The following is a 230,686-nucleotide window of genomic DNA, read 5'->3' on the forward strand; positions in this document are numbered from 1 at the left end:
AAGCACGAGGAACGTGAGGGGAACGAACGCGGCTTGCGCAGCAAACGCGTGGTTCCACGGCTTGCCGAAGGCAAACGCGCAAACGAAGACAGACGAAGTCTGGCGGAGTATAGTGCGGCTCGCACATTGTGCGAACGCACGGATATCCATGGCCAGGCTTTTTTTGTGCCCTAACGACTACGAAGCTTCCGCAATGCGGAAGCGGAGTTAGTTGCCAGTCGCGATGCGGTGTAATCCTCACAAACTACTGCTTACCAAATATCATAGTATCTTCAGTATGTTTACAATATCGAGCTTTTTGCAAAATTACATTTTGCATGAGCATTCGCAAGATTATAAATTCTCAAGTTGTTTAGATAAAACAACTTGAGAATTCGCTACTGATGCGAGGAGGAAATTGCAAGTAATTTTGCAATTTCCTCTATTATTCAAAAATTTACCTTTTATCCATCTCTATCTGTGCTCACATGAATGAACTACTATCTATTTATCCATATTCTACTGCTGGCTCTGTCAAGAATTTGAAGCAAATCTGTAATTTAATAGAGTTTGCATAGTTTTCCTTGACAGCTCTTGGAAACGGGCATAATCTACAAGAAAAGCTTTTCGCAATGCTTTTCTTGTAGATTTTCATGCCGTAAAGGCAAAAGGAGTGAGTTATGAAAAGATTTGGTGTCGGGGCACTGCTGGTAGTCAAGGCAGTGTTGATTATTGCCGTGGTTTCTCTTGCAATGAGCTGTAATCGCGGAAGTAGGGATGCAGATGGTGAGCAGTCGCTGCGGGTAGGTATGGTAACAGATGCTGGTACCATTGATGACCGATCCTTCAATCAGGGAACTTGGGAAGGTATCCTTCGAGCAGCACAGGATTTTACTATTACTACCAGGTATCTGCAACCTTCGGGAACTACAGAAGCAGATTATGTGCGGGAAATTACCAATTTACGCGATGCTAATTTTCCATTGATTATTACTCCCGGATTCAAGTTTGAGACTGCTATCTATCAGATGCAGGATCGATACCCGGAGGTAAACTTCGTACTTATTGATGGCCAGCCTAACAATGGTATTTTTGATGAGAACTTTTCTTCAAAAGTCGGTGACAATACAGTGTCTATCTTCTTTGCCGAGCATGAATCAGGTTTTCTGGCAGCGGTAGCTGCTGCACTTGAAATCGGTGAAGGCGAGTTCGGTTTTATCGGCGGTATGGAAATTCCTCCTGTACAGAAGTTCAACTGGGGATTTCAGCAAGGTATTGCCTATGCCAATGAAAACCTTGGTACAAATATCCAGCTTGAAGCACGGAATGTAATCTACCAGGGAACATTCGATGATGTGGCTGCTGGACAGCAGATTGCTGCACAGATGTATGATCGTGGAATTGATGCAATTTTCTGTGCCGCCGGTGGGGTAGGCGTTGGTGCAATTAATGAAGCCAAGGCCCGGGCTGCTGATGGTGTCTGGATAATCGGTGTTGACGCCGATCAATACGAGCAGGGTGTGTATGCTGATGGGAAATCAGTTGTTATTACATCTGCTATGAAGGCTGTTGATGTTGCTGCCTATGACATGATCAAGGCGCAGATTGAAGGTAACTTTCCTGGTGGTCAGACCCTGATTTTTGATGCTGAAAACGACGGTATCGGAATTCCGGACGAGAATCCGAACCTGAGTGCTGCTACCGAACAGACTGTGTCCGAAGTATTGGCTCAAATGAAAGCCGGTCAGATCGTAGTTTCAGCTGAACGTGGAAATCTAATTCCATAATCAGCTGAGCAAGTAGATGTACGTAGGGTCGGCTGCCCAGCGCAGCCGGCTTTGCAGGGAGCTTGAATCATAATTCGAGCTCCCTGCAAAGCCAGGATCCTGGCCGTTCTGCAAACACGAATTAATATTCAAGGAGCTTCATATGGCATGGTATAACCCGGAGTTTATCAAGGTAATTCCAAAAACAGATCTGCATGTCCATCTGGATGGCAGTCTCAGGATTTCTACACTCATTGACCTCGCTGAAGAGGCTGGTGTGGAACTACCAGCTCAGGATGAAAAAGGTTTGCGTGAACTTGTTTTCAAGGATTCCTATAAGAGTCTCGAGGAATATCTCCGCGGCTTTGGCTTGACTACATCGGTAATGAGAACGGAGTCTGCATTGTATCGGGTAGCCTATGAGCTCATGATGGATAATGCAGCAGAGGGTGTTCGATATATCGAAGTCCGTTTTGCACCGCAGCTTCTCATGTCGGATTTTCTGTCCTTTGATCAGGTAATGAAATCTGTGGATAAAGGACTGAAAACTGCATGCGCTGAACTTAATTCCAGACGCTCAGATGGAGAACCTTCTTATGATTTCGGCATTATTGCATGTGCTATGCGTTTCTTTACCCAAGCATTTTCTCCCTGGTACCAGGATTTTTATAAAGTTCATGAGTTCTCCAGTCAGAAAGAAGTAATTCGAATGGCAAGTCTCGAACTTGCGAAAGCGGTGGTAAAACTCCGGAATGAGAGCGATGTACAGATTGTTGCTTTTGATCTGGCAGGAGCTGAATATGGAAATCCTGCCGGTGATCATGCTGAGGCATACGAATTGGTCCACCGAGGATTTCTCTGCAAGACGGTTCATGCCGGGGAGGCCTTCGGCCCTGAGAGTATATTTCAGGCAGTCAATGAACTACATGCTGACCGAATCGGACATGGCTTGCATCTGTTTGATCCAGGGATGATCAGTACTATGAGTCCTGAGGAAGCGGACATATATGTCAGGAATCTGGTGCAGTATCTTTCTGACCGTAGAATCACACTTGAAGTTTGTCTGACCAGTAACATGCAGACGACCCCCAAAATCGGAAATATTACCAATCATTCCCTGCAGAAAATGCTCGAGCATAAGCTTTCCATAACGCTTTGTACTGACAATCGTCTGGTTTCCAACACAACCGTATCGGATGAAATTCTGCTTGCACTTGATAATTTTGCAATTGATCGTGAGACCTTGAAGAATATTATAATCTACGGCTTCAAGCGATCATTTTTTTACCAGCCCTATGTCGAGAAGCGTCAGTATGTACGGTCAATTATTGATTATTATGATCGTATTGCTTCCGCGTATCTTGATGGGAGTACTGTGTGAACATAAAAGAGCTGGCTAAAAAAGCCGGTGTCTCGGCCTCTACCATATCGAGGGTAATAAACGGCTCTGCCTATGTCAGTCCTGAAATCAAGGAACGGGTGGAGCAGATGATCGCCGAGACCGGGTACCGGCCGAATTCCCTGGCCAAGGATCTGCTTCGCAAGAAGACAGATACTATCGGGGTAATGCTGCCTCGAATCGATCTTCCGACTTTTGCGTCAGTGTTTGAAGGCATTACGGATGTCCTGAATCGGAATGGTTACAACATCCTGCTTGCTAATACCAGGGACAAGCAGGAGGATGAACTGAAATATTTCAGGCTCTTCTATGAAAAGCGTGTAGATGGAGTTATTTATTTCGCGACTGGAATTACAGACAGTCATGTCGAGATGGTCCGCCGGATGCAGATGCCCCTGGTCATATATGGTAATTCCGGTGAGCAGCTTGGTTGTTCTGCGGTCAGACTGCAGAACTATGAAGCCTCAAAGACGATGGTAGAGCACCTGATAGAGCTTGGACATCGCCGGATCGGATGCATTGCGGTACCTGATCATGATGTGGATATCAGTACTCATCGGAAACGTGGGTATATGGACGCTCTTCTGGAGCATGGTATCGAGTTCGATGAGCGGCTTATGTCGATTGGTGATTTTGAATATCCTTTTGGAGAAACCGGCGCCGCCAGGTTCATGACAATAGTGCCGGAAGCCGAACGTCCTACAGCGATTTTCTGTATTACAGATCGTCTGGCGGTAGCTGCATTGGGGTGGTTGCAGAGAAGCGGGTATCGCGTCCCTCAGGATGTATCTGTAGCATGTGTGGATGATCCTGTATTGCTTTCCTATACCCAACCCCGGCTCACGACCATGAGTTTTGAATATCATAAAGCAGGTGAGATTGCCGGAAATATGATTATTGACAGTATTAATGGTGTACAGGATAAACCAAGAGAGGTTTTTATGCCCTATCGGTTCTGTGCCAGAGACAGCAGTGGGATCAGGAATCCCGGGAAGGTATAACATGGAATTTTTCGGTATCGCATTGGTGGAATGGTTCGGCTATGTAGCTTCGGTACTGGTTGCTGTATCGCTGACAATGAGTTCTATAGTGAGACTTCGTTGGCTGAATCTGCTTGGTGCCAGCCTGTTCTCCGTATATGGATTTATTATCGGATCATTCCCTGTAGCATTTCTGAATCTGTTTATTGTACTCACCAACATTTTTTATCTCATGCGGATGTATCGGGAAATCGAAGATTTCAGCATCATGGAACTCAGCGGTAGCGACGAATATCTGTATTGTTTTCTCGATACACACAAAGAAGAAATTGCGCGCCTTTTTCCCGGGTTCAGTATGGAGAATGATAAAGATATTCAGGTCTTCTATTTGGTGAAGAATGCTGTGCCTATAGGCATACTGGCCGGCCGACAGGCCGGGGATCGTAGCTTCTGTGTTGAGCTTGATTTTGTTCGGCCAGAATACCGGGATTTTAAAATGGGCAGTTTTGTCTATGATCCGACGGGCTTTTTCAGTCAGAAAGGATTCAGAATGCTGCAGGCTCCTGTCGGCAACAGTAATCACGATCACTATCTTGAAAAAATGGGTTTTACAAGAAGCGGGGACATGTTTGAAAAGCCGCTTGAGGGAGGGACTGAATGAAAGGTATCTACGAGAAACTCCAGGAAACACTTGAGTATATCCGTGGACGCTGCAGCACCGAGCCTGAAGCCGGAATCGTATTGGGTTCTGGTTTGGGAGGGCTGGTAGAGCGAATAGAAGATCCAATATGGATCGACTATCATGACATACCGCATTTTCCGGTATCCACAGTAGCGGGACACGCTGGAAAGCTCGTCTTCGGGAGAATTGGAAGCACATCGGTCGTGGCAATGCAGGGGCGCTTTCATTACTACGAAGGACATGATATGCGGACCGTTGTTTACCCTGTTGCACTCATGAAACTGCTTGGAGCCGGGACATTGCTGGTCAGCAACTCCGCAGGAGGAATGAATCCGGATTTTACCCCGGGTGATCTCATGCTTATACATGATCATATTAATCTTTTCAGTGACAATCCACTGATAGGTCTGAATGATGAGCGCCTGGGACCGAGATTTCCGGATATGACCGAGCCGTACTCCAGTAAACTGATAGCCCTGGCTGAACGGAAGGCACTGGCTATGGGCTTTGACTTTCAGAAGGGTGTGTATGTTGGCGTGTCCGGCCCGGCATATGAAACTGCTGCAGAGATTCGCTTTATGCAGACCATTGGTGGTGACGCAGTCGGAATGTCGACTGTGCCGGAGGTCATAGCAGCCCGCTATATGGGCATGGAAGTAATCGGAATCTCCTGTATTACCAACATGTCGACCGGAATCGCCAAAGTGAAGCATTCACATGAAGAGGTAGTAAAGACTGCCAATGCAGCTGCCGAGCGTTTCTGCACGGTAGTAGCAGAAATCCTGAAAGATATCGGGGAGGTCTGATATGGAGTATGTCGTTGAAATGATCAATATCCGGAAGGAGTTTCCGGGTGTCGTTGCCAATGACAATATCAGCATTGAGCTGAGGCAGGGGGAGGTATTGGCCCTGCTTGGTGAGAATGGAGCCGGAAAATCAACATTAATGAGCATTCTGTTCGGCCTGTATCAGCCGGATTCTGGTTTTATCCGGGTCCGGGGAAAAGAGATTCATGTTGATAATCCTACTATTGCCAACAATCTTGGCATAGGAATGGTTCATCAGCACTTCAAGCTTGTGCATAATTTTACCGTTACCGAGAATATTGTTCTTGGGGTCGAACCTCGCCGAGGCATTGTGCTCGATATGGAGCGTGCTGCTGCCCGGGTTCAGGAGCTTTCAAAGCAATATGGTCTGAATGTCGACGCTGGGGCAAAAATCGAAGATATTTCGGTCGGAATGCAGCAGCGGGTCGAGATCCTTAAAATGCTCTACCGTAACGCAGATGTGCTTATCTTTGACGAGCCGACTGCCGTGCTGACACCTCAAGAAATCAAGGATCTTATGCAGATTATGCGTAATCTCCTTGCTGAGGGCAAATCGATTATTCTGATTACCCATAAGCTGAAAGAGATAAAGGCAATTGCTGATCGATGCACCGTTATCCGCCGTGGCAAGCTGATTGGAACGGTGGATGTAGCTAGTACTTCTGAGGCCAGAATGGCCGAGATGATGGTCGGCCGTGAAGTCAGCTTCTCGGTGGACAAGCAGGATTCCTGTGCAGGCGAAACAGCGCTTGAGATCGAGAATCTGCAGGTTATGAGCTCCCGTAAATCGATTGCTGTCAAGGGATTGTCTCTCTCATTGCGTTACGGCGAGATTCTTGGACTTGCTGGGGTCGAAGGTAACGGTCAGACAGAACTGGTTGAAGCTCTGATCGGGCTCCGGAAAACTGAATCCGGTCGGATTATGCTGGCAGGGAAGGATATTACGGGTTCCAGTATCCGGGAACGGATTGAATCGGGTGTTGCCCATATACCTGAAGATCGTCAGAAGCGAGGACTCGTGCTGGACTACAGCCTGCAGTCCAATCTTGTACTTTCAACACACATGAAGCCTCCGTATGCAAAAAACGGCTTTCTGCAATTTCCTGCAATCCGTAAACATGCTGCAAAACTTATAAAGGATTTTGATGTGCGGGCAGGTGAAGGCGGGGCAACAGTCGTACGATCAATGTCCGGAGGGAATCAACAGAAAGCTATTGTGGGAAGAGAGATAGATCTTGATCCCGAGGTTCTGGTAGCTGTGCAGCCGACGCGTGGTCTGGATGTGGGTAGTATTTCGTATATCCACAAGCGGCTTGTCGCACAACGCGATGCGGGGAAGGCTATTCTGCTTGTTTCACTGGAGCTGGATGAGATTCTTGATCTGTCGGATCGAATTGCTGTCATTAACAACGGAGAGCTGATCGGCATTGTTAATGCCTCCGAGACCAACGAGAAGGAAGTTGGCCTTATGATGACCGGCGTACACAGGGAGGAAATGTGATGCGGTTTCACCTGAACAAGGAACTGGTTATTGGACTTTGTACTGTATTGCTCGGCCTCCTTGCCGGTGCGGTGCTTATGCTCCTCACCGGGAATGATCCTATTGATGGCTATTATTACCTGTTTGCCGGAAGCTTGATGAATGTCGAGCGCATGGGAAATACCCTGGCAATGGCAACTCCGCTCATTCTGACCGGCTTGTCAGTGGCTTTTGCGTTCAAGACCGGACTGTTTAATATAGGTTCTCCCGGTCAGGTCCTGATCGGTGGTCTCTTGGCCACGATTCTCGGCCTGACACTGAATCTGCCAAAGCCCCTCATGATAAGTATAACCACTGTAGCAGCACTCACTGGAGGTGCGCTTTGGGGAATGATACCCGGCTACCTGAAGGCAAAATTTAATGTGCATGAGGTCGTTGCCTGTATAATGATGAACTGGATTGCCTACTGGATTACATATTATACAATCCGGATTCACTTCAGCAGTCTGGGCCTGGCAACTGAATCTCGAAGACTGCCTATGCGGGCCTCATTGCGTGTTCCATGGCTGACTGAACTCTTTGACGGCTCATATATCAACCTCGGAATTCTCTTTGCCCTCGTTGCAGTACTGATCGTCTCGATAATTCTGAACCGGACTGTCTGGGGTTACCAGTTCAAAGCAGTCGGATTCAATCGCTTTGCAGCTGAAAATGCTGGAATAGCAGTCAAACGTAATATTGTCAGTTCCATGATGATAGCCGGTGCTTTGTCGGGCCTTGCGGGGCTGAGTTTTTATACCGGTTATGCAGTAAACATGGAAATCGGAATCATGCCGAACATAGGCTGGGATGGAATCGCGGTCGCCTTGTTAGGTGCCTCCTCTCCGGTTGGTGTAGTCGGTGCGGCAGTGTTCTTTGGTATTTTGCAGGCCGGTAAAGGTTTCATGGGGGCGATGACGGATATTCCGCCGGAAGTAGGAGATACAATTATCGCATCCATAATCTATTTTGCGGCTACAAGCGTACTAATTCGTAAACTCCTGAGCAGCGGTAAGCTGAAAATGCTTTTTAATCGAAGGGAGGATAATCAGGATGTATGATATTCTCGTTAATCTGTTTCCATATGCAATGGCCTTTACTATGCCGATTCTGATTACCTCACTGGGCGGTCTTTTCAGTGAGCGCAGCGGTGTAGTAAATATTGGACTTGAAGGACTTATGGTGGTTGGCTCTTTTGCCTCTGCAGTATTCATATCATATATGTATCCTGTATGGGGTATGAATGCTGTCTGGCTCAGTCTACTCGTTGCAATGGCAATAGGGGCAGTTTTTTCGCTGCTGCATGCCTTTGCCTGTGTGAATCTCAATGCCAATCATGTCATTAGTGGAATTGCAATCAACATGATTGCCGCATCTATGACCATCTTTTTTGCCAGGACCATGACAGGATCCGGCAATATCCAGTTGCGACATGGATTGAGACGCTTCAGCGTTCCTGTTCTGTCGGAGATTCCGCTTCTCGGTCCCTTGCTCTTCCGTCAGACCTATGCGACTACCTGGATAATTCTCGGGATCCTGGCATTCGGATATTTCCTGTTGTATTTTACCCGGTTCGGTTTACGGCTATGGGCTGCTGGTGAGCATCCTCAAGCACTCGACGCGGCCGGCATCAGCGTCTACAGGATGCAGTACTTTGGTGTCATGCTGTCCGGAGCATTCGCCGGTCTTGGCGGGGCTGCAATCCTGGTGACTTATTCAGGGGAGTTCAGCGGCTCTGTTTCGGGTATGGGATTTCTGGCGCTGGCCGCTCTTATTTTCGGGAAGTGGAAGCCCCTGGGGATTCTGGGTTCAACCCTGTTTTTCGGCTTTGCCATGACTATTGCCAATGCTTCGCAGGCAGAACCGGCGCTGCAGGCGATACCCGAGATAATTCTGAAAATATTCCCGTACGTGGTGACCCTTCTGGCACTAACTGCTTTTTCCAAAACTACACATGCACCTCGCGCACTGGGCGAGCCGTTTGACAAGGGAAAACGCTGACAAAATCAAGGAGATGTGAAGATGAAAAATAACGAGCAAGGTGTAAATTCAAACCATTCTGATCTGGCAAAGTACATTGACCACACACTACTGAAAGCAGATGCAGTTGAGGCTGATATTGTCAAAGTATGCACAGAGGCACGCGAACATGGATTCTGTTCCGTCTGTGTAAATTCGAGCTGGATTCCCTTCGTTCGGGAGCAGCTTTCGGGATCGGATGTGAAGGCCTGTTCAACCATAGGCTTCCCGCTCGGAGCAATGGCTCCGGAAGTCAAAGCCTTCGAGGCGAGCACAGCCGTTCGCCTCGGAGCACAGGAAATCGATATGGTAATCAATATCGGATGGATAAAGGACGGACGCTATAACGATGTCGAAGCCGAGATCCGTGCAGTAAAACAAGCCGCTGGGGCAGTACTGCTGAAGGTCATAATTGAGACCTGTTACCTCACGAATGAGCAGAAGGTTGAAGCCTGTAGAAGGGCTGTTGCTGCCGGAGCAGAGTATGTAAAAACCTCAACCGGCTTTGGCAGCGGAGGAGCTGTAGCTGAAGATCTGCAGCTTATGCTTGATACCGTAGCAGGCAAGGCACTGGTCAAGGCATCCGGCGGTGTCCGGGATGCCGAAACAGCCAGGAAATACATCGACATGGGTGTGCGTCGGCTTGGTACCAGTAGCGGTGTGAAAATAGTAGGGGGCACAGCGGCTGCAGAAGGCGCGTACTGATGAATCGCGTATTCATTATTGTGCTGGACAGCCTTGGTGTCGGGTATCTCCCGGATGCAGAAGAATATGGAGATCTCGGCGCGAATACCTTGGGTCATATTGACGATTCCCTTGAGCTAAAACTTCCGGTGCTTGAGTCCTGTGGACTGGGGAATATTCTCCCGCTTCGAGGAGTATCCGCTGTAGATAACCCGCGGGCTTCCTGGGGCAGGGCAGCATCTGTTACAAAAGGAAAGGACTCTACAGTCGGCCACTGGGAGATCGCCGGATTGCCCATAGATGAGGCTCTGATGGTGTGGCCTGAGGGCATCCCCGCGGAAATCACCGCAGAATTTGAATCGAGAATCAATCTGAAAACCCTGGGCGGAAGTGTTGCATCGGGAACACAGATCATTGCCGAGCTCGGATCAGAGCACTGCCGGACCGGATATCCGATTATCTATACCTCTGCAGATTCAGTATTCCAGATTGCAGCTCATGAGGAAATTGTTCCGCTTGAGACCCTGTATTCCTGGTGTGAAGCGGCCCGTGAAATGCTAAACGTCGGGCGGGTCATTGCCCGGCCCTTTATCGGAACGGAAGGTTCCTGGAAGCGGACAGGAAACCGCCATGATTATTCTATGCCGGCTCCTGGTATTACAATGCTGGATGTTCTCGCACGCGCCGGCAAATCTGTGACATCAGTGGGAAAGATATCGGACCTGTTCGCAGGGCGTGGAATCAATGAATCCTTTCCTACCAAAACCAATGACGAGGGAATGCAGAAGACCATAGAACTGGCTGGTTCTGATTCCAGTGGTCTGGTTTTTGTAAATCTGATTGAGTTTGATTCGGTCTATGGTCATCGACGGGATGTACGGGGATATCGGGACGCATTACAGGCTTTCGACGCCCAGCTTGGCACCCTGCTGCCCTTACTGGGTGAGGATGACGCGGTAATAATTTGTGCAGATCATGGCTGTGATCCGATCTTCAAGGGAACGGATCATAGCAGAGAGTATATACCGGTGTTGGTGTACGGTCCGGCATTGAAAGCAGTTGAACTGGGCACCCGCAGCAGCTTCGCAGACATTGCCGCTACTACGCTTGATCTGCTGCTGGGAAACCCGGCTGACAGTGAAATCCGGGGACAGAGCTTTGCAAAGGAGATGAATTATGTTTATACCTCAGGAAATAATCAGAAAGAAACGTGACAGACAGGAACTGAATACCGATGAGATTGCAGATTTTGTGCGTGGAGTTACAGATGATTCTGTAAGCGAAGCCCAGATCGCAGCACTTGCCATGGCAGTGTTTCTGAATGGTATGAGCCGGGACGAGTGTGTCTCCCTGACACTTTCCATGCGTGATTCAGGCCGGGTAATGGAATGGAAATCCCTTGATCTTCCAGGTCCGATAATTGACAAGCATTCAACCGGTGGAGTTGGCGACACAGTGTCTCTCATGCTTGGTCCCATGTTTGCTGCCTGCGGCGGATTTAACCCGATGATTAGCGGCCGGGGACTTGGTCACACCGGCGGGACACTGGATAAGCTCGGAAGTATTCCCGGTTATAACCCTTTTCCGAGTCCGGATCAGTTGGCACGGGCCGTGCGTGAAGCTGGTACGGCCATAATCGGCCAGACTCCTGACCTCGCCCCGGCCGACAAGCGGATCTATGCCGCCAGGGATGTCACCGCAACCGTTGAATCAATACCACTGATAACTGCTTCGATTTTATCCAAGAAGCTCGCGGCCGGTCTGGACGCTCTTGTTATGGATGTGAAAGTTGGATCCGGTGCCTTCATGCCGACACCTGAACTGTCGCAGGAGCTGGCTGAATCAATTGTGCAGGTGGGGAATGGTGCCGGAATGGCAACCTCTGCCCTGCTGACGGATATGAATCAATCACTCGCTCCATGTGCCGGGAATGCAATTGAAGTCCGTTGCGCTTTGGATTATTTATCCGGGAGAGATCGACCGCAGCGTCTTCATGAAGTGATTATGGCTCTCTGCATAGAAGGACTAATTGCAGGTGGTCTGGCAAAGAATTCAGAGCAGGCGGAGACCATGCTACTCGGAAGCCTGGAATCTGGAGAAGCAGCCGAGCGTTTCAGTCGTATGGTGAAGATTCTCGGGGGACCTGCAGATCTTATGGAGAAGCCTGATCGGTATCTGGCTGCTGCCCCTGTCGTCATGGATATCCCCTCAACTGACTCAGGCTATATATCTTCCTTCGATACCAGGCAGCTTGGTCTGGCTGTAGTTTCACTTGGTGGGGGACGCCTGCGTAGCGATCAGGAAATCGATCCTTCTGTTGGATTGAGTGGAATAATCGAGCTGGGAGCAGAGGTCAGCAAGGGACAGTCTCTCATGCAGGTGCACGGCCGCAGCAAGGAAGACTGTGAACAGGCAGTCCGGATGGTGCAGAAGGCGGTGCGAATCAGCAGTACAGCCCCGGAAATCAATCCGGTGATCTGGAAGCGTATCGGAGCGGTCTGAAAAGGAGCATTGAAATGACAGAACAGGAATTGATTCAGGAAGCAAGAGCAGCCAGAGCAAAGGCGCGTGCGATTTACTCGAATTTCCAGGTCGGAGCAGCCCTTGAAACACGCGACGGCCGAATTTTTCATGGCTGCAACATCGAGAATGCCTCCTATGGTCTAACTAACTGTGCCGAGCGTACCGCATTTTTTTCTGCTCTCGCTCAGGGCGTCCAGGCTGGTGATTTCGTCCGCCTGGCTGTCGTCGGGGATACCGAGGGGCCAATCAGCCCATGCGGAGCCTGCCGCCAGGTCATAATTGAACTTGGCGGCTCAGAGCTCGAAGTCATCCTCGCCAACATGGGAGATGCAGTAGAACATACAACTGCAGCCAGACTCCTTCCCGGCGCCTTCGGGGCGGGAGATATGGATAGTTAATCAGGTATCTTGACAGATTCTTGACATAAATTCGCAAATTTCTTGACGCTAACTCCATAAACTCTTAGTCAAGGAGTTGATTATGAGTGAATTAACGGTAGGAAAGATTTTGCAGGAGGTAAGTGATAACCTGAAAAGTGATCCCACACTTGGAGATACCTCCAAACTTCTGATTAATGTCGTGAAAGGCGGATCTATTTTCAGGAGAAAGCCGAAAATCGAGTTGTCGGGAAGCGTAGACAGTGATCTTATCAAACTGAAAATCGAAAATCAGCTGCAGGATAAATATGGCGAGGCGGTTGAGCTGGACAGCAGCATCCGTGTCGACTGAAAACTACATATGCAGGTGCAGTACTGCCCGGTCGGACAAAGATCCGGCCGGGCTCTTTTTTTATTCTTGATCTTCTATTCTGATAGCATTATGCTATCAGTATGAAATCGATACATATTCGTGATGTAGATCCTGTAGTAATAATGAAACTGCAGAAACGAGCAAAAATGCATCATCGTTCTATGCAGGGAGAACTTCGGGCTATTCTACAGGAGGCAGCAGTGCGGGTTCCAGAACATGAGGACTGTGATCCTGAGCAGCTGATTACTGTTACTACTGGTTCACAGGGGACCTGGAGACGGGAGGATATGTATAGTGATCAAGCGAGGTAGCTTGCTGCTACTTGATACGAATATCCTTCTTTCAGCTACTGATGCATCGAGGAATGACCACGAGGTTTGCAGAAAACTGCTTCGGATAAGCCATGCATGCGGTGTTCATCTGTGTGTTTGCGGCCAGATACTTCGGGAATATATGGTCGTATGCACAAGGTCGACGGATGTGAATGGCCTTGGTATGTCAATCGAAGCAGGTCAGAAAAATGTCAATTGGTTTCGGGGTCTTTGTGTGTTCCTGGAGGAAACCGAGCCGGTCTTTGCTGCGCTGTCCGACTCGGTATTATTGTGGCAGGGATCAGGAAAGCGGATCCACGATCTGAATCTTATCGCACTTATGCAGGTACACAAGGTAGATATTCTGGCAACATTGAATACTCGGGATTTCCCCCTTGATACGAATATATCAATTTTAAAACCTCATGCCATTGTGTCAATGCTGGAGGATGATTCCGTGGACCAGTTCTCTGCATTCTCTCCGTCCTGATTTTCATGCATGCTGCAGCAATGCTGACTGAACATATTTATACAAACGGAGGCAGTCCTGTTCTTTTGTATGGTAGCCGGTTCCTGAAGTCTGCTGACGTACGACCACAGTTCCGTACTCGTCATCCCCGCCCGGTTCAATTACATAGCCGCTGATATCCATTGATGCAAACTTCTGGTAGAGTGCGGACTTGCGGCCGTGCATGAGAATAACAGCATACATGTATGGTACTGGTCCGTTTGGTCCGTTATTCATGGTGAGTTGCAGCTGCACGCCGACGAGTTCATCCGGTTTTCTTCTGGGTTCAAGCATGAATCTGAGATCCTCCGGAATCTCATTCTTGTCCGGATCCTCATCAAAGCGTACATACGGTGTCAGTACCAGATCCTTTGGACGGCTGGCATTCATAATCGGCATGAAGACCTGCAGTTTTGTCCGCAGTTCCTGGGGCATATGCAGACTCACCATTCCGCTAAAATAGGCCGGGCCGCAGAAGATAGCCAGATCAAAGAGTGCCATTGAGCTGTGTGGGGACTGGCGCCTCAGTACAATGGCGCTTATGATCAGCGTGGCCATTCCGATGGTTTTTAAGGTCGCGGGAACAGCAAGTTTCATCTGGGCTTTTTTGGTCTGTTCTATGGTATCTGCAATTCTGTGGACCTCGGCTTCACCAACAGCGCGCCACTTTTCCAGACCCTGATCATCCGGTTTGTTGCTTATGGTCTTCATTGAAAGCAGCATCCAGGCCGGTAGAACAAAAATCAATCCGGGAAAGAATGAGCCAGTCAGGATTTGTGTGCTGACACAGACCGCGTATAGCAGGGCCGAATAGATAATCCGGGTACGGAATGAAAGATTAAACAGCGAGAATTTACGTGTCATGATATACAGCTCCTTTTCTTGTTCCAGCAGGCCATGCCGCTGCGCTCCAGTTCTTCGTATCCGCATACCTTCCAGTACAGGGGACAGGCCGCCTGACAGGCAGTGAAATAGCCGCATTCACGGCAGGCATCCGGGGCGTATTCCTTGTTCTTCAGCCACTTTGCCTTGCTGCTGAACCAGGTTTTTTCAAACCCGTCTTCAATAAGATTGCCGACAGCTTCTGGCCAGGAAGAGCAGGGCAGCACATCCCCGTTGGGGGCCACTGAAATGAGTCCATCACAGGCGGCGCAGCTTTTGTTCCCGAGTCCTTTGGCAATCGGGTTGTAATAGCACAGGGGAGTAGGAGAATACCAGAAAAACTCCATGCCGAGATTTTCCACCCGCCGGCGGGCTTCATCTATAAAGCTACCGACTTCGGAATAGGGTACTCTGAGCCGGTTATTTACGAGCCCGGTTCCGGCAGGAATAAAGAGGTTCATAGCCATGCGGCGGACACCGAGGCTGTGAATGAAATCCGGAAGCTCGAGCAGGGATTCACGATTACGGGCTGTCAGGGTGGAGTTGGTCTGGACATGAATACCGGCTGCCATGAGATTCTGAATTCCGGATACTGTAGCGTTGAAGGATCCAGGGGCGGCGCAGAGGGCATCGTGCTGTTTGGCGTTAGCTGCTTCTATGCTGATTTGCGCTGTTCTGAGTCCAGCTTCGTACAGCGATCTGGCTCGCTCTGCTGTGGACAGGGTGCCGTTGCTGACCATATTTACCTGAAGTCCAAGCGATACAGCGTAGGCAATGAGTTCTTCCAGATCCTCGCGCAATGTTGGTTCCCCGCCGGTAAAGGAAAAGAATGGAATCTTTGCTTCGTCGCGGAATATATCGATTATTCGCTTGAAACCTGCGGTGTCGAGTTCATCTATCTGATCGTGGAACGGCTCGTGCGTGTGTTCGTCGGGCTCGCAGCCGGCATAGCAGAAGGTGCAGCGGTTATTACAGCGGTAGGTTACTGCAATTTCTCCGAGAATCGGTAGACGGGTGAAATTGAAATCGTACTGCTGTAGTTCAAGCTGTGGGTTTTTTCCTTCGTAGGCGGCTTTAATATCGAGAAAGAAGGCGTCAATCTGGGCAGCACGTTCGGGGCTGAATCCAGGGAGGTCTCGAAAGCGGCCGCCGGACTCCACGTAATTAATCAATCCTGCACCGGTTCCGTTGGTCTTGTATACCATGTTCGGCGGAATAATGAGTACATGGTCTTCCCGTCGGACATAGGCAAAGCCGCTCAATGTTGCCCAGAAATCATAGATCCAGGACAGGCTTTCTTCCCATTTCCCGAGATCGGATTTTCTGACATTTTTTGTGAGCCATGCCATTAGCGTGCACCGCCCGAAACGCAGGCCGAGTGACAGGCCGAATGACAGGCTGAGTGACAAGCCGAATGACAGGCCGAATGACAGGCGTCATGGCAGGCATTGTGACATGCAGAATGGCAACCATTCACCGTTCCCGCTGCGTTAGCCGGAGTATAGCAGCCACTGTAACAGCCGGAGGAGCGCATGAAATCCGCAAAACCTCCGCTCATGCCGTCCGGCATTTTGATGCCCCTGAGATGCTGCGGTCGGCTGTGAATCATGTAATAGCCATGCCAGTAGTAATAATGATGATACCGCCGCCGGTATGCAAGGCGCTCTGATTCAGGGCGGCCTTCAAGTCTTTTTTCCTCTTCCTGCATCGCGTACAGCTTTTCCCGGTAGTAAGCCTTGGTAGCTTCAATGTCACAGTCCCAGAGCTTTTCCTGAAGATTCTTGATTGCATACTCAAAGAAGTCCGCCATGAGTCCGGGCATCACCTCCCCTGAGGAGTTGAACACGGCCAGGAAACGCTCTTCATAATCATGTTCAGCCTTGGTATCGGAAATGATCTCCGTTTGGAGTGGGCTCTCCTGTATAACTTTAATAATCCCCTGTTCCTGAAGGCCATCAAGCATAATCGCCGCTATTCTCGGCAGCTCAAGTTCCAGTAGTAAGGCAACCTCTACGGGATGCAGATCCTCATGAACCTTTCCGGGGATCTGGTAGGTTCCAGCCAGGAGCTTCGGTGGGGTCCAGGAATCACCTGCCCAGGCCAGACCCTCTACCATGGCGCGACGTTTTTCATAGCTCAGGTAACGGCGGCGGAAGGCATACAGCGAGAAGGCTATTATAAGTCCGAATACTCCGACCGCGGCTGCCGGGTTTCTTTTCCAGTAATCAGCGGCGCTAAGTCTTGGGGTTGGCTGGTGCCGGCTGGTGTAGCTCTGTGTCTGTACTTCGGTCCGGGGAGTTTCTGTTGTAGTCTCACTATAGCCTAATTCAGTGCTGAGTCCCAGCCAGGAATCGGGGAAATACAGTGTCAGCTGCTGTGTTGCGTTGGCTCGTACATTTTCCTGGTAGAACAAGATGGTCAGATAGTACCTTCCATCATCACCCTCGCTGCCGTAGTAATCAATTCTGTTCTGGGCGTTGACGAATTCTTCGGTCCGCATGGGGATTGCGTCCTTTACTTCCTGACTGAGTTCCGGCCCGTCGACCTCTACCGGAAGTACAAGTCTGACACTGCGGTATTCAAGGCTGGAATCCCACTGAACAGGTGCCCAGTTGAAATACACCAGATCACCGAATTCCGGATGACTGGTCGCACCGATAAGCCCGTGGTCGGCAAAGTTGCCTGCATAATTCAGTATGAACCAGGCGCGCCCGGAATAACGCTTCCCATCTGCCAGCACAATGTCGTAGCGGTTATTTCCACCAAGATGTGTAATTTCCAGGGGCAGACGGGTACCATCTTCCAGGTCAAGAAAACTTTCTTCGTAGTTCCATACTGGACGATAGGCTTCACCTTCAAAGTAGAAAGCCCCCATTGTGCCTCGTGTAACATTCCATTCTATACTGTAGAAAGTCTCCACGGTACCGTTTGGTCCCAGTACGAGCGTAATATCGTTGGATACCAGTTCAGCGCTCAGGTTCTGGGCGGATACAAGGCTTGAAAATGTCAGTAGTATCAGTGTGCTCAGTAGCAACAGTCGCATCAACCGCATCAGCCGTGGTCGGAATGATCTCATAGTTCCAGCTCCTCTTTAATTGAAAGTACATCTGCAGAAGTCAGACCGCCGGAGAGTTCCAGTGTGGCTGCTTCTATAATTTTTATTCGATCCTGCAGCAGGCTACGACTGCGTTCTGTAATTGATTCTGTGTCGCTTTGTTCAAGGCCCTCAAAATGTCTGGCTCCTGCCAGCTGGTCCCGGTGGCCAAGCCAGGCATCGGCTATTTCCACCGATTCCTCGATTGCATTATTTGCCGCTGGATCATAGGTTTTCTTTCTCAGGCATTCGGCATAGTAAGCAGCGGCACGAATGGAGGTAAGCTCTGCCAGACGCTTCATTTCCGGATCCGGCAGGCGCATTCTACCCAGGCGCCTGGCTTTTCCGGTCGCAGATTCAAGCCTGTCTGCTTCCTGCTGCCAACGCTGACGGTCTCTCTCCCCGATCATGGCAGATCCTCCACTCCCCTTGCTGAACAGCAGAATGCTCCCTCCTAGCCAGACAGTAATAACCGCCGCTATGCCGAATGGAAGGTTGAACAGGTACCAGACAAGCGCACCTATCGAGATACTCCCTGTCAGTAGAGCTGCTCCGAGGGAAGAGAAAATGTACAGTTTGACAAATTGACCGATTTTCATGTCCATATTGTAGGCCATGAATCGTATTTATGGTAGTACAAGTTTTGTATGACAAAAGTCATAGTACGAATGTGACCTTTGACATCTGCTGGTAATGAAATAGCTGAAGTACTATACAGCTCAGGAGGTTCTGAATGATTCAGATTCAACAACTTGTAAAGCGTTATGGTGATTTTACGGCGGTAGATCATGTAGATATTACCATTCCCATGGGTGAAATATTCGGTTTGCTCGGGCCAAATGGAGCAGGAAAAACCAGTACAATTAAATGTCTGGCAGGATTGCATGGCTACGATCAGGGCAACATAAGCATATTCTCTATGGACAGAAAAAAATCGCACCGGGCAATTCAACAGCGGATCGGTCTGGTTCCGCAGGATATTGCCATCTATGATGATTTGAGTGCATATGAAAATACTGTTTTCTTTGCCCGGATGTACGGACTCAAGGGGGAGGAGCTGAAGAGGGGGGTCCGCGACGCACTGGAATTTACCGGTCTCTGGGACCGACGTAAACAGCGTCCGAAGGAATATTCCGGCGGTATGAAGCGGCGTCTCAACATAGCCTGTGCCCTGGTGCACAAACCTGATTTGATTATCCTTGATGAACCTACGGTGGGCATCGATCCGCAATCCAGAAATCACATCCTGGATTCGATCCGGGAACTGAATGCCCGCGGTGCTACGGTTCTGTATACCAGCCATTATATGGAAGAGGTTGAGTCTATATGCTCACGCCTTGCCATAATCGATCATGGCAGGGTTATTGCTGAAGGCAGCAAAGATGAAGTCAAGAATCTGATTGCAGAGGATGAACTGCTCAATGTTGAGGCCCTGGGAATCAGTACAGCTCTTGTGGAAACAATTCGTACCATGCCGGGAGTAATCTCCTGTATGCATGAGGATAATATCCTGCGTATAAGCATACAGCGGAATGCAGTGCGTGTATCCAGAATCGTGGATCATATATACAGCAGTGGTGCCGAGCTTCACTCGATACAGCTGGAGCAGCCGAGTCTTGAAGGCGTGTTTCTCGCCCTGACCGGGCGTAGTCTGAGGGATTAGGGTACAATATGAAGACGTTCACCATATTTACATACACGATTATGCGTTACTGGAGAGACAAAGGGTCGGTTTTTCAGTCAACCCTGCAACCTTTTGTATTTATACTGATTCTCGGTCTCGCTCTGAGTTCCCAGTTTGACCAGCAGGTAGATGCAGAGAGCTCTCAACAGCAGGAGACAGATATTATCATTCTGGATCTGGAACTGGATGATGTCCGTAGTTCTGCCAGTTCCATGGAATACTATTCAGTAACTATGCTGGTAATGACAATGCTGTTCGGAACAATGTTTGCAAGTTATGGATTATCAGAGGATCTTCTGAAGACTGTCGGACAGCGTATAAGTGCCGCACCTCTTGTTGGTTTCGAACAGTATCTCGGCAAGGTGGCTGGATCAGCGCTTTTCGTTTGGCTGCTTGGAATTGTACAGATTGCGGCTACCGGTGTTATCTTTAATGTTCCGTGGTTTCACAATATATGGTCAGTTCTGGCTGTATGCGCTGCCATCAGTGTCTTTGCTACCTCTTTTGGTGCCTTGAGTATAATAGTGTTTCGCAGTGAAGAGGTCTCGGGCATGATTCTGAATCTGATTATACTCGCCTGGACCCTGTTCGCCGGAGGATTCATTATTCTTCCCCGGAACCGGATCACCTATATACTTGAACTCATAACGCCGAACCGCATCGGGCATAATGCATTGTTTAATCTTCTCTATTGGGAACAGCCAGGTATTACCATGCAGAGCATCGGGATTCTTCTGGGCATGTCAGTGCTTTCAGGCTGCACAGCAATATTGATTGGAAGAAGGAGACAGGCATGAACGGATATACTATTCACCTGCGGCGAATACTGCGGAACAAACTGATTATGGCAGCAACACTGGCAATTCCATTGCTTATGCTTATGTACGGTTATATCGGGACAGATAATCTGCCGAGAGTAGCGGTGATTGCAGAGGATTCCGGCCCCCTGGCAGAACTGGTTCTGGACAAACTGTCTGAAACCTACCGTATAGAGTTGATTGAAACAGACAGGGCTGCCGTAATAATCAGGCAGGGAGCAGCAGATTATGTGCTGCATATACACGAGGATTTCGGGGCTAAGCTCCTGAGAGCTGAAATGCCGGTTCTGTCCGGCCGATCAGCACAGAGTCAGCAATACGATGCGCATATGAGAGCAGTGTTATCCGGAATAATCCAGCCAGCGCTGATGCTGTCCGGATCAATCAATCCAGCCAGCGAACAGGAGTTTGTTGAGTCACTGCTGGCGGAGCTTCCCGCGGAGCGGTCGATTGAGCAGCAGGCAGACATCTATGGCTCAGGGGTATCTTCCAGGGCAGCAGAGAGGTATCAGTCAGGTATGAATCTGTTCAGTATGATCATGCTGCTCATGGGTCTGTATGGCGGCATGAACCTCATTCGTGACCGTCACAGCGGGACAATCATGCGGGCATCTGCTACACCTAGCGGTTTGAGAGCCTATATGGCTGGCTTGCTGGCAGCCTTGCTGAGTGTTCAGTTACTGCAGGTTGCTGCTTCATCTGTGGTATCCGTACTTGTATTTCCGGAAATAGGGCCGGCGATCGCTGTACGCGGTTTTGTGGTAATGGCAGTGTTTGCCTTGACCGGTATCTCCTTCGGGATTGCAATCGCTGGTGTAGCTAAAAACATGAATCAACTTGGTGTGCTTGGGTCAATTTTCATATTCCCCATGTCAGTGCTCGGCGGGAGTATTCTGCCGGTAGATATAATGCCCGATTTTATGCAGAGGGCGGCGCTACTGGTACCGAATTACTGGGCTGGTCTTGGTGTGAAAGCGGCAATGGAACAGGGTGCTACTGCAGATTTTCTGCTGCCAATAGGTATTCTGGTGGCATTTGCCGCTGTGTTTTTCCTGCTTGGAACCTGGAAGCGTGAGCAGCTTACAAGTGGAAGAGAAATGCGGGCTTAAACTGTGCTCAATCAGCTTGCCCTGACTTATATACTCAGGGTAGGCTGAAGCAGAGGAGACTGCGGATGCAGGCAGGCATTATGGAAGAATCAAGACCTCAGACACAGATGCACATCAAGCTTGTGCGGGGAATTAGTGCTGCTGTCTTCTTTCTTGTATTGCTTGCAGTTCTGGCTGTACAGGATCTGCTTCTTCCGCAGCGGCTGATCCTGATTCTTTTTGCGGCTGCGCTGGAAATAGCAAGAAGGCGTTTTTTTCGGAGTCAGTACTTCTCTGCGCTGCTTGCTGTTTTTGCCTGTAGTATTGCCGTACTGGACCCTGTTCTGACTGCTCTTGCCCTCATCGCCCCCCTGGCTCTGGCTTCGGAGTCTGGCTACCGCGCAGCAGTTGGACTCGTCGCAGCTCTTCTGGTAATCTTGTTGCCGTCTCTCGCCGATATGTCATTTTCAATTGGTAGAGAAGGTGTTTTTGCAGTCCTGGCGCTGTGCTTTGCCGGAATGGAGTATTTTCTGCAGTCTCTTGAAGATACATTGAAGCAGGTTCGCAGTCTTCAGGGAGATATTTCAGGAATCCGGCAGGAAAGTAGTCAACAGCGGCTTGAACTGGAGCAATCACAGTTGGCTCTGGCATCCAGAATTGAGTTGGCAGAGCGGAATCGTATAGCCCGGAGGATTCACGATGCGCTCGGACATGGACTGACCGGAGCACTATGGCAGCTCAGGGCAGCCGATTCCCAGTTGCTGCAGGATGTTTCTGCTGCCCGGGAATCTCTGCAAAGGGCAACCGAGGCTGTTGAGTCAGGACTTGCTGCAATCCGTTCAACAATACAGGATCTGCAGCCCCGTGAGGTTCCTGATCTTACGCTGCTGAGGCAGCTGGTTACGGAGTTCGATTTCTGTTCAGCAGGCCTGCATTTCGAAGGTGATCCGGAAAAAATTCCAGGTGCGGTGCTTTCGGTTTTCTGCGACAATCTACGTGAGCTGCTGACTAATACAATGCGGCATTCTCAGGCCACTGAGGTGCAGATTACAATTACTCATACCTCGCGCTTCTATCGTCTGGAATACCGGGACAATGGAATCGGAATGGACTGGAATTCCGGTAGCAACCGGCGTGGAGGAATGGGACTGGAAGGCATAAAGCGTCGCAGTCAGGCAATTGGCGGCAGCTGCAGCTTTGGTCCTGCCAGATCCTACAGCAGTAAAACACCAGGCTTTGTATGTGTATGTCTGGTTTCAAGATCAGGCATACAGGAAAATCAGGAAAATGGAGGGAAATCATGAATCAGCGTACTATCCTCCTGGCAGATGATGATGCCCTGGTCCGTGATGGATTAAAGGTACTGATCGAGCAGCAGACCGATTTGAGGGTCGTATCCTCAGTGGGTGATGGCAGGCAGGCTCTCACACAGATACGCCGTTTGCAACCTGAACTTGCATTGCTGGATATCCGTATGCCCGAAATGAACGGAATTGACTGCTGTCGTGAAGCAAAGCAGGAATTCACGGAACTGAAGGTGCTTATTCTGACAACATTTCATGATGATGATTTTATCCGCAAGGCAATGCAGGCTGGCGCCGACGGCTATCTGTTGAAACATCAGTCAAGGAAGGTTATGATAGATGGGATACGCTCGGTGCTCGCCGGTAATGTTGTACTTGAGCCCTCGGTTGCCAGAAGTCTGAGCAATCCCCCCGAAAAGACTGCAGATATCAGCAGCAGTGCGCTGTCGGCTGGTATTACAGCCCGTGAACAGGAAGTTCTGTACTTTATTGCTCAGGGATCAAGCAACCGGGAGATTGCCGACAGGCTCTGCCTTGGTGAAGGAACAGTGCGCAACTACGTCTCAAGCCTGCTTGAGAAGCTCAAACTCCGGGGACGCACCCAGCTGGTCATCTGGTACTACCAGCGGCAGAAATGACTTATTTCTTTTCCTTGTTTTTCAACAGATTTGCAAAGGGATTATAGGTTTCCGTATCGGGTTCAAAAAACCGTTTTGTCTCATCATCTACCTGATTACTTGATATCTGGCGTAATGAAATCCGCTTCTGCTCCGTGTCGATGCTGTTGATCTGAACCGAGATTTTCTGTCCTGTCTTCGGCATAGCTCCCGAAGTGGATTCTCGGTCGTCTGCATTGAATTCCGAAATATGCAGCAGACCATCCAGCCCGGGCTCAAGGCTTACAAAGGCTCCGAAATTGGTTACCCGAACAACCGTCCCGGTATGTTTTGAATCAATCGGATATTTTTCCTTTACCTGATCCCAGGGATCTGCCAGCAATGCCTTCATGCTCAGGCTGATGCGTTCACGCTCCCAATCCAGATCGATTATGGAGGCTGTAATTTCCTGCCCCACTGACAGGACACTGTTGATGTCACTGATCCGGCTTCTGCTGATCTCTGAAATCGGCAGAAGTGCCTGCACACCCTGTACATCTACAAAGGCACCGAAATCCTGGATTTTTACTACGCTGCCGGTAACGGTCTGTCCCTTCTTCAGGGTTTTCTTCAGCTCGCTGATCAGTTCTGCCTGTTCCTCCTCCAGGATTGCCCTGTTGGACACAAGCACATTACGGCCATTAGCACTGTATTCAAGTATCTTGAAGCTGAGATGCTGTCCGACATAGCTTTCGGGATTCTCGATTCGTCTGAGACCGATCTGTGAGAAGGGGCAGAAGGCCCGGGTTTCCCCGATTAATACCTCGAAACCTCCCTTGATTTCCTTTTGTACTACGCCTTCCACCGGAATTCCGCCTGAAAAAGCGTTTTCCAGAACTGCCCCGACGGCTTTCTCACCACTGATTCTGCTGGTAAACAGCATGTCACCATGGTTATTGGAGAGGAAAAAAACAGCAATCGTATCGCCGACCTTGACAGTAGTCTCGCCATTGGCGTCGGTGTACTCCGACAAATCGATCTGTCCTTCACTTTTCCCGCCGAGTTCTATGAATACACAATCATTTGAAATAGAAACAACTGTAGTTTCAATGCGTTGGCCGGGCTGGAAGGTATTCATCTGCGACATGCTCTTTTCAAAAAGTGCTTCAAAACTGTCTTCATTCGTATTTTTTTCATTACTGTTCATTATTCGTGTACTCCAGGATTTATTTCGATTATTTCTTTTGCATAGTATACATGTTTTATTCCTGCATTGATATCTGCTATGGCCTTATTTCCTTCAGAAGAAGCTGATCGATTGCATCCATCTGGTCTTCAGCTACGCCTGCCTCATGGGCATATTCCGGCCATGTGCGGATAACGGCCAGCACACGATCGATCATGGCAGCGGTTTTTCCGGGTTTCAGTCCGGCTGTGCTTGCGAGGGCCCGTAGATCCTGCAGCGTGAAATCACCGCGCTTTCCGTGGATACTCATTTGATGCTGATTGGTCCAGTGGCCATGAGGATTACAGGCAAAAGTAATATCGTACGCAGGGGACAAACGCCAGCTGCCGGCTTTATCCATGAGAAATGCGATGTTCTTGACATGGTCGTCCTGGTTGCGGGCCGCAACATTAAAAAATGCCCGTAGTACGAGCTGTTCCAGATCCTCCTGGGGCAGTCGCATCCGCCGCATTATCTGCAGGGCCTGTTCATAGGAATACGCTCCTGGTTGATCGTAATCAAAATGTGCCATTGAGCCGAGTGACTGCATGTGTAGTTTGCTGCCGCCGGGACCGCGGTCAAAACGCCTGGTCATGAAGTGACTTCGTCCTCCCTCGTTGAAAAGCCGGCAATCTGTCATAACAATTCCTGCATCCCGTGCCATCTGTGAATATGCAAATTCGATTTTTCCGAAGCCCATAGGATCATTGAGCTCACGATCCCTGTTTTCATGCACACCGTCAAACTTCAGCAGCCAGTCCTCGAAGCCGTCTGGTTTTCCTGTCTGACCTGAACGGAATTCACCGGTCACAGGGTTCCAGGCAAGTACGGCCTTTGCTCTGGCTCCTCCGGCTGATGTCCCGACCTGAAGGATGGCTTGTACAGTGGCATTGTCATCGTAATCTCTCAGGACTCCATGAAGAGATCGTCGCTCTGCCAGTATATGATTTGCCAGATCTGTAAGTGCAGCGATATGTACCGGGCTGTCTCCGCTCATGGGGCCCTGAATTGCCGGTTCAAATTCTAGTGCTCCCATTCCCCGTTTTCCGATGTAGCAGAGGCGTTCCACTGGATGAAAATCAGCAGAACTCCGACCCTGTTCTGCCAGCCAGGAATCGATTACCGCATTTCCGAAGCGGTCTGGTAATGAGTCAGCCAGCATACCGGGTAGGCCCTTGAACGTGCTTTTGGGCAGAGCAGGAAAGGAGTAGGGGAATTCCTGCAGGGGCATTTCTATTGGAGATGGCTGTATACCACTTTCAATAAATTCCGGAGCATACTGGAAGACTCCGATTTCGCGTTCCGGAACCCATGAGACGGCTCCAATCATGCTGCCCCAAAGAAGTATCCTTGCATTGTCAGCCATGTTCTTCGTCTCCCCATGTCCACTTTCTGCTTTCCTTGTCCCCGGTTTTGGAGCGTGCCCTACGGCGGTGCCCTTCACGATCTGAAATCAGTTCAATTGGGCGGATGTCCGGGTCAGGCAGGAGCAGCGTCAGATTTTGCTGGAGACGGAGTGCAGTCAGGACCCGGATGAAGCTGTCCAGAGATGTTCCTTCTCCTTTTTCCATTCGTCCGATTGTGCGGCGGGAAACACCTGCCTCGCGAGCGATCTCTGCCTGGGTTATATTTCTTGCCAGGCGGATCTGTTCAAGTCTTGAACAGATATCCTTCTCGATTTGAGCGCAACTGGCAGTTCCATAGTCGATTTTATGTGCCATATATGTCCCTTTATGCCCTCTAATGGGCGTCAAAGTTCATTTTATGTCGCTTTAGTTTGACTGTCAAGTTTGGCTTCTATTTCTGCAGCCAGGAGGCTATGCGTTCTGCTGTATCGCTTCCTGTATCTTTGATGCTCCAGACCACGTTGCCGTCATTTGTTACAGCAATCCATGTGCCCCAGGGGTCCGGGGTAATGCCGAAAGAATCAAGAATTTGACCTGCATCAGAAACGAAGGCAACAAATACGTCTTCAGTACGGATGGGGCTGCTGTAGGAATCCGCCAGTCCTCTTCGGATTAATCCATGAACAAAAAATGGGGCTCCAGCAATAACATTCAGATGTAGTATGCGGGTGTTCTCAATTTCGGGGTGTTCAGACAGAAGCTGGAGGTGAGTGCTGACTAATGCCGCCAGCTGCTCCTCACCGTTTTCCTGGGTCTGGCCTGCTGTCAGGGCGATTAAACTGATTTTATCTTTGTCGATAAAGTCTTTGAGACGACCGCGGCGACCGCTGATGCTTCGTACTTCTGTATCGGGTATCCGGTGATGCTCAGTAGCGGATAAAGGAATGCCAGGAGCGAGGAGGACGCAGATCAGCAGCAGGCTGGTAATTTTCATGTTCATTTCAACAAGATATATATTTCCACAACAGGAGGCAATTACGCATCAGAAACCCCTTCCGACGATTAATCATGTGCGAGCGATGAGAATATGGATGGCTGGTTCGACATGGTGCACTGCGGAGGCAGTGCGGGGCGTGGGTCATAACAATTGAGAGTCACAAATCAGCCGCGGGTAGGCCCGCGGGTTCATTATGATTCCCCTGGATCTTCGAGGAAGGTCGAAATTTTCTTGAGCATATATTCGGGGACATCGGTAAATTCAATGCCGACTTCAAAGTCGCCATCGGTAGTGGGGTCACAGCGGATGAGAATGCCTTCACCGCGTATCTCGGGTTCCGGGGCGTCGGGGTCGAGTTGAAGCATGAAGTACAACCGGCTGTAGAGCTCTACGCATTCATAGACCTTGCAGCCGATGCCGCGGGCGCTTATATCCAGACCTTCGCCGTTTATGAAATTTTCCCGGCCATAGTCGAGCTCAACAAGCTGGTTTAGCTCGTAGCGCGGTACTTTTCTGCGTTCCTGTTCCATACTAAAAGTGTAAGGCATTTGTACTCTTTTGTACAATTAAATCGAATGATCCCTGTTTAATCCTGGCTGCCGGGGTCCTGTTCTTCTTCCTTCATGGCTTCAATCAGGAACTGGGGATTGGGGGCCTGCTGCATGAGGCGGGTCAATTTTGCCGGATCGGCTCCGATCGCTCGCATGAGTTCCTTCTGGGTTTCCTGCAGCATTTTAAGCTCATCGGGATCAACTTCCAGGGGCTGGAATGAGTCTGAATTCATATAATCCTTCAGGCTGTTCTGTATTCCCTGAAAGAGATTGCTCTCGAGGAACGAGTTAAGCCAGGGGAACTCACTGTCTATCTGTTCATTTTCTTCATCGGGTTGGGCCAGGTCGTCCAGATTTCTGCTGATTGCCTGTTTTGACTGCTTGTCGATTTCCAGCGAATTGATTTGTTCCTTGAGCCGCTCGATTGTCCGGTTCTTGTCATCCAGTTGACGCTGATGTTCCCTCATCCGACGTTTGTCCCGAATGGTGAAGTAGCGCATGTAGGATGCCAGTTCGTCGGCATCGCCGGTCAGGCGGTTCAGGATTGAAGACAGGCGCACAAGCAGTTCATTGTCCTGTTCATGCGGGTAGCGGACACGATGGTCGATCTCTCCCCAGGCCTCTTCAAAGAGTGTTCTGACCTGGACTTCTACCAGCACGTCCTCATTTTTCGGCCGCAGCTGCAGCAGATAATGCACGGAGCGGTAGCCATGTTTGTGCTCCTGAACGCTGCAGTCGTTTTTTTTGTAATAATCGATTATACGCTGCGAATCGCCATAGCGGACATAGGCTTTCGGGGTTTCTGCCAGGTCCCAGTTCTCGCAGATGTAGCGATGTATTCCCTGCCAGTCTTCCTTGAACAGATGCAGGGCGCGGATGCCGATCAGGTCGGTGATCTGCTGGCGGTAGTTCCCGAGCTCGATTATGCGCTCCGGATTTTCAATGCGTTTGCGGATTATTTTTTTTACCAGATGCGCAGGATCCTTCAGGCGGTAATTCAGGGAGTGGATGGCCGGACTTCCAATCATCTGGTCGATTACAAAGCGGCCGACTGAATCCATGGTGGGCTGGAGCTTCTCGTAGTCTCGTTCAATTGCCTTGAGATCGTCCCATGTCAGACCGAGTGCGGCAAATTCTTCTTCACTGAGCGGAAACTGTCCCAGTACATCCTTCTTCTTCATGCCTTGAGAATACTCATGGATCAGCCGGGAGGCAAGCTCCCCAGGATTTATATGAAGCCGAGAATTGTAATGTCATCCCTTTGGCTGAAGCTGCCCTGGTACTCTTTCAGGCTGGTTTCAAGCAGCTCGCGGGCATTTTCACTGCTCATTCCAATGGTCAGGTTGAGAATTTCCATAAAGCGGCGCCTGCCGAGTGAGTATCCATGCTGTCCGCCGCTCTGGTCGCGGTATCCATCAGTCGCCAGAAAGTAGCGCTGGCCAGCTTCCTGCTTGATCCAGTGCTCACTGAAAACCGTGTCGCGGTGGGTCCGTTTGCAGCCGAGGCTGTGCTTGTCACCTTTTACGATGTGGTATTTGCCATGTTCGGGGTAGTAAATTCCGATATTCGCTCCGGCATAGCTGAAGCCACCCGGGCGTGCGGGATCGAAGCATAGTAACACCCCATCTGCGCCATCGCTGGATTTATGATCTCTTGCATCTTCGTGCAAGCGCTGCTGGAGGCGCGTATTCAGGCGGGAAAATACCTCTCCGACTGCAATGCCTGGCTGTTCCGACAGTATCTGCTCGAGAATAGCCAGGGTTACGGTGGTCAGAAATGCGCCTGGAACACCATGGCCGGTACAGTCCAACAGGCAGAGATAGGTTTTGCCTCCATAGACATTCAGGTAGTAGATATCACCGCCAACGATATCCTTGGGTTGCCAGATCACCAGAAAGTCTCCGAAATGACGGTTGATTCTGGAGCATGGCGGGAGAAAGCTCTCCTGGATGCGCTTGGTATAGGTAATGCTTTCGATCGTTTTGCCGTGGATATGGGCAATTTCCTCGTTCTGATCCTGAACTTTCAACGAAGCACTCCAGTTCCGGTAGCGGATTCTATCTGTTACATAGATAAAAATACCGCAGATAAGCGTTGTTGTTAAAAGGTCGTTCAGGCTGTAGCGTTCCATTGGTGTCCGGAAATTAACCCCCAGTATTAATCCGGTCATGAAAAATGCTGATACCGCTGCGGCGAGTATGATCCAGGCTGCCTTTTTGGGTAGTGGAACCAGGGGGATCAGCATGAGAATAAAAAGAAAGCCACCGATGTAGGCAGCATTACCGCCGGAAAGTCCGGTTATGATGCCGGTTGCGATCAGGAGATATGTTCCGAGTACGATCAGGATGTGCAGGGAATATTCGGCACGTATTGCAGGGACCAGGCTGAGGATGAGGGTTAAGAAACCTGCCAGGCTCAAGCCGATCCGCAGAAAGTACATCGCCTGGATATCGGGATTTAGTACTGCATCAAAAGAAATGTAGGGAATCCAGGCAAATATACAAATCAGTCCGCAGAGGAAAATAATCCTGCTGGCCTGGTAATTGAGTTCTTCGCGGTATGTTCGCGGGTAGCTCACACTGCGGTCAAAAATGGTCAGGTGGTTCTGGATAAACTGCTTCATTACATTTCCTGTATCCTGCGATACCTATGAAGCATAGTAGCAATTGTTAGCTATAGCAAGCACAAGGGCAGTCAGGACAGGGCTTGTTTCCTGCACTGACTGCCCTTGCTTCTTAATGGGTCTGGATATTCTGCCGCCTATTCTGCCGGATGCATAATCAACTGGATATACTGATCATTCCGCAGGTATTGATTGGCGGCTTCCTGCAGTTGTTCCAGGCTGAGTTCATCGATCCATTCCTTCTGGACCGGAATATCTGTGAGCTCATTGCCGTTTATGTGATAGCGGTAAAGCTCCCACAGCCACCAGTCGTTTGACTCAAGATTTGATTCATGGTCTCTCAGATGGATCTCCCGAACGCGTTGCAGGAGACTTTCGTCTGGTCCCTCAGTCCCGAGCCGTTCGGTCTCTTCGTGTATTCGGGCGGTCAGCTCAGTCACACGTGAAGGCGAGGTGTTGAAATCAATCTGTATACGGTAGGTGCCGGTCGGAAAAGACTCACTACCATGGCTGATGCTGACACCGTAGGTGCCTCCTTCATCCTCTCTGAGAACCTCTCTGAGACGGATTCGGAGAGTGTCGGCCAGGGCGGCAATGAGATAGTCGTTTTTTAAACTGGCGTCGTATGAGCCATGGTAGACTACTGCTGCTCTGCTTGAGTCCGCCTGGCCATGTGCTATTTCTTCTTCAATTATTCCTTGACTGACTTTCCTGGCTCTCGGGATTCGCTCGGATGCTGCATCGCTGCCCGGAAGGCTGGCTATGTATGTTTCCACAAGCTCTGCCATATCATCCGGCTCAAAGGCACCGACGAGGAAGAACACGCTGCCGCCCAGATCGCTGAATCTGCTTACATAGCTGTCCCGGACACCTTCAATGCTTACATCTTCAAGATCATTTTCTCTGAGACTTCTGTAGCGGATATTTCCGGCTGCTGAGATATCCTGCAGGCGGTCTGCGAAGACTGCATCCGGATCTGATCTCCGGGCCTGAAGGCTGGTCTGTATGTGGCGCATGAGGAAGCTGAATCCTTCATTCTCAAGGCGTGGGCTGCTGCTGTAGAGGTGGGCCAGCTGAAACATAATTTCGGCATCGTCCCGTGAGCTTTCGCCGTAGAATCCGTGATCGTAAAAATCGATGTATGAAGAGAGATCGACGGAATGACCTGCCAGTAATGTGTTCAGTTCAGCTCGGGGGAAATCAGCCAGCCCGGATATCCAGGCTGTAGAAGCTGCCAGATTCGAGGCATGGAATTGATCATCTTCTACCAGTGAATGACCGCCGAAGGCATAGCTGAAAAGCAGGATTTCATCGCTTCGGAAATCCGTAGGCAGGAGATACACTTTCATGTTATTGGACAGCTGCCATTCATGCAGATTAATATCTTCGATATAGTCCCGGCTGATAATACTGCCGGAGGCAGGAAGTTCTTCCATGAGTCCCCCGCCGCTTCGATCGGATCTCTCGCTTGCTTCTATGTGTCTGGATCTGATCTCTGCAATGAAATCGGCAATCTCATCGTTTGACGGCAGGTAAGCCTCGTAGTACTCCGGAACACTTATAGTGATAACCTGATCGTCTGCCTGAAGATAGGCATCCGCTGCCTGGCTTACTTCAGTGCTGCTTATATCCGGTATAATTCTTGATGCAAGCTCCCATTCCTGGACTATTCCCGGGGCTGGTCCTCCTGAGAGGTAGGACTGGCTCAGTTGCCCTGCGAAGTAGCTGGATGGAATGAAATCCTGCTCATTGTAGGCATCCTGATATGAGCGCAACAGCTGCCTTCTGGAACTTTCGATTTCACTCTCAGTGAAGCCATGCTGCTGAATTTCCAGAATCATGAGTATCAGTTCCTCGAGAGCTGGAATAAGGAGCTCTGTTTCAGATATTCCGTAGAGAAAGGCTGCATCACGGATACGAACCAGCTCACTGAATCCTGCACCTGCAGCCAGCATCGGGAAATCCGGGTTCATTTCCTTTTCTTCAATTCTGCGCGAGAGAGCAACTGCAAACAGGTCATGGGTCCAGCTGCTACGGTAGTCTTCTTCATGGCTCAGTGTAAGTGAGGGCATGCGGTTGTATATGGTAATGCTGCTGTAGGTCAGTTCAGGATCTGACGCAGTGCTGATCAGGGTGCCACTGTGGACAGGAACCTCCGGAACCGGTCTGGGTTGAGTGTCAGGATTTCCGGGAATCGTGGAAAAGATACTGTTGATCCGGGATTCCATTTCTTCCGGATCGAATTCACCCACAGCAACAACTGCCATGAGATCCGGCCGGTACCATGTTTTATAAAATTCCCGTAGCTCTGCTGGTCCTGCTTCCATAAAAATTGCCGGGTCACCAATTGGAAGACGCTCGGCGTACAATGAGTCCTTGAAAATTACAGGAAAATGAGCATCGCGGAGCCGCTGTTGAGCTCCCTGCCCGTAGCGCCATTCTTCCTGTATGACACCGCGTTCACGGATTATTCTTTCCTCAGGGAAGCTTACTGCATGTGCCCACTGCTGGAGGATGTGAAGTCCCCGTTCGATCTTTTCCGGATCATCGGCAGGAACCTGGAGCATATACACTGTTTCATCGAAGCTGGTGTAGGCATTAATATCGGGGCCGAAGCGCATGCCCAGTGATTCCAGATATCCGACGATTTCACTTTCACTGAAGTCTTCAGTTCCGAGAAAGGCGGCGTGTTCAACAAAGTGAGCAAGGCCGAGCTGTTCCGGTGTCTCCATAATCGAGCCGACGTTTACTACCAGTCTCAGAAAAACCCTGTTTGAGGGTTCGGCGTTCGGAAGGATGTAATAATCCAGTCCGTTTTCGAGTCTGCCGCTGAGCAAGGCGGGATTGTTTTCAATAGCCGGACTGCTTTTCTCCCGGCCGATCAGGGTTTCTGCTGCGGTTTCTGTTTCAGTTTCTGTGCCTGTTGCACAGGAAGCGGCAAACAGGATCAGTGCCAGGGCAAGTATATACAGCCCTGCCGGCCTGAGCCGCTTAAATGCGGATGTGTGTTTCTTTTTCTTCATGCGCCTAACTGTAGCGCAGGAATCTATTGAATTCATTGAATTTTAGTAAAATATGTGTATTGTCAATTGAAATATCGGTTTATGGGTTGGGTATTTTTGCTGTGCGCAGGCTCACCGGTAGTCCACCGTTTGAGAAGGCTGCAATACTCTGAAAGTTGAGGTGCATCTGTCCAAGCAGTATGTCACCCTCAGTACCTGCGGTACACAGGATGCCTATCTTCCATCCGGGGAATTCACTGCGAAGAACATCTCCGAAACGCGCATAGAGATTCCGTAGATCGCGGCTGCTGTTCACCCTTTTTCCATAAGGTGGATTACTGAGTATCAAGCCGGATTTGTCGAAGCTGTTCCTGAGATCGCTGACTGACTGGCATGAGAACAGTATAGACTCTATTTCTCCTGCGCGTTCGGCATTGTTTCGACTCATGCTTATTGCGCCGGCATCACGGTCGCAGCCGTAAATCGCAGGGTTTTCACCCCGTCTGCGGGCCAGTCGTGCTGCCTCGATCGGAATTGTCCCTGAACCGCAGAATGGATCGACCAGGGGTAGATCCGCCGACCACCTGCAGGCGTACAATACGCCTGCCGCAAGATCTTCGCGTAACGGAGCTTTGGCGGTTTCCAGGCGGTAGCCGTGTTTATGAAGATCAGGCTGACCTATGCTTATATTTAAACTGCAGAGATTATGTTCGATTTTAGCGCTTATCCTGCGCCTGGGAACGGAGTGCTGCTCCTGTTTTTCTGCATCATGTGAGCTTTTTTCTGGTAATTTTCCCAGGCATTGTTCCAGCCCGGATTTAATCCGTTCTGCTGCGGCAGTAGAGTGGTAGATTTTCGAGCGGAAGCAGCTGACACGGATCTCGATTTCTTCTTCCCCTGAAAGGTATTCAGGCCAGGGAAGTTTTGATGTCTTTTTAAGCAACTCCGGCAAAGCACTTACTTTAAAGCTGCCGATCTTTATAAACAGTCCGCTCGCGGTCTGCAGTTTTCCGGCTATTGTTTCTGCTGCTGTCCTGCTCCCCTGCCAGCTCATGCCTCCATGCTGCTGAGTCCCGTTTTCTATTCCAAGTTCGCGAAGTTCCTGTTCCAGCACGGGTTCTGTGCCTGGAATGCAGGAAGCAAAAAAATCCTGTGAGCTGTCCATACCTTGTTGTAACCTGAAAGATGGCTTCTGCCTATGCGCTGAAGCCGATACCGAGCCTGAAATTATTCTCTCCACTGTTCTGTACTGATTTACTGCCTGACTTATCTGTAATTATTTCAGCATGGAGCTGATCAATCAGAGCATCAATGAAAATACCGTGAAGATTCGGCTCATCTTCTGTTCCGAGGATGGATTTCATCGAATTCGTACATAGCAGATTAATCTGTACATAACCGGATCGCATCTGCTCATATTGGATGCTGACGGTGTCTGGTTCCGGTTCATGGGTCATGGCAGCAGTACAGAACTCGTTGATCAACATCGCCAGGGGAATGGCTTTGTCTACACTCAGCAGCAGCTCATCACCTTCGGTCATCCAGACAATAGATGTTCCATACTCCCGGCTTTTGATTGTCATTTCATTCATGAGATTCTGGAAATGTCCCTGCATATTAACTGCACTGAAGTTGCCGCTCTGATACATTTCTTCGTGGACCATGCCAATCGAGTCCAGGCGGAGGGACATCTCCTCAAGAGCCTGAACTGCACGAGGAGAGTCGGTATAGTCCTCCATCTGAATCGCTGTAATACTCATGAGCAACTGAATGCTGTTATTGACACGATGGTGCAGTTCTTCCAGCAGAATGGTCTTCTCCCGAGCATCGCTGCTGGATGCTGCAATTGCATTTTCCTGGATCTGCATGGATCGCTTGACGAGGCTGTAGATGAGCACAGCGGTTACTGCAACATAAAACCAGCCCTTCCCGGTCTGCACGTAGGTATAGTATGAAGTGTTGCCGAAGAGCGTCCATGCCAATCGATCCGAGAGCAGGATCCAGAGGCTACCCAGGCTGGCATATATGGCAACTATTCTGAGTGAATGGAAAATAGGCCGTAGGGGATCAGACATACTATAGAGTGTAAATCTTTTTGGAATTGAAATCCATTTAAATTTCCATTCTGTGTGGATTTTCTGAATTGTCTGGCACTTTGTGGTCGGTTAAAATAAAAATGCGTATCTTGAGCAAATGATCAGTATACATAAAAGATTATATAGTTCTCCGGGGTTTGTTATCTCTTTCATGACCACGGCTTTGTTAGCTTCGGTTCTTCTCCTGAGTTCCTGCAATGTGGATGCGCTTGATGCTCTGGATACATCCGGTGAGATCGACGATCAAGATTCCAGCAGATCTGCACAAGCAACTTTATCTCGAGCGGTTCAGGCTTATGAAATACTGACTGGAAGTTTATCGGATGCAATTCCAGTGTCCGGGACTGTTTCCGGTATCCGCGAAGCAGTAATCAGCAGTGAGTCCCAGGGAATAATCCGTGAGGTTATGTTTGATCTTGGATCCTCAGTTACTGAAGGAGACCCCCTCGTTCGCTTTGATGATCGTGTTGAAGCGGCTAGTTTCCGTCAGGCCAGTGAACAATACAATGCGGCTAAAATTGATCTATCCACTGTACAGCGCAGTTTTGATCGGGGAAATGCAAGTCAGGCAGAACTCAGCCAGGCACAGGCTGCAGCTGCCGGAGCAGAGAGCGCTCTCGAACAGGCCCGCAGGCAGCTTGAAAACAGAACAGTTCGAGCGGCCATCAGCGGACTGATTGCAGATAAACCATCAGAAATTTCTCCAGGAAATCCACTGGCTATTGGTAGTAGGGTAGCCCGAGTAGTGGATACCAGCCGACTGCGTATGAGGGTCGGTGTTGGGGAGCAGGTGGTAAGTCGGGTTCAGCCTGGAAATCCAGTTGATATTCTTGTTCCTGCATTGGGTGCTGAAATTTTTAGAGGTCAGGTGCAGAGCGTTGGCGCGGGTTCAGATCCTGCAACCGGTAGTTTTCCGGTAATTATTGAATGGGAATTGCCTGAAGGAGTATCAGGACGAAGTGGAGTGAGCGGTACTGCCAGCATTTTTGGCTCTGAATCTGTAGAACAGTTGATTGTTCCTGCCGGTTCAATCACCAGTCGACGTGGAAGAACAGTGGTCTTTGTAGAGCTCGATGGGCGTGCCTATGAGCGTGAAGTTGAACTTGCTGGTCGTCGCGGCCCCAGGGCTGCCGTACGCAGCGGTCTACATCCAGGGGAGCTTGTTATCAGTTCGGCTGTAGCATTGCTTGAGGATAGGGATCTGGTTCAGGTTGAAGTAATAGGTAACAGTCGGGATATCCGATAAAAGAGACCTCCGTTAACGCGGATCAGAGGAGCATGCAGCATGAGTTTTGGCGATTTTTCAGTCCGCAATCCGGTTCTGGTGAATATTCTGAGTGTACTTATTCTGATAGTCGGGGTATTCAGTATCGTACGGCTACCGCAGGAGCAGTTCAGTGAGGTGCCGTTTTTCTTTATAAATATTACTGTGCCGTATCCCGGTGTCAGTGCTGAGGATATCGAGGCTTCAGTAACCAACAGGGTCGAGACAGCCATGCAGGGCCTTGATCGTCTGTCCAGAGTAAGCTCTTTGACCAGTGATGGCGTGACCAACATTCAACTTGAATTTGATCAAGGCATCAATCGCCGTGAGTTTGACCGGAATTTTCAGGAAGTGCAGAACCGCTATAATGCTCTGTCCCTCCCTGATGGAGTTGCTTCTGCCAGTATTACCGAGTTCAGCTCGAACGATTTTCTGCCTGTCATAGAGGTGGTACTGTTTGGGGATCGTCCGTATGAAGATCTGAACAGAACTGCCCGCCGCCTTGCTGACCGCATTGAGGGTGTCAGGGAGGTCAGTGGTGTAAGCATAGTCGGTGCCAGAGATCCCCTGATCCTCGTGGAGCCAAGTCAACAGCGTCTCGAAAGTCTGGGGATCAGTCTCGAGCAGATAGTACAGGCAATTCAGGCTCGCAATGTCACAGTACCTGGCGGAAGTCTTATTACCCCCTCCCGCAGCCTTCTGCTGAGAACCGTCGGTGATGTCAGTGCAGCCCGGGATCTGGAAAGCATTATCCTCCGCAGCGGAGCTGATGGTCAGGTCGTTCGTCTTGGTAATGTTGCAAGGATCAGCGAAACCTTTGATCAGGAAGGACTTGCAGCCCGATATAACGGGGAGGATGCGATCAGCCTCCGGGTTGCAAAAATCCCTGGCGGCAGCAGCACAGGAATTATCTCGGATGTCAGGGCCCTTGTTGCCGGCTTCGAAGCCCAGGGTTTTGCTCCTGGCATTCAGATTGAGTTCTTCAATGATTCGACTGTTCAGATACGTGATAGCATAGATGTGTTGGTCAGCAATGCCATTTTCGGGCTGATTCTACTGGTCGCTATTCTTCTGGTTTTCGTAGGCATACGTAATGCCCTTATGGCTGCAATAGGCATACCGGTAACCTTTGCCGTAACGTTTATAGTGCTGGAGTTTATGGGTGAGACCCTGAACAGCAACACCCTTTTCGGTCTGGTTCTGGTCCTCGGTCTTATTGTCGACCATGCAATTGTTATTGTAGAAAACAGCTTCCGCCTGCAGCAGCAGGGACTCAGCCGTCATGAAGCAGCAATCAAAGGTGTTAACCAGGTTGTAGTGCCGGTCTGGGCAGCAACGGCAACCACCGTTGCTGCATTTCTGCCGCTTATTTTTCTACCCGGCATTATAGGGCGCTTTCTGAGGGTTGTGCCTTTGACAGTCAGCATAGCCTTGATTGCCAGTACCTTCGAGGCCACAGCTTTCCTCCCCAGCCATTTTGCTGACTGGCCCGGAAAAACCCGCCGCCGACGCTTTGATCTCTGGTTCGAAAGGACCCAGGATGCCTTCACCCGATTGCTTGAAAAAATTTATGCAAAACGCAAACGCAGCCTTGTACTTGTTGCACTGATCATGATCAGCAGCTTCAGTCTTGTGGCTTTCATACCGCAGAATCTCTTCGATGCCGAGGATTTCAGTGTATTTTTTATAGATATACAGATGCCACCCGGCACACCGGTAGAGCAGACTGACCGGATCATACGGGAATTTGAGCGCGCCCTCGAGCCAATGCTGGGGCAGGGTGAGGTCAAGGCCATTAATGCCTATGTCGGTTTTTCGGCCGGCAGCAGTGAAAACGTCACAAATCCGACTGTCGGTCAGATTCTGGTTGATCTTTTCGAATTGCAGGAAGGCCGCAGCCGCCCCGTCCCTGCGGTTCTCGCTGAAGCCGAGCGCCGGACAGTTGGCATTGCTGGACCCGAACAGGTCCGCTACCGGACCCAGCAGACCGGCCCTCCCGTGGATCCTCCCCTGAGTTTCAGGCTATTTGGAAACTCCTTTGATCAGTTAGAGGAAGCCGCTGCGGCAATCAGGCTTGAGCTGCAGAACACTGAAGGCGTTTTCGACATCCGTGACAACTCTCAGCTCTCCAGCCCTGAACTCAGGATTATTGTCGATGATTTCCAGGCCAGTCGCTTCGGTTTAAGCCGTTTTCAGATCGGTCAGTTTATCCGTTCAGCCTTTGACGGCGTTAATGTCGGCACAGTTTTCATAGATAACGAAGAAATAGGCATCCGGGTTCGCTATGAACTGCCTGATGAAATGAGCTATGACCGCTTCACTCAACTTCGTATTCCTACACCCGATGGCCGCAGTATTCCCTTCGAGGCCGTCGCCCGGATCGAGGACACCCAGGCGCTCAGTTCTATTCGGCGTCTGGACGGCCGTCGCGAGGTCACAATTGAGGCTGAGGTTGCAGAGGGAACGGATCTCGGTGCAGTTAACCGCCGTGTTGAACAGATGTTCAACGGAGAACTGTCATCCAGGGTTCCAGATATTCAGCTCAATGTTGGCGGACAGTTCGCTGAATTCGGTAATCTGCTCATAGATATACTGCGGGTATTTCTGATAGGCATTTTTTTGATCTATCTGATCCTGGCAGCCCAGTTCAAGAGCTATACACAGCCAGTACTTATTATGTTCAGTGTCCCCTTTGCCTTCGTAGGGGTTATACTCTTTCTCTTTCTGACCGGCACCCCGCTCTCGACAACCGTAATCTATGCCGGTGTTGCCCTGGCAGGCATCGCGGTCAATGACAGTATTGTCCTGATAAGCTTTATAAACGAGGAGCGTCGCGACGGCATGGGAATCAGCGATGCCGTCATCAAAGGGGCTGCTGCACGCCTGCGTCCTATTCTGCTTACCAGTCTCACGACTATCGCCGGACTTCTGCCTGTAGCCCTCGGAATCGGTGGTCGCAGTGTGGTCTGGAGTCCTATGGCCGGGACCATAGTTTTCGGCTTGATTTTCTCAACGGTCACCGCTCTCATTATTATTCCCTGTGTGTACGGTCTGTTTTACGATTCACCGCGCAGGGCACGAAAGGAAATTTCCCATGTATAATCCAGCGTACAAACAGATTTCGTTAAAAGATTGGTGTGTATTATGCATGTTATGTGCCTCGGCATTGCTGCCGTTTACCGCCTTTGCGGACACGGCAGCCCCTGGATCGAACCGGCCTGCAGGCGAAGTTCTGACTCTGCAGCAGCTCGTTGAAGTCGTTCTGGAAGGTAGTGCTGATCTTCGGCTGGCATATCTGGCACGTGAGGAAGCCCGTTATGGCTGGCAGGCAGCCCGGGCTGGTGCCGGGCTGCAGATTGAGCTTGATGCCGACCTGGTCGCTTATGACTCGCGACGAGTAGAGACTGGTGCCCCAGCTGCGGTTGGGCTACCTGCACTGAATGTTGAAACCCTGTTCAGTGAACCTCGCATTCGTGCATCATTGGCGCTCCCGGCCGACGGTCGTTTGAACATAGAACTGTCGGGGCGCTTCGAACGCAGCAGCTCTGTCGCCTACGAAAGTGAGGATGATCCCGACATAAGCTATAGTCTGAAACCGTCCTTGAATATGCAGTACAGCCAGCCGGTGTTTGCCGGCGGCCGCCTGCTTGACTTTCGAAGCACCGAAGCCCGTGATCAGCTCGCGGCTTCGGGATACTCAGCGGCAGCATTTTCTGCAGATAATCTGCAAAATCAGCTGACTATGGCTGCAGTTGAGCTCTATGGCGCAATTCATAGTCTGAGGCAGTCCCGTACAGTTTTGCAGCGTAGATTCGAACTTGAGCGCAGTCGGGTTGAACAGGCCGAAACGGACCTGGCTGCCGGGGCAATCAGCGAGCAGCAGTTCCTTCAGCTTCGCGTGAACCTGAACCGCATTCGCGAAAATATTCTGAATGTCGAGGAAAATCAGCAGCTCGTGCAGCGCCGTATTCGTGATATCAGCGGTGGCCTGGATATTTCAGCCTATCGTACAGAAAATTTCAATGCAGGAACCTTAATGTCTCTTGTATCACTGTCAGGTACCCGGAATTCTCCGCTGTCTGTACAGCGTGCTGAAAGGGCACTGGATGAAGCCAGATGGCAACAAATTACTTCGGCACTTGGAAGAGCTTCCCGCTTGACCGTATTCGGCCGGTTACAGCCTCGTTATCCCATTGAACGGGAAAATCCGGAGGACATAGCATCGTCTGTCAGCGATTTGTTTGATTCTGCTGGCTTTGACTGGACCCTGGGTATTGGTTTGAAGATACCGTTATTTGATAGCGGTAGTAAAGCTGCTGCATCGGCTGCTGAAGAGCTGGCAATTGAACAGAGAGTAATCAGTCTTCAGCAGGCAGTATCGGATAGTGCTGAAGATGTACGTAATCTCGGCGAGCGGATTCGCGTTATTTCCGAAAGACTGGAGCTGCTCGAGCTGGAGATTACATTGAACAGGCAGGCATATGCAGAAGCGGCCCTGCGTTTTGAATCCGGTATCGGAACTGAACAGCAATTGACCAGGCTTGAGCTCGATTTGATTCAATCGGAAAATAATCACATACAGGCTGAACATGAACTGGCTCTCGCATGGCTGGAGCTACAGCTTGTATATGGGGAATAGTCGGAGGAGCCTGCAAAAGGCTGGTCAGTCAGCAATCATGTTCTGTTCGGGTAGGTATGTACAAACGCGATCACGACCTTGTGCTTTCGCCTGATAAAGAGCTGCATCAGCCCGTTTGATGAGCTCGTCCGAATCTATCTCTCCGGGCAGGAACTCTGCTATACCAATACTTACAGTTATTGAGAAGCTGCCCCCCTTACCGTCATCAAACTCTACTGCGCGTATGCGCTCACGCAGCCGTTCAGCAGGTATGGCTGCGTGAGCGCAGTTTGTCTCGGGCAGCAATACAATAAACTCTTCTCCACCGTAACGGCCAATAACATCAGTATCACGGAACAGTCCCGGTTCACGAAGTAATTCTCCGAAGGTTCTGAGTACTGTGTCTCCCATTAAATGACCGTAGCTGTCATTGATCCGCTTGAAATGATCAATATCCAGCATCATACAGGCGAAATTACCAAGGTGCTCTTCCAGGCTTCCACTGGTTCTGTGGTCAAATTCAGTTTGGGTATCTATTCTGGATTCATCAGTGAGAGGCTCAATCTGATTCTTCAGTCTCCAGCGGCAACGGAGTGCACGCCTACGCTCGGCCTCAAATGATTCAAGCAGAGCGCGGCGGTTGAGAAGGCTCGTCAGAAAATCGACCCTGCTGATTTCATTCAGCTTACGGTTCAGTTCTTCGATTTCGAGTTTTTGTCTTTTCAGGATATTGCTGTCAACAATATCTGTGAATGAGTCCTTAATGTAGAAATTCAGGCGCTGACTCATGGTTCTCAGTTCTTTGATGCAGTCGATCACTGTCCAGAGGTTTGCGACTGATGTTTCGGATTCGCAGTTAAGGTAAAAATATCGGGCGACGCTCTTCGGGCTGTCGTCCTGCAGAAGCCTGGTAATGTCTTGATCATCAAGCAGGATCAGTAGATCGCCATTCTCAAGTCTTTTTCGGTTTTGTTCGGATAGAGCCTCGTAGGTGCTCATATCCAGTAGTGCAAAACTCCGCTCACTGCAATGTGGTCTGAATTCGGCAAAATAGGACGATATGGTTTCTACTTGATAATCAGGATTGGACATAATCAAGGAAGAGATACATGTACTGTCTGTTCCGAGCAGGATTTTCTGCGGCATAACACAAGCATTCTGTCCAGTTTTGCTGAAAAAGTCAATTTTTAAATTCTACATGGGTGATTTCTTCTGGAATATGTCGCTTTTTTTTATAAATTCTGTGCTTTTTTTTATACAAACACTTGCACTTCATTGGAAACGGGATTATTGTGACCATAGGGTCATGTGACTGTATAGTCATATGACTAATGAGTCATGTATTGTGAATGGAGGCCGATGAATGCCCAAGGAAACGTATTTCAATCTGCCGGTTGAGAAGAAATCCCTTATTCTGGATGCGGCGATCGCTGAATTCGAGCAGTATCATTATGATCAGGCCAGCATCAATCGCATTGTTGAGGCAGCGGGCATACCAAAGGGCAGCTTCTATCAGTACTTCAGCGGCAAGAAGGATATCTACAAGTATCTGCTGTCATTGATAGTGGAAGCCAAAATGCAGTATCTGACACCAGTCATGCAGAATCCTTTTGAGCATCCGATATTCGATGTCCTTCGGGACATGTATGCTTCAGGACTGCGCTTTGCTAAAGATCATCCTCATTATATGCGCATCGGAAATCGTTTTATCCAGGATAAAACCCATCATATCTATAAAGAAGTAATGGCGGATAATCAGCGCACTGCAGAGTCAGTGTATGAAATGCTGCTGCAGAAGGCAGTAGAGCGTGGAGAAATCAGGAAAGATCTGGATGTGCCGTATACAGCCCATCTCCTGTTTTCGCTCAGTAATAATCTCGTTGAATACAATGCGGATCTGGATCAGGAAGACTGGCTTGACCGCATGTTTGAATCCCTGGAAAAGCTTCTGGATGTCCTGTTTTATGGGCTCCGGAACAAGGAGGAACAGTGATAACTGTAAAGAATCTGAGTCATTCGTATACTCACAACAGTGTATACGCAGTCAAGAATGTCAGTTTTGAGGTAGCCAAGGGAGAGGTCTTCGGGTTTCTCGGGCCCTCGGGAGCCGGTAAATCTACAACACAGGGTATACTGACTGGTTTGCTTCCACTGCAGGAAGGTGAGGTCAGTGTTGCAGGCTATGATATGCACAAGCCGAACCGTAAGATGTTCAACAAGATTGGAGTATCATTCGAACAGTCAAATGTGTATGGAAAACTAACTGCCCGTGAAAACCTGAATTTCTTCGCGAAACTGTTTGATGTACCCACCATGAATCCATCCGAGCTGCTGGAAATGGTCGGTCTGGATAAAGTCGCAGACAAGAAAGCCGAGACCTTCTCGAAGGGAATGAAGCACCGTTTGACCTTTGTCCGCAGTATGCTGAACAGACCGGAAATCTGGTTTCTGGATGAACCGACTACCGGGCTTGATCCCGCCATCGGCAGCCAGATCAAGGATGTTATCCGGCAGGAAAACCAGAAAGGAGCAACCGTCTTTCTGACCACTCACAACATGCAGGTTGCTGACGAACTATGTGACCGGGTTGCTTTTATTATTGATGGAGAGATCCGGCTGATCGATTCCCCCCGCAATCTGAAGCTGCGGTTCGGGGAAAAACTGGTGGTGGTAGATTATGTACACAAGGGACAGCGTGTCACAGAACAATTTTCCCTGCTTATTCCCGAAGACAAGGCAAAACTGAATGATATTATCCTGAATGGACAGATAGAAATGATGCATACCCGGGAAGCTACCCTTGAGGAAATATTTATAAAAGTCACGGGCAGGGGGCTCGAATAATCATGAGAAAACTCTGGATAACCTTTTTGAAGGATATGAAGCTGTCGTTCAACGGGCTCTATTTCTATATAGAAGCCGGAATGATGGTGGTATTTATTCTGATAATGCTGTTTGTCGTGCCGGAGACCTTTGATCACAGCCAGAACTATCATGTGTATCTGAGAGGCGGACCTGCAGAGCAGCAGCTTATGGCTGAGATGCTTGATGGTATAGACGGTTCTGTTCAGCGTCATGAATCACGTAAATCCCTGGAAGATGCAATGTCAAGAGATCGTTCGTCGATAGGTGTTGAACTCTCTATCGGTCAGGAAGGTCTGGACTACGAATTTGTTCTACAGGGCTACGAGAGTGAACGCATGAAGAGCCTGCTGCAGAACATGATCGAAGGTGAGCTTCTGGCTCAGTTCAGCGGTGCGGCAGCCGTGGAGCAGCGGGTGCTTGAACCGGATAGTGAACGCCTCAGCGATCGGCAGCATGTTCTGCCTGTATACCTGACCATGAATGTCGGGCTTATGGGACTCTTTATAATTGCAGCCTATATTTTCCTTGATAAGGATGAGGGAGTAATCAAGGCGTATGCAGTAGCGCCGGTACAGATATGGCAGTATCTGGCAAGCAAGCTCATGATAATGACTGTTATCGGGCTGGGAACTTCACTGCTAACTGTTCTCGCAATCGTGGGAATGCAGGTTAATTATCCCTTGCTGATCCTGGCTGTGTTTGCCTTCAATCTGTTCGGATCAAGCGTGGGTCTGTTCATCTCCAGCTTCTTTGACAGCATGGTAAAGGCAATGGGGGCCTTATATCTGGCGGTCATGATTATGATGATTGCCTCGATCTCATATTTTATGCCTTCTTTTAATCCACTATGGATGCAGTTTATGCCTTCGTATCCAATGCTGTTCAGCTTCAGGGAATTGCTGCTTGCTAATGGCGATGTTGCCTATGTGCTGAGGAACAGCCTTATGTTTCTGCTTTTGTCAGCTGTTTTTTTCAGCATGGCGACTGCCCGATTCAAGAAAACCCTGACGGTATAGGGAGGGGGAACTGTTATGAAACGAATTTTGGCAATAGTTGGCCGGGATGTACGTAGTGGACTACGCGATTGGTTGATCGTGTATCTGAGTATTGCTCCATTTCTGATTGCATTTATTCTCCGGGCCTTGATTCCTGGAGTAGGTGACTCACTGGTAAATGTGGTACTGCTGGAAGATGATCCCTTGCGGCCTCGTCTTGAACGCATTGCACAGGTAGAGACGGTAGCCACTCTGGAAAAGATGGAAGAAAGAGTTCTCCGCATGGATGATATATACGGAGTGCTAAGTACTGATTCAGGATTCGAACTGATTCGTCAGGGAAATGAGATCGGTGCGGGGCATGAGATGCTGGAGGTTCTTCTGACCAGATTATCTCGACCGGATGCAGAATTGCCGGTGGCGATAAGTTTCTCGGATATAGGCTGGGAGATATCTCCGCTCAAACTGCATGGCGGGAATCTTCTGCTGCTCATGACCACCGTTTTCGGGGGCATGTTCATTGTGCTGAATCTGGTGGATGAGAAGATGCACAATACCCTGAAAGCCCTGAATGTCTCCCCGCTAACCCGCCTTGAGCTGGTAGCGGGCAAAGGTATACTCGGATTTATACTGCCGGTAATCGGCTGTCTGGGATCAGTGTGGATACTCGGATTTGATGGAGTGCATTATGGGATGCTCTTGTTGAGCATACTGAGCATAGCCTGTATTTCAGTGATTATCGGCTTCAGTGTTGGTGTGGTCAGTGATGAGCCAATTACAGCAGTGGCCAGTATGAAGATTATCTTTCTGCCGGTTCTACTTTCGGTTTTCGGTGCAATGTATCTTCCCGGGAACCTGCTGTGGCTTCTGTACTGGTCTCCATTTTACTGGGCTTTCGAAAGCGTACGTGCAATTCTGCTTCAGGAGGCTCAATGGTTGGAGGTAATCCGGAACACAGCAATTATTACCGGGATTACCGCAATTACATTTATAGTGCTGAAAAAACGTATCAGAAACGGTCTGAACTGAGCGTTAAAAAATCAAGGAGGTTTGTATGAACGGATTGGCATTACTTGGAATTCTACTTCTGGCTTATGCAGCAGCTATCGTTGCGATTACGGTGAAAAAACCGGAGAAAATCTGGCAAATGCCCAAGATCAGGTTGTTTGTGAAGCTGCTTGGGGAAACAGGTACGGTGGCATTCTTCTACATTTTTGCGGCTGTTGCAGCCGCCGCTGGAGTCTGGCTGCTCACGATGTAGAATTGTCTGCATGACTCCGGAATCACATTACAGGCGCCGGTGGTATGCCGGCGCCACTCTTGATTACAAGGCTCAGTATATGCATTATTATATGCATCAGGAGTTTGTATGACAGAGACTATTTATACCGCTTGTCTTGCTTCAGCAGAAAAGATGGCGGAAACGATAAAAGCTGGAAGCACATATGCTGACTTTCAGCAGCAGATAGAAGTCCTTAGATCCGATGAAACCGCACTCACCATACTGCAGGAATTCCAGAATGAACAGCAGGCTCTGCGACATGCCCAGCAATATGGGGATGTAAGTCAGGATGCAATCCAGAATCTTCAGGACAAGGAACGCGCAATGCAGGAGAATGAAATTCTGAGTGCGTTTTTTGCTGCTCAACAGAGATTTGTGGATCAGTTAGCCGAAATCAATGCCTCACTGAGCGCACATCTCGGCTTCGATTTTTCTTCCATGGCCAAGCCGGCTGGTGGATGCGGCTGCGGCGGCAGCTGCTGAACGGAACAAGGATATATTATTATGATTGATGCTCAGATACAGGATGCCCTTCAACAGTTCGTGGGTGATCTCCGGGAAACCGATGCCATGCAGGAATTTATCAATGCTCAGACCGATTATGCAAACAATACGGATCTGAGAACACTGCGGGATTCGTACACAGAGATGGTACAGGATTTCCACAGGAAGCAGTCCGAGGGTACACACAGCCAGCAGGATATCGATGACATTCGGGCAATACAGATGGAACTGCAGGATCATCCAGTGACGCAAAAGGTATATATGACACAGGAAAATCTTCAGGGACTGCTCCGCGGCTGCAACCAACGCATAAGTACCCGTCTCGGACTTGATTTTGCACAGATCGCCGGGAGTGTTGGCGGTTGCGGGGGCGGGAGCTGCGGTGAGGGCGATTGCTCAAGCGGTGACTGTTCAAGCGGCAGCTGCTGCTGATTCTTCGACTTGTTTTCAGTGTGAAACGCTTGTAAAAAGCCTGCTGTTCCGGCACAATCAAGCCCGAAAAGGGGACATATATATATGCTGCAATTGATTGTGTCGGTGGGCGGAAGTCTCGGACTTTTCCTGTTTGGTATGCGTGTGATGAGCGACGGCATCCAGAAGGCTGCCGGGGACAAGCTACAGGCGATCCTTCAGTTTATGACCGGCAATCGTTTCACAGCCGTTGGTACCGGGTTCCTTATTACAGTCCTGGTACAATCAAGTTCTGCGTCTACAGTTATGGTTGTCGGATTCGTCAACGCGCATCTGTTGACCCTTGCACAAGCCATTGGGGTAATCCTTGGAGCCAACATTGGCACTACCGTAACCGGCTGGATAGTTGCTGTGTTCGGCTTTTCATTCAATATTTCATCAGCAAGTTTCCCGGCTCTCGCTATAGGTTCTTTTCTGCTTTTCTATAAACGTCTGAATAAGACTGCCTGGGGTGAAGCCCTGATAGGTTTCGGAATCCTCTTTCTCGGACTCATGTTTCTCAAGGATTCAGTTCCGGATATTTCCGAGAATACGGCAGTGCTGGAGTTTATCAGCGGTTTTACCGGGTATGGCGTTTTCTCATTGCTGCTGTTTATTGTCGTCGGGGCCCTGTTAACGGTTGTTCTTCAGTCCTCTTCGGCGGCGGTGGCAGTTACTCTGACTATGGCTTTCGCAGGCTGGGTGGATTACCCGACCGCGGCTGCAATAATCCTTGGTGAGAATATCGGAACAACATTTACCGCTTTCCTGGCATCCATCGGCACCGATGTAAATGCGCGACGTGCATCCAGGGCTCATACCCTCTTCAATGTTGTTGGTGTGCTGTGGATGCTGGTAGTATTCGTGCCCTTCCTGCATCTGGTAGATTTTATTATTCCCGGTGAGATGCTCGGGAACGTCGACATCCAACAAATGCGACTGTATCTACCGGCACATCTGGCAGCATTTCATACCTTGTTTAATGTGCTGAATACGATGCTGTTTATAAGCTGGGTGCCAGCCTTTGCACGCCTGGTTGAAAGGTTTGTCCCTGATCATAGAGATGCTGCAGAACCTGATTACTCGCTCGCATATCTTGTTCCCCATGTTGCGAAAAATCCCGAATTGTATCTGCTGCAGATCAAGGATGAAGTCGGAAAGATGGCCGGGGTAGTGCTGAAGATGTACGGAAAGATAATGTACCTGATAGACAACCCCGATTCTGTATTGGGAGCTGAAGTCCAGGAGCTCAAACGCCTTGAGGACCTGACAGACCTCATGGAAGAGGAGATATCAACGGTTCTGGGTGCTGCTTCCAGTGAAGCCCTCAACCAGAGTGGGGTTGCACAGATCAATACCATGATGAGAGTGGTGAATGAGCTTGAGCGGATGGCTGACAGCTGTTTCAATCTTACCTTGATTCTTGAGCGGCGGCATCTCAAAAACTATGAGTTTTCAGAAGACGCTAAATCTGATCTGCACGGTTATGCACTGCAGGTACAGAGTTTTGTCGACTACATTCATGCTCATTTACTGCGTAGACTTAATGCCGAGCAGTTGGAAAAGGCCCGCGAACTCGAACAGAAGATTGACTCCAGCCGCGATCTGCTGAAAAAGGCCGCCAGAAAGAGAATCAAGAAACGCAGTACCAGTATCAAAACCGAGCTGCTGTATATCGATCTTCTGAATCAGATCGAACACATCGGGGACTTTGCTCTCAATATTGCCCGCTGCCAGAGGGAACTACCCAAGGGCTCTGACCGTTTGCTCGAAATTGCAGCCAAGGCATAGGCGGGAAATCCCGATAGTTCCGAAAATTTGTGACAAATGAAGCAGATAGCCTTACACTGTGCTATGCGAATGCCGGTAAAAGCCCTGTTCGTCCTGTCGTTTATAGGAATCTGCAGCGCTGCCCTGCTGCTGGTGTTCTGGTATACACAGGCGACGCAGCATATTCTGTTCAACGAGGGGTCAGCACGAAAGGCTCATACCCACATCTCCATCATTCTGCCTCTCGAAGGAGGTGTTTTCTTCGATCAGCTGGCAGAAGGAGTCGTTCATGAAGCACTGCGCCGTGATGTTGCAGTTGAGTTCCTGCATTACAGTGACATTCTTCCGGAAACCGAACTGCGGCTGCTGCTGCGTCAGGTAAGCTGGATGCAGACTGATGGAGTGCTTCTGTATCTTCCTGAATCCTACGCCATGGCTGCTGAACTGGATGAGCTTGTTTCCAGAAATATTCCTGTTGTAACACTTATACACGATAATCCATTTTCCAACCGCACAGGCCATGCCGGCTTTGATAATGAAGTGCTGGCCAGAGAGCTCGTCAGACTTATGCTGAGTGACTATGATCCATCATCTGTGCCAGAATCATGGGCTGTCTTTTTTGCAGGTGATGATTCCTCACAGGGGCTACAGGACAGACAGCGGATGCTGTCCATTATGCAGGCCATGATAGAGCCCTATCCTTATATCTCTATTGATGTAGTTCAACATCTTGAATCAACCGGACATTTTGAAGGCGAGAAACGGACTGCCAGTCTGCTTCGCGATATGCCTGGTATAAATGGAATTGTCGTGGCTGCCCCTCGAACCCTTGGTGGAGTCGTTCATGCACTGATCGACCAGAACAAGCTGGGAGATATTCGCATAGCAGGATTGGATAGCAACGAAGAAATTGTAACTGCAATAGGACGTGGCCTGGTTCAGGGGACTATATACCGCTATCCGCAGCAGATCGGCAGAAATGGACTCCGTCTGATTCTTGATGCCTCACGGAGCCAGTACATACCTGAATACACACTGCTCAATTACACAGCCGTAGACCGCAATAATCTGCATGTACTGCTTCCTGAGGGGATCCGCTGATGGCAAGTTTACGCCGCAGAAGCCTGCTGTATCTGTTTGCACTGGCGATCCCTATTATGCTCGGGGTACTGATTCCAATTACCTTGACCTATTCACTCCTGACGCAATCCCTGCAGATTTATGACAGGAACAAACAGTATCAGGAAGTGGATCGTCTCGTATTTCTGCTTGATCAGGCCCTGAACGACTATCTCCTGACCAAATCAACCGACAGTCTTCGGTACTATCTGGAGATTTCCATGCAGCTGCGTGAGGCAGTACCGCAGTTTTCACTGGAGATTTCTGAAGAGCAGATCAGACAGGGTGAGCGATTTCTTGAACGGAGCGCTCATTATCTACTGTTGAGTCTGCAGGAGACCGCTGATCAGGCAGTTCAGGCGAAACGGGGCCGTTCACCCGAACTCTATGCTGAGCTGTATGCTGAAGTCCGTGTGCAGGTTCGGCTTCTGAACAGTCTGTTCATCCAGCTTTCCCAAAATGAATTAACCAGAGTAATGGAAATTCAGGAGGATTATGCCCCCATCCTTTCACGAATTCAGCAACTCAGTTTTCTGTTTCTTATTTCCCTTATGATTTTCACTGCGATGCTGTCCTCTATTTTTGCCCAGAAGATAGCGGAGCCGATTGTTCAGTTATCCAGCAGGGCTTTGAGTCTTGCAGATGGCGATTTTTCCAGCAGTGATTTTGTATCCAGGGGCAGTACAGAAGTCCAGCAGCTGGCGATGGCCTTTAATACCATGAAGCATTCTATTCAAACCTATATAACAGAACTGCAGCATGCTGCTGAAGTAGAAAAAGGCCTCATGGAGGAGCGTGTAAATAATCTTCGCATGAAGAACACTCTCAAACAGGCTGAGATGACTGCACTGCAGAGTCAGATTCAGCCTCATTTTCTATATAATGCCCTGAACACAGCGGTTCAGCTGGCAACAATTGAGGATGCTGACCGGACAAGTGAATATATCGATTCACTGGCATCGCTCTTGAGAGAGACATTGCGGCCTTTGTCGGAAGCGACCACACTGGGAAAGGAAATTGAGACCCTGCAGTCCTTTATGTTTATTATGCAGATCCGTTTCGGGACAGAGCTACTTCTGAATATAGACTGCCCTGATTCTGCAAGGTCGGTTTTCCTTCCGCGCTTGATCCTGCAGCCTATTGTGGAAAATGCGGTACAGCATGGTTTTCAGAACGGGAATGGAACAATATGGCTGAGTTCTGAAATAAGTGGTGACAAGCTGCTGCTTTCAGTGGATGATGATGGAAGGGGTATGGCGGAATCCCGCTTGAATGAACTGCTGCAGAGTCTTCACATCCATGATGATGACGAATTTATTCATGGCTTCGATGTTCGATCCACTACCAATGGTATCGGTCTGCGTAATGTCATGTACAGGGTGCGTCTGTTTACAGGAAGAGAAGATTCTTTTTTTATCGAGACATCCAGACGGGGTGGCCTTTGTGTCAAGGTTGAGGTGCCGGTTAATGCCGGTTCTAATTTCTGGGAGAGTACCGATTCATGAAACGCAGAATTTTTGTAATAGATGATGAACTTCCGGTTCTTGAGGGAGTGCAGCATATCATCGAGTCTTCATTTCCTGAAGGTGAGGTCTGTGGCACAGGACGAAGCGGTGTTGAAGCCTTGAAGAAACTTTCGGCTGATCCCCCGGATATATTGCTGGTAGATATTCATCTGCCTGGAATATCCGGTCTGGAGATAGTAAGTGAAGTCAAGCGCAGGAATCCAGAGGTGCTTTGCATTATTATTTCTGCATACGAGCAGTTCAATATTGCCAGGGAAGCCCTGGATTTCGGGGTTTTCGCCTACATTGTCAAACCAGTTACAAAGAGCCGCTTGTTGAAGGTTCTTCAGAAAGCGGCCGCGGCACTCGATCAGGAACAGCAGCAGCAGGAAGAGCATCTTTACAGTAAGGTTCTCCGTCAGTCGGTTGAGAGCCTGCTTGAGAGTGAGTTTATCCAGCGGGTTTTTTCAGGGGTCTGGAAACCGGATGCCGATCTATGGCAGCAGTGGATTGTTGCTCTCAGAAGCCTGCGCCCTGATTTTTTCCCCCGGGTGCGGCTGGTCAGGGTATCGCTACCTGAAGGGATCCAGTCCCGGGATACGGACAGAAAAATGGCGATAGCCTTGAGATATAAGGTTCCCTGCTGGACTGGAGTCATCGCTCCTGGATCTGTTGGAGTGCTTGTAGCATCAGAAAATGAAAAGGCCGTTTCTATGCTATCCGAAGCAGCCCGGGAGCTTATGCATCTTGCCGGTGCAGGAATCGGTCTCGAACCGCAGATTGACTGCAGTACGGATTTCAGTCTGGAACGTCTCTGGGAATTCCTTCCTCAGTTTCTCTCGCTTTTCAGTAAATCCTCACAAAGCAGTGTCGAGAGCAGGAATATCCCAGCGCTTCGGGTACATCTTCAGCAGCTTTGGCCACGTATCTGTTCCAGGGACAATACGGGGCTTTCTGTCTGGAGATCGGATTGTCTTTCTCTGCTTACTGATGTCCTTCGCTCTGACGGTGAGACGGCACGAATGCTGCTGCTTGAACCCTTATATCTTGCCTATCAGAGTCCTCAGGTTCCGCCCCTGATTCTGAGCAGCCTTGCGGTGTGTGCTTCTGCTGAAGAAATGCTTGATCTATTGATCAGCCGTCTACAGGATGCTCTGAGGACAGGAGGTGAGGAAACCGTGGAATCCCGGACTCTTCAGACCGCGATTGATTATATAAGGGGGAATTTCGGTCGGCAGCTGTCTCTGGATGATGCCGCCGGAATTGCTGGGGTTTCCGCTGCACATCTGTCCCGGCTGTTCAGGCAGGAGCTCCAGCTGTCTTTCTCTGATTATGTCACATCGCTGCGGATGGAATATGCGCGGAAGCTTCTCGAGCGGCGTACATACAGCATCAAGGAAATCAGCGAATTGACGGGGTATTATGACTCGAATTACTTCAGCAGGGTATTCAAGCGATGGGTTGGGCTCCGGCCGAGTGAATACGCGGAAAAGCATTTGGTGGAGGATTGAATGAGGATTACAAAAACCGGCTGCGCTCTGATACTGCTTGTTGTTCTGATATCAGGCAATTCCTGTACTGATGATGCAGAAGCACCGATCGCGGATGTTGAACACAAGAGCATCCGGATCGGTTTTTCACTGGATTCACTGGTTGTTGAGCGCTGGGCGCGAGATCGGGATGAGTTTTTTACAGCCGCAGGGGAATATGAAGCCCAGGTAGTTCTGAGGAACGCCAACGAGGATCTGGAAGCACAAAGGCGCCAGCTTCTTGAACTGAGCAGACAGAATATTGATGTACTTGTCATTATTCCGAATGACAGTGAAGCTCTATCGGACACTGTGCAGCAGATACGGAATCAGGGAATTCCGGTACTTGCCTATGACAGAGTTATCAGGAATGTCCCAATAGATGCCTATGTCAGCTATGATCTTCATCTTACCGGGCGCATTATGGCTGAATCGATTGTAGCTGCCCTGCTGGAGAACGACACCGGTGTGAATGAGGCTGAAGACACAAACCATGTCCCCAGGCTGCTGATTATAAATGGAGCCCTGAACGACTATAATAGCTTTGTAATCAATCAGGGAATAATCAGTGCACTTAGACAAGCCCTGCAGAACGGAGAAATCGAGCTGCTTGAAAGCATGTGGCTGCAGCGCTGGCGCAACGAGGAGGCCCGTGATGCCATACTCCAGGCTTTTGAGCGCTATGAACGTATCGATGCTGTCATTGCTGCCAATGATCTGATTGCAGATGCAGTGGTTCGGGAGGCTGCCGGTTATGGCTTGGCTGGTACAATTCTGGTCAGTGGCATGGATGGTGATCTGTCGGCAGTTCAGCGAATTGCGGAGGGAACACAACTCATGACCATGTATAAACCAATATCACCTCTTGCCAGGGAGGCAGTCGCTGCTGCTGTCCGGCTAGCCAGAGGTGAGGATCCGGGAACCGAAGAGCGGTTTTTCAACGGAAGTCATGAGATACCATTTATCAAGCTGAAACCGGTACTGGTTACCAGGGACACCATTATGGATACCGTAGTTGCAGATGGCTTTCATGACTTTGCAGATGTCTACAGGAATGTTTCCCCGGAACATCGTCCTCGTTAACCGCAATATAATGATGCACTATTAGTACTGCCAATGAGCAGTAAATTTCTTCATGTGAAAAATGTCCTGCACAAAGCAAAAATCTTCTTCATGACAGCAGCCGCTTGCGGGCGTATTGTGAATCATCAATCCTAAGGAGGACTGTATGAACAAACGTTTCGCTTTGATTGCCGGTATTATCGCACTGGCAATGCTGATTCCAGCTGTTAACGTAGTAGCTGGTGGACAGACAGAACAGGCTGAAGTAAGCCGACGCCTGGTTGTAGGACTTTCACTTCCAACACAGCGTGAGGAGCGCTGGGTACGTGACAGAGAAACAATGATTGCTGAAGCTGCACGTCTTGGCGTTGACCTTCGTGTTGCAGTAGCTGATGCTGATATGGCACAGCAGGCCAGCCAGGTCGAGAATCTTCTTGCACAGGGAGTTCAGGTTCTGATTCTTGCTCCGCACGATGCATCTGCTGCTGCTACTCTTGCTGAATTGGCTGCTGCAGACGGCGTTCCGGTAATTTCCTACGATCGCCTTATTCTGAGTGATAAGGTAGCTGTATATCTTTCATTCGACAATGAGCGGGTAGGTGAACTGCAGGGCCGTTACATTACCGAGCAGGTTCCTGCTGGTAATTATATCGTAATGTCAGGTGCTCCAACCGACAACAATGCAGCACTCTTCAAGAGAGGTGCAATGAAATACATCCAGCCTCTGGCTGACGCAGGCGACATCAATATTATTACCGAGCGTGCCGTAGATAACTGGTTACCGGAAAATGCATTGAACATCGTCGAAAATGCACTTACTGCTTCCAACAACCAGGTTGATGCAATTCTGGCACCAAATGACGGAACTGCAGGTGGCGCAATTCAGGCTCTCGCAGCCCAGGGTATGGCTGGACAGGTTCCGATTACCGGACAGGATGCCGAGCTTTCTGCTGTACAGCGGATTGTTGAAGGTACACAGTCTATGACTATCTTCAAGGATACCCGCGATCTTGGTACACAGGCTATTCAGGCAGCTATTACCCTCGCTCAGGGACAGTCAGTTCAGACCAACGCTGAGGTTGAAGGTGTTCCTTCACTTCTGCTTACTCCGCATATCATCACACGTGATAATATCAATCTCCTGATTGACAGCGGATACCTGACCCGCGAACAGATTTACGGAAACTAAGTCTTAAGTGAGACATTGATAGACCGGAGGCTCCGGCCTCCGGTCTATTGTCAGAACCGTAAGGATGGGAGAATCCATGAGTAATTACATATTGGAAATGCAGGATATCGTGAAAGAATTTCCTGGTGTCCGGGCCTTGGATAAAGTCAGTTTCCAGGTGAAATCCGGAGAGATCCACGCACTTGTTGGTGAGAATGGAGCCGGAAAATCAACCCTTATGAAGGTGTTGAGTGGTGTGTATCCGGCCGGTACCTTTGAAGGACGGATAATTGTTGAGGGTGAAGAGCAGAATTATTCATCTATCAAGGACAGTGAACGCGCCGGGATCAGTATTATCTATCAGGAACTTGCCCTTGTTCCGCAGATGTCCGTGGCTGAGAATCTATTTCTCGGAGCAGAGAAGGGTTCAGCGTTCAAAATCAATTGGGATGAAACCATTCAGGATTCAATGAAATATCTGAAGGAAGTAAATCTCGATGTAAATCCGAAGACAAAAATAAAAAATCTTGGCATTGGCAAGCAGCAGTTGATAGAGATAGCCAAGGCAATAGCAAAAAAGGCCAGAATCCTGATACTGGATGAGCCTACTGCGGCTCTGAACGAGCATGACAGTGAAAATCTGCTGGAAATTCTCCGGCAGCTGAGAGATCGCGGGGTCACCTGTGTCTATATCTCTCATAAACTGGAAGAAGTTCTGGCGATTGCAGATACCGTGACAGTGCTCAGGGACGGCCGGACAGTAGCCTCGCATGACATGCACGGAGCAGACAGGCTGAACGAAGCGAAAATTGTTTCCCTGATGGTGGGCCGGGAACTCACTGAACGATTTCCACGGGTTGAGCATACAGCCGGTGATGTGCTGATGCAGGTGAGAAACTGGACCGTTCAGGATCCGGATAATATTGAGAAAAAAATAGTCGAGAATGTTTCTTTCGATATACGGAAGGGAGAAATTCTCGGTGTTGCAGGGCTAATGGGCGCAGGCCGTACAGAGCTTATGATGAGCATATTCGGATCCTATGGAAAACGTCTCAGTGGTGAAATCTATCTGGATGGGCAGAAAGTGGAAATAAACAGTGCTGCTGATGCCATTCGCGCCGGTATTGCCTACGTTACCGAAGACCGCAAGGGCAAAGGCCTGGTACTTGGTATGGACGTCAAGCAGAATACCAGTCTTGCTGCTTTGAAGAGTCTGTCAAAGCTGTCGGTAATACATGACCTCGAGGAAATCCGTGAGACAGAGCATTATGTAAAGTCACTGAGGATTAAAACTCCGTCAATCGAACAGAAAACAAAGAATCTTTCAGGTGGAAACCAGCAGAAGGTAGCTCTTGCAAAATGGATGCTGACCAAGCCTAAGGTTCTGATTCTCGACGAGCCAACTCGAGGTATTGATGTCGGGGCTAAATTCGAGATCTACAATATTATGAATGATCTAGTTGAGCAGGGAGTCTGCATAGTCATGATCTCTTCTGAACTTCCTGAGGTACTTGGAATGAGTGACAGGATAATAGTAATCCACAACGGACGCCTGAACGGCGAATTAGACTGGAAAGATGCTACGCAGGAAAAAACCATGCTGCTGGCAACCGGAGGAAAATAAAAATGACACGAATAAAAGCAGGTCAAACAAGCATGCAGATTCTGAAGGATCAGCTGCAGCATAATGTACGACAGTACTCGATGTTTATTGCGCTCATTGCAATCGGACTGATTTTTACCGTCCTGACGGATGGGATCTTTCTGTCACCCCGTAATCTGTCCAACCTGATGCTTCAGACATCGTTTATCGCTGTTCTGGCAGTCGGTATGGTGCTGGTAATTGTGGCAGGGCATATTGATCTGTCTGTCGGTTCCATAGTCGGATTCACCGGTGCTTTTGCGGCTGTCCTGCAGGTGCAGCTGGGATTCAATACCCTGACAGTGGTAATCCTTACGCTTATTCTGGGAGCTATTATCGGTGTCTGGCAGGGGTTCTGGATAGCCTACCGCGGTGTGCCCGCTTTCATAGTGACCCTGGCCGGGATGCTCACCTTCCGTGGAGCCTTGATCGCTCTGACCGGCGGACAGACTATCTCACCGCTTGAACCAGCGTTCAGGGCGATCGGACAGGGCTACATCCCACGTCTCTTCCTGAATACCGATGCGATTGCAGGCTTTCACGACTTCAGTTTTCTTATTGCTGTAGCAGCAATCGCCGGTTATCTGGTAATGGAACTACGGAACCGCAGCCGTCGGAAATCCTATGGTTTTGCGAACCTGCCGATGTCGCTCTTTGTTGCCAAGATGATTCTGGTATCCACCATGCTCTGGCTCTTCTTCTCCATTATGGTTAACTATCGAGGTATTCCATACTCGATAATGATTGTTCTGGCTCTTGTGCTTATGTTCGGATTTCTAACCAACAATACCACTTTTGGTCGGCATGTATATGCAATCGGTGGAAACCGTGAGGCTGCCTTGCTCTCCGGTATCAATATAAAGCTCAAGACATTGTGGATATTTGTAATAATGGGAATCCTTTCAGCTCTCTCGGGCCTGGTGTTTACAGCACGCTTGAACTCTGCTACTGCCAGTGCGGGCAACCTGTTCGAGTTGGATACGATTGCAGCGGTTATTATCGGTGGTACGAGTACGTATGGCGGTGAAGGTACAATCTTCGGCGCGATTATCGGAGCGCTGGTTATGGCGAGTCTGAACAACGGTATGAGTCTCATGAATATATCCTCTGAATATCAGATGATAGTTAAAGGTCTGATTCTTCTCCTTGCAGTCTGGTTTGATATTGCCAGCCGCAAGCGCTCCTGATCCACCTCCTGTTGATTCCGGGCAGGGTTTTCCTTGCCCGGAATCACTTTCCCGCATAGAATGGAATTCGGTAATAAACAATAAAATATGCAATAATAAAGATGATCCGATGGAGTTATTATGAAAATCAGGTCAAAACTGTTGGGGCTGCTGCTGTCAACGCAAGCCGCTTTTCTCATCGCTATTGCGGTGTATCTGCTCATCTTGTTGAGGCCTATCATCGTAATTAATGCTGAATCATCCGAGATCCGTATTCTGAATGACCGGCTTAACCGCGAACTACTGCAGCTGCACAAGGTCACAACCGGGCAGTTTGCTCTTGAGTTTGAGGAATATCAGAATACAACCCGTCTGACACTCGAGGCATTTTCAAGGGTAGGAGCTCTGGAGGTTCTGCCGGGTATGAATGAGACTCTGGCACACAGTATTTCGGCTATTCAGCGCCTGGAACCGCTGATCAGAAGTAATCAGGAGCAATTTATCGCCCAGGCTCAATCGCTGGTCCGGACCATAGAAGACGAGCAGATGTTTATTCGCAGTTTTGTATTCCGGAATCTGATTGGAGAAACCACACTCTCTCCGAATATGAGAACTTCTGCCCAGAATTATTACCGGGGTCTGGTACAGCTCGTGGATTCTCTTGAGTCCAGTCTGAGAGTCCTCCAGGATCAGGAAGCGGTAATCAATCATGAGATCCAGCGTATTGAACGGAGGGGACTGCAACTGACCGGAATAATGATATTGTTCCTGCTTGTGTTATCCAGTGCTTTCAGCGCCGTATTGGCTGGTTCCCTGGCGAAAGCCGTACGTAGAATTGAAGACCATCTTGAAAAAATGAGCCTTGGGGATCTGCGTACCCGCTGTAACCTGAAAAGAAAGGATGAAATCGGTGAACTCAGTACTCATACAGATCGATTTATTGACAAAATCTCGGGACTTATCGGGGCCGTTCAGCGGGAATCATCCGAGAACCTGGAGGTCAGGGACAGGATTCAGGCGTCGGTTGGGAGTACTTCCCGCTCACTGGAAAACATTCAGGGAAACACGGACAGCATTTCCGGCAGCGTCGGAAAACTGAACAAGGCAATTGAAGCTGTTGCAGAAGACAACAAACAGCTGCTGATGTCGCTGGAGCAAACACACAAGCTTGTTGAGGATGAATCATCCATGGCAGAAGAAATGAACGCCTCTGCTGAGTCAATGGCCACGGTCCTTGAAAATACACTACAGATTACCAGGGAAAACCGGGAAGCTACCGGGCGCCTCAAGGAAGCATCCGACTCAGGATCGGTACAGTTCCAGCGTACGATGACAGCAGTTCATGATATTGACAGTTGTACCAGTGAAATTACCCAGATGTCGAAGGTTATTCAGGATATTGCGGCCCAGACCCAATTGCTGGCTATGAATGCAGCCATTGAAGCCGCCCATGCCGGGGACCGGGGCGCAGGCTTTGCTGTAGTTGCTGCTGAAATCCGGAAGCTGGCTGAGCAGTCGGCCAGCGGTAGTAAAATGATTGTTGGAGCAGTGCAGCGTATAGTGACTGCAATCCAGACAGCCAATGATACCAATACCCAGATGGATAAGGTATTCCATGATCTCACAGAATCGGTGGCCGAGGTGTCGGAGCGGTTTCAGATTCTGTTTGACAGCATAGATCAGATCCAGCATTCAGGAGATGAAATCCGCCTGGTTTCCCGCAGACTGCTGGATGTTTCATCTGATTCAAGACAGCAGGCAGGATCAATGAGCGGTTTTGCAAAGGAAGTCGAACAGCAGATGTCTCTGGTCCAGAATGTTTCACGTGAGGTCACCGCTGAAATGGAAGCGATATTGAAGGGGGTTGAAAATATTACAGCCGTAGTTAATGCTCTGCAGCAGGAAACAGATCTCATGGCCGAGGTCAGTCAGCGGATGGATCATGAACTGGGGTATTTTTCCCTTTAGTTGCAGTATTTTTCTGATATCTTTACTTATACGCAGCAGGCTGATTTTCCGGTCTGGGTACCTCGACTTCGAGCCTGTCTGACCATTCTGCAAGCTGAGTATATACTTCAGAGCGGATTTCAATTCCTTCAACAGCTGCTTCCAGACTTCTGGCAGTCGAGAAAGTTCCCGGCAATCTGAGGCCAAAGGCCTGCATCTGTTTCTGCAGTGTTTCAAGACTGAAATGAGGCGGAGGGCTTATTGCTACTATTGTCTGGCTGTGGGTGTTCATTCCCCCGGGTATCTGGATGTCGGTGCTTGTTTCACCGCCACTGAAAACGCCAGTCAGTATTTCGTGCATCAATGCCATACCGAAGCCTTTATGCCCCCCGATCGGCTTGACCCTCCAGCCTTCTACTGCTTCGGCGGGGTCAGTGGTCGGTTCGCAGTCGGAATTAAGCGCCCAGTAATCCGGAATGCTTCCGCCCTCCCTTTGGAGACTTAGTAGATTTCCGATTGAACTGTAGGCCAAGGAGGTGTCAAGCAGCATGCCGCCTGTACCCCGACCGTTCGTGCTGTCCTGATTGGGCATAGGAGCTCCGAAACCTACGGGGTTATTGCCTATTACTGCTTCCGGGCAATCCGGACCTACCATGCTCGGGTCTGTGTTGGAGTAGATTATTGTAATAAATCCAGCTTCCACACCCATCTGTACAAAGGGGTAGGCAGCCAGAAAATGATTGCTGTGACGTACGGATGACATTCCAATGCCGAATTTTCCTGCTCGCGCAATCGCTGAGTTCAATGCATGACAACAGCAGAGTTCACCTAATCCTGAATCACCATCGAAAACATGGACGGCAGCGAAGTCATGTACGTCTGTGAATAAGGGATTTGCCTTGTTAATATCTCCGGTCAGGCGTTGAAGCCTGCCGGGTAGATCATGTATATCATGATGTCCAAGCTTTCTGAGGCTGGCCCTGTAAAATATATCTGCCACTGCTGCGGCATTGCTATGTTTCATTCCTGCAGCTTCAAGCAGGTTTTTTGTCCATGGGAGTATCTGCGTGGCGGATATATGCATCTATCTAATATAGCACAATAGTCTGCTGCCGGAAAAGATATGACTTTGGAGAAAGTTCTTATACTCTATAGGAAAAAGAAAACGGTACTGGCATCAACTGCAGTGACAGTAATGTATCCGGCTTCTGATTGCTGATCTCCAGTATTCTCGATACTGCTTTGTCCGTTATTCGCTCGGGCAGTGTGATTATACACCGCTCCCTTGCTCCATGCGGGGCTTCGGTAGTCCGGAGCTGCTGCGTGCGGGTTACGGTTGCACCGCCTGCTCCGGCTTCAAGTGCCGCTGAAACATACTCGCTTGAGCGCTCTTCGGGACAATTGAGACAGAGTTCATTCATGTTCCGGGTGAAGGAAACGCGACCTTCAGAATCGATATCAGGGAAGCGTCTGCGCCAGGCTGTGTCGTTCTTTAATTCGTCGATAGCAGCAATAATCTGTTCTATACTTGCCTGCTGTTCCTGCGTGCCTATTTTCAGGCGTGTATCCAGTAACCCGCAGCTTACCGGGGTCATATAGAGAAAGCCCTTTCCAGGCCTGTTCAGTCTTCCCACTTCTATCAATAGTCTGCTTATGCCTTCTGCATCAATTGCTGGAACCAGCAGGTGCACCAGATCCTTTTCCTGCGGGACAGTTATTCTCAGCAGACCAAGTTTGTCTCTGATTCCAGTGCCGCTCCCGTGGGTAATTATAGGTAAGCCGGTACCCAGTTCAAGCGCTGTGCCTGCAAGGTCCTCTCCGCTGCCGTGCATGGAAAGAATACAACTTATTAGGGATAGCTTATTCAGCAAGTACTTTCTTTCTCTTTCTTCCGGGATAATTTCCGGTCGGTCACCTTTCTGTTGATCAATGTATTCTGTGACTTCCTGAAGGAATATGGTCCCCCGGCCGGGTTGACTGAGCTTCAGCTCATGAATCAATCGCTGCATGATCAGATCAGATTCTGCCGGATCCACCGTCAGCCGGTATATATCCACGGGGCTGTCCTCGAGGCTGACAGAGCGTCCGGAGAACAGGAACCTGTTCTTCCTGTATCTTTGCCGGACGTTTCTTCCATTCTCTATGCTGATACTGGAGTCGGTGCATCTGGAGATAATTTCCGTTGCGGTCGATGCATTCCTGCTATGGATCATACAGGTGATTCGGTGGAGCATTTTTCCGGAATCATACATTGTCAGCGTCTCCTTCAATGGCTCTTACAATTGTCCGTTGATGAATTTTTACCGAAATACCGTACAGAAGTACAGCTACAATTGGATACACCGAGGCTAAGGCGAGAATACCGAAGCCATCCGGAATATTCAGAACTCTACCCAGTCCAAGCCCCATGGCCATAACCAGCGGGACAGTAATTGCTCCTGTTGTAACACCTCCACTGTCCCATGCCAGACCGGTAAATTCTTCATCGCTGAAAAAAGTCAGAATCAGAGCGATTCCGTAGGGAGGAAGCAGAAACCACATGGCCGGTAGATCATAGAGTATCCGGATCACTCCGAGGACAAGACCCGATCCGACACCGATCGAAACCGCCCGTATGACTACGGTTTTTTTAATGGTTCCAACGCTTATTTCCTCTGCGGTTTTCCCGAGAGCGTTGAGGGCAGGTTCTGCAAGCGTCGATCCATACCCCATACCGAATGCGAACAGAAGGATTATCCCTATGCCCATTCCTGACAGTCTGGGGTGAAAAAATATACTTGCTCTTGCTGCATGTGTATAGATCGATCTTTCTGCATCATATTGATCCGGTTTAAATTCATAAGTACGAACCCTGCTGCCGTCATGGAAATGAAAGAATTGCTTGCTGCTGCCGTCTTCGGTATAGGCGGAAAAGATGCTGGATTCATCAAAATCATGAATATGAATAGCATTGTTTTCAATATTATCCTGCTGGAATATCTGTGGGAGCATTCTGCCTGCTTCGTCTCCAAGCGGAGTGAGTCCGGTTTTGACACCGGTGGTCAGAAGTGCCATGCCCAGGAGTGCGAAGAAGATACCCAACAATACCTCATCCATATATCTCGGCCGGTCTCTCAGCAGAAGAAACAGTACCAGGGATAGCAGGGCGGTAAGCGGAACAACCGCCTGCATTGCCGGGCTGATCTCAGACAGAAAAATCTGCAGTATGGATTCAGATGAATCATGAGGGAGCTGGTTATCATCAAGAGTATCTGACAATGCCGAGTCGATCTGTTGAATTTCAGCTGAAGCCTCCGCTGTGTCCTGTGTATTATTGATTACCGGGTACAGTAGTATTCCCAGGGCCATAACACTGAGAACCGGCAAAGCAGAAGCCAGAGTCACGATTCCAAAGCTGCTGCCGGTCTTATCACTCTTGCCTGAGGATCTGGAAACACCAATTCCCAGAGCGAGAACCAGAGGTACTGTAACGGCTCCGGTGGTCACCGCACCTGCATCCCAGGCCAGACCCAGAACAGGAGAAAGTATTTCATTGCGTGAGAAAAAATATGTAGCTATTAACAGGATGGGGAAAAGGATCAGTATTACTGGTTTAATCGAAAATCCGAGGTAGAATCTGACCATGCCGAACGCGACTGCAAAGCCTACACCGATACCGATGGCGAGTATAAGAAGTTGCGGGTTCTGTTCCAGAATATAGAATAACAGCGGGGCATCAACAGCTGAAATCCCGGAGCCTGCCGCTCGCAGGGCGGCAACAGCAGGCTCGGCGAAGGTTGAGCTGATACCCAGCAGGACTCCGAATGGAATAATGATAGCAAGACCACCATGAGACGGCAGCTGAATACCTACTCTCTCACCGAGCGGCATCAAACCGAGCATTAGTCCTTCAATAAAAAAAGCAAGACCGAACACGACGAGTGCTATGCCGATAGCAATACCAATTGCATTTGCAGGAGGACTTCCAAAAACGAGAATCTGAAATCCTATAAGGTAGATCACAATAAAGGCCACTGATTTCAGTTGTTCCTTTATCTTGAGACCGGAGTAATCCCAGATCATACGCAGTGCAGCGAAGAAAGGAATACGGATGCGCGTGTGTGCCATGAAGTTATTTTATGCGATATCAGTACATGTGTACACATGATGCCAAAAAAAGTAGTACACTTATTTTGTATGGTCTGAGATCACTCAGCCGATAAAATAATCTTTGTATGGTGGTACAATGCATTCTGATGTTACAATTGCTGCACGATCATCGAAGGACCGGGTACTGTTTCTTTTCATCGGGCAGGCATTTTTTACCGGGTTATCATTTGGACTTCTGTACAACGTCGCGTATACATCGCTGGTTGTACAGTTTGGTTCTGCTGGACTCCGGACGGTATATGTACTTGTCGGGATTATAGTTCCGATTGTCTCTCTTTGCTTTAATGCTCTGGAAGAAAAACTGCACCTGGCGAAAACATCTCTGATTGTCACAGCGTCATTTGTTCTGCTTTTTTTTCTGATGTATATCGCACTGCAGATGTACGATGCTTCCTGGATCATTTATACGATGATGATCGTCAACATGATGGGAACCCTGTATCTGATGATGCTCAGAGGTTCCCAGGCGGTTGAGGTCTATGATGCCAGAACCATTAAAAACAGATATCCGAAGATCACCGGTGGTGAGATTCTTGCAGTAGTTATAGCTGGTCTTTCCGCTGCGCCTTTGGCTTCCTTTCTTGGAGCTCTTGACCGGCTTCTGCTGATCGCCGGGGTTTCCATGAGTGTTGCGCTTGTGTTTGTCTGGCTGATTGTCAAAAACTACATAATGCCGGTAGAAGCAATTCACCATGCTCATATTCACGAGCATACATCCAGTCATGATGAGTCCGGATTCCGCCAATTTCTTGCCATCCTCAGGAAAAAATACACTTTGCTTGTGTTCCTGTTTCAGATGCTCACTTCCATGATTTCCCTGTTGGTACAGTATATTGTCTACTCCCAGGCACAGAATTTTTTTCCTTCACAGGCAGAGATGAGTCAGTTCATCGGGTATGTCAAATCCGGTACAACCGGCCTCAGTTTTGTATTCCTCACATTTCTTGCAGGAAAACTTCTTGTTCGCTTCGGAATGCCGCTTGGTATCGCAGGCAGTCCGGTCGGAGTTTCTCTGGCCTTGCTGGCAGCATTGGTTGTACGTTTTTTTAATGGAGATGCCGGTCAGTATTTTTTCATAGTTATTGTGGTTTCCCAGTTCATTGATTACATGATGTACTCTGGTTTCTCCAAAACAGCGGTTCAAAGTGCATTCCAGCCTTTAGCCCCCAAAGAGAGAGATGTTGTTCACACTTTTGCCCAGGGCATCGGCATTCCGGTCAGTTATGGTCTGGCAGGTCTGCTTCTTATGCTGTTTTCCAGAATTACAGACTACACACCGGTAATGGCTGTGCAGCTTACGCTCGGTATAACTGCACTGTGCGGTGTAGCAGGTTATTTCCTGTATAAATCCTACAGAACAGAGTTGAGTAAGATGCTGAGCAAGCGGAGCATCGGAGATATTGAACTGGATCTGAATGATGCTTCTACCATGCAGGTAATAGATAATATACTGGAATCAGACGATCCCTGGTTAGTGAAAAGCGGCTTTGATCTATTGAGTAATTCCGGACACCAAAACTATCCTGAAAAAGTACGGAACAAGTTTACTGCTGCGGATAATCCGGCAATCATCAGGGATTTGCTGGAGCGTGTGGAGTATCTCAAGCCGGATTGGGGACTTGAGATTGCTGAAATCAAACTTGCGTCAGCAGATGATGAATCGGTACAGGCAGCCGCTCTCCGTGCGGTTTGCGCACTGGTGGATGAACCAGTCAAAACAATTCAGCACTATCTGAATAGTTCATCTGCGGTCATCCGCAGTGCTGCTGTGGCCGGCTTGTTTCTTTACGGCGGAATAGATGGGGTGTTGATAGCTGGTAATGTTTTTAACCAGATGCTTGAAAGTAATGATCCGGATGAAAGAACACAGGCTGCTGAAATCCTTGAACGGGCTGGCATCAGGAATTTTTACAGACCTCTGGTTGCGCTGCTCGGAGATCCGGAACAGCTGGTTGTTCACGCAGCACTCAGGGCTGCAGGCTCCGTCGCCCACCCGGGTCTGATTCCAAAAATATTACCCTGGCTTGATTATCCGGAAATGCGAGCTGATGTAATTGCTTCTCTGGGAAGGTTTGGAGACGAACTTATTCCATGGATCAAACTCGTTCTGAGAGGTGATGCAAGGATTCCCAGAGAGAGAGGTTTGCGATTAATACGTTCCTGCAGCAGGTTCTCCCAGTCGAGCCTGACAGAAGTACTTGTTCAGGCAATAATGAAATTGCAGGATGATGAATTACTGGATGCTGTATATACCGCTCTGTCGCAGCGGGGATACAGAGCAACGGGATCGAAAGTCAGATCTGTTATCCAGAAGGAGATTCTTCGGCATGCGCAAATCGCAGCGAGACTGCTGACTGCACAGCATCTTTTTGCTTCCGGGATCAGCGGAACGAAGCCTCTTCTGTCAAGCCTGCGTGACTTGTACAAACAGCAGCAGAACAGAATTTTTTCCCGATGTGCACTCTTGTACAGACAGGATGATATATTAGGCATTCAGAGAAAGTTTATAGAAGGCACCTCGAAACAGCGGGCTTTGGGCAGTGAATTGCTGGAAGTTCTCCTTGAAAGTCGTATCAGGCGGCAGGTAATTATGGTTCTTGAGAATACCTCAGCAGATCATGTGGACCTGCTTCGCGATGAGTTCGCCTTGCCGCGTCTTGGTATAAAAGAACAAATCAATGAGCTGTGTAATAATAGAGATCTGTGGACGGACGAATGGCTGCTTGTCTGTGCCCGTTATGCGGCTAGTTCCCTGGAAATAATTAATTATGAATTGGAGGATTCTGTGTTAACCACAATTGAACGGGTAATGACCCTTAAGGCTGCGGATATATTCTCTACCATCCCGGATGCTGTGCTTGCACATATAGCATCAATAGGTGAGGATCTGGATATAGCCTCCAAAGAATCTTTCATCCGTAAAGGTGAAATGGGAGACTGCATGTACATCATTCGTGCTGGCAAGGTTGCAGTTCATGATGAAAAGACTACTTTTGCAGAACTAGGACCCGGCAGTGTTGTTGGTGAAATGGCTGTTCTGGACCCTGAACCGAGATCGGCATCGGTAACAGCGATTGAAGATACAAGCTTGCTGAGAATCGGTAAGGATGCGTTTGACTCGGTTATGGCAGATCACCCGGGGATTGCAAAGGGTGTTATTCATGTTCTCTGCACTCGCGTGAGATCAAGCAATAAATAATTCAGTGAATGATTTCTACTCATACAGCAAAATCAGATTTAGGCCCTGGTGGAGTTCGCGTACTGGTGTGCTTATTCGTTCATGACCTCTGCTGACCTGAATACGGAAGTTTCCGGAACGTTGGACATTGAATACAGCTGGTAGTTCCTTCGGCCCGGATGCATCAGGAAAAACCACCAGTCTGTTTGGCATGAGACTGAGCACAATGAGCTGTCCCTGCCGATGTCGATAGTCTTCAAAAACCTGGATTGCCCCTTCAATAAGGTGCCCCCATTCTTCGGCAAGGTATTCCGTGAGAGGCTGTACAGGTGGCGTCCGTACCAGAGGCGGAATAGTAATAGCACTGATTCCGATAATTGTACCGCTAAGTGCTGTGCCGGCAAGGGCTGCACTGCGAGCTGAAGAATCTCCGGGGAAGAAGGGTAGTGTAACCGCAGGGATAAGCAGATCGGCAAGTGCTGCCCCTGAGATGCCGAAACCGACAACAGCACCGAAAATTTCCGGTACCGGGAGCCGTTGACGTCTGAAGTCATAGCGTTGTATTTCCTGCTCAAGCGAATAAAGCAGTGACTTGAATTTATTCAGGTACGGTCGAATTTGATCATCGGCAGGCATTTGCTCAGTCAATTCGCTGCTCAGTCCGGGAAGTTCCCTGTACAGAAGCATGGTCTGAATTGCCTGGTCAAAATCTCCCAGTGATATGTCGTAGGCAGCAAAGAGAGCCAGTAGGTGCAACGCGGTATACAGATTGTCATCTGCCATGCGCTGCAGCTGATCTCCATCTGTAGATTTCTGCAGAAGGGATGGATCAGGATACAGTTGATTTACAGTCACTACCATTGCCTGTGGATTGCGCTGAAAGGAGTAGAGTTGTTCCTCGAGTTTCCAGCGTAAGGCATATAGATCATATACCTGCCGCAGCCGGTTAACCTGCTGCTGGTTTGCAATGAGGTAGGCAGATGTGTTGCTATCTATTCGATGTTCCATTTCAGAGAGCGCCGCTGCAAATTCGTGTCGGAAACTGTGAAGTCCAATCCGGTCCTGGCCGAAAACCAGCAGTTCTTCTGCAGATATTTTATCGGGAGAAAAATTATACTCTGCTGCAGATAGAGGTATAAGAGCTAAGAAAACGAGGAAAATGCTATACAGGAAGATTTGGCTGCAAGACTTCATGAGATTCAGTATAGTGCGTTTTTTCTCCATTGCCCAGTATCTGGCAGTATTTGGCAAATAAAAGCAGGCCGTGCTATAATCCCGCAGGGAGGCAATGTGAATAATATACAGCAATGGGCGGAGAGTATTTATAACGAAGTAGAGAAAGTGTTTCTCGGAAAGAGACTGGTACTGGAAAAGGTGCTTGTTTCGCTGCTGTGCCGTGGCCATGTCCTGATTGAAGACGTGCCCGGGCTGGGAAAAACGGTTCTTGCTAGATCCCTGTCCACAGCCTTGGGTGGGAAGTTCACCCGTATTCAGTGTACACCTGACCTGCTTCCTGCAGATATCCTTGGTGTTTCGGTGTATCAGCCTAACGAAGGAACCTTCCGTTTCAGGAAAGGGCCGATTATGGCGAATGTTGTACTCGTAGATGAAATAAACCGCGCGACTCCGCGTAGTCAATCAGCTTTGCTGGAAGCTATGGCCGAACAGCAGATCAGCGTCGAAGGTAAGCAGATTGCGTTGCCCGATCCATTCTTTCTGCTGGCAACAGAGAACCCGGTTGAATTTGACGGAACATTTCCGCTTCCGGAAGCCCAGAAAGACAGGTTTTTCATGAGCCTGCATGTCGGGTATCCTGATCGGGAGGTTGAGGAGCAGGTGATCCTTGCCCAGCGTCGCCGGACTCATCCTGTTGTAGATCTCAAGGCTGTGAGTACTATAGATCAGATTACTGCACTGCAGGATCAGGTCGTGCAGGTTACTGTGGATCCCCTTATCATCAAATACATTCTCGATATAGTTGAAGCAACCCGTAATTCCGGGAATATCCGTGTCGGTGTCTCACCGCGGGGAAGCCTGGCATTGTACAAGGGGGCACAGGCTTTGGCCGCTCTACGCGGACGGGATTATGTCATACCTGAGGATGTCACTGAAATTGTGGTTCCGGTTCTCGAAAAACGTATTATCCCTTCCACTGATGCCAGAATAAAGGGAATTACGGCCATAGATCTGATTGAAGGAATACTGGAACGCACAGAAGTTCCAGTCAGCCGCTCCTAAACAATTATCCGGAGGATTCATGCGCGCACAGTACCGGGGGCTGCTTTTTCTGTTTATCTTGATATATCTCTTCGTTCCTGTGCCTCTGGTGCAGTGGTTTGGCGCTGCTGGAATCATGATTATCCTCCTGTGCTACCTGTATATGCGAACAGTGCTTGGTGGTCTGAGAGTGTACCGTCAGTCAGTGTCTCTCAAGACATATCGCAGTCAGGCTCTGGATGTCTGTATATTTATTGAAAACCGCAGCTGGCTGCCGATACCTTTGATTGCGGTTCTCGATGCCAGCGGTTCACTTTCCGGTGATGAAGAGTCCAGACAGACCATGAGTCTGCGCCCTCATGAACGCCAGGAATTGCACTACAGTGTTAAAAGCAGTCATCGTGGACGTTACCTCCTCGGTCCGATAGAGGTTCGGGTGTACGATCCCCTTGGTTTTTTTGCCCGTAGCTTTGAGATTCCCAGCAAGGCAGAGGTTATTGTCTACCCCGAGTTGTACCGGCTTGATACCCTGGTCAAGGAAGGAATGCCTTCGGGAAATATGCAGGTAAGTAATCCGCTGTTTGAAGATGTAAGCAGCTTCAGATCATTGAGGGAATACATGACTGGAGATGAAATTCGAAGGATTAACTGGAAGGCAAGTGCCAGAACCGGCAGTCTGCATGTATCCGAGTTTATGCCTACAATCAACTTCACCGGATTGATCTGTCTGAATCTCCGTGCAGAGGACTACGCCCAGCGCGGACGCTATCATGCCGGTGAACGAGCCGTCCAGACTGCCGCAGCCCTGGTGCGCTTCAACCTTGAGCGTGGCCAGTCAGTTGGAATTGTGACAAATGCAGCTGTTCCCGGTGATGCTGGAGATCATCTTTCCTGCATTCCTGCCGGCGATTCAGATCAGCATGGAGTCAAACTTCTGGAGCTACTGAGCTGTGTTGATTTTTCACAGGATGAGACCACTGTATTTGATCTCTTGACCGGACGCATTGAGACCGGAAGTATAATTCAGTATGTTGGCCCACAGCTGCATGAGGATGATCTTGTGCGTCTTGCCGCAATTATTCCTGCTGCTTCCCAGGTTGAACTGTATTATCTGCCGCAATCGGCTTCGTCACGCGGGGCGGCATCACATGAATCTACCCGGCAGGCAGCTTCGCTGGCAGCACGAGCGCTTAGAAAGGTAAAGGTTTTTCCTGTGGAGGACTATGGAGATAATATTACCACAAGCGCTGAGGGGATTACAGTATGAAAGAGAAAAGCAGGCAATTGAGGCTGAGTCCTGAACAGCGCTATCGACGGTTGATTCACCCTGCCATGGCCCTTCTTCCTTCAGTATTACCAGCCCTGCTGGTTGGGCTCAGCCTGATTTCCATTTTCAGGATGCAGGTACACCCAATTATGCTGATTGCCTTTACGCTTTTTTCTGCTGCTGTTTCCTTGATTTTTACGCACATCTTCAAGCAGGAAAAAGCTGGTGTTTTTGCCGGTCTGAGGGAGTTTGTTCTTCTTTTCGGACTGCTGTACCTGGTATATTCCATGACTCGAAGCGGGGAGTTCCTGCAGCGTCTGCAGCCTGGTCCCGGTCATTTTGTGCTGCTGTTACCCTCCTTTTATGCCTGGATGTCGAGTGCTGATATATTGAAGCGGCTTGAGAACCGGCTGCTGGTTCTTTCGTTGAAAGAAGGTGTAGCACGCAAGGATCTGAATACAGTAATGCGGAACAATTATGATGTTGTCGGAGATACAATACAGGCAATGCGTTCCTTACAGAGCTATTCGACTTTAGTACTTCTTGCGACCGCCTTGTATTCAATGGTAATTGTGCTCGTCAGCGGAGAAGTGTATTTGTCTCTGCTTATTCTTTTTCCAGCCATTGCAGCAGGTTTTTTCTGGTTCCGTTCACAGGTCGTGCAGTTCTGGCAGGAACTCACACTGGCAGCTGAAGGCATTCCCCTGCCGATGGATCAGCTCAAAGAGCAGTCAAGAATAGGTTGGTACATTCTGATTACCGCCGCGGTATTTTCTGTAATTGTGGCCCGTGGTGCAATTCTACCCGCGGAATTACTGCTTGCACCTTTTCTGTGGTTGGCACGCATGTTCGAGAATGAAGAGTTAACCGCTGCAGTGTATGAACAGATGTCGAACATGCAGGCAGCACAGCCACCGCCTCTTCTTCCTGAGTTCAGTGAGACTGCTCCGCGGGAGCCCGGTTGGTTTATTACAGTATTATTTCCGCTCATCAGACAAATGCTGCGTTATGCATTATTTCTCGGGCTCGGGCTATTTCTTTTCGCTCCCTTTTTCTCCAGGTCTTTCCGGGCAATTGTACGGCGATATGGATTTCTACGCAGTATTCTGGCCGCAATCCGATATTTTTTCATGCTTATCTGGTCAGAATTGCGGGGATTTCTTCCTGGATTTTCCGGAAAGGATGAGAATTACCGGAAGGTGCAAAAAGAGCTGTCTTCAGGTAGTAGGGCAGGTTGGGACAACGATGGCACCAGTTTGAGCCGAAAGAAAAAGCGGGAGCTTGATATGCTCAGCAAGGCCTACGATCGTTTGCTGAGTTGGGCAGAAAAGCGTGGGGTTCCGGTGAGAAGAAGTGATCCCCCCCAGCATTTCGGAGGGAATATCAGTAATAGATATCCTGATATCAGGATGCAGACAGAACGATTCATCGAAATTTTTGAGGAAGGGTTTTATTCGGAGCGGGAATTGAGTGCCGGAGCAATCCAGGAATTCGGTATTCTGCAACGTGAAATACGCCGCAAGCGCAGCTGAATAAGTGAAAATACCGATCGAGGGAATTGCAGTTTATCGTGCAATTCCCTCTGCGGTACTACCTTATCCCTTTTTCAGGAACAGTCTTCTGCAAGTTTCCTGACTATTTCGGGCTTGAATCTATCGGGAAAAAACTGAACCATTTTAATCAGGGGAACATTCTGCAGCATAATATCCGTTGCCCGGGTTCCCTCATTCATCATTCTGTAAAATTCTGCTGGAAATAACTCCTTCAGGCGGGCATTTGCCTCGGGAACCTTCATCCACTCCACTATATTGCTCCATTCATCCAGTCTGGGCTGAGGTCCAAAGCCGTTTTTTATCTGCAGGGAAAAAGAGTGGCGGATTTCCTCGGCATTAGCTCCGAGTTGAATGAGATACTGGCCTGGCTCGGCCCTGAAAGTCTGTACAGTCGGATCCCAGGCACAGAAATCTCGTGCATCAAGCCTGAGTTCCACGGTTTTGGTTTCATCCGGTGCAAGATGCACTACACTGAAGTTCTTGAGCTCGCGAACAGGGCGGGACAGTCTTCCTTTTGGCGGAGCGATGTAAAGCTGTACGACTTCTGTTCCGGCAGTCCCTCCGGTATTTGTTATGTCGACCGAGACAAAGTAATAACTCTCATGATCAATGTCACCTGTATAACTGGTAATTTTGGGAGAGGTATAAGAAAAATCGGTGTAGGTCAATCCAAAACCAAATGGATAGGCGGTTTTCAGGCCGATACTGCAGTAGTGACGGTACCCAACAAAAATACCTTCACGATATTCGGCTATGTTATTTTCACCGGGAAAACTGGTGTAGCAAGGTGTATCCTCAATTCTGCATGGAAAACTCTCGGTGAGTCTGCCTCGTGGACTAAGTTTGCCGCTTACAAGATCTATTAATGCCGATCCACCAGCCTGGCCTGCCAGACCAGCATATAGAATTGCCTGACTATTATCTCTCCAGCTTACATCAACTGCTGATCCTGCAATGATGATTACTGCGGTATTCGGCTGGGCCTTACAGACAGCTTCGATAAGCTCTTTTTGTCCCTCTGGCAACTGTATGTTCTCACGATCGAAGCCTTCGCTCTCATAGCTTTCGGTTAGACCTGTTATCAGAATTGCTCTGTCCGCAGAGGCTGCTTTTTCGACTGCGTCCTGTATGCTTTGTTTAGTTGGAATTCCGTTCTCCGGATATCCTTCAGAATATTGAACAGCAGAATACACACTGCGGGCAGCAGAGAGTATGGTATCCACTTGTGTCGGATTAATCTGACTACTGCCGCTTCCCTGAAAACGCGGTGAATCAGCGAATTTACCGATGACTGCCAGCTTATTTACTGTATCAGGAAGAAATGGAAGTAACCCGTTCTCGTTTTTCAGAAGCACCATGCCGGCAGCGGCAGCCTCTCTGGCGATTTTGTGATGCTCTTCGGCAGTGCTGTCCGTTATTCTTTCCCTTGTGAGGGCATCCGGATCCACCGGTGCAAGGCGCCCGGTGAGTTTCTGGAAAACGGAAATCACGCGGCTGACACCACTAATCTGGACAGCAGGAGAGTTTAATTCAATTTCAGTCCCGGTATCGACACCGGCAGCTTCCGCTATATGTTCAGCCAGAATCCTGTCAAAATGCGGTGATGGACCCATCATTTCAAGGTCAAGTCCAGCTTTGACTGCTGCGGGTCGATCGGCGACAGCTGCCCAGTCAGACATTACAATTCCGTCAAAGCCCCATTCATTTCTCAGAATGTCAGTAAGCAGCTCTTTGTGTTGAGTACAGTACTCACCGTTCAGTTTATTATATGCTGCCATTACAGCCCACGGCTTACCCACCTTCACTGCGCGCTCGAAAGCGGCGAGATATATCTCCCGGAGACTTCGTTCATCAAGCCGTGCATCAATGGTGAAACGGTGGAATTCGGCATTGTTTGCTGCCAGGTGTTTAATTGTTGCGGCTACTTTCATTGACTGTACACCCTGGATAAAGGCTCCTGCCAGCTCGCCGGAGATTACGGGATCTTCTGAATAGTATTCAAAGTTTCTGCCACCCAGTGGCGAGCGCTTGATGTTCAGACCTGGACCCAAAAGAATCTGGACTCCAAGCTCCCGGCATTCTACGGCAATAGCTGCTCCGACAGCCCGGAGTATATCCCGGTCCCAGGAATTAGCCGTACAGGCTGTCGTAGGAAAAGCTGTTGCAGGAATAGAGTGGTGGAGATCCGCCGCTCCTGAGGCTTTCCTGACACCATGAGGACCATCATTCATGGTAATATCCGTAATACCCAGTTTCTCGTTCCCCTGGCTACTCCAGGCTGTCTTGCCGGAAGATAGGTCTGCCAGTTCATTGGGACTCATCTTTATGTTAGAATCGTTCATCTTAAGCTCCTGTATATCTCGTCTGTAATTTTTATTCTTTTCTTGCCTGCAGTGACTGCAGTAGCATGTCCTTGTACATCTGTATCATTCTGTCCGGATTCATTTCCTGCTCTCTTGATAGAATTTCTTCTCTGGAAGCAATGCGGTTCGCAGTAGCAATGAATACATTCCCGATAAACAGTGCCATTTCCTTTGGATTAATGCCCGCTCTGATGCTGCCATCTTCGATTCCGGATTCAAGTAACTGTTGGGTGTGAGTAAATCCTGTTAAAACCTGTCGGTATTGCCGGGCGAGCTCTTCATTTGGATAACTCACGGCATAGTGATGGTCAAACAGTCCGACAAATGCAAAATGCGCTTTGTTCTGCATGAAATAGTCAGTCCATGCCCCTATTTTTGCAGTAATCCGATCGAATCCACTTCCCTCGAAATTTGATGCTTCCTGTGCCCCCCGTTCAAATTCGGAGATTATTCTTGTTTCAATGGCAAAAACCAGTTCGTCCTTCCCCCTGAAATGCTTGTAAAGGGTCACACGGCTGAGACCGGCTTCTTCTGCAATCATCTGTAGACTTGCAGATGCTATCCCGTGTTGTAAAAAAATTCTTTCAGCAGCATCCAGCAGCGAGAGGTGATTTATATCCCTGATTTCCTGATGTCTGGTTTCTTTGGTTAACATGTTGTAATTAGTTTACATCATGTAATTCTTTTTCGCAAGCAATAATTCTTTTGCCTGCATTGGAGCTTTTTGCAAAATTACATTTTGCATGAGCATTCGCAAGATTATAAATTCTCAAGTTGTTTAAATAAAACAACTTGAGAATTCGCTACTAATGCGAGGAGGAAATTGCACGTAATTTTGCAATTTCCTCATTGGATATTTATTTTGAAACAGCGTACAATAAGCCAATGAAGCGCAGGATTCTGTTCATACTGATTGCCATGATCAGCTGCACAGCGATTGGACTCAGTTTTTTCTTTGGCCTGAGTTTTACATCCGAAATGGACAGAATTCTCATACGGGATCGCAGGGAACTTGCGAAACAGGTCGAACGCCGCCTGCAGTTGCTGGAAGAGCTGCTGTCAATAATCGAGCACCCCATGAGGGATCAGGCAGAGCTTAGCCTGAATGATGCCTACAATAATCTGCTTTCAATAGAAAGCGATCCCCGCAAATGGGATGATTCTCTGCTTGTTTCTGAAGCGGAACGTATTGGCTCTGTAAATCTTTATGTAATTGGTCCTGATCTGATAGTACGAAGCAGTTCATTTCCTCAGGATCGGGGTTTGCGGCTGGGAGAGATTGGCTACAACTTTCTGATTTTCCTGCGGGAAATTATGGGCAGTGGTGATACTGTTACACAGCGGCTGACTACATCCATTGAGACAGGTGCTCTGACTATATATTCATATTTTGGCCCTGAGGATCAGGACTTTATCCTTCAGCTTTCAATTGGGCTTGAGGATTACCTCGAGCAGAACAGAAACAGTTTTTCGCCGGCAATGCTTTTCTCATCTCTTCTGGAAGAGCATAGCTATGTCGTTGAAGCAGATCTTTTCACGTATAATTTTCCACGGAACTGGTCACTGGTAAGCGGTGAAGAGGTAATTCTTGATAGTCGCATTCAGAGGGAACTTGAGGAAAGCGGGCAGTTCAGGGAAATGCTTGATAACAGACTGGTCACATATCAGCGTCAGCGTTTTCTCAGAGCGGATAATCCCATCCGTCAGGAATTCGTCCTGAAGCTGCACTATGATATGGGCTATTACCGGAGGGTGCTGCGGAGGTTTTACCTGCGGGGTGCATTGATCACCCTGATCCTTATTACTATGGCCTCGGGATTAGCCGGGGTAATAATTGACAAGCAGCTCATCCGAAAGGTCGCCCGACTTCATAGTGTTCTCCTGGTTGCTCATGGAGGAGATAACTATGAACGTCTGGAAGAAAATCAGTCAGTAAGGGAGTTTTCTGAAATTGCAGCCGCTCTGAACTCTTTTATGGAATCTGCAACTGTCAGAGAGCATCAGCTTGCGCGACAGACCTCTGATCTTTCCTCTGCATTACATCAGCGTGATGTGCTTCTTCGGGAGATCCATCACAGGGTCAAGAATAATCTTCAGATAATAATCAGTCTTATTTCTATTGAACAGTCACGGGTTAATGAGGCTTCAGCCCTTGTGTTCGAACAGATTTCGACCAGGGTCAGGGCAATGTCTGCTGTGCATGAAATTCTTTATGAAGCAGATAATCTTGAAGGTGCACAGCTTGAGGAACTTGTTGAGCGGGTATATCGGTCTGTTCTCGCGGTGTACGGCATGAATACTATTGCCTGTTCCTTTTCATATAATGTGCCTGATATAGTGTTGCCGATCGATATTGCTATTCCATTGTCGCTCATTCTGACTGAAGCAATTACCAATTCGTTGAAGTACAGCAACTGTAACAGTGAGACCGGGATCCGATTGAAAATGACTGCGGTGACAGGATCAGACAACCGGGGTCTTGAGCTGCTTTTCCGTGACAATGGAGAAGGCTTTCCGGATGAAGCACAATTTAATGATGGATTTGGCTTCATACTGATGCGAGGTCTGGCAGAACAGATAGGTGGACGTCTGGAAACCCTGAACGATAATGGCGCGGTAATCAGAATTATTCTTCCTGATTTTACTTGCGCCAATAGCCGGGAGTAAACAGAATCAGAATAGTGAATATTTCAAGTCGGCCTATCATCATGATCAGTGACAGATACCATTTGACTGCTTGAGAAAAATGAGCATAGTTTTCCGCTGGACCGATATTTCCGAAGCCCGGCCCGATATTTCCCAGTGTAGCTAATGCTGTCGAAAAGGCACTAAGTAAATCATTGCCACTGAAAGCGAGTACCAGTGTAGTAATCAGAAGCAACAGGATGTAAAGGAAAAAGAATCCGCTGATTCCCAGTATGAGACTTTTTCTCAGTGGGGATTTATTCAGCTGTAGAGAAAACACTCCTCTGGGGTGAAGTAGATGTCTCATTTCATTCAAACCTTGTTTGAAAAGTGCAGTAATCCGTATTACCTTTATTCCGCCTCCGGTTGAGCCTGCGCAGCCTCCAATGAACATCAATATAAAAATCACAGCGGTCGCAGCGGAGGGCCAGAGGGTATAATCTGCCGTTGCATAGCCTGTTGTGGTAAGGATTGAAGCAGTCTGAAAACTTGCAAAGCGAAGGCTCTCACCTATTCCTTCGTAGACATTTCCATGCAGTTGCAGGGTGACCAGTAAGGTAGCTGCGGTGAATATTCCCAGATATACCTTGAGTTCAGTGTCCTTGAGGACGTTTCTGAATCTGCGGGTTATGATACTGTAATACACGACGAAGTTTATTCCCGCCAATACCATGAATACGGTAATGATTGCATCGATAACAGCTGAGTTATAGGCTGCAATACTCGCGTTCATGGTAGAAAAACCGCCGGTAGCCATGGTGCCGAAGGTATGGGTCAGGGCATCATAGAGGTTCATGCCGGCGGCGAGCAGCAGCAGGGTTTCGATAGCTGAGAGTCCTATGTACAGCAGCCAGAGGATCTTTGCGCTATGGGTTATCTGCGGGCTGAGTTTGTCGACTGAAGGCCCCGGAGCTTCAGCTTTTACGAGCTGCAGTCCCTTGAATCCAAGCAGAGGGAATATTGCAACAGTAAGAACAATTATTCCCATCCCGCCAAGCCAGTGTGTCAGCGAGCGCCAGAATAGAATTGAACGCGGCAGCGATTCGATTTCTGTCAGAATGGTTGCACCGGTAGTTGTGAAACCGGACATGGTCTCAAAAAAAGCGTCTGTATATGAAGGAATAACCCCGGAAAGCACAAATGGAAGCGCTCCGATTGCGGACATAGTCAGCCATGCCAGGGCGACTACCAGGAAACCGTCATGAGTGCTCAGGCTGAGTCTGGTATTTTTTTTTGCAAGGAGTAGCCCTCCTCCTGCAATTCCTGTAGGCAGGCTGACTACCAGGAATGCCTTGAGGGCATCATATTCACCGTACATAAGGGCAACGGCCGCCGGGACGAGCAGAAACAGGGCTGCAAGACAGGCGAGGACGGCAAGGATGCGAAGAATCAGGGAATAGTTCATTCTTTTGTGCTGAATAGGGCCTGAATGTCATCGGCATGCTCGCGCTTGCCGATCATAACTACTGTATCACCCTCTTGGGGGACATAGTTCCCGTCAGGTATCCGGTGACTGTTTTCTCTGCTGCTGGAAATTACCAGAGTATCTTTCGGGAATTTAATGGCATGTAGGGGCTTTCCGGTAATAAATGATTTGGCAGGCACCTTGAATTCCAGTACGACCAGTCTGCCATCAAAGAGGCTGTGTATGCTTTTAGCTTCATTCATCTTTATGTTGCGCAGGACCGAGTTGATAACTGCCTGCTTCTGGCTTGTTACCGAATCTATTTCCAGGCGAGAACAGATGGCAGCGTACTGTGTGCTGTGCACCAGAACTGCAGCCCGGTGAATACCGAGTGACCGTGCATAGAGTGCAGTGACAATGTTGAGCTCCTGGTTATCGGTAACTGCCAGAAGCAGGTCAGCATTCGCCATATTCTCTTCGGCAAAGATTCCTTCCTCGGATATATCTGCATTTACAACCAGAGCTTCCGGGAATTGCTGTGAGAGCTGTTTGCATTTACGGGGGTTTTTTTCAACGATTACTACGTTTTTTTTGTTGAACGAACGTCGGATGCGATGAAAGACATTGCTGGGCTCGCTAGGTGCTTCGCTTTTCTGCAGCAGGTTCTCTGCAATGAGTACACCTGACTTTCCACCGCCGACAATAATTACCTTGTCCAGCCGTGTCCGGATTTTTCCGAAGAAACGCATGACGGTATCCAGATCTTCCTTGTTGCCGGCAATATACAGAATATCACTTTCCAGAATGACTGTGTTGCCGTCAGGGATTATGTAATCATCTCCACGAAGAATTGCTGCAATCAGAAAGCGTATTGATGACTCAAAGAATGCCTTGCGAATAGTTTTTCCGATTATTTCAGAACCCCGAGGCACAGACAGGTTCCGGATCTGGATGTCCGATCCGGAAAACAGAATTATGTCACTCATGGCCCCATGTTCAATGCTCTGGATAAGCTCGTAGCTGGCTTCTATTTCCGGGTTAACGATTGCATCAATGCCCAGGAATTTGCGGGCAGAGAGACTGGTATCGGAATAGTTGATGTTGCGGATTCGCGCAATCTTGCGGGGTACATTGAATTCTGCTGCAGCCAGTGCGCAGGCCACCATGTTGATTTCATCCGATCCGGTAACAGCAACGAAGACATCGGCATCTGCGGTGCCGGCCTTGCGCAGGGCTTTGACACTGTTTCCCGCCTGATTCAGGATCGTGCAGTCCAGACGATTACTCAGGAGCCGGGCAGTTTCCGGGTTCTCCTCAATAAGGGTTACATCCAGTTTGTCATCAATCAGTTGCTGCGCAATCTGTGCTCCGACAGAGCCGCCGCCAAGTATTACTATCTTCACAATGCAGGCATAGTATCACAGGAAGGCCTGAATGCCCAGTTCTGACACCAGGGCTTGCAGATCCGGGCAAGAGCTTGCTTTTCGGGCGGCAACAGAAAGGCGATGAAGCTGGTTGAGTATGGCCTGTTCAAGACGAATACAGTCCTGTTCCTTTTTACGTAGTTCTTCCAGTTCAAATTGCAGACCACCGGTTTGACCGTCTTCCCGTCCAGACTGATAGTACAGGTCCAGGAGACGGGGCTGCTGCAGCCATGTCCGCTGTTGCCTGATTGAATCTACTGCCTTGAACATGTTTTGCAGAAGCACTTCCATGTGTTTATCAGCTGGTTTTCCGAATGCGCGCAGAATCCGGGCTGCCTCTGCAAGCGCTTGTTGTTGATGATCCATATCTGAAGCCTGTGCAGGCATGTACGGCTTCGAGTTCTGAAGGAACTGTCTTTCATGATCGCTATGAGCATATGCTGCCAATGGAAACAGACTTGTCTGATTTCGCACATTGCGATCATTCTTGACTGCGTGATAACGGTGTTTCAGCAGGCTGATACTGGCATGGTGGATTCTGCTGTAAAAGACCTCGATAATTTCATCGGCATTGGATTCACTGATTGGAGCAGCCAGAACTATTCCCTGGGGCAGGTATTCATGGCGCTCTGCTTTTGAGTATTTACGGATATCTCCACTGATCAGTTCAAGTTCCGACATCGGGCGGCCGCTGAAATGGCTAAGTATTGAACGGATAATATCGATCTGTTCGCTGTCCTCGGTTGTAACCGTGAGAATCAGTGCACTGGCATCTGCTTTATCATAATAGGTCGGAATGGGTTCTATTTTATTGCAGTGCGGGCACAAACGCAGGCGGCGGACTTTCGGGACGCCACAGAACGGGCAGGGGCCAATGCCTCGCCCGGGTGCAGAGCGCTCATACAGGTGCTGCATGAGCTGGGCTGCAGATGTTGGCCGCTCAGCTGCCTGCCCCTGCATAGCTGTAAGTAGATCCCTGAGCCAGGTGTTATCCAGGTCATCTGCTGCCTTGTTCCATATATGCAGTGCGGTTTTTCCAAGGCTGAAAATATCGATGCGTGGATCTGTCCTGCAGGCTCTGAGAAGTTCAGGAGCGATATTGTCTGTATTCATCGGTATGAAGCTGGTTCCGGTGAGGGTGCAGGTATCCCGATTTCTACCCGAGAAAAAATCACTGATGCAGAATGTTCCATCAGGTTTTCGGTGGACATTTCCTGCATGCAGCGATCGGTGAACATGACCCATACAGTGAGCGTAATGCAGGGCAGCAGCGCAGTCACGAAGCATTGCGATCAGTTCTGATTCATTGAGATCGCCCGGCGAGACCGGGCTGACCCAGGGCATATAGATGCGTATTGCTTCCGAATCGCATTCGATCTCCTGTATAGGCAGAATATTTTCATGCTGTAATTCCGCACACAGCTTCAGTTCAGCAATAATCTGCTGATGCAGGAATTCATCGGCACTCAGATACTCATGGTAGCGTTTGCAGACTCTCGTGCCGTCCCCGGAAATAAAGCATTCGGCGACTGGCCCTGAATGGAGCAGCTGGTAGTCATCTGTCATCGGCATTGAATTCTTCCTTTTGATTGATACCCTGCAGATCATGATCGGCAGAGTGCAGATCAGAAATTCGCTGCTCCAGATTTCCGAGCATTGCCTGCAGATGTGAAAGAGCGTCCATATTGTTCGAGTAGAATCTCCGGGCTGTGCTGTCTACGGTGAGCGCAACAGCAAGCAGTACTTCAATATGTTGTGTAAGAATACGCTCAAGCTTGCGGTACTCCGTGAATTCCGCTGGATTACCTGGATTCAGTGTGTTGAGAACAGCTTCTGTTTCAGAGGCCGAGAGACAGAGCCGGGATATTGAGCCGGCTGTTTCGCGTATTGCAGCCTGCAGGCTGCTGTCCTCTGTCATGTCATGGATCAGCAGGAAGCCTTGTGCGAGCCTGTCGCTCATAGCCTGAATCCGGCTGCTTCGAAGCGATCCATGGGTTTCAGCGAATGCCCTTATTACAGGGTGCAGATCGATCTTTTTCTTTGGTTCGCTTCGTGGCATACGCTGCCAGAGGTTTGAGTAGAGGAGTGCCAGAGTGATAATCGATGGTAGAAGAATGGTGAAGTTCAGTACTCTGATGGAGCTCGCGTGAAAAAAATATTGCCAGCCGGCCATGCTCATCGCTCCGAGCTTTAGCAGGCTTTGCATACTTGTCTTGAAGTGTTTTCGCAGTACAGCCTTTCTGAACGACTTCAGATCTCCGGATGTGTGTGACGGGTTCTTGCTGGTACAGGTATAGCTGATTCCTGCCTGTTTGAGCCTGCGTGTCAATTCTGTGGCTGCAGAGATATTGAGATTTTTGCACAGGGTGAAGGGCATGAAAGGAAGGTTCGTCTGTAAAATCGATATCGATAAATATGTTTCGGGTACTATGGATAGAATGCTGGAGCGGAGTTGCTGCCTGCACACTTCTCCTCCCTTTTTCTGTTCGCGAATATGTACGTGGATTTTATCCTCACCCCTTCCGGCAGGAATAGCAAGTGCTGCACAGGCAAGACACACCGGACCCGTAAATATGCTTCCGCAGACAGCGCAGCTTTTATGAGACGAGTGTATTCGTTTGTCGCTGTTCTGGTCCTGGCAGGCCACTGAGCTACCGCTGTTGACTGCTTCCTGTACCTGTTCGAGGTGCTGGCGGAAGTCTCCTGCACTGAGATAACGGTCAGCTGGATCCTTGTTCAAGCCGCGTGCAATGGCTGCCGAGAGGGCAGGGTGAATATCTGGATGAAGCGCAGAGGCTTCGGAGGCTGCTTGTTCCAGGTGCATCATGAGTGTCACCTGCGGTGAATCAGCGGGAAATACCGGTCGGCTGGTGCAGAGTTCAAAGAGACAGGCCGCCAGCGAGTAGAGATCACTCCTTTGATCGGCCAGTTCACCCCGGACTATTTCGGGAGCGCAGTAATCTGCTGTTCCGATTGCCGTGCTGCTGCATTGCCGGGCAGCAGCATGGGCGATGCCGAAATCAGCCAGCTTGGCAGCTCCGGTGGAATCGAAGAGAATATTATGGGGTTTTATATCGCGATGCAGGATGCCTTTACCGTGAGCTGTCTCAAGAGCCTTGCAGACAGCAATACCGACGGTGCAGGTTTCTGAACTGCTGAAACGGCCGTGCTTGAAGAGCCGCTGTCTGGCGCTTCCCCCATCCATGTATTCCATACTTATGCTGAAGCTGTCTTCGTCGTGGAGGCCATAGTGAACTGCGTGGAGTTTCAGGATCTGAGGTGAATCAAGTGTCTGGTTGATTCTGAATTCCTGTTCCAGGGCTGTGTATGCATGGGCTTGCCGCAGGATATGGGGGTGAATGCATTTCAGGGCTATTATCCGGGATTCATTGCCAGTATTGTGTACAGCCTTGTATACCGTTCCGGATGCCCCGGTACCGATGCGCTCGATCCGCTCTATTCCTGTGTTCTCAGCTGCCGTCTGCATGTTCATTATTATAGGTAGAATAAAGGATTAATCAAGAAAGACCGGAAAATCAAAAGGATGGGCCTGATTCCGGTAGCTGTAGAGTATACGGAGATTTGTCATACGTCCATTGTAATGAATATAGCTGCGGTTCCAGTCCAGCTCCTGCCATTCAAAGGCCTGCCCGCCGGAAGAGCCTCGAATATAGATTGTGTAGAGCTTCGGTTCGGTTTTGACTACCCGGGCTTCGTGAATTGCCAGTGTGCGCCGGCGAAGATCATCGTCCACGACCTGGATCAGGTGAGACCTCCGCAGCATCCAGACTGCCTGTACCGCTGATCTGTCATCGATGGCAAATGCTTCCTCCGGTCCGGGGAGCTCCGGTGGATGAAAATCAGGGTCCGGTGGTAGATCGTCAAAGCGGATGCCTCCGAGCATTCTTGGTTCCTCTGCCAGTTCCTGGGAAGAGATGTTAGCGGTGCCGAGAAGCAGCAGAGTAATAATTACAGAAAAGATGGGAAATCGCATGACAGCTATATTATCGGATCAAAGGCTTTTCAGTTTACTCATCTGGATGAATATCAATAAATTATCACTGAAAACGTATATTTATACATAGACAACCCATAATAGCTTAGGTAGAATATTCTGTGATTTTATCAAAAAGGAGATAGGTATGACAAAACGAATGAGTATCGTGCTGCTGGCTGGATTGCTTGCGGTCGGATTTTTTTTCAGTTCCTGTGAACGGAAAACTGATGATGAGGGTCCACGAGTAATCGGAATTTCAAAGATTGTTTCTCACCCGGCCCTGGATGCTGTAGAGCAGGGGATACAGGATGAGTTGGCAGAACAGGGACTGGATTTTACTTTTGATCTGCAGAATGCAAACGGGGACATTAGTGCTGCTGCCCAGATCGCCAGTAAGTTCCGTAATGACCGGGTTGCATACGCGGTAGGAATTGCGACACCCACCTCCCAGGCCCTTGTGAATGAAATTCGAAATATTCCGGTTATTTTTGCAGCAATTACCGATCCTGTCGGTGCCGGTCTGACCGTCAGTGCAGAGGGTTCCGGAGCGAATGTAGCTGGGTACTCGGATATGACTCCTGTCGCCGAGCAGCTGAGTATACTGAAACAGATGAAGGATGTTCAGCGACTTGGGCATGTCTATTCATCCGGTGAAGCCAATGCTGTAGCCCTTGCAGAAATCGCCCGGGATGCGGCCGCTGCTATGGGAATTGAGTTTGTGGAAGCGACTGTGACCAACTCCGCCGAGGTTCGGCAGGCCACCCAGTCTATTGCTTCCCGTGTAGATGCAATCTATGTCAGTACTGACAATACGGTTGTGTCAGCCCTGAGTGCTCTGGTAGATGTTGCGAATAATGCCGGTATTCCGGTAATGTCTGCAGATCCGAGTTCTGCAGAGGGAATTGAAGTTCTGGCGGCTCACGGCTTCAGCTACTATAACATGGGGCGTGCTACCGGGCGTCTGATTGCAGAAATCGAGGCGGGAAGAGAGATTGGATCCATTCCGATTCAGTACATGACTGATCCGGCAGATGTTGATCTTCTGATCAATCTGGATGTTGCAGAGCGGCTTGGTCTCACAGTTCCACAGGCATTGCTTGATAATGCAAATATGATTATCTCCGGCGGACAGCAGCAGTAATTATGCGGTTGATTTTTTGAGGAGAACAGGCCGGTCTCCAGCCGGCCTGTTCTATGTAGTACTATCCTGCAGTAAAATGTAATTTTAACGGAAGGCTTATGATTGAAGGTATTTTAGTTGAGGGTTTGGCATACGGAATCATGGCTCTTGGGGTATTTATAACCTTCAGGATTCTGGACTTTCCGGATTTGACAGTAGATGGTTCTTTCCCGCTCGGTGCGGCCGTTATGGCTTCAGGTATTGTCGCCGGATGGAATCCCGTATTGTGTCTTTTGGTCGCTTTTTTGACTGGATGGCTCTCCGGTACGATAACAGCATTGATTCACAATAAATTGAAGGTGCCGAACCTGCTTGCAGGAATCCTGACCATGACCATGCTCTGGTCGGTGAATATCCGTGTTCTTGGCGGACGGGCGAATCTTCCTTTGCTTCGTCAGTACACACTGCTGACCTGGGTTCGGGAATTGACTGAAGGCATAATCAGCCCTGAGTGGGCCGTGCTGATCTTCTTTATTGTCGTTACGATAATCATCAAGCTGCTCATGGATCTGTTTTTTGTTACCGACCTGGGCATGACCCTTGGTGCTCTCGGAAACAATGAACAGATGGTCACCAATCAGGGAGTGAATCCCGAAATTATGAAGACCATCGGAGTCAGTCTATCCAACGGAATGGTTGCAGTCTCTGGTGCTCTGGTTGCGCAATACCAGGGTTTTGCTGATGTGAATCTCGGTCAGGGAATCATTATTGCAGGCCTGGCATCGGTAATGATGGGTGAGTTTCTGCTGAAATCAAATAAAATAGGTTTTCTGACTACGAGGGTGCTTCTTGGATCGATCCTGTATCGAGCCCTGATGTATCTCGGACGTTATTACGGTTATTACATCAATCTGACCCCGAGTGATCTGAAACTGATTACCGGGCTTCTGATTATCGGTTCGTTGATTATTACGAAGCTGAGACGGGAGCGGAGTCATTATGAGCGTGCAGCTGAGGAGCAGAAATCATGATCGAGCTACAGCAGGTAACAAAGGTATTTAATCCCGGAACGCCGAATGAAAATGTAGCAATCCGGAATCTGAATATAGCAATTGAGCCGGGTGATTTTATAACAATTATCGGCAGTAATGGAGCGGGTAAGTCCACCCTGTTCAATCTGATCGGCGGGACGATTGCACCGACTATGGGACAGGTTTTCGTTCGCGAACGTGATGTGACCAGAGAGGCGGAGTTCAAGCGTTCGCGCTATATCGGAAGAATATTCCAGGACCCCTTGCTGGGAACAGCGGGCAATATGTCACTCGAACATAATATGATGATCTGCGCCTACAAGGGCATGAAGAGCCTGAAAATCAATCTGAACAGCAAACGCAGGCAGTACTTCAGAGAGCATCTGGTTGAACTGAAAATGGGACTCGAGGATCGCCTGAAAGATAATGTCGGACTGCTGTCAGGCGGTCAGAGGCAGGCACTTACCCTGTTGATGATGGTGCTTTCCCGGCCTGAACTGATTCTGCTCGATGAGCATACGGCTGCCCTGGATCCCCACAATGCCGAGCTTGTAATGGAGCTGACCCAGCGGTTTATAAATGAATACAAGCTTACCACCATGATGATCACGCATAACATGCAGCAGGCCCTGCAGTTCGGGAACCGTTTGATTATGATGGACGCCGGTGAGATTATTCTCGACGTGAGCGGCGAAGAGAAGGCAAACCTCAGCGTTCCGGCTTTGATAGAGCGATTCCGTCAGATCCGGCATCAGGATATTGATAATGATGAACTGCTGCTTTCCTGAGATGTATCACTGGCAAGAGCAGGTAATCCTGGTTATATTTGAGTCATGAGTACTTCCTTGTTTCCCGGAATTCCGATTATAGATTCCGAAGCGTCATGGAAGCTGCGCTGGGATGCCTATATCCTGCTTATGGTTTTAATCGCAACTATATTGGCTCCGCTCTCTATCGCTCTGGACCTCAAATCCAGGGGGATTCTGTTGGTACTGGATGTAATTATTACCATCAGCTTTATTGCCGACATGGTAATAATTTTTCATACTGCCTATGTTGACAACAGAAAAACGGTGAGAGATAAGAAACTGATCGCACGGCGATATTGCCGTGGATGGTTCTTGGCAGATCTTATTGCATCCTTTCCTTTTTTTCTGCTTCCCGGTGGTACATTCCTGAATCTGAACCGGCTTGCCAGGTTTGCCAGATTGTTCAGAATTCTACGCCTGTTTTCCAGAAATAGTAGTATCAACCGTCTCAAGCAGTCCAAATTCAATTCAAATGTTGTTCGGCTGGCAGTCATGATATTCTGGCTTCTCCTGGTCGCTCATTTTCTGGCCTGCGGGTTTGTGTTCGTTCAGGGTGTTTCACCGGATCTGCCCCCTGGTATGCGTTATCTTCAGGCGCTTTACTGGACGATTACGACCTTATCAACAGTGGGCTACGGCGATATTACACCGGATGTTTATAACCAGGTTCACCTGTTGTTCACGATAATGTCCCAGCTTCTCGGGGTCGGAATGTATGGCTATGTAATCGGGAATATCTCCACAGTAATTGCCAATATAGATACAGCAAAAACCTTGTATCGTGAAAAAATGGAGCGTATTAATACATTCCTGAAATATCGGCATATTCCTTCCGGATTGAGCAACAGGATAAACGACTATTACGATTATCTTTGGGAGACACGGAGGGGCTACGACGAGAGATCAGTTGTTGACGAGCTTCCGTACAGCCTTCGTGTTCAGGTTGTTCTGGAACTGCATCGCGAAATAATTTCGAAAGTGCCCATTTTTGCTGGTGCCAGTCAAGCATTCATTCGTGAAATTATCCTCAACATGGAGTCTGTGGTTTTCACTCCGGGTGACTATGTTGTCCGTAAGGGAGAAATCGGGGATGAAATGTATTTTATCAGCAGGGGTTCGGTTGATGTGGTTTCCGAAGATGAGTCGATTGTCTATGCCACGCTGAATGAAGGCGCTTTTTTCGGAGAAATCGCTCTGCTGCTCAGCACTCCTAGAAATGCTACCATCAAGGCCAGGGAGTACTGTGACCTATATTCGCTCAATAAAATTACATTCGAGCGTATTCTGGATAAATACCCTGATTTTGCCGAGTCTATTCGTGCTCTTGCTGAACAACGCAAGCTTGAGACAGAAGCTGCTGCCCGAAAAAAATCTGAATAAGTCGAGGAAATTGCTAAGATAAACCCGTCATCCTTGCCTGCTTTGGAATTGGGGCGTATATTAGCTGTATGTATGCAGAAAATCCTTTCGAATTAATCCAGGGATCCTGGGATGAGATACATGAGAAGGCAGCCATTGCATGTACGGCTGTATTGCAGGAAGCCGTTCAGCAGAATGGACAGGCTCTGCTGGCAATTCCCGGAGGCAGAAGCATTTTGCCGCTCATGCAGGCACTTGCTGATCATCCTGCTGTTCCCTGGGAACATATTCAGATTTTCTGGGTAGATGAACGCTGGGTTCCACTGGAACACTCTGACAGCAATTTTCTTCCCGTCTGGGATCAAATTCTTTCTCCGTTGGTTGCTGCCGGAAGAATGCATCAGGATCAGGTGCATCCCTTCAGGTATACTTCGGATCTTCCAGATGGAGGAGTCGGCCTGTATCAGTCCGAGTTCCGTCAGTACGCTTCACGTAGTTCCGAACGCTTTGATCTGGCTGTTTTTGGAGTAGGGGAAGATGGTCACATCGCCTCGCTTTTCCCTCATCATGAGGGAATACACAATATGGGCTATGGCTTTATCGAAGTGCATGATTCTCCGAAGCCTCCTGCAGACCGTGTTAGCTGTTCCCGTAGTCTGCTGGCCAACAGCCGGGCTGCTGTACTGTTGTTTATAGGTGAGGGTAAGCGCGAAGCCTGGGAACGCTTTCAGAATAGTTCTGTCAGTGTGGAATCATGTCCAGCCAAGCTCGCATTGCAGGCTGGACACTGTATAGTAATCAGCGATCTGCCAGCAAACGGGCAATAGTATCGAGCTGGTCGCTGAATGCATCAATAACCTGGCTTGAAAATTCCTCGATTGCCGCCATATTCTCTTTACTGCTGTTATCCATGTCTTCGGAAACCTCCGGCGGCAGCGGGAGATCAATCCGGTAGAACTCGACACCAGGAAGCTTGGTAAGCTGATGGCTGGTCATAGCCGATTGTCCATCATTCATTATGGTAAAAAGTGGAACATTCCGCATTGGGGAAACCCAGTCCATGTAGCCCCAGCTTTTTATATCTTCATATCTGTAGGCACCCTGCTGCTGCCCCGTGCCCAGAGAAACAAGGATGTACCTGCCAGCCCCGGGGTAGATTTTCCTTGCTTCGATATAGGCTGCCATTGCCGGATTATCCGCAAAAACCGCACCGTCAATGAGGCAGTAATCCCTTGCCGGCTGCTCATCATAGGGGATGTCCTGGATAAGTGCAGGCTTGAAAAAAGTAGGCGCTGCTGCACTTGCACGTGCTGCGTCCCTCAGAAAGAAGTTTGGATCTTCAATGCTGCGATCGAGTCTGTTCTTGAAGAGATGAGGTTTGCGCCGGACAGTATCGTAGGAACAGACGAGTAGATTCGTGCGGCAGTCTTTCAGGGTGCAGTCGCCGAATGTTGCCTTCAGCAAGCGCTCGAAAGGTTCGGCATTATATTTCTCGGTGAAAGCCTGCCGCATTGTACGAAGTGAAAAGAACCGATCTGGAGGAAAGACTGTATGACCAAGCTTCCGGTAGAGATTACACAGTCGTTTCATATCGGTTCGGTTGCTCTTTTCAGGCATAGCAAGCCCGAAAGCAATCAGCGCACCTGTTGAGGTCCCGGCAATGAGATGAAAGAGATCTCCAATCGCAGTTGTACATCCCAGTGTACGAAGCCGTTCTTCAAGGCTCAGTAGAACCCGGGCTGGAATGAGACCACGTATGCCGCCACTGTCCAGGCTGAGAATAAAAACTGATTCAGGTTGTCTGCCGGGCTTACCCGCCCGTGCACTTCCAGGGAAAAGTACAGAACGCAGCCAGCGGATCATGTTCCCTGCTTGCTCTTCATATGGATCAAAGCATTATTGGTCTCACGAAAGCGTTGAACCACAACCGGCAGTATTTCCAGAGCTACCTCAGGATGGGTTTGCAGAAATGCGTTGAATGCCCATGAGGGAAGTACAAGAGTCTCGCAGTCCTCCAGAGCTATCACGCTAGCGCTTCTGGCTGCCCCGTCAAGTACTGACATTTCTCCCAGAACTTCGCCGGCCTTGTGGGTTGCGATTTCAAAGACGGTACCGTCTTCGTTTTCTTTCTGAACCCGTACAGATCCGGATACAATAATAAACAGGCCCACACCGGGATTTCCCTGCTGCAGGACGGTTTCACCCTTGCTGAAGCTCCGCTCTGTGCAGGACTTCGCGATAGCCCGAAGATGTCCGGTGCTCAAACGCGCGAATAGCGGAACCTGTTTGAGAAAACCGGTAATCTCTTTGTGCTCACTCATAATTAATCCTCGTTTCCTTTTGCTATATTACCGTATGAACGGATAGAAAGCCAGCGCTCGAAGAGCTCAGGCGAATTAATTCCTTCTTGTTCTTCCATTACCAATGACTTCAGAATCCGGGGATGCAGGCTGCTGTCCCTGCCTGAAACCCGGGCTGCCAGGCCATGATATAGAATAAGGTCCTTCCGCTGCAGCAGCAAGCCCTGATCATGAATAAATTCTGCTTCTTTCAGGAAAAAGCCGGCATCTGCAGGGGTATTGCGCATACAATTGATTTCCACCAATGCCATGAGCATGGTGAAGCTCGGATAATGAGCCGAATAATGCAGGCCGGATTCTATGCCGCGCATCGCGTATTTTTCGGCTGCTTCAAGTTTCTGCATTCTCATGCATGACTGGGTCAGGCTTCTCAGGGCATCAATACTGTCATATATATTTGTGATTCGGTAGAGATACAGCTCTGCCTGCTCCAATGCGCTTGTTGAGGCCTTGCTGTTGCCGAGGGAATGTTGTGCTGCTGCCAGATAGGCCTGTGCCTGACTCAAAGCACAGTAGTTGCGGGATGGATTCTGCATCATGCCTGGTATGAGTCTGACCAGTTGTTCATAATCACATCGCTGCCAACAGGCACTTGCTGCCAGGAGCATAGAGTAGGTGATGACTTCTGAATCAGGTTCATTGAAAATCGTATCAGGTTGAATAATCTGAATAGCTGTGCAGTAGTCTCCGAGCAGGAGGGCATGCTCGGTGCGTGCATTGCGGATCTGACTTTCCCTTCCGTTCGGGAGCGAACTCATTTCCTCAATCAGATATGAAGCAGCATCACGATGATTTCGCAGCAGTTCTGAAGTGGCGAGTTGATTGAGGACGTTCTGTTTATGTGCGTCATCTTGCTCTCCGTAATAAGACAAGGCTTTCTTGCCGGTATGATAGGCCTTGGAGAATTCATAGTTTTTCAGATGATATGCTGTCAGGAGGTGATATGCGGTCGCCAGGTTCTCTGTTCGGCGCTGCTCGACTGCCAGGGCAATGATTTCGCGGAGGCTTTCTTCTGCGGGAATGGTCGAGCCGTTATTGAAAAGAACAGCTGATTTTATAAAAAGAAGTCCGCAGCGATCTGCTGCACTCAGTTCCGTTTCCGAATGCAGTATGCTGTCAATAGGGCCTGCAATCTCGGGGTTTACAAACCTTTCCACTGCCTGCAGCACTACCGCTGCTGCTCGTGTATATGATTCGCCACGTATCAGATGATGTAGAAGACGCATTGTGTGGGGATTGTCGGATGCGAGCATATAGTCCGCGATTACGTTGTGCAGAATCCTGCGGTTATATAGCAGCATCGAGTCATAAATAGCACGTTTGAATGCCTCATGCTTGAAGTGGAATTGCGTGCCGCTGCGTAGTATGAAATCTCTGTTCTGGAAATCCTGTAATGCTTCTGTGACAGTTTCCGCATTTCCTTCCGTGTGCCCATGCAGAAACTCTGCCTCTTCCCGGGTGAAGTTCAGGGCAAACACCGTCAGTTTCTTGAGGAGATCTCTTTTTTCAGATGGAAATTGGTCTATGGCTGCCAGGAAGACGTTCTGCATGGTGGATGGCACATCCGGTGAATCGGGGTGTTCATGAATGAAACGGACATATTCTCTGAGAAAAAGTGGATTTCCGGAACATGCTTCTATTATTCTCCTCTGCAGCATGGCATGCGGCTCGATAGTATGCAGCTCTGCTATCAGCTTTTCAGCCTCTGCTGTACTGAAGGGAGGCAGGGCAGTTATTTCACAGAAGGGAAATGATTCTGTTAACTCGGTGCTTACGCTTCGGTCTGCGAGCAGGTAGAAGGGGTGCAGATCGTGATTAGCGGTTATATACTGAAATACCTCAAGACTGCCACGGTCTATACATGCGGCATCATCTACACAGATGATGGTGCTGTACGGTCTGAACCGGTTTTCGGAAATTATGATTTCGAGCATTCTGCAGAATAGAGGGAACAGGCTGTTGTTTTCACCGGATTCAGGATTTCTGTAAAAGCGGAGAAAACTCTGCAGATCATCTTCTTCTATTCCTGGTATGTATTCTCTGAGACGTTCAGAATTTTCCTGATTGCTTGAGCTGTGCTTGAGACCACAGAGGGTTTCAATCCCGTCGCTGAGAACGCCGAAAGATCTTATTCTGAACCGCCGGGCCCTGGCATAAAGTATCGGTGCCCGGAAGTCCGGGAATTCCCTGAGCTGATTGAGGAATTTGCCTACCAAAGCAGTTTTGCCTATTCCGGTACTGCCGGTCAGGATAGTCCCGGACAGGCCTGAATGCTTGTGTTTCATATAACGGCTGGTCAGCTGTTGAAGCTCGTTCTCTCTTCCGACAAATATCGCTTCGTGGGGATACGGTCGGCGCTCGAAAACATCATAAACCGTTATCTCCTTGTTGGAACCCTTTATGGAAATAATACGGGGAGGAGAAAACAAAAAGTCGTTTTCACACTTCTCCTGGGTGTCGCGGGAGATCAGGATTCCGTTTTCACGAGCCTGACTTTCCAGCCTGCTGGCAACACTCATGGCATGACCGGTAACTACATGATAATCTCCCCGTTTGCCGGTGGTAATGAGGCCAGTATGGACTGCAGTACGGAATGACAGCTTCAGTTTTCGGACTTTCAGGCTCCGGTTAATCTGTTTGATTTCTTCCTGAAAATCCAGTGCAGCACTGACAGCCCTTTGAGGATCGTCTTCATGTACTCGTGGAACTCCGAATACTGCAACCAGGGCGTCACCGATATATTTTTCGACCATACCGTCATGCCGTTTGACGATCTCCTCATAGGAAGAGAAAATCGTATTCATAAGACCATCTACTTCCTCAGGATCAAGCAGTTCAGACAGACTTGAAAAACCCTGCATGTCCGAGAAAAGAATACTGACTGTACGCCGCTCTCCGTCCCGCAAATAGCTGGAATCCCTGCCTGCTTCAGGCTTGTCGTTCATCATTCGAGTATAGCACGTTCTATAGGTACTGAGGGAGCTGCTGTCGAATCTGGTCTACTACCTGCTGGTAATAGTCCTGTAGCTGTTCCATCGCTCTCTGTAGATATTGCTGGAATTCAGGGTCACTCTCCGGCTTGATACTCACACTCTGACCGGTTTGCTGTGCGTAGGCTTCTTCTTTTTGTCTTAGTCTCGGTGCAAACTGCTCTTTCAGGCTATCGATCAGCTGGACCTTCTCCTGTAAATACTGGGCAAACAGCTGCTGCGCCTGCTGGAACAAGGCATCAACGCCAGCAGTGCTGTTGGAAACCGCCCTTGCAGCCTGTTGCACTGGATCCAGTTTTTTAAGTGAAGATTCGTCAGTCGGTAGTGTAATACCGTTCAGCAGAACCTCCTTGATACCCTCTCGAATCCAGACTTGTTCCTCTGCTGGAAAAGCCTTGATACCTTTGCGGAGTTCTGAAGCGGCTGACTCAACAGCAATAGCTGTATCACTTGAACCTTCTCTGGACTTTCCGAATAACTTCTTGGGTTTCTCCTGCGTGCTGTCTTCCGGCTCTGTTGGCCCGCTACCGGCATTCAGCATATTAAGCTCGGCTTCTGTAAGCTTCTGGTAGAATCCGGCAACAAGGCGTTTTCCATCCTGACGACGCTCATGTTCCCTCAGCTTTTCGCTGTCGCCCTGAACCCCTTCTGTACGTTCCAGGGCTAATTCAAGTGCACTTTTAATCCTCGACACTAGGTTTCTCCTCTATCTGTAATGTAGCTTCCGAAGGTGGGGAAATCAAGCCGCTTTCGGTAAGAATCATATCAAGAAAGATGTCATATTCTGCAGCGGGAAGTGAGGGGAAAAGCTGGCAGGAAAAACCGACACCTATGGTGAGCCATTTTCTATCCGGTAAGCCGGCACCATGGCGGCTGAAATATCGGTCATAGTAGCCTCCCGCCCGGCCAATTCTGCTGCCGTCATGGCCGAATGCCCGACCAGGGCTGAGAATGACCGTGCCAGCCTCAGGAATCAGTTCACCGGGAACCTGTTTCTCAGCCGGGTAGTCCCCATGCTGGCCGGATGCAGGATCCAGCAGTCTGTCAGCACTGATGCCTTTCATATCAGCAGGTGCTATGGTCTCAGGCAGCTTTTTGAAATACATAAGTCCATTGCTGCGCTGAATTACAGGATAAGCAAGCGAGCATCCGCGTCTCCTGACCAGATCCGCCAGTTCCTGCAGGTCCACTTCATCGGGCAGGGCGGCGTACAGGAAAATACTTCTGGCTGACTGCAGCTGCGGAAGATCAGCGAGTGCATGGCAGATCAGACTGCTCAGTCGTCGGCGCTCGCTTCGGTCAAGTTCGGAAATCCTCCGTTTTACTTCCTTTCGGAATTCTCTTTTTCTGCTGACTATTGAATGGTTCATGGATAGTTCTATTGCTCCTGTACGGTAGGCACCAGCACCGCTGCCGGAAAATATCTGAAGAGTTCTGAAATTTTCAGATGAGTATTCTGTATAAATTGTCCTGTAAGGCTGTCACTCCAGTTCCTGCCTCTCATGAGTTCTGAAAATTCCTCTGGAATCAGGATCTCGGTATCAGCCCAGTCAGAGGGGAGGGGTATACCGCTTTCTGGTATCATATGGGCCGTTTGTACCGGAACCGCACAGAGTATCAACTGATCCTGCCGTTTCCGTAGAAAAGCCAGCACATGGGCTGAATACTTTCCTTTTGATTCCAGGGGAATGTAATCACCTTCTGCGAATACATCTGCATAGTACTTCCTTAGCCCAAGCAGGCATCGGAGGGTATGAAGCTTCATAGCCCCATCTGCAGGATGTGTCAGTAAAGACCGTGCATAATCCGGATCCAGTCTATCTTTCTGCAGGCTGTCCAGGCGGAGCTGGTAGTCAACCGGGTGCCGGTTGTCTGGATCTACCAGGCTGTAGTCCCAGAATTCAGTGCCCTGATAAATGTCTGGTACTCCTGGAGTACTGAGTTTGAGGACTGTCTGCATTATGCCGTTCACATAAGCTGCCGGCATAAACTTTCTGCATAGTCGCTGGACATCAGCCAGGAAGACGCTGCTTTGTGCCGGCTGCAGTATGCGTTCGATGAACTCTGCCAGACCGCTTTCGTAATCCTGCTGCACATCGGTCCAGCTGCTATGCAGCTTTGCTTCGCGGACAAGCTTCTGCATATAGGCTTGAATCCGATTTCTGTACAATGCAATATCGTGGAGGTCTTCTTTCTGAGGATCAAGCAGATTCAGCCCGACAGGGAAGGTTCCGACCAGTATCTGGTAGAGAATGTACTCATCGCCCGCAGAGACCGGGTTATCCAGGTTTCGTTTCTTCCGTTCATTCATTGCTGCCCAGCGCTCAACGCTCTGAGTCCATTCATCAGGGAATTCGCTGATAACATTGATTCTTGCTCTTGTATCCTCACCCCGCTTGTGGTCATGAGTAGCAGATGCCAGCATACAGAAAGGGTGATGTTGGAGGCGCTGTTTTGCCTGATAATGAAACGCAGATATCGAGCTGCCGAAATGTTCAGGATGACCGCCTACCTCATTCAAACTGATCATTCTGCCGAAGCGATAAAAGACCGTATCCTCAACAGCTTTTGCCATTACCGGACCTGTAAATTGCTGAGCGCTCATAATAATCTGCATGACAAGTGATTTCTTGTAGCCCATCTGTTTCTGCTGTAGAATATCGGTTGTGAGTACCTGCTCAAGAAAATCATAGACTGATTTGTCCGGAGCTTTACTGGCTTTTTTTGCTTTTGCAACTGCCCACTCCACATCCCTTCTACCGTCCGGATCAATTCCCCGTTCGCTTACATAGGAGCGGTAGACGGGAAAACAGGCGGTAATATCTGCAAATGCCTGGCGCAGTCGTATTCTCGAAAAGTCCCTTGTGCGTCGGCTTTGTTTTGCAAGCCGATTTAATCTATTCGCGATAACATTCAGTTCACTGGCCAATGAATCCTGCATAATAAGATGCTTTGCCTCGGTAATCATTGTCTCGATGTCTGCGCTGCGACCGGTGAAATTACGGTAGAAGCTGTCCAGAGTGTGTTCGGATTCGTGGCGGACCTGCAGTCCATTCACGGCATTGAGGAACTCATATCCCGTTGTGCCGGAAACTGCCCAATCCGATCTGAGATTCTCATGCCTGGCAAGGATTTTTTCTACCAGAATATAGAATGGCTGGTCCAGTCGTGCCTTGGGGTCAGGCCCCTTGAGTTCTGTGAGTTGTCGAGATCCTTCGCTGCCGGGATTCGGACTTTCGAACAGGGCGTATGATGCTCTGTCCTGCAGGCGATCAAAGTATTGTTTGGGATCCCATAACCCGTCTACATGATCCAGGCGGATGCCCTGTAACTTACCCTCGGAAATAAGCCGGAAAATCAGTTGATGGCTTATGTCGAAAAGATTAGGCTCTTCCATCCTGAGCGCAGCAAGGTCATTTATATCAAAAAATCGACGGTAATTAATCTCGTTTGCAGCAAGCCTCCAGTATGCCGGGCGATATGCTTGTTGGGAAATCAGCTTGTCCAGCCTGTCAAAAGATGACGCGGATCCAGTGCTGCCGTTATATTCGGCGATTGTCCTGTCCAGGGCTGACTGTGCTTCAGGATTTCTACGGATTTCAGTCGCCAGGCGCTGTCTCAGGTCATCTGCTGCATTTCTGGTTAGCGTGTGTTGTCTGATTGAGCGGCCTCCGCTTCCTATGTTACGGAACTCTCTGACATAATCATCCAGTGGGCGATACTCTCGGAAGGCTTCCTGCAGAATGCCGGCATAATTTTTGACAGCAATCGGGAAGCGATGCTGGTAATACCACACGCTGAAGCTGCCTTCTGTCATATCATAGGCCAGGCTTAGTTCTCCGTTTTCCAGTATCACACCGTATTGATCGCCAAGTACAGGCAGCAGAATTTTCCCTTTTACAGATGCCTCTACGGGATCCCAGTCGATGTCGAAGAAATTCGCGAATGGTGAGTTTTTCCCCCATTCAAGGACATCCAGCCACCATTCATTGTCTGCTGCACCTACTCCCATGTGATTGGGCACAAAATCCATGATCAATCCCATGCCATGTTGATGGAGACTCCGGCATAGGCTGTTATAGCTGTTTTCATCACCGATTTCCGGATTGAAGTGGTTATGGTCTACAATATCATAGCCGTGGCTGGAGCCCGGACGTGCCTGAAGAACCGGCGAAGCGTATATATGACTGATACCGAGCTCGGCAAAATACGGCACCATGCTCTCGGCATCTATGAAACGGAAGTCACTGGAAAACTGTAGCCGAATCGTCGCCCGGGGATAAGGCGGGGGGCCGGATGCTTTTGATCGTGGAATCATTTGTGTTTCCTGACTCATGACACGCTGCCTGCTGCTGCCCAGATTCTGAGGCTTCCCGGAATGAGTTCAAATAATCCATCGGGTGAGCTGCTGTTGTCCCATATTTTTTTCATTTCTGAATTTTCTATTCCGAATTTCTGCAGTTCATCACAGCAGTCAATTCCCTTTTCACTGAGATTGATTTCGGCGATCAGGGCAGGAGCTGATTCTACATACCAGCAGATAACCAGGGCTTCCTGCTCGACGGTCTGACTGACACATGATCTGGTAGCGTATATTCCTGGAAGCAGTGGGCTAATGTATTTTTTTCTAAGCTCTATCAGGTGCCTCGTCTCCTTTATGCTGTCTGCATGTGGCTGCTTCTGTGTCTCATTCCAGTCGAGGCAGGATTGCCGGAAGGTATCCTCAGCATTGGGATCCGGTATCTGTTCCCGGACTTCAGGATCGGCGAAGGCCGGGAACTTCGAGAATTCCTCCCTTCGCCCCTTTTTGACCGCTTCAGCCAGCTCATCATGGAAATCGCAGAAGAACAGAAACGGGCTGTCTGCCTGCCATTCATCTCCCATAAAGAGCATAGGTGTCTGGGGGAGTAAAAGCATGGCTGCCCTGGCAGTCTGCAGTTTTCTGCTATCACTTAGCATATGGATGCGCTCACCGAAGGCGCGGTTTCCGGTCTGGTCATGATTCTGGAGAAAGTTGATAAAGGCAGATGCCGGAAGCTTGCTGCTGTCTTCACCCCGTAATTTACCATTGCGGTACTCAGACGGATCGTTCTGATATATAAAACCTTCCGTCAGGCTTCTCTGGAGTTTTTCGAAAGGAGATTGGTCATAATCAGAATAATACCCCCCGCTTTCACCGCTCAGAATGCAATGCATTACATGATGATAATCATCGTTCCACTGGGCGCGGTAGGTGCCGTTCAGATAACGAGCCTGGTTGTCATCGTTTTCAAGAATCAGATGAATTATTCGATCTTCAGGTAGTGATTCCCTGATTCTTCTGGAGAGCTCGAACAGAAAATGTTCTTCGGACTTCTCATCGTGTATTTCCTGAACTGCATCAAGACGCAGGCCGTCGAAGCGGAAATCAGACAGCCAGTATTCAGCGTTCTGGATGAAAAATTCCCGGACAGCGCGTTGACTGAAATCAATGGCTGGGCCCCAGGGTGTCTCGACACGATCTGTGAAAAAGTCTCCAGCATAAACATGTAGGTAATTGCCGTCAGGTCCGAAGTGGTTATAAACCACATCCAGGAATACCATTATGCCCATGCTGTGAGCTGTATCGATGAGCTCTTTCAGTTCTTCAGGACTGCCATAGCTTGTGTCCGGAGCAAAGTGTAGTACCCCGTCATAGCCCCAGTTTCTTTTCCCCGGAAAATCGGCAATAGGCATGAGTTCAATGGCCGTAACTCCCAGATCTCTGAGATAGGGAAGCCGTTTCTGTACATCGGAAAAGGTTCCTTCAGGGCTGAAGCTTCCTACGTGGAGTTCGTAAATGACTGTTTGTTCCCATGCCAGGCCTTTCCAGGTACTGCACTGCCAGGAATATTCCTCCGGGAATGGAATGCAGCTCGGTCCATGAACATCGTGTTGTTGTTTCCTTGATGCCGGGTCGGGAACGAGTAGATCATTGTTTATTCTGAATTGATAGGGGGATCCCGGCTGGCTTTCAGGATCATGTGACCGGGGCAGACTGAGCTGCCACCATCCGTGATCAAGCGGCTGCATCGGTATGCAGCGTGATTCAAGCGATAGTTCTACATTCTCGGCCCCGGGGGCCCATAGTGAGAAACGGATCTCGTCCTCATCGATAAACGGTCCAAAAGGAAATGCTTCGCTTTTCATATCTATAGTATCGCCGTTGATATGGGGGGTCTGTCAAGTAAACTGGTTTTTTTTACTGTATCTGCTTGCGAGTAGTAACAGACCATTTGAATACAGCTCACATCGGTTACGGCCGTTTTTTTTGGCCCTGTATAAGGCCTGGTCGGCTTCATTGATCAGGTGCTTGGGATCATCATCTGGAGGGTAGGCACAATGGGTAATTCCGATGCTGACGCTAAGAGATAATTCCAGATCCTGATAGGTAATAGGAGTCCGGGCAATGGTTTCACGCATGCGTTCAGCAACTGAAAGAGCCGAACCCTTACTGCATTCAGTCAGGAGTACTAGGAATTCTTCACCGCCGTAGCGGGATACGATATCCTCCTCGCGAACAGAATCCTCGATAATGCGTGATAACTGGAATAATGCTCTGTCGCCGGCCAGGTGACCGTATTGATCATTCAGGGACTTGAAAAAATCGATGTCTATGGCCATCAGGGCAAAACCATGATGATAACGATCTACCCGATGGATCTCTTCCGTCATGCGCCGGATAAAATAACTATGATTATACAGGCGTGTCTTGAAATCGGTTACTGATGATGTGTAGTGGATTACATTCTGCAGACCGATTGATGCGAATTCGAACAGCATTTCGATATAGGTTTTTTCCTTGGCGGTGTAATCGTCGTCAAGGACCTTCCGTCCGAGCACTACAATGCCGTACAGGCCGATCAGTCCTTTCAAAGGGAGAATGATTTCAGGATTCAATGGTGATAGTTCAGCAGCGCAATCGGCTGATATCTGGCTTAGCTGTTCAATAGTCAGGGCAGATACTGCAGTATCGAAAATCTCGCGGAAATTCTCCAGTGAAGCGAGAGAAACCGGGCATCGTGCAGGGCGCAGATTCTGGAAACAGATACTGCTGATGGGATCTTTCTGGTTTGAGCTGCTCTCATCCCGACGGATAAATACAACCAGATAGCTGGGAATAAAACGCTGGACCAGGCATGAACTGAGATAGCTGACCAGATCTTCCTCACTGGTTTTTGTAAAGAGTTCAAGAGATTGGGAAATCAGTTCCTCATAGTCATGGGATTTCGCCTGATACTCATGCAGCTGCGAGAGCAGACCGGAATCTTCCAGAGTTGTATATTGGCGTAGTGAATCCTCATGCATAGGATTGAGTATAGACCAGAATTCCTTCCATTTGTAGTAAGAATTACACACAGACAGATAAATTGTTGCAGGAATTCGAACAAAGCTCTACTCTGTATGCTATGAGCTATGCAGCAGAAGTCAGAGAGGCATTGCCTCCACGGTATTTTTCCGGATTCAGTGAAGATGAACAGGCGCAGCATTCAGAGGATCTGGAATCACTCGGGCCTGAAGGTCAGTTTAGGGTCAGGATAGATTCTCTCATGGAGGGCTGTGGAGATGATGATCAAGTCACTGCTGCTGGCTGTACCCGGGTTAAACTGACTGTAATCGCCTATGATGTTCCGGGTCTCTTTTCAGTACTGGCGGGTACACTCGCTGTAATGGGCTGTGAAATCAACTCAGGCATAAGCTGCACCGCCAGGCCGGATAACTCAGGAAGTTACAGGCGTCTGACCGAACAGCGCCGCCGGATTATAGATGTCTTCACCGGAAGTCTCGAGTCCAGTCTTGATTTCGAGGTCTGGCGTGTACAGTCCATGGAGCGCATTGAGTCCGGAATTGAGCGCCTGTGCAGTGCCGGAGCAGATGCCGTGCGTCTGGTTCAGAAGGAATTGGCCCAGGCAGTTGCTGAACAGCTGGATGCCGGAAGCGCTGTGAATGGAACGGCTTTACCCCCTGTCAGTACGGATATCAGCGTCGGGGAGTATGGAACGAAAATCTCGCTAACTTCGAAGGATACTCCATTTTTTCTGTATTCTGCTGCTAATGCCCTGAGTCTGCATGGTGTGTCTATAGAGGGAGTAGAAATCTATACCCGGGATGGACTGGTAGAAGATATTTTTGAACTGGTAGATAATTTCGGGCGTCCCCTGGATGATACTGATCAGCTCGAGCATCTCCGCTTTTCTCTGGTCTTCACAAAACAGTTCACATATCACCTGACCGCTGCCCCGGATCCCTTCACAGCCCTGCAGAGATTTGATGAGCTGATGCAGGAATTGATGAAGGTGAGTCAGCGTGCAGATATGCGGGATACCCTTAGTGATCCCGGGCTTCAGGATGAGCTTGCCAGGTTGTTGGGTGCCAGTGACTTTCTGTGGGAGGATTTTATCCGTCAGCAGCATGAACAGATTGTGCCACTTTTAACCCGCGAATCGCGCGGGCGTGTTCTCAGTCTGGATGATGCTCAGGTTGGCCTTGAACTTGACTCAGCCCTGGATGAAGTTCAGGGGAGTGCAGAAAAAATCCGGATACTGAATGAATTCAAGGACAGGGAGATTTACCGAATTGATATCGATCATATACTGCATCCCGATCTGGACTTTTTCTTTTTAAGTCGCCGGCTGGTGCGCCTGGCTGAGGAAGTTATTCGTGCTGCATTGGATATTGCCTATGAATCCGCTGTGAATCGCTGGGGTGTGCCGAGAACAGCAGGCGGTATGACAGCCTCATTTGCAGTTTTCGGACTCGGAAAGCTAGGCGGTGAGGCTTTGGGATATGCCTCTGACCTCGAGCTTCTCTGTATGTACGCTGATTCCGGCAAGACAGACGGAGAGAACAGCTGCTCCAACAGAAGCTTTTTCGAGAAAATGTTTACCGAAGCGATGAGGGCTATAAAGGCGAGAAAGGAAGGGATCTTTCAGGTCGATCTTCGATTACGGCCGCATGGTGAGGATGGACCCATTGCTTGCACCCTGGAGAGCTTTATGTCCTACTACCAGCGAGGTGGCGGGGCACATAGTTATGAGCGGCTGGCTTTGATACGCCTGCGCCATATTGCAGGGGACCGCAGCTTTGGCGCTCAGGTTGAGCGTATGAGAGATGAGTTGGTCTATCACTCAGACAGCATTGATCTGCCCGAGCTCAGAGAACTGAGGAACCAGCAGTTGCAGCATAAGTCCGAGGATGGAAGAAGTAATGCCAAATTCAGCCCCGGAGCGCTGGTGGATCTTGAATATAATGTGCAGATTCTCCAGGTCGAGTTCGCCGGCCGTTATCCTCAGTTGCGGACTTCCAGTGTCCATGAAGCGTTGAAAGGACTCAGCAGAGCTGGCGCTCTTGAACGTGGGGAAGTCCAGCAGCTTGTGGATGCGTACCGCTTCTTCCGTCATCTTATAAACGGGCTCCGTATGCTGCGCGGGAATGCCAAAGATCTTTTCCTTCCGGATAAATCATCGGTTGAGTTCTCTCATCTGGCCCGGCGTATGGGCTATGCCGGTAGCAGTGTGTCACCGGCAGATCAATTGTATATGGATTTCCAGCAACGGACGGCAGAAGTCCGCAGTATTGTAGAACGGAGAATGGGCCGGGGGGCTATTCCCGGGGAATTTCTCGGGAATATTCTTGACTTTATTCTGCGCGAAGATCTCGATCCGGAGGATGCTGTAGGTTTTTTCAGCCGCCATGGTTTCAGTGAACCCCTGAGGGCACTGGAACATATCCGTATGCTTGATTCTGCCGCTCCCCGGGATTTCCGGAGAATAATAGTTCTGGCTTTCGATGTACTCGGTGCTCAGCCCGATCCGGATCTGGCTCTGCTGCATTGGACTCAGCTTGCTGAACGTCTACCGGCCGGTCCGCATTATGCTACTCTTGCGAAGCAGCCGAAGCGAATGCAGATACTTTTCGGGCTTCTCAGTGTCAGCCGCTTTCTGTCAGATATTCTCATACAGAATCCTGATTTTTTCGACTGGGTCACGGAACCTGCTACTGTTGCCCGGCTCAGGAGTCTGCCTGAGCTCAAAGAAAATCTGGAAAACTGGATGCAGAATCTTGATGATGATCAAGAGCGTGATGCCCTTCGGCGCTTCCGGAAACGGGAAATGCTCAGAATAGGAACCAGGGATCTCCAGATAGCAGTTCCGCTTAAGCATACCCTGACTGAAATTTCCAACCTGGCTCAGACTGTTGTTGCAGCTGCTCTTGGTACTGTCTGGAAGCGATTGCTTCGGGAGTCCAGGATCACGGTAGCCTCCCCGGAACGATTCTGTATTCTTGCCTTCGGTAAATTCGGCGGCCAGGAACTAAACTACAGTTCCGACATCGATCTCCTGGCAATATATGAACCGCAATCAGGTCAACGGAATAATCAGGAGGAGCGTGAATATGCCCAGGTAATCCGTCAGTTGAGCCTGCTTCTGAGTGAGTTCAGCGTTGAGGGATATGCCTACAGGGTTGATCTCAGGCTGCGTCCCTTTGGTGCCAGCGGCGATCTTGCCTGGTCAGTGCCGAGGATTCTGGAGTATTACCGGGATAGTGCTTCACTCTGGGAGTATCAGGCTATGATAAAGCTCCGTCCTGTGGCGGGGAAGCTGGAAATCGGTGAAAAATTTCTCCTGGATGTGCGTGAATACCTGCCGGATGCCGCTCAGGATGAACGGATTATCGAGAATATCCGCAGCCTTCGTGAAGAAGCGGTGCAGCAGTATAAGGCTAAACAGCATAGGATGCAGCCCAGTTCCGACCTGAGTCTGGAAGAGTCTTCCCGTGTCAGTCAAGCATTGAATGAACTGCCCAGCCTGGATATCAAGAACGGGGTAGGAGGAATCCGCGATATAGAATTCCTCGTACAAGGTATGCAGCTGCTTAACGGACGCAGCAATCCGGAAATAATTACCGGCAACACCCTGGAAGCACTCCGACGGCTTGCCAAAGCCGGGGTTGTTTCCAGTCAGGGGGCAGCGGAGCTTGCTGAACACTATCTGTTTCTTCGCCGACTTGAACATCTGCTGCAGATTTTTGAAGACCGGCAGGTACATGAATTACCGAGAAACGAGCGTGCACTACGTCGTCTTGCTCGTACATATGCCGGACCGGATGCTGATCCAGTGGATTTGCTGCGGGATATTTTGAAGAGAACCAACAGTATACGTAGTATGTATGATTCTTTCCTACAAAAATGTAGCTTGTAAAAATATTATTTACATTGATGTATGCTGGTGATATATTTCGTAACAACAAAACCACCACGGCAGATATAAGGAGAAGATTATGACTGCTCAGGAAATTATGACAATGATTCGCGAGAACGATGTGAAGTTTATCGATCTCCAGTTCGGTGACATGTTCGGACGGCTGAACCACACCACTTTTTTAGCTAAAAACTTCGATGCTGATCAGATTACTGAAGGCATCCCATTTGACGGTTCTTCTATCCGTGCGTGGAAGTCCATCGAAAAGTCCGACATGATTTTCAAGCCGGACCCCAAAACCGCATTTATAGATCCCTTCCGCCAGCAGACAACCCTGGTCATGTTTGGTGATATCTGGGAGCCCCGAACTGGTGAGCGTTATGACCGTGCTCCCAGAAATATTGCACACAAGGCACTTGAGTACCTGAAGAGTCTGGGTATTGGTGATGAACTCTTTTTCGGACCCGAGCCGGAGTTCTTCATTTTCGACAGCGTTCGAGTGGGAACATCGCCACAGAGTTCATTTTACGAAATAGACACTGTTGAAGGTCCCTGGACTATGGGTGAAGGCGGTCAGAACCTTGGTCACAAGATCAAGCACAAAGCCGGTTATTTCCCTGCAACCCCGCAGGATACCCAGATGGATCTTCGGTCGGAAATGACAGATCATATGGAAGCAATGGGAATCACTGTATTCCTCCATCATCATGAGGTTGGAACCGCACAGGGTGAAATCGGAGTCAAGTTTGGTGATATAATTACTGCTGGTGATATGGTTCACAAGTACAAGTATGCAGTAAAAAACACCGCACACAAGTACGGCAAGACTGCGACCTTCATGCCGAAACCCATGTTCATGGATAACGGAAGTGGAATGCACGTTCATACATCCATCTGGAAGAACGGGGAAAATACCTTTGCTGGTGACAAGTATGCAAACCTCAGTCAGACAGCCTTGTATGCAATTGGTGGTCTGCTGAAGCATGGTCGATCCATTCAGGCATTTACTAACCCGATAGCAAACTCCTACAGGCGCCTGGTTCCTGGTTACGAGGCTCCGGTGAAACTGGCATACAGTGCAACAAACCGTTCAGCTGCTATTCGTATTCCTTATGTTGATAATGACAAGGCTCGACGCTTTGAGTTCCGTTGTGGTGATGCAGGCGGATCTGCTTACCTGAACTTTGCTGCAATGACCATGGCAATGATAGACGGGATCCGCAACAAGATTGATCCAGGTCCTGCTCTCGACAAGAATCTTTATGATCTGCCGCCGGAAGAGGCTGCAAGCATCCCTGGAACCTGTCCGACCCTTGAAATGTCGCTTGATGAAATGCTTCGGGACAAAGACTGGCTTACCGCCGGTGATGTTTTCACAGAAGAGTTTATCGATGCCTATGTAGATTACCGTCGACAGGAAGAGGTTGAGCCGATCAAGCTGCAGCCTACTCCCCTTGAGTTTGAACTTTATTACGACGTGTAAGAAAAAGCACACACACTAAAATAGCGTGATGCATAGCCGCCATCCGGGATTTACCCGGGTGGCGTTTTTTTTTCATGGTCCAGCGCTGCAGGTGCACTAAATAAACTGTGCTGGGTTTGCCCGGTATTCATTAAAATGAAACTTTGTTCCAAAAAACTTGACTTTCCCGTTCAAGCTGATATACTGTCACCTTAGTGAGGTATTTATGAAAAAAATAGTTACTTTTGGTGAAATAATGTTACGACTGAAATCTCCGGGGCATGAGCGGTTTTTTCAGTCTCCTGCTCTTGAGGCAACCTTCGGAGGCGGTGAATCCAACGTGGCGGTTTCACTGAGTCTGCTCGGTATGCAGGCACAGTTTGTTACTATGGTTCCTGCTAATCCGATAGGTGAGGCCGCAGTACGGGAAGTACAGAGATACGGTGTTGACGTCAGCGCAATCGCCCGCGGCGGCGCCCGCCTGGGAACCTACTATCTCGAGACAGGTGCCAACCAGCGCGCCAGCAACGTAGTATACGACCGGGCATTCAGTAGTATCTCCACTGCAAAAATGGAAGACTTCAACTGGAAAGCTGTACTCGATGGAGCACAGTGGTTTCATATAACCGGAATTACACCTGCATTAAGCCGCGAAGCCGCTGACCTGTCTTTGGCCGCAGTCAAGGCTGCCAAAGAGGCCGGGTTAAGCGTCTCTATTGACCTGAACTACCGCAAGAAACTCTGGAACTACGGTGCCAGCGCACCGGAAATAATGAGCAAGCTGGCTGCATATGCTGATCTTATAATTGCAAATGAAGAAGATATCCAGAAATGTCTTGGCATAGAGGCCAAGGATGTAGATGTAAGTTCGGGTCACCTCAGCACTGACAGCTATAAACAGCTTGCCGGACAGGTCAAGGAAACCTACCCGAACATCAGTAGGATTGCTATTACCATGCGTGAAAGTCTGTCGGCAGACAAGAATGGATGGTCTGCAGTCCTTGATACTCCGGAAGGTTTCTTTATCTCGAAGAAATATCACATAGATGATATTATCGACCGCGTTGGCGGTGGGGATAGTTTCAGTGCCGGCATTATATACGGTGTACTGAATTACCCCGATAATCAGCAGGCGCTTGAGTTTGCGGTTGCCGCTTCAGCTCTGAAGCATTCAATTCCTGGTGATTTCAATCTGACCAGCCTCGATGAAGTAAAGAACCTAATGGGCGGAGACGGCTCCGGCCGGGTCCAGCGATAAAGCAGAACAATCAATCAAAAGGAGTTATAATGAAACTTGATATTCGACATGCAAACCACCCGGAAGATGTGAAGCGATATAATACAACAGAACTGCGCGAGCATTTTCTGGTTCAGAATCTTTTCGAAGCAGATAAGGTTTTCCTGACCTATACCCATGTAGACCGCATGGTTTTCGGCGGGGTAATGCCCTCAACAAAAAAACTCGAGCTGCAGGGCGGAAAGGAATTCGGTACCAGTGAATTTCTCGAACGGCGTGAACTTGGTGTGATCTGTATTGATGGCAAGGGCAGTATCAGTGCGGATGGCACAAGCTATACCATGCAGAAAGGTGATGGTATCTACATCGGCATGGGTGCAAAGAACATCGGTTTTGAATCAGCCGATGCTGCAAAACCGGCAAAGTTCTACATAGTCAGTACCCCGGCCCATCACAGCTATCCCACTGTGCATATTCCACAGGCGAATGCTAACCCCAGGAAGCTCGGGGATCCCGAGCAGGTGAATGTCCGGACAATATATCAGTATGTTCACCCCGCTGTATGTGAAAGCTGCCAGCTCGTCATGGGTATGACCATGCTGGACAATGGCAGTGTATGGAATACCATGCCATGTCACACACATGAGCGTCGAATGGAGACCTACCTGTATTTCGATATGGACGCCGACACACGGGTCTTTCACTTTCATGGGGAACCGTCTGAAACAAGGCACTTGGTAATGGCAAATGAGGAAGCGGTTATTTCACCTTCATGGTCCATACATTCGGGAGTAGGAACAGGGCGCTACACCTTTATCTGGGCTATGGCTGGGGAAAATCAGAATTTTGACGATATGGATTTCGTAAAACCGGCTGACCTGCGCTGATCTTTCTGGATCACTTTAGCAGGCCGCTAAAAACTTCCGCCGGCATGATGGATAGCCGGCGGTACACACGACGCATAGGAGTAATTGAATGAGTAACATAGTAGATACATTTCGACTAGACGGAAAGACAGCAATCGTGACTGGCGCTGGCCGCGGACTTGGTCAGGGCATGGCCCTTGCACTGGCAGATGCCGGAGCTAATATAGTTTGTGTCGATTACAGTGGTGAATCAGAGGAAACCGCTGCGAAGGTGAAGGAACTCGGGCGTGGCTATCAGCATATTCAGGCTGACCTACGCTCAATCGAGGGAATTCCTGCAATCATAGAGACAGCAAAAAAAGCCTTCGGCAGCATAGATATTCTGGTTAACAACGCTGGAATTATAAAACGGAATGACAGCGTTGACTTTACCGAACAGGAATGGGACGATGTCATGAACATAAACATCAAGACCGTTTTCTTTCTCTGCCAGGCAGTCGCCAAAGAGTTTATTGCTCAGGGTAACGGCGGAAAAATCGTGAACATTGCTTCTATGCTTTCCTTCCAGGGCGGGATTCGTGTTCCTTCCTATACCGCAAGCAAAAGCGGGGTTAAGGGAATCACCATGCTCATGGCAAACGAGTGGGCAAAATACAACATCAATGTGAATGCAATCGCTCCCGGCTACATGGCAACCGACAACACCGCTGCACTCCGTGCAGATGAGCAGCGCAGTAAGGAGATTCTCGACCGCATACCTGCCGGCCGATGGGGATCACCGCAGGATCTTGGCGGAGCAGCCGTATTCCTTTCCTCAAAAGCAGCTGACTATATTAACGGCTACACCATTGCCGTTGATGGCGGCTGGTTGGCTCGCTAAGACGCTGGCGTAAAATGGCGCAAAATGTCAGGAGGCGGGGGGCTGAAACCCCCGCAGGCTAACAAAAACACCCCTGTGTTTCGCCTGTTCTATTATCCGATCGATAGCCTGCCTGCCAATGGGCAGGCTATTTTTATGCAGTGGATCGTTGTCAGGTTCTGGTGATGTCGTTCGGTCAGCTGGCCGATAATTCTGCAGTACCCAGGATTCGCCCGGCTCAAGTAGCTCAAGAATTGTCACCAGATCATTTTCCGTGACGACTTTCGGTGCACAGGTAGTACGAAACTCCAGGTTTCGGGTTCGACCTTCAACAGCAGCTTTTTTCCAGTCCCTGAGATTGGTGATCGAGCGCAGAATGCGCTCTGCTGTTCGTGGTGCTGGACCCGAGCGCGTTCCACCCTCGACCCGGCCGTAATTCCCCGGGCTGGTTTTCAGATCCATTGCCACAAACTGAACACCTTCACATGTGAGCGCAGTCCCCAGAGCATCAGGATAATAGCCTGATGTATCAAGTTTTATATCGTAGTGGAACCGGGATATCTCCTCTATAAGCTCAGGTAAGTCCCTGTGCATGAGCGGTTCTCCACCGGTAATTACCACCCCCTGCAGGATTCCTGAACGCTTGCGCAGATGCTTGAGAACCTCAGAGCGAGGTATAAAGTGATCCGGAGGGCTGCCGTGCAGCAGCTCCGGATTATGGCAGTAGGGGCAGCGCAGCGGACAGCCCATAGTAAAAATAGTAGCAGCAACCCGGCCAGGGTAGTCCAGCATACCACTGCGCAGCAGCCCCAGCTGCTCGAGATTCATATTCACTCAACCCGACAGATGTTCGCACTTGCTTCGGGATTTTTTGTCAGAAGGGCACTGAGTTCATCAGCCGAACTGCAGCGGGCAATTTCAGAACCCTTGGTGTCTTTCAGAATAACCGTTGGTACGGTCATAATGCTGTGCTCTATTGCAAGTTCCTGTCCTTCTTCAGAATCGACATTTATTGCCTGGTATTCCAGTCCATCCAGCCGGGATTTTACTGAGGGACATCGCGGACAGGTGTCCCGGTAGTAGTATTCAATGAAGCAGCTTTCGTTGACTGGCAGAATATCCGGAGCATAGTTGCTGGTACTCATTGTGCCTTCTGTTAAATCTGTGGCTGCCTCCGGGAGTGGGCCTTCCTTTTCACCCTGCGGCAGGTATGTAAGCCGATCACCAAACTCTTCACGCTTACCCTTGTTCCAGTTTTTCAGTGAGCGGTAGTAGCCTACAATCCTGGTGTAGACCTCTGTTTGCCGACCGCAGGTCGGGCAGCTGTGCTGCTCACCGCTCAGGTATCCGTGATCTGCACAGATCGAGAATGTCGGTGATATGGTGAAGTAGGGAAGGTGATAGTTGCTGGCTATTATTTTGACGAGCTGAGCGCAGGATTCCCAGTCTTCAATTGCCTCACCAAGAAAGCCATGAAACACTGTTCCACCAGTGTATTTGGTCTGCAGTTCATCCTGTATATCCAGAGCATCAAAAATATCCTCTGTATAACCAACAGGAAGATGACTGGAATTGGTGTAGTAGGGCTCATTCTCACCTGAGGTGATAATGTCCGGATAATGCATTTTATCATGCTTGGCCAGACGGTATCCGGTGCTCTCAGCCGGAGAAGCCTCAAGATTGAACAGGTCTCCAGTCTGCTCCTGGTAATCAGCAAGACGGTCACGCATATGCTCAAGAACCCGTACAGCAAAGCTACGTGCATCAGCATCCAGAATATCCTTCCCGAGGAAATTCAGTAGTGCCTCATTCATACCGGTAAGGCCGATTGTACCGAAATGGTTATTCAAATGCTGCAGATAGCGCCTTGTGTAGGGGAAGAGGCCAGCATCAAGAAGTCTGGTCACAATCTTTCTTTTGGTTGTTAAACTCTCGGCAGCCAGATCCATGAGCTGATTCAGTCTGGCGAAGAACTCATCCTCGCTCGAGGACAGATATCCGATTCTTGGCAGGTTGATTGTCACGACACCGATAGAACCCGTGAATTCATCCGATCCGAATAATCCGCCGCCTCGTTTCCGGAGTTCACGTTTGTCCAGCTGCAGTCGGCAGCACATGGAGCGGACATCTCCCGGATCAAGATCGCTGTTTACGAAATTCTGGAAATACGGGGTTCCATATTTTGCTGTCATTTCAAAAAGCAGTTTTGAATTCTCATGCTCCCAGTTGAACTCTTTAGTAATATTGTAGGTTGGAATAGGATACTGGAATCCGCGACCATTGGCATCTCCTTCCAGCATCAGCTCTATAAATGCCTTGTTGAGAAGATCCATTTCGGCTTGACAATCACCATAAGTGAAATCCTGTTCTTTGCCACCAACGACAGCTGGTTTGTCCCTTAGATCGTTGGGAACAATCCAGTCCATGGTGATATTGGTGAATGGAGCCTGACTCCCCCAGCGGCTCGGTGTATTTACACCGAATACGAAGCTCTGCAGGCTCTGTTTTACGGAGCTATAGTCAAGCTTGTCGCACTTTACAAATGGGGCAAGATAGGTGTCAAAGCTGGAAAAAGCCTGGGCACCGGCCCATTCATTCTGCATAACCCCGAGAAAGTTAACCATTTGCTGAACAAGCGTCGGCAGATGTTTTGCCGGAGCGCTGGTAATCTTGTCCGGAACACCGCCAAGGCCTTCAGCTATAAGTTGCCGGAGTGACCATCCGGCACAGTATCCGGAAAACATGCTGAGGTCATGAATGTGGAAGGCTGCAGAGCGGTGAGCCTCAGCGACTTCAGGGGAATAAATATTCTTGAGCCAGTAATTAGCGGTAATTGTTCCTGAATTATGCAGAATCAGTCCACCGAGGCTGAAGTTTACATTAGCATTTTCATTTACCCGCCAGTCGGATTGAGACAGATAGCCATCCATAGTGGTGTCGATATCCAGCATCAGTTTCTGGGTGTCCCTGATCGCCTCGTGGCGAGCACGGTAGATAATGTAACTCTTGACAACCTTCGCCTCACCGGCTTCTATCAGGACCTCCTCCACGATATCCTGAATCTCTTCAATGGCTGGTGCGCTGTTAGGATGTCTATCCGCTAAAACCCGGCGTAACCTGGCTTCCACGCGGTCACTGAGTTCTTCCAGATATCCTGGTTCATAGCTTTCGTGAACAGCGTTGAAAGCTTTCTTTATTGCCTCGGTGATTTTATAATGATTGAATTCCTCGAGTCTGCCGTCTCGCTTGATTACCCTTCTCAGTGCCGGCCGCTGCAGTGGCTGGTGCATACCTCTTCCCTCCATATTTTATATCCCCCATATTTAGTGTTGTTTATCGCTGTTGTTGATCTGGTTGCACTATATAACCTGTGAGCTCTGAGGTCAAGGATTGAGAGTAAGTTCTTTTAAAGATTTATGCAGTTTCCTCAGGAATTATTTCTTGAGCTTCTTGTTGTGCAGCCAGCGGTTTGAGTATTCCGAAAAAATCGATTTCCAGTAGAGCGTCTCGGGAACAGGATCCTCACCACCGTGAAACAGACCGCCTGAACAGCGGCCTATCCTGAGGAATGCAATTGCCGTACCTTTCAGTAGTCCGTGCTTCAGGATTGCCTGCATTGCATAGCTTGAGCAACTGGGAGTATAGATACAGCTTGCAGGTAGCCATGGGCTTATTGCAAGCTGATAGAAGCGTATCGGCAGAGTGAAAAGGATACGGAGACCGTGACGCAAAACTGCTATGGGGCCTTCATGTTTTCGCTCCGGAGTGTCACTTTGCATAGGACTCCAGTAAATCCACGGTAAACGTAATGGTCTTTTCAAGGGAGGGGAGGTCAAGGCATTCGTCAGGACTGTGTGGATTTTTTATAGTCGGACCAATACTGATCATTTCCATACCGGGTATTTTTGCTCCGATAACGCCGCATTCCAGTCCAGCATGAATAGTTTCGACAATTGGTTCTTTTCCAAAGCGGGTAACATAGCAATCCTTGGCTCGCTTCAGCAGAGAAGAGTTGAAATCCGGCTCCCAGGGAGGGTAGCTGTTGGGATTTTTAGCCTCTGCCCCCAGAAGCTCGGCTACCGCCCGAATCCGTTCTGTCATAGCATGCAGTGCACCTTCCAGTGAACTGCGCTGGCTGAGCAGAATCGAGGCGGTATCCGCAGCGCAGCGGACGGTTGCCAGATTGCATGATGTTTCAACCAATCCCGGTATCTGACCCGAGAATTTCTCCGGGCCATGGGGTAAGGCCAGAAGTCCACGAATTAGTCGTCTGCTGCTTTCGGCATCTATAGCTGGTCGCGCAGCGTTATCTGCACTCAGTTTCTGGAGATGGGACGCAGCAGTATCAAGCGACTGAATGTTCAGAAACAGACCTGTTTCAGCGGGCATGAATTCCTTGCGCATATCTTCCTGCATGCTTTCCAGCACGGGTTGGATTCTGGGAAGCTCTGATAATGAGTCAATTGAAATCAGGGCAAAGGCATCCCGGGGAATAGCATTGTGTGCATTACCGCCGTGGACTGAATGTAGATCAAAGTTGATATCCTGCTGCTGTAGTTCCCATAGTACGCGGGCTATCATGCGAACAGCATTGGCGCGTATCTCGTGAGCATCGACCCCTGAGTGCCCTCCGAGCATGCCGCCTGCCTGCAGAATAAACAGCCTGGCAGACGATTCTGAATTTGAGGCTGTCTCCTGCACTCGGCTTATTGGAACAGTTATGTTGCTGTCTATACCGCCTGCACAGCCGACAGTTAATACGCCTTCATCTTCACTGTCTATATTGAGCAGAATCTTACCTGATATCAGTGAAGGATCAAGTTCACGGGCTCCGGTAAGGCCTGTTTCTTCCTCAACAGTAATGAGGATTTCCAGAGCCGGACGGGTAATCTCTGTGTCCAGCGCAAAAGCCAGTGCCATCGCAATTGCGATCCCGTTATCAGCACCGAGTGTAGTGCCAGCAGCCCGCAGCCATTCATCCTCGCGAACCAGCGGAATCGGGTCGATATCAAAATTTATGGCCACCTCGGGAAGATTTTCACAGACCATGTCCATATGTCCCTGGAGGACAAGTACTGGAGCTGCTTCACAGCCAGGACTCGCCGGTATATATATACATATATTGCCAAAGGAATCAGTACGGGAAGAAAAACCATTATCATTAGCCCAGGTCTGCAGCCAGGAGCGTATCTTGTCTTCCTTATGGGAAGGGCGGGGGATCTGTGCTAATTCGGAGAAAATCGCAAGCACTGTTTCAGTTCGTTCATTGTAGATTCTGGTATCTGCTGTCATGTGAATATTCTAACAGGAAATCAGTGGATTGAGTATGCTGTCACCATAAAAATGACAGCATAAGTTCTGCTTGCTAATGCAGTTTTTTGCCCCGGAGACGATTCGAACGTCCGACCTATTGCTTAGGAGGCAATTGCTCTATCCTGCTGAGCTACCGGAGCGGGTAGTAAAGATTATCAATTTGCGACTGTCGTGTCAAATGCCCCCTGCGTCTTCAAAACTGTCAGCAATGAATGCCTGTAGGCTTTCGGTAAACAATTCCGGGTTTTCTACTATGACTGAGTGCCCGACATCACTTATTATTTCCAGTTCTGATGATCCAAAGGATCTGGCTGTTTTCTCAGCCATTTCCTCGGTAATAATAATATCCTTCTCTCCATATAAAACCAGCACAGGACCGGTAAACCTGTCTGTCTTTCCGATAACCGAAAAACGTGCCAACGCGCGGGCATTTCCACTGAATGCGATCGGATTCATTTTCATTGCCTGGTCCGCCAGTAGATCAAGAAAATCAGGATCATCCAGAGTCGGGCAGACTGCTGCCAAGCCCTGATGCATGAAGTCGCGGTTAGTCTTGTAGGCCTCTATCGCCGGATAATGCTCCTCGGGTGTAACCAGGCCATCCGGAGCGCAGCTGTCCACCAGGACAAGGGCAGATGCCAGCTCTGGATATCGGCTTGCTATGCTCATCGCTACTCCACCACCCAGAGAGTGCCCCACAATAATCGGCTTCGAGAGCTTCATTTCGAGAATGAAATCTGCCATATAATCAGCATAGGTATCGATGTCTGCACTGTCGATGTGATCAGATTCGCCGAAATTCGGCATGTCTGGTGCAAAGACCCGGCAGCCGGGCTGATGCAGTACTTTTGAGAACCATAGATTGCAGCCGGTATTCCCGTGAATGTAGAGAAGGTCCTTTAGAGCTGATTCTGCCCCGGCTTTTCCATTCTCTGATACATGCAGCAGATATGAAATGTGAACTCCTTTTATCAAGGCAATATGGGGATTCATTGTTTCTCCTTCCTTAGTGATAAGAAAACGGCACCAGACCGGATGCTAACTCTTTCTGCTGAATAAGATTAATGCAGTTTATACTTCATTTCAAATAATTTGAGTTTTTTCAGAAATAATTTCTTCGTGTAGCAATAGTTATGCACTGATATGGCGCCTTTTTCTAACGACTGATAGCCTGTTACACAGTTAAACCTCCATCGACGCGTATAACCTGTCCGGTTATATATGATGAGAGATCACTGGCAAGAAATGCAACCAGGTTTGCTACCTCCTGAGCTTCTCCGAGACGTTTAAGAGGAGTCTTCGCTTTTATTCCTTCAATTACTTTATCCGGAACGGTTTGGATCATCGGAGTATTAATGAACCCTGGTGCGACTGCGTTTGCTCTGACAGCAGCTCCTTTTCGGGCGAACTCCTTGGCCCATGTTTTAGCCATTGCTACTACCCCTGCTTTTGTGGCGGCGTAGTTTGTCTGACCCATATTTCCGTCAAGTCCAACAACAGATGAAATATTTATAATTGATCCTGAACCATGCTCCATCATTCGTGGACCGATTTCTCTGGTCATGAAGAATACACCCTTGAGATTTACATCGATTACCTGCTGCCAGGCTTCATCATCCATTTTGTTGATTACGGCATCTCTAGTAATACCGGCATTATTTATAAGTACATCAATCCTTCCGTGTTTTTGGTATATTTCTTCAACACATTCATGGATACTTTTCGCATCAAGAACATTGACCACCTGTCCGTGCATGTTTTTACCACTCAGCCCCTTGAGTGCTTCCTCGGAAATATCAAGTGCATATACTGCTTCAGCTCCATTGGCTGCAAGTGTATCAGCAATTACTTTGCCGATTCCTCTTCCTCCACCGGTAACGATACAAATTTTTCCCTGAACCATAATTCCTCCTGAATTAAATGAATGAGGTGAATCACCTCTCATGATATATGTAGTATCCTACGGTGAGATTGTGCAGCAGTCAAGCAAAAACATCAATAATATACTCGTCTATTTGGCACAACCTGTGAGTCATGCGAAAACGACACCCGATTGTTTAATAATTCAATTCCAGGTAATTACTTGCCTATATGCAGTTCATCAATTCATAAAATTACATTTTTTTTCTGTAAATCTTTTAAGAAAAATAACTTAGTTGTTTCTGAAGGTGTTTTTCTCTCAGGACTGATGTAGAAATACCAGATTTATTGCTTGCGAATCATAGGAAATGGATTTATACTGGCACTATTATGAGAGATGATTCACTACTTACATTAAAGGGCTGCTTATGGCTCGGATAATCGGAACCGGGTTATATGCACCCGGAGAAGCAATTGATCACCAGGAATTAATGAAACTGGCAAATGTAGAATTTGATGCAGAACGCATAACGGAGAAACTGGGAATTGCCCGAAGGCATATCGCGCACCTGAGAGGTGTTGACGAGACAACAGCAGATTTCGCCGAAAAAGCAGGGCAAGCAGCTCTGGCAAATGCTGTGGAGCGTGAACCAGGCCTGAAAGTGGATGATATTGGACTATTTATTGTCGGGACAGATACACCTGAGTTTATTAGTCCGGCAACAGCAATATTGCTTCAGGGGCGGCTTCAGGGTGCTCAGAAAAATTCGGCAGCTTTTGACATCAATGCTTCCTGCGCCGGGTTCTGTACCGCTCTTGATACTGCGGCAGCTATGCTCGATGCTCACCCGGATATGCAGTACGCAATGGTTGTCGGAGTATACAACATGCCGGCCTTTGTTCGACCTGGTGATGTGTTTGGTTATTCTATTTTTGCGGATGGTGCTGGAGCAGTTATACTGAAAAAGTCCACTGTGAAAGATATAGCCAAAGACAGTGGCTATCTTGCCGGACATTTCCTGGCTGATGGTACCCAGTGGAATTATGTAGGTGTGTATAGTGGCGGTACCAGGCAAGCTGTTACCAGAGAACGACTAGAATCCGGAGAATATGGTCTTCAGCTTCTACAGCGCCTCCCTGGTGATAGAAATGTCAAGCTTTGGCCACCTGTTGTCCATACGATTCTGGCAAAAATCGGTAAAAAAGCCTATGAAGCCGATCATTTTATATTCACCCAGATTAATCTGGATGTCATACGTCAGGTAATGGAAGTGCTTGAACAGCCCATGGAAAAAACTACAACGGTTATGGATCGTTATGGCTATACAGGCAGCGGTTGTATACCCATGGCTTTGCATGAGGCTGTATCAGAAGGCAGGATTAAAGCAGGTGATCTTGTCGTATTGGTCGCATCCGGGGCAGGTCTTGCTGTGGCTGCAAATGTAATCAGATGGTAAAGGGAGGGGGATATATGGCTGACTGGAAAAGAATCTACAATGAAAAACTGATGAGTACTGATGAAGCCGTTCAACAGATTCAGAGCGATTTTGATGTTGTAGTTGCTCAATGTGCATCGGAACCGCAGGGTTGTATGTCGAGATTTCACATTGTCGGTAATCGAGTGCAGAATGTACGGGTTTTTTCAGTGTTGACATTGAATCCATATGATTTTTATATGGATCCATCTATGCATGGACATTTTGAGCTTGCAAGCTGGTTTCATGCTCCTGGTTCACGAAAGGCAATCAAGGAGAATACCGGCACTGTAACATTTGTACCCAATATGCTGCACCGGGCAGCGCTGGATAGAATAGACGCCAGAAAACCGGATATCTTTTTTGGAACCTGCACCCCACCGGATGAAAAAGGCTTTGTATCATTGTCGCTCGGGATTACGTATGAAAAGGACATTATGGAAGCAGCAGACATAGTAGTGCTTGAGGTAAATGAGAATCTTCCCCGTACCTTCGGCGATACTCATGTTTCTGTTAAAGACGTTGATTACTTTGTAGAGCATACACAGGATGTGCCTGCCTTGCCGAGTGTTGTGCCGAATGAAACTGATCGGCAGATCGGACGATACATAGCAGAACTGGTTGATGATGGATCCACTATTCAGCTTGGCATTGGAAATATACCAAACGCAGTAGCCCTGGCACTTGAAGATAAAAAAGATCTTGGAGTTCATACAGAAATGATGGTTGATTCAATGATGCATCTGTATGAAAAAGGCGTTATTACGAACAAGCGGAAATCATTGTACAAGGATAAGTTTATTTGTACTTTTGCAATGGGCAGCCGTGAATTATATGACTGGCTGGATAATAATATGGCCGTTGAATTTCAACGTGGGAAATGGGTTAACGACCCGGCTGTTATTCGTCAGAACAGCAGGATGGTGAGCATCAATACCTGCCTGAGTGTTGACTTTACCGGACAGGTAGCCAGTGAATCCATTGGTCATATACAGTACAGCGGCACCGGTGGACAGACAGATACCGCAGTTGGAGCAAAAGAAGCATACGACGGCCTGGGTAAATCAATTATTGCCTGTCATTCAACTGCAAAAGGTGGAACAGTCAGCACAATAAGGCCCTTTCTGACTGAAGGATCTGCGGTAACTCTGCATCGGGCAAATACTGATCACATTGTTACAGAGTATGGAATTGCATACATGCGTGGGAGGACAGTCCGTGAACGCACTCTGAATCTAATAGCGGTTTCGCATCCGGATTTCAGGGATGAATTACGAAGCGAAGCCAAGCGGATCGGGTACTTATAATAGCAGGAGGATGACAATGAATGGAAGAAAGAGAGTAGCAATTGTAGCTGCTAAACGAACTGCGATTGGTGCATTTCAGGGAATGTTTTCCAGCACTTCAGTTGTAGAATTGGGAACAGCAGCCGCTGTTGCGGTGCTTGAGCAAAGCGGTGTGAAACCAGAGCAGGTAGACGAATGTATTGTAGGGAATATTCTAAGTGCAGGTCAGAAACAGAACATTGCCCGGCAGATCAGTATCAACGCGGGCCTGCCCGAAACAGTTCCTGCCTATACCGTTAACAAGCTCTGCGGCTCTGGATTGAAATCTGTAGCTCTTGGGGTAGGGGCGATTCAACTTGGTGATGCAGACATAGTCCTTGCTGGTGGGTCAGAAAATATGACTATGACTCCCTATGTAATGCCTGCAGCTCGATCTGGTGCACGGCTTGGAAATACGGAATTGATTGATTTGATACTGCAGGACGGTCTGACCGATGCGTTTCATGGATATCACATGGGAATCACAGCCGAGAATCTGGCTGAAAGATGGCAGATCAGTCGCGAACAACAGGATGAGTTCGCGGCAGCAAGTCAGAATAAAGCGGAAGCAGCCATTCAGGTTGGAAAGTTCAAGGCGGAGATAGTCCCCGTTGTGATACCCCAGCGCAAGGAAGATCCAGTGATTGCTGATCAGGATGAATTTCCCAGGTTCGGAGTCACTGCTGAGGCACTTGCAAAACTCCGGCCCGCTTTCAAAAAAGACGGAACAGTTACGGCGGGTAATGCCTCGGGAATTAATGACGGAGCTGCCATGGTAATGCTTGCATCGGAATCAGCTGTAGAAAAGTATGGCCTGAAGGTTATGGCCTGGATTGAATCCTATGGCAGCGCGGCGCTGGACCCTGCCTACATGGGTTATGGTCCGGTTCCCGCAACCAGGCAAGCCCTTGAGCGGGCAGGGTGGAACCTGCAGGATATCGAACTCGCAGAGCTGAATGAAGCTTTTTCTGCCCAGTCCTTGGCTGTATTGAAGGGCTTTGAACAGGAACTTGGTGGCATTTCGCCGGATATTGTAAATGTAAATGGTGGTGCGATTGCTCTCGGCCACCCCATTGGCGCAAGCGGAACCAGAATTCTGGTTACTCTTCTGTATGAAATGCAGCGGCGTGGAGTTCACAAAGGTTTGGCCTCGCTTTGTATAGGTGGTGGTCAGGGAATGAGTGTTCTGTTGAATGTTCCTGAGTGATCACGGAAGGTAGTTTATAAGAAGGGCTGTTGCAACCTTACTGTTTGCAACAGCCCTTCTTTTTTTCATGCAGATTTGTAATTTGTTGAATTACTCAATTGTACCCTGAAAGTTAAGATCCCCTACGCGAGCAGCCATATTGTCTCTGCGCCGCTGGTCATCGTACACAACCATGCCAATCTCGAATTCGCCGGAAAAGGTGTCTCCTTCGGTGAACCCGGTCAGTGTAAATGTGCTGTTGAGTCCAGGATTGAAGAAGTATGTCTGACCGTTCAGTTCCAGTTCCTGGTCACCTAGCATCCGGAAGCGTCCCCGGCGCAGATTATCATCATGTCCAGTGGTTATGATATCTTTTTCCTCAAGTTCTTCATACATGAACAGAGCAAAGGCAAGTTTCCCGTCAAACACCACGCCTATCAGTTGCTCAAGCTCGGTATCGCCCAGGCCATGCTTAACAGTCTTGTTGACAGTTATTTCAACGGGCTCTCCCTCGACCTGTCCAGTCACTGTTCCGCTCACATTACTTGTGCCGGAAAGGTCTATAGAGAATGAACGGTCGGTCGGGACATAGCTGTTTTCGTCATCGTCTCCAAATAGATTTGCACACCCTGCAATAAGCAGAAACGCGAGCCCGACAATAGTGAATATTTTCATAGATACACTCCTCCTGTGTTCGTTACTATATCAAATATATCTTTGATGATCAAATTAATCAACTTTAACAAGACATTTTATGCAATTGAAGTATTTGTGGATTATGGGAGAGCTATAAAAAAAGGGCTGTTGCAACCTTACTGTTTGCAACAGCCCTTCTTATTATCTGAGATCACGAAATCAGGCAGTCTTCTTTCTTTTGTTGAGAAGCTGACGAATGCCGCCCAGTATTCCTGAAGGCATAAATATCACGAGTATTATGTATACCGATCCAACAAATAACATCGGATAGCGAAAAATGGTGAGAGCGGGGAAAGCCCGGTTCATGTCCAGCAGGAAATTCTGAATCCAGGTTACAAAAGCGCTTCCGATAATCGAACCGTATAAGGTTCCTGTGCCTCCAACCAGAGTAATCAGCAAGGCATTCAGGGTATAGGTAATACTCAGATAATCGGTGTTGGCAAAGCGGGCAATTACCGCGAAGACCGTACCGGAAAGACCGGCTGCAACTGAAGATACAATCAGGGCGATGGTCTTGTATCTGATGGTATCATAGCCCAGGAAACGTGTTCGTTGTTCGTTCTCACGGATAGCCATAAGAACTCTACCGGTAGGTGAATGAATGAAGGCACGCAGGATAATAGTCATTATAATCATGAAGACAAATGCGAAATAATACCCTCCCAGTCTTGTGCTGAAAAGCGGCTCAAGTGCGACGCGGGAAAATCTCAAGGGTAATCCGTCCTGACCGCCGGTAACTCCTCGCCATCGTTCAGCGATATTGCGTACAATTTCACCCAGAGCAAGGGTAACCATTGCAGCTGCAACAACACCGCTGGTTTTAAAAACAATTTTGCTCATTATGTAGCCCCCCGCAATGGAGTAGAATACAATAACGGCAGCAGCCATAAGAAAGAACCATAAATCGTTCTGGATATTTAGAAATATAATTCCCATATATACACCGCTTCCGAAGAAAATTGCTTGTCCGAGATTGATAAAGCCGGTGTATCCGCGAAGAATATCGTAACTCATGCCGTATACGGCAAGAATAAATATTCTGCTGAACATAATCAGTTGGGCGTTGCGTAGAAAGTGCGGAATTATCAACATCACGCCAATCAGTGCCAGGAGGGAGAGCAGACCGGGCAGGCTTACTTTAGACTTCCAGTTCAATTGAATCGCTTTTACTTGTTTAATCATTGGATCAATTTCCTTTACTTACAGCCATTCCGAATAATCCGTTTGGTCGGAACATCAACACCAGTGCCATTATCAGGACGTTAGCGACAACGGACAGCCCTGGTACGGTTAGTGCAATTGCTACACCCATTAAACCCAGGAATATGCTGCCGAGAAAGGACCCCATAAAACTACCGAGTCCGCCGATTACAACGACGATAAATGCCAGAATCTGATTATTCATGCCTGCCGTTGAAACGACGTTGCCGACCAGAGGCATATAGAGTGCACCTCCGAGACCCGCCAAAGCTGCGCCAAGAGCAAAAACCAGTGTGAAATACTTGCGTATGTTAATGCCTATTGCCTCAACATTGGCAGGACTCTGCAGTCCAGCCCGGATAATCATTCCGACTTTTGACCTTGTCATGATTCTGTGAATTATGAAGGCAACGCTTGCGCCAACGGCAATAAGGAAAAGATTGTAATGGACAATCCGGGCTCCTCCGAGAACCGAGACCCCATTCAGAAATGGAGGTCGATCGATAGGGAAGGGGTTTGGTCCCCAAATAACGCGTACCAGATCCGTAAATACAACCTGAATTCCCAGAGTAATAAGAATCTGTGCAGGAACCCTGCCATAGACACGGTTTATGAATAGCTTCTCGAACAGCAGGCCCATTACAAATACCACTGCTACAGCTATCAGCAGGGCTGCTATAAATATTGCCAGCTCGATTATAAACGGCAGGCTTGCTCCTTGGGGCAGCTGCACTGCCTGAATACTAAGGATACTGCCGACTCTGCTCATCGGGACAGCCTCAGGAATGAAATGCATGACTACCCGCAGCCGGATTGCGTAGTACGACCAGACATACGAATAGCCACCCCAAAGAAATAGTGTGCCATGAGCAAAGTTGATTACTCCCATCATTCCAAGAATAATCGACAGCCCTGAGGCCATAAGAAATATCAGCGCACCTTGTGCGAGTCCATTTATCAGTAATGTAACCAGTGTACCCATTGTCACTGCCTCCTGAGTGCTAGTTGGCGCTAAATGCCGAGATGTCGTGCCTGCAGCTGGCGATCAGTCTTTAGATCTGAAATGCTGCCTGTTTCAACGGTTTTTCCTTCGTTGATAATGTAGAATCGCTCACCTACGGCGCAGGCTAGAGCGAAGTTCTGTTCGACCAGTAAAACGGTGGTTGTTCTGCTTATTTCCTTGAGTGCTTTGGCCAGGTTTTCGATGATTACCGGCGCAAGACCCTTGCTTGGTTCATCAACCAGCAGGATCCGGTTGTCGTTAATCATGCCTCGGGCAATAGACAGCATCTGCCGCTGACCACCGCTGAGATTCTTTGCATAACGCTTGTATGCAATCTTCAGGTCCGGAAATAAATCGAGCACCCAATCCCTGCGATCTCTGGTCGGGGCATCTTCCTTCCACATTGCGATCCGAAGGTTTTCCTCGACAGTCAGCAGATCAAAGATACCGTAATCCTCAGGGACGTACCCAATACCACGTCTCTGTATACTAAAGGTAGGGACTCCATCAAGCGATTCCCCATCCAGTTCCAGAATTCCGGAGCGCAGATTCATCATACCCATGACAGTTTTCAGAAAAGTTGTCTTCCCGGCACCGTTGCGGCCGAGAATAACTACTGCCTCTCCATTGCCGACCTCAATGCTGACATCGTGCAAAATGGTATATGGGCCAATATAGGAGACAATGTGTTCAGCTTTCAGTAGGGGTTTCATCTATTACTCCTCCTCCCAGATACGCACGTAGCACCTCGGGATTTTGTGACACCTCTGCAGGGTTTCCGTCAGCAAGAACCGATCCGTTTACCAGGATTATGAGGCGGTCAGACAGTTGTTTAACCAGGTCCATCTTGTGTTCAATCAATACCACTGTTGTGCCACGTGTGTGGGTATCTTTCATTATATCTATCATGGTCGGAACTTCTTCAATAGCCATTCCTGCTGTCGGCTCATCAAGAAGTAATACCTCAGGTTCCAGGGCCAGCACCATGCCAAGTTCAAGTTTTCTTTGCTCACCATGTGACAAGCTACTCGCCAGGGCATGTCTTCGATGCGGAAGAAGAACCCTCTCCATGATTTCGTCTGTTTTTTCATTTACTGCAGTATATGTGCTGTGGTTGCGAAAAATCCGGTACCCGACTTTCTCAAAGGATTGGGCTGCTAATCGAATGTTTTCGTGAACGGTCAGCATAGGAAATACATTCGTCAGTTGAAAAGATCTCCCCATACCTGCCTGCACGCGTTGAATCGCGTTGTAGTTTGTTATTTCTTTTTCCCGAAAAAAAATCCTGCCTGTTGTAGGCTGGAGCATTCCGCTTAATAGATTAAAATAGGTGGTTTTTCCCGCACCATTCGGTCCGAGAATCGTGGTGAATTTTGATTCCTCGATTTCGAGAGAAACATTGTTGACAGCTTTCAATGCTCCGAAGCTGATTCCAAGATTCTCTGTTCGTAGAATTATTTCCGGCATAAACCTGTTCCTTGTAAAAAACGGCCCCGTATCGGGGCCGCAAGCAGTAATCCTGTAGTTTAGCGTGGATGTACGGTCTGGATAGGATCTGCAACATCCTCCCTGGGAATAACCCGAACCAGTTCCGGTACGATGTGATCGATCCCGTCCTTGCGGGTGAAGGTAATCTCGAACAATGACTGCTGTGCCTGATGATCTTCACTTCTGAAGTAGCGTGGCCCGGTTGGACTGTCGAATTCCATGCCTCTGAGTGTTTCAATCAGTGTCTCCGCATCTGCGTCACCGTTTGTTGCTTCCAGGGCAGTTACAATGGCAATCGCCGCTGCCATACCGCCGGAAACGAAAATATCAGGAGCCGCCCCATGGCGTTCAAGATGTTTCTCGACCAACCAGTTGTTGACTGCATTCTGGGCTACACTGTGATAATAAACCGTAAAACCGGGGTTTCCTTCCAGTTCCATCATGGTCCGAAGAGCTGCGATTTCCGGTGCACCGGTAGAAACAGGCACCTGGTCAAACAAGCCTAATTCCGACATCTGTCTCCATGGGTTGTTGGCTCCAGCCCAGATTACAAATACATAGTCAGGATTGCTGTTCAGAATTCTGGTTATGTACGGAGTGAAGTCAGTGGCATCAGCAGGAGGGAATTCCTGGGTTGCAATTGCTCCTCCGTTTGCTTCCAGTGCAGCGACAAAAGGTTCAGCATACGCTCGTCCGAACGCAGAGTCAGGGGCGAATACCGCAACCCGTGCACCTGGAATGTTGTGTGTAATTATTGCAGCCATTGCGTTTGAGTCCTGTGCTGTATTACGTCCACTTCGGAACACGTAGCGGTTACTTACTGCACTGGTTAAAAAGTCAGCAGCTGCTGGCTCAATCATAAACACACGCTCATATTCTTCTGCAAGACCCAGAATCGCAAATGCATCAGCGCTTGATGCTGGCCCTACCAGTATATCAATTTCGTCTTCGTCGAGTAGTTTGATTGCCCGCTCGCGTGCGACTTCAGGCACCGTGGTTGTGTCTTCCCAAATCACCCTGATTGGTCGGCCGGCTACCTCATTGGTACCGTTTGTAGCATATTCCAGACCGAGTTCGAAGCCTCTCTGCATCTGTTGGCCATAATCCATCAAAGCGCCGCTCAGTGAGGTTAGTCCTCCGATAAGAATCTCATCAGCCGCGGCTTGTTCCTGGCCACCGCCACCAAATGCCAGTGCGGGTACCAAAAGAATCATAAGCAGAATGCTTATGCCTGATACTGTTTTTTTCATGCTGTCCTCCTGTTTTTTACCGGATTAACCGCCCTCGGATTATCCGGATGTTTCCTGTTTTATCCCCAACGGATAACCGTTGAAGCCCATACAAAGCCCAATCCGGCACCTACCAGTACTGCAAGATCACCATCTTTCAAACGTCCATTTTGCAGGCCTAGTTCCAGTGAAAGAATCTGATCGTTCTGACCGATATGTCCGTACTCATTCAAATATGTAGTCTGTTCATGGCTTAGTCCCAGTTCATCAAGGATCATGTCATGTGCCGACTTCTTGAAATGCAGAATAGCAAGGTAATCAATGTCATTCTGAGAATAACCGCTGTCAGCCAGACTCTCCCGGATAACAGCGAAAAAATTCGGCAGGGTTCGCTCACCCAGCTTCTTTTTGAACTGATCACTGTCCCGAACCATGAAGTGGTAGTCATCAAGCTGATCAGGTTTTGGCGGCCAGGCTTCCGTTCCCATAACCGGCACAAAGCAGTCCATTGCAAACGATCCGTCACCTTTGAAGCTGCTTTCCAGAACCAGGTTTTTCGGAAAATCCTTGCGTAGTACAACTGCTGCTCCGCCAGCTCCAAGATCAAGCATGAAGCGAGTCTCGGGAACCGAAAGATCAATTAGATCCCCGTTGCGGTAGCCACTGAGCAGCAGGACCGTATTTACTTTCGGCTTGGCAAGCATGAGAGATTTGGCTGTATCGATGCCGGCCATCATGGATCCACACATCGCTTCCATGTCGAAACTCCATGCATTGACGGCGCCAAGTTCATGAGCTGCCGCCAGTCCAGCCAGCCAGCAGGGGTAATCTTTATGCTGCGCACCATTCCAGATTACCAGGTCAATATCCTTCGGATTGATGTCCGCCTGCCTGATTGCCTTACGTGCAGCCTTTATAGCCATTGAGCTGGTGGTGTCATCAGGACCAGGTATAGGTTTTTGGAGAACTCCGAATTTATCCCTGATCACCTCAACAGGAATCTCTGTTCTGTCAGCAATTTCTTCCGCTGTCATGCGTGTTTCTGGAATGTAGGTACCAAGACCCATTATGCCAATATTCATATGCACATCGCTCCGCTCATCAAGTCAGTGAATGGTGAATCAACTCTCATTAATGATCATATTGTGAATCGGTTTTCTGCAGCAGTCAAGTAAAAATTGCACTGATATCGCATAATAAGACAGGTGGATCGCCTTTACAGCCTGAATTTATCAATGTATGATCAAATATATGATACGTGTGAATCGTTTCTCATTTTATATGGGATGAACGCGGCCGCCAAGGAGCATTGTATGGCCAGAGAAGAACAGAGAAAAGCTACCCGGGAGCGATTGATTCAATCAGCTGTACATTTGTTGAGCCGAAAATGGCTCAGTGAGGTCTCCGTTGCTGATATATGCCGGACAGCGGGAATGTCCAATGGAGTATACTATCGCTATTTTTCATCCAAGGAAGAAATTTTTCTTGATATTCTTGAGCGCTATTTCGATGTATTATCCCAGGCGCTTGTCCCTCTCCAGGATTTGAGAGGGCAGGAGGGAATAAAAACGCTCTGCAAAATTGTTTATGAGCTGACAGATCACCATCAGGATCTGACTCTGATTTTCCGTGAAGGACAGTATCGATACTACGATTATGAACGCCGCATCAATCAACTGTATGAGCACATAATCACCGCAATTCTCGAACGCAACCCATCGACCGGTGAGTTGATATTCATTATGGCAGGCATTCGATTTACCGCATTCAGACGGACATATCATGGCTTGTCTGCTGATCCGGTTGAAGTTGCCGCGCTACTCTGGAAGGGCATTTTTCCATGTGTAGATCCTGACTGGAACCGGGTGTTGGGCATAGAAGTTAAACCTCTGCCTTTGAAGCTCGAGCGGCCCACGCCTGATAAACTGGTGCAGGCCGGTAAAGAACTGCTCGGTAAGACCGGCTATCACGATATGAATATTTACCGCCTGACAAATTCTGCAGGCTTCGGAGTGGGAACTTTTTATAATTATTTTCAGAGCAAGGAACAGTTTATGGAGGTTGTCATCAGCACAATCAGCCATCAGATCAGGCAGTTCATCAGCAGTAATCTGAGTACTGGATTGAACCGTCTGGAAATCGAACTACAGGGTATGGTGCTTTTTGCATTTTACATCAGCAATGTGGATCCAAGCTGTTATAATATAGTACGCGAAGCTGAGTTTGTGACTCCGGATGCCGTCCGCGCCTATTACGATGATTTTGCCAAGGGCTATTCCAGACAGCAGGCATCATTTCGCAATGATGATCCCTGGCTCGCAGGGAATGTCCTTATCGGCCTCAGTCATTATTTTGGACTGGCAGTACTGCATGATCCGTCTGGATATCAGGAGGCTGCCAGGAAAATCCTCAAGGAGATAAGCCGGCTTCTGTGTCAGGGTTTGCATACAGATTAATAGGTTTTCAGGTCAGGCAGCAGTTAGCTCCGACAATAGTGCGGCATGCTGTGATGAAGTGCGGAAATAAGCTGAAGAATGTAGTATATTTTCTGTATATGCATATCCAGAAAATCAGTGTATTGCTGTCAGTAGTTTATATACTTGCGCTTCCCATAGCGCTATACGCTTCTCCGGAAAAACAAGTGTTCAGATTCGCATATGAGAATGTCGAAAATTATCCGGCTTTTGTTGGAGATGGTGAGACTATACCCGATGAAAATCCCGGGGTGTATGTAGAGATTCTGAGAGAAGTCGCGGATCGTCTGGCAATTGAACTGGAACTTGTCCGCATGCCCTGGCAGCGTTGTCTGCTTGAAATTGAACGTGGGCAGGTCGATGCAATCAACAGTTCAGTGAGAGAAGAACGACGGCAGATCGGTGTATTCCCTGCAACGGATCAAGGACTGATTGATCAGTCACGGCACATTACCCGCGATGCCTATCATCTTTATAAACCCCCTCAATCGACTATCTATTGGGATAATTCGCAGCAGGAGTTCCGTGGAATTCCTGCTGAATTGCCAATCGGGACCCCAATGGGTTATTCCATCGGCAATCAGCTGAGAGAGATAGGGGCACACATAATTGAGAATCCTGGTGGTGTGCCTGCCCTTGTGAGCATGCTCAACGCTGGTCGTATCGCTGGTTTGGTGAGTCATGAGCGCCCTACCGATTATTTCCTGGAATTAAATCCTGATCTTCAGATGATTCTGTACAAGACCAATCCTCCCCTGAGAGAAGATTACTATCATATTCTTATGAGCCATCAGTTTTACTCCGGTCATACAGAGCTTGCTGAGAGAATCTGGGATACGATCGCTCTGGTACGTGAGGAGATGCTGGAAAATCTGTACCAGAAATATGAGCAATTAAGAGAGAGCTCGGCTCGCTGAATGTACACTACAGCTGGATGTTGGTATACTCGCCGCTATGTCACAATTATCCACCGACATGCCGCTGTTGAGAACAAGCATGGAATCCGGACTTACGATGGATTGTCTGAAGCGCAAAAAAATAGTGCAGCGGCTCGCGTGCCGGGCTATTGTACGCCGACAGGACAGCATCCTTCTCCTGTATACCCAACGTTATCATGATTACAGTCTGCCTGGCGGGGGACTTGAACCAAATGAAGATCCCGTTCAGGGCCTCATACGTGAACTTGAGGAAGAGACTGGAGCACAAGGAATCCGGAATATTCAACCATTTGGAAAATACGAGGAATACCGTCCCTGGTACAAGCCGGAAAACAGCATTCTTCACATGATTTCCTGGTGTTACACCCTGGATGCTGATTTCGATCTTGGTGAATCCCGAATGGAGCACTATGAAGTCCAGAATGGAATGGAGCCGCGCTGGGTTTGCTTATCCGAGGCAATCAGACATAATGAGGAAACCATCAAAAATAGCCCGCATAAGGGACAGTCGATCGAACGGGAGACCTATATATTGTCACTCCTGCATAACCAGGACGCTCAGCAGGCGATTTAGAATCGGATTTCAAGATGACCTATGAAAGACTCTCAAGTTCACCTGTTTTGCGCACCGGATGATCAGGAATTGACAGAAACAGCACTGCGTAGGTTTCCCCATTCTTTGATATCACCTGAAAGTTACCGGTGGAAATTCCGAGGTTTCTCAGCATCATCATGGTCATTACCAGGCCCAGCCCCGCGCCTTCAGTAAAGTCTTCACTTCGCTCGAGAATCTCCGGGAGATTATTTGCTTCGCGGGCAAGCTGGATTTTCTGCTGAATTCTGTCGCTTTCTTCTCTGGTCATCTCGGAATTATTGCGAACGGCAATCTTCAGACTCTTTCCGCTACGCTTGAACTGGAATTTAACATACAGTCCTTGTTCTTCCTGCAGCCTGACGAGCCGGTCTATATCTTCGATCATATCTTCCTTGAATGACCGCATGCCAATATGATACTCACCAGGATTATGTATATCCATATCCCGGTCAGAGAAATATACCCGCTTGGTATTCGCTTTCTTGGCATTGCCTGCCAGCTCATGAATGCAGTAGGCCAGTTTATCCTGCAGTTCAGGCCGTCCGATTTCCTCCAGATACAAGCCCAGAACATAATCGATATACCCCCGTTCCTCCGCCATGTAACGGTAGGTAACGATGCTCAGCAGTTTCTCCTCCCGAATCGCAGTCTGCACCCTGTCCCGATTCACCGTTGTGTCCATATTTTACCTCACCGTACCTGATTATAATGAGTTTACGGCAAAAAATGCAAATTTCATCGGGATTTTATTTAAAATGTATAACTTTCATGGGTTAGTTAATAAATTGGAGCTATGTCTAATTAAAATTCTCTTCAATTATCGATTGGCTTGCTTCTCTGACCGCCCATACGTTGCGTGCTGTGCTTCCGGATCTGTCCTGTCCATACAACTGTCCACTCTGGAAGAAGTATACTCTTGCCTTGTCATCATTTACCGTGAGTTGATCACGTCGTGCAATGGTGCTGGTCCAGTATAAACTACTCAGGCTTCCAGTAATTCCACCGGTGGTCGAATATGGGGCTGCCGTACCAAAATCTATTAGTGTCTCAAATTCCAGTAGTGTTGGAATACGCCAGTCTCCAGCTTGACTGTTGTCGGACAAACCATGGTGACCACTCTGCAAGTCTGCTGCAATCGAAAATATATCTGCCCAGTTTGATTCTGTTCCCAAAGATGTAGTTTTGGGCCAGATAAGGCCTGTTCCAAGATCAAGAAAAGTACCGTCTTCCAAGTCAATAAATCTCGGGTCAGGCCAAGCTACACCTGCCTGAATGGAACCGTCTTCATCTGGATGAAGTTCATATCCAATGATAGGACCTGCTCCTGTTCGAGGAATTCGGACAGGATAATCCATATTACTTTCTCCACGTACAGCTATTACCCACATTTCGACATCAGTTTTATTCCTGCTCTGTATGTCTCCTGACCATAAATTTACCTGTAATGCTGTATTTGTGGCAGAAGGCCTGGTAGTACTGCTCCAGAAAAATGCCGTTGCATTTTGAAACGGATGACCTAGACTGAGCGCTGGGCTAGAGCGCGAATGGTCGACTAAACTTCGCAATTCATTTCTGTTGGGCATTCTCCAGTCGCCGGATTGACTTCCATCATTTAATCCGAATTCACCGTCCTCCAGTAATGCTATGGCATCTATCCCGACTTTCCATTGCATCTGCTCTCCAAAAATTTGCATGTTTCTTACCCATATCAATCCGGTAGCATTATCAGTGATCGTTCCATCATTATTGTTTGTAAATCGAGGTGAGGGAAGTTCAACGCCAATGGCTAAATCTGCATCATCACCTTCAGCGTAGGATGTAATCTGACCACTATTTGCAGCGGGGAAGGGGATTACAATTCCACTTTCACCACCATTCCCATCACCGCTCTCCCCACCATTACTATCTGCACTATTGCCGCCACCACCACCACCTCCTCCTACCACGAAGCTGTCTTCACTGGTCTCGGAGTCGATCGGTGAGCGGCAGCTGGTAAGGGCTAATAAAAAAATTACCATCAAGAAAATTGGAGTTGGTCGTGTGAAACGTATCATACAGCCTCCCGGGTATTTGGTAATTCAAATATAACTTCATAAATGGCAGAAAACTATATTGATGAGTAAATTTATGGGGTATGAGCGTGTTTGATAGCGATCTACATCTTGATGCAGGCATCAGTCTCGTTATTCAATATCCTTGCTACTCAGGCTGTAGTCCCGGACGGAAATATTGCCGGTTCGGATCTGTGCATCAGGCAGAATATGCTTCACAATCTTCTCGGCATGTACATGACTGGTGGTTATAAAGGTACGGTACACATTCTGATCTCCTGCGGCAGCGGTGCCAGCAACGTAGACCCCTGGCACATTTGTTTCCATTGTTTCCGGGTTCAGCAGCGGCATCAGCTCCGTCCCACTGCGTTCGATATCGAGCTGATCGAGTAAGTCGTGGTCAGGGGAAAAACCGGTGCATAACAAGACGAAATCCGGAGACAGCTGCAGCCTTCCGGATGCAGGCCACTTGTCGTCTCCTCCTTCCTCTCGGGAGGCTACTTCAAGTTCGACTTCTGTTCTGCTGATTTTACGCAACTCGGTTTCAGGATAGAATTTAATCTGTCCACGGGATATCAAGAGTTCGATTTCCAGAAACAGGCGTGAAATGACGCGGTCTTTTATGATTTCCTTTCGACGGTAACTGATGCTTACCCGGGCCCCGGCCCGCCAGCAGCGCAAGGCGGCTTCCATTGCAGAATTCCGGCCTCCGACTATCAGTAAGTCCTTCTGGAAATAGCGGTGCGGATCTGTGAAATAATGGCTGACATGAGGGAGATCCTCACCCTCGATTCCCAGCATGCGCGGCTTTGCCATATCTCCACCAGCGAAAATGATCTTTCCTGCCTTCAGTTCCTCACGGCCTTTCAAATCCTCCACCAGCAGTACAAAATGATCACTCTCGCGTGCAATCGAGACTACCTTACAATAAGTTTCAATTTCCAGATCCAGAATTTCTACTACAGAACGAAGGTATGCCAGGTACTGTTCCCCGGTGATCAGCTCTTGATTAACAGTCTGAATAGGGATTCCGGCAATCGCGATCCATTCCGGACTGCTGAAAAACTGGGTGTTTCTTGGCCACCAGCTGATCGTGTTTCCGATCTGGCCTGCCTCAAAATGCCGGTAGCTGATACCGTTTGCTTTCAGATTTGCCGCTATTTCGATTCCTATCGGACCTGCTCCAATAACTACAGCTTCAATATATGACATATACCATATACTGAGGTATCAATCATATATTCGCAAGAGAAAAGTTTAAAAAAAGGGGAGCTTGTAAAAAGCTTCAAGTAGAGTCCGGCTCATGAAAATCGGCGCCGAGCAGACGTGCGATTTCTGATTTGAGTTCATCAGCTTCTACCGGTTTGCTGATGAATCCATTCATTCCTGCTTCAATGCATTGCTGCCGTTCTTCACGGGATGCTCCGGCTGTTAATGCTATAACTGCGACATGTCTGCGTGAACCGCTCTCTATATCCCTGATAGTGCGGACCGCTTCGTTCCCATCTACTTCAGGCATCTGTACATCCATCAGAATCAGATCAGGCATGTGTTTCCTGAACAGGTCAACGGCCTCTTTACCGTTTACAGCTTTGAGTATTTTTGTATCGGGCAGCAGTTTGGCCAGCAGTGCGCTTACCAGACGCATATTGATTCTGGAGTCTTCGGCTATCAGAACTTTCAGCTGCTTACCGGAAGAGCGGGAAGAGCCGGAATCCGGCAGAGAAGCCTCCCTTGATTCGCCGATAGGATTGAAATCGGGACTGCTGTCGTGAACGAGCTGTACTTTGCTTATTACCTGCAGTAGTTTTCCTGCATTTACCGGCTTGCTTATTCTATAAAGTATACCAAGCTGTTTGCATCTGTCATGAAGTTCTGAATCCTCTGTGGAAGAATGCATGAGCACAAATGGAATCTCTCTGGTGTTTCTGCCTGCCTTAAGCAGGATTTTCTGGAACACCTCGGTTCCATTCAATTCAGGCATACGCTGATCACAGAGAATCATATCGAAATTACTGTCCTGTTCGAGTATGGAAAGCACCTGTGGTCCATTGCTGTAGCAACTATGTTCTATATTCCATCCCTCCAGAATTCTGCAGGTAATCTGCCGGCTGCCGGTATTGTCATCTACCACCAGAACTCGTTTCAGCCAGTTGGTCTTCGGAAAATCGTCGTGGCTCCTCTCGAACGGTAGATCCAGACTGAAATAGAAGTTTGTACCCTGACCTTCCAGACTTGTCATACTGATTTTACCATTCATGGCTTTAATGATCCTGTCAGAAATTATGAGTCCCAAACCTGTTCCTCCGAACCGGCGGGTTGTGGAACTGTCGCCCTGGGAAAATGCCTTGAACAGCTTATCCTGTTGTTCCAATGGAATTCCGATACCGGTGTCGCGAACCTGGAAATTGAATTTTCCGATTGTGTCATCTCCGGGAACAAAATCGAGCCGAAGTTCGATTTCTCCAGCTGCAGTGAATTTGACAGCATTGCTCATAAGGTTAGAGAGCACCTGTTTAAGGCGCACCGAGTCGACATATATATGACGAGGCGCTCTGCTGTCCAGGCTTAATAGAACTTCTATGTTTTTCTGGTCAGCTGTGAATTTGACTAAATCGCTCACCTGTTCAAGCAGTTCAGGCAGATCCGTTTTTACAGACTCCAATTCAAGCATACCTGCTTCAATTTTGGAAAAATCAAGAATATCGTTGACCACTTCCAGAAGGGCATGACCTGAGGTGTGAACATCCTTGACAAATTGACGCTGAACAGGATCGAGATTCGTTGACTGCAGTAAGTCGGTGAAGCCGATTATTCCATTCAGGGGAGTGCGGATTTCATGACTCATGTTAGCAAGAAATTCGGTTTTGGCCTTGCTTGCGGCTTCTGCCGCTTCTTTGGCGTCTTTTAGTTCACGGACGGTTTCCCGGTGTTCTGACACCAGAGAAATTCGATCAGCATATGCACGAATAAGGTTTTCTTCATATAGATCGATGAAGGGCAGCTCCTCTGTATATGTAACTGAAAGAAATCCCGCCTGTCGCCCCATAATCATGACGGGTGCAGACAGGATTTCACGGTGCTCAGGAACCTGGTATCCGGAAATATTGCTGAAATGTTTACCATTGATGGTTAGTGATGCGTAGACTTTATCGACAAACTGCATACTGCCGGGAATGATGCTGGAAACCAGTTCAGAAAAAACCTCGTCCATACAGTCAGTTTCCTCTGTAAGGGTAATAAAGGCATTGAGGCCGTTGAGTTCTTTAACTCGTTCCCTCAGACTGTACTCACTGTTCTTCAACGCCCCTTCGGTGGCTACCCGAATACTGATATCTGTCAGCACACAGTCGATACTCGCGGCTTCTCCACGCTCGTCATGAACTTTTCTGCAGCGAGCATATATCCAGCGAATGAAGCCGTCTGTGTGAACTATACGGAATTCCAGATCCACATAAGCCTGATCCAATACCGTTTTTTGTGACTGTCTGACAGCCTCTCTGTCATCTGGATGAATCCTGGTGAACAGCTGTCTGGGATTTTCCAGAAAACTCTCTGCTGGAAGACCGAAAAGATTCATCGCTGAGGGGCTGATAAACAGGATAGTATCTGTATCGGGGCAGGAGAAGGAAATAATTACGTCCTGCATGTTATTCAGTATTCTTTCCAGCTGCTGTACATTTTGCTTGTTTTCATTTTCGCTCTGCAAGCGGTTCAGCATCATGCCTGTCATATCAGCAAGGGTCTCAGCTGCACTCTGGTGCTGTAGATGTCTGCCCTTTCTGAAGAGCAGAGTGAAATCTCCGAGAACTGCAGCATTTTCTTCGGCTGTCTTGATTACTGCAGTATCGCCAATATGAAACATGGTCTCTACTACCTGCACAATCCGGGAAGGAATTACACCATTGATCATATCTCTCAGTCTCGGAAAGATTGTGGTCTTGTGGTTTTGTATTCTACTTTCTTTGTCGATGTCGCGGTCCCATTGCCGTCCTGTCAGTGGAAAACCGATCAGTTCAGCTGCTTGCTCGATATTCTTCTTAATACCGGATATCGCAACAGTTGTGAAGCTTTCGCTGTCATGACGTATATTGAGGGCCGCGTAATCTGAGCCGGTCAGGAGCCTCATCTGATGTGCTATATACTTGTAATCGATTGAGGCAGCTGTATAACCACTGATTTTTGTAGCAGTTTGACTGATTATCTGCTCTGCAGTGATATCGGTACAGATCAGTAAATATTCATGGTCCAGCAAGTGGTAGGCTTGACCACTGTAGAGTTTTCTCGTATGTAAGCTATAAAACTCCTTCGGGCAGTCCTTTCCATTGACCGCTGCATCTAAACATTCGAGCATCCAGCTGGAGCAGCTATTGCTGTCGGAACCATGCAGCTGGATTACTGTATGTCCCAGAGCTTCAGACAAGCTTATGTCCGCGAGCTCTTCAAAATAGCGGCTTAAATGCAGGTATTCCGCATCAGAAACCCGATTGACCTGGGTCGAGATAACACGCAGTCGAGTGTAGGCAATGTCTGAATCTCTCTGTGGGCAACCACTTGAGGTTTCATCTCTTGAATCGTGTGTATTCTGGTTCATGGCTCTCATTTATTGTACGCGATTATACTGTTGCTTTCCATTCATTCTTATTACTCCAGAGGAAATTGCAAAATTACTTGCAATTTCCTCTGGTCAATTTGCTTTTCATATCCCGTTTACTTGATTCATGATTCTCAATAATTTAGGATTATTATCAGGAGTTAATGACGATGTTAGACTTTATTACCCTCCCGTACGCAGATGAGCCGGTGAACCGCCGTCTGAAAGCCCCGGCTTTGCTGGGGCTACAGCTGCTCTATGCCGGGGTTTTTATTTTTTCTTTCACCGCGCGTATTATTATAGCTGGCTACATACAACCATGGTTTGCAGCTGGTGTCGTTGTGCTGTTTTCTGCAGTGCTGCTGCTGCGTTTTGGTAAACTTGATCTTGCAGTCTGGATAACAATTATTACGGTATACCTTGTAGAGCTGATAGCCCTGTATTTTCAGTTGCAGAGCGGAAATGCTCAGGTAGCTATTGCAGTATTGTCAGCAGCGGGAATTATTCTCAGTGCTTCCATGCTTTTTGACAGTTACCGCATTTTTGGAGCGATTCTTATTCTTCTGGCAGTTCAGGTTATTGTCTCGGTGGTATTCGGGTTTTCCGAACTATCTGCGGCTGGACTGGCAGATGCGGCGAGTTCGGCGACATCTGTAGATGGAGTATCCTCAGCGACTGACTGGGAAAGCAGGGTAATGACTGATCATACATCAGCTGTGCTGTATTTCTTAGCGGTGGTCATACAGGCCGGGCTGCTCTACTGGAAAAACCAGCATACCCTGAAACTTGTGGATCAGGAGCGTTTGAAGGCCAAGCGTCAACATGATGCTGCTGAAAAGCTCGTTATTGCTGCCGGGGAGCAGTTTAAACTGCATTCAGGTCTGGATCAGGCAGGTACACAGGCAACCGATTATCTGTCGAATATCCTTGATGCAATCCATGATATCGGAAAGCGTATGCAGCATTTACGCGCAAATGCAGATAAAACCAGTTTGGTTATCAGTAACACTGGAGAGAATTTCCTGAAACTAACTGCTGCAGCACAGAATCAGATGAGTCATGTCACTGAATCCAGTGCAGCAATCGAAGAGATGGCGGCTTCCATTTCTAATGTCAGTACGGTCGTGGATCAGCGGCAGAAGAATGCTCAACACCTCATGGAAACATCGGTTGCCGGTAGTGAGAACCTTAGCAAGGCTGCGGAGGCCAGCAAGGACGTACTGAATAATATAAGCAAGATTGATGATATGATCGCTGTCATATCCGGGGTAGCAAGTCAGACAAATCTACTGGCAATGAATGCAGCAATCGAAGCGGCTCATGCTGGTGAGGCGGGGCGCGGCTTTGCGGTTGTTGCTGATGAAATCCGCAAGCTTGCCGAATCAAGTGCTGGCAGTGCCAGACAGATCAAGCAGAATCTTCAGGGACTTATTCATAGCATTGAGAACTCGAATACAACGATTCTCGAATCATCAGAGAGCTTCGGTCAGATCAATGAGGATGTACGCGAGGTGTTGAATGGTCTCAAGGAGGTCAGTCTCAGTACTCATGAGCTCAATGCCGGAAGTCGGGAAATTCTGCAGAGTATTGAAATACTGAACAGCCAGACCCAGGAACTCAGCTCGGTTCTGCAGCATGCTTCACAGGATCAGGAACAGATGCAGCAGGTCAGCTCTCAAACTGAAGCTGCCGTGCAATCCGTGGAGGAAGGAACCACTGCAATCGAAAACCGTGTCAACAGTATTGCCATTGCAATCAATCAAATCCGGGAGATAGCCGTCGCACTGGAAGAACATGGAACTGCCCTGGAGAATGCGATGGAGGATGTCAACCAGGAATAGCTATTCCCTTATACCGAATCCTGGACGGGAAAGGTGATAGTATATGCGGTTGTCGGGGTTTTTCTGAGCTGCATGCTGCCTTTTATCTGGTTGACCAGAGCTCTTATGAGTACAAGGGCGGTGCTGTCGTTGATAGTTTCTGAAAACGGGGCTCCGGAGTTGCTTGCTTTGAGTACTAATTGCCGGTTCACTTCATCAGTTATTGATTCGGATCCCGGATCGCGGGTGTCTGTGTCGACATCGTGTCCGTGACTGAGACTGAGACTGAATCGGGAAGGACTCTCCGGACAGAATCCGTATTTAATTGCATTAATGGCGATTTCATTTACAATCAGTCCGAGGTTGAGCAGCAGCTTGGACTCGATTTCGATATCCGCAATATCAAGCTCAAGCTCTACCTGGTAGGGACTCAGAGTCGGGAAAATGCTCTCAAGCAGATCTGTCAGATATTCACGGATGGACAGGCTGCTGGCGCTGTCGGTATGATACAGTTTATCGTGGACAAGCCCGATCGCATGTATTCTTCCTTGCAGATCTGAAAGATCCTGATCCGCGTCCATTTCCTTGAGGCTGATAAGCGAAGAAATAAGGCTCAGGTTGTTTTTGACCCGATGGTTGAGTTCCCTCATATAGAAGTCTTTCTTTTCAAGAGCAGCTTCCAGTTCGGCAGTTTTTTCTCTGACCAGACCCTGAAGCTCGGTATTTCTTTTTTCCAGTGCTTTCAGAGGATAGGACTCATCAGTATGATCTTCAGCAGGCATAGATATGTGATTATGCTGTAGAAGCCAGGCTTTATCCTGCCTCACAAAGAGCAAAGTGCTGCGCATGTCGTTCATCTGCAGCGTTTGTTCTCCTATTCTGGTACTTATATCAAACACAGCGATTGCCAGACCGGTGGTCTTCGAGGGGAAACTGATGTCCAGTTCCTTTATTGCATAATGCACCGGGTTCGGTGCCTGGGAAAAATCCCGGCTGTAGATCTCTATACTCCGGGGATAACTTAAGGCTATTTCATCTGAAGCGGTGCCGATGCCATTCATTTCCGGGCTGAGAAGCGGCAGCATACCTTCAAAGTCCCTGTTCAGAAAATAGGTGTCGAGGTATTTGATGACAGCTGTCCGGAGTTCCGCATGTCGGGCCTTGGTATCTGTTCCCATTATTATCTCTTATGATTTCCATTCTAATACCTTTTACCCATATGTCAAATTTATAAGCTGCTATTGCTGGGATAGGATGTCCTTCACCGAGAGTTGTTTCGTACACTTACAGTAGACCAAGCTTTTTAATAATCTCCGTGACTATTGCCTGATTGTGGTCTGAATCAAGTACAATGTCTGCAATAGCCTTGATTTCCGGGCGTGCATTGGCAACAGCAATTCCAGTTCCGGCTGCTTCAATCATTTCACGGTCATTGCTGCTGTCTCCGACTGCTATTGCTGCTGACATTTCTATGCCAAGCATGTGGCAAAGCTTTCTGAGACCTGCTCCCTTATTTACTTCGGGGTGAACTATCTCCAGATAGTCAGGCTTGGAGAACACCATATGGAATTCACCATTGTCTGCAAATTGCTGTAGTTGTTGCTGTATCGGGAGCAGATCGTTGTGAGGTGCATTCATTAACAGTTTCAGGCTGCCGCTGCGGATTACTGCTCCGAGGTCCGCTACTATTTCCAGAGGCATTCCGACTGACTGGCTGTATGCTCTGGCCCGTGCATCGTCTCTCTCGGTATAAAATCTTTTGCCCTGGTATGCCTGCAGGAGTATTCCGCATCTGCGGGCAGTATCCAGAATCCTCAATCCGGCAGATTCCGGAACGGGCATGCTGCTCAGTTCTTCCGCATCAGAAACTGAAACTATAGCTGCACCATTAAAGCCGATAATGTATTCATCTGCAGTATCCGCAAAAAGCTCTCTGGCTATGCCCAGCAGGCTGATTGAAGGTCGTCCGGAACAGAGGACTATCTTTATTCCGAGCTTATGAAGCTCAAGTAATGCATACCTGTTTTCCGGGCTGATTATGCGATTGCTGTCAAGTAAGGTGTCATCCATATCAAAGGCAATAAGTTGGTAGTTCATGTGGGACAGAATAACATAATCCTGCTGCGGAGTCATGACGGGACAGTTTTTTGTGAGCCTGCCTGTTGATTGCAGGAATCCAATAGCTTAGACTTCATCAATAGAAGGATTCGATTGTGCTCATAGATTTTTTCCTTAAAAAATACCCGGCAAGTGACCGGCTTCTTAGGCAGAAGGCACGTTATTACACTGTGTTTAATTTCGCGATAATGGGCATGCTCCTGCTTCTGGTTTTTTTCTACAGCATTGCTAACCGAGGTGCACTGCTTCGTGTTTCCATAATTGCTGCTGTGCTGATTTTACTGATTTCCATATCTCTCTTTATGCTGAGGCAGGGGTTCCTGGAGAGTTCTGCGATTACCTTCCTGATATGTACTACTGCTCTGGTGACTCTGGCGAGGTTTTCCAAGATCTGGCAAGGTATAGCCTACACCGGCTTCTCGGCGGAGATGTACTACTACTTTTTCCTGATTGTTCTGTCTGCAATGTTTACCAGCCGGGTATTTCTGAGCCTGATAGCCCTGTTTGCCCTTGTCAGCAATGTTGTTTTCTATGTTATGGCTGCCCCGCAGTTGAGCGGTCAGGCCCTTGAAGCTGCGGTTGCCGGTGTCTCTAACAGTACGCCCACGATTTTTCTTGTATATGTGGTGAGTATGATGTACAGCTCGGTTACCAAACAGGCCAGAGAACGCAGTTATGCTGATCTCGAGAAGAACAAACGCCGTTATCAGCGTGTGTCAGAGCTTGTTACCTCCTCGAAAGACAGTATATCAATCGGAGAAGACCTCTCGGATTCTGCCGGGAGGTCACAAGGATTGGCGAGGGATATCGATCACGGACTGGATGAAATTCGTGTCCACCTCGATGCTTTCAGTGGTATCGTGCATGATACCAACGCTTCGAATCAGACCGTATTGCAGGCAAGCCGAAGAATGTCCCGGGATCTACAGGCTTACCACGAGCAGATACAGACAACCTCTGCTGCTGTTGAAGAAATGTCTGCCAGTATCAGGAGCCTTACTGAGGTATCAACCACCCGTCGTTCATCAGTAGATAGTTTAATGAAGAGCGCCCGGCAGGGTGGCGAAAGTCTGGGAGCGGTCACCGAGCTGATCTCCTCTGTAAATCGACGTGCTGAAAGTATTCTTGAGATTATTACAGTTATCGAGAATATTTCTTCCCAGACGGATCTGTTATCCATGAATGCTGCAATAGAGGCTGCTCATGCAGGTGAAGCAGGCAAAGGATTTGCAGTCGTTGCCGAGGAAATCCGGAAGCTTGCCGAACAGACAAGGGAGAATCTGGTTACGATACATGCAACTCTTGAAGAGAACAGCAGCGAGGTAGAGCAGGCTTCACAGCGCAGTACTGAAACCTTGCGGATTTTTGAGAATACTGTACATGAAGTTGGGGCTGTAAAGGAGGCAATCGAGGAAATCCTTGCCGGTTTGAAGGAATTGAGCGTGGGCACCAACGATATGACCTCACACACAGCAGCAACACTGCAGATGTATGAATCCTTTGCAGGGGCGGCAGGTCAAACCGAAGCAGAAATGAACTCTGTCGGAGATCAGATATCCAGGGTCGAAGAGTACAGCAAGGAAATCCTTATAAAACTGGAGTCCTTGAAGACGGACACGGAGCATATCCTTACTGAAACTGATCGTGTTCAATCGATTGGCAGACAGAACATTGAGCGGATCGGAAAGCTGTTTTCAGAGCTGATGGAGATCAGGGTTTCATAATAGATCCTGCAGAAATTCCTGCAGTTTCCTCATGTATAAGTCTTTCAACTACAGGCAGATCGGCACTTGCCCAATCCAGTTTTTTCATTTCATATGGAGAAAGCCACTGTGCATCCTTGTGCTCATGTAAACGGATGTCTTCGACCTTACAGCCGGACAGGTGTGCCATATAAACATACATACGCAGATTATATGTCGGATAGCTGTGTTCGACTGTCAGGAGATGCAGACCAGGTGTAATCCTGATAGCCAGTTCTTCCTTGAATTCACGTACAAGAGTCTCGCTATGCAGTTCACCGGTTTCTACTTTGCCTCCGGGGAACTCCCATTTCATTGCTTCCTCTCCTGATTCAGCACGCTGGGCACAGAAGAATGTGCCCTTATGCTCTAAAACAGCTGCCGCCACTTCGATTGTTTTCATATAAAGTACCTGATACTTACGGTCTTTTTATTGTGCGAACAAAGTGTTGTATTGATTGCTGACCCGAACAAATGTAGTGCATTTCGGAAGATCCTTGATTGTTCTGGCCCCGATGTAGGTGCATGCAGAGCGAAGGCCTCCAGTAAGATCGATGATTGTCGCTTCAATAGGTCCGCGGTAGGGAATTTTGACCTCCCGGCCTTCTGAAGAGCGATAATCTTTCAGACCGCCGGCATACTTTTCGTTAGCCTTCCTGGATGACATACCATAAAAAGTCTTGAAACGCTTTGTTATGTATTGAGGCCCGAGTACATTTCCATTGCTGTCAACTTCCATTCTGCTCGTCATGTGAACCTCCTCAATAATTTCTCCTCCAGATTCATCATGGCCGGCGAACAGGCCTCCAATCATAACAAAGTCAGCACCGCCTCCAAAAGCCTTTGCTACATCTCCCGGGCACGTACATCCGCCATCGCCGATTATGTGTCCATCCAGTCCATGCGCAACATTGGCACAGTCTATAATGGCTGACAACTGGCTCATTCCAACTCCGGTCTGGATTCTTGTGGTGCAGGCGCTGCCTGGACCAATTCCAACCTTGACGATGTCAGCTCCGGATAAAATCAGCTCCTGCGTCATATCGCCCGAAACGACATTACCGGCTATAAGAATAATTTCGGGGAATTCATTGCGGATTTCCCGGACGAAATCAGAGAAAAACTCACTGTAGCCGTTAGCCACGTCTATACATAGAAATTTGAACCCGACTCCCAGACTGAATAATTTTCTGATTTGTTCCAGATCCTTTTCCGATGTTCCCATTGATGGTATTACATACTCTGCCAGCTGCGTCCGGTCCTTCCCTGCAATAAAATCCTTCCATTCAGCTATGGAGTAGTGCTTGTGAATGGTAGTCAGCATTTTGTACTGCATGAATTTATCGGCAATTTCGAAAGTTCCGGTAGTATCCATATTTGCTGCCATTACCGGAATACCTTCCCAGGTATGCGGGGAATGACGGAATTTGATCTTTCTGTTCAGATCTACCTCGGATCTGCTCTTGAGTGTAGACCTCATCGGTTTGAACAGGACATCCTTGAAATCGAGCTTTGTTCCTTCTTCAATCAGCATTCTACCTCTCCTTCAAACAGGTTTCTAATACAGGTTTGTATTATAGCACTTCAAGTATTTCAAAGGTAGGGTTTGCTAAAATCTTATGCGAAGTCCCAGGTCTATCCTCATAGACGGGAAATCTGCCCATGAAACTATGGACCAGTCGTATTTCCTGTCGAGAGTGTTCCGTTCACGGAATCCTATCGTTCTTCCCGCAGGACTCGAATATCTGGGGAACGAGATTACATTAGCTACGTCCAGATACAGTTCCCAGAATGTCGGTTTCAGAAAAGTCTTTGAAATTTTGAAGTCATAGCCGAATCGCGGCATATAGTCCCTGAGGCTGTTTACACTATCAGGTATCGGTGAGAACGCAATATAGGTTTTTCCTTCTTCCCAACCATCATAAATTCCTATGATCTTGTTTGGGGTTTGGGGAATACCAATATGTACTCGTAAGGTGTTGCCGAACTCCCAGAGTTTACTGGTTATGAAGTAGCCGTACAGTTTTATGGTATGACTGGTGTCACTGTTTGGCACAATCCATTCTGGTGCAGCATCTTTCTGCTTACTTACAAGGTAACGGGTCATTGCCCAACTGTATGATGCATCAAACCCCTTGGTGTCTGAAATAATCCTTCCGGAGAGATTGACTCCGGCAGACCAAAGTTTATGGGCTTCACGGAAACCGGCATCTTCTTCAGAGACACTGCCGGTAAAGAAGTACCCATCTTTGCTTCTGGTAAAGCCCGGGCTGCCGACATGAAAACTCTGAAAATCAAAACCTGACAAGCGGTCTGCATGCAGGCCGTGAAAAGCTGCTGAAAACTGTTGATCAGTTCCCTCGAACAAATATTCAAGTTCAGCAGAAAAGACGCGTGAGGGTTCTGACTGCACATATCGGTCGTCAATGCGATCGGGGATTATCTGCCCCTCAGCTTCACTTTCTGATCCGACATTCATTCCTTGCTGTGATACGAATAGATGACGGGTGAGGTAATCAAATCGATCTGAACGCATGGCAGCTCCGAGATGAAAACTGTGTTGATCCTTCGGGAAATAGTATAAATGCAGCGATGGGCTGAGCCGTATTTGATCAAATATCGTATCAGCCTGTATCGTCTCGTACCAGTCGAGCCGCAGACCAGGTTCAATGTCGAATTTACCAATACTAATGAGCGGATGGAACCAGAAGGCTACTTCACCCGTCTCCAGGCCTTTTTTTGGCGGCACATCCTGAGGCGGCGTGTAATACATTACCTCATCCATGTGACTGTGTCGTTCATACCAACCCAGGAGATATCTGCCTGACAAACCAGTAAAGATTGTTGCGGGACCATAGGTGTATTCGGCCGATAGTGATGCTCCGGCATCGTTTAATGGGTAATTGTAGCTTGTTTCGTAGCGTTCACCTCCGATCCATTTTTCCCAGATTCCTCGACCGGTCCAGCTGAAAATATCATAAAGACTGAATTTCAGGTTCAGATTTTCATTGTGCTTTCTGGTCCATGATGCCAGTATTCCACTTTGCTGGTTTAAATGTCTGAATCCCATGTCCACATAATAAATGGATGAATAATTCACACCTCCGTCGTAGACTTCAAAACCTAATCGTGTGTATCCGCTGGCATTAAGTGCATCAATTTCAATCCGGTTCTGCTCGTTGATTTCATGGTAGAATTTCAACTGTGCATCAATGGTTCCTGGCAGCAGTGTAAAACCGAGAGGCGCTCCGTCTACATCTGCAGGGAGATACCATTGGTATCTGGAGTTCAATACAACGACTAATGGAATAAAGGTGAACTCGAACAGTGATTTGCGGATAGAAAACAGTAGCCCTGTTGTTCCGCTCTCTGAACCCCAATCCAGTATATAACCAGCCGCCAGGCTGGTGAAGTAGAGTTCCTGCTCAAGGGTTTTATACGGCTCCCTCAGCCGCATAGAGCTGAGCAAGCCTGCCCCGGGCCCGATCGATGGATTACGCCCGTTTCCAAACATGTCCATTCCTGCAACAACTCTGGAGGGAACAATAGAATTCAGCATAGCACCTGCAAAGGAATAGTACTGGTAGAACAAGGGCAGCTGCATATTCAGATAATAGGCATTCGCGTAATAAGGCAGCCCTCTGTAGTGGAAGGGATTAATCATGCTGAATACCTGACTGCCCAGAGCATTGTCCAGCTGAAATACAGCGCTGGTATGATCGTTATCAAGCGCCGGTTGTGATGGGACTGTAACGTCAGGCATCCGGTCTACCAGTGCAAAAGGATTATCTCCGGTTGCGGTACTCCTGATCTGACCTTCATCGACGGCACCGCTGCTGCGCACATTGCTCCGCCTAGCTGTTGCCTCGATACTGCCCATGTCAACGGCAAGCGGAGATAGTTCTATTTTGAGCGGACTGGCTGGTATGTTATCCAGTTGCACGTCCATTGTCAGATGTTGGTCTGAAATAATTCGGAGGCTGATCTGACCTTCAATTTCACTGAAGAGTACAAAGCTGCCGTCTTCCTCACTCTCGGTCAGCTCCTCAGTTTCCAGAATAACCACAAGAGCCCAGGCAACCGGCTCTCCGCTTTGAGCATCGACTAGAGAACCGCGTATTTCCAGAGCTTCAAGACCATGGTTTAGACATAGGAAAAAGAAGGAAAAAAACAGAATCCGGCTAAAATGTTTCATTTCTGGTCACCTGGAATTGCTCGACTTGAGGAGATGATAGGTCCGCTGTTATGCTCGTATGCCCGTATAGTGTTGTCCCGGTAACTTATAATGAAATAGTCATCCGTCATCAATCCCGGTGCAATGGTCCCAGGTTGAAGGCGGTGCAGTCGTTCTGCCTGGGGAGGGTCTGGACTGTGGTGGGAGAAAAATGCAGGAAGACGATAGAGGAAATATTCTATGGGATCCAGTGAATCGTAATCTTTTTTCTGACCGATATGAAGCAGGAGATCACCATTTTTTGCTTCATAAGAAGCTATTGTATCATACCAGACGGCTCCGCTCAGTAGCTGTCGGGGAATTGTGAAGAATTGAATGCTCATATCATCCAGTCTATATCTGGTAATGCTGAGATCTCTTTCCATGAATCTGAAGCTCCAGCTGTTGTCAAGAATATTGTCCTGAAATTGTATGTAGTTCTCATGCTGTGTATATGAACCCCAATAGACAGGAAAACTTGTTTCATCATCCGGTAGCTGGTATTCCCTGTCTATTGTATCGAAGTCAATACCATCAGCTCGTAATTCGTAGAGAACCAGGCGTGGATCACCTACCCGTTTGAACCTTTGTGTGTACTCATCGTCGTAATCATTTTCTTCTTCCTCATCCTCAGGCTCTTCTGGTTCCCAATCAGTGACTTCAACCAGAAACCAGGCCTTGCCGTTATATGCAAAGGCATCCGTATAGGTTTTATACCGGGTATACGGTTCGCTTGTTGCTGGCGTGTCATACCAGGCATGGAATTCTGTTTCCAGCCGGTTGATTAGCTGACCATTTTTGTACAGGTGAAGTATTGTCTGGTTCTCACTGATCAAATAGTCAAAGTCCTCGACAGGGATTGCTGATGCAGACAGTTCCCACAAGTCGTCTTCCTCAGGAGTTGGCTTGACAGATTGGTCCATGATCAGGCTGCCATCATTTGCATTGAAGCTGCTGAGTCTGAAATAGATGGAGTTATAACGATATATCGTGTTTCCGACAATATCGATTGGTTGCGAAGGGGTTCGGGCTTCCTGTCCAGGCAGATCAGCGCTTGACCAGAGTTTTCTTGGTTTCGAGCTGCTCGCATCTATTTTTACAACAGCATCTGTAGCAGTATGGACAAATATCTTGTTTCCCTGGACGATTGGTGAGAAGATAACCCGATCACCTATTTCAAACTCCCATTGTATACGGCCGGTTTTCGGTGCAATGCAGAACAGTTGCCCATGAAAGCTGACTGCGAGTATATGATCACCAAATTTCACGGCAGTTGATGTAATTGGGGAATTTGAACGGATTGTCCAGATATTGTCATCCTGCACAGGAGGTGTCAGAGGGCAGGAGTTCAGGATGCCAAGCAGCAATGCAATAGACAATCCTGTAATCGCAGATCTTCTTTTTTTCATAAATCAAAATCCTTTAAAATTAAACCCTGGGCATAACACAGGATCAATCCTGCAGCCTGAAATTAATAGTGAACCTTGCTCGTACAGCAACCGCTCTTTGTCCTACGTATGCCGGTGAGAAGCTGGACTGCATAAGCATGGCAAGCGCAGCCTCATCAAAGCCATGACCTGCGGAACGGATGAATCTATGGGACTCAATACTTCCGCTCTGCGTCAGATCCAGTTCTATTACAACGCTGCCTTCTCTGTTTTGCCGGCGCGCTGCCTCCGGGTACACCAGGTCTGCCCTCTGTATAATCTCGGGCCGGGAATCGACCTGGTAAATCGGAAGAAAGACGGTTCCTCTACTGCCTCCCGCACCATTACTATCTCCTGTTGCGCTATGAACAGCTGCCGCGCTACCTTCGCTAGTGAATCGGTCACCGCTTTCTGTATTTGATGGATCCTGTGTTTGATCCTGATCCTGATCAGGTTTCAGAGCGATTTCCGGCTCAATCTCTGGTTCCGGTTCGGGGTCAGGCTCATTTTCCGGATCTGGTTCTTCGAGTTCTTCAGGTTCCTCATCTATTTCTATAGGAGCTTCCATGTCTGTGGGATCCAGTTCCGGAATTTCTCTGACAGCGGTGTGGCTGGGTGTTGGCTGTGGAATACGAATACTGAGTGCAGCGGTCAAGGGAAAGTCGCTACTGGCAGGTGATTCTGAATTACCGGCAGATCCTGTTCCAGGGAGCATGAAAAGTACTGCGATGTGTAGAAGAACAGCGGCAGCAATGGCTGCCACTCGCGCCGGGCCAGTTTTTTTGCTCATTCCCGCTTGTCCTGCATTGCTGATCCACCAGGTGTTTCAGCGACCAGCACGATCTGTTCGTGACCGGAAGAGGAGATTACGGCAATCAGTTCGTCGACTGTAATCCATGGCAGATTTTTGTCTGCTTCCAGCATTATGATGGTATCGGATCCAGCTGAGTGAAAACGCAGCAGCTGAGGGAGTCGTGAAATAACTGCTGTCTGGTTTTCGATATGAAGCTGAGCATCTGCATCCAGACGTACTCTGAGTGTCTCCGCAAAATCAGACTGCCGGCTGTATGCGAATTCTGGTAGTTCAAGATCAAGCTCTGTATCAATTGATGTAGTTGTAATAAGAAAAATCAGAAGCAGGAAAGCGATGTCGGCCATCGCGGCTGGAGCAAATCCCCGGCGCCTTCGCCGGATTTCAATCTTCATTGTTGACGTTCCTCAACCGGAACTGTTCTGGAATTCATGCCGAGATTTACGGCTCTGCTGTTGTCGGCTGTATTGACAGAAAAAATCTCAACGCCTGCTGAACGCGCTGCCTCCAGACTTTGGAGTATTCTGCCGTAACTGACCTCTGGACCTGCCTGAATAACAGCTGCCTCCGGATTTCGCTTCTGAATTGCATCAGTCACAGATTCCTGTAGATCCCTGAATTGTATATCGATTCCATTCAGTCGGATGTTATCAGAATTATCTGCAATCTCGATCAGCAGAACATCATCAATGCTCAGCTCTCTGGGTTCAGGAGCCTCTTGCGGGCTTCGCAGCAACAGACCTGCATCGCTGATGAACACTGCGCTGATCAGGAAGAATACGATCAGCAGGAATGAGATATCGGTGGTAGCTCCGGAAAAATCCCGCATTCCTGAAGGTTTTCCGATTTTGATTCCCATGTGTCTATTCCATACCTGCTTTAGTGAACTCTTCTGTGATCCTGTGGGCTCTGGCGGTCAGGTAGTAACGGAAGATGTTCTCTGCAAAAAGGCAGCTGATGGCTACCAGCAGGCCGAACCCGGTGGTGATAAGGGCCTCGGATATACCGCCGGCAACCAGATTTACTGAAACCCGTTCGGCTTCAGCAATTGAACTGAAGGAAATAATCATTCCCGAAACTGTTCCCATGAAGCCCATTAGAGGTGCGAGGCTGCCAATGCCACTGAGAAATTCCAGAGGACGCAGTGCCTTGTCAAATTCCAGCTGAGCCTGTTCCTGCGCCAGTTCCATCCGTTTGCCGGATGGATCAGAAAAATCTCTGGACTGCATGTCAATAAAATCGTTATTGTCTGGATTACCTTTTCCAATAAGGAAGGCGATAAATCTTCCACTTCTCCGGTGAAAAACAAGCAGTGAATAACAACTATAGAAGATTATTGAAAATGCGATCAGCGAGCTGACAAGTATAGGCCACATGAATATCCCGCCAGCGTAGAAGAGATGCAGCATATTTCCTCCATTTCGAAACAGAATAGCGCAGGCAAATCAAGAAAACAATTACTTGATGAGCTTTTTGTTAAAAAGGAAATTGCAAAAAGCTCTTGACAATAAACTTGACTGTTACTATAGTTACCTACATCACTAATACACTAAGAGGTTAATTATGCTGCAAATGAAGTCGGTGGATTTCGGATACAGGAAACATGATCTGTTTTCCGGTCTGAATCTGACCCTTGAACCCGGGAACTGCTATGGTTTACTGGGGCTGAACGGTGCGGGAAAGACAAGCTTGTTGAAGCTTGCTGCGGGAGCAGTGCTGCCACAGCAGGGGATCATTGAATTATTCGGAAGGAATCCTGCTAAACGAGAAACGGCACATCTTGAGGATGTGTACTTTGTACCCGAGGATCCGATCGCTCCGGCAATGACATTGAATCAATGGCTCAAGAGGATTGCGGTATTCCGTCCCCGATTTGATCACAGTTATTTTATGGAGCTTGTACAGGATTTCGAGCTTGAAAAAGAACAAAAGGTCTCGCGCTGGTCATATGGTCAGCGAAAGAAGTTTGCTCTTGCTGGAGCACTTGCCTCAGGAGCCAGACTTCTACTTCTTGATGAACCTACAAATGGACTTGATATTCCAGGAAAAGGTCAGCTTCGGCGGGCTCTTTCGGCAGGTCAGGACTCAGATAGAATTACGGTTTTATCAACTCATCAGGTCAGAGATCTTGAGAATCTCATGGATCCACTTATATTTATTCACCAGGGCGTGGCACTTCTTGAGGCAAGTATGGAAGACCTCTCTTCCAGATTGAGCAGTGCCCGTCTTAATTCTCTCGAGGGAAAGGAAATAGTTACGGCGCGAAAGGATGCTCTTGGCTGGGCAGCTCTGATGGCGGAGCAGGGATCATCCCTGGACCTGGAAATGGTATTCGAGGCCGCTGTACATAGTACTGACCGCTTATTACGGGTAATGGCTGGTCAAAAGAATGAAACATTCAAACCTGAGGAGGCCTTGTCATGAGTCGGACTGATTTTTCTGTGGATTTTAATGTGAAGCGTTTGTGCTGGCTGACATATAACAGGGTACTGGCTGATCTTCCGGTTGCGCTGATTACTGCCGGAGTAGTTATAGGCCTCAACCTTGTTTCGCTGATGCTGGTAAAAGAAGTGCCAATTAATACAATTGGTCCTCAAGGTTATCAAGGGATCTCATGGGGAATTGGAATATTTCTTCTCGGGCTGTATTTTGCCGGGCGAGGATTCAGGGATATGCATGGTGCTGAAGGTACTGAATGGATCCTGCTTCCGGCATCCCGGCTGGAGAAATTCATCTCCACCCTGCTGTGGCTTTATATTCTCTGGCCTCTGGCTTCGGCCTCAGCTGCTGTTGGTGGTTCTGCTCTTCTGTATGGTCTGCAGGCAGTTGGTGGTACAGCTGCTGGTAGTATCTGGCTGCCCTTTAACAGGACAGGTCTGCAGCTTCTGTTATCCTGGTGGACCATTATTCCCTTGTTTATTGCCGGCTCAGCAGCATTCCGCAAGCATGCAATTATCAAGACCCTGGGTGTGAGTACACTGGTATTTCTGGGACTTGTAATGATTATTACACCACTATTCAGAATCTTACTTGCAGGACGGGAATTTACCGGAACGTTACAGCTGATCAATGGAAAATTTATAGTATCCGGTAATGATGTACTGAACTCCAGATTAAATATACTGCAGTTATTGCTTGATTTCTGGCGCTTTGTAGCGTTTCCCGGTTGCGCTCTGTTGTTTACATATTTCCGGATATCAGAGAAGGAGGGTGCGGATGCGGTTCAGTAATGACAGGCCGATTTTTACCCAGATCGCAGATATGCTCGAGGATCAGATTGTTTCAGGAATTCTGAGCTGCAGTGAGCGCTTACCTTCGGCCCGGGATCTGGCCACCAGCCTTGGAGTGAATCCAAATACTGCTGCCAGGGCCCTGCAGATTCTTGCTGAACGCGACCTGGCAGAGTCTACACGAGGCACAGGATATTTTGTAGCAGAAAATGCCGGAGAACTCGCACGAAACATCCGGCGAAACAGATTTTTTGAAGAGCTGATGCCGAAGGTGTTCAAGGAGATGGATGATCTGGGAATAACTATAGATGAGCTCGTAAAAAGCTACTCAAAGCAACAGACAGGGAGAATTAAATGAAACGAAGTACGATAACCTTACTTGTATTCGCTGCAGTCAGTTTATGTGTATTTATAGTACTGACGGCTTTGATAATCAGTGCAATTTAGAAAACCCGATAATTAGCCCGGCAACTGATTGACACTTGTGATGATGCTTCGTACTGTTAGCTATTATGAATCTGGCGGATATACTGACCCCGGAACGTGTATGCTTAAACCTGTCCGGAAGTACGAAACAAGAAGTAATCGAGTCACTGGTTGATCTTGCTATGGCTACCGGTGAGGTCAAGGACAGGGACGCTGCCCTGAGCAGCGTCCTGCAGCGGGAAGAGCGGATGTCAACCGGCATGGAACTGGGAGTCGCTATTCCCCATGGAAAGACCGAGGCTGTTGATTCGCTTATTGCATTTCTTGCCTTGAAGCCTGAGGGAATCGATTTTGATGCCCTGGATGGCAGTATATCCAGAATATTTCTTTTTACACTTTCACCCCTTGATCGCCGGGGGCCCCATATTAAATTCCTTACAGAGGTCAGCCGCCTTCTTACAAATGCCGAAATGCGTGAAGCACTGCTCTCTGCCGCTGATCCCCTGGAAGCAGTAAATATTCTTCTCGGCTCTTGATTCCCCATACTCCGTTGTACATTTCGTCTGCATTGCTGGTGTTCTAAGACCTGAGGGTATACAATAGAAGAAGGTATGGAATGCAGCACAACCCTACAGCGTTCAGCAGATAACTCTGATGTGTTATGTCTGGCTTGCGCCCGCCAGTGCCGGATCCCTCAGGGGAGGACTGGGTACTGTGGTGTACGCAAGAATATCGATGGCCGGCTTGTAAGTCTTGCCTACGGACGTCCTTCTGCATTTCATATTGATCCAATCGAAAAGAAGCCGTTTTATCATGTGCTGCCTGGAGAGAAGGTCGCTTCCTTAGGGAGCTGGGGCTGTACAATGCAGTGCAGCTGGTGCCAGAATTCCGACATTGCCAGGCCGAAAAGAGTCGAGGAAAACATCCGTCACAGTAGATATCTGAGCCCCGGAGATTCTGTTGAAAAAGCTCTGCATGAATCAGCTCAGGGGATAGCTTTCACCTACAATGAACCTACGGTCTGGATTGAATATGCACATGATACTGCAGCGGCTGCTGCAGAAGCCGGGTTATACAGTCTCTGGATCTCGAATGCTGGTTTGAGTGTGGATGCCTGGAAATATATTGCACCGAAGATGCTGGCAGCAAATCTGGATCTCAAGGGATTCAGAGAATCGACGTACAGGAAATACACCGGGTTCTCCCTGAACTCGGTGCTGGATTCAATAAAGTATGCTGTAGATCATACAGATATGTGGATAGAGATTACAATTCTGCTGATCCCTGGTCTGAATGATGACAGTATGGAAATTCGCGATCTGTGCCAATGGCTCTCGGGTCTTTCTACTGCTATACCACTGCATTTTTCTGCCTTTCATTCTGCGTATAAAATGCTTGACCGTCCGCGTACACCGGTGGAAACCCTGGTACGTGCACAGGAAATAGCTTTTGAGGAGGGGCATATGTATGTATATCTCGGGAATGTAATACAGAGTGCTGGAAATCGTAAACCTGCTGGATTACCTGGAGAAACAGCGGCCGGAATCTGGAGAGATGCTGAGGGATGCATAGTCCGGGTGACAGAAATGAGGGGCAGAGATGAGTAACCCGGTACGAATCCGCAAGGCAGCAGTCATTGGCAAGTTCTATCCGGCCGATACCAGTGAACTCATGAAGAGTGTGAGAGCTTTTATTCACGATTCAGTTCATAGAGAAAGCAAGCATAGAGAATATCATGCGGTACTGGTTCCGCACGCCGGCCACGTATTCTGCGGCAAGATTGCCGGACTCGGATTTTCGGAAATAGCCAGAATGGAAACACCTGGCCGCCTGCTTTTTATTGGTCCCAGTCACTATGTGCCTTTTCAGGGTATTGCATTAAGTTCCGCTGAATATTTTGAGTTAGCTGCTTTGAGATTCCCGGTTGATACAGATGCAGTGCAGCGCATGCTTGGAAATAATTCTACTGACGGTGGAAATACTCAGCCCTTGATCTCTCTGAGGGACGATGTGCATGAGCCCGAACACAGCCTTGAGGTATTGCTGCCGTTTGCAGCGGCTCTCTGGGAAGGCGTTCCGATTCTCCCGATGATAACAGGGCGAATTGAACCCGAGGTTGCTGCAAAAATTATTGAAAGTGAACTGAGAGATAATGATCTGCTTATAATCAGCAGTGACCTCAGTCATTTTTACCCCGCTGTAGAAGCTGTAGTGCGTGACAGCAGACTTCTTTCTGCGCTTGATCGGGGTGCTCTGGATGAAGTTTCTGCAGAAGAAGCTTGTGGTATGACTGCTTTGCTCACTGCCATGCACATAGCAGCAAAACGGAACTGGCATATCAGCATTACTGGCTATTCACATTCCGGTCTGGTGAGTGGGGATATGTCCCAGGTGGTGGGATACGGGAGCGCAGTTATGTATAGGGAGGTATAATATGGATCCGGAAGAGATAGGACAGGAAACAGCAAAGGTGTTGCTGGAACTGGCGCGGGATGCGCTGGCAGCATCGTGTAATGGAAGAGCAATTGTCGAGCTCGATTCCGAATTTTATGCGGCCTGGGAGCCGTCAGTACAGCTGCACCCACGTCTTCTGAAACGCGGAGCTTCATTTGTTACACTTACCGAATCAGATGGATCTCTGCGCGGATGCATCGGTTCTCTGGCAGCCCAGATCCCTTTATGGCGCGATGTAGCCCAGAATGCAAGATCAGCCGCTATCCGCGATCCCCGTTTTGCACCTGTCCGTGAGGATGAACGTGAATCTCTTAAAATTGAAGTTTCGGTCCTGGGTGAGGACTATGCACTGGAATATGAGACATCAGAGGATCTCAGGGCCAAACTACGTCCTGGTGTTGACGGTGTTGTTTTATCACTTCGAGGCAGGCGGGCTACCTTTCTACCCCAGGTATGGGATCGCTTACCCGGGGTAGATGCATTTATGAACCAGTTGTGCCGTAAAGCCGGTTTGTTTTCTTCTGCCTGGAAACAGGAGCACCCGGAAATCCGCGTCTATCAGGTTCAGAAGATTGGTCCTGCCTGAAACAGTTAAACTGAATGGGAAGAAATAATCTGGATGCCGGTACCTGCTATATCTTCTATTATAATTGATCCCTTTGGCAAAGGTGAAGCAACATCCATGCTGTGGAGCTTTTCCAGCAGAGCTGGTATATGCTCGACAGGAACAGCTTCACTTGAACGCACGGGAACCCTCTGCAGGAATCCCTGACTGCTTTCCTTACCGTTTTTCTGGTAGTGCACCCGACAGGTTGTGGTGACCATCCGTTTTGGTGCAAGGCATTCTTCACGTGCATAGATCTCTCCACGCCTGCATTTGTTTCCGCTTACCTGGATGTCTTCTCCCTCTATACTTACCTTGAGCCGACAGCCGATTGGACAGGCAATGCAGATCATTTCTCTGCTTTCTCCCTGGGTTTTCTGTGCTGGGATACTCATATCAGGCTAACCTCCAGGCTTGAGTCACTACTGATTATATCAGGATTGATTTTGAGTCGCTTCATATCTATTTCGATCATTTCCGAGGGCTGGACATGGGACTTTTTGTATTCCTTGATCAGCTCAGTATCCAGCATGACTCTGACTACCGCATTGTTCTTGACTATCATTGGACGGAAATAAAGAATTTCCGGCCGTTCGGGGTTGTATCGTCCCGGGGCTGTGTATCTGATATTTGCTCCAGGTCTGATTCGAAGCTGAACTTCGGGTCTGTATCCCTGCAGATATTCTGCGACATGCGCTCCGCAGCGCCGGGATTCCGCCGATACGAAATCAACAAGATCATGAACATGTAGTACGTTCCCGCAGGAAAAAAGTCCGGGAATGCTGGTCATCATTCTACTGTCGACAATGGGACCGCTGGTCAAGGGATTCAAATCCGCGCCGAGTGGGCGGGCCAGCTCATTCGATGGAATCAGACCGACAGACAGCAGGAGGGTATCACATTCAATCCGGAAACTCTGGTCATCGGCCTGTCTGCCGTCCACAATGGGGCTCACATCTACTGCTTCTACCCGGTGTTTGCCGTATATGTTCGAGACTATGTGGCTGAGATACAGCGGTATGTTAAAATCATGAAGACATTGACTTATATTTCTGGTCAATCCGGAGGGGTAGGGCTGAATTTCTACAACAGCGTGCACCTTACAGCCTGACCAGGTCATGCGTCGGGCCATTATCAAACCGATATCGCCGGATCCTATTATTACCACATCCTTTCCGGGCAGATAGCCCTCCAGGTTCACCATTCTCTGAGCGAGTCCGGCTGTATAGACGCCGGCTGGTCTGGTGCCTGGGGTACGTATTCCGCCACGGTTTCGTTCACGGCAGCCGGTTGCGAGTACAACCGCTCTGCCACTCAGTTGAAACATTCCCTGCCTGGGTGATACGCATGTAGCGGTTTTCAGATCGGCTTCCTCCAGGAGATCAATAACAGTGGTATCACAGTGGATATCGATTCCGTCATCCTGTACCAGCTCTTCCCAGCGTTCCGCATATTCCGGTCCGGTCAGTTCTTCCTTGAATTCATGAAGACCAAATCCATTGTGAATACACTGAAGCAGAATCCCCCCGAGAATTGCATCCCTTTCAACCAGGGCAACGGTGTGACCCTGCCGTGCTATCTCTTTGGCAGCTGACATGCCGGCAGCTCCACCGCCGATGACGACTGCATCGTAGTGTTTTTTATACATTGCTGCCTCCTGAAGTTGCTGGTTTACCGATTTCACTGACAAATACCTCACTGCCTGGTCCGTGTTTGCTGACCCTGGTATAGGGAATGCCGGTTTCCTCCTCAATGAGCTGTATTATTCTGTGCGTGCAGAATCCTCCCTGACAGCGGCCCATTCCAGCTCTGGAAAAGAACTTGATGCCGTCCAGAGTGCTGTGGCCGGCGTGGATGGCGGCTTTAACTTCCGCTTCTGAAACGGTCTCACAGCGGCACACAACCCGGCAGTAGGCTGGGTCTTTAGCTATCAGTTCCTCGGCGGTGTAGGTAGCGGAATCACGCAGACGTGGAACACGCTCAAGATAAGGGTCGTAGTCAGATTTTTCTGTCAGTCTGCATCCGATACTTTTCAGTATATCCTTGGCGTATTCCCCGATAGCCGGAGCGGCAGTCAGCCCGGGGGACTGGATTCCCGCCACCTGAATTAAATTCTCTGCTTTCTTACTTGCTTCAATATAGAAATCTCCGTTGGACATGGCGGGCCGCACTCCAGCGAAGCTGGTTATTACATCACCTGCTGATATGCCTGGTACCAAACGCCGGGCACTGTCAATAATCCGTACCATCTCTTCCGCTGTAGTGCTGGTGTCCTCCTTGTCCTGTATATCACGAGCGGTGGGTCCAATGAGAACGGTACCTTCAACGGTAGGTATAACCAGCATACCCTTGGATATCTGTGTGGGCACCGGGAACAGTACGCGATGCGGTGCTGATTCAGTCCAGCGGTCAAGCAGGAAGTATTCACCTTTTCTGGGTGAAATAGTGAAGTCTTCGGCGGCGAATATCCTCGAAACTTCATCTGCATATACACCTGCGGCATTAAATACATAGCGCGCACGAATTCGTCTGCCGTCTTCGGTGAACAGGTTCCATCCGTTCTGGCCGTCAGAAATGCTGCTCTCTGCGAGCTTACAGGATTCAGCATGGTGAACAGCAAAATCCGTGACCACCGTCACTCCGTTTTTTCTTGCTGATTCGACAAGCGCAAAACCGAATCTGTAGGGCTCGATTATTCCACCTCCGGGAGCATGCAATCCGCCGACAACATCGCCGTGCAGCTTTGGCTCCAGACTGAGCATACGTTCCCGTGAGCACATTTCGATTCCGATGGCTGAGTTGTCTACACCTTGCTGATACAGGTATTCAATATGCTTCAGTTCATCCTCTGCCATAGCTGCAACCAGAATTCCTCGGCGTTCAAAAGGGAAATCCAGCTCCTTCTGCAGCCGGTCGAACATCAGGTTGCCGGCAATTTCAAGCCGGGTCTTCAGATATTTCCCGTTGTGGTGAAAGCCACCATGAATGATTCCACTGTTAGCCTTGGATGTCCCGAAGCAGACATCACTATTCTTCTCGACCAGGGCCGTCGTCAATTGATAACGTGAAAGGGTGCGGGCGATTGCTGCACCGCAAACCCCGGCTCCGATAACCGCTGCATCCACCTCAAGGGGAGCATCGGCAGTGATGCGATGATACATCTTGCCTCCTTTATGAGATCTTCTTTATTTCTCTATCCAGCCCTGTGAGCGTTCAACTGCACGGCGCCATCCCCTATACATCTCTTCCCGCTGTGTTTCCGCCATGGAAGGTTCAAAAACACGGTCGATTTCAGCATGCTTCAGGATATCACCCAGATCCTGCCAGAAGCCTGAGGCCAGTCCTGCCAGAAAAGCTGCTCCCCTGGCTGTTGTCTCGATTATTTTGGGCCGGATAACCGGAACATTCAGAATATCTGCCTGGAACTGCATAATAAAGTTATTTGCACAGGCTCCTCCATCGGCTTTCAGTTCCTTCATTTCAATTCCACTGTCTTCAGACATGCATTCCGAAACATCCCGAACCTGATATGCCAGGCTTTCGAGTGTAGCCCTGATTATATGATTCATATTGGTGCCCCTGGTCATACCTACTATGGCGCCACGGGCATACATGTCCCAATAAGGGGCTCCGAGACCGGCGAAGGCTGGAATAACATAGACTCCGCCATTATCTTCGACCTTGCCGGCAAAGTATTCACTGTCCCGTGCATCGTGAATTACCTTCAATTCATCCCGTAGCCACTGAACAGCAGCGCCGGTAATGAAAATACTCCCCTCCAGGGCATATTCAACCTTGTCATCCACCCCCCACGCGATTGTTGTGAGAAGGCCTGTTTTCGAGCGTATTGCTTCTGTGCCGGTGTTCATGAGTATAAATGACCCTGTACCGTAGGTGTTCTTGGCCATTCCCTTTTCAAAGCAGCCTTGTCCGAACAGGGCCGCTTGCTGGTCGCCGGCGACCCCGGCGATGGGTATTTCGGCTCCACCGAATGTCCTGGTGTCGGTAACTCCGAATATCGAGCTGGAGGGACGTACCTCAGGAAGCATTGCTCGGGGAATCTGCAGATGATCAAGCAGTTCATCATCCCAATCGAGGCTGTGTATATTGTAGAGCATGGTACGTGCAGCATTGGAATAATCCGTGGCATGAACCTTACCCCGGGTCAGGTTCCAGATCAGCCATGTATCGACTGTACCGAAGAGTATCTCGCCCTTTTCTGCCCGTGAGCGTAGTTCAGGAATTTCATTCAGGAGCCATGCAATCTTGGTTGCACTGAAGTAGGAATCGATCACCAGGCCGGTTTTCTTACGGATCGTCTCTGTCATTCCGTCCTTGCCGAGCTGCTCGCAGATATCTGCAGTTCGTTTATCCTGCCAGACAATTGCATTATATACAGGTTTTCCATTGTTCTTGTCCCAGACAACAGCAGTCTCACGCTGGTTGGTTATTCCTATTGCGGCAATTTCATCCGGGCTTACCCCCTGCCGCTCCAGCACCTGTCGGGCAACTCCGCTTTGTGTTGCCCATATATCCATGGGATCATGTTCGACCCAACCTGGCTTGGGATATATCTGCGGGAATTCCTGCTGGGCAGTTCCGGCCATATTGCCGTTATGATCAAACAGAATCGCCCGGGAGCTTGTAGTTCCGGCATCAAAGGAAAGAATGTATTTTTTCTGCACAATAGCCTCCTTCTCTCCTTACAGACTAACCCCGTATTATGGATTCTGCAATAATTAATCCTTTTAATTTAAAAATACGAAGAGGGCTAGCTGTACACGTGTACAGCTAGCCCTCTTCGCTTAAAAAAATGTCCGAGCTTTTTACAAAATTACATTTTGCATGAGCATTCGCAAGATTATTCCGTAATCAGGACTGACCTCTCTCTTCAGCTTCAGCCTGTTCATGAGCTTCAAGCCATGCTAACTGATATTCCTGAATCTGTTCCCAAAGCTCTGGATCCTGCTGGGCAGCAGCTACGATCATATTGAAGATCTCTACATCGAGGCCCTCTTCTTCAACAGCATCTATCATGGCTACCTGTACTTCCTGTTCGATTGTCACCAGAGCCTGAAAGGTTTCCTGGAACTGATCAGCTTCAGCATCACTCAGGTCTTCCGGGAGATTGCCCTGGGTCTGGGCGAAGTGGTTGTGGAGTTCATAGAATCGCTCACTTTCCATACCTGCATCGGTAATTGCAAGCTCAAAATTTTCCTGCATGTCAGCCTGGATAATCTCGATTTCTGACAGTGCGTAGGCAAAGGCCTCAATGTCAGCATCCTCAAAGTCCATAGCAGGTGCTGGTTCCATAGGAAATTCCTGGCCGCTGAGTGGCAGTGCAGCTGTCAATATTGCCCCGATAATCAGGAAAACCAGGAATAATGTTTTTCGCGTAGTGTGCATAGTATGCTCCTTTTCATTTTTGCCAGCCTTTGTTAGGCTTGGCTTGTGTCTGATAATCAACGTAGACGAAAAAAAACCAGAGAACTTGTGCTTCGTGTCAAGATTCTGCAAAGACTCTGCGGAATGTTCATCTTTCCTGTTTTTCTCGTGTTAAGCATATTTCCTCATGAAGCTCTTTCTCTTCCTGCTTCTGTTCAGCCTGGTTTCGGTACTGAAGCTATCAAAGGTGATGTCAGACATATACGCGTCTACAAGGGCGGGGAGCTTTATGAGGAAGCCTGGTACAACCGTGAGGGACAGCTCACTCAGAGAAGCAGCTATCGTACCGGAGCAATTCCTCTATCTACGTATTATGAGTATAACGAGGAGGGTTTGCTGCAGGAGTGGTATCAGGAAGGTATAAACCGTCAACGAATCTGGAGCTATCGGCTTGAGTATGATCATGAATCACGGCCACTGCGTCTTTTAAGTATGGGCTCCGATAATGGAATAGAGTACCTTGAAGAGTACAGATATCTCGAAGATAGTGTGCAGGAGACAGTTCTGTATAACGCAGCAGGAGAACCAGTCTGGCGTAGGCGCGATGAGGACAGTGGGAGTATTGTTTCATGGGAGCTTTTCCAGTCCAGCGGGAATCTGTTTTCCAGGGGGGTCCAGAATTTCCGGGATGACCGGCTGGTACGTGAGCAGCTTTTTGATGAGCAGGGAAGTATTCTGGAAGAGACGGTGCTTTTCTATGATGACCAGGGTAGGCTTGCCGGTAAGGATCTATTTGACGCACAACGCCTGGTTCAGCAACTCAGAAGGGTACATCTTTCAGACAATGTAATTTTCAGTAGATTATACGAGCCTCATTCTGAAACAGCTGCGGTACAACAGACAATGGAGTATCTTGATGAGCAGGGAAACTGGATCAGACGTATTGAGACTTCGCTGCTTGAGGAGTCGGAGGGTATTCAGACCATCAGTCGACAGAAAGAGATAACAAGAGAAATCAGGTACTGGTAAGGAAATATTATGGCATCGATATTAGTGGTGGAAGATAATCAGAGCATCAGAGAGGCCGTAGTTGAATATCTGAAGCTTGACGGCCACAACGTCCATGAACTTTCCAGTGGGGAAGGGGTAATTGAATCGGTTAACGCCGGAGGACTGGATTTACTTGTACTGGATGTCATGCTGCCTAAAATCAGCGGATTTGCTCTTGCAAGAGAGATTCGAAGGACGACAACCCTGCCCATTATTTTTCTGACTGCTCGGGATGAAGAGAGTGACCGCATCGTCGGATTTGAACTAGGTGCCGATGATTATATAGTCAAACCCTTCTCTCCCAAAGAGTTGGTGCTCAGGGTACAGGCGATTCTGCGCCGGGTTAATTCCGCATCTGGTGGAGACTGCTCGGATATGTTGTTTGAAAACAGTGGTGGGGAGTTAAGGATAGACACCGAAGCTCATCAGGTTTCGCTGAATTCAATAAGTGTTCCACTTACTTCAACTGAGTGGGAACTTCTGATTCACCTGGCAGAACACAACGGACAGGTTTTTAGCCGGGAAGCACTCCTTCAAACCTGTCTGGGTTATAGTGCGGAGGGGACAACCCGTACTGTAGATACCCATATTGGAAATATCCGCAATAAAATGAGTGCAGGAGATACTTCCGGTCATGACTGGATCGAGACAATCCGGGGGTATGGGTATCGATTCAACGGCGAAAAGGTCTGAATATGTCCAGGCAGATACCAGTAGCCCGCTATATCTTCAGGCTAGTGCTGCTTTCTGTACTTGTTGCTTCGGCTGTGTTCTCATTGGTCATGTTTGCTGCCATGCGGCGCTCGGTAGCTGACTGGAATACCCTACGGGACCAGAATTTACAGACCAGCATCAGTACCTCAATTTCACAGCAGTACAGAATAGAAGGGCAGCTTAATCCTGACTCACTGCAGGAGATTTTACGGCCGAATCTGAGTCCCTCCATGTACGTCGTTGTCGCTGATGCGGACAGGGTCCCCTTGTATGCCTTCAGTATGGGCCGCCGTTTACCGCTGGAGCCAGGTGTTGATCTCGATAGTATTCTGACAGAGATATCAGGTCTGTCCGGATTGCCGAATATACTGCTCGAGGGTGGTGAGGTAATTGGGTATGCAGCTGTTGGTACCCTGGGCTTCGCAAGTGATCCAGCCAATCAGCAGTTTCTTCGTTCACTATTGATGTTTCTGCTGGCAGGTCTTTTGCTTGCTGTTGTATTCGGCCTTTTGTCAGCACTTGCATTGTCCCGACGGCTTTCAGCCCATGCAGGCAGGATTGCATCGTATTTATCCCGGATTTCTCTAGGTGAAAGAAACGTTGATATGCCGGTTGAGCATATCAGCGAGTTTCAGCATATCGCGGAATCTGTTGCACAGCTTCAGGAGCAGTTGAAGCAGGAAGAACAATTACGCCGTCAATGGGCTCGGGATATCGCTCATGACCTCCGGACACCTGTTACTGCATTGAAGACTCAGTTTGAAGCAATACAGGAGCAGGTTGTGAGCCCGAGTTCAGAGCGTATAGGCCGGCTTTCCCTTGAAGTTGAGCGTATCGAGCATCTGGTCAGGGATTTGAGGGTACTGAATACAATGGAGGAGCCGCAATTCAGTCTTTCTCCCGTAATGCTTGGTGTAAAAGATATTATTGATAACAGTTTGTCTGCTTTTCCTGATTATATTGATCGCTTCGTGTTGGAATGTGAGGATATAAGTATATCTGCGGACCCTCATTACATTCAGAGAGCCTTGGTGAACTTGCTGCAGAACGCTGTTCAGTACAGCCCTGATGATTCAGAAATCCACATACAGGCGCAGCGTGATGAATCAAATACAGTTGTTATCAGCATAATAAATCAGGGAAAGATAGCTTCTCAGGACATGGATTTCATTTTTGAACGCCTGTACAGAGGTGAGACATCCAGAACCACCAGCGGTAGCGGTCTGGGGCTATCTATCGCAAGAGCAATTATCGAACAGCATGACGGTTGGATTTCTGCAGAGAGTTCAGATAACCAGGTCGTAATGAATCTGTTTTTCCCACACAGAAGTATGTAGAAAAAAAACCAATAAAAAGCTTTTCCTCCAGACTATAATCCTTTAGTATTGAAATAATTAGCGTGCTTATATTAAGTAGGCGAAAAATACAGGAGGATTTTTATGTCTTTACTACGTAGGACAGCTTTTATAGTAGTTGTGTTGTTTCTTGGTTCCTCGCTGTTTCTGGCGTGCAACGGCGATGATGCAACGGCAGACGCAGCAGATGATACTGAAATTCCGGTTATTCAGGCACGGCTTGCCAGTGAGGAAATCGAGGGAGATTTCATGACCGTGTGGGCTGAGTATTTCGGTGAATATATGGAAGAACAGACAGACGGTGTTTTTCAGCTTGATGTGTATCCATTCGGCACGCTCGGAGACAATCGTGACATTAATGAACTGGCTCAGCTTGGTGTTGTTGAGTTTGTTTTTTCCGATTTTGCCTGGATAAGTGCCTTTGTGCCGGAAGCCCAGGTACTCTCTCTGCATTATATCTGGCCGCGGGAACGAATGCCCGAAGTTCTTGAGTGGGTAGTAAACAATGGGGATTTCATGCCCTTTCTCGAGGATGCCTTCCGTGCCAACGGACTGGTCCCACTTGGTATTCTCTATGAAGGATGGCAGTGGATTACATCACAACCGCCTGCAGTTACCCTCGCCGATTTTGAAGGACTTCGTACCCGGGTTATGGGATCGAGGTTACTGGTTGAGGATTACCGCGCGTATGACATGAGTCCTACTCCAATGGATTACGGTGAAGTCTACAGTGCCCTGCAGACCGGTCTGATTGATGCCCAGGTAAACCCTCTGTTTGCAAACTACAGTATGAAATTCTATGAAGTCACTGATTACTTTACCCAGATCTGGGCTGAGCCGTTTCTTGGTATACCCACAGTAAACGAGGCCTTTTTCGATGGACTTCCTCAGGACATGCAGGATCATATGATGAGCTACTTCAAGGATAATGTTCTGCAGGCAGCCGACTGGATAGACGCCCGAAATGAGCGTGACAGGGCAAAAATAGAAGAGGATCGTCCGGATATTGTCTGGACTGAATGGACCGATGAAGAAATCGAAGAAGCCCGTGAACTTGCTATGACCGTCTGGACAGATGCCTATCCGGAAATTGCTGGCGAGAACAGTGAAGAAGGTCTTGAACTGCTTCTGCAGGATATCGAAAATGCCAAAATTGCATTAGGAATCCAATAATTATAGCTGGAGACACATATGAGTGAACAAAAATCACTGAATGACAGTGGTGAAAGTTCCAGTACAGGCTCTGGGGCAGACAAGCCCCGGAAGCCTTCTGCCGGAACCAGACTGATTATGGCTATCGAAGGTATCGAAGTGATGCTGCTTGCGTTCAGTGTTGCTGCCCTGGCGGTACTTCTTATTGCAAACGTTATCGCACGTACTTTTTTCCAAAGTATTTATTTTGCGGATGAAATCGCTCGCTTCCTCATGATTCTTATGACCTTTGTCGGGTTAAGCTATGCGGCCCGGAAAGCCCGTCACATTCATATGGGTGCATTTCTGGATCTTATGCCTGCCCGGCTTGAGAAGATTTTTGTTTTTGTTATTTCAGCGGTCAGTGCAATACTCATGTTCATGCTGTCGGTATTTGCATGGCAGTATATGGCACAGATGAGAACGATGGGGCAGACCACCTCAGCTCTGCAGGTTCCATACTGGACATTCATGATTATTGTTCCTATTGGATTCGCTCTGGCAGGGATTCAGTACGTCCGGACGATCATCAAGAATATCCAGGAAGATGATGTCTGGCTGTCTGCAGAACAGCAAAGCGACTACGACGATGAAAGCGCTCATGCATATTAAGAAGAAGGAGATATAGATGGCTTTACTCTGGATCAGTATGATCAGCATGCTCCTTCTCGGATTCCCATTTATGGTGGTTATCCTGGGCTCACTGCTGATGTATGTTGCGGTATCATTCCCGACGTTTAATTACACCGTCATGATACAGCAGATTATCAACGGTATTTCACCGGCGGCTCTGGTCGCTGTGCCTATGTTCATTCTCGGTGCGAATATAATCTCATCAGGTGAATCGGCAAAAAAACTTATACATATGGTTAAGACCTTTGTCGGCCATATTCCCGGAGGACTGCCGATAACAACCAACGTCAGCTGTACTCTTTTCGGAGCAGTTTCCGGATCTACCCAGGGGACTGTAGCTGCAATCGGCAGTACCATGCGTCCGATGCTTTTAAAAGCAGGCTATAGCAGCTCATTCTCACTGGGACTCATAATCAATTCCAGTGATGTTGCCTTACTTATTCCCCCGAGTATAGGATTCATCGTCTATGGTGTTGTTACCAGTACATCTATCGGCAGCCTGTTTCTGGCAGGTATCGTTCCGGGCCTGCTTATAGTACTCTTCTTTTCTATCTACTGTGTTATATACTCGAAGGTAAAGAAAGTAGGGGTTGCAGAAAAAGCGAGCTGGAAAGAACGCAGTGATGCAGTGAAATCGGGGTTCATGGTAATCGGATTTCCCCTGCTTATAATAGGTGGAATATACAGCGGAGTATTCAGTCCAACCGAGGCTTCTGCCGTTGCGGTAATGTATGCCTTGTTTCTGGAAGGGGTTATATACCGCACGCTTCGCTGGAAGCGTCTGGTCCGCTCATTTCTGGATACCGGAATCATAACCGGTGTGGTATTTATACTCGTCGGTGCCGGACAGGCTTTCAGCTGGTTTATCAGCTTTTTGCGTATACCACAGCAGGTAATGCCCATTATTATAGGAACCGATCCAACTCAATTACAATTTATAATTGTGGTAGTAGTCTCGTACTTTATTGTATGTATGTTCGTCGATCCTATAGTGGCTATATTTGTACTCAGTCCGATTTTTCAGCCCTATGTGGTCAGTCTCGGAATCGATCCGGTATTTCTGGGCACACTTATTGTCCTGCAAGCGACCATCGGCTCGGCAACTCCACCGTTCGGTTGCGATATCTTCACGGCTCAACTGATATTCCGGCGGCCTTATCTTGAGGTAATCCGGCACACACCGCCGTTTACCCTGATTGAAATCGGAGTAACGGCATTAATTATCGCTTTCCCGCAGATAGTGCTCTTTCTGCCGAATTCTGCATTATTCTGATGATTGAATAAAAAAAGCCAGCGTGTGCTGGCTTTTTGATTATAGAGGCGCCGATCGGATCCCGCAAGGGAACCGACTTGCAGGTATGTGAAAAGAGCCAGCGAAATGCTGGCTCTTTGAGTAAACAGGCGCCGATCGGATTCGAACCGATGCATAAAGGTTTTGCAGACCTCTCCCTTAACCACTTGGGTACGGCGCCATATGAATGCCTAATATACAGAATCTGTACTTCGGTGTCAATTGCTGGCAGGTTTTCTGTGATCATCGTATATTCAGTCCAATCAGACCTTTTCTGACAGCCCTCTCAAGTTCGTCAGCTGAATGAAGTTTCTGGTTCTGCTCCTGGAAAAAGGCTGGGAATATCTCCAGAATCACCGCTTTATTCCGCCCGTGCTCCTTTGCGTAATACAGTGAAAGATCCCCCAGGGTTATAGCATCCCAGAACCCGAACATCTCGGGCTGGACTTCAGAAGGAGGGAAGAAACTGCCGCCGATGGAGCAACTCAGCTGCAGGGCATTACCCAGGCTTGACTGAAAGGGAGTGAGCTCAACCTTTTGCCGGATTTTTGCTGCGATTTCCGGCAGGAATTCCTGTTTCAGATCTTTCAGGATAATAATAAACTCTTCACCGCCATACCGTATGACAGTATCGGATTCCCTTACTGAAGATCTCAGTATAGAACTGAATTCCTGTATAACAATATCTCCGCTGTCATGTCCGTAACGGTCATTTACCTTCTTGAAATGATCAATGTCCAGAAGGAGTATTCCATATAATATCCCGGCATGGTCCTGTTTTCTCTTTGCCGTTCGACGTGCATGTAGGGTATAGGTGTTCATGATACGGCATGCTTCGGGTTCAACTACATCCCTGAGAAACCGACGGTTTCTCAGTCCGCTCAGGTCATCTGTATATGAGTTCTCCTGCAGTCGCTGATTAGCCTGCAGGAGTTCGCTTGTGCGTCTTGCAACAGTCTCTTCAAGTTCTTCAGTGTAGGCCTGCACCTGCTGCATGAGCTCTGCACCGGCTACAGCCCGTGATATTTTGTCAGTGAGGACAGCAAGATCCTCTTCCTGGAAGTGTCCCAGGCCGAAAACTGCGAGTCCCCATGTGCTCCCGTCCTTGTATAGAGGCAGGTATATGCAGTTTCGGCTTTCTATCTCGAAAGCTCCTCCCGGGAACAGTTCCTGGAGCGGTATGACGAGTCCCTCGGTAGCACGGTTTCTTTGTGGTTCGAGTTGTATATAAATTTTGATTGCATTTTGCTCTTTCTGGCTGAATAAGCCGACAATTCCATGAATTGAATTAGCGATGCCTGCTGCTCCAATCATATTCTTGATATCCTCATGGGAAAAAATATTAATCAGCCGGTCTCCTGTTCTCCTGAGTGTGGCTGCCTTGTCCTCATGCAGTAGAAGCCGATGCTGACTGACATCAGCTGAGGCTCTGAACAACTCCCTGCTCAGCTTCGTTCCATCCTGACGGCTTGCTTCCATGCAGTACTGCAGTATTGTCTGCCAGAGACTCACACTTATTCCGGAATCCAGGCTCTCATAAAATAGATCATAGATAAGGTCATAATCGGTTTTGGCTGGAGGTGAATAACAGAGAGCTGTTATACGTCTGAAATGCTCAGCGAACCGTGTTGCATGCTGCATTTCATCGATGCCTATTCCCGTGCTCTCCGCAATCCATTTCTGGAAGTCCCGTAGATCATGGAACTGATTGATGTCATGCCGTCCTGATTCCGAGGTGGAAAGTCTACTGGTAACTGATGCTGCGGAATTTAAGGCACAGGATTCTCTTATTATCAGATTAACATTCATGCAGGTGAGTGCTGGTACCTTTTTTCCGTTATGAATCTGCTCGAGCATTAAAACCGCTCGCTCACCCATTTCAAAAATGGGCTGCCGCATAGTTGTCAGTGGGGGCTGGGTGTAGGCGGTGAGATCCAAATCATCGAAACCTGCGAGTGCAATGTCCCTGGGCACCTGAATTCCATGTTCTTGAAAAGCCTCTAAAGCCCCCACAGCCATATAATCATCGGCTGCCAGGAGGGCATCAAGCTGCAGTTCACGCTGCAGGATTGATAGAACAGCAGCATGACCTGACTCTTTTTTAAACATGCCCGGAAAGACAAGGTTTGGATCATATAATATTCCGGCTTCCTCCAGTCCGCTGCGGTATCCGGAAAAACGTTCCTCAGCTTCAGCATTACCCAGAGGACCACGGATAAATCCAATTCTCCTGAACCCCCTCACACAGCTAAGGTGATGCATCATAGTCATCATTCCCTTGTGGTTGTCGATCACAATAGCCGGGAGTCCCGGGATCGGAATGCTCAGGCTAAGCATGGGAATATGTTCATGTGTTTTGCAGAAAAATTCGATATTACCGGGGGATTCAGAACTCATCAGTGTGCCTGGCAGCAGCACCAGACCATCAAGTCCGTCGGGATCGATCAGCTGATACATTATATCACGAAAACGCAGATCTCCTGGAATGTAGTCGCTTGAGTTGCAGTCAAATATATGAACGCCCAGACCTTTACACTCAGCCTGATATTTCAGACCTGCTATTATCAACTGCTGATAGCGGTCAAAGGAATTTTCAATTATGATGCCGATTTTCCGCAGCATATTGAGATCACCTCAATTTCAAGTATCCTTCAAAAACCTGGAATTGTACACCATGTGGTCTTTCTGTTAGTATCTGCTCATGAAAGAATCAGAAAACTACGAGCAGGAAATTACCCGGATCACCCATGAGCATCTCAGAAAACTGGTTGAGGAAACCGGAGAAGCATTCGTGCAGGCATGTCCAGGGCAGATTCCGGCTTCTGATATATTCGCGGGAATGCAGAATGCATACAGCCTGGATGCAATTCACCGGCTGACGGTTTTTTTCGTGGCACTTTTCAATGGAGAGAAGGATGACGGGGCTGTTTCGGTGACTGAAGAAGAGTTCCTGGCCCTGGGCTGGCTTTGCGATCAGGCGTATTTCAGTCAGATTCCGGAGGCATCTGCTATTCAGGACCTATATATAGCTCTGAAAAAAGCCGGACCGCTTCCAGGAACGAATTGAGGTCCGGCAAACTTTTCTGGAACAAAAATTCCAGTTCCATTTTCAGGAAAGTATCATTTCCACTGCATACATTGGATCAACTTCCTTGTTCAGGATCTTGTAGACTCCCGCGGAAATCGGCATCCTGAGTTTGCGTTGCTGAATCAGTTTCCAGGCTTCCCGGGCTGCCACCGCGCCTTCCGGCAGATAGCCAATTCCTGCAATATCGCTGATAAGCTCGTCAATGTTCGAGTAGGCTGCGAGCTTGTTGTCGGTAATTATCTCCCGTCCAAAACGGCGGTTTCTTCCGTATTGACTGCGGCAGGTGACGTCCAGGTCCCCAACCCCGGCAATACTGGTGTAGGTCTCAGGATGGGTTGAACCAAGAGCATTCCCCATGATCTGAATCTCATTCAGACCAGCAGCCAGAAGCAGAGATTCAGTGTTGTCTCCTACACTACCGCCCTTACGTTCTGTCAGCGCATCAAGAACGCCGAAGGCGATGGCTACCACGTTTTTCATGGCTGCGCATACCTGCACACCAATCGTGTCCAGAGAGGAAAAAACCTTCAGATTAGGTGAATCCAGCAGATTGCGGAAGGCTATGCTTTTCTTTGGATTCAGTGATGCGCTGATGAGTCCGGTCAGTTTTCCCTGGGCAACCTCTTCAGCATGGCTGGGCCCCGAAATATAGGTAAGGCTTCCCTTGTAGAATCCGGGTAAATAATCCTCCAGGGTTTCTACAATCAAACGGGTACCTCGATCGGTGGTGATAAATCCCTTGGTAAGTACACCTATACTGCTGCGTCCTTCTGCCACAGAGGGGACCGTTACAATTGAGCGGATTGCCTGCAGGGTAAACAGTGATGGGGTGGCAATTATCAGGAAATCCTTTTCACTGACGACCTTGACGAGGTCAGTATCTGCAGTGACATTAAGCGGTAGATCAAAACCCGGCAGATATCGGTCATTGCGGTGACGGATATTAATATCCTCTGCTACCTCAGGCTCAAATGACCAGATAGCTGTCTCCGTTCCTTTGTGTCCAAGGGATTTGGCTATAGCAGTTCCCCAGGCTCCGGCACCGACAATTCCTACCCGTATTTTTTTTTCGTTCATAGAATTTCTCCTTGTGTTACCAGAACCAGTGTGAATTTTCATCGGTATATGCGAATATTTCCCGATCTTCGAAAAACCGATTGATCTCTTCTACCGCACTTTCCGGCGAATCAGAGGAGTGTATAATGTTTTTCCTGGTCAGCAGTGCAAAATCACCCCGGATTGTCCCCGGAGCCGCTGTTTCTGATTCAGTAGGCCCACAGAGTGCGCGGAGAGCCGAAATCGCATTATAGCCTTCAATTACCATTGCCAGCATCGGTCCGGATGTCATATACGCCTGAAGATCAGGAAAGAATGAACGCTCACTTAAGTGTGAATAGTGATTCCGGCACAATTCAGCATCCATCTGGATCATTTTACAGGCAATAATTCTCAGACCTTTTCTTTCCAGCCGTGACAGTACTTCACCCACCTGTCTGCGCTGCAGCAGTCCAGGTTTCAACATACAAAAACTTCGTTCAGTGTTCATATCTGTATTGTCCATGGAAAGGCTGAGGCAATCAAGACTTGATCATTCCCTGGCGGGTATCCGGTTCCATGAATAATTGTTATATTTCACCGTATGTTTAAACGGAGACAATTGACTGTATTAACCTTGATTCTTTTTGCCATGCTGTTCCTGCTTCCTCTCTCTGTGAGCGCTGAAGCAGCAGGAGACCACCGCCTTGCAGGCATCGGTATAGTTCTCGGCGAACCAACCGGTATCTCGGCAACAATCAGGCCCGGTACCTCTGTCGGATATGATTTTGCAGCTGCCTGGTCATTCTCCGGAGATCCAAGTCTGTATTTCCATGCTACAGCACACTTTCCCTTTGCCGAGCTGGAAATCGATTCACCGCATTTCCTGGGCTTTTACTGGGGAGTTGGCCCGGTAGCCAGAGTGGCAAACAATTTTACGCTCGGAGTCAGGTTTCCTCTGGGAATGACCTATCAGTTTGTAAATGCCCCTTTCGAGCTTTTCACCGAAATTGCCCTTGGCATGCTGATCTTTCCTGACACACGCCCGCAGAGTGGTGCAGGTCTCGGTATCCGATATCAGTTCTAGCCTGGAGATCGCAGACCTTTGATCTGAAATTATATATCGAGGAACATAAATGGACTCACCTATACCGGAAAATAAGCCTCCTTATATCAGGCTTTTAATTCCCCGACTCTCAATTATGTATTTCATGCACAACTTTGCCCTGGGTGCTGTTATACCGATTTTCAGTCTGTATCTCCGCAACGATCTCGGATTTTCCGGTTCACAAACCGGTACAATTCTGTCAATGGCAGCGGCATCTGCTTTTATCAGTCCCCTGGTATGGGCGGTTATTGTAGATAGGGTTATCAGTGCCGAGCGATTACTCAGCTTCAGTCATGCCGCAGGTGCAGTTCTCATGTGGAGTCTGAGTCAGGCCGAGACCTTTCCTTTGGTACTTGTCGGCTATCTTGCCTATATGATCGTAATGGGTCCGACAATTCCGCTGACTAATGCCGTTGTATTCGGGCATATCCAGGAGCAGGGCAGGGGGGAGTTCGGCCGGATCCGGGTGTTCGGAACGATTGGCTGGATTGTAGTGGCATGGTTCTTCAGTTTTGTTGTCCTTGCCCGCCCGGATTCTGCTGGCTTCTCTGATGCCCTCAGACTGTCTGCTATCTGCTCTGCATGTCTTTTTTTCTGGTCTCTGACCATTCCGCGCAGAAAGAATATACATCCGGGCAGCCTGAAACAACTGATTCCCAAAAAAGCCATTCAGGTCTTTAAAAAACCGGAAGTTTTTACAATTGCGGTTATTATGCTCATGATCGCTGCATTGGATCGTTTCTATGTCTATGGAGGCAGCCCTTTGCTCTCTTCGCTTGGACTTGATCAGAATCGTATAATGCCGATTATGAGTCTCGGGCAGATTCCGGAGATATTCGCTTTGGTATTTCTGGGGAGACTGCTGAGGAGATTCGGATACCGCAGGGTGTTGATGTTCGGACTTGGAATTCAGCTTCTCAGATTCAGCATTTTCTCTTTAAGTGGCTTTTTACCCTTGCCTATAATCATTTCGGGTTTCAGTATTCATGGTTTTACCTATGCCTTCGGAATCGCATTATGTTCGATCTACGCAGATCTTCACTGCGCTCCTGATACTCGCGGAGGTGTGCATCAGCTGCTTGAGCTTTCCTCATTTGGTTTCGGTAATATTGTCGGGAATATTGGCGCCGGTCGGCTGGCTGAGGCAGGCGAACAGTTTGGAAAGACCGGATTCGAGTTTATGTACCTCGGCGCTGTTATTATTGCATTGCTGGGAATGATATGGATCCGATTCCGTATGCCGGATTCTGCCCCGGTTAAAGATGTCGAGCTCTCGGAAACCAATACCTGCAGTGAGTGCTGTGTGTAGAAGTTCAGAATACAGTGGCGTCGATTTCTGAATCATCCTGGTTGCCCTCTATACGGATAAATACCTGATTAGGAAGGCAAATCAGCCATTCTCCCGCACGATCTATCCATCCGTCACGGACACATATCTGCAAAGGTCCAGGGTCTTCAGTTACCCGAACCTTCCGCTCTTCAATGATTACGATCGTACGACCAAGTGGTCCTTCGAATTCCAGAACCCGGTCCTCATCCAGCGAGTAGAGCAGAGACTTACCTTCCGCTTCAATAGCTACAAATGCTGAGTCACCGTACTGTGAGCGTGCAAAAAGGCTTGCACCAAGGGAGAGCGCGATCGCAAGCAGCAATGCTGCCCAATCAAGCGCATGAAAGTTCCGTACTGTCTCCCTGAAAAAATAGGATTTCATAGAACAGTAACATACAATATTTCAGGGCTTGCCCCAAGTGCTTCACAGCAGCATACTGTGGCCATGCAAGGATTTCAGGAATCAATGACCCAGTCGGTGCAGCGCTTCGTCAAACAGGTTGGCAAGGGAATCAATGAACATCGCTTGATAGCAGAAAATGATCGGGTTCTGCTCGGAATCAGCGGAGGAAAAGATTCGCTCTCCATGGCTTATGCTCTGGCTGCCAGGAAGAAATGGCTGCCGGTTAGCTATACCCTGGAAGCAGTAATGGTGCAGTGGAAGGAGTATCCCCTTCCCGATGAGCAGACGAAAGCTCTGGACGATTTTTTCGAGCAAATTGAAGTACCCTTCAGGAGGATTCCGATGACCATGCGTCCACCGTCCTTCAAGGGGCGCTTCAACTGTTATCTATGTGCCAGAAACCGGAAGCGTGTGCTATTTGATATTGCCCGTGAAGAGGGATGGAACAAGATCGCCTTCGGCCATCATCTGGATGATATTGTAGAAACGGTGCTCATGAATATGTCCGTTCAGGGACGCCTTGGTACTATGATGATCAATCAGGAATTTTTCCAGGGAGCATTACATGTTATACGTCCCATGTGTCTGGTCAGGGAAGCTATGACTGCCAGGGCGGCTCGGTCACTGCAGCTTCCGGTTCTTTCCATCGATTGTCCCTTGAAGGAAGTTAATATGCGGAAAGACATGAAGGAAGTTATCCGCAGCCTCGAGAAGATTAACCCCTATGTCCGGGAGAACATTCTGAAATCATTGTACAATCCAAACTGGGATTATCTGCCGACAGAAGGGCGTTGACAGCCTGTCGGCATTTCCGTTATTCTGATGCCTCATTATGCCGGCGTGGCGGAATTGGTAGACGCAGCAGACTCAAAATCTGCCGCCCGCAAGGGTGTATCGGTTCAAGTCCGATCGCCGGTATTTTTTTTCCATTCACTGGTGACGCTGTTCACCACATCTTCAATCCTCATATACTGTATCTCATTGGGGGCCGAACATGCACATTTTTCGGTGAACAATGAGCTCCAGCAGTATACTGTCCTGGCGGTTACCCTTCAAAAATATCAGAGATCCACGAATAATCGGTTTTGGTGGATTCTCTGAGTCGTTCAGACCTCTTGTGGGTGTGCTGTCATTGTGGTCAGTGCCGGATACGATACCACAGGCTGGGATCGGGCGTGGGGTTTCCGGCGGAATCAAGAGCCTGGATACTCCAACCTTCAGGTACGCTGAGTTCGGGGTTCAGGATCTCCGGTTGAACCGGCAAGGCCCGGGTTCGGTCGAGGGTAATCCGGATGTCGCGCGGCGGAGGAAATTCGAGCGGGGTGTTAGGGTACTCAAGCCACTGATCTTCCAGTAGCCGGAAGCTGCCGAGGATAGTCAGCAAAAAATCCTGTGATTCACTGATTGGCAGGCCGTCTATCGGCACCAGCGAAATCATGGCATAACCCGGAATGCTGGATTTGGACAGATGGATGCTAACAGGGCCGATTGACTGTTGCCGGTGGAGGTCTCCCCATGTGAACAAGGCCTGGTCAGTGCGGGCCGTGACGGACCCGAATGAGAGTGGTCCGGTGGAGAACTCCAGCTCCTGCAGATTATCCAGCATTCCAGTGCGGTAGGCGATAGCTGCCGGTATCTGGGCAGTCAGCTGGAGATTGTTCTGTTGCCAGTCGAAAAAAGCCGAATTGCCGTTATGTGAATCCGGATCGCTGCTGTGGGCGTAGCTGTAGGGCAGAGCCCAGGACCAGTCGTGCAACCCGGCCAGACTGGCCAGCAGCCAGGAGGCCTCGGCTTGAAAGGGGTTAGGGTGGGGATGATTGTACTCACTGACCCCACGAGCCTGGCTGGAAAAGCGGATGACTGCATCCTGAAGGAGTCCGGCATTTGGGTGATCGGTGATTGTGCTGCTATGCACATACCAGTCGTCAAGGTCCCAGTCGCGGTTGGGAAATGTGGGGTGCTGCCAGTAGTGGTGGCTGGTCATAACCGGATATTCCTGCAATACCTCGTCGCGGGTGAACCAGAAGGTGCCTGGGATAATCAGTCCTCGGTAGCCGAGGTCATCGCGGATGAAGTCATGCATGACGGCAAAGTAGCGGCGCTCCATCTCGATCAGGAAGTTCTCCCAGTCGTCTGCTGCTTTCGGACCATAGCGGCGGTTGTCAGCCCCGGTCAGCAGAGGAATAGCCGACCAGTCCCCAGCCGGCAGCAGTTCTGTGCCGATTCCACGGTACAGGGCAAAATTCCGTATCTCCAGGTTGCCGGTGTGCGTGCCCAGCCCACCGAAATTAATACGGACAGGGATTTCACCGTCCGGGATGGTGAGGTACATCTGTACCTGTTGCCAGTTGTCGTCCAGCTCCAAGGTGATGCCGGGGTCAACGGTCATCCAGGGATCTGCTGCCTGCATAGCTGAGATCTGCAGCAGGGGCGGTCTCATGCTGTTTTCAAAGCGCAACATGGTATTCAGAAGGTAGATCCCGGGGGGTGTGATGGTTCGGTTGAGTTGAACGTGCCAGTCGGCGATTCCGGCACGGGATATTTCAATCTGTGTGCCCTCAGTGTTCCATGCGGCCTGCGCGCTGCCGTGTTGTTCGAGATTCCAGTTCTGCGGGCTGCTGTCCACCAGCTGCGGGGATTCGTCTGTGGGCTGCCAGCGCAGATGCATCTCATCGAGAGATCCGTAGCGTTCCTGTAAGTATTCCTGCCACGCTGTCAGCAGGGGCTGCAGCAGCTCGGGGTCGGCCTCGGCCAGGGTGCCGTTGTTATGGGCAAACCACAGCCCGTTCTCGTTGATGATCTCGATGAATGCGGCTGCCGGATCATCAATCGGGGTGCTGCGGCGGTAGGGGTTCACGGTGGTCAGCAGTTGGCGCGCATAGTCCTGCTGTAGTTCGATGAGCTCGGGGTGAAACATTGCAATCGATGCACGCTGTTTCCAGTCCAGCTCACTGAGTCCTGATAGACCAACGGAGAGATCGTCGGTGTACACAAAGGGGCGGCCGACCAGGAGGTTCAGATTCCAGTAAATGCCTTCGTCAGCAGCGGCTGCCAGTAGGGCATGCCAGCGATCAAGCTGTCCGGGGTCGATACGTCGGTCCCCGGAAATCCAGATGTCGTCCGTCCAGATTCCGTCGGGGGCACCGAGCGTGTCCATGTGATGGAAGCGTACTAGGTTGACTCCGTTAGCCGACAGCCGCTGCATCATCCGCTGTCCATATTCAGCCTCGGGAAAGTTGGCGCCGAATGAGAGGTTGGCCCCCCAGAAGCGGATTCGGCTGTCATCCAGCAGCAGCTTCCCGTCCGGGCTGGGGACTACCCAACCGCGGCTACCGGCAGAGTGGTCATTCAGGTGCTGCAGATTAACCGGGCTGTCGACTGCCGGAATCGCAGTGGTATCCCAGGCAATCCAGCGCGGTTGCAGGGCGGTGACACAGCCTGCAAGGCTGCCAGTAATAAGTGCGATCATACCAATCAGGACAAATCGAATAAGACGAGGACTCATACTATAGAATGTATCACCTCTGAATGCTGGCGGCTATAAGGGATCAAGGCCGATCGCTGGTGTTTTTTTTCCATTCGCTGGTGACGCTGTTCACCACATCTTCAATACCCTTACCATCACAATCGATTATAATGTCCGCGGCTTTCTTATAGTAGGCTTCTCGTTCCTCATAGACTGCACGCAGATCTTCATCCGGGTTCATGGCGATACCGCGGTCGCGGATATTTGTGATCCGGCGTTCGATTTCTTCGAGTGAAACCCGCAGATACATACATAATCCACCTTCGCAAAGGCGTTTTAAAGCCTGCGGTCGAAGTACTGCACTGCCTCCGGTCGAGATAACTGCCTCACAGATCTCCAGTGACGAGATAATATCACCTTCGATTTCCAGGAATCCCTCGATACCCTCATCTTCTATAATTTCGGGGAGCAGTCTGCCTGCTGCCTGCTGAATGATTACATCGGTATCAATAAAATCAAAGCCGAGCGCTTTGGCTGCCAGAACGCCGACGGTACTTTTGCCAGCCCCCGGCATGCCGATCAAAATTACGTTGTCACCATGTTCATTAATATTCGCCACAATTAACTCCCTGTGTGCGGATCATAGCTGATTTTACTTCTCGTTTGAAGCCTGCTGTGCATGACTGCAGGAATCAGATAGTACACAGGCGGAACACAGAGGTTTCGGTTTGCAGAGGCTTGAGCCAAGTTTTACAAACAGGGCATGGAACTCGTTGTAAAGCATAGCCTGCCTCGCAGTCTCACAGGAGGCACATTCTGTCAGTCTTGTTTCAAACCAGTTACGGAATTCTTCGTAATTCTGTACCGGTGCAGCCTCGGCCCCGAAATAACGGCTTATAATGCGCTTGGTATAGGCATCAATGACGAATACCGGGATGCCATAGCAATAGAGTAGAATGCAATCCGCTGTTTCCGGTCCTATTCCCCAGAGTTGAAGCAGTTCTTCTCTACCAGGAATCCGGGATAAATGATTCCTGGTATCGCTGGAATTACCCGGACCGTCGGAACTGCTTGAAGCATCGGATCCTCCGGCGAGCCAACCTTTATCCAGACATGCGGCAGCGAGAATCCTCAGCTTCCTGGCCTTCTGACGGTAATAACCTGAAGAGCGAATATATTCTGCGAGCTCGGATTCCTGTATCGTCAGAATTGATTCAGGCCCTGTCAGGCCCGCATTGCGAAGAGCCTGCAAAGCCATTTCTACATTTCCCCAGTTGGTGTTCTGGGTCAGAACTGCCCCGGCCATTACTTCCCAACGATCTTCTTCTGAAATCACCGCTGCTGAGACATCGCGAAGTACATCTGCACTACGGCCTCGTACCGGCCACCAATACTGTGGTCCGAATTCCGCTGACAAGCGTTTATAAAGTGCAAGCAGATCTGCAGATTCAGGGCTCTGCATGCGTCTGTGTCCTGTTCAAGGCGAGTACCAGGGTGGTGGATGTAGCCAATCCGAGAATAATCATCAAGCCGATTCTCATGATAATAAAAAATGATGAAAACAATAGTACCGCAACGGTTGAGCAGAGAATAATAGTTGTCAGCAGAACTGTTATTCTGCTCTGCCGGTGCTGCTGCAGGAATGCCATCAGGATAGCATCATCTACCCCGACTCCGGCCACAACAGCGAAAATAATCGTTTCAAAAATGAACATTCTCCATCCGAGCAGACCATATACTGCACAGACGAGCAGTATTGCAAGCAGCGGGGGAAGCAGTACCTTTATAATCTGCACTGGTCGGCGGGTGAACGATAGAATCAGAAAGCCGACTATGCCTCCGAACAGCAGGCCGGATCTTAACTGATCGGGCAGAAACCGGGACTGCTCCTGATATTGCTTTATCTGTGTTCCCTGCAGGTTGATTTCTACATCCTGCTGACTTCCCCAGAAATCATGAATCATTGCAACTATGCGCTGACTGGAGCGGTAATCCTGATTTTCAATCGGGATCCTCAGATACATCTGGGTGCTGCGGTAGTTTCTGTCTATGATTTCCCCGTTTCTGCCGATCTGACGGCTGCCGAGCTCGAGGGCCTCTGCAATTTCCTCCGTGCTCCTGGCTGGAACAGGGGTGCTGGAACCATCAAGCCTGGCAAGGGTTTCATCAACAAGATTGCGGTAGCTGTAGCTTTGAGATCCCGGAAAGGCTTCTGCAAATTCCCCTTCGAAACTGCCAAGCAGCTGGTACTGTTCAATATAAACCCAGAAATATTCTTCAGGATGGCTCAGCGTCAGCTGGATTTCCTGATAGCCTGGCGCCTGCTCCTGTATAAAAAGAACAGATTCCCTGGCTTCTGACCCGGGTCTGAAGATGGAGTTATAGTCCGAGCCAATCTGAAGCTTCGGAATACCGATTATCGAGATTGTGGTTATGCCCAATATAAGTAGAATTACTCTGCGTCCAGGAGTTTTTCTCTCACGAACTGAACTCTCTTCAGCGCGGGATTCAGGATGATTCTGTACATGTTCAGACCGTGATTTCTGAAACAATGGTGCTGCGAGGAAGGCTGTCAGCACTGAAAATGCAACCCCGAGGCTGGCCTGCATGCCTATGATCCTGAGATTGCCTGAATCGGAAAGGCTCAGGCTCAGCAGGCCGAGCACGGTAGTGCCGGCTGTCAGAAGTACAATTTTTCCATGCGATCTGATTGCAGATACCCAGCTGTCATCAATTATACCAGCCCGGATGTGCAGGGAGTACGAGGTGGCAAGGCCTAGAACAAGCACGGGTACGGTAACATATTCACTACGCATTGCAATATCCTGCAGTGCGAAGGAGGCTGCAGACATAAGCATTGCCACAAGTGCCGCTACCCAGACGATCAGACTCTGCCGCAGATTAACCAGCAGCAAGCCTGACACAGCAGCCAGAACTACAGCCCCTGCTAGCAACAGAAGTTTTAGATCACGATCGATTATCTGCTGTGTCAGGGTTTCCCAATAAGGAACCCCGCCGAGAATGAGATCAGGATAGGCGCGTTTCAGATCATCGAAGCTGTTCTGCAGCCGCAGATAGTCTGTCTGCTCTACATAGTGTATCCATGATGATCCGTCCCGGGTGAGTAGAAGAAGTCGCAGCAGTGGTGAGCTGCTCAGGGATTCCTGAAGCGTATCTGAATCCAGGCTAACTGCATCAATCAATAGTTCTTCCTGAAGGAGTCCATCAGCCAAACGTATGTCTGTAACTGTAAATAGATTGTTCAGATTGGAAAACACTTCGATTTTCTCTAGTGCCTCATGTAGCTTCAGGTTCTTCGTCAGTGATTCCAGGCTGAAAGGGTTTTCTGTAGGGATTACCAGTACAATGGAGTTCCTGCGTTCTGCACCTGTATCAAAGGAGGGGTCAAAGCTGAGTTTTCCCAGTAATACCGCCGAGGCAGTTGTCAGAACTGTGAGTAGCAGAATGGAGAGAAATCGAACCATCCTCAAGGATTTCATGCGCTTGTCAGAGCCCGGCAGGATTGAAGCTGCGGGGACCAAAACGAGGGTCGGTGTTAACAGACTTCAGTCTCAGCAGACTGCTGCTTCCATCAGCAACCGTTTCCATACGTGCTTCCTGGGGAAGTATCACAGAGGAGGTCTCTGTATAACTCAGAACCCGGTAGCTGCGGCTGATCTGGCCATCCGGGCCAAGAAAGTCGATTGCAGCGACAAGATCGTATTCCGGATGAATCTGGAAACGGAATGCTTCCTTGTTTTCGGCAGATAGAGCTTCAGCTTTCTGCCAGGAAGATCCGGGAATATCGCTGATTCGATAATCATCCAGATTCCATCCGGAAAAATCGCTGATGAGAAAGTCAGAACCGAAAACCCGCTCACCGCTTCCGCGGTTTCCGACTCGCTGTACACCGCGGCTGGTAGCGATCCAGGTATTGCTTACACTGCCTTCCTGTGTTACCAGAAATTTCATATTTCGCAGGAATGCAGGACTCGTAACCTGGGAACGTAATTGATAATCTCTGCCCTCATTATTGTTATAGAGTATCTCGATGCTGCGGGTGCTGGTTCCCGAATCGTCGGAAATAATCAGCTCAGCGCTGATTTCCAAAGCCCTGGCACTACCGAACAGTCGGAGTGTCGGTGTCTCTGCTGTGGCAGCAGCAGATATAAGAGTCAGTGATACGATGAGCGATAAAACAGCCTTCATGCACATACATATATCACGATAATCCGGATTTTTAAAGATTGCAGATGAAAATATTGAATTGGTATGAGCCATGGGATATAATCTTGCTGGAGGAGATAGAATATGAAGAAAATTCTTGTAGTTTTGACAGCGCTTGTGCTGTTACTGGCCATGACAGGCTGTGACCTTTTTGGTCCCAAGCTTGATCTAGTTGATGTAAAGGACCTGCCAAGCTTCAGCAGTGCTCCGGTGGATAGTGAGGAAGCTGCCCTGGCGGCTGTGTTGAACTCCGGTATGCTCCTTGCAATTCCGATGGAATCCTTGGGAGAGGAGATTGGCGCAGAGCTTGAAAATCAGATGAGCTCTATTCAGGCTGCCATTTTGAGCCATTATCTTGCACCGTCTTTCAGCCTTTCTGCACAGCCTGCAGTGGTATGGGAAGATAGTTTTACTGAAAGTGGTAATGATGATAAAGGCAGTGAATCGGGTAGTTTTTCTCTTGAAATAAGCAATGAGAAAGATGAAGACAGCCTTATCCAGCTGGACGGTACTGCCAAGGGCAAAATGAATGCATCATGGGATTTTACCGGAAACAGAGAGAAAATGGCTGTTGATGCCGATGCCGATACAAATTTCCGGCTTCGGGTTCTGAAGGATGTTTCTGCCGAAACGTATGACGGCGATACAATGACAATGAAGAGAGGTTCTGTTGCCCATTTTATTGCATCCATTAAGTTTGACTATGATATTGATCATAATACAGACACTGATGCCGGAACTCTTACTGCAAGCTATGATTCCAGGGTACAGTTTGGTTATACCATGACCCTGGATGGTGTAGATGGCTATGCTGGAAAGTTTGTTCTGGTTATTGATCTGAAAGAAAAAAGTAAAGTAGATATCACTTATAGTGATGAAATGGATCTGAACTCTAAAATGGCCGAGCAGGTTACCGGCGAGTTTGAATCCTTCGGTACCCTGAAGGTCTATAATAACAGCAATACCCTGTTGTTCGACATTGACCTTACTGATGATAAAATTCTGGAAATAATGATGGAAATGTAAACCGTGAAATGCTCTGATTGAGCATGACGTGTTTAGATCAAGCAGCAGGCAAAGCGCCTGCTGCTTTTTTTATATATACAGTCGCATTCCGATGTGCAGTCGTTGTATATTACGGTAATTGTACAGAAATGAGCTGCGGCGGCGACTGAAAAATCTGAGTCCGGACATGTACAGTAGTACCTGGTCGTCCGGCCGGAACTGCAACTCGGTCATAGCCGCCAGTGCAGGTTCAGTGTCGAAGCGGGGTACATCAAGAATTCCACCGAGTTTCAGGCCGAGTTTTGGAACAGCCGGTGGAGACAGATCAAGAAGAGCTGCTGCCGAGCGGCTTAATGCCGGGCGGCTGAATGTCTCTGAAGAGAATATATGATGATAATGGCTTTCCAGGAGCAATGTTCCCCAGCCTTGCGGCAGGAACCAGCCGGCACCTGTACTGATGCCTATAAATGGAGCTGTACTGACGGTGTGTTCGGCAGAGGTCACCGCCAGGGCAATGGCTGAATGCGGGCTGTAGGCTGCTTCGATCCATGACCAGAATGAACGGTATGAGCTGCTTAATTTACCCGCCGCGACAAAATGTCTGTTGTAGTAGGGGGCCGCGATCATGGTGAAATCCTGCCCCTCGCCGTTAATGCTTGTTAATGGTTTCTCTGTATTCTGCTCGATTATTGTTCTCTGATTCCAGCCGTAATACGCAATTATCGCTGCATCCAGCCATCTCGTAGAAAGGCCTGCCTCAATTGCTCCCGAGATCGAGTTCAGCCTTGCTTCTGGTTGATTGTGTTCTATTATGAGTTCCTCACGCTGCCAGATAGTCCGTCCACCTGACGGCATCCGCACACTGATCAGGGATGGGAAAGAATCATGCGGAAACCAGATTGAATCCGTATCCGGCAGGCTCAAATCAGGAACTACGGGTGAGACGTGCACGCGCAGATAGCCGGAGCGCAGGTACAGCGTACTTTCAAGTTTTAGTGTCGCAGCCTGGCTGCTGCCTGTGTTCAGTTCCCCCGGCAATCCCTGCGGTGAAAAGAAGTGCACTGCCGGAAAGAACAATGCAGGAGACCATGTGTCCCGTAACAATCCTGTTCGTATATCTAAATAGTCATGTATGTACCAGGTCGCTGAAAGATTCTCGATTGATAATAGCAAAGGGCTGGTCTTAAGTCTGAATTCGGCATCAAGCTGGATCGGTCCCTCAAAGTGTGACAGCTGGTTCTGAATCTGAAGCTGGTAATCTGCAGGTGACGAAAAAGTATCATTCGACTGCAGATACGTACTCATACTCATATCAAGTTCAGTGCTGAATGAGAATGCTGTGAGGCTGCCTGCAGACAGAAGAGTGAAGAGTGCTGCAGGAATCAACGTACGAAACCTGGCAGTGCTGAATTTGAGTCTCATATACATAGATTGCTGCTTTTCGCAAAAAGAGGCAATAGACTCAATTGTCATCGATTTTTATTGATTTCAATCTCTGTTGCGTGTAGACTTCGGCTCGATGCTCAAAGTAAAAATATTAATGTGTACTGCACTGTTGCTGTTTATTTTTCATCATAGAGGGATTCTTGCTGCCGGTGAAGCATTAATTGAGCGGGTACCGGTTTTCCGGGTCGGATCCGATATTGATTATGCACCGCTCAGTTCCAGAAATAATGGCAGAGTAACCGGTCTGGATGTTGATCTGATCAGCCTTCTGGAGCACTATACCCAATTCGACTTCGAACACCATCTCGATACCTGGTCTCAAGTTCTCGAGGGACTGGAACATGGCCGCTTTGACATAGTTACAGGTATCCTGGCTACACCGGAGAGAAGAGAACGTTTTGACTTCAGCATACCCTACATTGTAGATAGATATGCTGTTTTTATCAGGCCAGATTCCTCCATACGCAGCATTACAGACCTGCCAGGATTGCGTGCTGCTGTACTCGATCAGGATGCGGTTATCGAGAACTATCTTGTTCCCCATGACCTGCACGGTGAAGTAATTCGAACTGCTACTTTTACTGATTCTCTGTTTCTGGTGCATGACGGAACTGCAGACTATACAATTGCACCATTGAGCCTTGGTGTTCAGCTTTCCGGCGAGCTGAATCTTGGGTTGCAATATACCGGACGAGAGCTTTTTTCAGTTGAGTATCGCCTGGCTGTCCGGAAAGGAGAACAGAATCTGCTGGAACTTCTGAATGATAGTATTCTGGACATGCATCTCAACGGATCCCTGGAGCAGTTGAGAAATAAATGGGCGTTTTATACACCCCTGTCTGTGTCTTCTCCGGATCCTGTTTCTTCTCTGAGTGCATTAATTGCTGTATTAGTATGCCTGTTAATCTCGGCAGTGTTTATTCTGATCAGATTGATGCACAGAAGTAAAAAACTGCAGGAACAGAAACAGGCACGGCTCAATGAATTTCTGTCTTCGCTTCTCGACACAGTACCACTTCCTGTTTGGTGGAAGAATAATAACCTTCAGTATGAAGGCTGCAGCAGGGCCTTTCTTGAACTCATGAATCTCGAATCAGGTGCTGATCTAATTGGCCGGACAGATGTTGATTTCTTTCCCGCCGAGGAGGCTGCAATTCGAACGGAGCAGGACCGGTATGTACTCGAGCAAGGTCTGATTGGTTTCTCAGCGGAGAAGCAGGAGATCATCCGTTCCGTGCTGAGAAATAATTCTGGTGAAATTATTGGGCTTCTTGCCTGTTCAGGACAGACAGCTGTCACTGAGTCACTTAGAAACACTATTCGAAACCTGACTGTTCAACTTGCAGAAAAGGAAAGTTATCTGAAGCAGCAGTCCTTGATCGAGAGCGGTACAGGCTTGTTCCGGTCTGATTTCATGAACATCAGACTTCATGAAGAAATAGAAATGTACAAACGTTATGGCCAGACTCTCGCATTGGTGTTTTTCGACGTTTTCCCCGATTCATCAGATTACTCTGAAGAGATGTTCCTCCTCGTATCCGAGCTGATCAGAAAGAATATTCGTCAGGTGGATGTCCCAGGTCTATACTCTGATCATATAATCTACATTCTCCTGCCTCATACGTCTGCTGCCGAAGCAGAGGAGATAGTATATAAACTGAATCGACTGCTTCAGCATGAACTGACCCTTAATACTTTAAGAGTCAGTGTGTCAGAATACCGGGGTGAGAATGAATCAGATTTTATTTCCGAAGCCGTTAAGAAAGTTCTCTTGAGTGAATCGCGGAGTCAGATGTGCAGAAAATAAACCCGGGTACGTCCTTCTATGTTTTTGGAATAAGCATAACGGTGACACTGCTATTGCTTGCCCTTATCATGACCAGTCGTCCGGAAATTGCAGTCGAAAGCCCGGGTCTTGATATAAAGATGCACATCAGTGAATCAAATCTGAGGCGTCTTTCACTGGATATCCGTCAAGTTGACAGGAATTACAGAATATTTGACCAGAAGGAAGTGAGTAGCTCGGCCAGGTTTGTGTATCTGTGGCTGAACATTTCTAACACGTCCCCATTAGACAGGACGATTTACTTTGTAAACGATGGAAGGAACTACTATACTGAACTGCTCCGGCCGGCAGCAGGTGGTGGGGTGACGGTTTACAGGCATGGGGACATTGTAGCATCATCTGATTATGTAATTAAGGATACACGGGCTGCTTTTCCGATTACCATACCTGCAGGCTCTTCTGTTGAACGGGTAGTGGAGTATCATGGTCCCAGGTCTATACTTGTTAAACCGCAGATCTGGGAGCCCGGTGCCTACATGAACCGTATGTTGAGACACAGGGGAGTGCTTGGTGGGGTCTCTGGTGCAGTTCTGGTTCTCATTCTTATTAACTTGACCGCTGGTTGGATCTATCGGAGTCTGACCTACCTGGCATCTGCTGCTTTTTCCTTCTCCGTGTATTTCTTCTTTCTTCGTCAAAGTCGTCTGCTTCTTCTGTATTTTGACAATCTGATTTACCCTGAGTACCTGTTTCCCTTGAGTATATTTTTGAACCTTCTGACCGCCGGATTCCTCGTATACGTCCTGTTCCGAAAATATATGACCACGTTCATACGTTTGTCATTTAGCTTTCTGCTTGGCTTTGGTCTACTGTTTTCCAGTCTTGCTTTCTGGATGCTTCCATACTTTTTCGCAGATATGCTGAATCTCCTCGCACTGCCCTTTTTATTGCTGGTCGTTCTACTTGCGTATTATGCGATGAAAGATAGAGATGTGGAGGTTCTCTGGATCAGTTTTACAGCTATTCCATGGATCAGTATGATGTTTCTGGATATTATCAGTTCAGTTTATGGACTTAGATCAAGTGGTCTTGTGCAGTATAGACAGATTCTTGGCTTGACAGCTTTTGTACTCATGTTGAGCCTGCTTCTTCAGTATATAGGTTATCGTAGAAATCGGGATATAGCAGAAAATGCTGCTGATGAGACAGAAAAAATTCGTGCTGAGTATAGTATCCAGTCTGCTTCACTTGGAAATCTGCAGACGGCTATCCTGAAAGAGATCTCGCATCAGCTTCATTTACCTCTGGAAAGCATCATAGCTTCCGCACGTATTCTCGGTCGGAGCTTTAATGATCCCAAGGTTATTGCAGCCAGTCAGGTGATCCGGAATGAAGCAGAATCCTTGATTCATCATGTCAATGAAGTAATTCATTGCGCTAACATTGATGATAGCCCGGATCCCCCTGTTGTATCTGAGGAGATATCGCTGAATGACAGTAATGGAGCTGCTCTGGCAGGTAGTCTGTCTTCAGGAAGTATAGGGTCTGTAATGATTCTTGACGAGAATGCTATGAACGCCAAACATAGTGCACTTGTTCTGCAGGCTGAAGGAATGCAGACAATCATAGCCTCAGACCACTATCATGTACTCCAGGCCGCTTCGAAAGGCGAGTTTGATGTCCTGTTGGTAGATTCATCATCTATCGGTGAGCAGGCGTTTCAACTTTGTAGTATGCTGCGGTCAGAATTCAACCTGCTTCAGCTGCCTGTTCTCATGGTCACTGATTATTTTGCTGATTATATTATCCGGCAGGGCTTCGCTGTAGGGGTAAACGATTTTCTTGTCCGGCCATTTGATGTATCTGAATTGACATTGCGCATGCAGTCTCTGGTCAAGCTCAAGAAAGTGGTGGAGCATAATCATGATCTTGCTAGATCCGAGAGTGAAAAAAATGCCTTTCTATTTTTCCTCACACATAATATCAACACTCCTCTTACTATACTTCTTAATCGTATACGCGATTTAAACGATCTGGTGACACTGGATAACCTCTCGGAGATTGTGGAAGACTTGTTGTCATCATCGAGAGAAATCAATGATGTAGTCCAGAACGTCCTGATATCTTTCAGACTTGCAGATGGACGTCACACCCTCCGGCTTGAAGAACTTGATCTGGTTGAGCTTGTTGAGGCCGTTACAAGAGATTTACATGGTAAAATTTCCGCGAAAAACCAGGTCCTGAAGCTTGATATACCCTTTGCTGAGGTGCCTGTGTATGGTGATTTTGTCTCACTCAGAGGAATAATCTATAACCTGGTAGATAATGCCTGCAAATTCTCCCCACTCGGCAGTGTTGTGGATGTTGTTGTCAGTAAAGACCGGAATATCAGGCTGGAGGTAAGAGATCAGGGACCGGGGATTTCAGAGGCAGATCAATTGCGGCTTTTTCAACGCTTTGAGAAACTATCTGCCAGACCAAGCGGCGGTGAATCCTCAACAGGTCTCGGTCTGTATGTAGCATATGAGTTGGCCAGATTGAATGATGGTAATTTAAGCTACTCAACTTCATTTCCCGGTGCATGTTTCATACTGGATCTGAAGGCTGTTCAGAGGAATCAGGGGGAATAGATGCGTTTTACTCATTATCTCCTGGTGGTTTCTATTCTCCTCTGGCTTGTTCCGCTTGCAGTTTTCGGAGCCTGGATATTCAGGGATGTACAGGAGCGGCAGAACTTCATTCGTTTGAGAGAGCTTCCGGCACTTGGACACGCAGTTACAGCAGATCTGAATCGTACTGCTGCAAAATACCGGCGTGTTGGTGATAAACTGCTCCAGGATGCTTATGTTCGTGACTGGATTCTGGCAGGTGAGAGAGATTTTGAATCCCTGCAGGCTTTCATGGACAAAATAAAGCAGGATTTTGATATGTGCAATGTGAGCATAGTGAGCAATCTTTCAGAAACGTATTATGCCGCAGACGGCCGGATAATAAGATTGAGTCCTGGCGAATGGGAGCGGGATGGCTGGTTTTATTTATACCGGGAAGGCATTCCGGAGGCCAATCTTGATTCCTGGTTTGATCATGAAACGAACATGTTGTATATCTGGATTAATGTTCCGGTTCTGGATCGTAATGGTAAGTTTATTGGTCTTGCCGGAGGCGGACTGAATAGTTCCGGCTTTTCCGAAACCATGCATTCATTCAGCCGGGATCCAGGACTCAACATATATCTTGCAAGAAGAGATGGCGCACTCATATATGCAACTGACAACAGTCTGCTCAACGGTAAGCGAAATTATATCAATTCCATATGGGGTATGGATATTATTGAAGTATTGCGCCGGAGAAAAGATGTATCAGAAGGCTTTGTGCTTCATCCGGGCGGACTCAACGGGCCTGCACTCTGGGTCCGTTATGCTCAGGAATGGGACACATTTCTTATTGTCGAACGCAGTGCTGATTCAGTAGCAGATACAGCCTTCAGTCAGGTGCGGAATCCACTCAGGGCAGGTACGTTATTCTTCTCTGTTCTGATTGTTTTATTAATTCTTATGCAGCGAGTAGTGGGAAGGAAATTTTGCCTGGTACAGCATGAACTGGAAGACGTGAAAATGAGAGCTGATTCTTTACAACGTGCACATTATTATCTTCAGGAAAGAGCCTCTGTGGTTCTTGATGAGATAGCTGCAAATTTCAGCACTAAAATCGGCTCAGCTGCTGCTGGTGTCATATTCGAAAAGAAAAAAGAGATAAGGGAAACAAACGAGGCCATCGATGATTTCTGGACAAGTGGAGGCCGGCCGGCTCTTCTGGATAGAGTCGATATAACGGAGCTCAGTAAACAGCATTTATTGAGGTTTGTTCCTGCGGCTGTAAAAAAGGGGCAGACACTACATGCCAATTTTCCTGGAACAGGCCTGTTTGTGCAGACTAATCCAGGATTATTCGGAATAATGTTGGCTGAAATTCTGTCAGATGTTATTGGTAGCTCACCACAGGGTGCTAAAATTCTGCTGAACGGCTACAAGATAAATCAATCGGTAATAATTGATCTTATTGCTGCAAACCAGTTTATCTGTAGTTCCCGGGATTGTGAGATCTTACTGAGCAGGTTTTCCCATGCACTGAATATCAGGCTGTCTTTCGGCAGAGAAACGTGTGCCGGGGTTGCACTCCGTATGGAATTCGACGGGTGACAGTCGCCTTATGCAGTGGTAAAACGAAATCCAATACCTCTCACTGTCTTTATTAATTCAGGATTGGCTGCATCATCTTCAATCAGGCTTCGTAACTGACGGATATGCACATAGAGAGTATTATTGCTTCCATCCTCATGATCATCCCAGCAGTGATTAAGAATGGACTCCTTTGTGAGTGTCTGGTTCTTGTTCTGAATAAAGTACAGCAGAAGTTCGAATAATTTTCGTCGAATTTCAATCGGCTTTCCATCTTTCAGGAGTTCGTTACTGCGCAAATTCAGGGTCAGATTGCCAATGCTGATGCTGTCATCAATGAATGTCTCTCTTTTTGTATTAGAGAAAGCGCTTTGTCTCTTCAACTGACGTTTGACGCGGCTGAGCAGCTCTTCTGAGTAGAATGGTTTGGTCAGATAGTCATCACAGCCGATTTCAAATCCATTAACCTTTATACTGGTATCCATGCAACTGGATACGATTATTACCGGGATGAATTCATCCTGCCTGCGGATCAGTCTGAGAATATCAAGGCCATGGCTATCGCCTAATATAAGGTCCAGTAGAACAAGGTCAAATCGTTCGTTCTTCAGGCGCGAATATGCCGATTCTGCCGAACTTGCTGCAGTGACTATGTAGCCATCCTTTTCCAGCGTGCCTGTCATATACTTCCTCAATTGAGAATTATCCTCTACAAGCAGAATCGATTTATGGTGCATCAATGGTGACTCCGGTTCAAATTATAACAGGATATTATAACAGCGTTTATTAACATAAGTTTAAATCCGGAGAGTGCTGGAGTTTTCACTCCAGCGCATCATCCGGATGACAGTCAAATTACTTAGAGCCTGATCACGAAATTGGCACCGCTTGTGAATCTCAGAGGCGACATTCTGCCAATGGGGTACTCTACATCAAAATACGCGCCGACACCATTCTTGAGAAGATATCCGAAACGAATTCCAAGGTCGAAGTAGTGTCCGGCTGCAGCATCTTCAGAAGCATTGTCGAGGCCATCGGTTCCTGTGTTTCCGGATAAAATTTCTTCTTTCATCATGCCGGGAATATCCGGGAATACACCGAAGTATCCGAGAAATGGCTGGATATAAAGTGAGTCTCCACGGTTTCCATCATTATCAGTCGGTGTAAGACTGAAGCGGCCCTGGGCACGTAGTGCTGCATCCATCCCGAGACCAAAACCTACAGAGAGTTCACCACCAGCGTGTATGTCCATAATGCCAGCACTGAATACCGGGTACATTGCACCTGCATTGATACCAACCCGCAGACTGGTAATCAGGGTCAGCAGACCGAGAAATTCAGAGAGCACATATTGTTCATCCGCAGAAAGATTTAATTCGGGTTCTGCAAGAACACCCGCCCAATTATAAAGACCAAATGCGCCAAACGCACCTACGTCAACAAGTAAGGGGCTGTCTCCGAACATGTAGGCACTCTCTGTCTCCTGGGCAGCCAGGGCACTGAGAGAGAACATGCTTGTAAGCATGCATACTATGAGTACAACTGCAACTCTGTTTTTTCGCATATCAAAACTCCTTTGATGTTTCCAGTTCTTCTGGAACTATTTGTTTCATCATAGGAGTGTCTTCTTAAATCAATCTTAAATCAGCGAAAATCCTGTCAGCGGATGCAGTCTATACTATTTGTCTTCCAGCAGACTTTGAGCGTATGCGCTTTCATCCAGGGCCAGACGTCGTTCTTCGAGTTCTAGTTCACGTTCACGAAGGCTGAGTTCCTTCTGTTTGTTCTTCATTGCCTTGGAAGCCACAATTCCGCCTACGACTATTGCCGGGAGAAATACGAAAATACTGATCACTGATACGATACTGACCATAAAAGGGTCCACTGTCTGCTCCTTGTTTGCTGTATGCTGTTATTCAAGAATTTCCTGCAGGAAGTCTGCATCGAAACCAATGCAGGCTTTTGGGCTGCTTCGGATAACCGGGGTTTTAAGCAGTTCGGGATGCTCAAGCAGTTCTTCCCGCGCATCATACTCCATCCAGGCCATGCCGCGTTTCTGGTATAATTTGCTGTTTTCATCTACAAGTGCGGCATGACTGCCTACAGCCGCAGCGACGCTGTCGAGTTCACGGGGACTCATCGCTTTCTGGCTCAGGTCGATAAACTGGTAATTCTGTCCTCGTTCCTTCAAGAATCGTTCGGCTTTCTGGGTCTGCTTGCATTTTTTACCGCCAAATATCTGTATTGCCATAACTGCAGTGTAACAATCTTGCCTGAATTTGAACAGCCAGATATACTCCGCGCATGGCTTTAAATTGTGGTATTGTCGGTCTTCCCAATGTAGGCAAGTCGACCCTGTTTTCAGCGCTGACCTCAGCTCCGGCAGAGGCAGCCAATTATCCGTTTTGTACTATTGATCCTAACAAGGGTATAGTTGATGTTCCTGATCCCCGGCTGAAGTATATAGCCGATCTGATCCAGCCCCAGAAGGTTATTCCTGCAATCTGTGAATTTCTGGATATTGCCGGTCTTGTAGAAGGCGCCAGCAAGGGAGAGGGACTTGGAAATAAATTCCTGGCCCACATCCGTGAGACAGGAATTATTGCCCATGTTGTCCGCTGTTTTGATGACCCAGATGTCGTTCATGTAGCAGGCAGCGTGGATCCTGCCCGGGATATCGAGACGATCAATATCGAACTGGCCCTGGCCGATCTCGAAACAGTAGAGAAACGCCTGGTTCGCATGGAAAAAGAATCCCGTTCCAATAACCGTGATGCAGCCAAAAAAGCACAGGCCAGCGTTCCTGTTCTCGGCAGATTGCGGGATTCGCTTTCGCAGGGAATACCCGCTCGCAGCATTGAGCTGGGTGATGATGAACGCGAGCTGATCCGGGACCTGCACCTGATTACCCTTAAAAAAACATTATATGTCTGCAATGTAGATGAGGGAGCACTGGAAGGAAATAATCCTCTGGTAACCCAGGTAGAAGAAATAGCAGCAGGGGAAGATGCAGAAGTGATCCGCATCTGTGGACAGCTCGAGGCTGAGATTTCGGCTCTGGAAACCATAGAAGAGCGTGAGGAATTTTTGAAGGAAGCAGGGCTGGAGGAATCAGGTCTCGATCGTCTGATACATGCTGCGTATCACCTCATGGGCCTGCATACCTATTTCACTGCTGGTGAGAAAGAGGTTCGGGCCTGGACAATACCGCAGGGTGCATCAGCTCCCCAGGCAGCAGGAGTTATTCACAGTGATTTTGAACGTGGCTTTATTGCCGCTGAGACCTTTCATTACAATGACTTGCTGGAATACAGTAGCAAACAGAAAGTACGTGAAGCAGGAAAATTGAGAATCGAGGGTAAATCCTATATTGTGAAGGACGGCGATATTATCGAATTTCGCTTTAATGTCTGATCTTAAAAATTGATTGATTACCGGAAAGCGTGTATAATACCCCAGTCAAAATTGTTTTTTCTAAGGTGGACGAGTTATGGCATATAAACTAGACGGTGCAAAGTTTCAGTCAATTGAAGAACTTATTGAGTCGATGTACGTTTTCTATCAGGATAAAATGTCCAGAGAGGAATTTGAGGCATATGCAAGGGAAAACGCAGAAGAGACTGACTAGATCATATCTGCTGATATTACCGTAAACCCGCATACTGAAAAGATGCGGGTTTTTTTATGCCTGAATACAGCAAGTCTGTTTGCAGAAAAACTGAATACATCATACAATTCAAGCATGCAGCGTTCACGACTTGTGTTTCCGGCGTATCCGGTAGCCGGAAAATTATCTTTCATGCAATGGTATCAGCGTCAGCATGATTCACTTGAAGCTTGTGTGTTCGATCTGCAGCGAAAGCTGCGTACTGTTATCCGACAGCATGATCTTCACCCGACAATTAAATACAGGGTCAAAACCTTTCACAGCTATTTCGAGAAGCTGCAGAGACGGGCCCGGCAATGCGGCCTTGAAGAGGGTAATGTAGAAATTAACGATGTTCTCGGTATGCGAATCATTTGTCCCTTCATTGAGGATCTTCATGAAGTTGAAAAGATTCTGCAGAATAATTACGAGGTCCTTGAGGTAGAGAGAAAGGGCTCTGAGTATTCATTCCAGGAATTCGGATATGAATCTACACACTATCTACTGTGGGTTCCGCAGCAAATGGCTGAAGAGTATGATCTTGAACCGGATATGTTATTTGAAGTACAGCTCCGGACGATACTGCAGGATGCATGGGCAGAAGTCGAACATGAGCTGATCTATAAAGCCGACTTTACTCCCTTTGATCTGCCACTGAAGCGGAAACTTGCGGCATTGAATGCTAATCTTTCACTGGCGGATATAATCTTTCAGGAAATCAGAGACTATCAACGTCAGCTGCATCTACAGATGCATCGTCGGCGTGAAACCTTTTTATCCAGCCTGCACACAATTCTGGACAACGAAATGCAGCATATACCCGTTCGGCTTGGTGAATCCTCTGGCTTGAACGAAGGAGATGTGGATGAAGAACCGGCTTCAATTCGTGAAGGTGGAGCGGTTTCTTCAGTTGAAAATATTGATGCCTATTTATTGCGGGCATTATATGCACATAACTCCGGTAAATATGATGAGTCGATAGAGTTGTACTCAAGCATTTTATCGGGAAGTCCAGAAGATTTTGTCAGGGCCATTATTTATGTTCATCGTGGAATGGCTCTATTTGCCAAGGGGAATTATGATGACGCAGCGCTGGATTTTAAACGGGCACTGGACATAGACCCTGAAAACGGGAAGGCATACTATTACCGTGGAGTTACCTGGTATATGATGCATAATCTCGAATCTGCAGTTGGCGATCTGGATCTGGCACTTGATTATGGGTATCGGGAGTTTGACTGCCTGTTCAGCCGGGCTCTGGTTTTTTATCATCTCGGGGACCTGCAGAGTGCGCTCATTGATTGCGATATGGCACTGGAAATAGATGATGATTCCCGATCTGTACGAAGGCTCAGGACATTGATCGTCCAGAAGCTTGGAGTGTGAAATGGATAAGAAGCGCTTTCAGAAATTTTCCTGTAAATTCGAAGGCTTTGAGGATGTTTTCGCCCGCATGGTCTCACTTTTTCTGCAGGATGTACCACAGCGTAGGTTCGAAATAAGCTCCGCTGTCGAAAACCGGAACTGGGAAGATGCCGGGAAGGCAGCCCATAGCCTGGTTAATATAACCGGAACTATGCAGGCATTTGAATCAGCCGAGCTTGCCCGGAAATTTGAAGCTGCGATCCGGGCCAGAGCATATAATGAGCTGCCTACGCTGCTCGCAGATCTCGACATGGAACTGGAATCCTCACTGGCAGTGGTCCGTGAGTATCAGGAAAACCAGAAAGCTTAGAGCAGGTACCGGATAAAGATACAAGAGCTCCCCGTACCTTCAGGCAAACTAATTTTTACTGAATAGCTCCTGCAGTTGACTGAATACATCCCTCAGATTTTCCATTCTCTGATCCAGTTCTTCGAAGCGTTTGCTCGTGCAGCAGGTCTCGATTTCAGCCGCTCTGTTACGAAGCGCCGGGCTACCGAGGTTAGCTGCCGATCCTGAGATCTTGTGAGCTTGTTGCCGAAGCAGCTCGAAATCGGCGGCTGTATGGGCTTTTTCCAGCTCGGATATCTGTTCAGGCAGTTCACTCATGTACCGGGTAATCATGCTCTCCACCAGAGAAGTGTCATTCATAAGGCGTTCCTGCAGATCCTGTCTGTCAAAAAGCTTTTCTTTTTGCTGGGATGTACGCTCGGTACTGCTGCTCTCGGTCTGAACGGGTTCTTCAAGCCATCGAAAGAGAATATCCCGAATTTCCCGGCCATTGACTGGTTTCGGTACGTAGTCGTTCATTCCACATTCAATACATTTTTCCCTGTCACCGCTCATTGCATAGGCAGTCATTGCGATGATCGGAATCTGTGGATTGAGGACGCCTGAATCAGGATCACGGATAATTCTTGTAGCTGTGTATCCATCCATAACAGGCATCTGGCAATCCATAAAAACCAGGTCATACGATATGTAGCGTAATGCTTCGACTGCTTCCTTTCCGTTGCCGACGGCGATTGCTTTGCACCCGAGTTTTGTAACGAGGGCAATCGCTACATCCTGGTTTATCGGTGCATCTTCTGCTATGAGAATTCTTGGCGTCCAGCTGAGTTTTTCCATCTGCAATTCTCTGTTGAGGGAAATGTGCTGGTCATGATCTGACTCAGGAAGTTGTAGTACTCTATTAATAGCTTGGGACAGGATCCATGGTCGAACTGGCTTATCAATACAGGGGACAGTGGCGAGTTCACTGGAAGGCTGGGTATATCGTCCGAGTTCACGCATCAGAATCAGTTTGTTGTGTTCCTGCTGCTCAAGTAACTGATTGAATATGGTTCCATAAATGTCCCGATATTGTGCAATAATTATTTCGGTGTCTGGCTGAGTTAAAAGACTGGATTCATCACTCGTTTCACGGCAGATGCAGCCCCAGGTTTCGAGCTGCAGACTTATACTTCGTCTTACCCCGGGGTGTTTGTCGAATACGACGAACCTTGTGCCAGCAAGATCATCGTGCTTTGAAGGCCTTGCTGGCTCGGTAACCTGGAAACGGCTGGTAAACCAGAATGTCGATCCCTGATCTGGTTTGCTGTGCACACCGATACTGCCTCCCAGCATATCAGTCAGCTGTTTACAGATTGATAAGCCCAGACCGGAGCCCCCTTGCTTGAAATCAAATCCGGTATCCAGTTGAGTGAAGGGGGTGAAAAGACTATCTATCTTGTCTTCTTCAATCCCGATCCCACTGTCGGTTATCTCACAGCGAAGACTGATTTCATTCATTTGAAGCTGTGTGGAGCTCAGATGGATGCTGATTTCACCCTGAGAGGTGAATTTGACCGCGTTTCCTACAAGGTTTATGAGAATCTGTCTCAGCCTGGTAGCATCGCCGCGCAAGCTTACAGGGACATTGCTATCTATGTTGATTATCAGTTCAAGACCCTTCTGATATGCCCTGACTGACAGCATTTCACACATGTCATCGATAATACCTTCAAGATTAAAGTTCTGATTCTCAAGCTCGAGTTTTCCTGCTTCAATCTTCGAGAAATCAAGTACATCGTTAATGAGTGTCAGTAATGCTTCTCCGCTGGTCCCCAATGCCTGTGTATAGCGCTGCTGCTCAGTGTCAAGTTCGGTATCCTGCAGGAGACTGGTCATGCCTATAATACCATTCAGTGGGGTTCTGATTTCATGACTGACGTTTGCAAGGAATTGACTTTTAGCAATATTTGCAGCCTCGGCACGCCGGTTTGCTATTCTCAGTTCATCCTGGGTCCGCTTACGTTCGAGTAGCTCCAGTTCCAGTTCAGCTGTACGTTCAGAAACCTTTTTTTCCAGCAGCTGGTTCTGGATGCTGAGAGCTCTGGTCCTGGTGCTGATGATATACCAAAGGAGTAGTCCTGATAAAACAGCAGCGAGAATGCGGAACCAGGTTGTCGCCCACCATGGCGGGCTGATGTGGAGTTCTATTGTTGCTGCTGATCCAGTCCAGCTTGAATGGTCCGAAGTGCCCTCAACTACAAATTTGTATCTTCCAGGCGGCAGATTAGTATACTCGGCGAAGCGTCTTCCACTGACGACTGTCCAGTCGTTCTCAATGCCTTCCAGGCGATAGCGGAAGCGGTTGCTGTTGGGAGACGAAAAATCGGTTGCAGTGAAATAGAAAGCAATCCAGTTCTGGTCATACGGCAGGGTAATCGAGTTGACCCTGTAGGATGGGCCCTGTTCGGTATAAGGTTGATTCATGACCTGGATATCGGTAATCAGTGTTCGGCTGTCGGTGGGTCTTGTGGGAATAAGAAAGTCGGATCCGATTCTTGTGATGTTGGCAAAAGCCCCGAAAAGCATGTCTCCGTTGCTGAGTTTTGCTGAACCAGAGGAGAAATCCCGTACCTGCAGACCATTTCTTTCATCGATAATCCTGATTGTTCCACTTTCGGGATCAAGGACATTCAAGCCGTTCGCGGTAGATATGAAGAGCTCGTCATTCGGTGCCTGCAGGATGGCTGCAACCACGTTTGAAGATAAGCCGTCCGAAATCAGAAAATTTCTGAAGGTCCCGGAGTCTTCCTCGTACAGGCTGACCCCTCCAGCTCGTGTTCCAATCCAGATTCTGCCCTGTCTGTCTTCAAAAAGGGTTCTGGTACTGTCGCTGGCTATGCTGTTCCGGTCATCAACATCATGGAGGTAGCGCCTCCATTCTCCGGTTTCGGGGTCAAAGAGACTTATTCCAAGATTTGTAGCAGCCCAGATTCTATCCTTGCTGTCCACAAGTAATGTAAACACAAGATTGTCTGATATACTGCTTCTGTCATCCGCTGAGTGGCTGTGATGAGTCATGACACCATTTCTGTCCAGATGAAAGACTCCCTCACTGTATGTATTAATCCAGATTCCGTCATGGTTGTCTTTTTTTATACCATAGACAATTAAATTCTGATTAATGATACCTTCCGGATCAGGGTCAATCTGTGCACGGGAAAAGCTTTCAGTGGCGGGATCCCAGCTGAGTATGCCGCTGTGTGTAGCTACCAGTACCTGATCGCTATCCAGACGAAGGAAGCTGTTTATACGGTTATCTGCCAGGCTGTCCGCACGTTCAGGATCGTGCCGGTAATTGATTATGGCTCCATTCTTGATTCTGACAATGCCTGATGTCTGGGTAGCCAGAAGAATATCTTCATCACTGAGTGGATAGATAGCATTTATTCTACCTTCTCCCAGATCACTGGGACTCAGCCCCAGTGATCTCAGGTAATCAAAATCGCTTTTATGCGGATCCAGCTTGCTGATACCATTTCCATTTGTTCCGATCCATATAACCTCTGTAGGATCCTGATACAGGGAGTACACAATATCATGTGCCAGTGATTTATCATCATTCCGGTCGTGCTGATAATGGAAGTAGGTAGCGCTCTCCGGGTCATAGCTGAACAAGCCATGTCCCCAGGTACCGGCCAAAAGATCTCCGTCCTTATTCAGCATCAAGGTATAGTAGGGTACGCGTGGAAGAGGAAGCTCTCTGATGTCGCCGCTCTCAGGAGAGAACTCCAGAACTCCTCCATCCCAGGTGCCCAGCAGAAGATTTCCATCCGCATCGCCGGTAATTGTCATGACATAATTACTGCTTAGTCCGTCCTCCATAGTATAATGCCTGAATGCATACTCACCGGCAGGATCTTTCTCGAGGAGCGACAGGCCGCCAAGGCTGCCAATCCATAAATTCCCTGACTCGTCACGGTACAATGCCCTGACAGTATTATTCGGAAGATTGAAGCGGGTGAAGATTCCGGCTTCAGGATCATCAAGACGGTTCAGGCCATTCAAGGTGGCTGCCCAGATTGTGCCTTCCTGGTCTGTTTCTATCGCAGTTACGACATTATCGCTTATGCTTCGGCGATCCTCTGGATTATGGGGATATCTGGTTATGTTATAGGTTTCCAGATCAAACAGATTCAGCCCACCGTATGTTCCTACCCAAAGCTTATTCCCGTCGCCCAGGTGCATGGACTGTACCAGTTGGTTGGATAGACTGTTGAGTACAAAGGGTTCGTTGGTGAACAGCTGCATATCGTAGCCATCGTAGCGGTGAAGCCCAGCCTGGGTGCCGAACCATAGAAAGCCTGCTTCATCCTGCACTATCGAAGAAACGGATGTGTTTATGAGGCCATCGGTGGCATTGATGTTCTCGAAGCGGTGGGGCAGAGCCTGGGCTGAGAGGCTGAAAAGTCCGGGCACAATTCCGCCCATGAGCAGCAAAGCTGCAGCAGAAATGCGCAGCTTCATCATTCTTCATCCCTGTCCGGTCTGCGTTCCGGAATCTGGGCAGGAGTTTTACCTGAGTCAGCAAATTGCGGGGAAACAAATAATGCACAAAAACAGTGTCCGTATTCCTCGATATCTGCCTTTGCATATACGCAGGGACAGACAATATCCTTATCACATTCGCGGCTTCCTTCACCGTCCCGGCATGGACACAGAAAATAGCCATGCCGATTATAGTTCTTTTTCAGACCATCCTGAATTGTTCCTGTAAATTCACTGTCCGAGTTGAGTTGCCAGTTCTGCTTTTCGGCAACCTTCGTTACGAACAATTTTACATCTGCGTCAGATTTTTCATGATGTGACACACGCAGCCTCCTGGTAAATGGCTTAAGCCTCGATTGACAGAATTTTCTTCCATTTGTCCTCATTAAACCCGGATACAGCTTCGCTGTCATCAATTACCAGGATAGGAAATATAGGAATATTCTGGAATCGTTCTTTCAGATCTGCTTTTACTGCACGCTTGACTTCCGGGTCGAGTTCATCCAGGTATATATATGAGAAGGAGAGATCGTGTTTCTGCAGGAATTTCATAGCAGTCCTGCAGAAGGCACATGTAGACAGGGCATATATCTCTAGTGTCCGGCCGTTATGCGTGCCTTCGACCGGCTGCATCTGTATCTTGGTGTTCATATATAAAACATAGGCCTGCTGAGAGGATTTATCAAGCAAAAAAACTCAATTATTCTGCACTGTCCTCGGTATTTGCAAGCGGTTCCCTGTTGTCAACACCGGCCAGCCGTTCTTCAACCATGGTCAGTTTCTGCTGTAGACTGCTTATGGTTCTTTCAATTCTCTGTTTTTCTTTTCTGAGAATCTCAAGTGGATCATCGCTTTTCTGTTTTTTGGTCATAAGCGAGCGTTTGACACTGTCGGGACTCTGTCCGGAGAGGAAGGCGGTTTCTGCTCTCAAGCGTTCTTTCTCGTTCCGGATACCGGCAACTGTTTTCATGTTTTCATAACCAAGATCAGGGTTAACGTTAAAGGCATGAAACTTGATTACGGTGTTGGCATCTTTGGTATTCAATCCCAGAACCCGCTCCACATAATCCTCGAAGCGGGCATTATGTTTTCGGCAGAGTTCAGCAGCTTCTCCAAGGACAGCTCCGAATTCCTTCATGAGCCGCCCGTTCTGCCGCATGAACTGTTCACGAATACGCTGTGTCAGGTCCTGGAATTCCTGGGTAGTGTCGAAGACATTCCTGAATACTCCCAGCTCTTCGGCTTTACCGAGTAGTTCGTGGAGTATATTCCTGAACTCAACAGTATGTGCCCGTGGTCCAACCGGAACCGGGCTTTTACTCATATGTACATGATGAGCGAATTCGTGGATAGCGGTATACATCATTTCGTTGTCATCACTGAAGTTCTTGTTGTGAATGATGATCTCGCAGCTATCAGGCTTGTATAGCCCGTTTACCCGTTTGCTTTGTTTTCCTGAGAGAATGACTGTAAATTCCAGCACATCTCCGTCCAGCATGAGCAGCTGTTCCTTGATCTGATCCTGATTCATGTGTATCCCTTATTTATGATAGCCCTATTATGTCACCGCTTAGCGGATCCAGGTCAATATCCATAAATCCCGGTCGACTGGGCAATCCTGGCATTGTACGGATATCACCTGCGAGTGCATAGAGGAAGCCAGCTCCAGCGCTGAGCCGGAGGTCGCGGATCGGGAATACATATCCTTCGGGGGCAGCTCTGAGCAGGGGATCATGACTGATCGATAAATGTGTTTTGGCTGCACATATAGGGAGGTCGGCATATCCCATATCAGTAAATTTCCTGATCATGGCTTTGGCTGCCGGCTGGATTTCTATGTCCGCAGCCCCATAAAGTCCGCATGCGAGCGCACGGAGCTTGTCTTCGATAGAGTCTTTCAGATCATAGGTAAACCTGAATTTTGATGAATCAGCACTGTCGCATGCCCTGACGACTGCCTGGGCAAGTTCTTCTGTTCCCGCGCCGCCATCAGCAAAGCCGCTGTGTACAACAGCATCGCTGGCGCCTGCAGAAAGAGCCTCATCCCGTATTGCCTCCCACTCAGCCTTGGTGTCAGTCGGGAAGGCGTTGATTGCCACCACAACCGGGAGTCCGAAGGAGCGTACATTCCGGATATGAGCAGCCAGATTGGCACAGCCGCGACGGACCATGGCGGTATCTTCCTTCTCGTATTCCGGTGGAATATCCTTTCCAGGGGTCAGTCCTGCACCTCCTCCGTGATATTTCAGTGCACGGACAGTAGCAACCAGAACCACAGCATCCGGAATCTGTCCGGATGTCCGGCATTTAATATTGCAGAATTTCTCAAATCCGATGTCGGCTGCAAATCCGGCTTCGGTAACTACATAATCAGCAAGTGACAAGGCTACGTCATCAGCGATAATCGATGAATTGCCATGTGCGATATTTGCAAAGGGTCCGGCATGAACCAGGACCGGCTGTCCTTCTATAGTTTGAAGCAGGTTAGGCTGGAATGCTTCCTTTAACAGAGCAGTCATTGCTCCTGCAGCACCAAAATCATCTGCTGTGATTGCTTCTCCCTTGCGTGACCAGGCAGGAACCACACGACCAATTCTCTCACGCATATCTGTCAGGGATCTGGAGAGAGCAAGAATTGCCATCAGCTCGCTTGCAACCGAAATATCAAAGCCGCTTTGCCGGACCGGACCATCGCCTTTTTCACCAAGTCCGATTATTACATTTCTGAGAGCACGGTCACTCATGTCTACTACACGGCGCCAGGCTACAGCATCTGGATCTATATTGAGCTTATGCAGGCCCTTGCTTGCGAAATATTTATCGCCCCATCTGCTTTCGTGATAAATTCTTGCATCAATTGCTGCAGCAAGGAGGTTATGAGCTGCCGAGATAGCATGTATATCGCCTGTGAGGTGAAGATTCATGGCTTCCATGGGGATAACCTGACTGTATCCTCCACCTGCAGCCCCACCTTTAATGCCGAATGTCGGACCCATGGATGGCTGACGGAGAGTGGCGGCGGAGCGCTTGCCGATTTTACCGAGCCCCTGTGTCAGAGCTACGGATGTTGTAGTCTTACCTTCACCGAACGGAGTAGGTGTTATTGCAGTGACATTTATGTATTTTCCTTTTTGACCGTTGAAGCCTCCAAGGCGTTTTCTGAGGGCCTCAATATCTATTTTTGCAACCGTTCTTCCATAGGGAATTAATTCATCCTGGGTGAGCCCAAGTAGCGCTCCCACTTCAGTCATCGGAAGTAATGGTGATTCTGCAGCGATCTGACCATCGGTTTTCATGTTATCTCCTTGTTCTTCTTGCACGGCTGTACACTGTACTGTATGATTTACAGTGTATATGGCAGACCAGAGCAATTCAAGCAGTATTTATACTGAGCCTGATGCGGACAGGCTGTACAGAATAATCGATTCAACTCCACTCGGGATCTGCATAACCAGTGCGGATGGATACTTTGATTATGTTAATCCGACATACTGCCGTCTCTATGGCTACAGCCGGGAAGAACTCCTTGGAAATCATTTCAGTATGGTTGTCCCTGAGGAATCCAGAGAACAGCTTATCAAGCTCCATAAAAGCTTTATGCTTCAGGAATCCGAGCTTAGAGGTGAATGGACAGTCAGGCGGAAGGACGGCAGTCTTCTGAATATTCTGGCTGATGCTGCATTTATCGAGGATGTTGACGGGCCCAAGAAAGTCACCTTTATCATTGATATTACCGAGCGTAAGACCATGGAGCTGGAACTGGAGCGCACGGTTGAGCGCTTGAACAGGGAAATTGAAGAACGGAGTCGCCTTGAACGGACCAAGGATGAAGTCGAGAAAATGGTACGGCATGATCTGCGGAATCCCCTGAATGCCATGCTGATTGCTACCCAGCTTCTATTGAGCGATGAACTCACTGACAAGCAGAAGGATCTGGTTAATATGATCCAGGATTCAGGGCAGAAACTGCACTATATGATCAGCAGTTCCATCGACCTTATCCGCATGGAAGAGGGAAAGTACGTACTCTCACCGCGCTGCATCCGGATTACAGATCTTGTGCGTATTGTAATGCAGGAGACCACACCAGCCCGCGAGGCTCACTCTGTCCGCGTGGAACTGCTCTATAATTCCGGGCCAATGATGGGCAACCTTGATCTCTGCCTTGAAGGTGAAAAAATTCATCTCGAGAATCTGTTTTCCAATTTACTTCGGAATGCCGCTGAAGCGAGTCCTGAGGGGGCAACAGTGACCTGGGAGGTCACTGAATCGGGAGACAACTACCTGTTCAGAATTCATAATGACGGTGTAATACCTGATGACATTCGATGTTCATTTTTCCAGCGATTCAGTACCAGCGGGAAGCGCAATGGCACAGGCTTGGGAACACATATCGCAAAGCTTATCACCGAGGCTCACAAGGGACGGATCTGGTTTGAAAGCAGTGAGTCCAGTGGAACAAGCCTGTTTGTGGAATTGCCGAAATTCCAGTCTGTATTCGAAGATTTTTTGCAGCAGGGCTGATTTCATGAACATGATCAGTGAAAGAACAATTATGACTGCAGTCATTACCGGTGCATCTTCCGGTCTGGGCAGGGAACTTGCTATTCAGTCTGCTTCCAGGGGCATGCTTCCGATTCTTCTGGCGCGCTCTCATTCAGGACTTCTTCAAACCATGTCAGCCGCGTTGGAAGCACTGCCGGAAGAATACAGCTGGCTGAAGAAGATCGCAGATGAAAATGAACTTTGTATATCCTGCGATCTGGCTCTGGATCCAGCGGCTGCCGCGGAGCAGGTACGCAGCTGTATGAAAAAATTGGCGGACCGTTCTGATGCTGCAGCTGCCAGGCTGATGTTGCTGGTCAACAATGCCGGTGCCGCTTCTTTTGGCGATTTCGCGGGTGAACGGATAGCGGATCTCAGCCTGCAGATCCGTCTGAATTTCGAAGCAGCCGTAGTATTTACCCATTCACTGCTTGGCTTGGCTGGAAAGGGATGTCAGATTATCAATGTATCAAGCACAGCGGCTCTCTGTCCTGGACCTGGTATGGCTTTGTACTATGCCAGCAAAGCTGGTATGCTGAGCTGGAGCAGGGCGCTGGAATTTGAGCTTGCAGGTAATGGGGTGCAGGTGCTGTCTTATTGTCCCGGTCCACTGAAGACAGGTTTTGTGGAAAAAGCAGGTGTTCAGCAGCGTGATTATCTGGATTCTGCGCCGGATGCTGCCACAGCTGCAGGAAATCTTATGAACAGGGTATACAAGCGGAATAAATGTCGGGGACTTTACATTTATCCCTTTAAGTACAGGCTGCTTGCAGTTTTGCAGCACTGGATTCCACAGAATATTGCAGTTTCAGCTGTCATGCGCGAGCTGCAGCGGAGAAAGGGAGCCGTCCAGTGAGTGATTCAGCTGAAACAGGCAGGCAGCAGGAATATGCCGGGTTTCGTTCTCAACGGCTACGTCCTCAGGAAGGATCCTTGTGGTATCCGCTGGACAATGCTGCCAAAATTTTTCCTCCGGTGCAGGGGGTCAGATCATCAACCTTGTTCAGGCTGGCGGCAGTTGTTGATCATCCCGTTAAACTCCCCGCGCTTGAAACGGCTCTTGAACGGGTTATGCAGCGATTTCCCTATTTCCAGGTTGAGCTTTGCCGGGGGTTCTTCTGGTACTACCTCGAAAAACTTGATTCAGCACCGGGAATCATGGCTGACGGCCAGTCGCCCTGTATGCGTTACAATGTACGGCCTCGTGGAACATTTCTGATCAGGGTACGGGCATACAAGTACCGCATTTCGGTTGAGTTCTGTCATATACTAACAGACGGAACCGGGGCATCAATGTTTCTCAGGTCGCTTGTTACAGAATACTTTCGGCAATCCGGCGTTGATATAGCTGACTGGGGGGACATTCCTGACCCCGATGATGATCCTCAGGCGGGCGAATTCCGTGATGCAAACCAGATTCTCGGCATCGAGGAATTTCCCAAGCCGGTCAAACGGAATCCAGCTTTTCATGTGCAGGGGCAGATTTTGCCACGTCATTGTTACGCCGTTATAACCGGTCTGCTCTCTGCCGCTGCAGTCAAGGACCGTGCCCGTTTTTTTGGAACCAGCATTACGGCATATCTGACTGCTGTGGTTTTTTATGTGTACCAGGAATATATTTACGATCAACCAGATTCCAGAATGCGCCGTTGGAAGCGAAAACCGCTCAGGGTACTTGTGCCTGTGAATCTGAGACCTTTCTTTCCAAGCAGGACACGGAGAAACTTCTTTGTTTTCATCGATCCTGAGATTGATCTCAGGCTAGGTAGATATGATTTCCCGGAGATAATTCACAGGGTTCACAGTTATATGCAGCTTGAAGTTAACAAGAAAAATCTGAGCCGGCATCTGAGCAGGAATGTCGGCAGCGAGCGAAGTTGGTATGTGAGAATTATACCGCTCAGGATCAAGGATCAGATCCTGAAACTGGTGTATCGCCTGGCAGGAGACCGGACGAATACGACGAGTCTTTCGAATCTTGGCCGTCTGTCTTTTCCTGAGGAGATTTCCGGCAGAATCAGCTGGCTGGAATTCATCCCTCCTCCGGCTCCTGTATACGGTCTATCTCTGGGTGTTGTTTCGCATGCTGATAGTCTGGCTGTGAGTTTTGGAAGCTTGTTGGAAGAGGCAGAAATAGAGCGTAGATTTTTCCGCTTCCTGAGGAAAGACGGGTTGCATGTGAAAATAGTTTCGAATCGTGATAAAACCGGAATCGGGAGGTAATATGCCATATTGTTCAGAATGCGGAGTGGAGCTGGATCCTGAGGTATCTGCATGCCCCTTATGTGGAATCGAGATATGTAAGTCTCATGCTGCGCCAACTGGTTCCCAGGATTATGCCGAATCGAATGAGATCGAAGATATGCTTGCACATCGCCCGCCGGGATATGAGCGGAAACTCGCAATGCAGATTCTGTCTGTAGTCTTCGTCACTCCGATTCTTGTATCCCTGGTTGTGGACTGGCTGCTCAGTGGACAGGCAACCTGGTCTCTTTATGTCGGTGTTTCTCTGGCAGCATTATGGGTTTATAGTGTGTTTCCGCTTTTATTTTACCGGCATCTATGGCTGATTCTCGGTGCCAGTATTTTTATGACAGGGTTCCTGATGTGGGCAGTAGATGTTCTTGATCCCCGTGCACGCTGGTTCTGGGGAATCGGGATGCCTATTCTAGCCGTGTTGGTGCTTATAGTGGCAATGGTCACTGGTTTTTCCCTGCTTTCCAGAAGAAGAGGTGCCAATATAGCTGCCTTTGTTCTTCTGGGAATCATCGGGTTCTGTACCGCCATTGATGTAATTACGAAAATCTATGTCGAGAGTTCTGATCCGCTCCTCACATGGTCACTTATAATTGTCGCTGCTCTGCTGCCTGTAGCCGGGTTTTTGCTGTATTTTCACTATGCACTATCGAAGAAGATCAACCTGAGAAAGAAGCTCTATCTTTAATAATCAGAAACTGCTTGAGCGGGCCAGAAAATCGTCCATCAGCTGAAGGATCAGGTCTTTGTTGCGGCCTGTTTCCTGATGCAGATTATGTTCGGCTCCCGGGATAATGTGAAAAGTGCCATTGATGATCCTCTTCTGTAGGTACTGAAGGTTGTAGTCTACATCCAGGACCCGGTCTGCATCTCCCTGCAGTATCAATGCTTCCGTGAACAGGCTACCGTAGTCCCGGTTCTTTCTGTCCCAGTCGATGAGAGACCGCACCCAGCTCAGTTTGGTGTAAGGCCGACGCAGGGGATCGATTTCTGCAAGCTGAATAGCCTCTTCATTGCGTGTAGCAGTACCTGCGAATCCCCGTAGAGATTCCAGCGGGAATGGGCTGAAGGCATGAGTTCCTATCCATGCCCATTCCCAGAAGCGGTTTCTGATCAGCGGAGCAAGCAGGATGATCTTATCCGGCTCAGCTGGTTTAGGATCTACTGCATACAGATATTCCAGAATTGCTGCAGCACCGGTACTGTGTCCGACAAGGATCAATGGTTTACTTTTGTCATATGGAAAGTGAATCAGTCCGTATTCCAGAGCCTGCCCGTAGTGGTGGAAATCCTGAATACTGGCATCAGTTCCACCTGATAAGCCATGGCCGGGTAGATCCAGGCAGTGAACGGAATAGTTCCGCTCCAGAAAGAATCTGATTAATGGTTTCATGAGAGCGCTGTGATCGAGGTACCCGTGGAGAATAATCACTGTGCCGATAGCATCTTCCTGAATAAGGCTGTGGAGGAACAGTGAACCCGATGGAGCTTCGATGCTCCCCAGTACATAATCGTTGGGGTCAATATTTATGGTGTAAAAGCGGCTGACCCGGTGTAGTAATTCATGGTTCAGTTCAAGAGCGTTCGAAGGGTAGGGCAATGCAGCGGCTGCCTCAAGTTGTTGTCTGCTGAAACCCGCCCCCGGCAAAGCGCTCATGGACTGGGTAAAGACAAGCCCGGCAGCGATCCAGAGGACAATCACAGCAAGAGATTTCCGCTTAGATCTGTATTGTATACACATGACTGTACTGATTACCATATTGATTCCTCAGGATTTCCTGTAGTCCTGCGGCCGCATCATCCGCAGCCTGTTGATCAGGGAAAACCGCGAAAAACGCGCCCCCTCCGCCAGCCCCGCTCAGTTTGGCTCCTGTGGCGCCGGATTGCCTCAGGTATGCAAGTAGATCATCTATCTCCGGAGTTGAAACACCCAGGTGTTGCAGAGAGCTGTGAGCACGGTCTGCGATCTCTCCCGCTTTCTGTGGACTGAGCTGATGATCTTCAAGTAATTGTATCACTTCCGTTGCGCAGTTGCCAAGATTCTCCATGTGCTGCCTGAACAAATCCGGTTTGAGAGTTTTCAGTGTATGTATGTGCTGTACGAGTTCTTTTGTGCTTCTGGTCCTGGGTATTGCTCCTGCCAGAATCCATATGCCCGGGCTTCTGAGGGATTTTCTGTCCGGAAGACCAGAGGAAAAGGTGAATCCCTGACAGCCTTCGTATACCGATAGCCCTGTATCTATTCCGCTTGGGGTACCGTGGAATTCCTGTTCCAGAAGATTGGCTGTTTCCCATATCCATTCCGGGTTTCTGCTGGTGTCGGAATACTGCAGAACGGCCCGAATCAAGGCTGTGCTGAATGAAGCAGACGAGCCGAAGCCGGAGGAAAAGGGGACGCTTGATCTGATATAGATGCTGATGTTCCCTGGTAATCGCTGCATTTCCGGAAGCAACAACTGTAAACGCTTCCAGACATTAAAGGCTGCTTCGTGAAATTGCGGGGGCAGTCCATGTATGATTGGCCCCCTGACTGTAGTCTGCTGTCTGTGGTACAAGCTGATTTTGGTGCTCAGCGAAAGGCTTGTGCCTACAGCCGGGTATCCGTGGACAGCTGAGTGTTCACCGAAGAGCAGCAGCTTACCGGGAGCTTCGCCGTAGGCATCAGCCTTGCGGTTTCGCGGAGCCTCGATACCAAGGTAGAGTGCTTCAGCTGCCGGGGCCTGCTTCCAGGCAAATAGCAGTATGGTTTCATTGCCGGCACCGGAAGCTTTTATAACTTGCTGTCTGTGTGACATGCAAATTGCTTCGAGCTTTTGTGAAAGAGCGGAAGTTGCCGGAACTCCGATTTTTTTTCCTATTTGTCTACCCAGGTCAGCAGCCTGTGTAATAAAAGCCGAAAAGTCTTCTCTGGATTGCAGCGATTCTGCTGTAGAATGAATCCCGGCGTTCATGGTCCGCAGTTTGCTGCAGTATTCAGGTTCTGAGTCACGGAAAGCGGTAAATGCTGCTATAGAGGAAGGCGTCGAGACACTCTCTTCGGAATTTATAAGCCAGCAGGGTTCAATAAGATCTTCCAGATGTGGCAGGTTTTTCCAATGCGGCTCTGATCCACCTGTAAACAATCCGGCGCTGCCGTTCAGGCTTGCCAGAATATCGTATCCGCTTCCTCTGCCTCCCTGAAATCTCCGGTGTGCTCTGACAGCCAGCAGCTCAAGTTCCCGTTGTCCGAGCTGCATTTGTGAGGGGAGCAAGGTATTTAGCGCTGAACAGAGACCGGCACAGACAGCTGCACTGGAAGCAAAACCACGTTTCCTGCCGTCGCTGTGAAAAAAGCGGCTGCTGTCAATATAGATGCAGGCCGGGCAGCTTTCTGCCAGTGTTGAAAGTGGTGATTCAGGCAGGCTGTTATCCCATTCCAGACATACAGACTGCAGCAGCGGTTGGCATTCAGAACTGTATATTGCACACTGATCTGCAGCAGCGAGTACAGCATTCTGCTGTTCATGTGCTTTATTTCCCCAGCGGCTTTTTACGCTGATGACACGAGGAAGAGAACTGTCGGTCCGGGGAATAATCCGGAAATCCACATGAGGTGCTGATGCAAAGGCTATGCCTGTTCCGCCTTCCTCTGTTATCCAGTACTCCCCGCTGACCAGAAAAGAAGCTGGCATGCTGAACGAGAACTTGCCAGGCTTGGACATCAATAATCCTCCTGCCTGACAATTGGACCTGAACCTACCGACGCACAGAAATAGTTAAGGTGTGGAAACAGGGTCTTCAGATCGGCTTCTATGCGGGGAAGCTCTTTCCTGGTGCAGATCAGTTTGACCTGAGGTCCCGCATCCATGGTCTCCCAGATTTCCAGACCCTTCCTGCGCCATTCTGCTGCCTGATGAATAAGCGCAACACTGTCCGGAAGCCAGTATAGAACCGGCGGATCAGCTGCGAACATACTTCCGAACATGGCCATGTAGCTTCTGCGCATTATCGGACCGAGTTTCGAGAGATCTCTTTCGGCAACAGCCTGTTCTGCAGAAATCTGCAGATCAGCAGATAACTCAATCCAGGCCTGATAATAGTCAGAGGTCTTTCTGGTCAGTTCCATTGCATCACGTGATCCGACCGGCTTACTGCCGGTATGCACCATAACAACAATAATCTGCAGATCTGGCCAGTGCTCATGACCGAATAGTTGGGATGCCGCCTCAGCCCCTGCAGGGAAGGAAGTGAATCCTCCGAACACGGCCCTCGATGCTGATCCAGATCCGCAACGGGCAAGTCTGGAGAGTTCACTGTTGTCGAGTTGGAGTCCTGATGCACGTGCCAGACCGATTGCCAGGGCTGCAAAACCACTGGATGAGCTGGCTATCCCTGCGGATGTCGGAAAGTTGTTGCTGCTGTTGATTTCAAAGACAAGCTTTTTTGCCTGTGGGTATCTTTGCCGGAAATAATCAAGGAAACTGTTGATTTTCGGGTCGTTCCGGACTTCGCCGTTAAGTATCATGCGATCCTGTTTGCTGTCCTGAATCAGACGTATGTCGGTGCTGGTATTCAATCCGGAAAGGCTGACAGCAATGCTGCCGGTGGCCGGTATATTGAGTCCTGTTTCAGCCTTTCCCCAATATTTCACCAGGGCCAGACTCGGTTCTGTTTGTACATGTGTCATTCTTTTTCCTGTATATGGCTAGTTGGAACTCTGCAGTCTGCAGATTGAAAACACCGGCATCTGTTATACCCTGGGCTGCGGCTGCAATTTCCTCACCCCGTGCACCGGCCTGATATGCAAGTCTATGAGCATGAAAACGCATATGTCCATGTTGAATACCCTCGGATATCAATGCAGAGAGTGCTGCAAAATTCTGGGCCAGACCGAGAGCCGCTGCAACACGGCCAAGATCTTCGGCGGATTCTTTCTGCAGGATGCGGAAGGCAGTCCGGGTTACCGGATGAAAACCGATCGCACCACCTACACTCCCCAGCGGCACAGGAATCTCGATTTCACCATAGAGATTGTCCTCATCCATGTAATACCGGGATAGCCCCCTGTATGATCCGCTGCGTGCTGCAAAGCGGTGTACTGCAGCTTCCAGTCCTCTGGTGTCATTTCCGGTTGCCAGTGCCAGCGCTGTTATGCCGTTCATTATTCCTTTGTTGTGGGTTACGGCTCTTGATGGATCTTCCTGTGCCAGTCTGGATGCCCTGACTATTCTCTCCGCCAGTGTCCTGCTCTGAATGCCTCGTCGTCTGAGCGCTCGGAGCGGCAGACAGAATGATGCTCGTGCCAGCCGTTGTGGAGAATCATTAGTAAGAATAGCCATAAAACCTCGGCCGCCGTAACGCTGGGCAAGTACTGGTTTAATGTGTTCGGCTGCAGTGTTGAGAATATTTGCTCCCATTGCATCTCTGACATCAATGTGAATCTGTATCCGCAACAGTTCAGATGCCGGCAGATATACAGCATCACATCCGCGATATCCCCCTCCGCGTTTTGTCATTCCAGGGATCAGTTCCTCGCATACATCGGAGAGCAGGTGGTCGAGTTCCTGGAGTGCTGCTGTTGCGGTGGCCGGAGCATCAGGATCATTGGCTCCCTCGCATAGAGCTCCTACCGCATCGGGTGATGGATCTTCAAGGAATATCTGGGCTGTCATAATCGGATCATCAATATCTGTACGGATCCCGCCGCCATGCGAGAGCATTTTACCCCCATAAGTGGCGGCAGCAATAACAGAAGGTTCTTCGGTAGCCATTGGTATATTCCGTTCCTGTCCGTCGATCAGCATACTGCTGGCTATGCCCAGAGGAACAGGCAGTACACCACTGGCTGACTCCACCATTACATCGGCTAGATCCAGCAATCCATGAAAGGGACCACTGTAATCGAACTCCTCTTCAGGTATCTGGTACAGTTCCGAAAGAATCACCCGGCGTTTATGGACGGGGAGTTTTCTGAAGTCATTCGGCAGGTGCTTGATGTTCTCTTCTATCATGTACTGTTCCTCTGCATCAGTTTGCCAGGTACGCTCGGGCATCCGATGCTAATGTCTCCGAAACCCAGATTCGATTGTTACGGAATTCTTCGAGATTCTGCGATCCGCTGAGCACCATGGCTGAATGCAGTACCGTCCCGACATGACGGATAATATTCAGTGCGCCTTCTACGCCATCTTTATGTACGGCCCGAATGAAGGGCAGTGCAAAACCTGCAGCTTCAGCACCCATTGCAATCGATTTGGCAACGTCCATGCCGCTGCGAAGGCCCCCACTGGACAGAATTTTATGTTTTGCTGTTTTCCCGGATCTCAGCGCTTCCAGAATCAGGGCTGTTGGTGTTCCCCAGGTATGGAATTCATCAGCAGCATTTTTCAAAGCTGGATCTTCCCGGTACGACTCGACGCTGATCCAGTTTGTACCTCCGCTGCCGGCAATGTTCACATACTCGACGCCGGCATCCCAGAGTCTCGCTGCAGAATCTGGATCAATTCCAAAGCCGGTTTCCTTGACTATCACCGGTACGGGCGAAATTTCCACGAATCGGGCTATTCCGTCAAGTACTCCGCGGAAATCCCTGTCACCGTCAGACTGAAAAAGTTCCTGGCCGGGATTCAGATGAACTGCGAGTGCTGAGACTTCAAGCCGCTTGAGCATTTCACTGATTTCCTGGCCGTTCATATCTCTGAGCTGCACGCCTCCCAGATTAGCAAAAATCGGTACATCCGGTGCAATTTTGCGTAAATAGAAATGATCGAACACCTCAGGCTTCCGAAACAGAATCCTGATCGAGCCCATTCCGACAGCGATACCTGCTTCCTGGGCGGCTTGTGCCAGTTTCTTGTTGAGTGCATAGCCATGCTCGGAACCACCGGTCATGCTCGATATAAAGAAAGGCAGCCGCACCTGCTGTCCAAAGAAACTCATGCTGCTGTCCACCTGGTCCACCATTAGTTCCGGCAGCGGTTTGTGGCGGAAGTGAACCTCTGAAAAGCGGGTATTCCCGCCCTCTACATTGTATTGTTCTTCATCTATACAGATATCCAGATGCTGAGCCTTGCGCAGTCCTAAATCCCTGTCTGCTTCATTGCTCATCGCTTTTCCGGTACTCCCTGTATCCGTCTTCACGGATGGATTGGAGGAAAAAACCCGGGCCAATTTGTCCGGTTTTCTTCAGACTTTCGTTGAGTTCATCCCTGTCTGTCGGCGTGCTGAGCCACAGAAGATACGCTTCGAGGTTTTCATCCTGTTCATTCGTAAATACTGCTTCCAGATCCCATGAGTCAATTATCCGGGGGGCAGATTCTGCGATGCTGGCTCTGAATACCATCATGGTATTACCTGAGCCATAGCTTGCGATCATTACATTTTTTCCGACGATTTCATCGCCGAAATGCTGTCTGCGTTCCTGCAGTGCAAAAGTCATCGCCAGATATGCCGAACCGGAGTATATGTTTCCTACTCTTGTACTTGCCTCGAGTGATTCCTGAAAACCACGTTCCTCAAGGAAGCGGTCTGCGTCTTCCTCATTCAGATCCAGATGTTTCTGTACGGCGTTTTTCAGCGCGGTCAGGGCCATGTTTCTGAATGGTACATGCAGTACAAAGATATCAGTCTGCAACAGTGCGTCTGCGGCACTGACTCCAAGTCTCTCGGCATGGTCAACCAGGGCAGAATCGAAGGCCTCATGGTAGCATTGTACGGAATAGCCTCCCTTTACCTTTGCGGTAATGCTGCCCAGAGGACGGAAAAAATCATCCACATCGTTTGAACAGTAGCCTGCTGAATCAAGTTGAAATTCAAGCAGTTCAGGATCCTTTTCAAGGTACATGGCCACCGCACCTGCTCCCTGAGTGATTTCGGCAGTTGACGGCGCTGTATATCTGGCAATATCTGAACAGATAACCAGTCCTGAATCATCCCCTCTTCCTGCTGTCTGCAGCAGGGCACCGATTCCCAGCAGTGACACCGTTCCTCCTGCACAGGCGTGCTGCACCTGAAAGGAAGATAGGCTGCTGGGAATCGGTACACCGCTGCGCTGCAGCATCCCCTGCACGTAGGCGGAAATCGGCTTGGAGTGATCGACCGATGTTTCAGTTCCAACCGCAATATACCGCAGACTGGCAGCGCTTTTATCCCCGCGCTTTTTCAGCAGACCAAAGGCTGCATCTGCAGCAAGGGTCACGCTGTCCTGTCCGGTCAGCGGAAAACGAATGGACTTCTGTCCCGTTATGTCTATTGCGCGCTGCAGTTTGGTTTCCGGAAAACCATCATTCTCTACCCGGAATTTCTTCAGTTTTTCCAGCCCGATTTTTCCCGGGGGAATATAAATATGAATATCACTGATACCTACACTGTTTCCGCTCATTTCTTCTCCTTCATATTCTATGAATCTCAATATACTGCAAAGTTAGCTTAATGGAAAAGGAAGAGAGCAAAAATCAGTCCTGTCGACTGTACATTGCGGAATGTTCCGCATGAATTTTATTGGAATTAGCCAGTTTGCGGGCCAGCAGTCTGGCCAGGAACAGTCCATAGTGCGGGTATTTTCGAATTATTCCGACAAAGCGTTCGCGGGGAATCCGGATCAGACGGCCACCTGTTTCTACCATAACGGTGGCATTGCGGCTGTAGTTCAGCAGAAACGACATTTCTCCCATGAATATATCGGAAGGGGACAGGGTTCCCACCTTTTCACCCTTGTGGTACACCACATAGTTCCCGCTGATGATGTAGTAGAGATAATCATCCTGTTCACCTTCCCTGAAAACGATCTCACCCCGGCTTACGGTAAGTATTTCCTCATTTTCAAATCCGGTTGGAGCTATCCCTTTTTCCCCGTTGTAGTGAGGGAATTCAAGCAGCACCTTATTACCTTTTTTATTGTAGGCTAGCCGTGATGCAAGTTTTCTTGCCATCATAATACCCCTTCCGTTCAGGGCATCCAGTCTGTTGCGGATGATTTTTTCTCTGTATGCTTCTACATCAAAGCCTTTTCCTTCATCACGTATTCTGAATCTGGTGAAATCGTCATGAGTTTCCCAGGAAAAATGTACGACCCGGTCCTGTACTGCAGGTATCATGCATTTCTCATCTACCAGATCGAGAGTCGAACCGCCTCCGGCAAGATACTCCGCTTTTTCTTCCATGGTAATCTCACAGTTTCCGTGCTCTATGGCATTGAGCAGCAGCTCTGTCAGCACAATCTGCAGCTGAACCCTTCTGTCGCTGTCGATAAGTCCGTGATGTGCCAGCGAAACGGTTGCCAGACCGGCATAGATCGGAACGAGGATAGGATTGTTCTGTAGAACAAAGGAAGCGCTCACATGCATGACCAGCTTCCGGCTGAGATCATGCTGAAATATAAGCTGATGGTTCTCCCGGATCACATCAATCGCCAACGGGAGCTGCAGCCGGGCGCGCTGGTAATCATAGACTGCAAGGAGATTGATGTCGCTCAACTCCGTCAGGAGTTTTTCCTCATTGGTTTGATTCCGGTCGAACAGACCGATTATTCCGAATGAGTGCAGCCAGCTGTCGGTCTGGATAATTGTAATAAGCTCTGAAAGCTGTATCCGGGCGTCACTGCAGTCGATTATAACTATTTCTGGAAGTTCAAAATTCAGGTATGCGGTCACGGCATCGGTTGAGCTGAGTACACGCAAGGTATCTTTCGTTTCGGGACGCTCACTGAATCCCTGCTGTATTGATTCAATTATTTCTGTCTGACCTGAAATTAGTGCTACCATTTGTTACTCCCAAAACACTATAGCATTGCTTCATACGGCAGGCAATTTTAAATATGTTTTTTTTAATAAATACGGCTCTGTATGTCTGTATTAAATATATACTGATTGTTAAAATGCACAATATGAAAAAACTGAGTTTTCTGGGACGAATTCTGCTTTTATTCACTTCAGCCATGCTTGCTTTAAGTGCATTACTGGTGGTTGTCAGTATGTGGACAACCGACAGGGTGGCCATGGAGGTTGTGGAGCGCTTTCAGCTTCAGCAGCTGCAGGGCGATCTTCGTGCCGCTGAGGTCTACATGAATCAGCTGTATGGAGGCGTGCGGCGGGTCGGGAATAATCTGGTCAGCTCAGCCGGAAGGAATCTGGGCAGTGATACCCGGGCAATCGACAGAATACATACAGAGCTTGGCGCGGCTGTCGCTATTTATGTATACGATCAGGATGGTTTTCGCAGCATCTCGGGCAACCTCATAGATGAAACAGGAGCCAGTGCGATCGGAGACCGCATAGGCAGTGATAATCCTGCGTATGACTCAGTTATGCAGGGGGAGACGTATATAGGACTGACTGCACTGCACGGGACGAGTTACTATTCCGGGTATCAGCCGCTAACTGCTCCCGGAGGTGAAATTGAGGGACTTCTCTTTATTGGATTTCAGCTTGATGAGATTCAACAGCTTATAAACAGCGGGAAAGCAGAAGGGCTGATTCTGCTCCTGGGGGGAGCGGCACTTGCTCTGGCTGTAGTTCTGATTCTGAGTTATTTCTTGCTGAAAGCCGGGATTCGGCACCTGAACGATGTTTCCAGTCGTCTGAAAGAGATATCCAGCGGTGGTGGAGACCTGACCCGCTATCTTCAGGTGGACAGCCAGGACGAAATCGGTCGTCTTGCAGAGAGTTTTAATCAATTTATGACGGGACTGGTCAAAATAATCCGTACAGTGCAGGGAGAGGCTGAACAGCTTCAGTCAATCGGCCAGGAAATGTCTGTGAACATGGATGAAACGGACTCTGCAATTCATGAGATCAGTTCTAATATCGACAACGTACGCACCCAGATGCAGGAGCAGGCAGCTGCAGTAGCCGAAAGTCTGGCAACCATAGAACAGATAAGCCGGAATATTGAAAACCTGAGCCGTCATATAGACGAGCAAAGCACCAGTGTGACACAGTCAAGCTCCGCCGTCGAGGAGATGGTAGCCAGTATTCATTCCGTGGATCAGACCCTTGAGAAAAATGCAGAAAAGTCGCGTGAGCTGGTGAAGGAATCGAAAACCGGTGTGGCAAAAATCCATGAATTTACAAGACTTGTTGAGGTCATCGCCCGAAAATCACATGGGATGTTGGATGCAATATCTGTAATCGAAAATATTGCGGCACAGACAAACCTGCTGGCGATGAATGCTGCCATCGAGGCGGCCCATGCCGGAGAGCATGGGCGTGGTTTTGCAGTTGTGGCATCAGAAATCCGCAAGCTGGCAGAGGGCTCATCTGAACAGTCAAAATCCATCGGAACAGTTATTCGTGATATAACCGGATCTATAGATCATGCCCTGGAGCTTTCCACCATAAGCGAGAAGAGCATCGAGGCTATTATTTCTGGTATAGAACAGATGCAGCGGCAGGAGGAGGAGATGAAACTCGCCATGAGCGAGCAGAGCAGTGGAGGTAGCCAGATTCTGCATGTCCTGTCTCGTTCCAGTGAGATAAGCGCTGAGGTTCGCAGCGGCAGTGTCGAAATGCTTACCGGCAGTCAGGCTATACTTGAAGAAATGCAGCGTCTGAATGAAATTGCCGGAAATATTTCCGGAAGCATGGATGAAATGGCCGCCGGAGCCATAGAGGTCAGCAAGGCCGTTGAATCTGCAGCCGCTCTCTCAAGAGGCAACAAGTACAGCGTTGATTCTCTCATTCAGCAGGTGCGGCAGTTTGTGCTGGATTAGGAGCTTCCCGCGACAGCGCTGCTGATGTGGGAAGCTCCTGGCGAGATTTATTCTGATATCTCCTCAGATAATACAAATCTCGATAGTGAGAGAAGAAGTTCATCGTTGCTTTCAAGATTATGCGCAGCCTCCGCATGAACAGTTCCCACAAGCTCCGAGAGTTTTGCCGTACTCCTGATTTCATCCTCGATTGCCAGCAGGATTGCATCAGATGCATTGACGAGCTCCTGCATGCTTTTTTTCATTTCTGCTGATTCACTGCGTTGTTTTTCTGTCTGCTCATGGATAGTCTGGGTAGCTTCTGTCAGACTGTTGACACTGGATAGAATCTCGTCCGCACCAATTTTCTGCTCCGTCATGCTGGCTGCAATCGCTCTTACCAGGCGGGTAGTGTCAAAAACTCCGCTGTTGATTCTGTCAAAACTCTGAACCGCAATATCCGCTAGGTTAATTCCCTCTTCGATTTTCTGGCTCATATTGTTGATGAGGGAGCGAATTTCCTTGGTACTGGCTCCTGCGGATGATGCCAGACTACGAACTTCATCGGCAACAACCGCGAAACCCTTTCCTGATTCGCCTGCATGAGCAGCTTCAATAGCTGCATTCATGGAAAGCAGATTGGTTTGCGCAGCTATTTTTCCGATTGTGCTGATTATTTCCCCCATGGATCGGGAAACTTCTTCCAGTTCCCTGATCGCCTGTACCGATGCTCTCAGTTTCTCATCGCCTTCCCGGCTGTGAGCCGTCAGTTGTTCAGCGAGCCGGTCAGCCTGATCCGTGGTTCTGGTGACACTGCTTATATTAGCCACCATCTCGGATATTGCTGCAGAGCTTTGCTCCACAAAACCCGCCTGATTGTTAACCATGTCGGCAACGCTGTCGATAGATTCTGCCATGCCTGCAATGTATTGGCGGGTGCGGCCTACCGTTTCGTTCTGCGATTCTGCAGAGATCTGAACCTGCTGCAGTGAAGACTCAAACGAGTCGATACCATCCTGGGCTTGATTTGCCTGTTCATCCAGGACGGTACTCGAGTTTTTTGCCTGTTCAGCCTGGCTTCGAATCTGGCGGATCAACTTCTCCAGGAGAATCAGAAAACTGTTGAATCCTGATGCCATTCTACCGAGGTCATCATTCTGACTGATGAGTGCACGGGAACTGAGATCTCCTTCTCCCTGTGCCAGTTCATCGATTCGTGCCGACATGCTACTGATACGGGAACAGAGGTTTGAGGTTATAGTACTGCAGATCCAGATGCCCCAGCCAATTGCAGGCAGTGCAAGAATAAATGTTTCGGCCAGGTATCGCCAGACATAGCTCCCCGGGATCACATCCGCTTCTGAGGCCATGGTGATATATGCCTTTCCGGCAGCAATAAATAAAAGAGCAATAAGACAGAGCGATGCTGCGGTGGCCAGCAACATACGTCGCTTCAGGGATGCCGAGCGGTCATCCTCAGACAATCTGATTACCTTGAGGCGTTCCTGCGGCTTGCGGAAGCGGTTTTCTATAAGGAGTAGACTGTGAAGTCCGGCCATCGTACCAATCGAAGCATTCAGCAGAAAAATCAGTATAATATCATCCAGTGAATACTGAGTGACGCCAGCAAGGACATTGCCGACCATGCCTCCGATCGGACCAATTACAAAAGCTGTAACCGCGGCAGCCAGAATGACGATACTTATTCTGAATCCAGCAATACCTGCTTTCGCCTTTTCTTCCTCAGTGATCTGTTCACCCTGGCTGAGTTTGTGAAGTACCTTGTCAAAAGCTGTGCCGGCTCTCCAGAGCAGTATGTTGACCACTATTGTTATGGCCAGGACTATGAAATTGAAGACCCGCAGTCTACTGAGTACCAGAGGAAGATCCCTGACATAATAGACACCGATATAAATCTGCATGAGATATGCAGCCGGTATGTTAATCAGTGTGAAAATAAGACCGGTTTTAACTCTAATTTCGAACATTGTGCACCCCGCTGCATTTATACAGAGCTGAATTCTAAGCTAAAGCTCCTATGCTTCGCAAACAATATTGATCGAAATATATGGAGTTTTCTGCAGCTTTCTCTATATAATCAGTGTATGAGTAGCATTCCTCTGATAGATCTGGCAAAAGCCGCTATATTTCCAACTGATTATGCGGATGACTGGATCCATTATAATTACCGAAACCTTGCTGCAGAAGTATACTGGCGCTGGCATGAGCCGGGCCACCTTCATATCAACTATGCAGGTACCAACGGGACGGTACTGGATTGGTGCAGGAATGCCATGGCCTGCCGTTTTCGAGGCATGCATGCCGGATTTCTGAGCGAATTTCTGTTCACATACCGAAGCGCTCTGCGCTGTGCAGTCAGGGAGGCAGAACAGATAAGCATCAGCGGATACAGCCAGGGCGGGGGAGTCGCCCAGATTGCGCAGTGGGAACTCTACAAACTCTATAACAAGTTATCCAGCTGCACCGTTTTCGGGAGTCCCCGGGCATTTTCTGCAGGTATAATACGAGGTATTCCGGAAGCTCTCATCTGCAGTAGATATGTAAATGGGCAGGATATTGTGTGCCGACTGCCTCCGAAGCTCTTGGGATACGCATCAAGGGGAACAAAGACTGTGATACGGGGAAGATATACAGGTCCCTTTCTTGCCCACTATCAGGATCAGTACTGGATTGCCTTACAGCGCCATATTTCTTGATTTCTCTATCTCAGCTTAGTACCTTGGATTCATGCGTGTTAAAACATTATTAAAATACCCAGGTTTATTGCGGGCTGGATCCGGTATTGTGTTCCTGTTGATCCTTGCTATGAATATAACAGCAATGCCGGTTTCCGCGTCGAATGTCGATGCAGAATTGGTGGCTGGTGGTCTGCATCATCCCTGGGCGCTGGCATTTCTTCCTGACGGCTCGTTTCTGGTGACAGAACGTCGAGGAAGACTCTACCGGATTGCCCCGGATGGTGAAAGCCGGAGTCAGATTGACGGCCTGCCAGCAATTGCAACAGGTGGGCAGGGCGGTTTACTGGATATTATATTCCACCCCGATTTCATTGAAAATTCCCTGGTCTACTTTACGTATTCCGAACCCCGGACAGGGGGGGCAGTTACCGCATTGGCCCGGGCTGTACTGGTGCTGCAGGATACGCCTTCTATGGGTGGCAGCCTGGAGGCTCTTGAGGTTATATTCCGGGCAGACCCTCCATTGCGAAGTGGTCAGCATTTCGGATCACGAATTGTTTTTGACAGGGACTTATATATCTATATGACACTCGGAGAGCGGGGACAGATGGAGCAGGCCCAGGATACCGGTACTCATTGGGGCAGCATAGTCAGGCTTCACGATGATGGTCAGATTCCGAAGGACAATCCCTTCGTGGAAAAAGCCGGTGCCAGAAATGAAATATACACCTATGGAAACCGTAATCCTCAGGGGATCAGTATGCACCCGGAAACCGGAGAGATATGGTCACATGAACATGGTCCCCGGGGAGGTGATGAACTGAATCTGATTGCCGCTGGACGCAACTATGGCTGGCCGCACATCAGTCACGGGGAACATTACAGAGGAGGACAGGTCGGGGTAGGAACTCATGCTGAAGGAATGGAGCAGCCGATTGTGCACTGGACCCCGGCTATAGCTCCTTCGGGTATGACCTTTTATACCGGAGACCGATACCCAGGCTGGAAGGGCGATTTGTTTATCGGTTCCCTGGTGGCACGGCATCTCAGGCGGGTTGTGCTGGATGGCTACAGTGTAGTGGAGCAGGAGGTCCTGCTGGAAAATCAGATCGGCAGGATCAGAGATGTGCGAACCGGGCCTGAGGGGTATCTGTATCTGATTACAGATGAGCCTCGTGGTGGAATTTACCGTATCCGGACTGAATAAATATATAGATCTATGATTCGCTATAAAACCTCCCGGAGGCTTGATGCCTTTTTCAGTTTTTGCTAAACTGCCTGCAACTTTTCGGGAGGGCGACTAGGGTTCCTGATTCAGACAGCCGTAATGGCTCTGAGTTGCATGGTCCGAGCGTTGCCAGCCGGCGTTGTTCCGGTACACCCGCAGGAAAAAAGCCTGTGGAGGAGTCTCGTATTTTACGGGGGTTCTCTGCGGGCTTTTTTTATGCTGCGGGGTACCTCAATACTGGAGGCTGCCTGTGCCGAAAGCAGTTATAGAAACACAGGACCTGAACAAGATTTTCCGGATACGCTCGCGTCGTCAGTCCGGGATCCGGCAATTTTTCGCTCCTCAATTCGATGAACTTCAAGCCGTACGCGATCTTAATCTTCGAATTGAACAGGGCGAAGTTGTAGCATTTCTTGGCCCGAACGGAGCCGGGAAAAGTACCAGCATCAAGATGCTCACCGGAATTCTGGAGCCGAGCAGCGGGTCTCTGCATGTCCTCGGCCGTAATCCCCATAAGGACAGAAAAGAGCTTGTGTTCCGCATAGGCACTGTTTTCGGGCAGAAGAGTCAGCTCTGGTTTCATCTGCCGCCTTCGGACAGCTTTACCCTGCTGCGCGAGATTTATGAAATTCCAATGACTGACTACAGACGGCGGCGTGACGAACTGGTAGACCGCTTTCATCTGGGCAGCTTCTACAATACCCCCGTGCGGAAGTTGAGTCTTGGACAGCGTGTGCGCTGTGAAATAGCTGCCAGCTTTCTGCATGCTCCCGAGATTCTCTTCCTGGATGAGCCGACCATTGGTCTTGATGTTGTCGTCAAGCAGGAAATCCGATCCCTCCTGACTGAGCTCAACCACGAGCGTGGAACCACCATCCTCCTGACCAGCCATGATATCGGAGACATCGAGAAGATCTGTAAACGAGCCGTTATAATACATCATGGACAGACCATAGTTGATGAACCCGTCAGGCAGCTCAAAAAACAGGCGCTTGCCAAGAAATGCGTTTCTGTCCGATATAATACAGCAGTCGATTTTTCGCGTCTTCAGGAATTATCGATTGACGGCCTGAGAAAGCTCAGTAGTGACTCATCTGCGGCAAGGTTCGAGGTCAATATGCACAGGCGTTCATTCGCAGACCTGCTGCAGCAGCTTGCAGTTCTCGGTGAACTTGCTGATGTCAGCATTGAGGATGAACCCCTTGAGAACCTGATAGCGGAAATCTTTCAGACCAGTGATCCAGGGGTGCAGACATGAGGTCGAAATATCTGACTGCAGGCAGAATCAGCATGAGAAATCAACTGATATATCCAGCTGAGTACTTCTCATCCTTGTTTACCTATCTTCTGTTTATATTTGTTTTTTCGCAACTCTACCGCGCGGCTGTTCCGGAAGGCGGAACAATAGCAGGCTACAGTAGAAATGCGCTCATGTATTATTTCGTAATTGCTGAGTTGGTGCTTTTTGGATTCGGACGCATGTTCAGTCAGCTCGCTGATGAGGTCAAGACCGGGCAGATTGCATATATACTTCTGCGTCCCTTTGATTTTCTTCGTTACCAGGCAGCGGTAATGATCGTCCCTGTACTGCCTCTTATCGCCGTCCTGGCTGGAAGCGGATTTCTGCTCGTGTTCATTCAGAGTGGTGCTCCGGCTGTAGTGCAGCCGATTCAGGCAGCTGCAGTCCTTTTGTCACTGCTTCTGTCCGGATTGCTCAGCTATTACATCCAGATGATTCTCGCCCTGACTGCGTTCTGGTTCGAGGAGAACACAGCATTTTTCTGGATTTACCAGAAGCTGGCTCTGGTAATAGGGACTCTCATGCCGATTGAGTTTCTCCCGGACGGACTGAGGCGCATGTCCCTCCTGACTCCATTCCCGTATCTGGGCTATGCTCCGGCGCGTATTTTTACTGTCTACGAACCTGCCCAGGTTCTGTCTCTGATCGGAGGGCAACTTGCCTGGACCTGCGTTGCTGCCTTGCTGAGCAGGTATATTTATGTAACCGGCTGCCGAAAAATTGCCGCCAACGGGGGATGATTATGTATTCCAGACGAAATCACAGCTTACACTCAATTCGAAGTCATGCCAGATTCCTGAAAGCATCGTTTATAATCAATCTCAAGGCTGCTGCTGAATATCGCGGCAACTTTCTGATTCAGGTCTTTGGCATGATCCTCAACAATGCAGCCTTCCTTGTGTTCTGGCAGATATTCCTGCTGCGTACCGGGGATCTTGCAGGTTATGGAATGCAGGAAATCCTGTTTCTCTGGGGATTAACCTCGGCCGCATTCGGCCTCAGTCACATTGTCGCCGGAAACACCCGCTCCATGGGCCGGATTATCATGAATGGTGAACTGGATGTTTATCTGCTGCAGCCGAAGGATGTCATGCTGAATCTTATATGCAGTCGCTCTGTCCTTTCTGCCTGGGGCGATCTGCTGTTCGGTGCTGCTGTTCTTTTCTGGATAAGCTGGAGCAATCCACTGAGATTACTGTTCTGCCTGGTGTTTGTTTTCAGCGGTGCTCTTATCTATACCAGCATATTTGCAGTGGTTGAAACCCTTACATTCTACCTGGGCAGTGCAGGAGGAGGCATATCCCGCAGTATGACCGAGCTAATGATCACTGCCTCCTTGTACCCGGAAAGCATATTCGGTCCGGGGATGCGCTGGCTGCTGTATTCGGCTATACCGACCGGGTTTATAGTGTTTATTCCCCTGCGCAGTTTCCTGCAGCTGAGCTGGCCCCTTCTGCTGGTTTCGATTCCGGCAGCGCTTGCATACTGGCTGTCTGCCCGTCTTTTTTTCCGTCTTGCGCTGAAAAAATATGAATCAGGCAACCTTGTCGGCGCACGGGTATAGCTTCATGAAGACTTTCTTGATGCTCTGATTCTGATCAGATATAGTAGCATTAATGAATCTGCTGGATGCACATCTGCACGCTCCTTCTGATCAAAATCTGTTCAGCCCGGACGGCCTGTATTATATCAATGCTGTCCGGCAGGACGACTGGAAGCGAATAACCGGTTTTGCACAGCGGAATCAGAATGTAAGAGGGTTTATTGGTATTCATCCCTGGCATGCTGCAGCGGCAGAATCCGGATGGGAGGAAGAACTGTGCCGGAGTCTGCATGCAGTGCCATCAATGGGAATCGGCGAGATCGGTCTGGATGCCTGCGGGCGTAACAAGGCAACCGTGGAAGCGCAGGTGGATGTCTGTGCGCGTCAGTTGCGCATCGCGCTTGAGCTTGAGCGGCCCGTCAGCCTGCACTGTTGCCGTGCCTGGGAAAGACTCATAGATGTTCTCAAATTATGTCTGGCTGAATCCGGCAAAAACAGGATTAGAGGACTTGTTCACCGCTATAATGGCGGACTTCCCGAGCTGAAGATATTAATCGATCTCGGGCTGTGCATTTCCTTTCACCCTTCAATACATTCGGCAAATCCGGGGCAGAGAGCCCTGCTGTCTCATTGTCCACTGGACAGTCTGCTTCTTGAATCAGATTCCGAGAGCGGTCCTGACCACGAGGTTCTACAGCTTCATTATGAGCGGACAGCACAATGGCTTGGTATAAGCCTTTCTAGCCTACTGCATCAGGTGGTAATAAATGGATCGATTTGTACGAATCAAGGCTCTGCTGGGTGAAGACCGTTGGTCGCAACTGCCACGCTGCAGTGTGACAGTGGTGGGCATGGGAGCTGTGGGTAGTTATACAGTGGAAGCCCTGGCAAGAAGCGGGGTGGGTTCTCTGCGTCTCGTAGATTTTGACACGGTACATCCGACTAATATCAACCGCCAGCTTTTTGCTCTGGAATCTACTATTGACCATGACAAAGTCCAGGTCGCTGCTGCCAGGGTGCTGGATATCAACCCCTCATGCCGTGTAGAACCCTTGAAAGTATTCGTTCATCAGGAGTCCATTGATGCAGTCCTGGATAATAATCCTGATCTTGTTATAGATGCCATTGATTCCGTCACCCCCAAAGCAGTCCTACTGCAGCAGCTGTATGAGCGAGGAATTCCGGTACTCTCATCCATGGGGGCTGCTCTGAGAACTGACCCCGCCGGCATAAGGCTTGGAGACCTCATGGAGACAAGTGGTTGTCCCCTTGCCCGGGCAATCCGGAGCAGACTGCGACGAAGGGGAGTTGGGATGGGAATCCGGTGTGTTTATTCGACAGAGCAGGTCACTTTTAAATACGGATCTGCTGGAATGGATGGCGCAAACCGCAGTCAGGACCGCGGGCTGGAGCGCAATGTTCTGGGCAGTCTCCCTACCCTGACAGGCATGTTTGGTCTGATGCTGGCAAATGAAGCCTTGAGAATGCTGGCGCCCGCCCTGCCGGATCCGATCAGAAGCTGATGCAGGAAAAAGCTCTGATGAAAAATCAGTCTGCCAGCAGCAGTCTGCGAAGTCCGGCAATGTCCTCTGTTATGTAATCCGCACCACTTGCCGCGAGTTTTTCCCGGTCATGATTTCCCCAGGTAACGGCACAGGCTTCTGCACCAGCAGCCTTTCCCATTCCGATATCATACACGGTATCTCCTATCATCAAAAAACTGGAGGTATCAATTTCCATCAATACAGCCAGTCGCTGCAGCATTTCCGGGTGAGGTTTTTCGTTTGAAACATGATCGCGTGTCAGGTGATGCTCGAAAAGTCCGCCGATGCCGAGGTGTGAAAGCATACCGTCCAGAGATTCCCCCCGCCGGCTGGTTGCTATAGCCATTCGGTATCCTGCTGTCCTGCAATCATGCAGTAGTTCGCTCATGCCGTCAAACAGACGCACCATTCCGTATCCCTGCTCCCTGTAGAAGTCCTGGTATGCGAGTACCGCTGCATCAATATGCGAAGACTCTGCATTACTCAGCAGCTCAAAAGATGAGCGCAGTGGAATTCCGATTGTTGCTGCTATTGTGTTGTCGTCCGGGCAGGCAAGCCCGACTTTGCTGAAGGCATGCTTATATGATGTGACGATAATATCCCGGGTATCGGCGATGGTTCCATCAAAATCAAAGGCCAGAGCGGGAGGTCTTCCAGGTGCTATATGCATGCGGCTGAGCTTACCTGTCATGGTTTAATCGGTCAAGCATGGTTTCCAGCTTATTGTATGAGTGTTTTACTTATGGTACATTTCTTTACTGCAATGAAACGAATCCGGATCGGTTTTACAGCGGTGTGCGCCGTCACAATTTCTCTGCTTGCTGTCAGTCTGCAGGGTGTTGAAGGTGTACTTACTGCATCTATATTGTCTGGCCTCATGTTATTACTGGCTATTGCATTGATTCTCGAGAGTAGAAGTCTATGTGATTGTGCTGTGTCCTGCAGACATCAGCGCGGGAGCGGGCAGGATTGTCTCTCGGATTATGTCAGAAAATCCGGAACAATGGCGGTTTCTGTAATAGCAGGTGTTATAGGGACTTATTTTCTGCAGCGTCTTACACCGCTGGATGCTGTAATGGCTTCAGCCACAGTCGGTCTTGCAGCTCATATATTAATACGTCCTTATGCTGCGGCTGCGTACTGTGGATCATTTGCCGGGATGATGAGCACAGTGCTCTTTCCACCGCTGAGTATGATTATTGCAGCACTCGTGACTGCCCTGTTTTTCCTGGTTCTGATGCCGGTTCTGGACGGATGGGGAGGCAAGCTGGGCACCATTGCATACATAGGTACCCTGAGCACTGCTATTCTCATGCGGAAGGAATTTCCGGCAATGACGCTCCCTGATCAATCATTCTGGGTTCCTATTCTTATTGCAGCTGCTGCGGGTTCACTGAGCACCTATGAGCTGCAGCACAGGAGTTCGCTGGGGCCCGTCGCGGCATCCTCTCTGACAGGACTTACAGCTGCGCTCATGCTGGCATTTTTTCGCTATGCAGGTCTTGCCGGGGATGAAACGCTGCAGCTCTCACTTGTGTTTTTTTGTACCGGATTTATAGGTATGTCCGCCAGACATCGCGTGTCCGGGGGACTGGAAAGTCTTGCTGCCGGATTCGCCGCTGGAGCAATATTCATTCTGACCTCGACCAGTTTCGGCGGAACCGGTGGCAAGCTGGGTACCATCGCTTTGATATCTGTACTGATTACCAGTCTGATCAAGCGTGGCCTCCATCCGGTACTGAAATTACTGCCTTATTCAGGGAAACGGAGTATTAATGACTGATTTTTTCAGTGGATTAACTGAGTTGATTATTTTTTTTCAGGCACACCCACTGTTTGCTCTTGGGGCAATGCTGGTGCTTGGCTATGCCCTGGCACATGCTGCGGAGCACATCGGGCTTCCGGACATTTCCGGATTCATAATTGCCGGAATGCTGCTCGGGCCTCAGATGATCGGCTTGATTACCAGGCAGGGCCAGATTGATCTCATTATTGTCACTGAGGTTGCTCTCGGACTGATCTGTTTCACCATAGGAGCCGAGCTTTTCTGGCCCAAACTGAAGAGGGTAGGCAGGAAGGTCGGCTGGATTACAGCCTTGCAGTATGGTTTTTGTTTTGTCGGTGTCGGAATAGCCCTTGTTTTACTGCAGATGCCTCCGATAATGGCCCTGTTGCTGGCAGCAATAGCCGGGACAACCAGCCCGGCGGCAACCGTCGCAATCGTACAGAGTCTGAGAGCCCGTGGAAGTTATGTTGATTATCTTTACGGCACTGTCGCACTCGGTGATGTGCTTGCTATCGTTATTTTTTCGATTATTATCGCTTTTGCCCCTGCCGCATTAGGCCTCACTGCAGGCTTGTCTGCTGGGGCTCTGGTTGTTTCAACCTTTAGCAGGTTGGGAATCACCCTGGTTTGTGGCTTTGTTTTCGGTTTTCTTATTCACGTAGTTGTTCCCAAGGTGGAAAAACCAGGGGAAACACTTATTATTACCCTTGGATTTTTGCTGCTCGGGATCGCTTCTATGGAGGTTTTCGGCTTGTCTCCTCTGCTTTTTTCGATCGCAGCCGGGGCTTCACTAATAAATATAACCCAGAAAAACCTGCGGGTTTTTCGTACCCTTGAGCCTCTGACACCCCCTGTATATGCGCTTTTCTTCGTCCTTGCCGGGACCAAGCTCAAGCTGTCATTATTGACCGATCCTGTGCTGCTGGTTTTAGGACTTGCATACGTGTTGTTTCGTCTTGGTGGAAAATATACCGGAGCCAGGCTTGGAGCTAAAATATCCGGGGTCCCACGACCGATTCGTCGATTTCTCGGCATATCACTTTTCCCGCAGGCTGGTGTAGCTCTTGGTCTTGTGCTGGTTATGCAGGGATTAGTACTGGATGCCGATCCCTTTGTCTCTCAGCTCATCGACACCGGAGTCGGTATAGTACTCTTCGGTGTACTGGTTAATGAGATCGCCGGTCCCCCCTTATCAAAAATCGCGATTCAGCGCGGCAACATCGCGGAGGAGTAGTAAATGGAATTAACTGACTTTCTGCAACCCCAATTCTGCACGGTGAAAATGCGTGCCAGGGACAAGGAAGGCGCCTTGCTGGAACTGGCTGAACTCGCGGCCGCCCATCCTGCTGCTTCCGGTACAAATGTCCGGGAGGTCTACCGCTTGCTTCTCGAGCGGGAACAGCAGGGATCAACAGGCTTTGGAAATGAGATTGCGATTCCACATGCCAGGATATCGGGATTGTCTGGATTTATTGTTATTACAGGTGTCTCGCATCGTGGGGTGTCTTTTGACTCACTGGATAAAAAAAAGGTCAAGGTTTTCCTTCTCATTCTCGGACCACCGGAACAGGTGAATGTGCA

At 48.7% G+C, this 230,686-nt stretch carries 196 protein-coding genes and 3 tRNA genes (1 of these 199 cut by a window edge); 103 read left to right on the forward strand and 96 right to left on the reverse strand.

The window, feature by feature from the left end; genetic code table 11:
• Positions 1–659 precede the first annotated feature (659 nt).
• From ACYQ2L_RS01940 to ACYQ2L_RS02010, 15 genes are all read left to right on the forward strand, one after another.
• On the forward strand, positions 660–1,766 hold the full coding sequence (locus ACYQ2L_RS01940) for a BMP family lipoprotein (protein ID WP_460050482.1): 1,107 nt from the start codon (positions 660–662) through the stop codon (positions 1,764–1,766).
• A gap of 142 nt (positions 1,767–1,908) precedes the next feature.
• A complete protein-coding gene (locus tag ACYQ2L_RS01945) occupies positions 1,909–3,126 on the forward strand; it encodes an adenosine deaminase family protein (protein WP_460050484.1) in 1,218 nt (405 codons plus the stop codon).
• Positions 3,123–4,145, forward strand: coding sequence for a LacI family DNA-binding transcriptional regulator (locus ACYQ2L_RS01950; protein WP_460050486.1), 1,023 nt, complete (start codon positions 3,123–3,125; stop codon positions 4,143–4,145). Before ACYQ2L_RS01945 ends, ACYQ2L_RS01950 begins: the two co-directional genes overlap by 4 nt.
• 1 nt (position 4,146) lies before the next feature.
• Positions 4,147–4,785 (forward strand): hypothetical protein, encoded by a 639-nt coding sequence (locus tag ACYQ2L_RS01955; protein ID WP_460050488.1) that lies wholly within the window; start codon positions 4,147–4,149, stop codon positions 4,783–4,785.
• Positions 4,782–5,612 carry a purine-nucleoside phosphorylase gene (locus ACYQ2L_RS01960; RefSeq protein WP_460050490.1) on the forward strand — a complete coding sequence of 277 codons (831 nt, stop codon included), beginning with the start codon at positions 4,782–4,784 and terminating at the stop codon, positions 5,610–5,612. The genes ACYQ2L_RS01955 and ACYQ2L_RS01960 overlap by 4 nt, the downstream gene beginning before the upstream one ends.
• Position 5,613: 1 nt before the next feature.
• On the forward strand, positions 5,614–7,134 hold the full coding sequence (locus ACYQ2L_RS01965; RefSeq protein WP_460050492.1) for an ABC transporter ATP-binding protein: 1,521 nt from the start codon (positions 5,614–5,616) through the stop codon (positions 7,132–7,134).
• Positions 7,134–8,213, forward strand: coding sequence for an ABC transporter permease (locus ACYQ2L_RS01970; RefSeq protein ID WP_460051145.1), 1,080 nt, complete (start codon positions 7,134–7,136; stop codon positions 8,211–8,213). The genes ACYQ2L_RS01965 and ACYQ2L_RS01970 overlap by 1 nt, the downstream gene beginning before the upstream one ends.
• Entirely contained in the window at positions 8,206–9,153 is a 948-nt protein-coding gene (locus tag ACYQ2L_RS01975; RefSeq protein ID WP_460050495.1) for an ABC transporter permease, read from the forward strand. Before ACYQ2L_RS01970 ends, ACYQ2L_RS01975 begins: the two co-directional genes overlap by 8 nt.
• Before the next feature lie 21 nt (positions 9,154–9,174).
• The gene (gene deoC / locus ACYQ2L_RS01980; protein ID WP_460050497.1) at positions 9,175–9,876 is read left to right on the forward strand and encodes a deoxyribose-phosphate aldolase; all 702 of its coding nucleotides are present in this window, start codon (positions 9,175–9,177) and stop codon (positions 9,874–9,876) included.
• Positions 9,876–11,069 carry a phosphopentomutase gene (locus ACYQ2L_RS01985; protein WP_460050498.1) on the forward strand — a complete coding sequence of 398 codons (1,194 nt, stop codon included), beginning with the start codon at positions 9,876–9,878 and terminating at the stop codon, positions 11,067–11,069. Before deoC ends, ACYQ2L_RS01985 begins: the two co-directional genes overlap by 1 nt.
• A complete protein-coding gene (deoA, locus tag ACYQ2L_RS01990) occupies positions 11,032–12,357 on the forward strand; it encodes a thymidine phosphorylase (protein WP_460050500.1) in 1,326 nt (441 codons plus the stop codon). Before ACYQ2L_RS01985 ends, deoA begins: the two co-directional genes overlap by 38 nt.
• Before the next feature lie 14 nt (positions 12,358–12,371).
• A complete protein-coding gene (locus tag ACYQ2L_RS01995) occupies positions 12,372–12,776 on the forward strand; it encodes a cytidine deaminase (protein ID WP_460050502.1) in 405 nt (134 codons plus the stop codon).
• 82 nt (positions 12,777–12,858) lie between these two features.
• Positions 12,859–13,107: a hypothetical protein gene (locus tag ACYQ2L_RS02000; RefSeq protein ID WP_460050504.1), complete on the forward strand. Its 249-nt coding sequence runs from the start codon at positions 12,859–12,861 to the stop codon at positions 13,105–13,107.
• A 101-nt stretch (positions 13,108–13,208) separates the two neighbouring features.
• Positions 13,209–13,439 (forward strand): FitA-like ribbon-helix-helix domain-containing protein, encoded by a 231-nt coding sequence (locus ACYQ2L_RS02005; RefSeq protein ID WP_460050506.1) that lies wholly within the window; start codon positions 13,209–13,211, stop codon positions 13,437–13,439.
• A complete protein-coding gene (locus ACYQ2L_RS02010) occupies positions 13,423–13,929 on the forward strand; it encodes a hypothetical protein (RefSeq protein ID WP_460050509.1) in 507 nt (168 codons plus the stop codon). Before ACYQ2L_RS02005 ends, ACYQ2L_RS02010 begins: the two co-directional genes overlap by 17 nt.
• Before the next feature lie 3 nt (positions 13,930–13,932).
• Here ACYQ2L_RS02010 and ACYQ2L_RS02015 read toward each other — a convergent pair whose 3' ends face one another.
• The 4 genes from ACYQ2L_RS02015 to ACYQ2L_RS02030 are packed head-to-tail and all read right to left on the reverse strand — an operon-like array spanning position 13,933 to position 18,522.
• On the reverse strand, positions 13,933–14,811 hold the full coding sequence (locus tag ACYQ2L_RS02015) for a hypothetical protein (RefSeq protein WP_460050511.1): 879 nt from the start codon (positions 14,809–14,811) through the stop codon (positions 13,933–13,935).
• On the reverse strand, positions 14,808–16,178 hold the full coding sequence (locus ACYQ2L_RS02020) for a radical SAM/SPASM domain-containing protein (RefSeq protein WP_460050513.1): 1,371 nt from the start codon (positions 16,176–16,178) through the stop codon (positions 14,808–14,810). The genes ACYQ2L_RS02015 and ACYQ2L_RS02020 overlap by 4 nt, the downstream gene beginning before the upstream one ends.
• The gene (locus ACYQ2L_RS02025) at positions 16,178–17,905 is read right to left on the reverse strand and encodes a hypothetical protein (protein ID WP_460050515.1); all 1,728 of its coding nucleotides are present in this window, start codon (positions 17,903–17,905) and stop codon (positions 16,178–16,180) included. The genes ACYQ2L_RS02020 and ACYQ2L_RS02025 overlap by 1 nt, the downstream gene beginning before the upstream one ends.
• On the reverse strand, positions 17,902–18,522 hold the full coding sequence (locus tag ACYQ2L_RS02030; protein WP_460050517.1) for a hypothetical protein: 621 nt from the start codon (positions 18,520–18,522) through the stop codon (positions 17,902–17,904). Before ACYQ2L_RS02030 ends, ACYQ2L_RS02025 begins: the two co-directional genes overlap by 4 nt.
• Before the next feature lie 134 nt (positions 18,523–18,656).
• On the opposite strand from ACYQ2L_RS02030, the gene ACYQ2L_RS02035 reads away from it, so the two are divergent.
• The 5 genes from ACYQ2L_RS02035 (at position 18,657) to ACYQ2L_RS02055 (ending at position 23,455) form a co-directional block, all read left to right on the forward strand.
• Positions 18,657–19,586 (forward strand): ABC transporter ATP-binding protein, encoded by a 930-nt coding sequence (locus ACYQ2L_RS02035; protein WP_460050519.1) that lies wholly within the window; start codon positions 18,657–18,659, stop codon positions 19,584–19,586.
• Positions 19,587–19,594: 8 nt separating this feature from the next.
• Positions 19,595–20,404, forward strand: a complete 810-nt coding sequence (locus ACYQ2L_RS02040; RefSeq protein ID WP_460050521.1) for an ABC transporter permease — start codon at positions 19,595–19,597, stop codon at positions 20,402–20,404.
• On the forward strand, positions 20,401–21,534 hold the full coding sequence (locus tag ACYQ2L_RS02045) for an ABC transporter permease (protein ID WP_460050523.1): 1,134 nt from the start codon (positions 20,401–20,403) through the stop codon (positions 21,532–21,534). The genes ACYQ2L_RS02040 and ACYQ2L_RS02045 overlap by 4 nt, the downstream gene beginning before the upstream one ends.
• Before the next feature lie 65 nt (positions 21,535–21,599).
• Positions 21,600–22,817 carry a sensor histidine kinase gene (locus ACYQ2L_RS02050; RefSeq protein ID WP_460050526.1) on the forward strand — a complete coding sequence of 406 codons (1,218 nt, stop codon included), beginning with the start codon at positions 21,600–21,602 and terminating at the stop codon, positions 22,815–22,817.
• Positions 22,814–23,455 carry a response regulator gene (locus ACYQ2L_RS02055; RefSeq protein WP_460050528.1) on the forward strand — a complete coding sequence of 214 codons (642 nt, stop codon included), beginning with the start codon at positions 22,814–22,816 and terminating at the stop codon, positions 23,453–23,455. The genes ACYQ2L_RS02050 and ACYQ2L_RS02055 overlap by 4 nt, the downstream gene beginning before the upstream one ends.
• A 1-nt stretch (position 23,456) precedes the next feature.
• On the opposite strand, the gene ACYQ2L_RS02060 is transcribed toward ACYQ2L_RS02055, so the two are convergent.
• The 10 genes from ACYQ2L_RS02060 to ACYQ2L_RS02105 form a co-directional block, all read right to left on the reverse strand.
• Complete coding sequence (locus tag ACYQ2L_RS02060; protein ID WP_460050530.1) at positions 23,457–24,620, reverse strand: 30S ribosomal protein S1; 1,164 nt, start codon at positions 24,618–24,620, stop codon at positions 23,457–23,459.
• Between the two features lie 76 nt (positions 24,621–24,696).
• Complete coding sequence (locus ACYQ2L_RS02065; protein WP_460050532.1) at positions 24,697–26,004, reverse strand: type II toxin-antitoxin system HipA family toxin; 1,308 nt, start codon at positions 26,002–26,004, stop codon at positions 24,697–24,699.
• Positions 25,997–26,359 carry a helix-turn-helix domain-containing protein gene (locus ACYQ2L_RS02070; RefSeq protein WP_460050534.1) on the reverse strand — a complete coding sequence of 121 codons (363 nt, stop codon included), beginning with the start codon at positions 26,357–26,359 and terminating at the stop codon, positions 25,997–25,999. The genes ACYQ2L_RS02065 and ACYQ2L_RS02070 overlap by 8 nt, the downstream gene beginning before the upstream one ends.
• Before the next feature lie 76 nt (positions 26,360–26,435).
• On the reverse strand, positions 26,436–26,984 hold the full coding sequence (locus ACYQ2L_RS02075) for a hypothetical protein (RefSeq protein ID WP_460050536.1): 549 nt from the start codon (positions 26,982–26,984) through the stop codon (positions 26,436–26,438).
• Between the two features lie 188 nt (positions 26,985–27,172).
• Positions 27,173–27,511 carry a PilZ domain-containing protein gene (locus ACYQ2L_RS02080; RefSeq protein ID WP_460050538.1) on the reverse strand — a complete coding sequence of 113 codons (339 nt, stop codon included), beginning with the start codon at positions 27,509–27,511 and terminating at the stop codon, positions 27,173–27,175.
• 56 nt (positions 27,512–27,567) lie between these two features.
• The gene (locus tag ACYQ2L_RS02085; protein ID WP_460050540.1) at positions 27,568–28,713 is read right to left on the reverse strand and encodes a RelA/SpoT domain-containing protein; all 1,146 of its coding nucleotides are present in this window, start codon (positions 28,711–28,713) and stop codon (positions 27,568–27,570) included.
• A gap of 47 nt (positions 28,714–28,760) precedes the next feature.
• Positions 28,761–30,155 (reverse strand): SpoIIE family protein phosphatase, encoded by a 1,395-nt coding sequence (locus ACYQ2L_RS02090; protein ID WP_460050542.1) that lies wholly within the window; start codon positions 30,153–30,155, stop codon positions 28,761–28,763.
• Positions 30,156–30,292: 137 nt separating this feature from the next.
• Complete coding sequence (locus ACYQ2L_RS02095) at positions 30,293–33,178, reverse strand: M16 family metallopeptidase (protein ID WP_460050544.1); 2,886 nt, start codon at positions 33,176–33,178, stop codon at positions 30,293–30,295.
• 79 nt (positions 33,179–33,257) lie between these two features.
• On the reverse strand, positions 33,258–34,322 hold the full coding sequence (locus tag ACYQ2L_RS02100) for a THUMP domain-containing class I SAM-dependent RNA methyltransferase (RefSeq protein WP_460050546.1): 1,065 nt from the start codon (positions 34,320–34,322) through the stop codon (positions 33,258–33,260).
• Positions 34,323–34,353: 31 nt separating this feature from the next.
• Positions 34,354–35,232: a sensor histidine kinase gene (locus ACYQ2L_RS02105; protein ID WP_460050548.1), complete on the reverse strand. Its 879-nt coding sequence runs from the start codon at positions 35,230–35,232 to the stop codon at positions 34,354–34,356.
• Between the two features lie 118 nt (positions 35,233–35,350).
• Here ACYQ2L_RS02105 and ACYQ2L_RS02110 point away from each other — a divergent pair, with 118 nt between their 5' ends.
• The 3 genes from ACYQ2L_RS02110 to ACYQ2L_RS02120 are packed head-to-tail and all read left to right on the forward strand — an operon-like array spanning position 35,351 to position 41,156.
• Entirely contained in the window at positions 35,351–36,499 is a 1,149-nt protein-coding gene (locus tag ACYQ2L_RS02110; protein ID WP_460050550.1) for an efflux RND transporter periplasmic adaptor subunit, read from the forward strand.
• A gap of 39 nt (positions 36,500–36,538) precedes the next feature.
• On the forward strand, positions 36,539–39,619 hold the full coding sequence (locus tag ACYQ2L_RS02115) for an efflux RND transporter permease subunit (protein WP_460050553.1): 3,081 nt from the start codon (positions 36,539–36,541) through the stop codon (positions 39,617–39,619).
• A gap of 46 nt (positions 39,620–39,665) precedes the next feature.
• Positions 39,666–41,156 carry a TolC family protein gene (locus ACYQ2L_RS02120; RefSeq protein ID WP_460050555.1) on the forward strand — a complete coding sequence of 497 codons (1,491 nt, stop codon included), beginning with the start codon at positions 39,666–39,668 and terminating at the stop codon, positions 41,154–41,156.
• Positions 41,157–41,180: 24 nt separating this feature from the next.
• Here the strand turns inward: ACYQ2L_RS02120 and ACYQ2L_RS02125 are convergent, their stop codons facing one another.
• Entirely contained in the window at positions 41,181–42,281 is a 1,101-nt protein-coding gene (locus ACYQ2L_RS02125) for a GGDEF domain-containing protein (protein WP_460050557.1), read from the reverse strand.
• Between the two features lie 217 nt (positions 42,282–42,498).
• On the opposite strand from ACYQ2L_RS02125, the gene ACYQ2L_RS02130 reads away from it, so the two are divergent.
• From ACYQ2L_RS02130 to ACYQ2L_RS02205, 16 genes are all read left to right on the forward strand, one after another.
• Positions 42,499–43,128 (forward strand): TetR/AcrR family transcriptional regulator, encoded by a 630-nt coding sequence (locus tag ACYQ2L_RS02130; RefSeq protein ID WP_460050559.1) that lies wholly within the window; start codon positions 42,499–42,501, stop codon positions 43,126–43,128.
• On the forward strand, positions 43,125–43,979 hold the full coding sequence (locus ACYQ2L_RS02135) for an ABC transporter ATP-binding protein (RefSeq protein WP_460050561.1): 855 nt from the start codon (positions 43,125–43,127) through the stop codon (positions 43,977–43,979). The genes ACYQ2L_RS02130 and ACYQ2L_RS02135 overlap by 4 nt, the downstream gene beginning before the upstream one ends.
• Before the next feature lie 2 nt (positions 43,980–43,981).
• Complete coding sequence (locus ACYQ2L_RS02140; protein WP_460050564.1) at positions 43,982–45,016, forward strand: ABC transporter permease; 1,035 nt, start codon at positions 43,982–43,984, stop codon at positions 45,014–45,016.
• Between the two features lie 15 nt (positions 45,017–45,031).
• The gene (locus ACYQ2L_RS02145) at positions 45,032–46,024 is read left to right on the forward strand and encodes an ABC transporter permease (protein WP_460050566.1); all 993 of its coding nucleotides are present in this window, start codon (positions 45,032–45,034) and stop codon (positions 46,022–46,024) included.
• A gap of 25 nt (positions 46,025–46,049) precedes the next feature.
• Positions 46,050–46,256 (forward strand): hypothetical protein, encoded by a 207-nt coding sequence (locus ACYQ2L_RS02150; RefSeq protein WP_460050568.1) that lies wholly within the window; start codon positions 46,050–46,052, stop codon positions 46,254–46,256.
• 108 nt (positions 46,257–46,364) lie between these two features.
• The gene (locus ACYQ2L_RS02155; RefSeq protein ID WP_460050570.1) at positions 46,365–46,760 is read left to right on the forward strand and encodes a YlbF/YmcA family competence regulator; all 396 of its coding nucleotides are present in this window, start codon (positions 46,365–46,367) and stop codon (positions 46,758–46,760) included.
• 21 nt (positions 46,761–46,781) lie between these two features.
• Complete coding sequence (locus tag ACYQ2L_RS02160) at positions 46,782–47,213, forward strand: YlbF/YmcA family competence regulator (protein WP_460050572.1); 432 nt, start codon at positions 46,782–46,784, stop codon at positions 47,211–47,213.
• 84 nt (positions 47,214–47,297) lie between these two features.
• The gene (locus ACYQ2L_RS02165) at positions 47,298–49,022 is read left to right on the forward strand and encodes a Na/Pi cotransporter family protein (RefSeq protein ID WP_460050574.1); all 1,725 of its coding nucleotides are present in this window, start codon (positions 47,298–47,300) and stop codon (positions 49,020–49,022) included.
• A gap of 63 nt (positions 49,023–49,085) precedes the next feature.
• Positions 49,086–50,102, forward strand: coding sequence for a sugar ABC transporter substrate-binding protein (locus tag ACYQ2L_RS02170; protein ID WP_460050576.1), 1,017 nt, complete (start codon positions 49,086–49,088; stop codon positions 50,100–50,102).
• Positions 50,102–51,625, forward strand: coding sequence for a sensor histidine kinase (locus tag ACYQ2L_RS02175; RefSeq protein ID WP_460050578.1), 1,524 nt, complete (start codon positions 50,102–50,104; stop codon positions 51,623–51,625). Before ACYQ2L_RS02170 ends, ACYQ2L_RS02175 begins: the two co-directional genes overlap by 1 nt.
• The gene (locus tag ACYQ2L_RS02180; RefSeq protein ID WP_460050580.1) at positions 51,622–53,136 is read left to right on the forward strand and encodes a response regulator; all 1,515 of its coding nucleotides are present in this window, start codon (positions 51,622–51,624) and stop codon (positions 53,134–53,136) included. Before ACYQ2L_RS02175 ends, ACYQ2L_RS02180 begins: the two co-directional genes overlap by 4 nt.
• Positions 53,137–54,237, forward strand: coding sequence for a substrate-binding domain-containing protein (locus ACYQ2L_RS02185; RefSeq protein ID WP_460050582.1), 1,101 nt, complete (start codon positions 53,137–53,139; stop codon positions 54,235–54,237).
• A 145-nt stretch (positions 54,238–54,382) separates the two neighbouring features.
• Complete coding sequence (locus ACYQ2L_RS02190) at positions 54,383–55,405, forward strand: sugar ABC transporter substrate-binding protein (RefSeq protein WP_460050584.1); 1,023 nt, start codon at positions 54,383–54,385, stop codon at positions 55,403–55,405.
• Between the two features lie 76 nt (positions 55,406–55,481).
• On the forward strand, positions 55,482–57,008 hold the full coding sequence (locus ACYQ2L_RS02195) for a xylose ABC transporter ATP-binding protein (RefSeq protein WP_460050586.1): 1,527 nt from the start codon (positions 55,482–55,484) through the stop codon (positions 57,006–57,008).
• Between the two features lie 2 nt (positions 57,009–57,010).
• Positions 57,011–58,213: a multiple monosaccharide ABC transporter permease gene (mmsB, locus tag ACYQ2L_RS02200; protein WP_460050588.1), complete on the forward strand. Its 1,203-nt coding sequence runs from the start codon at positions 57,011–57,013 to the stop codon at positions 58,211–58,213.
• A 120-nt stretch (positions 58,214–58,333) separates the two neighbouring features.
• On the forward strand, positions 58,334–60,160 hold the full coding sequence (locus tag ACYQ2L_RS02205) for a methyl-accepting chemotaxis protein (protein ID WP_460050590.1): 1,827 nt from the start codon (positions 58,334–58,336) through the stop codon (positions 60,158–60,160).
• Between the two features lie 22 nt (positions 60,161–60,182).
• Here the strand turns inward: ACYQ2L_RS02205 and ACYQ2L_RS02210 are convergent, their stop codons facing one another.
• From ACYQ2L_RS02210 to ACYQ2L_RS02220, 3 genes are read right to left on the reverse strand one after another with little or no spacing between them, the layout of a single operon-like run.
• A complete protein-coding gene (locus ACYQ2L_RS02210; protein ID WP_460050592.1) occupies positions 60,183–61,223 on the reverse strand; it encodes an Ldh family oxidoreductase in 1,041 nt (346 codons plus the stop codon).
• Positions 61,224–61,281: 58 nt separating this feature from the next.
• Positions 61,282–62,391, reverse strand: a complete 1,110-nt coding sequence (locus tag ACYQ2L_RS02215) for a hypothetical protein (protein ID WP_460050594.1) — start codon at positions 62,389–62,391, stop codon at positions 61,282–61,284.
• Positions 62,384–64,246 carry a DUF1538 domain-containing protein gene (locus ACYQ2L_RS02220; RefSeq protein ID WP_460050596.1) on the reverse strand — a complete coding sequence of 621 codons (1,863 nt, stop codon included), beginning with the start codon at positions 64,244–64,246 and terminating at the stop codon, positions 62,384–62,386. Before ACYQ2L_RS02220 ends, ACYQ2L_RS02215 begins: the two co-directional genes overlap by 8 nt.
• A gap of 118 nt (positions 64,247–64,364) precedes the next feature.
• Between ACYQ2L_RS02220 and ACYQ2L_RS02225 the strand changes: the two genes are divergently transcribed.
• Positions 64,365–67,487, forward strand: a complete 3,123-nt coding sequence (locus tag ACYQ2L_RS02225; RefSeq protein WP_460050598.1) for a cyclic nucleotide-binding domain-containing protein — start codon at positions 64,365–64,367, stop codon at positions 67,485–67,487.
• 15 nt (positions 67,488–67,502) lie between these two features.
• Here ACYQ2L_RS02225 and ACYQ2L_RS02230 read toward each other — a convergent pair whose 3' ends face one another.
• Entirely contained in the window at positions 67,503–68,660 is a 1,158-nt protein-coding gene (locus ACYQ2L_RS02230; protein ID WP_460050600.1) for a hypothetical protein, read from the reverse strand.
• A gap of 96 nt (positions 68,661–68,756) precedes the next feature.
• Here ACYQ2L_RS02230 and ACYQ2L_RS02235 point away from each other — a divergent pair, with 96 nt between their 5' ends.
• Genes ACYQ2L_RS02235 through ACYQ2L_RS02245 form a run of 3 tightly spaced genes read left to right on the forward strand, consistent with a single transcriptional unit; the run spans position 68,757 to position 72,482 of the window.
• Positions 68,757–69,704, forward strand: coding sequence for an AAA family ATPase (locus tag ACYQ2L_RS02235; RefSeq protein WP_460050602.1), 948 nt, complete (start codon positions 68,757–68,759; stop codon positions 69,702–69,704).
• A gap of 19 nt (positions 69,705–69,723) precedes the next feature.
• Complete coding sequence (locus ACYQ2L_RS02240; protein WP_460050604.1) at positions 69,724–70,950, forward strand: DUF58 domain-containing protein; 1,227 nt, start codon at positions 69,724–69,726, stop codon at positions 70,948–70,950.
• On the forward strand, positions 70,947–72,482 hold the full coding sequence (locus ACYQ2L_RS02245; RefSeq protein ID WP_460050606.1) for a DUF4129 domain-containing protein: 1,536 nt from the start codon (positions 70,947–70,949) through the stop codon (positions 72,480–72,482). Before ACYQ2L_RS02240 ends, ACYQ2L_RS02245 begins: the two co-directional genes overlap by 4 nt.
• A 74-nt stretch (positions 72,483–72,556) precedes the next feature.
• Here ACYQ2L_RS02245 and ACYQ2L_RS02250 read toward each other — a convergent pair whose 3' ends face one another.
• Both ACYQ2L_RS02250 and ACYQ2L_RS02255 read right to left on the reverse strand, forming a co-directional pair.
• On the reverse strand, positions 72,557–74,845 hold the full coding sequence (locus tag ACYQ2L_RS02250; RefSeq protein ID WP_460050608.1) for a beta-glucosidase: 2,289 nt from the start codon (positions 74,843–74,845) through the stop codon (positions 72,557–72,559).
• A 31-nt stretch (positions 74,846–74,876) separates the two neighbouring features.
• Positions 74,877–75,521, reverse strand: a complete 645-nt coding sequence (locus ACYQ2L_RS02255; RefSeq protein WP_460050610.1) for a TetR/AcrR family transcriptional regulator — start codon at positions 75,519–75,521, stop codon at positions 74,877–74,879.
• A gap of 230 nt (positions 75,522–75,751) precedes the next feature.
• Between ACYQ2L_RS02255 and ACYQ2L_RS02260 the strand changes: the two genes are divergently transcribed.
• Positions 75,752–77,533, forward strand: coding sequence for a sensor histidine kinase (locus ACYQ2L_RS02260; RefSeq protein ID WP_460050612.1), 1,782 nt, complete (start codon positions 75,752–75,754; stop codon positions 77,531–77,533).
• On the opposite strand, the gene ACYQ2L_RS02265 is transcribed toward ACYQ2L_RS02260, so the two are convergent.
• Genes ACYQ2L_RS02265 through ACYQ2L_RS02285 form a run of 5 tightly spaced genes read right to left on the reverse strand, consistent with a single transcriptional unit; the run spans position 77,508 to position 84,374 of the window.
• A complete protein-coding gene (locus ACYQ2L_RS02265; protein ID WP_460050614.1) occupies positions 77,508–78,956 on the reverse strand; it encodes a TrkH family potassium uptake protein in 1,449 nt (482 codons plus the stop codon). The genes ACYQ2L_RS02260 and ACYQ2L_RS02265 overlap by 26 nt on opposite strands.
• Positions 78,953–80,359, reverse strand: a complete 1,407-nt coding sequence (gene trkA, locus ACYQ2L_RS02270) for a Trk system potassium transporter TrkA (protein WP_460050616.1) — start codon at positions 80,357–80,359, stop codon at positions 78,953–78,955. The genes ACYQ2L_RS02265 and trkA overlap by 4 nt, the downstream gene beginning before the upstream one ends.
• A gap of 15 nt (positions 80,360–80,374) precedes the next feature.
• Positions 80,375–81,952: a protein kinase domain-containing protein gene (locus ACYQ2L_RS02275; protein ID WP_460050618.1), complete on the reverse strand. Its 1,578-nt coding sequence runs from the start codon at positions 81,950–81,952 to the stop codon at positions 80,375–80,377.
• Positions 81,936–83,867 (reverse strand): serine/threonine protein kinase, encoded by a 1,932-nt coding sequence (locus ACYQ2L_RS02280; RefSeq protein ID WP_460050620.1) that lies wholly within the window; start codon positions 83,865–83,867, stop codon positions 81,936–81,938. Before ACYQ2L_RS02280 ends, ACYQ2L_RS02275 begins: the two co-directional genes overlap by 17 nt.
• Before the next feature lie 27 nt (positions 83,868–83,894).
• On the reverse strand, positions 83,895–84,374 hold the full coding sequence (locus ACYQ2L_RS02285; RefSeq protein WP_460050622.1) for a hypothetical protein: 480 nt from the start codon (positions 84,372–84,374) through the stop codon (positions 83,895–83,897).
• Positions 84,375–84,522: 148 nt separating this feature from the next.
• Here ACYQ2L_RS02285 and ACYQ2L_RS02290 point away from each other — a divergent pair, with 148 nt between their 5' ends.
• The 5 genes from ACYQ2L_RS02290 to pgl all read left to right on the forward strand — a co-directional run bounded on the left by ACYQ2L_RS02290 (position 84,523) and on the right by pgl (position 89,523).
• Positions 84,523–85,518 carry an ABC transporter substrate-binding protein gene (locus ACYQ2L_RS02290; RefSeq protein WP_460050624.1) on the forward strand — a complete coding sequence of 332 codons (996 nt, stop codon included), beginning with the start codon at positions 84,523–84,525 and terminating at the stop codon, positions 85,516–85,518.
• A 98-nt stretch (positions 85,519–85,616) separates the two neighbouring features.
• Positions 85,617–86,528, forward strand: coding sequence for an ABC transporter permease (locus ACYQ2L_RS02295; RefSeq protein WP_460050626.1), 912 nt, complete (start codon positions 85,617–85,619; stop codon positions 86,526–86,528).
• Entirely contained in the window at positions 86,525–87,316 is a 792-nt protein-coding gene (locus ACYQ2L_RS02300) for an ABC transporter ATP-binding protein (RefSeq protein WP_460050628.1), read from the forward strand. Before ACYQ2L_RS02295 ends, ACYQ2L_RS02300 begins: the two co-directional genes overlap by 4 nt.
• Before the next feature lie 45 nt (positions 87,317–87,361).
• Positions 87,362–88,717, forward strand: coding sequence for an ion transporter (locus ACYQ2L_RS02305; RefSeq protein ID WP_460050630.1), 1,356 nt, complete (start codon positions 87,362–87,364; stop codon positions 88,715–88,717).
• 68 nt (positions 88,718–88,785) lie between these two features.
• Complete coding sequence (pgl, locus tag ACYQ2L_RS02310; RefSeq protein ID WP_460050632.1) at positions 88,786–89,523, forward strand: 6-phosphogluconolactonase; 738 nt, start codon at positions 88,786–88,788, stop codon at positions 89,521–89,523.
• Here the strand turns inward: pgl and ACYQ2L_RS02315 are convergent.
• From ACYQ2L_RS02315 to ACYQ2L_RS02350, 8 genes are read right to left on the reverse strand one after another with little or no spacing between them, the layout of a single operon-like run.
• The gene (locus ACYQ2L_RS02315; protein ID WP_460050634.1) at positions 89,495–90,559 is read right to left on the reverse strand and encodes a patatin-like phospholipase family protein; all 1,065 of its coding nucleotides are present in this window, start codon (positions 90,557–90,559) and stop codon (positions 89,495–89,497) included. The two genes, pgl and ACYQ2L_RS02315, sit on opposite strands and share 29 nt — an antisense overlap.
• Positions 90,556–91,017, reverse strand: coding sequence for a Crp/Fnr family transcriptional regulator (locus tag ACYQ2L_RS02320; RefSeq protein ID WP_460050636.1), 462 nt, complete (start codon positions 91,015–91,017; stop codon positions 90,556–90,558). Before ACYQ2L_RS02320 ends, ACYQ2L_RS02315 begins: the two co-directional genes overlap by 4 nt.
• 2 nt (positions 91,018–91,019) lie before the next feature.
• Complete coding sequence (locus ACYQ2L_RS02325) at positions 91,020–94,001, reverse strand: adenylate/guanylate cyclase domain-containing protein (protein WP_460050638.1); 2,982 nt, start codon at positions 93,999–94,001, stop codon at positions 91,020–91,022.
• Between the two features lie 19 nt (positions 94,002–94,020).
• Entirely contained in the window at positions 94,021–94,740 is a 720-nt protein-coding gene (locus ACYQ2L_RS02330; RefSeq protein WP_460050641.1) for a DUF6657 family protein, read from the reverse strand.
• The gene (locus ACYQ2L_RS02335) at positions 94,727–95,416 is read right to left on the reverse strand and encodes a 5-formyltetrahydrofolate cyclo-ligase (protein WP_460050643.1); all 690 of its coding nucleotides are present in this window, start codon (positions 95,414–95,416) and stop codon (positions 94,727–94,729) included. Before ACYQ2L_RS02335 ends, ACYQ2L_RS02330 begins: the two co-directional genes overlap by 14 nt.
• Before the next feature lie 8 nt (positions 95,417–95,424).
• Complete coding sequence (gene treY, locus ACYQ2L_RS02340; RefSeq protein ID WP_460050645.1) at positions 95,425–98,364, reverse strand: malto-oligosyltrehalose synthase; 2,940 nt, start codon at positions 98,362–98,364, stop codon at positions 95,425–95,427.
• A 14-nt stretch (positions 98,365–98,378) separates the two neighbouring features.
• Positions 98,379–100,214: a malto-oligosyltrehalose trehalohydrolase gene (gene treZ, locus ACYQ2L_RS02345; RefSeq protein WP_460050647.1), complete on the reverse strand. Its 1,836-nt coding sequence runs from the start codon at positions 100,212–100,214 to the stop codon at positions 98,379–98,381.
• A gap of 33 nt (positions 100,215–100,247) precedes the next feature.
• A complete protein-coding gene (locus ACYQ2L_RS02350; protein ID WP_460050648.1) occupies positions 100,248–101,372 on the reverse strand; it encodes a GGDEF domain-containing protein in 1,125 nt (374 codons plus the stop codon).
• Positions 101,373–101,473: 101 nt separating this feature from the next.
• Here ACYQ2L_RS02350 and ACYQ2L_RS02355 point away from each other — a divergent pair, with 101 nt between their 5' ends.
• From ACYQ2L_RS02355 to kduD, 5 genes are all read left to right on the forward strand, one after another.
• On the forward strand, positions 101,474–105,265 hold the full coding sequence (locus tag ACYQ2L_RS02355) for a [protein-PII] uridylyltransferase family protein (protein ID WP_460050649.1): 3,792 nt from the start codon (positions 101,474–101,476) through the stop codon (positions 105,263–105,265).
• 79 nt (positions 105,266–105,344) lie between these two features.
• Positions 105,345–106,748: a type I glutamate--ammonia ligase gene (gene glnA / locus ACYQ2L_RS02360; RefSeq protein ID WP_460050651.1), complete on the forward strand. Its 1,404-nt coding sequence runs from the start codon at positions 105,345–105,347 to the stop codon at positions 106,746–106,748.
• Between the two features lie 205 nt (positions 106,749–106,953).
• Positions 106,954–107,985 (forward strand): PfkB family carbohydrate kinase, encoded by a 1,032-nt coding sequence (locus ACYQ2L_RS02365; RefSeq protein WP_460050653.1) that lies wholly within the window; start codon positions 106,954–106,956, stop codon positions 107,983–107,985.
• 29 nt (positions 107,986–108,014) lie between these two features.
• The gene (kduI, locus tag ACYQ2L_RS02370; protein ID WP_460050655.1) at positions 108,015–108,851 is read left to right on the forward strand and encodes a 5-dehydro-4-deoxy-D-glucuronate isomerase; all 837 of its coding nucleotides are present in this window, start codon (positions 108,015–108,017) and stop codon (positions 108,849–108,851) included.
• An 88-nt stretch (positions 108,852–108,939) separates the two neighbouring features.
• Entirely contained in the window at positions 108,940–109,710 is a 771-nt protein-coding gene (gene kduD, locus ACYQ2L_RS02375; protein WP_460050657.1) for a 2-dehydro-3-deoxy-D-gluconate 5-dehydrogenase KduD, read from the forward strand.
• A gap of 27 nt (positions 109,711–109,737) precedes the next feature.
• On the opposite strand, the gene ACYQ2L_RS02380 is transcribed toward kduD, so the two are convergent.
• The 7 genes from ACYQ2L_RS02380 to ACYQ2L_RS02410 all read right to left on the reverse strand — a co-directional run bounded on the left by ACYQ2L_RS02380 (position 109,738) and on the right by ACYQ2L_RS02410 (position 116,905).
• Positions 109,738–110,517 (reverse strand): anaerobic ribonucleoside-triphosphate reductase activating protein, encoded by a 780-nt coding sequence (locus ACYQ2L_RS02380; RefSeq protein WP_460050659.1) that lies wholly within the window; start codon positions 110,515–110,517, stop codon positions 109,738–109,740.
• 2 nt (positions 110,518–110,519) lie between these two features.
• A complete protein-coding gene (locus ACYQ2L_RS02385; protein ID WP_487247717.1) occupies positions 110,520–112,979 on the reverse strand; it encodes a ribonucleoside triphosphate reductase in 2,460 nt (819 codons plus the stop codon).
• Positions 112,980–113,123: 144 nt separating this feature from the next.
• Positions 113,124–113,468 carry a membrane protein insertion efficiency factor YidD gene (yidD, locus tag ACYQ2L_RS02390; protein ID WP_460050663.1) on the reverse strand — a complete coding sequence of 115 codons (345 nt, stop codon included), beginning with the start codon at positions 113,466–113,468 and terminating at the stop codon, positions 113,124–113,126.
• Positions 113,458–114,981, reverse strand: coding sequence for a beta-Ala-His dipeptidase (pepD, locus tag ACYQ2L_RS02395; RefSeq protein ID WP_460050665.1), 1,524 nt, complete (start codon positions 114,979–114,981; stop codon positions 113,458–113,460). Before pepD ends, yidD begins: the two co-directional genes overlap by 11 nt.
• Positions 114,982–115,068: 87 nt before the next feature.
• Positions 115,069–115,142, reverse strand: a tRNA-Arg gene (locus tag ACYQ2L_RS02400).
• A gap of 34 nt (positions 115,143–115,176) precedes the next feature.
• Positions 115,177–115,995: an alpha/beta fold hydrolase gene (locus ACYQ2L_RS02405; protein ID WP_460050667.1), complete on the reverse strand. Its 819-nt coding sequence runs from the start codon at positions 115,993–115,995 to the stop codon at positions 115,177–115,179.
• A 181-nt stretch (positions 115,996–116,176) separates the two neighbouring features.
• Positions 116,177–116,905 (reverse strand): beta-ketoacyl-ACP reductase, encoded by a 729-nt coding sequence (locus ACYQ2L_RS02410; protein WP_460050669.1) that lies wholly within the window; start codon positions 116,903–116,905, stop codon positions 116,177–116,179.
• 385 nt (positions 116,906–117,290) lie between these two features.
• Between ACYQ2L_RS02410 and ACYQ2L_RS02415 the strand changes: the two genes are divergently transcribed.
• Genes ACYQ2L_RS02415 through ACYQ2L_RS02425 form a run of 3 tightly spaced genes read left to right on the forward strand, consistent with a single transcriptional unit; the run spans position 117,291 to position 120,869 of the window.
• The gene (locus ACYQ2L_RS02415; protein ID WP_460050671.1) at positions 117,291–118,319 is read left to right on the forward strand and encodes a 3-oxoacyl-ACP synthase III family protein; all 1,029 of its coding nucleotides are present in this window, start codon (positions 117,291–117,293) and stop codon (positions 118,317–118,319) included.
• A gap of 14 nt (positions 118,320–118,333) precedes the next feature.
• A complete protein-coding gene (locus ACYQ2L_RS02420; RefSeq protein ID WP_460050673.1) occupies positions 118,334–119,644 on the forward strand; it encodes an acetyl-CoA hydrolase/transferase family protein in 1,311 nt (436 codons plus the stop codon).
• A 16-nt stretch (positions 119,645–119,660) separates the two neighbouring features.
• Positions 119,661–120,869 carry an acetyl-CoA C-acetyltransferase gene (locus tag ACYQ2L_RS02425; protein ID WP_460050675.1) on the forward strand — a complete coding sequence of 403 codons (1,209 nt, stop codon included), beginning with the start codon at positions 119,661–119,663 and terminating at the stop codon, positions 120,867–120,869.
• Between the two features lie 90 nt (positions 120,870–120,959).
• On the opposite strand, the gene ACYQ2L_RS02430 is transcribed toward ACYQ2L_RS02425, so the two are convergent.
• The 7 genes from ACYQ2L_RS02430 to ACYQ2L_RS02460 all read right to left on the reverse strand — a co-directional run bounded on the left by ACYQ2L_RS02430 (position 120,960) and on the right by ACYQ2L_RS02460 (position 127,546).
• Complete coding sequence (locus tag ACYQ2L_RS02430; RefSeq protein WP_460050677.1) at positions 120,960–121,523, reverse strand: hypothetical protein; 564 nt, start codon at positions 121,521–121,523, stop codon at positions 120,960–120,962.
• A gap of 180 nt (positions 121,524–121,703) precedes the next feature.
• A complete protein-coding gene (locus tag ACYQ2L_RS02435; protein ID WP_460050679.1) occupies positions 121,704–122,726 on the reverse strand; it encodes a branched-chain amino acid ABC transporter permease in 1,023 nt (340 codons plus the stop codon).
• Between the two features lie 4 nt (positions 122,727–122,730).
• The gene (locus ACYQ2L_RS02440) at positions 122,731–123,726 is read right to left on the reverse strand and encodes a branched-chain amino acid ABC transporter permease (RefSeq protein WP_460050681.1); all 996 of its coding nucleotides are present in this window, start codon (positions 123,724–123,726) and stop codon (positions 122,731–122,733) included.
• Between the two features lie 29 nt (positions 123,727–123,755).
• Positions 123,756–124,460, reverse strand: a complete 705-nt coding sequence (locus ACYQ2L_RS02445) for an ABC transporter ATP-binding protein (RefSeq protein ID WP_460050683.1) — start codon at positions 124,458–124,460, stop codon at positions 123,756–123,758.
• Entirely contained in the window at positions 124,438–125,214 is a 777-nt protein-coding gene (locus ACYQ2L_RS02450) for an ABC transporter ATP-binding protein (protein WP_460050685.1), read from the reverse strand. Before ACYQ2L_RS02450 ends, ACYQ2L_RS02445 begins: the two co-directional genes overlap by 23 nt.
• A gap of 59 nt (positions 125,215–125,273) precedes the next feature.
• Positions 125,274–126,485 carry a substrate-binding domain-containing protein gene (locus ACYQ2L_RS02455; protein ID WP_460050688.1) on the reverse strand — a complete coding sequence of 404 codons (1,212 nt, stop codon included), beginning with the start codon at positions 126,483–126,485 and terminating at the stop codon, positions 125,274–125,276.
• A gap of 59 nt (positions 126,486–126,544) precedes the next feature.
• On the reverse strand, positions 126,545–127,546 hold the full coding sequence (locus ACYQ2L_RS02460; RefSeq protein ID WP_460050690.1) for a 3-oxoacyl-ACP synthase: 1,002 nt from the start codon (positions 127,544–127,546) through the stop codon (positions 126,545–126,547).
• Between the two features lie 231 nt (positions 127,547–127,777).
• Between ACYQ2L_RS02460 and ACYQ2L_RS02465 the strand changes: the two genes are divergently transcribed.
• The 3 genes from ACYQ2L_RS02465 (at position 127,778) to ACYQ2L_RS02475 (ending at position 130,450) form a co-directional block, all read left to right on the forward strand.
• Positions 127,778–128,920, forward strand: a complete 1,143-nt coding sequence (locus ACYQ2L_RS02465; RefSeq protein ID WP_460050692.1) for a TetR/AcrR family transcriptional regulator — start codon at positions 127,778–127,780, stop codon at positions 128,918–128,920.
• A 98-nt stretch (positions 128,921–129,018) separates the two neighbouring features.
• Complete coding sequence (locus ACYQ2L_RS02470; RefSeq protein ID WP_460050694.1) at positions 129,019–129,855, forward strand: substrate-binding periplasmic protein; 837 nt, start codon at positions 129,019–129,021, stop codon at positions 129,853–129,855.
• Positions 129,856–129,892: 37 nt separating this feature from the next.
• Complete coding sequence (locus tag ACYQ2L_RS02475; RefSeq protein WP_460050696.1) at positions 129,893–130,450, forward strand: NUDIX hydrolase; 558 nt, start codon at positions 129,893–129,895, stop codon at positions 130,448–130,450.
• A 19-nt stretch (positions 130,451–130,469) separates the two neighbouring features.
• On the opposite strand, the gene ACYQ2L_RS02480 is transcribed toward ACYQ2L_RS02475, so the two are convergent.
• From ACYQ2L_RS02480 to ACYQ2L_RS02495, 4 genes are all read right to left on the reverse strand, one after another.
• Positions 130,470–131,153: a hypothetical protein gene (locus tag ACYQ2L_RS02480; RefSeq protein ID WP_460050698.1), complete on the reverse strand. Its 684-nt coding sequence runs from the start codon at positions 131,151–131,153 to the stop codon at positions 130,470–130,472.
• Positions 131,154–131,268: 115 nt separating this feature from the next.
• Positions 131,269–132,525 (reverse strand): Lcl C-terminal domain-containing protein, encoded by a 1,257-nt coding sequence (locus tag ACYQ2L_RS02485; RefSeq protein WP_460050700.1) that lies wholly within the window; start codon positions 132,523–132,525, stop codon positions 131,269–131,271.
• A gap of 129 nt (positions 132,526–132,654) precedes the next feature.
• On the reverse strand, positions 132,655–133,734 hold the full coding sequence (locus ACYQ2L_RS02490) for an NAD(P)-binding domain-containing protein (protein WP_460050703.1): 1,080 nt from the start codon (positions 133,732–133,734) through the stop codon (positions 132,655–132,657).
• 73 nt (positions 133,735–133,807) lie between these two features.
• On the reverse strand, positions 133,808–137,116 hold the full coding sequence (locus ACYQ2L_RS02495) for a response regulator (protein WP_460050705.1): 3,309 nt from the start codon (positions 137,114–137,116) through the stop codon (positions 133,808–133,810).
• A 170-nt stretch (positions 137,117–137,286) separates the two neighbouring features.
• On the opposite strand from ACYQ2L_RS02495, the gene ACYQ2L_RS02500 reads away from it, so the two are divergent.
• Positions 137,287–138,957 carry a methyl-accepting chemotaxis protein gene (locus ACYQ2L_RS02500; RefSeq protein WP_460050707.1) on the forward strand — a complete coding sequence of 557 codons (1,671 nt, stop codon included), beginning with the start codon at positions 137,287–137,289 and terminating at the stop codon, positions 138,955–138,957.
• Between the two features lie 8 nt (positions 138,958–138,965).
• Here ACYQ2L_RS02500 and ACYQ2L_RS02505 read toward each other — a convergent pair whose 3' ends face one another.
• Both ACYQ2L_RS02505 and ACYQ2L_RS02510 read right to left on the reverse strand, forming a co-directional pair.
• The gene (locus ACYQ2L_RS02505) at positions 138,966–140,114 is read right to left on the reverse strand and encodes a histidine kinase dimerization/phosphoacceptor domain -containing protein (RefSeq protein ID WP_460050708.1); all 1,149 of its coding nucleotides are present in this window, start codon (positions 140,112–140,114) and stop codon (positions 138,966–138,968) included.
• A 106-nt stretch (positions 140,115–140,220) separates the two neighbouring features.
• A complete protein-coding gene (locus ACYQ2L_RS02510; protein ID WP_460050709.1) occupies positions 140,221–141,033 on the reverse strand; it encodes a Cof-type HAD-IIB family hydrolase in 813 nt (270 codons plus the stop codon).
• A 116-nt stretch (positions 141,034–141,149) separates the two neighbouring features.
• Here ACYQ2L_RS02510 and ACYQ2L_RS02515 point away from each other — a divergent pair, with 116 nt between their 5' ends.
• Positions 141,150–142,778, forward strand: coding sequence for a methyl-accepting chemotaxis protein (locus ACYQ2L_RS02515; RefSeq protein WP_460050710.1), 1,629 nt, complete (start codon positions 141,150–141,152; stop codon positions 142,776–142,778).
• Here the strand turns inward: ACYQ2L_RS02515 and ACYQ2L_RS02520 are convergent.
• The 8 genes from ACYQ2L_RS02520 to ACYQ2L_RS02555 all read right to left on the reverse strand — a co-directional run bounded on the left by ACYQ2L_RS02520 (position 142,765) and on the right by ACYQ2L_RS02555 (position 150,656).
• The gene (locus tag ACYQ2L_RS02520) at positions 142,765–143,199 is read right to left on the reverse strand and encodes a (deoxy)nucleoside triphosphate pyrophosphohydrolase (RefSeq protein WP_460050712.1); all 435 of its coding nucleotides are present in this window, start codon (positions 143,197–143,199) and stop codon (positions 142,765–142,767) included. The genes ACYQ2L_RS02515 and ACYQ2L_RS02520 overlap by 14 nt on opposite strands.
• 27 nt (positions 143,200–143,226) lie before the next feature.
• Positions 143,227–144,330 (reverse strand): GMP reductase, encoded by a 1,104-nt coding sequence (locus ACYQ2L_RS02525; RefSeq protein WP_460050715.1) that lies wholly within the window; start codon positions 144,328–144,330, stop codon positions 143,227–143,229.
• Between the two features lie 75 nt (positions 144,331–144,405).
• Positions 144,406–146,991 carry a TonB-dependent receptor gene (locus ACYQ2L_RS02530; protein ID WP_460050717.1) on the reverse strand — a complete coding sequence of 862 codons (2,586 nt, stop codon included), beginning with the start codon at positions 146,989–146,991 and terminating at the stop codon, positions 144,406–144,408.
• Positions 146,988–148,418, reverse strand: coding sequence for an outer membrane protein assembly factor BamB family protein (locus ACYQ2L_RS02535; RefSeq protein WP_460050719.1), 1,431 nt, complete (start codon positions 148,416–148,418; stop codon positions 146,988–146,990). The genes ACYQ2L_RS02530 and ACYQ2L_RS02535 overlap by 4 nt, the downstream gene beginning before the upstream one ends.
• 43 nt (positions 148,419–148,461) lie before the next feature.
• The gene (locus ACYQ2L_RS02540) at positions 148,462–149,226 is read right to left on the reverse strand and encodes an energy transducer TonB (RefSeq protein ID WP_460050721.1); all 765 of its coding nucleotides are present in this window, start codon (positions 149,224–149,226) and stop codon (positions 148,462–148,464) included.
• Positions 149,223–149,642: an ExbD/TolR family protein gene (locus tag ACYQ2L_RS02545; protein WP_460050723.1), complete on the reverse strand. Its 420-nt coding sequence runs from the start codon at positions 149,640–149,642 to the stop codon at positions 149,223–149,225. The genes ACYQ2L_RS02540 and ACYQ2L_RS02545 overlap by 4 nt, the downstream gene beginning before the upstream one ends.
• Entirely contained in the window at positions 149,639–150,106 is a 468-nt protein-coding gene (locus tag ACYQ2L_RS02550) for an ExbD/TolR family protein (protein WP_460050725.1), read from the reverse strand. Before ACYQ2L_RS02550 ends, ACYQ2L_RS02545 begins: the two co-directional genes overlap by 4 nt.
• 4 nt (positions 150,107–150,110) lie before the next feature.
• Positions 150,111–150,656 (reverse strand): MotA/TolQ/ExbB proton channel family protein, encoded by a 546-nt coding sequence (locus tag ACYQ2L_RS02555; RefSeq protein WP_460050727.1) that lies wholly within the window; start codon positions 150,654–150,656, stop codon positions 150,111–150,113.
• Between the two features lie 154 nt (positions 150,657–150,810).
• Between ACYQ2L_RS02555 and ACYQ2L_RS02560 the strand changes: the two genes are divergently transcribed.
• The 7 genes from ACYQ2L_RS02560 (at position 150,811) to amrA (ending at position 155,943) form a co-directional block, all read left to right on the forward strand.
• On the forward strand, positions 150,811–151,671 hold the full coding sequence (locus ACYQ2L_RS02560) for an ATP-binding cassette domain-containing protein (RefSeq protein ID WP_460050729.1): 861 nt from the start codon (positions 150,811–150,813) through the stop codon (positions 151,669–151,671).
• Positions 151,668–152,477, forward strand: a complete 810-nt coding sequence (locus ACYQ2L_RS02565; RefSeq protein ID WP_460050731.1) for a hypothetical protein — start codon at positions 151,668–151,670, stop codon at positions 152,475–152,477. Before ACYQ2L_RS02560 ends, ACYQ2L_RS02565 begins: the two co-directional genes overlap by 4 nt.
• The gene (locus tag ACYQ2L_RS02570) at positions 152,464–152,835 is read left to right on the forward strand and encodes a GntR family transcriptional regulator (RefSeq protein ID WP_460050733.1); all 372 of its coding nucleotides are present in this window, start codon (positions 152,464–152,466) and stop codon (positions 152,833–152,835) included. The genes ACYQ2L_RS02565 and ACYQ2L_RS02570 overlap by 14 nt, the downstream gene beginning before the upstream one ends.
• A 154-nt stretch (positions 152,836–152,989) precedes the next feature.
• A complete protein-coding gene (locus ACYQ2L_RS02575; RefSeq protein ID WP_460050735.1) occupies positions 152,990–153,439 on the forward strand; it encodes a PTS sugar transporter subunit IIA in 450 nt (149 codons plus the stop codon).
• 75 nt (positions 153,440–153,514) lie between these two features.
• Entirely contained in the window at positions 153,515–154,510 is a 996-nt protein-coding gene (gene amrS / locus ACYQ2L_RS02580; RefSeq protein WP_460050737.1) for an AmmeMemoRadiSam system radical SAM enzyme, read from the forward strand.
• The gene (gene amrB / locus ACYQ2L_RS02585) at positions 154,503–155,336 is read left to right on the forward strand and encodes an AmmeMemoRadiSam system protein B (protein WP_460050739.1); all 834 of its coding nucleotides are present in this window, start codon (positions 154,503–154,505) and stop codon (positions 155,334–155,336) included. Before amrS ends, amrB begins: the two co-directional genes overlap by 8 nt.
• A gap of 1 nt (position 155,337) precedes the next feature.
• A complete protein-coding gene (gene amrA / locus ACYQ2L_RS02590) occupies positions 155,338–155,943 on the forward strand; it encodes an AmmeMemoRadiSam system protein A (protein ID WP_460050740.1) in 606 nt (201 codons plus the stop codon).
• 5 nt (positions 155,944–155,948) lie between these two features.
• Here amrA and ACYQ2L_RS02595 read toward each other — a convergent pair whose 3' ends face one another.
• The 5 genes from ACYQ2L_RS02595 to ACYQ2L_RS02615 form a co-directional block, all read right to left on the reverse strand.
• Positions 155,949–156,356 (reverse strand): DUF1667 domain-containing protein, encoded by a 408-nt coding sequence (locus ACYQ2L_RS02595; RefSeq protein WP_460050742.1) that lies wholly within the window; start codon positions 156,354–156,356, stop codon positions 155,949–155,951.
• Positions 156,353–157,609 carry an NAD(P)/FAD-dependent oxidoreductase gene (locus tag ACYQ2L_RS02600; RefSeq protein ID WP_460050744.1) on the reverse strand — a complete coding sequence of 419 codons (1,257 nt, stop codon included), beginning with the start codon at positions 157,607–157,609 and terminating at the stop codon, positions 156,353–156,355. Before ACYQ2L_RS02600 ends, ACYQ2L_RS02595 begins: the two co-directional genes overlap by 4 nt.
• Positions 157,602–159,122, reverse strand: a complete 1,521-nt coding sequence (locus ACYQ2L_RS02605; RefSeq protein WP_460050746.1) for an NAD(P)/FAD-dependent oxidoreductase — start codon at positions 159,120–159,122, stop codon at positions 157,602–157,604. Before ACYQ2L_RS02605 ends, ACYQ2L_RS02600 begins: the two co-directional genes overlap by 8 nt.
• Positions 159,123–159,146: 24 nt before the next feature.
• Positions 159,147–160,646, reverse strand: coding sequence for a glycerol kinase GlpK (gene glpK / locus ACYQ2L_RS02610; protein ID WP_460050748.1), 1,500 nt, complete (start codon positions 160,644–160,646; stop codon positions 159,147–159,149).
• Positions 160,647–160,833: 187 nt separating this feature from the next.
• Positions 160,834–161,367: a DUF4168 domain-containing protein gene (locus ACYQ2L_RS02615; RefSeq protein ID WP_460050750.1), complete on the reverse strand. Its 534-nt coding sequence runs from the start codon at positions 161,365–161,367 to the stop codon at positions 160,834–160,836.
• A 45-nt stretch (positions 161,368–161,412) separates the two neighbouring features.
• Here ACYQ2L_RS02615 and ACYQ2L_RS02620 point away from each other — a divergent pair, with 45 nt between their 5' ends.
• From ACYQ2L_RS02620 to ACYQ2L_RS02645, 6 genes are all read left to right on the forward strand, one after another.
• Entirely contained in the window at positions 161,413–162,375 is a 963-nt protein-coding gene (locus ACYQ2L_RS02620; protein WP_460050752.1) for a hypothetical protein, read from the forward strand.
• Positions 162,376–162,384: 9 nt separating this feature from the next.
• Entirely contained in the window at positions 162,385–163,089 is a 705-nt protein-coding gene (locus ACYQ2L_RS02625; protein WP_460050754.1) for a response regulator transcription factor, read from the forward strand.
• A 2-nt stretch (positions 163,090–163,091) separates the two neighbouring features.
• Positions 163,092–164,447: a sensor histidine kinase gene (locus ACYQ2L_RS02630; protein WP_460050756.1), complete on the forward strand. Its 1,356-nt coding sequence runs from the start codon at positions 163,092–163,094 to the stop codon at positions 164,445–164,447.
• A gap of 102 nt (positions 164,448–164,549) precedes the next feature.
• On the forward strand, positions 164,550–165,638 hold the full coding sequence (gene dctP / locus ACYQ2L_RS02635; protein ID WP_460050758.1) for a TRAP transporter substrate-binding protein DctP: 1,089 nt from the start codon (positions 164,550–164,552) through the stop codon (positions 165,636–165,638).
• Between the two features lie 18 nt (positions 165,639–165,656).
• Positions 165,657–166,268, forward strand: coding sequence for a TRAP transporter small permease (locus tag ACYQ2L_RS02640; protein ID WP_460050760.1), 612 nt, complete (start codon positions 165,657–165,659; stop codon positions 166,266–166,268).
• 16 nt (positions 166,269–166,284) lie between these two features.
• Entirely contained in the window at positions 166,285–167,562 is a 1,278-nt protein-coding gene (locus ACYQ2L_RS02645; RefSeq protein WP_460050762.1) for a TRAP transporter large permease, read from the forward strand.
• A 126-nt stretch (positions 167,563–167,688) separates the two neighbouring features.
• On the opposite strand, the gene ACYQ2L_RS02650 is transcribed toward ACYQ2L_RS02645, so the two are convergent.
• Positions 167,689–167,761 (reverse strand) — tRNA-Cys (locus ACYQ2L_RS02650).
• Between the two features lie 62 nt (positions 167,762–167,823).
• Positions 167,824–170,202, reverse strand: a complete 2,379-nt coding sequence (locus tag ACYQ2L_RS02655) for a diguanylate cyclase (protein WP_460050764.1) — start codon at positions 170,200–170,202, stop codon at positions 167,824–167,826.
• A gap of 79 nt (positions 170,203–170,281) precedes the next feature.
• Between ACYQ2L_RS02655 and ACYQ2L_RS02660 the strand changes: the two genes are divergently transcribed.
• Positions 170,282–170,647 (forward strand): hypothetical protein, encoded by a 366-nt coding sequence (locus ACYQ2L_RS02660; RefSeq protein ID WP_460050766.1) that lies wholly within the window; start codon positions 170,282–170,284, stop codon positions 170,645–170,647.
• A 42-nt stretch (positions 170,648–170,689) separates the two neighbouring features.
• Here ACYQ2L_RS02660 and ACYQ2L_RS02665 read toward each other — a convergent pair whose 3' ends face one another.
• Both ACYQ2L_RS02665 and ndk read right to left on the reverse strand, forming a co-directional pair.
• Positions 170,690–171,745 carry an NAD(P)H-dependent glycerol-3-phosphate dehydrogenase gene (locus ACYQ2L_RS02665; RefSeq protein ID WP_460050768.1) on the reverse strand — a complete coding sequence of 352 codons (1,056 nt, stop codon included), beginning with the start codon at positions 171,743–171,745 and terminating at the stop codon, positions 170,690–170,692.
• Positions 171,746–171,761: 16 nt separating this feature from the next.
• The gene (gene ndk / locus ACYQ2L_RS02670) at positions 171,762–172,214 is read right to left on the reverse strand and encodes a nucleoside-diphosphate kinase (protein ID WP_460050770.1); all 453 of its coding nucleotides are present in this window, start codon (positions 172,212–172,214) and stop codon (positions 171,762–171,764) included.
• Between the two features lie 93 nt (positions 172,215–172,307).
• Between ndk and ACYQ2L_RS02675 the strand changes: the two genes are divergently transcribed.
• Complete coding sequence (locus ACYQ2L_RS02675) at positions 172,308–172,790, forward strand: hypothetical protein (protein ID WP_460050772.1); 483 nt, start codon at positions 172,308–172,310, stop codon at positions 172,788–172,790.
• A 115-nt stretch (positions 172,791–172,905) separates the two neighbouring features.
• Complete coding sequence (locus ACYQ2L_RS02680) at positions 172,906–174,120, forward strand: MFS transporter (RefSeq protein WP_460051147.1); 1,215 nt, start codon at positions 172,906–172,908, stop codon at positions 174,118–174,120.
• Between the two features lie 4 nt (positions 174,121–174,124).
• Here the strand turns inward: ACYQ2L_RS02680 and ACYQ2L_RS02685 are convergent, their stop codons facing one another.
• The gene (locus ACYQ2L_RS02685; RefSeq protein ID WP_460050774.1) at positions 174,125–174,523 is read right to left on the reverse strand and encodes a NusG domain II-containing protein; all 399 of its coding nucleotides are present in this window, start codon (positions 174,521–174,523) and stop codon (positions 174,125–174,127) included.
• A gap of 63 nt (positions 174,524–174,586) precedes the next feature.
• On the opposite strand from ACYQ2L_RS02685, the gene ACYQ2L_RS02690 reads away from it, so the two are divergent.
• Positions 174,587–175,339, forward strand: a complete 753-nt coding sequence (locus ACYQ2L_RS02690) for a tRNA lysidine(34) synthetase (RefSeq protein ID WP_460050776.1) — start codon at positions 174,587–174,589, stop codon at positions 175,337–175,339.
• A gap of 39 nt (positions 175,340–175,378) precedes the next feature.
• Positions 175,379–175,462 (forward strand) — tRNA-Leu (locus tag ACYQ2L_RS02695).
• Positions 175,463–175,682: 220 nt separating this feature from the next.
• Here ACYQ2L_RS02695 and ACYQ2L_RS02700 read toward each other — a convergent pair.
• Genes ACYQ2L_RS02700 through ACYQ2L_RS02720 form a run of 5 tightly spaced genes read right to left on the reverse strand, consistent with a single transcriptional unit; the run spans position 175,683 to position 182,219 of the window.
• Complete coding sequence (locus ACYQ2L_RS02700; protein ID WP_460050778.1) at positions 175,683–178,049, reverse strand: hypothetical protein; 2,367 nt, start codon at positions 178,047–178,049, stop codon at positions 175,683–175,685.
• Positions 178,050–178,092: 43 nt separating this feature from the next.
• Complete coding sequence (locus ACYQ2L_RS02705; protein ID WP_460050780.1) at positions 178,093–178,629, reverse strand: shikimate kinase; 537 nt, start codon at positions 178,627–178,629, stop codon at positions 178,093–178,095.
• 33 nt (positions 178,630–178,662) lie between these two features.
• The gene (locus ACYQ2L_RS02710; RefSeq protein WP_460050782.1) at positions 178,663–179,472 is read right to left on the reverse strand and encodes an endonuclease III domain-containing protein; all 810 of its coding nucleotides are present in this window, start codon (positions 179,470–179,472) and stop codon (positions 178,663–178,665) included.
• The gene (locus tag ACYQ2L_RS02715; RefSeq protein ID WP_460050784.1) at positions 179,459–181,510 is read right to left on the reverse strand and encodes an MMPL family transporter; all 2,052 of its coding nucleotides are present in this window, start codon (positions 181,508–181,510) and stop codon (positions 179,459–179,461) included. Before ACYQ2L_RS02715 ends, ACYQ2L_RS02710 begins: the two co-directional genes overlap by 14 nt.
• A gap of 7 nt (positions 181,511–181,517) precedes the next feature.
• The gene (locus ACYQ2L_RS02720) at positions 181,518–182,219 is read right to left on the reverse strand and encodes an outer membrane lipoprotein-sorting protein (RefSeq protein WP_460050786.1); all 702 of its coding nucleotides are present in this window, start codon (positions 182,217–182,219) and stop codon (positions 181,518–181,520) included.
• 102 nt (positions 182,220–182,321) lie between these two features.
• Here ACYQ2L_RS02720 and ACYQ2L_RS02725 point away from each other — a divergent pair, with 102 nt between their 5' ends.
• Positions 182,322–183,263 carry a hypothetical protein gene (locus ACYQ2L_RS02725; RefSeq protein ID WP_460050788.1) on the forward strand — a complete coding sequence of 314 codons (942 nt, stop codon included), beginning with the start codon at positions 182,322–182,324 and terminating at the stop codon, positions 183,261–183,263.
• Between the two features lie 69 nt (positions 183,264–183,332).
• On the opposite strand, the gene ACYQ2L_RS02730 is transcribed toward ACYQ2L_RS02725, so the two are convergent.
• Complete coding sequence (locus ACYQ2L_RS02730) at positions 183,333–184,670, reverse strand: hypothetical protein (protein WP_460050790.1); 1,338 nt, start codon at positions 184,668–184,670, stop codon at positions 183,333–183,335.
• A gap of 91 nt (positions 184,671–184,761) precedes the next feature.
• On the opposite strand from ACYQ2L_RS02730, the gene ACYQ2L_RS02735 reads away from it, so the two are divergent.
• From ACYQ2L_RS02735 to ACYQ2L_RS02745, 3 genes are read left to right on the forward strand one after another with little or no spacing between them, the layout of a single operon-like run.
• On the forward strand, positions 184,762–186,495 hold the full coding sequence (locus ACYQ2L_RS02735) for a transporter substrate-binding domain-containing protein (protein ID WP_460050792.1): 1,734 nt from the start codon (positions 184,762–184,764) through the stop codon (positions 186,493–186,495).
• Positions 186,483–189,104, forward strand: a complete 2,622-nt coding sequence (locus tag ACYQ2L_RS02740; RefSeq protein WP_460050794.1) for an ATP-binding protein — start codon at positions 186,483–186,485, stop codon at positions 189,102–189,104. The genes ACYQ2L_RS02735 and ACYQ2L_RS02740 overlap by 13 nt, the downstream gene beginning before the upstream one ends.
• The gene (locus ACYQ2L_RS02745; protein ID WP_460050796.1) at positions 189,105–190,673 is read left to right on the forward strand and encodes a cache domain-containing protein; all 1,569 of its coding nucleotides are present in this window, start codon (positions 189,105–189,107) and stop codon (positions 190,671–190,673) included.
• Between the two features lie 8 nt (positions 190,674–190,681).
• On the opposite strand, the gene ACYQ2L_RS02750 is transcribed toward ACYQ2L_RS02745, so the two are convergent.
• From ACYQ2L_RS02750 to ACYQ2L_RS02765, 4 genes are all read right to left on the reverse strand, one after another.
• Positions 190,682–191,389 (reverse strand): response regulator transcription factor, encoded by a 708-nt coding sequence (locus ACYQ2L_RS02750; protein WP_460051149.1) that lies wholly within the window; start codon positions 191,387–191,389, stop codon positions 190,682–190,684.
• A 122-nt stretch (positions 191,390–191,511) separates the two neighbouring features.
• Positions 191,512–192,216 (reverse strand): hypothetical protein, encoded by a 705-nt coding sequence (locus tag ACYQ2L_RS02755; protein WP_460050798.1) that lies wholly within the window; start codon positions 192,214–192,216, stop codon positions 191,512–191,514.
• Positions 192,217–192,330: 114 nt separating this feature from the next.
• Positions 192,331–192,537 carry a hypothetical protein gene (locus tag ACYQ2L_RS02760; protein WP_460050800.1) on the reverse strand — a complete coding sequence of 69 codons (207 nt, stop codon included), beginning with the start codon at positions 192,535–192,537 and terminating at the stop codon, positions 192,331–192,333.
• A 27-nt stretch (positions 192,538–192,564) separates the two neighbouring features.
• Positions 192,565–192,903: an arsenate reductase family protein gene (locus ACYQ2L_RS02765; protein ID WP_460050802.1), complete on the reverse strand. Its 339-nt coding sequence runs from the start codon at positions 192,901–192,903 to the stop codon at positions 192,565–192,567.
• A 53-nt stretch (positions 192,904–192,956) separates the two neighbouring features.
• Between ACYQ2L_RS02765 and ychF the strand changes: the two genes are divergently transcribed.
• The 4 genes from ychF (at position 192,957) to ACYQ2L_RS02785 (ending at position 196,033) form a co-directional block, all read left to right on the forward strand.
• Positions 192,957–194,066 (forward strand): redox-regulated ATPase YchF, encoded by a 1,110-nt coding sequence (gene ychF / locus ACYQ2L_RS02770; protein ID WP_460050804.1) that lies wholly within the window; start codon positions 192,957–192,959, stop codon positions 194,064–194,066.
• Positions 194,067–194,142: 76 nt separating this feature from the next.
• The gene (locus ACYQ2L_RS02775) at positions 194,143–194,280 is read left to right on the forward strand and encodes a hypothetical protein (protein ID WP_460050806.1); all 138 of its coding nucleotides are present in this window, start codon (positions 194,143–194,145) and stop codon (positions 194,278–194,280) included.
• 114 nt (positions 194,281–194,394) lie between these two features.
• Entirely contained in the window at positions 194,395–195,684 is a 1,290-nt protein-coding gene (locus tag ACYQ2L_RS02780) for a tetratricopeptide repeat protein (protein ID WP_460050808.1), read from the forward strand.
• A 1-nt stretch (position 195,685) separates the two neighbouring features.
• Complete coding sequence (locus ACYQ2L_RS02785) at positions 195,686–196,033, forward strand: Hpt domain-containing protein (protein WP_460050810.1); 348 nt, start codon at positions 195,686–195,688, stop codon at positions 196,031–196,033.
• Between the two features lie 48 nt (positions 196,034–196,081).
• Here the strand turns inward: ACYQ2L_RS02785 and ACYQ2L_RS02790 are convergent, their stop codons facing one another.
• Genes ACYQ2L_RS02790 through ACYQ2L_RS02810 form a run of 5 tightly spaced genes read right to left on the reverse strand, consistent with a single transcriptional unit; the run spans position 196,082 to position 203,835 of the window.
• Positions 196,082–200,521, reverse strand: coding sequence for a hybrid sensor histidine kinase/response regulator (locus ACYQ2L_RS02790; protein ID WP_460050812.1), 4,440 nt, complete (start codon positions 200,519–200,521; stop codon positions 196,082–196,084).
• Positions 200,518–200,862 (reverse strand): ferredoxin-thioredoxin reductase catalytic domain-containing protein, encoded by a 345-nt coding sequence (locus ACYQ2L_RS02795; RefSeq protein ID WP_460050814.1) that lies wholly within the window; start codon positions 200,860–200,862, stop codon positions 200,518–200,520. The genes ACYQ2L_RS02790 and ACYQ2L_RS02795 overlap by 4 nt, the downstream gene beginning before the upstream one ends.
• Before the next feature lie 22 nt (positions 200,863–200,884).
• A complete protein-coding gene (locus ACYQ2L_RS02800; protein WP_460050816.1) occupies positions 200,885–201,190 on the reverse strand; it encodes a glutaredoxin family protein in 306 nt (101 codons plus the stop codon).
• Positions 201,191–201,239: 49 nt separating this feature from the next.
• The gene (locus tag ACYQ2L_RS02805) at positions 201,240–202,070 is read right to left on the reverse strand and encodes a hypothetical protein (protein ID WP_460050818.1); all 831 of its coding nucleotides are present in this window, start codon (positions 202,068–202,070) and stop codon (positions 201,240–201,242) included.
• A 13-nt stretch (positions 202,071–202,083) separates the two neighbouring features.
• Positions 202,084–203,835, reverse strand: a complete 1,752-nt coding sequence (locus tag ACYQ2L_RS02810) for a formate--tetrahydrofolate ligase (RefSeq protein WP_460050820.1) — start codon at positions 203,833–203,835, stop codon at positions 202,084–202,086.
• 58 nt (positions 203,836–203,893) lie between these two features.
• Here ACYQ2L_RS02810 and ACYQ2L_RS02815 point away from each other — a divergent pair, with 58 nt between their 5' ends.
• From ACYQ2L_RS02815 to ACYQ2L_RS02830, 4 genes are read left to right on the forward strand one after another with little or no spacing between them, the layout of a single operon-like run.
• Positions 203,894–205,063 carry a PAS domain-containing sensor histidine kinase gene (locus tag ACYQ2L_RS02815; RefSeq protein ID WP_460050822.1) on the forward strand — a complete coding sequence of 390 codons (1,170 nt, stop codon included), beginning with the start codon at positions 203,894–203,896 and terminating at the stop codon, positions 205,061–205,063.
• Between the two features lie 4 nt (positions 205,064–205,067).
• Positions 205,068–205,940, forward strand: a complete 873-nt coding sequence (locus tag ACYQ2L_RS02820; RefSeq protein WP_460050824.1) for an SDR family NAD(P)-dependent oxidoreductase — start codon at positions 205,068–205,070, stop codon at positions 205,938–205,940.
• A complete protein-coding gene (locus ACYQ2L_RS02825) occupies positions 205,937–207,307 on the forward strand; it encodes a hypothetical protein (RefSeq protein ID WP_460050826.1) in 1,371 nt (456 codons plus the stop codon). Before ACYQ2L_RS02820 ends, ACYQ2L_RS02825 begins: the two co-directional genes overlap by 4 nt.
• Position 207,308: 1 nt before the next feature.
• Positions 207,309–208,028 carry a hypothetical protein gene (locus ACYQ2L_RS02830; protein WP_460050828.1) on the forward strand — a complete coding sequence of 240 codons (720 nt, stop codon included), beginning with the start codon at positions 207,309–207,311 and terminating at the stop codon, positions 208,026–208,028.
• Between the two features lie 3 nt (positions 208,029–208,031).
• Here ACYQ2L_RS02830 and ACYQ2L_RS02835 read toward each other — a convergent pair whose 3' ends face one another.
• From ACYQ2L_RS02835 to ACYQ2L_RS02865, 7 genes are all read right to left on the reverse strand, one after another.
• A complete protein-coding gene (locus tag ACYQ2L_RS02835; protein ID WP_460050830.1) occupies positions 208,032–209,099 on the reverse strand; it encodes an alpha/beta hydrolase in 1,068 nt (355 codons plus the stop codon).
• Entirely contained in the window at positions 209,059–211,041 is a 1,983-nt protein-coding gene (gene mvk, locus ACYQ2L_RS02840) for a mevalonate kinase (RefSeq protein WP_460050832.1), read from the reverse strand. The genes ACYQ2L_RS02835 and mvk overlap by 41 nt, the downstream gene beginning before the upstream one ends.
• Positions 211,041–212,006, reverse strand: coding sequence for a diphosphomevalonate decarboxylase (gene mvaD, locus ACYQ2L_RS02845; RefSeq protein ID WP_460050834.1), 966 nt, complete (start codon positions 212,004–212,006; stop codon positions 211,041–211,043). Before mvaD ends, mvk begins: the two co-directional genes overlap by 1 nt.
• Complete coding sequence (locus ACYQ2L_RS02850; protein WP_460050836.1) at positions 211,948–213,330, reverse strand: hydroxymethylglutaryl-CoA reductase, degradative; 1,383 nt, start codon at positions 213,328–213,330, stop codon at positions 211,948–211,950. The genes mvaD and ACYQ2L_RS02850 overlap by 59 nt, the downstream gene beginning before the upstream one ends.
• Before the next feature lie 16 nt (positions 213,331–213,346).
• Positions 213,347–214,426: a type 2 isopentenyl-diphosphate Delta-isomerase gene (fni, locus tag ACYQ2L_RS02855; RefSeq protein WP_460050838.1), complete on the reverse strand. Its 1,080-nt coding sequence runs from the start codon at positions 214,424–214,426 to the stop codon at positions 213,347–213,349.
• Positions 214,416–215,699, reverse strand: coding sequence for a hydroxymethylglutaryl-CoA synthase family protein (locus ACYQ2L_RS02860; RefSeq protein WP_460050840.1), 1,284 nt, complete (start codon positions 215,697–215,699; stop codon positions 214,416–214,418). Before ACYQ2L_RS02860 ends, fni begins: the two co-directional genes overlap by 11 nt.
• A 73-nt stretch (positions 215,700–215,772) precedes the next feature.
• Entirely contained in the window at positions 215,773–217,080 is a 1,308-nt protein-coding gene (locus ACYQ2L_RS02865; protein WP_460050842.1) for a cyclic nucleotide-binding domain-containing protein, read from the reverse strand.
• 122 nt (positions 217,081–217,202) lie between these two features.
• Between ACYQ2L_RS02865 and ACYQ2L_RS02870 the strand changes: the two genes are divergently transcribed.
• The gene (locus ACYQ2L_RS02870; protein ID WP_460050844.1) at positions 217,203–219,026 is read left to right on the forward strand and encodes a methyl-accepting chemotaxis protein; all 1,824 of its coding nucleotides are present in this window, start codon (positions 217,203–217,205) and stop codon (positions 219,024–219,026) included.
• Positions 219,027–219,073: 47 nt separating this feature from the next.
• Here ACYQ2L_RS02870 and ACYQ2L_RS02875 read toward each other — a convergent pair whose 3' ends face one another.
• A complete protein-coding gene (locus tag ACYQ2L_RS02875) occupies positions 219,074–220,993 on the reverse strand; it encodes a methyl-accepting chemotaxis protein (protein WP_460050846.1) in 1,920 nt (639 codons plus the stop codon).
• Between the two features lie 117 nt (positions 220,994–221,110).
• Between ACYQ2L_RS02875 and ACYQ2L_RS02880 the strand changes: the two genes are divergently transcribed.
• The 7 genes from ACYQ2L_RS02880 to ACYQ2L_RS02910 all read left to right on the forward strand — a co-directional run bounded on the left by ACYQ2L_RS02880 (position 221,111) and on the right by ACYQ2L_RS02910 (position 227,298).
• Positions 221,111–221,722: a lipase family protein gene (locus ACYQ2L_RS02880; RefSeq protein ID WP_460050848.1), complete on the forward strand. Its 612-nt coding sequence runs from the start codon at positions 221,111–221,113 to the stop codon at positions 221,720–221,722.
• A 31-nt stretch (positions 221,723–221,753) separates the two neighbouring features.
• Entirely contained in the window at positions 221,754–222,911 is a 1,158-nt protein-coding gene (locus ACYQ2L_RS02885; protein WP_460050850.1) for a PQQ-dependent sugar dehydrogenase, read from the forward strand.
• Positions 222,912–223,182: 271 nt separating this feature from the next.
• Positions 223,183–224,190 carry an ABC transporter ATP-binding protein gene (locus ACYQ2L_RS02890; RefSeq protein ID WP_460050852.1) on the forward strand — a complete coding sequence of 336 codons (1,008 nt, stop codon included), beginning with the start codon at positions 223,183–223,185 and terminating at the stop codon, positions 224,188–224,190.
• Positions 224,187–224,972, forward strand: coding sequence for an ABC transporter permease (locus ACYQ2L_RS02895; RefSeq protein ID WP_460050854.1), 786 nt, complete (start codon positions 224,187–224,189; stop codon positions 224,970–224,972). Before ACYQ2L_RS02890 ends, ACYQ2L_RS02895 begins: the two co-directional genes overlap by 4 nt.
• 2 nt (positions 224,973–224,974) lie before the next feature.
• Positions 224,975–225,796, forward strand: a complete 822-nt coding sequence (locus ACYQ2L_RS02900; protein WP_460050856.1) for an ABC transporter permease — start codon at positions 224,975–224,977, stop codon at positions 225,794–225,796.
• Positions 225,797–225,848: 52 nt separating this feature from the next.
• Positions 225,849–226,580: a TatD family hydrolase gene (locus tag ACYQ2L_RS02905; RefSeq protein WP_460050858.1), complete on the forward strand. Its 732-nt coding sequence runs from the start codon at positions 225,849–225,851 to the stop codon at positions 226,578–226,580.
• Entirely contained in the window at positions 226,543–227,298 is a 756-nt protein-coding gene (locus tag ACYQ2L_RS02910) for a tRNA threonylcarbamoyladenosine dehydratase (RefSeq protein ID WP_460050860.1), read from the forward strand. The genes ACYQ2L_RS02905 and ACYQ2L_RS02910 overlap by 38 nt, the downstream gene beginning before the upstream one ends.
• 25 nt (positions 227,299–227,323) lie before the next feature.
• On the opposite strand, the gene ACYQ2L_RS02915 is transcribed toward ACYQ2L_RS02910, so the two are convergent.
• Entirely contained in the window at positions 227,324–227,989 is a 666-nt protein-coding gene (locus ACYQ2L_RS02915) for an HAD family hydrolase (protein ID WP_460050862.1), read from the reverse strand.
• A gap of 57 nt (positions 227,990–228,046) precedes the next feature.
• Between ACYQ2L_RS02915 and ACYQ2L_RS02920 the strand changes: the two genes are divergently transcribed.
• The 3 genes in view from ACYQ2L_RS02920 to ACYQ2L_RS02930 are tightly spaced (at most 3 nt apart) and all read left to right on the forward strand, a layout consistent with a single transcriptional unit that may run on beyond the window.
• A complete protein-coding gene (locus ACYQ2L_RS02920; protein WP_460050864.1) occupies positions 228,047–229,102 on the forward strand; it encodes a hypothetical protein in 1,056 nt (351 codons plus the stop codon).
• The gene (locus ACYQ2L_RS02925) at positions 229,095–230,339 is read left to right on the forward strand and encodes a cation:proton antiporter (protein WP_460050866.1); all 1,245 of its coding nucleotides are present in this window, start codon (positions 229,095–229,097) and stop codon (positions 230,337–230,339) included. Before ACYQ2L_RS02920 ends, ACYQ2L_RS02925 begins: the two co-directional genes overlap by 8 nt.
• Positions 230,340–230,342: 3 nt before the next feature.
• Positions 230,343–230,686, forward strand: the 5' portion of a protein-coding gene (locus ACYQ2L_RS02930; RefSeq protein WP_460050868.1) for a PTS sugar transporter subunit IIA. 487 nt of this gene lie beyond the right edge of the window; the window shows 344 of its 831 coding nt (coding positions 1–344); its start codon is at positions 230,343–230,345; its stop codon lies beyond the right edge, outside the window.

This window comes from Spirochaeta dissipatitropha (assembly GCF_054657935.1).

Bases quoted from the DNA above. Each gene is read 5' to 3' on its own strand.
- ACYQ2L_RS01940 (WP_460050482.1), top strand. From the start codon at position 660: ATGAAAAGATTTGGTGTCGGGGCACTGCTGGTAGTCAAGGCAGTGTTG.
- ACYQ2L_RS01945 (WP_460050484.1), top strand. From the start codon at position 1,909: ATGGCATGGTATAACCCGGAGTTTATCAAGGTAATTCCAAAAACAGAT.
- ACYQ2L_RS01955 (WP_460050488.1), top strand. From the start codon at position 4,147: ATGGAATTTTTCGGTATCGCATTGGTGGAATGGTTCGGCTATGTAGCT.
- ACYQ2L_RS01960 (WP_460050490.1), top strand. From the start codon at position 4,782: ATGAAAGGTATCTACGAGAAACTCCAGGAAACACTTGAGTATATCCGT.
- ACYQ2L_RS01965 (WP_460050492.1), top strand. From the start codon at position 5,614: ATGGAGTATGTCGTTGAAATGATCAATATCCGGAAGGAGTTTCCGGGT.
- ACYQ2L_RS01970 (WP_460051145.1), top strand. From the start codon at position 7,134: ATGCGGTTTCACCTGAACAAGGAACTGGTTATTGGACTTTGTACTGTA.
- ACYQ2L_RS01975 (WP_460050495.1), top strand. From the start codon at position 8,206: ATGTATGATATTCTCGTTAATCTGTTTCCATATGCAATGGCCTTTACT.
- deoC (WP_460050497.1), top strand. From the start codon at position 9,175: ATGAAAAATAACGAGCAAGGTGTAAATTCAAACCATTCTGATCTGGCA.
- ACYQ2L_RS01985 (WP_460050498.1), top strand. From the start codon at position 9,876: ATGAATCGCGTATTCATTATTGTGCTGGACAGCCTTGGTGTCGGGTAT.
- deoA (WP_460050500.1), top strand. From the start codon at position 11,032: ATGTTTATACCTCAGGAAATAATCAGAAAGAAACGTGACAGACAGGAA.
- ACYQ2L_RS01995 (WP_460050502.1), top strand. From the start codon at position 12,372: ATGACAGAACAGGAATTGATTCAGGAAGCAAGAGCAGCCAGAGCAAAG.
- ACYQ2L_RS02000 (WP_460050504.1), top strand. From the start codon at position 12,859: ATGAGTGAATTAACGGTAGGAAAGATTTTGCAGGAGGTAAGTGATAAC.
- ACYQ2L_RS02005 (WP_460050506.1), top strand. From the start codon at position 13,209: ATGAAATCGATACATATTCGTGATGTAGATCCTGTAGTAATAATGAAA.
- ACYQ2L_RS02015 (WP_460050511.1), bottom strand. From the start codon at position 14,811: ATGACACGTAAATTCTCGCTGTTTAATCTTTCATTCCGTACCCGGATT.
- ACYQ2L_RS02020 (WP_460050513.1), bottom strand. From the start codon at position 16,178: ATGGCATGGCTCACAAAAAATGTCAGAAAATCCGATCTCGGGAAATGG.
- ACYQ2L_RS02025 (WP_460050515.1), bottom strand. From the start codon at position 17,905: ATGAGATCATTCCGACCACGGCTGATGCGGTTGATGCGACTGTTGCTA.
- ACYQ2L_RS02030 (WP_460050517.1), bottom strand. From the start codon at position 18,522: ATGAAAATCGGTCAATTTGTCAAACTGTACATTTTCTCTTCCCTCGGA.
- ACYQ2L_RS02035 (WP_460050519.1), top strand. From the start codon at position 18,657: ATGATTCAGATTCAACAACTTGTAAAGCGTTATGGTGATTTTACGGCG.
- ACYQ2L_RS02040 (WP_460050521.1), top strand. From the start codon at position 19,595: ATGAAGACGTTCACCATATTTACATACACGATTATGCGTTACTGGAGA.
- ACYQ2L_RS02045 (WP_460050523.1), top strand. From the start codon at position 20,401: ATGAACGGATATACTATTCACCTGCGGCGAATACTGCGGAACAAACTG.
- ACYQ2L_RS02050 (WP_460050526.1), top strand. From the start codon at position 21,600: ATGCAGGCAGGCATTATGGAAGAATCAAGACCTCAGACACAGATGCAC.
- ACYQ2L_RS02055 (WP_460050528.1), top strand. From the start codon at position 22,814: ATGAATCAGCGTACTATCCTCCTGGCAGATGATGATGCCCTGGTCCGT.
- ACYQ2L_RS02060 (WP_460050530.1), bottom strand. From the start codon at position 24,620: ATGAACAGTAATGAAAAAAATACGAATGAAGACAGTTTTGAAGCACTT.
- ACYQ2L_RS02065 (WP_460050532.1), bottom strand. From the start codon at position 26,004: ATGGCTGACAATGCAAGGATACTTCTTTGGGGCAGCATGATTGGAGCC.
- ACYQ2L_RS02070 (WP_460050534.1), bottom strand. From the start codon at position 26,359: ATGGCACATAAAATCGACTATGGAACTGCCAGTTGCGCTCAAATCGAG.
- ACYQ2L_RS02075 (WP_460050536.1), bottom strand. From the start codon at position 26,984: ATGAACATGAAAATTACCAGCCTGCTGCTGATCTGCGTCCTCCTCGCT.
- ACYQ2L_RS02080 (WP_460050538.1), bottom strand. From the start codon at position 27,511: ATGGAACAGGAACGCAGAAAAGTACCGCGCTACGAGCTAAACCAGCTT.
- ACYQ2L_RS02085 (WP_460050540.1), bottom strand. From the start codon at position 28,713: ATGAAGAAGAAGGATGTACTGGGACAGTTTCCGCTCAGTGAAGAAGAA.
- ACYQ2L_RS02090 (WP_460050542.1), bottom strand. From the start codon at position 30,155: ATGAAGCAGTTTATCCAGAACCACCTGACCATTTTTGACCGCAGTGTG.
- ACYQ2L_RS02095 (WP_460050544.1), bottom strand. From the start codon at position 33,178: ATGAAGAAAAAGAAACACACATCCGCATTTAAGCGGCTCAGGCCGGCA.
- ACYQ2L_RS02100 (WP_460050546.1), bottom strand. From the start codon at position 34,322: ATGGACAGCTCACAGGATTTTTTTGCTTCCTGCATTCCAGGCACAGAA.
- ACYQ2L_RS02105 (WP_460050548.1), bottom strand. From the start codon at position 35,232: ATGTCTGATCCCCTACGGCCTATTTTCCATTCACTCAGAATAGTTGCC.
- ACYQ2L_RS02110 (WP_460050550.1), top strand. From the start codon at position 35,351: ATGATCAGTATACATAAAAGATTATATAGTTCTCCGGGGTTTGTTATC.
- ACYQ2L_RS02115 (WP_460050553.1), top strand. From the start codon at position 36,539: ATGAGTTTTGGCGATTTTTCAGTCCGCAATCCGGTTCTGGTGAATATT.
- ACYQ2L_RS02120 (WP_460050555.1), top strand. From the start codon at position 39,666: ATGTTATGTGCCTCGGCATTGCTGCCGTTTACCGCCTTTGCGGACACG.
- ACYQ2L_RS02125 (WP_460050557.1), bottom strand. From the start codon at position 42,281: ATGCCGCAGAAAATCCTGCTCGGAACAGACAGTACATGTATCTCTTCC.
- ACYQ2L_RS02130 (WP_460050559.1), top strand. From the start codon at position 42,499: ATGCCCAAGGAAACGTATTTCAATCTGCCGGTTGAGAAGAAATCCCTT.
- ACYQ2L_RS02140 (WP_460050564.1), top strand. From the start codon at position 43,982: ATGAGAAAACTCTGGATAACCTTTTTGAAGGATATGAAGCTGTCGTTC.
- ACYQ2L_RS02145 (WP_460050566.1), top strand. From the start codon at position 45,032: ATGAAACGAATTTTGGCAATAGTTGGCCGGGATGTACGTAGTGGACTA.
- ACYQ2L_RS02150 (WP_460050568.1), top strand. From the start codon at position 46,050: ATGAACGGATTGGCATTACTTGGAATTCTACTTCTGGCTTATGCAGCA.
- ACYQ2L_RS02155 (WP_460050570.1), top strand. From the start codon at position 46,365: ATGACAGAGACTATTTATACCGCTTGTCTTGCTTCAGCAGAAAAGATG.
- ACYQ2L_RS02160 (WP_460050572.1), top strand. From the start codon at position 46,782: ATGATTGATGCTCAGATACAGGATGCCCTTCAACAGTTCGTGGGTGAT.
- ACYQ2L_RS02165 (WP_460050574.1), top strand. From the start codon at position 47,298: ATGCTGCAATTGATTGTGTCGGTGGGCGGAAGTCTCGGACTTTTCCTG.
- ACYQ2L_RS02170 (WP_460050576.1), top strand. From the start codon at position 49,086: ATGCGAATGCCGGTAAAAGCCCTGTTCGTCCTGTCGTTTATAGGAATC.
- ACYQ2L_RS02175 (WP_460050578.1), top strand. From the start codon at position 50,102: ATGGCAAGTTTACGCCGCAGAAGCCTGCTGTATCTGTTTGCACTGGCG.
- ACYQ2L_RS02180 (WP_460050580.1), top strand. From the start codon at position 51,622: ATGAAACGCAGAATTTTTGTAATAGATGATGAACTTCCGGTTCTTGAG.
- ACYQ2L_RS02185 (WP_460050582.1), top strand. From the start codon at position 53,137: ATGAGGATTACAAAAACCGGCTGCGCTCTGATACTGCTTGTTGTTCTG.
- ACYQ2L_RS02190 (WP_460050584.1), top strand. From the start codon at position 54,383: ATGAACAAACGTTTCGCTTTGATTGCCGGTATTATCGCACTGGCAATG.
- ACYQ2L_RS02195 (WP_460050586.1), top strand. From the start codon at position 55,482: ATGAGTAATTACATATTGGAAATGCAGGATATCGTGAAAGAATTTCCT.
- mmsB (WP_460050588.1), top strand. From the start codon at position 57,011: ATGACACGAATAAAAGCAGGTCAAACAAGCATGCAGATTCTGAAGGAT.
- ACYQ2L_RS02205 (WP_460050590.1), top strand. From the start codon at position 58,334: ATGAAAATCAGGTCAAAACTGTTGGGGCTGCTGCTGTCAACGCAAGCC.
- ACYQ2L_RS02210 (WP_460050592.1), bottom strand. From the start codon at position 61,223: ATGCATATATCCGCCACGCAGATACTCCCATGGACAAAAAACCTGCTT.
- ACYQ2L_RS02215 (WP_460050594.1), bottom strand. From the start codon at position 62,391: ATGTATGATTCCGGAAAAATGCTCCACCGAATCACCTGTATGATCCAT.
- ACYQ2L_RS02220 (WP_460050596.1), bottom strand. From the start codon at position 64,246: ATGGCACACACGCGCATCCGTATTCCTTTCTTCGCTGCACTGCGTATG.
- ACYQ2L_RS02225 (WP_460050598.1), top strand. From the start codon at position 64,365: ATGCATTCTGATGTTACAATTGCTGCACGATCATCGAAGGACCGGGTA.
- ACYQ2L_RS02230 (WP_460050600.1), bottom strand. From the start codon at position 68,660: ATGAAGTCTTGCAGCCAAATCTTCCTGTATAGCATTTTCCTCGTTTTC.
- ACYQ2L_RS02240 (WP_460050604.1), top strand. From the start codon at position 69,724: ATGCGCGCACAGTACCGGGGGCTGCTTTTTCTGTTTATCTTGATATAT.
- ACYQ2L_RS02245 (WP_460050606.1), top strand. From the start codon at position 70,947: ATGAAAGAGAAAAGCAGGCAATTGAGGCTGAGTCCTGAACAGCGCTAT.
- ACYQ2L_RS02250 (WP_460050608.1), bottom strand. From the start codon at position 74,845: ATGAACGATTCTAACATAAAGATGAGTCCCAATGAACTGGCAGACCTA.
- ACYQ2L_RS02255 (WP_460050610.1), bottom strand. From the start codon at position 75,521: ATGTTAACCAAAGAAACCAGACATCAGGAAATCAGGGATATAAATCAC.
- ACYQ2L_RS02260 (WP_460050612.1), top strand. From the start codon at position 75,752: ATGAAGCGCAGGATTCTGTTCATACTGATTGCCATGATCAGCTGCACA.
- ACYQ2L_RS02265 (WP_460050614.1), bottom strand. From the start codon at position 78,956: ATGAACTATTCCCTGATTCTTCGCATCCTTGCCGTCCTCGCCTGTCTT.
- ACYQ2L_RS02275 (WP_460050618.1), bottom strand. From the start codon at position 81,952: ATGCCGATGACAGATGACTACCAGCTGCTCCATTCAGGGCCAGTCGCC.
- ACYQ2L_RS02280 (WP_460050620.1), bottom strand. From the start codon at position 83,867: ATGCAGACGGCAGCTGAGAACACAGGAATAGAGCGGATCGAGCGCATC.
- ACYQ2L_RS02285 (WP_460050622.1), bottom strand. From the start codon at position 84,374: ATGCGATTTCCCATCTTTTCTGTAATTATTACTCTGCTGCTTCTCGGC.
- ACYQ2L_RS02290 (WP_460050624.1), top strand. From the start codon at position 84,523: ATGACAAAACGAATGAGTATCGTGCTGCTGGCTGGATTGCTTGCGGTC.
- ACYQ2L_RS02295 (WP_460050626.1), top strand. From the start codon at position 85,617: ATGATTGAAGGTATTTTAGTTGAGGGTTTGGCATACGGAATCATGGCT.
- ACYQ2L_RS02300 (WP_460050628.1), top strand. From the start codon at position 86,525: ATGATCGAGCTACAGCAGGTAACAAAGGTATTTAATCCCGGAACGCCG.
- ACYQ2L_RS02305 (WP_460050630.1), top strand. From the start codon at position 87,362: ATGAGTACTTCCTTGTTTCCCGGAATTCCGATTATAGATTCCGAAGCG.
- pgl (WP_460050632.1), top strand. From the start codon at position 88,786: ATGTATGCAGAAAATCCTTTCGAATTAATCCAGGGATCCTGGGATGAG.
- ACYQ2L_RS02315 (WP_460050634.1), bottom strand. From the start codon at position 90,559: ATGATCCGCTGGCTGCGTTCTGTACTTTTCCCTGGAAGTGCACGGGCG.
- ACYQ2L_RS02320 (WP_460050636.1), bottom strand. From the start codon at position 91,017: ATGAGTGAGCACAAAGAGATTACCGGTTTTCTCAAACAGGTTCCGCTA.
- ACYQ2L_RS02325 (WP_460050638.1), bottom strand. From the start codon at position 94,001: ATGAACGACAAGCCTGAAGCAGGCAGGGATTCCAGCTATTTGCGGGAC.
- ACYQ2L_RS02335 (WP_460050643.1), bottom strand. From the start codon at position 95,416: ATGAACCATTCAATAGTCAGCAGAAAAAGAGAATTCCGAAAGGAAGTA.
- treY (WP_460050645.1), bottom strand. From the start codon at position 98,364: ATGATTCCACGATCAAAAGCATCCGGCCCCCCGCCTTATCCCCGGGCG.
- treZ (WP_460050647.1), bottom strand. From the start codon at position 100,214: ATGAAAAGCGAAGCATTTCCTTTTGGACCGTTTATCGATGAGGACGAG.
- ACYQ2L_RS02350 (WP_460050648.1), bottom strand. From the start codon at position 101,372: ATGCATGAGGATTCACTACGCCAATATACAACTCTGGAAGATTCCGGT.
- ACYQ2L_RS02355 (WP_460050649.1), top strand. From the start codon at position 101,474: ATGAGCTATGCAGCAGAAGTCAGAGAGGCATTGCCTCCACGGTATTTT.
- glnA (WP_460050651.1), top strand. From the start codon at position 105,345: ATGACTGCTCAGGAAATTATGACAATGATTCGCGAGAACGATGTGAAG.
- ACYQ2L_RS02365 (WP_460050653.1), top strand. From the start codon at position 106,954: ATGAAAAAAATAGTTACTTTTGGTGAAATAATGTTACGACTGAAATCT.
- kduI (WP_460050655.1), top strand. From the start codon at position 108,015: ATGAAACTTGATATTCGACATGCAAACCACCCGGAAGATGTGAAGCGA.
- kduD (WP_460050657.1), top strand. From the start codon at position 108,940: ATGAGTAACATAGTAGATACATTTCGACTAGACGGAAAGACAGCAATC.
- ACYQ2L_RS02380 (WP_460050659.1), bottom strand. From the start codon at position 110,517: ATGAATCTCGAGCAGCTGGGGCTGCTGCGCAGTGGTATGCTGGACTAC.
- ACYQ2L_RS02385 (WP_487247717.1), bottom strand. From the start codon at position 112,979: ATGCACCAGCCACTGCAGCGGCCGGCACTGAGAAGGGTAATCAAGCGA.
- yidD (WP_460050663.1), bottom strand. From the start codon at position 113,468: ATGCAAAGTGACACTCCGGAGCGAAAACATGAAGGCCCCATAGCAGTT.
- pepD (WP_460050665.1), bottom strand. From the start codon at position 114,981: ATGACAGCAGATACCAGAATCTACAATGAACGAACTGAAACAGTGCTT.
- ACYQ2L_RS02405 (WP_460050667.1), bottom strand. From the start codon at position 115,995: ATGAATCCCCATATTGCCTTGATAAAAGGAGTTCACATTTCATATCTG.
- ACYQ2L_RS02410 (WP_460050669.1), bottom strand. From the start codon at position 116,905: ATGGTTCAGGGAAAAATTTGTATCGTTACCGGTGGAGGAAGAGGAATC.
- ACYQ2L_RS02415 (WP_460050671.1), top strand. From the start codon at position 117,291: ATGGCTCGGATAATCGGAACCGGGTTATATGCACCCGGAGAAGCAATT.
- ACYQ2L_RS02420 (WP_460050673.1), top strand. From the start codon at position 118,334: ATGGCTGACTGGAAAAGAATCTACAATGAAAAACTGATGAGTACTGAT.
- ACYQ2L_RS02425 (WP_460050675.1), top strand. From the start codon at position 119,661: ATGAATGGAAGAAAGAGAGTAGCAATTGTAGCTGCTAAACGAACTGCG.
- ACYQ2L_RS02430 (WP_460050677.1), bottom strand. From the start codon at position 121,523: ATGAAAATATTCACTATTGTCGGGCTCGCGTTTCTGCTTATTGCAGGG.
- ACYQ2L_RS02435 (WP_460050679.1), bottom strand. From the start codon at position 122,726: ATGATTAAACAAGTAAAAGCGATTCAATTGAACTGGAAGTCTAAAGTA.
- ACYQ2L_RS02440 (WP_460050681.1), bottom strand. From the start codon at position 123,726: ATGGGTACACTGGTTACATTACTGATAAATGGACTCGCACAAGGTGCG.
- ACYQ2L_RS02445 (WP_460050683.1), bottom strand. From the start codon at position 124,460: ATGAAACCCCTACTGAAAGCTGAACACATTGTCTCCTATATTGGCCCA.
- ACYQ2L_RS02450 (WP_460050685.1), bottom strand. From the start codon at position 125,214: ATGCCGGAAATAATTCTACGAACAGAGAATCTTGGAATCAGCTTCGGA.
- ACYQ2L_RS02455 (WP_460050688.1), bottom strand. From the start codon at position 126,485: ATGAAAAAAACAGTATCAGGCATAAGCATTCTGCTTATGATTCTTTTG.
- ACYQ2L_RS02460 (WP_460050690.1), bottom strand. From the start codon at position 127,546: ATGAATATTGGCATAATGGGTCTTGGTACCTACATTCCAGAAACACGC.
- ACYQ2L_RS02465 (WP_460050692.1), top strand. From the start codon at position 127,778: ATGGCCAGAGAAGAACAGAGAAAAGCTACCCGGGAGCGATTGATTCAA.
- ACYQ2L_RS02470 (WP_460050694.1), top strand. From the start codon at position 129,019: ATGCATATCCAGAAAATCAGTGTATTGCTGTCAGTAGTTTATATACTT.
- ACYQ2L_RS02475 (WP_460050696.1), top strand. From the start codon at position 129,893: ATGTCACAATTATCCACCGACATGCCGCTGTTGAGAACAAGCATGGAA.
- ACYQ2L_RS02480 (WP_460050698.1), bottom strand. From the start codon at position 131,153: ATGGACACAACGGTGAATCGGGACAGGGTGCAGACTGCGATTCGGGAG.
- ACYQ2L_RS02485 (WP_460050700.1), bottom strand. From the start codon at position 132,525: ATGATACGTTTCACACGACCAACTCCAATTTTCTTGATGGTAATTTTT.
- ACYQ2L_RS02490 (WP_460050703.1), bottom strand. From the start codon at position 133,734: ATGTCATATATTGAAGCTGTAGTTATTGGAGCAGGTCCGATAGGAATC.
- ACYQ2L_RS02495 (WP_460050705.1), bottom strand. From the start codon at position 137,116: ATGAACCAGAATACACACGATTCAAGAGATGAAACCTCAAGTGGTTGC.
- ACYQ2L_RS02500 (WP_460050707.1), top strand. From the start codon at position 137,287: ATGTTAGACTTTATTACCCTCCCGTACGCAGATGAGCCGGTGAACCGC.
- ACYQ2L_RS02505 (WP_460050708.1), bottom strand. From the start codon at position 140,114: ATGGGAACAGATACCAAGGCCCGACATGCGGAACTCCGGACAGCTGTC.
- ACYQ2L_RS02510 (WP_460050709.1), bottom strand. From the start codon at position 141,033: ATGAACTACCAACTTATTGCCTTTGATATGGATGACACCTTACTTGAC.
- ACYQ2L_RS02520 (WP_460050712.1), bottom strand. From the start codon at position 143,199: ATGAAAACAATCGAAGTGGCGGCAGCTGTTTTAGAGCATAAGGGCACA.
- ACYQ2L_RS02525 (WP_460050715.1), bottom strand. From the start codon at position 144,330: ATGCTGATTGAAGAAGGAACAAAGCTCGATTTCAAGGATGTCCTGTTC.
- ACYQ2L_RS02530 (WP_460050717.1), bottom strand. From the start codon at position 146,991: ATGAAACATTTTAGCCGGATTCTGTTTTTTTCCTTCTTTTTCCTATGT.
- ACYQ2L_RS02535 (WP_460050719.1), bottom strand. From the start codon at position 148,418: ATGAAAAAAAGAAGATCTGCGATTACAGGATTGTCTATTGCATTGCTG.
- ACYQ2L_RS02540 (WP_460050721.1), bottom strand. From the start codon at position 149,226: ATGAGCAAAAAAACTGGCCCGGCGCGAGTGGCAGCCATTGCTGCCGCT.
- ACYQ2L_RS02545 (WP_460050723.1), bottom strand. From the start codon at position 149,642: ATGAAGATTGAAATCCGGCGAAGGCGCCGGGGATTTGCTCCAGCCGCG.
- ACYQ2L_RS02550 (WP_460050725.1), bottom strand. From the start codon at position 150,106: ATGGGAATCAAAATCGGAAAACCTTCAGGAATGCGGGATTTTTCCGGA.
- ACYQ2L_RS02555 (WP_460050727.1), bottom strand. From the start codon at position 150,656: ATGCTGCATCTCTTCTACGCTGGCGGGATATTCATGTGGCCTATACTT.
- ACYQ2L_RS02560 (WP_460050729.1), top strand. From the start codon at position 150,811: ATGCTGCAAATGAAGTCGGTGGATTTCGGATACAGGAAACATGATCTG.
- ACYQ2L_RS02565 (WP_460050731.1), top strand. From the start codon at position 151,668: ATGAGTCGGACTGATTTTTCTGTGGATTTTAATGTGAAGCGTTTGTGC.
- ACYQ2L_RS02570 (WP_460050733.1), top strand. From the start codon at position 152,464: ATGCGGTTCAGTAATGACAGGCCGATTTTTACCCAGATCGCAGATATG.
- ACYQ2L_RS02575 (WP_460050735.1), top strand. From the start codon at position 152,990: ATGAATCTGGCGGATATACTGACCCCGGAACGTGTATGCTTAAACCTG.
- amrS (WP_460050737.1), top strand. From the start codon at position 153,515: ATGGAATGCAGCACAACCCTACAGCGTTCAGCAGATAACTCTGATGTG.
- amrB (WP_460050739.1), top strand. From the start codon at position 154,503: ATGAGTAACCCGGTACGAATCCGCAAGGCAGCAGTCATTGGCAAGTTC.
- amrA (WP_460050740.1), top strand. From the start codon at position 155,338: ATGGATCCGGAAGAGATAGGACAGGAAACAGCAAAGGTGTTGCTGGAA.
- ACYQ2L_RS02595 (WP_460050742.1), bottom strand. From the start codon at position 156,356: ATGAGTATCCCAGCACAGAAAACCCAGGGAGAAAGCAGAGAAATGATC.
- ACYQ2L_RS02600 (WP_460050744.1), bottom strand. From the start codon at position 157,609: ATGTATAAAAAACACTACGATGCAGTCGTCATCGGCGGTGGAGCTGCC.
- ACYQ2L_RS02605 (WP_460050746.1), bottom strand. From the start codon at position 159,122: ATGTATCATCGCATCACTGCCGATGCTCCCCTTGAGGTGGATGCAGCG.
- ACYQ2L_RS02615 (WP_460050750.1), bottom strand. From the start codon at position 161,367: ATGCACACTACGCGAAAAACATTATTCCTGGTTTTCCTGATTATCGGG.
- ACYQ2L_RS02625 (WP_460050754.1), top strand. From the start codon at position 162,385: ATGGCATCGATATTAGTGGTGGAAGATAATCAGAGCATCAGAGAGGCC.
- ACYQ2L_RS02630 (WP_460050756.1), top strand. From the start codon at position 163,092: ATGTCCAGGCAGATACCAGTAGCCCGCTATATCTTCAGGCTAGTGCTG.
- dctP (WP_460050758.1), top strand. From the start codon at position 164,550: ATGTCTTTACTACGTAGGACAGCTTTTATAGTAGTTGTGTTGTTTCTT.
- ACYQ2L_RS02640 (WP_460050760.1), top strand. From the start codon at position 165,657: ATGAGTGAACAAAAATCACTGAATGACAGTGGTGAAAGTTCCAGTACA.
- ACYQ2L_RS02645 (WP_460050762.1), top strand. From the start codon at position 166,285: ATGGCTTTACTCTGGATCAGTATGATCAGCATGCTCCTTCTCGGATTC.
- ACYQ2L_RS02655 (WP_460050764.1), bottom strand. From the start codon at position 170,202: ATGCTGCGGAAAATCGGCATCATAATTGAAAATTCCTTTGACCGCTAT.
- ACYQ2L_RS02660 (WP_460050766.1), top strand. From the start codon at position 170,282: ATGAAAGAATCAGAAAACTACGAGCAGGAAATTACCCGGATCACCCAT.
- ACYQ2L_RS02665 (WP_460050768.1), bottom strand. From the start codon at position 171,745: ATGAACGAAAAAAAAATACGGGTAGGAATTGTCGGTGCCGGAGCCTGG.
- ndk (WP_460050770.1), bottom strand. From the start codon at position 172,214: ATGAACACTGAACGAAGTTTTTGTATGTTGAAACCTGGACTGCTGCAG.
- ACYQ2L_RS02675 (WP_460050772.1), top strand. From the start codon at position 172,308: ATGTTTAAACGGAGACAATTGACTGTATTAACCTTGATTCTTTTTGCC.
- ACYQ2L_RS02680 (WP_460051147.1), top strand. From the start codon at position 172,906: ATGTATTTCATGCACAACTTTGCCCTGGGTGCTGTTATACCGATTTTC.
- ACYQ2L_RS02685 (WP_460050774.1), bottom strand. From the start codon at position 174,523: ATGAAATCCTATTTTTTCAGGGAGACAGTACGGAACTTTCATGCGCTT.
- ACYQ2L_RS02690 (WP_460050776.1), top strand. From the start codon at position 174,587: ATGCAAGGATTTCAGGAATCAATGACCCAGTCGGTGCAGCGCTTCGTC.
- ACYQ2L_RS02700 (WP_460050778.1), bottom strand. From the start codon at position 178,049: ATGAGTCCTCGTCTTATTCGATTTGTCCTGATTGGTATGATCGCACTT.
- ACYQ2L_RS02710 (WP_460050782.1), bottom strand. From the start codon at position 179,472: ATGCAGAGCCCTGAATCTGCAGATCTGCTTGCACTTTATAAACGCTTG.
- ACYQ2L_RS02715 (WP_460050784.1), bottom strand. From the start codon at position 181,510: ATGAAATCCTTGAGGATGGTTCGATTTCTCTCCATTCTGCTACTCACA.
- ACYQ2L_RS02720 (WP_460050786.1), bottom strand. From the start codon at position 182,219: ATGAAGGCTGTTTTATCGCTCATCGTATCACTGACTCTTATATCTGCT.
- ACYQ2L_RS02725 (WP_460050788.1), top strand. From the start codon at position 182,322: ATGAAGAAAATTCTTGTAGTTTTGACAGCGCTTGTGCTGTTACTGGCC.
- ACYQ2L_RS02730 (WP_460050790.1), bottom strand. From the start codon at position 184,670: ATGTATATGAGACTCAAATTCAGCACTGCCAGGTTTCGTACGTTGATT.
- ACYQ2L_RS02735 (WP_460050792.1), top strand. From the start codon at position 184,762: ATGCTCAAAGTAAAAATATTAATGTGTACTGCACTGTTGCTGTTTATT.
- ACYQ2L_RS02745 (WP_460050796.1), top strand. From the start codon at position 189,105: ATGCGTTTTACTCATTATCTCCTGGTGGTTTCTATTCTCCTCTGGCTT.
- ACYQ2L_RS02750 (WP_460051149.1), bottom strand. From the start codon at position 191,389: ATGCACCATAAATCGATTCTGCTTGTAGAGGATAATTCTCAATTGAGG.
- ACYQ2L_RS02755 (WP_460050798.1), bottom strand. From the start codon at position 192,216: ATGCGAAAAAACAGAGTTGCAGTTGTACTCATAGTATGCATGCTTACA.
- ACYQ2L_RS02765 (WP_460050802.1), bottom strand. From the start codon at position 192,903: ATGGCAATACAGATATTTGGCGGTAAAAAATGCAAGCAGACCCAGAAA.
- ychF (WP_460050804.1), top strand. From the start codon at position 192,957: ATGGCTTTAAATTGTGGTATTGTCGGTCTTCCCAATGTAGGCAAGTCG.
- ACYQ2L_RS02775 (WP_460050806.1), top strand. From the start codon at position 194,143: ATGGCATATAAACTAGACGGTGCAAAGTTTCAGTCAATTGAAGAACTT.
- ACYQ2L_RS02780 (WP_460050808.1), top strand. From the start codon at position 194,395: ATGCAGCGTTCACGACTTGTGTTTCCGGCGTATCCGGTAGCCGGAAAA.
- ACYQ2L_RS02785 (WP_460050810.1), top strand. From the start codon at position 195,686: ATGGATAAGAAGCGCTTTCAGAAATTTTCCTGTAAATTCGAAGGCTTT.
- ACYQ2L_RS02790 (WP_460050812.1), bottom strand. From the start codon at position 200,521: ATGATGAAGCTGCGCATTTCTGCTGCAGCTTTGCTGCTCATGGGCGGA.
- ACYQ2L_RS02800 (WP_460050816.1), bottom strand. From the start codon at position 201,190: ATGAACACCAAGATACAGATGCAGCCGGTCGAAGGCACGCATAACGGC.
- ACYQ2L_RS02805 (WP_460050818.1), bottom strand. From the start codon at position 202,070: ATGAATCAGGATCAGATCAAGGAACAGCTGCTCATGCTGGACGGAGAT.
- ACYQ2L_RS02810 (WP_460050820.1), bottom strand. From the start codon at position 203,835: ATGAAAACCGATGGTCAGATCGCTGCAGAATCACCATTACTTCCGATG.
- ACYQ2L_RS02815 (WP_460050822.1), top strand. From the start codon at position 203,894: ATGGCAGACCAGAGCAATTCAAGCAGTATTTATACTGAGCCTGATGCG.
- ACYQ2L_RS02820 (WP_460050824.1), top strand. From the start codon at position 205,068: ATGAACATGATCAGTGAAAGAACAATTATGACTGCAGTCATTACCGGT.
- ACYQ2L_RS02830 (WP_460050828.1), top strand. From the start codon at position 207,309: ATGCCATATTGTTCAGAATGCGGAGTGGAGCTGGATCCTGAGGTATCT.
- ACYQ2L_RS02835 (WP_460050830.1), bottom strand. From the start codon at position 209,099: ATGGTAATCAGTACAGTCATGTGTATACAATACAGATCTAAGCGGAAA.
- mvk (WP_460050832.1), bottom strand. From the start codon at position 211,041: ATGTCCAAGCCTGGCAAGTTCTCGTTCAGCATGCCAGCTTCTTTTCTG.
- mvaD (WP_460050834.1), bottom strand. From the start codon at position 212,006: ATGACACATGTACAAACAGAACCGAGTCTGGCCCTGGTGAAATATTGG.
- ACYQ2L_RS02850 (WP_460050836.1), bottom strand. From the start codon at position 213,330: ATGATAGAAGAGAACATCAAGCACCTGCCGAATGACTTCAGAAAACTC.
- fni (WP_460050838.1), bottom strand. From the start codon at position 214,426: ATGAGCAATGAAGCAGACAGGGATTTAGGACTGCGCAAGGCTCAGCAT.
- ACYQ2L_RS02860 (WP_460050840.1), bottom strand. From the start codon at position 215,699: ATGAGCGGAAACAGTGTAGGTATCAGTGATATTCATATTTATATTCCC.
- ACYQ2L_RS02865 (WP_460050842.1), bottom strand. From the start codon at position 217,080: ATGGTAGCACTAATTTCAGGTCAGACAGAAATAATTGAATCAATACAG.
- ACYQ2L_RS02870 (WP_460050844.1), top strand. From the start codon at position 217,203: ATGAAAAAACTGAGTTTTCTGGGACGAATTCTGCTTTTATTCACTTCA.
- ACYQ2L_RS02875 (WP_460050846.1), bottom strand. From the start codon at position 220,993: ATGTTCGAAATTAGAGTTAAAACCGGTCTTATTTTCACACTGATTAAC.
- ACYQ2L_RS02880 (WP_460050848.1), top strand. From the start codon at position 221,111: ATGAGTAGCATTCCTCTGATAGATCTGGCAAAAGCCGCTATATTTCCA.
- ACYQ2L_RS02885 (WP_460050850.1), top strand. From the start codon at position 221,754: ATGCGTGTTAAAACATTATTAAAATACCCAGGTTTATTGCGGGCTGGA.
- ACYQ2L_RS02895 (WP_460050854.1), top strand. From the start codon at position 224,187: ATGAGGTCGAAATATCTGACTGCAGGCAGAATCAGCATGAGAAATCAA.
- ACYQ2L_RS02900 (WP_460050856.1), top strand. From the start codon at position 224,975: ATGTATTCCAGACGAAATCACAGCTTACACTCAATTCGAAGTCATGCC.
- ACYQ2L_RS02905 (WP_460050858.1), top strand. From the start codon at position 225,849: ATGAATCTGCTGGATGCACATCTGCACGCTCCTTCTGATCAAAATCTG.
- ACYQ2L_RS02910 (WP_460050860.1), top strand. From the start codon at position 226,543: ATGGATCGATTTGTACGAATCAAGGCTCTGCTGGGTGAAGACCGTTGG.
- ACYQ2L_RS02915 (WP_460050862.1), bottom strand. From the start codon at position 227,989: ATGCATATAGCACCTGGAAGACCTCCCGCTCTGGCCTTTGATTTTGAT.
- ACYQ2L_RS02920 (WP_460050864.1), top strand. From the start codon at position 228,047: ATGAGTGTTTTACTTATGGTACATTTCTTTACTGCAATGAAACGAATC.
- ACYQ2L_RS02925 (WP_460050866.1), top strand. From the start codon at position 229,095: ATGACTGATTTTTTCAGTGGATTAACTGAGTTGATTATTTTTTTTCAG.